This is a genomic window from Bradyrhizobium sp. Ash2021, assembly GCF_031202265.1.
Lineage (GTDB): Bacteria > Pseudomonadota > Alphaproteobacteria > Rhizobiales > Xanthobacteraceae > Bradyrhizobium.
The window spans coordinates 282903-509296 of sequence record NZ_CP100604.1 but is presented as its reverse complement, the minus strand read 5'-3'; the positions used below and the strand labels follow the sequence as shown (position 1 = coordinate 509296).

Sequence of the window (226394 nt, the reverse complement as noted above, 5' to 3'; positions counted from 1 at the left end):
TATTCGGGTGGTCGCGCACCGAAGCGGTGGGAGCGAAACTCGGCGAACTGATCATTCCGGAGATCAACCGCGACGCCCACAAGTCCGGCATGGAGCGCTTCCTGCGCACCGGAGAAGGCCCAATCCTCGGCCGCCGCTTCGAGGTCGAGGCGCTCCGGCGCGACGGAAAGGAGATCAAGGTCGAGCTGAGCGTCACCGAACTGAGGCGCCGCGACGGCTTCGTGTTCAACGGGTTCATCCGCGACCTCACCGACAAGATCGCCGCCGAGGACCGGATCAGGCAATCCGAAAAGATGGAAGCCGTCGGCCAGCTCACCGGCGGCATCGCCCATGATTTCAACAATATCCTGACCGTCATCACCGGGACGATCGAAATCCTGGCCGATGCCGTCAAGCGCGAGCCGCAACTCGCCGCCATCACCCGGATGATCGACGAGGCCGCGACGCGCGGCGCGGATCTCACCCAGCATCTGCTGGCGTTCGCCCGCAAACAGCCGCTCGAGCCGAAGGAAACCGATGTCAACACGCTGATCATCGAGACCGCCAAGCTGCTGCAGCGAACGCTCGGCGAGCATGTCGAGATCGAATCGGTTTTCGAAGACGAAGCCTGCCTGGCGATCGTCGATCCCAATCAGCTCGCCACCGCGATCCTCAATCTCGCCCTCAACGCCCGCGACGCCATGCCCGGTGGCGGCAAGCTGATCATCGAAACCGGCACGGTCGTGCTCGACGAGAACTACACAAGGACGCATGGCGACGTGCGGCCGGGCCCCTACGCCATGATCGCGGTCAGCGATACCGGCAGCGGCATTCCGGCGGCGATCCTCGACAAGGTGTTCAATCCGTTCTTCACCTCGAAGCGTCCCGGCAAGGGTACCGGCCTCGGCTTGAGTATGGTCTACGGCTTCATCAAGCAGTCGGCCGGCCACATCAAGATCTACAGCGAGGAGGGCCACGGAACCACGGTCAAGATGTATCTGCCGCCGGCCGCCGGCGAGTCAGCGCCGGTCGCGACGGCGCCGGCACCGACTATGGTGGGCGGACACGAAACGATCCTTGTCGTTGAGGACGACAAGCTGGTGCGGGACTACGTGCTGACGCAACTGCATTCGCTCGGCTATGTCACGCTCGACGCGGCAAATGCGACGGAGGCGATGGCGATTGTCAACGCCGGTCATGAATTCGATCTGCTCTTCACCGACGTCATCATGCCCGGCCTCAATGGCCGCCAGCTCGCCGACGAGATGTTGAAGGTCAAGCCCGCGTTGAACGTTCTGTTTACCTCCGGCTATACGGAAAACGCGATCATCCATCACGGCCGGCTCGACGAAGGCGTGCTGCTGCTCGCCAAGCCCTATCGCAAATCGGATATGGCCATCATGATCCGCAAAGCGCTCGCCGACTAGATTGCGTCGACCGTTTCGCCGCTTGTCGTCGCCCGGCAAGAGCGCGAAGCGCGTCTCAGCTCGGCAAGCGCGAAGCGCGTCTCACACTGGACGACCGGGCGATCCAGTACTCCGTGGCGCGCGTTTGTGTGAATAACGAGCGACATGGATTACTGGATGCCACGCTTGAAGCGGGGCATGACGGTGGGGATCAAGCCTGGCGCGAGCTGGTCATCACGATCCGGACCAGATCGGCGGCATTCCGCGCCCCCAGCTTTTTCATGATGTTGGCGCGGTGATCCTCGATCGTGCGCGGGCTGATCCCGAGCTGGCGGCCGGCTTCCTTGTTGGAAGCGCCGGCGGTGAACTGTTCCAGCACCTCACGCTCCCGCCGCGTCAGCGGTTCACGTCCGGGAAAATGCAGCGACGCGATCCGGGACGCGGAGTCCTGCGCGTGCCGCCGGGCATAGGCCTCGATCGCCTCGTTCAGCCGGGTGACGATCTCGCTGCCGCGGAACGGCTTTTCAATGAAGTCCAGCGCGCCGTTCTTGATGGCGCTGACCGCCATGGTAATGTCGCCCTGGCCGGAGATCATGAAGATCGGAGCGGGATAGTCCTCGCCGTGAAGCTCTTTCAGAATATCGAGGCCGGATTTTCCGGGGATATGGACATCGAGCAGGATGCAGGACGGCGTCCGTGTCCTTGCCACCGCGAGCAATGCGGCACCGTCCGCAAAGCAGATCACCTCGTAACCGCCGGCCGACAGCACCATCGAAAGCGTGTCGCGAACGGCGGGATCGTCGTCGACTACAAAAATCTCCCCGCGGGAGTCGGGCTTTTCAGCCATATGTCATCGTCCATGAGTGGTGAAACGTGACGCCCACCTGAATCAGGATACTAGACGCGATACCCGGATCAGAACGCACCCGTATTTGTACGGGACGACGGCTTAACGCACAAGTAGCAACGCACACCTAAAAAGTGGAGTGAGGAGTGCACTTATGCAGAACGCAGCACGCGACGGCAGCGAAATTCGGCCCGACGATCGCGCCTACCGTTTGGTCGTGTCGGACCTTGTCTCCCTGCTCGGGCATGTCCAGGCGAGCCTGAAGCTGATCGCATTGGCGGTCGCCAGCGAAACCTCCCCCGGCAATCATGACGCTGCCCCCAACGTCATCGTGCTGGATGACGTGACGCCTTGCTACGCGCAGGCGAGCGCGGCTTTGAAAGCCTGCGACGCAAGCCTTGGCAGGACCCTTCATTTCCTGCTGGATTCCGGGACATCGATGCACGTCGCGGAAGCGTTCGCGGCAAGCCCGCCGGCGCTTTCGGTGGTCCGTGCGTAAGCGGATAACGGCGCCCCGACGGCGCCGTCCGCAGGAACTTACAATGTCGATCCGCCACAAGGTGATTCGAAGCTGCATACGGCGATAACGGCGCGTCGGCCCGACAGCCTGGTCGCGGAACTGGCCGACAGCCGGGTCGGAAGCGCGCCGCGCGATGGCCTCAGGCCGTCAACTCGTCTTTTTTTGACGCGGCGCGCGGCTTTTTGCCGTTCTTGCCCCTGAGGAACCGAATGTCCATGTCCGTGCCATTGACGCGGACCAGTTCGCATCGGCGATAGGCCAGGCCCGTCGACGACAACAGAAGAAAGAACTCCTTGAGATTGAGGCCCTGGATCGAGCCTTCCACGGTCAGCGTTGCGTCGTTGTCCGAGATGGCGTTGAGCTGACAGTCCCGGCGCCAGGTTCCGTCGATGGCCATGATGCAAACGTCATAACCCCGGCTGAAGGTGACCCGTTCCGTTCCCTTGCTTTCCTCCGTCATCCCTCAACGTCCCGCCATAGCTGCGATCTTTGGCATCGCCAAAGCGCCCGCCCCGGATGCCGGCCGGGCGCCGCTTGGCTGGTAAAGACCGCGCTTGTCCGGAAACGGCTTGAACACATCCGTCAGACCGACGACCGTTTCCGCCGCACCCAGCACCAGGAAGCCGTCCGGCTCCATTGTCCTGGCGAGACGGTTGAAGATGTTGATCTTGGTCTCCTGATCGAAATAGATCAGAACGTTGCGGCAGAAGATGACGTCGAAAACCCCGAGCTGGGAAAAGTCGTGCAGCAAATTCAGCTGCCGATGCTGAACCATGGCGCGGATGTCGGCGTTGATCTGCCAGAGCTCTCCGTTTTGCTTGAAATATTTGACAAGCATTTGAATCGGCAGGCCGCGCTGAACCTCGAACTGGCTGTAGATACCTGCCTTGGATTTCTCGAGCACCTCCTGGGAGAGGTCGGTAGCGAGGATCTCGATGCGCCAGCCGGCGGTGGCCGCGCTCATTTCCTTCAGGCACATGGCCAGCGAATACGGCTCCTGTCCGGTCGAACCGGCAGCGCACCAGACCCGGATGCTCTTGCGAGCCGCCCTTGCCTTCAGCATCTCGGGCATGATCGAATCGCGGAAATGCTCGAACGGCACCTTGTCGCGAAAAAAGAAGGTCTCGTTGGTGGTCATGGCTTCGACCACCCGGGCGATGATGGAAGCCGAGCCGCCTTTCATTTTTTGCACGAGTTCGCTGATGCCGGGCAGCCCGCATTTGCGCGACAGCGGAAGCAGGCGGCTTTCGATCAGATATTGCTTGTCTGCGGACAGGTCGAGACCGGAATTATCCTTCAGGAGCTTACGCAGATACTCGTAGTCGGGCGGGTTCACTGGGGGGCCTCTCAAGGGCAAGCGGACAAGATTCTAGACGGATGGCGGTTCTGCCAATTCGATCAGGCCGACTTCCTGGAATTTGGCAACGATGATATCCCTGTCGAATGGCTTCATGATGTATTCGTTGGCACCTCCGTCGATCGCGCGCGTGATATGGTCGATGCCGTTCTCGGTGGTGCAGAATATCACCTTGGGCACATCGCCGCCGGGCATGCGGCGCAGATGACTAAGGAAGTCGTAACCGTCCATTACGGGCATGTTCCAGTCGAGCAGCACCGCTTCCGGCATGGCACGTTTGCAGACGACCAGAGCGTCCACACCGTCTTCGGCTTCGATGACCTGAAAATTGAGCCCTTCCAGGATACGGCGTGCGATTTTTCGCACTATGCTGGAATCATCGACAACGAGGCACGTTTTCATTTCGAGGCTCCTTGTTTGACGAGCGGCGGATGCCAATCGGAGTTATGCCGCGAGCGCGGTCTTGGGCACGATTTCGAGGACGTGATCGACATCGAGGACGACCATGAGCTGTCCGTCCAGTCTGTGGACACCGCCGGCCAGTTTGGCCATGCGGAGATCGAGGTTGACGGGGCTTTCCTCGCGGCTGTCGTCGGGCAACTTGAGAACCTCGCCGATGGGGTGAGCCAGACGGAAGATGTTATCCGGAATCTTGGCGTCGCTCGGGTCCTGCTCGAACTTCACCAACTGATTGTCGACCGCATCCAGGCTCTCGTTGGTTTCCGTCAGGAACTCCCGCAGAAGATCATCCATCTGAGCACGCCTTCCAAATTCGTGTAACGGTCGCCCTCAAGGGATACCTTCAGGGCTTCACGACCTCGTTAATTTCGCTATCCGTGCTAATACGGAGAACGAACACGCCCGCTCGCCTCGCGGCCCGATACAGGATGATGATTGCAGAAGGTCACTTTCAGACAGGCGCGCGCGAGCGCGACCGTTCACGACGCCTTGGCAACGTCGTTCGTGCAGATGCGCGGCACGCAAGCCGCCATCCGGTGTTCAGGGATTTGGAATCGAGCGTGGCGGCGGGGTTTTCCCCGCCGCCTGGATCGTTGCCTTCGAAGCCGGGCTCAGTGCAGCAGCTGCAGCACGCTCTGCTGCGACTGGTTGGACAGCGCCAGCGCGGACACCGCAATCGACTGCCGGGTGGACAGCGCCTGGCTGTTGGCCGCTTCCTCGTTGGAGTCGGCCAGCGTCAGGTTAGACGAGCCGGTCTGCAGCACGTTGATCAGGTTTTTGGCAAAGTCCTGGCGGATCTGCACGATCGACAGGTTAGAACCGAGCGCCGAGGCTTCCGACCGCAACTGGTCTGAAGCAGCGCTCACCTTGGCAATCACCGCGTTGGCCGAGCTGTTGTCCAGGAAATCGGTGCCCGCGGTCAGCGGAGCAAGGCCGAGGCCGGCCGCATCGTAGGTGACGCCGGGGATGGAGAGCGTGGACTTGCCGGTTTCGTTGAAGGTCAGCTTCAGGTCGTCGCCGAACAGCAGGTTGATGCCGTTGAACGAAGCATCCTGCGACGTCGTCGTGATCTGCGCGATGATGTTGTTGTACTGGCTCACCAGGTTGGCACGCGTAACCTGCGAGTTCGCATCGGCGAGTGGCTGGCCCGGGGCGCCACCGGTCGGAGTGACAGGGGTCGCCGTATCGCTGCCGCTGATCGCAATGTTGTTCGCGGCTGCGACTGCGCCCGTTGTCAGCGTCTGGCTTGCATGGTCGTTGGTGGACGTGAGCGTGATGGAGCCGTCGCTGGCGAATGATGCCGTCAATCCAAGGCCGGCGGTGGACAACGCAGCATTGAAAGCATTGATTGAGTTGACGTTGCCGGCGCCGGTGCCGAGCGTGATCGTGGTGGCGGCGCCACTGGCCGGCGTAAATATGAAGGTCTTGGCGTTGAGCGAGTTCGTACCGCCAACGGTCAAGTCTGCGGCAGTACCAACAACGGCCGGCGCCAGGCTCGTCGCCGAAGACTTCACCGAGTAGCCGGTGGTGGTCTGCAGGACCTGGTTGGCGATCGACTTGGCGGTATCGACCAGCTTCTGTAGCGAAGTGAGACCGGTGTTGGCCGCTTGCAGCACCTGCACGCCGTTGCCGATGCTGTCGAGCAGGTTGTTGATGTCGCTGGCGCGGTTGTCGAGACCCTGCGCGGTGAAGAAGTTGGTCGGATTGTCGAGCGCGGTGTTGACCTTCTTGCCGCTAGCCAGACGGTTCTGGGTGGTGGAGAGAAGCTCCGCGGTAGACTGCAACGAGAGCAGGTTCTGGCGAACTGCCGCCGAAAGAACAATACCGGACATATCACTGACCCTTCCGTAATTTTACCTCCCCAGTACTACTCGGTTTCCTTTAAATTAAGGTTAATGCCGGCTTAAGTTGTTTGGTTAACGCGTTCTTACCCGAGGCTTGCGCGCAATGTTTGCCACCAGGGGCTCCGCCTGATCGCGGCCCCACAACGAAAAAGCGGCGGGGTTTCCCCCGCCGCCTTGCTTGATAGTCTCTTTCGAAAGATCAGCGCAGCAGCTGCAGCACGCTCTGCTGCGAGGTGTTGGCCAGCGCGAGCGCGGACGTCGCGATCGACTGGCGGGTCGACAGCGCCTGGCTGTTGGCCGCTTCCTCGTTGGAATCGGCCAGCGTCAGGTTGGACGCGCCGGTCTGCAACACGTTGATCAGGCTCTTGTTGAAGTCCTGACGCAACTGCACGACAGACAGGTTCGAACCCAAGGCCGACGCTTCGGTGCGGAGCGTGGTGCTGGCCGCGCTGAGCTTGGTGAGCGCCGCGTTGGCCGAGTTGTTGTCCAGGAAGTCCGTGCCCGAGGTCAGCGAACCAAGGCCGAGGCCGGGCGCGTCGAAGGTGACCCCGGTGATGTTCAGCGTGGACTTGCCGGTTTCGTCGAAGGTCAGCTTGAGGTTGTCACCACTGAGCAGGTTGATGCCGTTGAACGAGGAGTCGTGCGACGTCGTCGAGATCTGCGTGATGATGTTGTTGTACTGACCCACCAGGCTGGCGCGGATGGCCTGCGAAGCCGCATCGGCGACTGGCTTGCCCGCGGAGCCGCCGGTCGGAGTGACAAGGGCCGCCGTAGAGGTGCCGCTGATCGCAATGTTGTTCGCGACGGCGGTTGTTCCCGTTGTCAGCGTCTGGCTTGCATTGTCGTTGGTGGAGGTGAGCGTGATGGAACCGTTGCTGGCCAATGACGCCGTCAATCCAAGGCCGGCGGACGTCAGCGCAGCATTGAAGGAGTCGATCGAGTTGACGTTACCGGCAGCAACCGTGTCGGTGACCGTGATGGTGGTCGCGGCACCGGTGGCAGGCGTAAAGACGAAGGTCTCGCCCTTCAGCGAGTTGGCGGTGCCGCTGCCGATGTTGACCAGATCGTTGGCCGTTCCGACAGCGGACAGCGGGCCGGCGCCCGTCGGTGCCGCGCTGGTCGCGGAAGCCTTGATCGAATAGCCGGTGGGCGCCTGCAGCACCTGGTTGGCGATCGACTTGGCGGTATCGACCAGCTTCTGCAGCGAGGTGATGCCGGTGTTGGCGGCCTGCAGCACCTGCACGCCGTTACCGATGCTGTCGAGCAGGTTGTTGATGTCGCTCGCGCGGTTGTTGAGGCCCTGCGCGGTGAAGAAGTTGGTGGGATTGTCGAGAGCCGAATTGACCTTGTTACCGGTGGCCAGACGATTCTGGGTGGTGGACAAGAGCGCGGCGGTGTCTTGCAGCGAGAGGAGGTTCTGACGAACCGACGCGGAGAGAACAATACCTGACATTTGGATTACCCTTCTGGATGAACACAACTGACGCAACGCCGCCACATTCGGGCGACGTGCCACCCTGCTTCCTCACTCGCTACCCGTTCGTTAACTTGGTGCCCCGTAAAAATGCTCGAACGCGATAATCTGTCCGCAAACGGCCAATCGATGTGGTTATGGTGAACAGAGTCTTACCGGCGTCTGCGGCCAAACATACGCCGGGCTCATCAACGAATCTTGCCGTATCCGGGGTCGCTATCTCGACGACATGGCGTCTGCGTAACGCAATCGGCCTTCGGCAAGGCATTCGTTGACCACCGTCAGCAATGCGACCGGCGTGAACGGTTTGCGCAGGCATTGCATCGCGCCGAGCTCGGGAGCCATTCGCAGGAAGTCCGGAGCCGGCGCGTCGAGGTTTGCAAAGGCGTATCCCGACATCGCAACCAGCGGAATTCTCGGCGCGCGTTCGTGGAATATCCTGATCGACTCGAAGCCGCGCATGTGCGGCATGAAAATGTCGACAATCATCAGGTCGAAGATGCTGTGCTCGAGCGCGCGAAGTCCGGCTTCGCCGCCGAAAAAATGCCAGCGATATCGCGCCTTCCTAATCGCCTGTTGCAGGTTCTGCCTATGGCGGAATTCCTGTCATTGCATCCGCGTCTCGAAACCGTCGAGCTGACCAACGAAGCCGTTCTGGTCGAAGCCGGCGCACCGGTACAACAGGTCTACCTGCCCCACAGCGGCGCCGTCGCGATGACGGTCAGCCCTTCGCAAGGGCGGGCGGTGGAGGTTGCGATGGTCGGCCGCGACAGCGTCGTCGGCGTCTCCGCAGCCCTCGATAGGGGAGTATCATTGACCAATGCGATTGGCCCTGTCCGCGCACGCCCAGCAATCCGCGGCATGCAATGCCTCACATTCGGTCGAAGCGCGCTTGTCGCGCCTGCGGTTGCGCGCGAGCGATTTGTGCGACAGCGAAGCATTGCCGCTGAGCCCGGAGTTCCTGGCGCAAATGATCGGCGCGCGGCGTAACGCGGTTTCGATCGTGGCGCATGCGTTTCGGCAGGCGGGCATCGTCAACTACAGCGGCGGCCAAATCGAAATTACCGATATCGGTGGTTTGCGGAAAACCTCTTGCGAATGTTACTGGGCAGTCCAGCGGCAATGCGACCGGTTGCTGCCGGCGAGAGCCTGACGCCCCGCGGCTTCGCGCAATCAATGGTCATCGACCATCGAATCCTCGCACTTCGGCAAGCGTCGGACACAAGATGCTGATCGAATGCGTCCATTTGTCAATTTTTCTTGCCAAAAACCCGTGCCACAATCATCCTGCAATTCGGATAGTGCGTTTCAAGTGCCAGGCGCCCAGAGGCCGGCTTTGCCCATAAGAGCAGGAGACTGCTTTGGATATGGCTCCTCGTTCACCGAATGGCTTCCTGTCCTCGCTGACCGCGGACGATTTTGAATTGGTCCGCCCTCATCTGCGCACCGTCGAACTGCCCCAGGAACTGGTGCTCGTCGAAGTCGACGAACTACTCAAGCGCGCGTATCTGCCGCATCGCGGCGTGATCTCGCTCGTCGTCAAGCTGGCGCGAGGCGAAAACGTGCAGATTGCGATGGTCGGCCGCGACAGCATCTTCGGATCGTTCTCCGCGCTCGGCGATGCCGTTGCACTGAACAGCGCGGTGGTGCTGGTACCCGGCATGGCTTCGACGATCGACATCGATCAGCTTCGGGCGGCCGCCGACCAGAGCCCGACGTTCCGCACCACGCTGGCGCGGCATGGACTGGCGGTCTACGCGCAGATCCAGCAAACCGCCGGCTGCAACGCCTCGCATACGGTGGAGTCACGGCTGGCACGGTGTCTGTTGCAGACGCGTGATCTATCCGGCAGCGACAAGCTCGTGCTGACCCAGGAATCGATGGCGCAGATGATCGGCGCGCGCCGCAACAGCGTATCGCTGGTGGCCAACACGCTGCAGCAGGCGAATTTCATTCACTACAGCCGCGGGCATATCGAGATCACCAATCTGGATGGTCTCATCAAGACCTCTTGCGAATGCTACGCGACGGTCAAGGCCCAGTACAACAGGCTGCTTCACCCTCAGATGCATTGCACGGCCGCCTGATCGCTTGCCGGGACCGGGTGACCGCTCTATCGCGGTAGTATTCGTAGGCATCGGGCGGCAACGCGCGCGGTGATTGCGGAAATTCGTCATTCACGCCACGAAAATCTCCCCGTATAGTTACGGCCAATCGCGACACTGCGCAGGGTTTATTCAGCCCGGAGTTAACGCGCTGTTCAATGACCCCTGATAATTGTCGCATTGCTGACGGGTGTGGGTTCGAGAACAGCAGCGGAGACTTTCGTATGCTACGCGCGATCACCCGGGTTCGGCAATTTGCGAATCGCGCGGAGTTGATACATGGCTTTTGATTTGTCGATGCCGATCCTGGTGGTCGATGACTACAGCACCATGATCCGCATCATCCGCAATCTTCTCAAGCAGCTCGGATTCGAGAACGTCGACGATGCCAGCGACGGCTCGGCGGCGCTCGCCAAGCTGCAGGGCAAGCGATACGGCCTGGTGATCTCCGACTGGAACATGGAGCCGATGACCGGCTACGACCTGCTCAAGGAAGTCCGTGCGAGCCCCGAATTCTCGCAAACGCCTTTCATCATGATCACGGCGGAATCGAAGACCGAAAACGTCATCGCCGCGAAGAAAGCCGGCGTAAACAATTATATCGTCAAGCCGTTCAATGCGGCGACGCTGAAGGCCAAGATGGAAGCCGTGTTTCCCGGATCGGCCGAGTAATACTCACCAGGGCAAAGAGCGCGGGAGCTGGCTCCGATTGAAGCAGAACCGGGACGCCGGCCGTACTACTACGGTTGACGATTTTCATCGACCGATAATGTTGAATGGTGATAGTTGCGTGGACGAAGGAGTGGTCCCATGTTCACGTTTGAAACGAGCGATCAGAAAGTGGTGCGGCGATTCCGCATCGCCCAATTCAACGGCAGGACCGCAACCTTCCGGTCAGCCGACGCGGCGATCACCGGACATGTGCGATCGATCGTGGAAAGCAAGTCGAGCATTCCGGCTGCGTGGGTTATCACGATCATCCCGGAAGAGCCGAAGCCCGGCATCGCCCTGCGGCCCGCGCCTCGCGTGCGCGCATTCGCGGAAGATTATTTCTGAGCTGCAGAGTTGTCGGCCATCGCCGGCGCTTCCACCGACAAAGCCTGACGGCGCGGCGTTCGCCTGCGAAGTATCGGCGCCCGGGAAAAATTGCTGAAAGAGATCTCAGGCCGGCTGCAACAGCGCCTTGCGGACAAGATCCGCGGTGTTGCGGGCGCCAAGCTTGCGCATGGCTTCGGCGCGATGGCTTTCGAAAGTCCTCGGGCTGATATTCATCCGCGAGGCGCCTTGCTTGTTGGAACATCCTTCGCTGATCAGGCTGAGCACCTCGCGCTCGCGCTTGGTCAGCGGCTTGCGGCCGGATTCCGACGAAATCACCACGCCCGGCGCCCGACCACCATCCTTGGCGCAGTCAGCTTGACCTTCCGTTCCCTGTTTGCGATCGGAATCAGGGCTTGCTTGAGGATGACTATCCGAAATCTGCTTCAGCATGGCGCAGACGCGTTCGGTTTGTTGAAACGCGTTCTCTACCACCTGCTGCAGGTAAGTGCGATTGCCCGATGCTTGCGAAAGCTGTTCGCTGTGCTGCTTGATCTCGTTCATGTAGAGCAGCAACGCCGTCAACGGGCCGTTGAGCTGACGCGCGATTGCAGCTCCGGCCTCCTCCATCGCCCGGGCGCGAGCAAGGGACAGCTGCACGATTTCAAGGTTGTCTTCGAGAGACGTGCTGTTTTCCATCCACTTCGAAAAGTGCGAATCACCGGCGCGATGTTCTTGCTGAGACATATAAGGTTTTTATCGGTTCCGGGCTGGTTCAGGGATTAATTTTTCAGACGGTAAGAATACGGGGGGACCACGGCCACCCGGTCGCGGGGCAGGAATTTCCGGAAATCAGCAGCAAATTTGCGAAATGCGACGGGCGGCGGGCCAAAACCCCCGTAGTTTTACGGATCGCAGAAATGCGCAGATCGAGGCCGGTCGGCTCACGATTTCACGGGCGACTTCATTTGCTTTCTTAATGGCCGCGACGGGTCAGGAGCGCCGCAGCGTCAGAAATTTTTCGAGGAATCGACCCGAAGTGACAAACCTGAACCACCAATATGCCAGCCGGCGCGTGTTCATCAGTCCCATCCTCGATCCCGAGATGGCCCCGCACGCCGTGATTAGCGCCGAAGCCGGCGCTCGCCTGTGACCTGCTTCACATTCGCTGCAGAAGCGTCGGGCGTTGCCACGGGATTGATCGCGCCCATGGCACAAACGGCGGCAGCGCCTGCGGAAAACGCCGCGCCCGCGGCCGACGACGCGGTGATGCTCACCGTGTTTTGAACCACGACCAGTCGCGCATACCAGCTGACTACTTCGATGCCGGCCGTGATGATGGGGATCGGTCAGATGGTGACGCTGCGGCCGCGGGCGTCGCGGCTTCGCGAGGTCAACCGCCTGTTCGAAAACATGGCCTGCGGCGCCTATCGCACCGAGTTCTATCCGACCTATGATTGCAGCGCGGTTGGCATCGCAGCGCACGACAAGGCGCAACAGGCAGGCGCCGAACCGTCGGAATGGCAATGGCGGCGGATCAGCCGAGCCGGCTGATCTGCTCCTCGGTCACGACGCGCTCGACGTTCTCGGTCTTGCTCTTGATGCGGTAGCGCGGGCGACCATCCGCCTCGATCGGCAGACAGGTGACAATGGTGTAGACGCTCCGCTCCTTGACCGTCGCGCGGCCCTGCGGCCCCTGCAACTGGTGATGAACGTCGTCATTGATCGCGAAGTTGTGGGCCATCGTCTGTCTTCCGGTTGAAAAAAGGCTTTTAGTCTCAATGGCCTCGTAAGGCAACAGCCGCGCTTAAGCAATTAGAAGCGCCTTTCGTTTCCGCACCCGCTCGATCGACGCTTCTGCGGCCGAAACACCCCAGGTTCCATCGTGCAGCGACTGTTGAATGTACGCCGCGACCCCGGCCATTTCCTGCTCCTGGTCGAGCAGATTGTTGCCGATGCACAGCATGTCCATGCCGGCTCTCAGCGATCGCAGGCTGGCCTCCCGGGTTCCAAGCGCCTTCTGCAATCCCTCCATCTGCATGTCGTCGGTGATCAGCAGCGTATCGGGCAGCCGCTGGCGCAAACGACCGAGGCCCGCCGGCGACAGCGTCATCGGATGGTTGGGGTCCCATTGCCGGACGATGGCGTGGCTGACCAGAACCGCGTCGCCGAACATTTTCGGCGCCAGCGAGTAGAACAGCGCTTCCTGTTCGGGGCGCATCGCGTCCGAAATGTCCATGAACTCCTGATGCGAATCCACCACCGCGCCGCCGATGCCGGGAAAATGCTTGAGGCAGAGGCCGATGCCGGCCTCGCGGGCGATTTCGCTCATCAGCAACGCATTGGCTTCGACTTCGCCAATGTCGGCGGAGAAGGCGCGCTTGATCTTGCCGATGTTGGGATTGTCCGGATTGTAATCGACATCGATCACCGGCGCGAAATCATAGTGGATGCCGAGTTGCCGCATCTCGGCAAAGCTGGCGGCCAGCGTTTTGCGCTTTTCGGCCGCGGCGAGACGATTGAATTCCCTGGCACTGGGAAGCGGCTTGAATCCAAGGCCCTCCTTGAGCCGCCGCACCAATCCGCCCTCCTGGTCGATGAACACCATCGGACCGGAAGGCAGCCGCGAGATCTGCTCGCACAGACCGCGCAGCTGTTCGGGCGATTCGATGTTGTTGTCGTATTGCCGGGTCTGGCAGGAGTAATCGAACAGGATGACGCCGCCGAGTCCGTAGCGGGCGGCAAATTGCTTCAGCCATTCCGGGATCACCTTGCCGAAGAAGCCGAGGATGAAGAGTTCGCCGATGGGCATCTGCTGCTCAGCAATGGAATGCCCTGATGTCGCCGGGCGGAGATCTATCAAACCCGATCGCGCTAGTTGGTCAGCGTGCTCCATTGCGACGCCATGTGCTCGGCGCCGCGCTGCGACAACGCAAATATCGTGAACGTCGGATTCGAGGCGCCCGCGGTCGGGAAAATGCTCGGTCCCGCGATCCAGAGATTCGGGATTTCATGGCTTTGGCCAAAACTGTTGACCACGGAGTTGTCGGCCCGCGTCCCCATGATGGTGCCGCCCATCAGATGACTGGTCGGGATCGCGCCCCGCGCCGACCACGCCTCCCTGGCGCCGGACGCCTTGGCCACTTTCAATCCCTCTTCGAGGTTGGCGTTCCAAAGCGCGACCGCGTCCTCGTCGTAGCTGTGGAACAGCTTTCCAAGCGGCATGCCGAATTCGTCTTTTTCGCCTGTCAGCTCGACGCGATTTTCCATCCTCGGCTGTTCCTCGCCGAAGGTCTTGATTCCCGCCAGATGGCGCGCCGCCTGCTTCATGTAATCGGCGAGTTCGGGCCCGAACAGATCGGCGCGGGAAACCGCCAGATCGGTGGTCTTCAACGCGAAACCGGCGGTGATGAAGGAGCTTCCGAACGCGCCGGGATGGCTGGTCTTGGGGTAATGCTCGTAGGACATGTACTGCACGGCAATCGTGCCCATGTGGTTCTGGGTGTCTTCGTCGAACATGCCCCAGGTCGAGGCGACGTGATGCGACATCATGAACTTGCCGACCAGGCCGCTTGAATTGCCGAGTCCTTTGCTGTGCTTGTCGGTTGCGGAATTGAGCAGCAGCCGCGGATTTTGCGCCGACCAGGCCGCCAGCACGACGACGTTCGCTTCCTGAACCTGCTTGCCGTGCTTGTCGTCGTAATATTCGACGCCGGTGACGCGGGTGCCGGCCGGGTTGGTCAATATACGCGTCACCGTGGAAAGCGCGCGAACTTCGGCGCCGGCGCTGCGCGCATTGCCGAGATAGGTGATTTGCGGATTGGCCAGCGCGCCGATCGGACAGCCGACGTGACACCAGCCGTCATAAAGGCACGCGGGCCGCCCATGATACTCCACCGAATTCATTCCGACCGGCGCCGGCACCATGCGGATGCCGGCCGCGTCAAAACCCTTCAGCCAGATGTCGCCGTTCCTGAACGTCTTCATCGGCGGCATCGGATAGGCCTCGCCGGCCGGCCGCCATTTCTCTTCCGCGCTGGCATCGCCGGAGACGCCGGTGTCGCGCGCGACCTTGTCGTAGAACGGCGCGACGTCTTCGTAGGCGATCGGCCAGTCGTGGGCCCGGTTGTGCTCGCTCTTGACCCTGAAATCGGTCGGCAGCAGACGCGGAAAGTTCGCGAAATAGTGCAAGGCCGCGCCACCGACGCCCCAGCCGCCCTGGGCGGCGTAGGTCATCGGGTTCTTGCCTTCGAGAAGGATGGGTGCGCCGGCAGGCTTGATACGCCGCCCCCAAATCTCGGAACTGATGAGATCCGAGAGCTCCCAGTCCGGACCGGATTCCAGCAGCACGACTTTCTTGCCCGCTTTGGCCAGCACCGATGCATAGACCGAGCCGGACGCGCCGGCGCCAACGATGAGGACGTCGACTTTTTCGTTGCTCATCTCACCACCTCTTCTCGGGTGGAATATGCGGCATATAGGGAATGCCGAGCGCTTCGTAGCCTTCCATCGTTCCGTAGACGACGTCGACCGCGTCGGCGCGCAGCACGGCGTAGACCAGCGCGCCCGGCCGCCCGGTCCAGCCTTCGACCTTGTTCTGGCGCATCAGATCGACGAAGGCGCGCTGATCGGCCGTCGAAAGCAGCACGAAGTCACGCCCGAACATCTTGTTGCTGCCGGCATCGACCGCCACGATCGCGGAGCGATAGAAATCCGCAAACGGCGGACGGAAATTGAAGATGCGCGCCTGCAGCAGCGATTCGGTTGGCGGCACCGAGAGTTGCTGATCGATGAAGTGGGCAATGCCGGCCTCGCGGGCGGAAGGCACCAGCGTCTCGCCGAGCGCTTCCAGGGCTTCGCCTTGATGACCGTCGAGCAGCCGGAACGGAACGCCGCGGGCCCTTGCCTCCTGGGCCGTCATGATGATTTCGACGCCACCGACCGCAAATGCTAGCGCGCCCACGGTCGCGCCTTTCACGAAGCCGCGCCGGCCAATGCCTGCCATCGCCATCTCCTCCCGGAGTGATCTTTTTGTTTTTCGCAAAGGTTGCAAAACCTTCGCGTCAATACTGGACGGCTTCAGCCCGGAGTCAAGCGATCGATGGCGAAACCATCATACCCGGCAGCCCCGCAAAAACAGTTTTGCGCAACGACGCAGCCTTGCTTCGGTCTGCGAACGCGGCGGCAGCGGCTGACCGCCGAAGATCGCAGCGCGTTGCGGTGCCGAAGTCGCCATGCCGAGCAGCATGCCGGCGGCCTCGTCGACATCGTCGAGAGCAATCAGCCCGCGGTTCTGCTGCACCCGCAGCCAGTCCGCCAGCGCAGTGAGCGTGCGCTGGGGGCCGTTCCGGTAAAACGTTGGCGCGATGTCGGGAAACTTGCCGGTCTCCTGCAGCACCATGCGCTGAAGCGCGACGACTTCCGGATCGAGCGCCAGATTGGCGCAAGCCATCAGTGCGGCATAGAGCGCCTCCTCGATATCGGCATGATCGACGGCGCGCAGATTGACGTCGGCGAGAAAGTGATCGAGCCGATCGGCGACCATGGCTTCGAATAGTGCCGCCTTGTTCGGGAGCAGCCGATACAGCGTTTTCGTCGATACCCCGGCGCGGCGCGCGACCGTGTCCATGCTGGTCGCGGCATAGCCGTTGCCGGCGAATTCGTGCCGCGCCGCCTCGAAGATGATCTGGCGCGTCTCGTCGTCGGAGCGGACCTGCGGACGGCCCCGGCAGCGGCGTTCCCCGTTGGTGTCGATCTCAGCCATGCTTTTATATGATGCCTGTCATTCTATTGACAGTCCCAAGGTAAGCTCTATTTTGGAAAATATCAAGTTTCCTAAATCGGACTGCAGGAGCAAGCGCCATGAACCAGCACTCCCCCACTTTCGAGATCGAGCGTCCCGTCCCCGCCGAAAGCGTGGCGCGGGGCTTGCCGGGCCTCCTTGAAAAGGAGGGCGCCGAAGCACCGGTTCCCGCCCCGGCTCACGCAAAAAAGTTCAATTTTCGCAAGCTGTTGATGGCCAGCGCGGCGGCCGCTGTGCTGGCTGGCGCCGCCTGGTACGGCTGGGACTATTGGACGGTCGGGCAGTATCTGGTTTCGACCGACGACGCCTATGTCAAAGCGGACAACACCACCATCGCGCCGAAGGTTTCAGGCTACCTCCACCAGGTGCTGGTCGGTGACAACGAGCACGTCACCGCGGGCCAGATATTGGCACGGATCGACGACCGCGACTTCACGGTCGCGCTCGATCAGGCCAAGGCCGACGTAGCGTCGGCCGATGCCACGATCGCCAGCAAACAGGCCCAGCTCGGCGTTCAACAAGCTGTAATCGACGCCGCCAAGGCGACCATTGAGGTCGACAAAGCGACGTCGACTTTCGCTGCCAGGAGAACAAGCGCTACACGGATCTTGCCAGCACCGGTTACGGCAGCGTGCAAAACGCGCAGCAGGCGCAATCGCGCAACGCCGGTGCCCAGGCCGCGATCGCGCGCGACACCGCCAGCCTTGCCTCTGCGCTGAAACAGGTTGATCTGCTCAAGGCCGAGTTGGTTCAAGCAAAGGCAGCGCTTGCGCACGCGGAGGCGGTGCAGAGCCAGGCCGAACTCAATCTCGGTTACACCACGATCGTCGCGCCGATCGATGGCGTGGTCGGCAACCGCTCGCTGCGCACCGGACAATTCGTGCAGGCCGGCACCCAACTGATGTCGTTGGTCCCCGCCACCGGCGCTTACGTCGTCGCCAACTTCAAGGAGACGCAGCTCACCGACGTCCGTCAGGGTCAGGCGGTCGATATCGCCGTCGACATGTTCCCCGGCCAGACCGTGCATGGCCATGTCGACAGCATTGCTCCCGCCAGCGGACAGGAATTCGCGCTGCTGCCGCCGGACAACGCCACCGGCAATTTCACGAAGGTCGTGCAACGCATCCCGGTGAAGATCGCGCTCGACGGCAGCAATTCGCTGGTCGAGCTGCGGCCGGGCATGTCGGTGATCCCGACCATCGAAACCCAATCGCAAACGCAGAGCCGCCGCGCTGCGGTCGCCGCATCGAAAATATCAGCCACGGTTTCCGGAGTGTCATGCCATGTCAAATCCAGTCCCGTCAGCTTCGATATCACCGCTTCCAACCTCGCCGGCCGGATCTAGTTCGACAGCCGTCGATCGCGCCAGCCTCACCACCTGGATCGCGGTGTTCGCCGCCATGATCGGTTCGTTCATGGCGATCCTGAACATCCAGATCACCAACGCCTCGCTGCTCAACATCGAGGGCGGCATCGGCACCGGGGTCGACAATGGTTCGTGGATCTCGACCTCGTATCTGATCGGCGAGATCGTGGTGATCCCGCTGACCGACTATCTCAGCCGCGTGTTCTCGTTCCGCCGCTACATGCTCGCCAGCGCCGCGCTGTTCGCTCTGTTCTCGGTCGCCTGCGCCTTCACCCACGATCTGCCCTCCATGATTGCGATGCGCGGCCTGCAAGGCTTCGCCGGCGGCGTGCTGATCCCGATGGCGTTCACGCTGGTGCTGACCAAGCTGCCAAAACCACAGCAACCGGTCGGGCTTGCGGTATTCGCGCTGTCCGTCACTTTCGCACCGGCGATCGGTCCCACCATCGGCGGCTATCTCACCGAAAATTACGGCTGGCGAACGATTTTTTTCGTCAACGTGATCCCGACCGCGGTCATGGTGAGCGCGCTCTATCTGACGCTGGAGCGGCAGCCGATGCAGCTCAAACTTCTCAAAGAGGGTGACTGGGCCGGTATCTTCACCATGGCGATCGGTTTGTCGGCGCTGCAGACCGTGCTCGAGGAAGGCAACAAGGACGACTGGTTCGCTTCGCCCTTCATCCAGCGCCTGGCGGTAATCGCGCTGGTCAGCCTGTCGCTGTTCATCTGGATCGAACTTACGACGGCAAAACCGCTGATCCGGCTACGGCTGCTGAAGCAGCGCAATTTCGGCTTCGGCACCATCGCCGTGACGCTGTTGGGCTTCGCGCTGTTCGGGTCGGTCTACATCCTGCCGGCCTATCTCGGCCAGGCGCAGGGTTACAATGCCGAACAGATCGGCGAGGTGCTGGCCTGGACCGGTCTGCCGCAGCTGCTCCTGATTCCGCTGGTGCCGAAGCTGATGCAGCGCTTCGATGCGCGCTACATCGCGTTCACCGGGCTGATGATCTTCGCCTATAGCTGCTTCATGAACACGGCAATGTCGCCCGACTATTCCGGCGATCAGCTCTGGATCCCCAACATTGTGCGCGCGATCGGTCAGGCCATGGTGCTGACCCCGCTGACCTCGGTGACGACAGGCGACACCGCACCGCAGGACGCCGCGGCGGCATCCGGCATCAGCAACATGCTGCGCAATCTCGGCGGCGCGATCGGCACTGCGGTGCTCGCGACCGTGATCACCAGACGCGAGCAGTTTCATTCCAACATCATCGGCCAGTCCGTCACGCTCGGCCGCGAAGAGGTCCGCAACCGGATTGCGCAGACGACCGACTTCTTCATGGCCCACGGCGTACCGGACCCGGCGGCGGCGCGTCAGCAGGCGATCATCGCGCTCGGCAAGGCGGTGAAGCATCAGGCCCTGGTGATGGGTTTTAGCGATACGTTCGCCGTGATCGGCGTGGTTCTGGTGCTGGCCGCGATGGCGGTTACGCTGACGCGCAAGGCAAGAGGAAGCGCCGCCGGAGCGCATTGAGAGGCTCCGGAGGTCCGTCAGATCTCGCTCATTCCACCTTGCGCGACATCAGGCGCACATGCGTTGGTTCGTCGAGTTCCTGCCGCAGCGCCGGCGCGATGTCCTCGACCTTCAATTGGCTGAGCGTGCTCAACGACGTCTGACTGCCGATCGAGCCACCCTTGAAATTCAGCCTGCCCCACTCATTGGGTATCGCGCTCAGAACGGTACGCGTGCCGTCGTTGTTGATATCGGCCGACACTGTCGCAGTGTCGATAACGTTGCTCCGGTTCCAATCGATGCTGCCGCCCGCCGGCACTTCGACGAATGAACCGGCGTTGGTGTCGAAGAAGATCGTCGTCGATTGCACCAGCAGCGGGTCGTGACCCAGACCGTTCGGCTCGCTCAATCGGTTCTCGTCCAGCGAGGGAAGCGCGAACGGCTGGTAGCTGAACACCCGGCGGCCGTTCAGCATGATGCCGATGGTCTGAAAGGAATAGTTCATGACGCTGAGGTGATTGGGTTTGTAATTCACGTCATCGACGCTGCCGTGGTGGAGGCCCAGATCGTGCCCGAGCTCATGGATGAAGGTTCCGATTTTCTGATCGTTGGTACCTCCGGCACCATTATTCCACCTGCCGAGGGTGACAACGAAATCCGAATTGGGAATGTTGAGCGCATTGCCGCTCGATGTTCCCTGGTCGTAGCCGTTGGCCCAAATCATGTAGTGGAAGACCGGTGCCTGCTTGACGTCGAAGCTCCGGGCTTTCACCGCGGCAAAGGCCTGCGCCAACGGAATCAGATCGTCCTGATAGTCGATCTTGTTCCCCGTCATCAGATGGATGGCGATTCCCGGCCGGCCGTCGGGATTTTGAACCGGAGCGGCCGCGAACGCAGCGGTGATTCCGGCCGTGACCACACTGTTGGGACCAAGCCCGTTGGTCGCGGTCGACCGCTCCATATAGTCCATGACGACGAACAGATCCTTGTGCAGGGGACTTGCGCCCAACGCGCGCAGGTCGATGCCGTTCACGCCATGGACCTCCCATCCGTCGGGCAAGCCATCGCCATCGGTGTCGGGATTGTGAGGATCGGTGCCGAGTGCGAGCTCTTCCGCATCGGTCAACCCGTCGCCGTCCGAATCCACATTGGCATCGGCTTTGGCCGCGTCCGATTGCAGCGTCTTGAGCTGGAATCCCTCAGGCAGCGCGAACAGACGCGCGCCCGAACCACCGCCGGGCAGCACGATGGTTCTATTCTCCAACTGACGCGCCGCCGGCTCCGAAATTCCCTGGGCCATCGCCGGGCCGCCGGTCAGAGCCATCAGCGCGAAGTCGGTTGCGAGATATTGCGGGCGGAGATTTCGGAAACAGCGAATGTATCGGCCGTTCTCGTTCACGTGGAAAACAAGAGATGCAAGCATGCTCTTCCTCCCTCGATGGCGCCGCGATCGGGCGGCGGCGACCTTTGGAATATCAACTTGCGCGGGTGCCGACAAGATCCCAACAACCAACGCCTATTATTGGAAGCACCGCAAAGGCTTCCGAGAAATCCGGCGCAGAAGCTGCCCGGGGGCGCCGTTGTGCTTCGAACCGCCGGGTTTTCGCCTATGCTCGGCCGTGCGGATTCGTTTTGTGAGATTTGTCATGACAGCGATTGCCTATCTGGCCGGGCCCGATGTGTTTCTTCCCGACGCGGCCGCGCACGCCGCGAGGAAGGTGGAGATATGCCGGCGATTTGGTTTGCGCGGCCTGCCGCCCCTCAATGAGGACATAGCGACGGCCGCGAAGCACCTGGAGGTCTGGCAAACGATTTATGAAAAGGATCTCGCGATGATGGAGCGATGCGACATCATCATCGCCAACCTCACGCCGTTCGCCGGCGCGTCCGCCGACGCCGGCACCTTGATCGAGGTCGGCTGGTTTCTCGGCAAGGGCAAGCCGATCTTCGGCTATTCGAACTCTCCGGAGAGTTTCGAGTCCCGGATGCGGCGGCAACTTGGCGCGGGGCATGCGGAGTTGGGCATCGAAGGCTTCCATCTGCCGGACAATCTCATGATCGTCGGTGCGGTCCAGAGCGGCGGCTACCCGATCTTCGTTCCCAAAGACGGCAAGGCGCGCGGCATCGATGCGCTGGATCTGTTCGAGGCGTCCGTGGAGGCGGCAGGGCGCGCCGCGCCGAAGCGATAGCGAGGGTCACCGTCAGGCGCGATTGCGGCGTTTCTATCATTGAGAGACTGAACCTTGTTGGTCGCAACGCGTCCCAGATCAAAGCAAGCTGACTACCTAATGAGAAATCGCAAAACCTGCCATAAGGGCCCATACAGTCGGGGAAAGCAGTGCGCCCGCGAATGTCAGTGCAGCGGCCACCGCAGATACGCCGAAGCCTGAACCACTCCCGCCCGCCAACGCCAGCAACATACCGACCGCGCTACAAGCTGCCGCAATAGGGACGAATATCACTCCGAGAGTGAAAATGCCGAGAACCGCGAAGATGCAACCGATCACACCAGGGACAACGCCTTCGTTAGAGTTTCTTCGCTGAGCGAACCGCTGGCGAGACTGTCTTTCAGGCGTCGGGGGACTTAGGATAGCGAGAGGATTGCTCGCCATAGGCCAGCCGACCCCGCAACGAGGACAGAATTTGTTGTCCGAATTTACCTGCAAACCGCATTCGCGGCAAAAGCCCCTAGCCAACCCGCCCCCCAGCGCTACGCGAGCGGGGCATGAAATCATAAGTTGCGTGTGCTGACAATCAGCTCAGCCTGCACCTGTTCCGCCCTAGCCTCGGATGGAGCACACGGTTGGCGCACCTCTTGGCAGGCACCGCATGACGCGGCCCGACCACCAGGGCCTTCGAAACAAAGATGCTCAGGCATCGGCCATCGGCCTCACAGACCTTAGGCCCGCTCCAAGAAGCTACCGTGGACGATCTTCTGACCTACTTTTTGAAAATCGACCATCACCTTAGAGCCTTCGACGCCTAGAACTTCGCCATAGCCAAACCTTTGGTGAAACACCCGATCAGCTTTCTCAAGATCAAGTAGTTCGTCACAGTTGTCAGCAGACCAACCCGGCACACCCCGGAAAGTCTCAATCGCGGCGGCAGGCAACGCGCCGACAACGTCGTCGCGATCAAGGAGCGTCAAGTCACGCGCAGTGGGCAGCTCCATTGGTGCAATCCGGTTAGCGTGACTAACCACCGCGGCTTCAAACAGATTCCGCACGCCCCTTCCGTTACCGAACCCATCGTTACCTTCAACCGTGCCGAGATAGGTCCGAAGGGTAATCGCTGCGTCTGACGAAAGTTCAAAATTGTGAGCCGCTGCCAGTCTTTCGAATATTTGCAGCATCTCGCCCGCTGTATAGTCGTGAAATTCAATTTGTCTCGCAAACCGACTCTGGAGACCGGGATTTGATGCAATGAACTCAGATATTTTATCTGTGTAACCAGCGACAATAACGACCAAACGCGCGCGATGATCCTCCATATCCTTGAGGAGCGTGTCGATGGCTTCCTTTCCAAAATCCAATTCGTATCCGTTTGCTAACGTATAAGCCTCGTCGATGAATAGCACTCCGTCCAAAGCCCGCTCAATGACTTCCTTGGTCTTGAGAGCAGTATGTCCTACGTAGCCTCCAACGAGGCCGCCTATCTATTTCGACGAGGTGCCCTTTGGTCAGCACGCCAAGTTCCTTGTAGAGCTCGGCAATCATGCGAGCGACTGTTGTTTTCCCTGTTCCAGGATTACCAGAGAAAACGAGGTGCATGGAAATTGGAGGCTGCTTTAGACCCCCCGCCTCTCGCAGGCGGCGGACTTTGATGAAGTTCGCCAGAGAAACAACCTCTTTCTTGACCGCCTCCAACCCAATCATGCCCGTCAATTTGGCTATAACACTTTCGGCTTTGCCGTTGAAATTTGCGACCTGCGGAGAAGCCGCTCCCTCGGGCTGAAACTCGCGCATGGTAGACTGAAGCTTCTTGTGGTTCGAAATCACGCTGACCGCAGATTGTAGGACGCTCACCGTCTCATCGTCAGGAACGACAATGGCGTAACCTCCTAAGCGGAGCCTAATGGGCATCCCCGCTAGGTCCGCGACGATGGCTTGAAGATCGTCGACTGAAATTTCTATTTCCTTGCTTAGATACGCTACGAAGCTTCGGAGCAATGGGTAGCAATTGGCACGCGCCTGATCATCGAGCATTGCCAACGAAATTGCTATCATCGATAGGAGAGGCCGCAGATAGCCGCTCCTGAGCGAAGAGACCGTAAAGAGAAGCCGCATTTTGTCGGTCATTCCGAGAAACGGCAGCACCTTCTGATCCGACTGAGAAGCCATCTTCTGAAACTCGACCAGAAGATAATTCAGATTTTTCTTCGCATCTGCGCGGGACAGATCGTACCCCGGGACAGAGCAAAAGACCCATGCCAAAATATTCAACAGAGAATCGTTTGAAGTGGTCCCCGCATCTTGCTCCAGTCCTGGATATAGGACGGAAATCAGCAAAAAGGCCGTGTCGCCACAAACGTCGGAGATGAAGTCATCGCGTATTGGAGGACGTTCCCGAAAATTGCGCTCCAGCCACGAGCGCATGTTTTCATCACTTACTCCGGCGAATGACCATTCATTTGCGAAGGCGGAACAACAATCAAAATCTATCGCGGCCTCATGAACTAACGAGTGGAGCTTCTCTCGGAGGATCGTTATTGACTCTTTGTACGGTGTCACCGATTGCTCACGGCCGTTGCGTATGAACGCGTTTCTTCAATTAGTAGCTCGGATGATTTGCGAAGAATCGTTGGCCGTGTCAATGGCATGATGAGCTGAGAAGGCTCATGCGGGGTTCCGAATCCGACGCCTAAGAGGATCGTCGTTACCGGCCGCCCGACATTTCCACCGCACACAGTCATCCGTACAGATATCGCTGAAACCCGACAAACGTATCGCGAATGATCTGGACGCTGCCAAGCGGCGAGGCCGCATCGTCGATGGTGTGATACTTTCCTCTGCCGGAACGCGGCGGACCACGCTGGAGCGCGGCGATGCCGACCTCTCGAGCGGCTTTGCGCCACGCGACTTCGACCAGATCATCAGGGAAGACAAGGTCAAGGTTTCGAGCGTGCCGATCCCGAACGCGCTTTGGTATCTTGCGCTGAACACGGCGATGCCGCCTTTTGACAACGTCAAACTGCGCCAAGCGCTCGCCTTCGCGATGCCTTACGAGCAGATCCAGAGCAGCGCTTTCTTCGGCCGCGCCGTTCCGATGTATGCCGGTCCCGCAGACGTCTCAAAGCCGGTGTGGCCGCAGCCGTTTCACTATGTCACCGACCTCGACAGAGCGAAAGCGCTCATGAAGGAGGCCGGCTTCGAAACCGGGCTGGAGACGACACTGTCGCTCGACACCGGCACGGCGACGGTCGGCGAGCCCAGGGTCGTGTTTGTTCAGGAGGGCCTCGCCAAGATCGGCATCAACGCGGCGATCAACAAGATTCCAGGCGCCAATTGGCGGACCACGCTGAACAAGAAGGAACTACCGCTGGCGCTAAATCGATTCAGCGGTTGGCTCGACTATCCCGAACACTATTTCTACTGGAATTTCCACGGCAATAACTCGATCTTCAACATCTCGTCCTGCCAGAACAAGGCGATGGACGCGCTGATCGACAAAGCGCGCTTCACGACCGATGCCGCGGAATACGAAAACACCGTGAAGGAATTCATCGCGCTGTGCATCCGCGACGTTCCGGTCATTCCGCTCAACCAGCCGATCCATGACGTCGCCATGCAGAAGAACACCAGCGGCTACGAATTCTGGTTCCACCGGGAGCCGGACTACCGGCAGTTTATCAAGGGGTAGCCGGTGAAGGGAGAAAGCGCTTCTTTGCAAAAGCTTTCCCTGAGCCTGATTTGAAATATCGCTCAAGGCTGCGAGCTCTTGCTTCATCAGCAACCGCCACATACGAGCGAAGAACTATCGGCAGGTACCTGCGCGTGGAAACGACATGCCCTTGTTGATGCGATGCGACTCGACGACGAAGATCGTCGGTCGAACCGACATAGATGTCGCCATTGCTGAGTTCGAGGAAATAAACGTACCACATGCGCCAACAGTCTCCCTACGCTCCTGACGGAGCTTCGGGTGGCCTGCCACCCGAAGCCCGACAGGGCGAAGGGTGGCGGAGAGGGAGGGATTCGAACCCCCGATAGGCTTGCACCTATGCCGCATTTCGAGTGCGGTGCATTCGACCACTCTGCCACCTCTCCAGGCGCCATGGCGGCTGATTCCTCGGCCGCGGTCGGGGCGAGTTCTAGGCGAGGATGGCTGGCCAGACAAGGCACGGAATCAAGATTTCCGAGGGCCCCGGGCGAAGCGAAAAGGAGCCATAAAATGGAGCATTTGAGGTTCAGGCCAACGGCGCGACGTTCCATGTCACGCGGGTCGGCACGGGCAAGCCGCTGCTGTTGCTGCATGGCTGGCCCGAATTCTGGCTGACCTGGGAGCCCGTGATGGCGCGGCTTGCCGACCGCTTCACGCTTCTTGCGCCTGATCTGCGTGGCTTCGGCGACAGCGACAAGCCCGACGGGCCGTTTGGACCCGACCAGCATGCCGCCGACATGCTGGCGCTGATGGACGCGCTCGGCCTGAGGCAGGCCGGTATTATCGGGCACGACGTCGGCGGCGCGCTGATGCAGCCGCTGGCCCGCCAGGCGCCCCACCGCGTCGCCGGATTATTCTTCTTCGATTTCGTCTATCCCGGCATCGGGCCACGGATGGCGGAGCCTGATCGGCTGAATAACATCTGGTACCAGTCGTTCCATCAGATGGAGATGGCGCCCGCCTTGATCGGCGCGACGCGCGAAAACTGCCGCATTTATATCGGGCATTTCTTGCTGCAATGGTCATACCGCAAGCATGCGTTCGACGACGTGCTGGAAGCCTTCACCGATAATTTCCTGAAACCCGGAAACCTCGCCGGCGGCTTTGCACATTACCGTGCGGCCCATGCCGGCCGAATCAGGATGATGAAGGGCGAGGCGCCGATATTGCCACCGATCACGGCGCCGACCTGCATCCGCTGGGCCGAGCACGATCCGCTGTTTCCCTACGCCTGGACCGATCGGCTGAGCGAGACGTTTGCAAATCTCGATCTCGAGATGTTTCCCGGCGTCGGGCATTTTCCACATCGCGAGGATCCCGATCGCGCGAGCGAGGAGATCGCGGCGTATTTTGAGCGCATCGATTGGAAATAGGTGGGACCGCCAGACGCGACAAAACACTGGCGGCCCCGTGCCGCTTCTTTGAAATTCTGGCCGGGAAGTGCGGCTTCGCCGGTCAGCCGGAGCGACAAAATGACGTTAGCAACGCGCGCGGAATCGGCAATGCGATCTCGATCTTAACCTAACCAGTCAAGGTTACCGGGGCTCGCGGGAACAATTTCCCCCGTGTTTTCCCGTGGGATTTGGCAATCGCGCACCGGAGAATCCCGGGATATTCAGTACGCGCTCACGCGCGCTGAAACGACCTGCTGAAAGAAGATTCGCGGCAACGTAACTATTTTAATCCTTCGTCTTCTTTTCCTTGGTCTTCTTGTCGTCCTTGTCCTTGCCGTTTTCTTTTCTGCGGTTGGTATAGCGTGCGTTGCCCAATCCGGTGCCGATGGTCAGCACGCCCCAGCGCTCGACGTCCTGCATGAAGGGCACTTCCGAAAGACCCTGGGCTACGCCGTCATTGTGCATCAGCACCGCAGTGTCGTGATCGCCGATCCGCGGAATCGCTTCCACCAGGCTCGCCGGCAAATTGAACTTGCTGCTCTCCCAATTGCCCGGCAGGTTCTGCGCGCCTTTCGCGATCGATCCGTCCTCGTTGATGACGCCGGGACAGGCGATGCCGATGAACGGCGCGAGTTTCAACCCTTCGGCCTCGGCCGCCGCGATCAGATCCTTCAGCATCTTGACCAGCCGTTTCACCGCGCCCTCGCGCGTCGGCTCATCGTCGGCGTGGCGCCAGAGTTCGGATTTCCACACCGCGGCCTTGGAAAGGTCGGGCGCCTTCTTCCAGCGCGTCTCCAACACGCCGCAGCGGATATTGGTGCCGCCGATATCGACCGCCAGAATGCTGTCATGGGCCTCGAAGATCCAGGACGGCGCCAGATGCAGCGTGCCGATCAGGCCGGCCTCGTCGGGATGAAGGCGGATCGGCACCAGATCGACCTTGAGGTTTTCGTCCTTGAGGATGATCTGGGTGCGCGCGATCGCGAGTTCGCCCAACCGGCTGTCGCGAAACCCGCCGCCGACCACAATGCGCTCGGTCTTGTCCCACGCCTTGGTCTTGAGGAATTTTCGCGTCACATAGGCCAGTTCCTGCGCAAACTCCTCGATCGCGCTGTGCAGGACGGCGGACGCCTCGAGATCGTCACCGACCAGGATGGCGTCGAGCTTCTTCTTGCTGATCTCGTCAGACGGCTCGTCACCGAACGGGTCCTTGTCTGACTCGCGCAGCGGCTTCCGCCATTTGTCGAAAATCGCGCGAAATGCGCCCTTGCTGGCGCGGTCGCCGACAAAGCCTTCGTCGTCTTTCAACTCGATATTGAAGCTGTCCACGTCCACCGAAGGCAACCGGGACCCGCCATGGCGGGCGATGCCCGTGGTCGTTGCGATTTCGTCAGCCATTTTGCCCTTGCCCAGCCGGAATTTGGGGTACAACGGACGGGCAACCCATTGGTTTCATGGGGCGGCGAGTGGCGAATGACGCGTGGCGAATGGCCCTCCCCATTCGCCATTCGCCACTCCCAATTCGCCCTTTTGGCCGCAAATCCCTCATATTTGGCGGTTTTTTGGGCTCCTTTGCCTTGACTCCGGACGCTCAGCGGCTATAAGTCCCCGCAATCCGGCGCGGGATTTTTCTCGCGCTGTTTGTTTTTGCGCAATTTCACGGGATCGCTCCCTGATCGCGCGGAAATTGAACCCAAAACGACTGACCAAAAAGCCGGCCCGGACCTGTCCGAGGCCGGGATCGAACACGAAGGAATAAAACGATGTTCGCAGTCATCAAAACCGGCGGCCGGCAATACCGCGTCGTTCCGGATGATGTGCTCGAGATAGGCAAGATCGCCGGCGATGTCGGTACGATCGTGCAGCTTGGCGAAGTTCTCCTGCTCGGCGCCGATACGCCGGTGCTGGGCGCTCCCACCGTGGCCGGCGCCTCGGTTGCGGCCGAAGTGCTGCAGCACAAGCGCGGCCCCAAGGTAATCGCGTTCAAGAAGCGCCGCCGCAAGAATTCGCGCCGCAAGCGTGGCTATCGCGACGAGATCACGGTGCTTCGCATCACCGAGATCCTGGCCGATAACGCAAAGCCTTCGATCGGCCCGCGTCCGAAGAAGGAAAAGATTGTTGCAGCGCCCGCCGAGGGCGACGACGAGGCCCCGGCCGCAAAGAAAAAGGCGCCCGCCAGGAAGACCGTGGCGAGGAAGGCTCCGGCCAAGAAGGCCGCCGCCAGGAAGTGATCGTCACGGATCAAAAATTGAAACGTGACAAAAAGTGAAATGATTCCGTCAAGGAATTGATCTAGAGATCAGAGCGAAGTTGGAGACGGGCTATGGCTCATAAAAAAGCAGGCGGTTCATCGCGAAACGGACGCGATTCAGCGGGCAAGCGCCTGGGCATCAAGGCCTATGGCGGTGAGCGCGTGATTCCCGGCAACATTATCGCGCGTCAGCGCGGCACCACCTGGCATCCCGGCCTTAATGTCGGCATGGGCACCGACCATACTCTGTTCGCCAAGGTTGAAGGTCATGTCGAGTTCCGCGCTAAAGCCAATGGTCGCACTTTCGTATCGGTGGTTCCGATGACGGAGGCGGCCGAATAGACGGTGGACAAATTGAGTCCGCCGGGTCCTGTTGAACCGGCGAGCTCGAGAAGGCTCCAAGGGGAGGCGGGAAACCGGCCTCCCCTTTTCGTTGCGCGAATTCCTGTGAGGGAACCGCGCGCAACGAGTCCCAAGCGTTGCGTATTGTTTTCGCATCCCAGGAGCCCGACATGCTGCAGGACATCCCGACACCGACCTTGCGCGAGGCGAGAGCCTGCGTCCTCGAGACCGAACGGCTGACGTTGCGCCGGCCGACGCTCGCGGACGTAAAAGCGATTGTGCGTCTCGCCAATGATCGCCGCATTGCGGAAAACACCCGCCGCCTGCCACACCCCTATTCCCAGGACCACGCCGTCGAATTCGTGCGCGCGACCGTCGAGGATCGGTGCGAGACGGTATTCCTGATCGAAAACAATCATGTGCCGATCGGCATGGTCGGCATCGACCGCCGCGACCCGGATGCGCCGGAACTCGGCTATTGGCTCGGCGTCGACTATTGGGGCCAGGGCTTTGGCACCGAGGCCGCACGCGCCGTGATCGATTTCTTTTTCGAGGAATTTGATTGCGACCACCTGATCTCGGGCGCCCGTGTCGCCAATCCGTCGTCGCGCAACATTTTGGAGAAATGCGGCTTCCAGTGGAGCGGCGTCGAGCTGCACCGCTTCGAGGCGCTGGGATCGTCGACCCCGGTCGATTGCTTCCGGCTCTCGCGCAGCGTCTGGTCGTCGCTGAAGAACTGGGGCAGTTCGACGCGGCGAGCGCGGTAGGCTCGTGCCACAACAACGAGTGTCGTCCCCGCGAAAGCGGGGACCCATAATCCCGGTCGCCTGTTGTTACCCTGAACTGTTGCTCCAACCTTCTCAAAATTGACATCGGTGGCTATGGGTCCCGGCTCAAGGCCGGGAAGACGGCCGCATTTTGGTTCGCGTCAATTACACCGGCGGACTCGCCATCGCGTCCTCGCGCCCCAACTTCTGCTCGCGCAGAAAGATGTAGAGCCCGGCGCCGATGATGATGGCGGCGCCGACGATCGTCGCCACCGACGGCACATCGCCGAACACGACGAAGCCAAAGATCACCGCCCACACGATCATCGAATATTGGTACGGCACCACCACGCTGGCCGGCGCCAGTTTCAGCGAGCGATTGACGCATAATAACGCGGCGACCGAGATAATCCCCGCCGCGGCAAACAGCCCGAGACTGCCGGCGCTCGGCGTAACCCAGCCGAATGGCGACATGATCGCACCGAGCAGGAACGTGCCTGCGAACTGCGACGAGGCCAGCACGATGTCCGGCGTCGCCCGCAGCGAGCGCGTGATCAGCATCAGCACCGCGAACGAGGTGCTGCCGCCGAGCGCGATCATCGCCGGCCAGCTCACGGTCTGCGCCGACGGCCGCAGCGCGATCAACACGCCGCAGAACCCGATCAGGATCGCAGTCCAGCGCCGCCAGCCGATGCGCTCCCCCAGCACAATGCCCGAAAGCGCCGTGACGAAAATCGGACAGGCCAGATAATAGGTGATGACGTCGGCAAGCGGCAGGTAGACGGTGGCGAGAAAGAACGCCGCGACCTCGAGCGTGGAGAGCGTCACCCGCAGCAATTGCAGCCATGGCCGTTCGAGGCGCGTGAACTCGGCCCGCTGTTTCCAGATCATCGGCAGCAGCACCAGCAGCGCCGCACAGGCGCGCAGCAGAAGCAATTGCCCGACCGAATAGGTCGCGACGATGAACTTGCCCATCGCATCGCCGAACGAGAACATGAAGATCGACAGCAGCATCAATCCGATGCCGGCAAGCCGCGCGGAACGCTCGTCGTAGGTGGAAAGCTTTGCGAAGAGACCCATGAGAATTGCGGCGTTTCCCTGTTATGGCCGGGCGAAAGCGCGAAGCGCGTCTTTGCACTGGCATTCCGGCCATCCACGTCTTGTTGCAGCGACGTTTTAAAGACGTGGATGCCCGGGACAAGCCCGGGCATGGCGAATTGAACCAATTGTCGCAGTGCTTTCTCTGCGATACCGGTACATCAGCTATTCGGAAACATCGCAGGAATGTGGCCATGACCGACTTCGACCCCGCCCAGCATCGTATGGTGCCGGAACAACGCTGGTTCGAAGATTTCGTGCTCGGCGAGCGTTTCGTGATCCCGAGCCGCACCCAGACGTCGGCCGTGTTCGCCGCGTTCCAGACCGCAAGCGGCGATACCCACCCGATTCACTACGACGTCGAATATTGCCGCAGCCGCGGCATGCCCGACCTGCTGGCACATGGTTTCCAGACCCTGGTCCACACCGCGCCGGGCGCAGGCCTGTTCCCCTACATCGTGGAAGAATCGCTGGTCGGCTTTCTCGAACAGTCGAGCCGGTTCTTGAAGCCGGTCTATGCCGGCGACACGATCTATCCCGCGCTCGAAGTGATCGAGCTTGTGCCCGGCCGCAGCACCGGCGTGGTGACCTTGCGCTCCACCGTGTTCAATCAGCGGCGCGAGCTGGTGCTGGAAGGGACGCAGAAATTTTTGATCCGGCGGCGGCCGGCTTAGCCGATCACGTCATCGGCGAGCCCGTGTGCCGGAATCCGATCACCGGCATCGCGGAGGGTTACGCACGCGCCGCGAACAGCCAAGAGAAGGCGACGCCGCCGAGCACGCCAAGAAACTCCCGCCGCCTCATTCGATCACCTCGTCGGCACGCGCAACCAGCGTCGCCGGAATCTCGAGGCCGATCGCCTTGGCGGTCTTCAGATTGATGATCATCTGGAATTTGCTGGGCTGATAGAACGGAATATCGCCCGGCTTGGTGCCGTTGAGGATCTGATGAACGTCGCTCGCCATGCGTTCGGCGAGTTCACCGAGATCGGGTGCCAGGGCGATCAGCCCACCCTGCTCGACATAGTCGCGGTAGGGATAGATCACCGGCAGACGATATTTCTCCGCCAGCTCGGCGATCGCAGTACGCTGCGCCAAAAAGCTGCCTCCCTCATCAACGACCACGGCATCGACTTTCTGTTGGGCCATATCGGCAAAACTGCGCTGCAGCTGAGCGTCGTCGACCACCGCCAGCAAATTGCGCGTGACCGTTACGCCCAGACGTTGGCCTGCTTCGTCAAGCGCTTTCGCACCGTCACCCACCCAAACCCCTGACAGCAGATGGACGACCCTGGCCACCGACGGTATTGCCTCCTTCAGGATCTGCAGCCGCTTGGCTTCGATTTCGATACCTGCATTGATGCTGACACCGGTGACGTTGCCGCCGGGGCGCGCAAGGTTCGTCACCAGCCCACCTGCAATTGGATCCCCCGTGATCACGACAATCGGTATCTTGGTGGTGGCCGTCATGAAGGCTTTGACGAGATCGTTGAGGTTCGAAACGATGACATCAGGGTTGCGGCTCACGACTTCGGCAGCGAGTGCCGCAAAGCGTTCGGATCGGCCTTCGGCAGAAAAACGCTCGACGACGAGGTTGCTTCCCTCGACATCGCCAAAACCGCGCAAGGTTTCGAAGAACCGCCGCACCCAGAACGGCCCGGCCTTCTCTGTCAGGTGATCGGCCGGAATGCCGGAATGAGCGAACGCGATCCGGTGTGGCTTCTGCTGCGCGCGCAACGCCTGAGGCCAGGCGGCGACAGCCCCGACGGCAAGCCCGATAAATTCCCGCCGCTTCATTCTTCCCCTCAAAGCCCACCCTTTGGCGCAAGCCAGCTATATCACACCAAGCAGCGCCGAATATCGTCGGGGAGCCGCAAAAAGGCCCGAAAATTAAGGCTTTTCGTCAATCTTGGGCCGCTTGAGGGTTGCCGCACCGGCCCCCCTGCCTTACCTAGTAGAAATCATGAAATTCCTTGACGAAGCAAAGGTCTATATCCGCTCCGGCGATGGCGGTAATGGCTGCGTGGCGTTCCGCCGCGAGAAGTTCATCGAGTTCGGCGGTCCCTCCGGCGGCAATGGCGGCCGTGGCGGCGACGTCGTCATCGAGGTGGTCGATGGATTGAACACGCTGATCGACTATCGCTATCAGCAGCACTTCAAGGCGCAGAAGGGCACCAACGGCATGGGCAGCGACCGCCATGGCGCCAACGGCAAGCCGATCGTGCTCAAGGTGCCGGTCGGCACGCAGATATTCGACGAGGATCGCGAGACCCTGATCCACGACTTCACCACGCTCGGCGAAAAATTCACCCTGGCCGAAGGCGGCAATGGCGGCTTCGGCAACGCGCATTTCAAATCCTCCACCAACCGCGCGCCGCGCAACGCCAATCCCGGGCAGGAGGGCGAGGAACGCTGGATCTGGCTGCGGCTGAAATTGATCGCCGATGCCGGCCTCGTCGGCCTGCCCAACGCCGGAAAATCGACGTTCCTCTCCGTCGTCAGCGCGGCCAAGCCGAAGATCGCCGATTATCCCTTCACCACCCTGCATCCGCAGCTTGGCGTGGTGAATTCCGATGGCCGCGAGTTCGTGCTGGCGGATATTCCGGGCCTGATCGAGGGCGCGCATGAAGGCGCAGGCCTCGGCGATAGATTCCTGGGCCATGTCGAGCGCTGCCGTGTGCTGCTGCATCTGATCGATGCGACCTGCGAGCATGCGGGCGAGGCCTACAAAACAGTCCGCACCGAGCTCGCCGCCTATGAGGGGCATCTCGCCGAGAAGATCGAGATTGTCGCGCTGAACAAGATCGACGCCGTGACGCCGGACGAACTGAAGAAGCAAAGAGACCGCCTGAAGCGCGCCGCGAAGAAAACCCCGCTGCTGATGTCGGGCGTCACCGGCGACGGCGTCAGGGAAGCGCTGCGGGCGCTGGTCGAGGTGATCGGCGAAGCCCCGGTCTCGGCCAAGGCCAAGGGCAGCCCGGCGGACCCGTGGTCACCGGCGACGCCGCAGGGCTGACGCCGAAGCCTGCCTCAAGGCTGACTTGCGCGTGTTACGTTCGGCTGCAAGACTTTGGCACTTCCGAAAAAATGCCAGGAGGAAATCATGATCGGTTACGTCACGGTTGGTACCAACGATCTCAAGAAATCCGGCGAATTCTACGACAAGATTTGCGGCGAATTGGGTATGGGGCGCTTCATGACCATGGATCGGCTGATCGCCTGGGGCGGTCCGGGCGGTGGCGCGGGTTTCGGCGTCGCCCTTCCCTATGACGGCAAGCCGATGACGGTCGGCAACGGCGTGATGGCGGCGTTCGGCGCCAAGGACAAGGCCCAGGTCGACCGCGTCTACAAGCTCGCTCTGTCGCTCGGCGGCACCTGCGAAGGCCCTCCCGGCCAGCGCAGCGAAAACTTCTACGCCGCCTATTTTCGTGATCCCGAAGGCAACAAGCTCAACGCCTTTGTGATGGGCTGACCCGACGGCACTTTCACGCTGCCGCGTCACTTCCAAATCATGGAGGTGGCGCGTATTGCTTCCCATCCAATCCGCTCCATTCGACCGAAACCATGGCCCGCCCGAGCTTAAAAAACTTCCGCCGCATCGTCGTCAAGGTCGGCTCGTCGCTGCTGATCGACTCGGCTGCAGGCGAGGTCCGGGCATCGTGGCTGTCGGCGCTTGCCGCCGATATCGCAAAGCTGCACGGCGAAGGCCGCGATGTTCTCGTGGTCTCGTCGGGCTCGATTGCGCTCGGGCGCAGCCGCCTGAAATTGCCGCGCGGCCCGCTGAAGCTCGAAGAGAGTCAGGGCGCAGCCGCCGTGGGGCAAATCGCGCTGGCGCGGATCTGGTCCGAGGTGCTCGGCAATCACGGCATCGGTGCCGGGCAGATTCTGGTGACCTTGCAGGACACTGAAGAACGCCGCCGCTATCTCAACGCCCGCTCGACGATTGCAAAACTGCTGGAATGGCGCGCGGTACCGGTCATCAACGAGAACGACACCGTCGCCACCAATGAGATCCGCTACGGCGACAATGATCGCCTGGCCGCGCGCGTTGCCACCATGGCGAGCGCCGATCTGCTGATCCTGCTCTCGGATATCGACGGTCTCTATGACGCGCCGCCCGGCGCCAATCCGAATGCAAAACTGATTCCGATCGTGGAATCCGTCACCTCTGAAATCGAGGCGATGGCGGGCGCGGCTGAGTCCGAGCTGTCGCGCGGCGGTATGTACACCAAGATCGAGGCGGCGAAGATCGCGACCACGTCAGGCACGCACATGCTGATTGCCTCCGGCAAGATCGAGCATCCGCTTGCTGCGATCGCCGATGGCGGGCGCTGCACCTGGTTCCTGACACCCGCAAACCCCGTGACGGCGCGAAAACGCTGGATCGCGGGCTCGCTGGAGCCAAAGGGCACGCTGACCATCGACGCCGGCGCAGTCAACGCGCTGCGCGCCGGAAAAAGCCTGCTCCCGGCCGGCGTGATCCGGATCGACGGCCAATTCGCCCGCGGCGACGCCGTGGTGGTGCGTGGCCCCGACACCCATGAAATCGGCCGCGGCCTCGTCGCCTATGACGCCGAGGACGCCGAAAAGATCAAAGGCCGTTCCTCGCCGGACGTGATGGCCATTCTGGGCATCAGCGGGCGGGCCGAGATGATTCACCGCGATGACCTGGTGGTGGGCCCGGCCGGGGCTATTTCTGCAAAATAGGCCATTGGCCGAGCCGCCATGGCCCTTCCCGCCCGCCTGCCATGCCGGTTCCGCACCTCGCAAAAGGTGGATTTCCGTGCTAGCACATGGCCTTAACCGGGACTAAACGACATGAGCGCGCCGCTGAAGGCGATCGACGGCAACGCCGATTTGCCTCACTTGATGACTGAACTCGCTAGCCGCGCCCGCGCCGCCGCGCGGGTGCTGGCGCTCGCCTCGCCCGAGCAGAAGAATCGCGCACTGGACGCGATCGAGCGCGCGATCCGCGCCAACGCGCCGGCGATTCTCGCAGCCAATGCCGAGGATGTCGCGGAAGTGCGCGCGGGCGGCGCGACGTCGGCCTTCATCGATCGCCTGACGCTGACGCCGGCGCGGGTCGCGGCGATGGCCGATGGCGTCGCCACCGTGCGCGGGATCGCCGATCCGATCGGCGCCATCACCGAGAGTTGGCAGCGCCCGAACGGCATGATCATCGAACGTGTACGCGTGCCGCTCGGCGTGATCGCCGTGATCTTCGAAAGCCGCCCCAATGTCGCGGCCGACGCCGGCGTGCTGTGCCTGAAATCCGGCAATGCCGTGATCCTGCGCGGCGGCTCCGACAGTTTCCGCTCCTGCCGCGCGATCCATGATTGCCTGGCGCAGGGTCTTCGCGAGGCCGGCCTGCCCGAGGCGACGATCACGCTGGTGCCGACCCGCGACCGCGCCGCGGTCGGCCTGCTCTTGACCGGATTGAGCGGCGGCGTCGATCTGATCGTGCCGCGCGGGGGAAAAAGCCTCGTCGCGCGCGTCGAGGCCGAGGCGCGCGTGCCGGTGTTCGCGCATCTCGAAGGCGTCAACCATGTCTATGTCGATCATTCCGCCAATCTCGAAATGGCGAAGTCGATCGTGCTGAACGCCAAGATGCGCCGCCCCGGCGTCTGCGGCGCCGCTGAAACCCTGCTGGTCGATCGCGCCGGCGCGTCCAACAGCCTGAAGCCGCTGGTCGAGATGCTGATCGATGCCGGCTGCGAGGTGCGTGGCGACGATTCGGTGCAGCGCGTCGATAGCAGGGTAAAACCCGCTTCCGACGAGGACTGGGACACCGAATATGAGGACGCGATTATCGCAGCCCGGGTGGTCGATGGCGTCGACGAGGCCATTGCGCATATCCACAATCACGGCTCGCGTCACACCGACGCGATCGTGACCGAAGACGCAGGCACCGCGCAAAAATTCCTCAACGAGGTCGATTCGGCGATCGTGCTGCACAATGCGTCGACGCAGTTCGCCGATGGCGGCGAATTCGGTTTCGGCGCGGAGATCGGCATCGCCACCGGCAAATTCCACGCTCGCGGCCCGGTTGGCGCCGAGCAGCTGACCAGCTTCAAATACCGTATTCACGGCACCGGGCAGACGCGGCCGTGAACGGCCATAGCGTTTTCACGCGAAGCATGCCCTCGGACTTGATCCGAGGCTGGGAACCGGTTCGCGTGAAGAAAACGCGTCAAAAAAACAAAGTCCGGCGCTTGCGGTGAACCATTTGAAGCCAACTCCGGTGGCGTCGCAATCCGTCGCTCAAACCATACCGTTCTACGCCAACGGCATGCGCATTGGCCTGCTCGGCGGCTCGTTCAATCCGCCGCACGCCGCGCACCGCGCCATCAGCCTGTTTGCGATCAAGCGATTGAAACTCGATCGCGTCTGGTGGCTGGTGACGCCGGGCAATCCGCTCAAGGAGAATGGCGCCTTGCGCGATCTCGACGAGCGCGTCGAGGTCGCCCGCAAGATGGCCAACGATCCGCGTATCGATGTCAGCTGTCTCGAATCCGTCATTGGGACGCGGTACACTGTCGACACCATCACCTATCTGCGCCGGCGCGCTTCCGGCCTGCGCTTTGTCTGGATCATGGGCGCCGACAATCTCGCGCAATTTCATCGCTGGCAGAACTGGCGGCGCATCGCGGCCGAGGTTCCAATCGCCGTGATCGACCGCCCGCCGCAAAGTTTTCGCGCGCTCGCCGCACCCGCAGCCCAAGCGCTGGCGCGCTGTCGCCTGCCTGAGAATCAGGCGGCCCGGCTAGCGGATCAGCACGCGCCTGCCTGGGTTTTTCTCACCGGCATGAAGCTGAACCTGTCGTCGACCACCCTTCGGAACCCGGACGGGAGCTGGAGGACGAAGTGAAGATGGGGCTAACTGGAATATTGAAACCATTAACCCCACATGCGTAATATAGCCCGCGGACGTCAGGATTCGGCGTTCGCGATACAGTGAAAGGAATGGTCCCTGGCCACATCTGTATTGTCCAAGTCTGTTTTACCCAAGGTTCCCAAGACTGCGCGTAAAACATCGACCGAAGCTGCGGCCTTGAAGGCGCAACCCGACGCCGACAAGACGCTGAATATGATCCTCTCCCGCCTCGACGATATGAAGGCGGAAGAAACGGTCACCATCGACCTTCGCGGCAAATCTGCCTTTTCCGACTACATGATCGTCACCACGGGCCGGGCCAACCGGCACGTCGGCGCGATCGCGGAAAACGTCACGAAAGCCCTGAAGGAAACCGGCATCAAGAGCATCCACGTCGAGGGCTTGCCCAATTGCGACTGGGTGCTGATCGATTCCGGCGATGTGATCGTGCACGTATTCAGACCCGAGGTGCGTGAGTTCTACAATCTCGAGCGATTGTGGACGCAAAACCCGGCAGTGGCGGCGGTCTGAGTTTACGGAGCCGATGCGAATCGGCGAGAGCGCATGCTAGCGTGCGTTGATGCGCCTCGTTGTCGTTTGCATAGGCCGGCTGAAGCAGGGTCCGGAGCGGGATCTGGCCGAGCGCTATCGCGAGCGGTTCGACGATGTCGGCCGCAAGCTTGGGTTTCGCGGCCTCGAGATTCATGAAATTCCGGAAAGCCGGGCGCGTGATGCGGCCAGCCGCATCGCTGAAGAGGCCGCCGCGATCTCGGCGCTGATACCGGAGAAATACGTGCTGGTGGCGCTCGACGAGCGCGGCCAGAACGTCGATAGCGCCACGTTTGCCCGCCATCTCGGCCGCTGGCGCGACGAGGGAAGCGCCAACACTATCTTCATAATCGGCGGCGCCGACGGACTTTCGCCCGATTTGCAGCGCAAGGCTAAACTGCGCATCGCGTTCGGCACGGCGACCTGGCCGCATCAAATGGTCCGCGTCATGCTTCTGGAACAGATTTACCGGGCCGCGACCATTCTGGCCGGCCACCCCTATCACCGCGCCTGAGCCCGGTGACGTGAACACAGAGAGCGCTGATTGAGTCGAATGCAGCCAACGCGGGACATTTTGTCTTACCCCAGCACCGCCAGCCGCGATCGGCATCTGGTGTCCCCTGTCCCGCTTTCCGTCGTTTTGCTGTCCGCGAGCTTTGCCGGCCTGTCGCTTGCGCCGGCGGCGGCGCAGGTAACCGCGCCATCTCAGCAAACATCCGCACAGCAAGCGGCGGCCGCTTCGCCGGACGCCATCAAGCAGCGCGAGCAGGAACTCGAAGCCGCCCGCCTGCAGCAAAAAAACGCCGCCGAGCTGCAACAGAAATTGAAGGCCGATATCGCGGCGATCGGTCAGGACCGCAGCAAGCTCAATCAGCAGCTGATCGACATCGCGGCCCAGGTGCGCAGCGTTGAGACGAGGATCGGCGACGCCGAAGCGCGGCTGCGCCCGCTCGACAGCCGCGAGCAGCAGATCCGCTCCTCCCTCGATTCACGCCGTGCCGAGATCGTCGAGGTGCTGGCAGCGCTGCAACGCGCCGGACGGCGCACGCCACCGGCGCTGCTGGTGCGGCCGGAAGACGCGCTGCAATCGCTACGCACCGCGATGCTGCTCGGATCGGTGGTTCCCGAGTTGCGCGGACGCGCGGAAAAACTGGCCGGCGACCTCGGCGAACTGGTCGCGCTTCGCAAAACCATCGCGACCGAGCGCGATGCGATGGCGCAGGACCGCGACAGGCTGAAGGACGACCAGGTCAGGCTGGCCGCGCTGGTCGACGAACGGCAACGCAAGCAGAGCGCGATCGAGAAGGACATGGAGGCGGAAGGCGCCCGCGCCATCACCCTGTCCAAACAGGTCGACAGCCTGCAGGGCCTGATCGCCAAGATGGAGCAGGACCTCAAGAGCGCCGCAAAAGCGGCCGCCACCGCCAGCCTGCAGGGTGCTCCTGCCAGCCTCAATGGCAAGCCGAATCTGGGGGCGCTGAAAGACCCCGCCCGGCTCAGCCCGGCCATTGCCTTTGCGTCGGCCAAGGGGCTATTCGCATTCCCGGTTAATGGCACCAAGATTCGCGATTTTGGCGGTTCCGACGGTGCCGGCGGGGTAGAAAAAGGCATTTCTTTGGCCAGCCGGGCCGGCGCCCAGGTCACAACCCCGTGTGACGGATGGGTTGTTTACGCCGGACCCTTCCGCAGCTACGGACAACTCTTGATCCTCAATGCCGGGGGCGGGTATCATGTCCTGATCGCCGGGATGGAGCGCATTTCGGTAAACATCGGCCAGTTTGTACTTACGGGGGAGCCGGTCGCGACCATGGGTTCGACGTCCCAGGTCGCATCGATTCTCGCAACCAATGCGAGCCAGCCCGTGCTCTATGTCGAGTTCCGTAAGGACGGCACTCCAATCGATCCAGGTCCATGGTGGGCCGCAAATGAAGGCGAAAAGGTTCGCGGATGATGCGCAAGACTTCTGTAATTCTCCTGAGCGCCGCCACCGGCGCAGCACTGACGCTGTTCGTGACCCAGCCGCGCGCGGTGTTCATGGGATCGAGCGCGCGTGCCGCGACGTCCGACACCTATCGCCAGCTCAATCTGTTCGGCGACGTGTTCGAGCGGGTGCGTAGCGACTATGTCGAGAAGCCCGACGACTCCAAGCTGGTCGAATCCGCGATCTCCGGCATGCTGGCCGGCCTCGATCCGCATTCCAGCTACATGGACGCCAAGAGTTTCCGCGACATGCAGGTGCAGACCCGCGGTGAATTCGGCGGGCTCGGCATCGAGGTCACGATGGAAGACGGCCTGATCAAGGTGGTCTCGCCGATCGACGATACGCCGGCTTCCAAGGCCGGCATCATGGCCAACGACATTATCACCAATCTCGACGACGAAGCCGTGCAGGGCCTCACCCTCAACCAGGCCGTCGAGAAAATGCGCGGACCGGTCAACACCAAGATCCGCCTCAAGATCATCCGCAAGGGCCAGGACAATCCGATCGACGTCACGCTGGTGCGCGACAATATCCGCGTCCGTTCGGTGCGCGCCCGCGTCGAAGGCGACGATATCGCCTATATCCGCATCACCACTTTCAACGAGCAGACCACCGAAGGCCTGAAGCGCGAAATCGGCAATTTGTCGAACCAGCTCGGCGACAAGCTGAAGGGCTACATCATCGACTTGCGCAACAATCCCGGCGGCCTGCTCGAGGAAGCGGTGACGGTCTCCGACGCCTTCCTCGAGCGCGGCGAGATCGTCTCGACCCGCGGCCGCAACGCCGAGGAAACCCAGCGCCGCGCCGCCCATCCGGGCGACCTGACCAAGGGCAAGCCGGTGATCGTCCTGATCAATGGCGGCTCGGCATCGGCGTCGGAAATCGTCGCCGGCGCATTGCAGGACCACAAGCGCGCGACGCTGGTCGGCACGCGCTCGTTCGGCAAGGGCTCGGTGCAGACCATCATTCCGCTCGGAAGCGGCAACGGCGCGCTGCGTCTCACCACCGCGCGCTATTACACGCCGTCGGGCAAGTCGATTCAGGCCAAGGGCATCGTGCCCGATATCGAGGTACTGCAGGACGTGCCGGATGAGTTGAAGTCGCGCACCGACACCAAGGGCGAAGCCTCGCTGCGCGGCCATCTGAAGAACGACGGCGACGAAAAAACCGGTTCGCAATCCTACGTGCCGCCGGATGCCAAGGACGACAAGGCCCTGAAGACAGCCGACGACCTGCTGCATGGCATCAAGTCCACTGCCGTGACGACGCCGCCGGCACCGGCGACCGGCGACAAGGCCGCGATCGAGAAGCCTGCCAACAAGGCGGCGAACTGATCCACCCGACTTTGGGATTTCGCGAAAAGGGCGGCCTTCGGGCCGCCCTTTTTGTGGCCGGTTCCAACCGCCCGCGGGAAGCTCCCGCGGGCTTTTGCGCGTGCAAAGGGGCTCGAATCCACCCCGTCGTGGTATCGTCGGCACAGTTGATTCGGGGAGGTTCATGGCAGAGACGGCCGACGAACTGAGCGCGCCACTCGGACAGAAAGCGGCGCGCAAGAAGCGCTGGTTTCGGCTGCCGTTCACGGCCATGCAGGCGCTGGCTGTGTTGCTCGGCCTGTTTTTGGTCGCCTTTGCCGGTATCGCCCTTTTCACCGACAATCCGCTCGGCGGCGAGCCGGTCGCCCACATCGCCTTGCGCAAGGCGCCGGCCGACGAAAAGCCGGCCATGGCGGCGGCCGGTCACGACGAACCGGCGGCGAAAGCCGCGCCCAAACAGGCACCGTCCGGCGAGAACAAGACCGTCACCATCATCGACGGCTCCAGCGGCAAGCGCCAGGACGTCGTGATCGGCGGCGAAGCCACCGACAAGGCCGAGGGCGACGCCGCGCCCGGGATGATGGCAGGCATCGACGCGCGCCTGCTGGAGAAGTCGCGCTACGGCATGATCCCCGTGGTCGCCGACGGGCTAAAGCCGTTCACGGTCTATGCGGCCGATGCCGACCGCACCAAGGCGGCCAAAATGCCCGTGGTTGCCATTGTCGTCGGCGGCCTTGGTGTGGGCGCCGCCAAGACCACCGACGCCATCATGAAGCTGCCGTCGGCGGTGACGCTGGCATTTACGCCTTATGGGGCGGATCCGACCAAGCTCGCCGAACGGGCGCGGGCGCAGCGCCACGAGATCCTGCTGCAGATCCCGATGGAGCCGTTCGATTATCCCGATAACGATCCAGGTCCCCAGACCCTGCTCACGACGCTGGCCGCCGAGCAAAATCTCGACCGGCTGTACTGGCACCTCAGCCGGTTCCAGGGGTATGCCGGGATTGCCAATTTCATGGGTGCACGGTTCGTTGCCACCGAAGCGGTGATGCAGCCGATCATCCGCGAGGCGGCCAAACGCGGCCTCGGCTACCTCGATGACGGCGCCACGCCGCGCAGCGTCGCCCCCTCATTGGCAGCCGGCCAGGCCATGCCCTTCGCCAGAGCCGATCTGGCCATCGATGCGGTGCCGACATCGGCGGAAATCGACCGGACGCTGATCAAGCTTGAAACCCTGGCCAGGGAACGCGGGGTCGCCGTCGGCGTGGCTTCGGCGTTGCCGGTTTCGATCGAACGGATCGGCGCCTGGATCAAGACCCTCGATAGCCGCGGCATCATGCTTGTGCCATTGACAACGGCAATGTTGAAATCAAAATCGGGCTAAAGATCAATCTGATGGCGCGACTTCGGACCCGCCGGGTCTTAAGGGTCAGCCCCCCTGAGTATGCGAGGTTTTGACGGCATGGCGCGCTACGAGGACCTGCCCTACCGAACATGCGTCGGCATGATGCTGATCAATGCAGCGGGGCTGGTCTTCATCGGTCGCCGCGCCGGCGGCATCGAACATGTCGATGAAACCCACGTCTGGCAGATGCCGCAGGGCGGCGTCGACCCCGGCGAGGACACTTGGGCGGCGGCCAAGCGCGAGCTCTACGAAGAAACCAGCGTCCGCTCGGTGGAGAAACTCGGCGAAGTCGCCGACTGGCTGATCTACGACATCCCGCGCACCGTCGCCGGCCGCACTTGGAAGGGCCGCTATCGCGGCCAGCGCCAGAAATGGTTCGCGGTTCGCTTCACCGGCGCCGATAGCGAGATCAATGTCGCCAGCCCCGGCGGCGGCCACAAGGCCGAATTCGTGACGTGGCGCTGGGAGCCGATGAAGAACCTTCCGAACCTGATCGTGCCGTTCAAGCGGCCAGTCTATGAGCGCGTGGTGAAGGAATTCTCCAGCCTCGCGGGCGGCTAGTCCTGATGGAAGCCAAGCCCTATCGCCCCAATGTGGGGATCGCCTTGTTCAACGCGTCCGGCCAGGTGCTGATCGGCCGGCGGTATCGGGACGATGGACCGGAAATCATTCTCCCCGGCCTCGAATGGCAGATGCCGCAGGGCGGCATCGACGCCGGTGAGGACCCGCGCGAGGCGGTCATGCGCGAGCTCTGGGAAGAAACCGGTGCGGTCAGCGCCGACCATCTCGGCGAAACCGACTGGATGACCTACGAGTTTCCGCCCTACGACGGGCCATCGTCGCATCGCCTCGCCAAATTCCGCGGCCAGCGCCAAAAGTGGTTCGCGCTGCGCTTCACCGGCCGCGACGACGAAATCGACCCGCTGACGCCGCGCAACGGACAGCCCGCGGAATTCGACTGCTGGCGCTGGGAGCGTCTCGATCGCGTCGCCGACCTCGTGGTTCCATTCCGGCGCGAAGTGTACCGGACTGTGGCGCAGCGCTTTGCGAAATTCGCGCTTTAATTCGGCCCAACCGCGAACGGGCCGATCGCGATGACGTGGCAATCGCTGTCGTGCTTGACGCAGTTGCCGAGCGCCTCATTGACCGCGTTCTGCTCGGTCGCCGCCTTGAGCGCCAGTCCGGGACGCCCCGAGGTGCCGACGGCGACTGCGTTCCAGCCGGATGACGCATCTGCCAGTTTACGGGCCACGTCATCCTTCGCATCCACGGCAATGGAAGGATTTCGTTCCGGCCGAAAGAAGCCGATGGCCTTCAAGGTGGTCGGCACCGGAACGACGAAGACATCGTCAGCAGCCACGATCATGCAGGCAATGCCGACGACAGCGCCGCATGTTTCCAGAATTCGGCGCGCCGATTCCTCGACGCTTTCCGCGTTCGAATTGAAGAAGTAAGCCCCACCAGGTCCAATCGCGATCGTCTTGCTCTTTCGGGCCGACGGATAGACGCTCTCAAGCCTGGCCTTTCCGGGGTCACGCACAATCGGCACATCCTTGGTCACGAACGGCTTCTCGGTAGACGGGTCGTGCCTGATCCAGGGCATCGGTGGTAGCGGCGGGCGGGGATGCGGGTAGACCATCGCGTTGCCGACCGCGTAAAGCTCGCATTTTCGCACCGGCTGACTGTTGTCGGCGCGTTTCTGACATTGCTCGAGCACGGCATTTTTCGCCGCTTCTTCGTTCGGCTGGCCGGCGACGAACACGTTGACGCCGTTGGTGTTCAGAGCGAACGCTTTGTAATCCGCCGCCGGCACATATTCGTTGGTCAAAACAACCCGGGTGCGATCAGAAACGAACGGCACGGTCTCCGCAGCAAACTTCTCGCCGGATGGAATCGGTAGTGGCGAAGGTGGTGGAGGTGGCGGCGCCGGTGCGGCCATGGTTGGTGTCGGGGCAGGCGTCGGAGCAGTCGACGCCGAAGGTGCGGGGCTCGCGTCCTTGCTGCTCGAAGACGCGACCTTGGTCGCAGAGGTTTCCAGCTTGGTGAAATAGAGGAAGCCGCTGACGCCGATCGCGGTCAGGCAGACCAGTGTGACCGCGACCGGCCACATCCAGTTCGGCGCCGTCGTGGCCCCAGCCTTGACGGGCTTCTTGACTTGCGGCGTCGCATAGGTGCCGTCCTCGCGCCGCATCGCCACCATATAGGCATGCACCGGGGTTGGGATGTTCTTCACTTCCTGCTCGCCGATATCAGCGAACTGCACCGACAATTTGTTGGCGACCTGTTCATGCACCGCGCGCGAGACGCAGATGCCACCGACCTCGGCCAGCCCTTCGAGGCGCGCCGCGATGTTGACGCCATCGCCGAGCAAATCGCCGTCACGCTCGACCACGTCGCCGATCGTGATCCCGATGCGGAAGCTCATCTGGCGGCTCGGCGGATAGGCCATATTCCGGGTGCGCAGGCTTTCCTGGATGTCGATCGCGCAACGCACCGCCTCGACCGCGCTTGGAAATTCGGCGAGCACGGCATCGCCCGCGGTGTTGAAAATCCGGCCGCCGCCCTTGGCGATGAAATCGTCGGTCACCAGCCGATAGGAGGCGAGCCGCCGCAGCGTCTCCTCTTCGTCTTCGGCAACCAGTCGGCTGTAACCGGCTATATCGGCCGCAAAAATCGCCGCGATCTTGCGTTTCATCAATGCCCGCCATGGACAACCATCTGCCGGGGCAGAATGCCGCTAGACGTTCCCGAGCGCAACCATAGCGTTTTCAAGCGAAGCGGGTAGCGCTTCGAGAACAGGCCTCCAAACAAAATTAGCGCCCGTCACCGTGTGACGAGCGCTGAATTTATTCAGGTTTTTGTCGAGCCCCGGCGCGGTGCACCGGGGCTTAGTGCATAGCCGTCGTGTTGAGTTCGTGCTGGATGCCCTTGAAGTGATCGAGCCGCTCGATCGCGCGGTCGAGTTCGGAGCCTTCCTTCTCGGCGAGCTTGGCTTCCATCTCGGCGATCGACTCGGCGAATTGAGCGCGGTCGAGCTCCTGTATCGAGGTGGCGACGTCAGCGAGCACGGTGAGGCCCTTCTCCGAGACTTCCGCCAGACCGCCGAGCACGATGATCTTCTGATGCGTGTCGCCTGACGTGATGGTCAGGATACCCGGCCGGACCGCGGCAACGACCGGCGCATGACCGGCGAGCACGCCGAATTCACCCTCCACGCCGGGAACGTCAACCTGATCGACCTCGCCGGAGAAGGCGAGCTTTTCGGGGGAGACGAGATCGAAGTGGAAGGTGGCCATGGTCTTTCCGTTCTTTCCGCTGTCACCCGCGGGCTTGACCCGCGGGTCCATCAGCAAAAATTTTGTAGCGATGGATTGCCGGGTCAAGCCCGGCAATGACACATCAAAAGCTTAGGCCGCTTCAGCCGCGAGCTTCTTGCCCTTCTCGACGGCTTCTTCGATGGTACCGACCATATAGAAGGCGGCTTCCGGCAGGTGATCGTACTTGCCTTCGCAGATGGCGCGGAAGCCCTTGATGGTATCGGCGAGGTCGACGAACTTGCCCGGCGATCCCGTGAAGACTTCGGCCACATGGAACGGCTGCGACAGGAAGCGCTCGATCTTGCGCGCGCGTGCCACCGCGATCTTGTCCTCTTCCGACAACTCGTCCATGCCGAGAATGGCGATGATGTCCTGCAGCGACTTGTACTTCTGCAGCACCTGCTGAACCATGCGCGCCGTGTTGTAGTGATCTTCGCCGACGACCAGCGGCGACAGCATGCGCGAAGTCGAGTCGAGCGGATCCACCGCCGGATAGATGCCTTTTTCCGAGATCGCGCGGTTCAACACCGTGGTGGCGTCCAAATGCGCGAACGACGTCGCCGGCGCCGGGTCGGTCAAGTCGTCGGCCGGCACGTAGATCGCCTGCACCGAAGTAATCGAGCCCTTGTGCGTCGTGGTGATGCGTTCCTGCAGCGCGCCCATGTCGGTGGCGAGCGTCGGCTGATAACCCACGGCCGAAGGAATACGGCCGAGCAGCGCCGACACTTCGGAGCCTGCCTGCGTGAAGCGGAAGATGTTGTCGACGAAGAACAGCACGTCCTGGCCCTGATCGCGGAAATGCTCGGCGACAGTCAAACCGGTGAGGCCGACGCGGGCGCGGGCGCCGGGCGGTTCGTTCATCTGGCCGAACACGAGAGCGCATTTCGACTTAACGTTCGGATCAGGATGATGCGGGTCGGCGTTGACCTTCGATTCAATGAACTCGTGATAGAGGTCGTTGCCTTCGCGGGTACGCTCGCCGACGCCGGCGAACACCGAGTAGCCACCATGGGCCTTGGCGACGTTATTGATCAGTTCCTGAATCAGCACGGTCTTGCCGACGCCGGCGCCGCCGAACAGGCCGATCTTGCCGCCCTTGGCGTAAGGCGCCAGCAGGTCGACGACCTTGATGCCGGTGACGAGAATTTCGGCTTCGGTGGACTGGTCGGTATAGGTCGGCGCTTCCTGATGGATCGCGCGCAGGCCTTCCGAAACCACCGGGCCGGCTTCATCGATGGGCTCGCCGATGACGTTGATGATGCGGCCAAGCGTGCCGGCGCCGACCGGCACCATGATCGGGTTGCCGGTGTCGGTGACTTCCTGGCCGCGGACCAGACCCTCGGTGGTGTCCATCGCGATGGTGCGCACCGTGGATTCGCCGAGATGCTGCGCCACTTCGAGCACCAGACGGTTGCCGCCGTTCCTGGTCTCGATCGCGTTCAGAATGGCGGGCAGATGTCCCTCGAATTGCACGTCGACGACGGCGCCGATGACCTGCGTGATGCGTCCGGTCTGGTTGGCGGGTGTGGCCATAAACTCTCTCCTTCGAATTCGAATCTAGACAACCGTCAGTTTGATCGTGCCTGTCGCCGTTACATCGCCTCGGCGCCGGAGATGATTTCAATCAGCTCCTTGGTGATCATGGCCTGACGGGTTCGGTTGTAAATCAGGGTCTGCTTGCGGATCATGTCGCCGGCGTTGCGGGTGGCGTTGTCCATCGCGCTCATCTGCGCGCCGTAGAACGAGGCGTTGTTTTCCAGCAGCCCACGGAACACCTGCACCGCGAGATTGCGCGGCAACAGGCGCGTCAGAATCTCGTCTTCCTCGGGCTCGTATTCGTACGAAGTCGCGGGACCGGCATTGGCGGCGGGTGCTTCCACGACCAGCGGAATGATCTGCTGGGCGGTCGGCACCTGCGAAATGACAGACTTGAAGCGCGAATAGAACAGCGTGCAGACGTCGAATTCACCGGCCTCGAAACGGGCGATAACCTTCTTGGCGATATCTTCGGCATTGACGAAGCCGAGCTGGCGAACCGAGCGCAGGTCGACGTGTTCGATGATCTGCTTCTCAAAGGTGCGGCGGAGCTGCTCGTAGCCCTTGCGGCCGACGCAGAAGAACTTGACCTCTTTGCCCTGGTTGATCAGCGACAGCGCGCGCTCGCGGGCGAGACGCACGATCGACGAGTTGAAAGCACCCGACAGGCCGCGCTCGCCGGTGCAGACCAGCAGCAGATGCACCTGATCCTTGCCGGTGCCGGCCAGCAGCGCCGGTGCGCCGGGCGATCCCGCGGCAGCGGTCGCGATGTTGGAAATCACCGAATCCATTTTTTCGGCATAGGGCCGCGCGGCTTCGGCGGCGGTCTGCGCGCGACGCAGCTTGGACGCCGCAACCATTTGCATGGCCTTGGTGATCTTTTGCGTCGCCTTGGTGGAGGCGATGCGGACCCGCATGTCTTTCAGTGAAGCCATTCTTAGTTCACCCTAGCGACCTGTTTTTCAACCCGGTCGCGAACCCCTCGTTCGTCATGCCCGGCCTTGTGCCGGGCATCCACGTCTTAATTCTTGCCACGCGCGAAGACGTGGATGGCGCAGGAACTCGTTTCACGAGTTCCGTCCTTGTATCTAATTTGCGCAAGTCGGGTAAACCCGACTTGCGGTGTCAAGCCCGGCCATGACGGCGTTACGCAAACGCCTTGGCGTGACCTTCAACAGCGCTTTTCAGCTTGCCGGCGAGATCGTCGGAGAGATCGCGACTGTCACGAATGCCGTTGAGAATCTCGACGTGCTTGCCGCGCAACAGCGACAGCAGGCCGTCTTCGAAAGCGCGCACCTTGTTGAGCGGGAGCGCATCGAGATAGCCGTTGGTACCGGCCCAGATCACGCAGACCTGCTCTTCCATCTTCAGCGGCGAGAACTGCGGCTGCTTCAGGAGTTCGGTCAAACGAGAGCCGCGATTGAGCAGGCGCTGCGTCGAGGCGTCGAGGTCGCTTCCGAACTGCGCGAACGCCGCCATTTCGCGGTACTGCGCGAGCTCGCCCTTGATCTTGCCGGCGACCTTCTTCATCGCCTTGGTCTGCGCCGAGGAACCGACGCGCGACACCGACAGACCGACGTTCACCGCGGGACGGATGCCCTGGAAGAACAGGTCGGTTTCCAGGAAGATCTGGCCGTCGGTAATCGAGATCACGTTGGTCGGAATGTAGGCCGACACGTCGTTGGCCTGGGTTTCGATCACCGGCAGCGCGGTCAGCGATCCCGATCCCTGGTCCTTGTTGAGCTTCGCGGCGCGCTCGAGCAGGCGTGAATGCAGGTAGAACACGTCGCCCGGATAGGCTTCGCGGCCCGGCGGACGGCGCAGCAGCAGCGACATCTGGCGATAGGCGACGGCCTGCTTGGACAGATCGTCATAGATGATGACGGCGTGCATGCCGTTGTCGCGGAAATACTCACCCATGGTGCAGCCGGTGAACGGCGCGATGTACTGCATCGGCGCCGGATCCGATGCGGTCGCGGCGACGATGACCGAATATTCCAGCGCGCCCTGCTCTTCAAGCACCTTGACGAACTGGGCAACGGTAGAGCGCTTCTGGCCGATCGCGACATAGACGCAATACAGCTTGATGTTCTCGTCGGGCTGCGCGTTGAGCGGCTTCTGGTTCAGAATCGTGTCGAGCGCGATCGCGGTCTTGCCGGTCTGGCGATCGCCGATGATCAGCTCGCGCTGGCCTCGGCCGATCGGGATCAGCGCATCGATGGCCTTGAGGCCGGTCGCCATCGGCTCGTTGACCGATTTGCGCGGAATGATGCCGGGCGCCTTGACGTCGACGCGCATGCGCTTGTCGGCCTGGATCGGACCCTTGCCGTCGATCGGATTGCCGAGCGCGTCAACGACGCGGCCAAGCAGGCCCTTGCCGACCGGCGTATCGACGATGGCGCGGGTGCGCTTGACGGTCTGGCCTTCCTTGATCTCGCGGTCGGCGCCGAAGATCACGATACCGACGTTGTCGGTTTCGAGGTTCAGAGCCATGCCGCGGGTGCCGTTCTCGAACTCGACCATTTCACCGGCCTGGACGTTGTCGAGGCCGTAGACGCGGGCTATGCCGTCGCCGACGGACAACACCTGTCCGACTTCGGTAACTTCAGCCTCCTGGCCGAAATTCTTGATCTGGTCCTTGAGGATCGCGGAAATTTCCGCGGCGCGGATGTCCATCAGCCTGCCTCTTTCATCGCGTGCTTGATCGAATTGAGTTTGGTGCGAAGCGAACTATCCACCATGCGGCTGCCGAGCTTGACCACAAGGCCGCCGATAATGGAGGGATCGATTTTCACGTTGAGCGCGACGTCCTTGCCCGTCACCGTTTTCAGTGCGGTCTTGAGGGCGTCGAGATTCTTGTCGCTGAGCGCTTCGGCGACGGTCACGTCGGCGGTCGCCTCGCCCTTGAACTTCGCCACCAGCGCGCGGAAGGCGCGGATCACGTCGGTGACGGCGAACAGGCGCCGATTGGCGGTGAGAACCTTCAGGAATTTTGCAGAAGTGCCGGTAATTTCGGCCTTCTCGAGCACGGCGGCGATCGCCTTCGACTGCGAATCCGCCGAGAAAACCGGGCTGCGAACCAGCCGCTTCAAATCGGCGCTGTCGGCCAGCATGGCCTCGAATCGATCGAGATCGGCCCTTACTGCGTCGACGGATTTCTCGTCGCGCGCCAACTCGAACAAGGCCGTTGCATAACGACCTGACACTCCCGAAACCGACGGATCTTCAGCAGCCACTGACGCGCTCTTTTTTTGCTGTCAAACTCGCAAGGGAAAAACCGTCGCCACGAAGCGGCGCCTAGCGATCCAAGCCCTTGGAATTCAAGCGGGACTTCGATTTTCGACCGGCACTGGAAGTCCCGGGACCGTTAAAATCGCGGCTTTGCTAACATAGCGAGCGCGCAGGTGCAACATGACGGCGCGCGCCGGCGATGCCTTGTCGCACGTGCTGTTTTCGGTCCGCCGCGCCCTGTCCAACCGCCATTCTGTGTCACGAAAATTGCGGCCTGGATCGCGGCCTTCTCGCTGGAGCGTCATCGCTGATCCCCGGATCGTCATCGATCCCTGGAGCGCCGTCGCTGAAAAGATTCGTTCCACCAGCGATTGCATGGCCGCCATGAGCCCTCGCCCCGGAACCGAAGCGGCCGGTTGATTCCATTTACGCATTACTTGCGCAAACCTCGCCGGCGGCGGCCGATGACTTCATTCGTCAGTATTAACAAGTACAGTATTGGTTAATAATTCGTTAAAGTAAAAGATTACGGAATATCTCCTGACTACTTGCAATAGGTAACAAGATATTGCAGCCGGATACAATCCGGATTTACTGCCCAATTCATGCCTCATTGCGCAACCAAACGGCAATCACGCAAGACGGGACGGGGGTTCCACTTGCCACGTGTATGGCAATACTGTCTGAGGGACAATTTAATGCTGAATACCAATAATGTCGCGCTGGGAAATGTAACCCGGTCGCGCACGGCGCTCGCCTTTGTCGCCGCAACTCTCCTGGTCGGTGGCAGCGTCACCGAAGCTTCCGCCAAATCCAGGCACCATTATCGCCACCATCACCACCAGGCCGCATCCGAGGGTTCTTCCTGGCGCGACGCCAATGCCTCGATCGCCTCGTCTTCCGGCGGGCACAGCTTCTCGGGCATGGCCTCCTTTTACGGCAATGAATCAGGCAGCCACACCGCCTCAGGTCAGCGCTTCAACCAGAACGCCATGACCGCGGCCCACCGCTCGCTGCCCTTCGGCACCAAGCTCCGCGTGACCCATGGCGGCCAGAGCGTCGTCGTCACCATCAACGACCGTGGCCCGTTCGTCCGTGGCCGCGTCCTTGATCTGTCCACGGGCGCCGCCCGTGCCATCGGCCTGACCGCCGCCGGCGTCGGCCGCATCACCGCCGAGATCGTCTCGTAAGGCGTCTGACCCGCCGCTTTCGATCCAACCATTTCGGTAAGCGTTGCGTAGCGTAACGATCGCGGAACTTTTCGCGCATCGATAAAGGCCTGCCGTCGCGAATGACGGCAGGCTTTTTGTTTCGGATGGGCTCTCAACGTCATTGCGAGGAGCGAAGCGACGAAGCAATCCACACTTTCTTTGTCGAACGATGGATTGCTTCGCGGAGCCTGTCATCGGGCGCGCATTCGCGCGACCCCTTGGCTCGCAATGACGGGAGGGGATTTACAAAAAGCTCTGCGGATCGACGTCGACTTCGAGCTTGAGATTGCCTTTGGTCTTCGGCCCGGCCGCGAGCCATTCGCGCAAATAGTCCGAGAGGTCGACATTGCGCAGCGACTTCACCAAGAGCCGAAAGCGATAGCGGCCCTTGATGACCGCGAGCGGCGCTTCCGCGGGGCCCAGCACCTGGATCCGTTCATCGATCGGCGCCACCGCGGCAAGGCGGCGCGCAAAACCCTCGGCGGTCGGCCGATCGCCCGCGGAAATAATCAGGCTGGCGAGCCGGCCGAACGGCGGATAGCCGGTGCGCTCGCGCGACCCGATCTCGCTGGCGTAAAACGCCTCGCGATCACCAGCGACCAGCGCCTTCATCACGGGATGTTCGGGCTGATGGGTCTGCATGTAGCCGACGCCGCGGCCCTGATCGCGCCCGGCGCGCCCGATCACCTGGTTCAGCAGCTGAAACGTGCGCTCGGCGGCGCGCGGATCGCCATTGCCGAGGCCGAGATCGGCATCGACCACGCCGACCAGATTGAGCCGCGGGAAATTATGCCCCTTTGCCACCAGTTGCGTGCCGATGATGATGTCGACGCGGCCTTCCGCGATCTCGTTCAGTTCGCTGCGCATGGTCTCGATCGAGGTGATCAGATCGCTCGACAGCACCATGGTCCGCGCTTGCGGGAACAACGCGGCCGCTTCCTCCTGCAGGCGCTCGACGCCGGGACCGACCGCGACCAGTGATTGTTCCGCCGCACAATGCGGGCAAACATGCGGGCGCGGCATCGAGAAGCCGCAATGGTGACAGACCAGGCGCTGGCGAAATCTGTGGTCCACCAGCCAGGCGTCGCAGATCGTGCAGGCGAAGCGATGCCCGCAGGCCCGGCACAGCGTGAGCGGCGCGTAGCCACGGCGATTGAGGAACAGCAGCGCTTGCTCGCGCCGCTCGATCGCGATTCCGATATATTCGGCGAGCCGCGGCGAAATGAAGCGACCGCGCGGCGGCGGTTCGCGGCGCAGATCGATCGCCTCGATCTGCGGCATGTGCTGGCCGCCAAAGCGCGACGGCAATGCGACGCGCTGGTAGCGCCCCTTGCGCGCATTGACCTCGGTCTCGATCGACGGCGTCGCGGACGCCAGGATGATCGGGATTTTGGCGATATGGGCGCGCACCACTGCCATGTCGCGGGCATGATAATGCGCGCCGTCATCCTGCTTGTAGGCCTGGTCGTGCTCCTCATCGACGATGATCAGACCCAAATCGGCATAGGGCAAGAACAAGGCTGAGCGCGCGCCGACCACGACCGGCGCCTCGCCGGCCGATATCGCGGCCCAGTTGCGCGCGCGGGTGCGCGGGGTCAGTTCGGAATGCCACTCCAGCGGACGCACGCCGAAACGCTGCGCGAAGCGATCGAGGAATTGTCCGGTCAGCGCGATCTCCGGCATCAGGATCAGCGTCTGCTTGCCGCGCCGGATGATTTCGGCGATCGCCTCGAAATAGACTTCGGTCTTGCCCGAACCGGTGACGCCGTCGAGCAACGCGACGTGAAAGCTGCCGTTCGCCGCCAGCGCCCGCAAGGCATCGACGGCCGCGCGCTGCTGGCGCGAGAAATCAGGCTGCGCAAACTGAGGATCGGGCGGTGGCGGCGCCAGCGGCGGCGGCATCGTCTCAATCGTCAGCGTGCCCTCGTCGACCAGGCCGTCGATCACCCCGGCGCTGACGCCGGCTTCCCGCGCCGCCTCCGATTTGCCGTGCAGCAATCCGTCCGACAGGATTACGATCAGGCGACGCCGCGCGGGGGTCATCCGCCGCGGCGGCTCGCCTGTCAGCCGCACGCCGATGCGCATCCGCTCGGGCCCGAGATTCTCGCCCATCCGCAGGCACATCCGCAGCACCATGCCGCGCGCCGATAGCGTGTAATTGGCGACCCAGTCGACGAGACTGCGCAGTTCCTCCTTCAGCGGCGGCACGTCGAGCTTTTCGCCGACATCCTTGAGGCGGTTGTGCAAGCGCGGGTCGGGCTTTGCATTTTCCGCCCACACCACCGCGACCACTTCGCGGGGGCCGAGCGGCACGCAGACCACGTCTCCCGGCTTCAGCTCCATGCCGCGCGGCACGCGATAGGAATAGGCATGGTTGAGCGCAACCGGCACCAGCACATCGACGACCCGGGTCGCGGAAGCGGTGGAAGTGTCGGGGCGCGTGGCGTGGTCCATTGGGAGGCTGATTCGATGCCGGAGGAACGAGCTAACTTAGGGGCGTGCCGGGTTCGGGGCCAGCCTTTGACTGCACCGGTTTGCGCAAGTTAGCGAACGGTAAACGAAACCGGTGCGATATAATCGTCAGAATCAGGGCGCCGATAGCTCCATGACCAAACCGGCCACGTCACTTCAACCGATCGAACTCGATTGCGCCGACGAAACCGTCACGCTGGAGATGACGCGCTGGCTGTCGCATCTGCGCGCCGAGCGGCGGCTGTCACCCAAGACATCTGAGGCGTATGCCCGCGACGTCCGCCAATGTCTCACCTTTCTGGCCGAACACTGGGGCAGGCGGGTGACGCTCAAGGCTTTCGCCGCGCTGGAAGCCAGCGACATCAGGGCGTTCATGGCGATGCGCCGCGCCGATGAGATCGGCGGGCGCTCGCTGATGCGGGCGCTGGCGGGCTTGCGTTCGTTCGGCCGCTTCCTCGAGCGGGAAGGCAAAGGCAAGGTCGGCGCGCTCTCTGCCATCCGCGCGCCCAAAGTTGCAAAAAGCCTGCCGAAGCCGATCCAGATGGCTGCGGCGAAGCGTTTGACGGACGCCGACGAGCGCGCCGGCGAGGATCGCGATCCCTGGATCTGGGCGCGCGACGCCGCCGTGATGGCGCTGCTCTACGGCTCGGGCCTGCGTATCTCCGAGGCGCTGGGCCTGAAGCGCCGCGACGTGCCGTTGCCCGGCGAAGGCGACGTCCTGATCGTGACCGGCAAGGGCAACAAGACCCGCATGGTGCCGGTGCTGCAAAATGTGCTGCAATTGATCCAGGATTATACCGCGACCTGCCCGCATCAGCTCGCCCCGGCGGGGCCGATCTTCGTCGGCGCCCGCGGCGGCCCGCTCAGCCCGCGAATCATTCAGCTCACCATGGAGCGATTGCGCGGCGCGCTCGGCCTGCCCGACAGTGCAACGCCGCATGCGCTGCGGCATTCGTTCGCCACCCACCTGTTGAGCCGCGGCGGCGATCTGCGCGCGATCCAGGAACTGCTCGGCCACGCCTCGCTCTCGACCACGCAGATTTATACCGGCATCGACAGCGAACGGCTGCTGGAAGTCTATAGAACGGCGCATCCGCGCGGCTGATCTCCGGCGTTTTCATCCTGACGCGCTCCCGTCACATCCGCTTGCCACTTGCGTAAGCGATGCCGTTCGGCAATCGTGGACAGGGTCTCATTCGGGGAGAGAATCATGAGCGCACATGAGAGCATGGAGCAAGCGGACCACGCCAAGGAAGCCGCCGGCGAGAACAGGAAGATCGCGCTATTGATCGCCGTGATCGCGTTGTGTCTTGCGCTATCGGAAACGCTGGGCAAGGGCGCGCAAACCGAATCCATCAGCAAGAACGTCGAGGCGTCGAACCTGTGGGCGTTTTTCCAGGCCAAGAGCATTCGCCGCACCACGGTCCAGACCGCGGCAGAACAGGCCAAACTGAGCCTCGGTGCCGGCGACGACGCCACCAAGGCGGCGGTGCAAAAGCAGATCGACGACTGGCAGAAGACCGCGGCGCGTTACCGCTCCGAACCGGAAACCGGCGAAGGCTCGGAGCAATTGTCCGAGCGGGCCAAGCACGCCGAGGAGGAGCGTAACCTCGCGGAGGCCAAGTACCATCACTTCGAACTGGCCTCGGCGGCCTTTCAGATCGGAATCGTGCTGGCCTCGGCAACCATTATCACCGGGATTATTGCGCTGGCCTGGATCTCCGGCCTGCTGACGCTGGCGGGCATCGCCGTTACCGCGCTCGGCATCTTCATGCCGCACCTGCTGCATCTGCCTTGATACTGTTCCTCTGCGTCACACGCGCAGCGGACTCCGCTTTCACCTCTCCCATCGGGAGAGGACCGAGCGCATGGCGAAGACGCTTCTATCAGCGGAACAATCAGCGCGCCTCGTGCACGCTTTTGCGAAAGCGCTGGATCAGCCGCAGCATCCGCGACGACCAACCGCCGCCGTCGGCGCGTAAAATCTCCAGGATTCGCCGCTTGGTTGGTTCGACCAGCGCGGCCGCTTTGGCGCGCAGACCCATGATGAATTCATAGAGCTTTTCGAACCACGGCATTTCCAGAAGCTTCGAGCGTGTCACGTCGAAGATGAACGCGGTGACACCGACGCCGACGAGTTTCGCGAAGATGATGGTGACGATGGCGCTCAGCCAATATTCATGCATCATCAGCCACAGGCCGACCAGCTTGAGCGGAAACAGCGGGATCACCGGCACGATGAATACGATCAGCGTCATCGCCGGCGACAACGTATCGACGCGGTCGGACAGCCATTGCTTGAACGCACGCAGCGGAATCAGCGCCACCACACGCGCCACGATCGGCTCGAGATGATCCCACAGCCATGCTTCGATCAGGAAGATGACCGCGAGCAGAACCCAGATCGGTTGAAGAAGGCGGCGCATCATGGACGTGGTCTCTACCCGGCGCGTGCCGGATGTCGATCACATATGGATCGCCCGCTTGCCAACCGCAAGCGCGGCTTCCTTGATGGCTTCCGATCGTGTCGGATGGGCATGACACGTTCGCGCCAGATCCTCCGCCGAACCGCCAAACTCCATCAGAACGGCGGCCTCATGGATCATTTCGCCGGCTTCGCGGCCGATAATGTGCACGCCCAGCACCCGATCGGTCTTCGCATCTGCGAGAACCTTCACGAATCCGTCAGTGGTCTGGTTGACCTTGGAGCGGCCGTTGGCGGTGAAGGGAAATTTACCTGACGTGTAAGCCACGCCGGCCTGCTTCAATTCTTCCTCGGTCTTGCCGACCGACGAAATTTCCGGCGTGGTATACACGACGCCAGGGATAACGTCGTAGTTCACATGCCCGGCTTGCCCGGCGATGATTTCCGCGCAGGCGACGCCTTCATCTTCCGCTTTGTGCGCCAGCATCGGACCCGCAACCACGTCGCCGATCGCATAGACGCCCTTCACGCTGGTCGAAAAATGCTGGTCGATCTGCACGCGGCCGCGATCGTCGAGGGCTATGCCGGCCTCCTTCAGGCCGAGGCCTTCGGTGTAGGGCACGCGGCCGATACAGACCAGCACCACGTCGGCTTCCAGCGTTTCCGCAGCCCCGCCCGCGGCGGGCTCGACCTTTGCAATGAGCGTCTTGCCCGACGTATCGACGCCGGTGACCTTGGCGCCGAGCTTGAACGCAAAGCCCTGCTTTTCGAGGGTGCGCTGGAATTGCTTTGCAACTTCGCCGTCCATGCCGGGCAAGATGCGATCGAGGAATTCAACCACCATGACCTGCGCGCCGAGCCGCTGCCATACCGAGCCGAGTTCGAGGCCGATCACGCCGGCGCCGATGATCAACAGTTTTTCCGGCACCTTGTCGAGCGACAGCGCGCCGGTCGACGACACGATGCGCTTCTCGTCGATCTCGATGCCTTTCAGCCGCGCGATATCGGAGCCGGTGGCGATGACGATGTTCCGGGTCTCGACAATCTCGGTCTTGCCGTCGCCGGAGACCCCGACCTTGCCGGCGCCGAGGATCTTGCCGATACCCTTCAGGACATCGATCTTGTTCTTCTTCATTAGGAAGTCGACGCCCTTGACGTTGCCGTCGATGCCCTGCTGCTTGAAATTCATCATCGCGGGCAAATCGAGCTTTGGCGTGGAGACGCTGACGCCCATCTTGGCGAAGGAGTGCTCGGCTTCCTCGAACATCTCGGAGGCATGCAGCAATGCTTTCGACGGCATGCATCCGACGTTGAGGCAGGTGCCGCCGAGCGTCGCGCTCTTTTCGACCACGGCGACCTTCATGCCGAGTTGCGCGGCGCGCACCGCGCAGACATATCCGCCGGGACCGGTGCCGATGATGACGAGATCGTAGGTGGCCATGATTGAAGTCCTGTAGCTGAATAGTGTGACAGGTGTTTACCGACCACCCGACACATCGAGGATGGCGCTGGTGACGTAGGACGCATCGTCCGACATCAGCCAGACGATGGCGTTGGCGATTTCCTCCGCGCTGCCGACACGTTGCATCGGCACCATATGCGCAAGCCGATGCGCGCGGTCGGGCTCGCCGCCGCTGGCGTGAATTTCGGTGTCGATCAATCCCGGGCGGATCGCCGCGACTCGAATGCCTTCGCCGGCAACTTCATGGCCCAGTCCGATGGTGAAGGAATCCACCGCGCCCTTGGACGCCGCGTAATCGACATAGGTATTGGGCGCGCCAAGTTTCGCCGCGACCGAGGACAGATTGACGATCACGCCGCCTTTGCCGCCGTTCCGCGTCGACATTCGTTTCACGGCTTCACGCGCGCATAGAATGCTGCCGGTCACGTTGACCGCCATCATGCGCTGGATGCGCTCGGCCGACATGTCCTCGACCCGCGCCGACGGCCCGACAATACCGGCATTGTTGACCAGTGCGCCCAGCGTTCCGAATTCGTCGGCAGCCTTGAACAGCGCGAGAATGTCATGCTCGCTGCCGACATCGCATTTCACCGCGATGGCCTTGCCGTTCTTGGCTTCGATGACGGATACGACTTCCTGCGCCGCTGCGTGATTGCTGGCGTAACCGACCACAATGCGAAAGCCGCGCGCCGCAGCGCCAATGGCGGTGGCGCGGCCAATGCCGCGACTTCCGCCGGTGATGACAGCAACTCGATCAGTCAAAATCGCCCCCAAAGCTCAACGCAGATGATCAACGCCCGCCGGTCGGCTGAGGTCCTCGCAAACGGACTCCGGCAGACGGATTGCATCAGAGATCCAGCACCAGCCGTGCCGGGTCTTCCAGGCTTTCCTTGACGCGGACCAGGAAGGTGACCGCTTCCTTGCCGTCGATGACGCGGTGATCGTAGGACAGCGCCAGATACATCATCGGGCGAATCTCGACCTTGCCGGCGACCACGACCGGGCGATCCTGGATCTTGTGCATGCCCAGAATGCCCGACTGCGGCGCGTTCAGGATCGGCGTCGACATCAGCGAACCATAGATGCCGCCATTGGTGATGGTGAAAGTGCCACCCTGCATCTCGTCGATCTTGAGTTGGCCGTCGCGGGCGCGGCGGCCGAAGTCCGCGATACTCTTTTCGATATCGGAGATCGATTTGTGGTCGCAGTCGCGCACGACAGGCACGACCAAGCCCTTGTCGGTTCCGACCGCAACGCCGATGTGGTAATAATTCTTGTAGATCAGATCGGTGCCGTCGATCTCGGCATTGGCCGCCGGGATATCCTTCAGCGCCTGCACGCAGGCCTTGGTGAAGAAGCCCATGAAGCCCAGCTTGCTGCCGTGCTTTTTCTCGAACACCTCCTTGTACTGCGCCCGCATCGCCATGATGTGGCTCATGTCGACCTCGTTGAAGGTCGTGAGCATCGCGGCTGTGTTCTGCACGTCCTTGAGCCGCCGCGCGATCGTCTGGCGCAGCCGCGTCATCTTCACGCGCTCTTCGCGCGCGGCATCGTCGGCGGGCGACGGCGCGCGCACCTGGACGGCGGCGGCGGGCTGATTGACCGGCGTCGGCGCCGAGGCCGCCTTCTCGATCGCAGCCAGCATGTCGCCCTTGGTGACACGGCCATCCTTGCCGGAGCCGGGAACCGTGGCCGCATCGATGCCGCTTTCGGCGGAGAGCTTGCGCACCGACGGCGCCAGCGGCGCGTCGGCCGGCGCAGCCTTCGGAGGCGCGGCGGCAACGGGCGCAGCGGCCGGCGGCGGCGCAGCCGGGGCTGCGGCCCTGGCGGGCGCGGCCGCCGGTTTGGCGGCGCCCGCCGCACCGTCATTGATCTGTCCGAGCAACGCGCCGACCGCGACGGTCTCGCCGTCCTTGGCGGAGATCTCGCCGAGCACGCCCGCCGACGGCGCCGGGACTTCGATGGTGACCTTGTCGGTCTCGAGCTCGACCAGGGGCTCGTCGACCGCTACAGCATCGCCGGCCTTCTTGAACCAGCGGCCGATGGTGGCCTCGGTCACGGACTCGCCGAGCGTCGGAACGCGAATTTCAGTCATTGTGTGTTTTCCTCAATCGCTTCTGCAGTCATCGTCCGCGAGGGCGAACGATCCAGTACCCCGTAACGTTCGTGATCGGATTGAACGGTGCGGGTCACCGGATGCCCCGCTTTCGCGGGGCATGACGAATGAAAATTTCTAGTTCAGTGCCTCATCCAGCAGCGCCTTGAGCTGTGCCAGATGCTTCGACATCAAACCAGTGGCGGTGGCGGCCGACGCCGCGCGGCCGGCGTAACGCGGACGCTTGTTCGGCGCGTGGATCTGGTTCAGCACCCATTCGAGATAGGGCTCGATGAAGTGCCACGAACCCATGTTGCGCGGCTCTTCCTGGCACCAGACCAGTTCGGCGTTCTTGAAGCGCCCGAGCTCATGCACCAGCGCCTTCAACGGCACCGGATAAAGCTGCTCGACGCGCATGATGTAGATATCGTCGATGCCGCGCTTCTCGCGCTCGTCATAGATATCGTAATAGACCTTGCCGGCGCACAGCACGACGCGACGGATCTTGTCGTCCGGCACCAGTTTGGTCTTGTCGTCCGGCAGCATCTGCGCGTCATCATAGAGAATGCGGTGGAACGTGGTGCCCTCGCCCAGTTCGTCCAGCCGCGATACCGCCCGCTTGTGCCGCAGCAGCGATTTTGGCGTCATCAGGATCAGCGGCTTGCGAATTTCGCGATGGAGCTGACGCCGCAGCACGTGGAAGAAATTCGCCGGCGTCGTGGCGTAGACCACCTGCATGTTGTCTTCGGCGCACATCTGCAGGAAGCGTTCGAGCCTTGCGGAGGAATGCTCCGGTCCCTGACCTTCATAGCCGTGCGGCAGCATGCAGACGAGACCGGACATGCGCAGCCATTTGCGTTCGCCCGACGAGATGAACTGGTCGAACAACACCTGCGCGCCGTTGGCGAAGTCGCCGAACTGGGCTTCCCAGATCGTCAGCGCGTTCGGCTCGGCCAGCGAATAGCCGTATTCGAAGCCGAGCACCGCTTCTTCCGAGAGCAGCGAGTTGATGACTTCGTAATGGCCCTGGTCGCCGCCGAGATGATTGAACGGCGTGTAGCGGCCCTCGTCTTCCTGGTCGATCAGCACCGAATGCCGCTGCGAGAAGGTGCCGCGCTCGGAGTCCTGTCCCGACAGCCGCACGTGATGGCCTTCCTGCAGCAGCGTGCAGAACGCCAGCGCCTCGCCGGTCGCCCAATCGATGCCAACGCCACCGTCGATCGCCTTGGCGCGGCTGTCCAGAAACCGCTGCACCGTGCGATGAACCCGAAAGCCATCGGCCACCTTGGTGATCTTGCGGCCGATATCCCGGAGCACCGTGACATCGACGCCGGTGACGCCGCGACGGGGATCTTCCTCGGCATCGGCCGACTTGAACCCTGCCCATTTGCCGTCGAGCCAGTCGGCCTTGTTCGGCTTGTAACCTGAGCCGGCCTCGAGCTCGGCATCGAGCCGCGCGCGCCAGTCGGCCTTGGCCTTGTCGACCTCGCCCTCGGTCATCACGCCCTCGGCAACCAGCCGCCTGGCGTAAATCTCCAGCGTGGTCGGATGCGAGCCGATCCTCTTGTACATCACCGGCTGGGTGAACGCCGGCTCGTCGCCCTCGTTGTGGCCGTGGCGGCGATAGCAGAACATGTCGATGACGACCGGCTTGTGGAATTTCTGCCGGAACTCGATCGCGACCTTGGCGGCGAAAACCACGGCCTCCGGATCGTCGCCGTTCACATGGAAGATCGGCGCGTCGATCATCTTCGCCACATCGGAGGGATAGGGCGAGGAGCGCGAATAGCGCGGATAGGTGGTGAAGCCGATCTGGTTGTTGACGATGAAATGCAGCGAACCGCCGGTGCGGTAGCCCTTGAGGTCGGACAGGCTGAAACACTCCGCCACCACGCCCTGGCCTGCGAACGCCGCGTCGCCATGCATCAACAGCGGCAGCACCGAAATGCGCATGTCCGGTGGATCGCCGTGCTGGTCCTGCTTGGCGCGCACCTTGCCGAGCACCACGGGATCGACGATTTCCAGATGCGACGGGTTGGCGGTCAGCGACAGATGGATCTTGTTGTTGTCGAACTCGCGGTCCGATGAGGCGCCGAGGTGATATTTGACGTCGCCGGAGCCTTCGACCGCGTCCGGGTTGGCCGAGCCGCCCTTGAATTCATGAAACAGCGCGCGGTGCGGCTTGCCCATCACCTGTGTCAGCACGTTGAGGCGGCCGCGGTGCGGCATGCCGAAGACGATTTCCTTCACGCCGAGATTGCCGCCGCGCTTGATGATCTGCTCCAGCGCCGGGATCAGCGACTCGGCGCCGTCGAGGCCGAAGCGCTTTGTTCCCGTGAATTTCAGGTCGCAGAATTTCTCAAAGCCTTCGGCTTCGACCAGCTTGTTGAGGATCGCGCGCCGTCCCTCGGGGGTAAAACTGATTTCCTTGTCGGGACCTTCGATGCGTTCCTGGATCCAGGCCTTTTGCGCGGCATTGGTGATGTGCATGAACTCGACGCCGAGCGTCTGGCAATAGGTGCGTTCGCAGATCACGACGATTTCGCGAAGCGTGCCGTATTCGAGGCCCAGCACGTGGTCGAGGAAGATCTTGCGGTCGAAATCGCTCTCGGTGAAGCCGTAGGAGCGCGGATCGAGTTCTTCGCGATCGCGCGGCGCCTCGATGCCGAGCGGATCGAGCTTGGCATGGAAATGGCCGCGCATGCGGTAGGCACGGATCAGCATCAAAGCGCGGACGGAATCGCGGGTGGCCTGATTGACGTCGGCGGCCGAGATCTCCGCGCCCCTGGCCTGTGCCTTGGCCGCGATCTTGGTGCCGACCGCCTTCTCGACCGTCGCCCAGTTGCCGTCCAGCGCCGAGGTCAGATCGTCGCGCGGTGTCAGCGGCCAGTTGTCGCGACCCCAGGAGGCGCCTTCGGCGTTCTTCTGGACGTCCGCGGGGGTGTCCTTCAGGCTTTTGAAGAATTCCTGCCATTCGGGATCGACCGAAGCCGGATCCTGCTCGTAGCGAGAGTAGAGGTCGTCGATGTAGGTGGCGTTGGTGCCCTGCAAAAACGAAGAAAGGGCAAAAGCGGCATTCGCGTCCTGGCGAGACATGGTGGCTTCCTGGTGATTTTCGGTTCGCGCGTGGAAGACGGCGCAACGCCGATCCGGAAACCGGATCAGCGGGATAAAGAACCCTTTACCCTATTTGGGACGAATATTCCCGCCGAAAAGAGCCAAGAATTGAATTAGGACCTCAATTTTTCGACGAGGGTGTGTCCGAGCCGGGCAGGGGATGGAGAGACCGTGATTCCGGCCGATTCCATCGCCGCAGTCTTGGAACCGGCGTCGCCCTTGCCGCCGGAAATGATGGCGCCGGCATGGCCCATGCGGCGGCCGGGAGGGGCGGTGACGCCGGCGATGAAGCCGACCATCGGCTTCTTGCGACCACGCTTGGCCTCGTCCTTGATGAACTGGGCGGCGTCCTCTTCGGCCGAGCCGCCGATTTCGCCGATCATGACGATCGAGGTGGTCTTGGGATCGGCCAGAAACATCTCCAGCACGTCGATGAATTCGGTTCCCTTGACCGGGTCGCCGCCGATGCCGACCGCCGTGGTCTGGCCGAGCCCCTCCTGGGAGGTCTGGTACACCGCCTCATAGGTCAGGGTGCCCGAGCGCGAAACGATACCGACATTGCCCGGCGTGAAAATGTTGGCCGGCATGATGCCGATCTTGCATTCGCCCGCCGTCATGACTCCCGGGCAGTTCGGTCCGATCAGCCGCGATTTCGATCCCGACAACGAGCGCTTCACCCTGACCATGTCGAGCACCGGAATGCCTTCGGTGATGCAAACGATCAGCGGAATTTCCGCATCGATCGCTTCGCAGATCGCATCCGCCGCACCCGGCGGCGGCACGTAAATCACGCTGGCGTTGGCGCCGGTCTTGTCGCGCGCTTCGGCGACCGTGTCGAACACCGGCAGATCGAGATGCGTCGACCCGCCTTTGCCGGGCGACGTGCCGCCGACCATTTTTGTGCCATAGGCGATCGCGGCCTCGGAATGGAACGTGCCGTTCTTGCCGGTAAAACCCTGGCAGATGACTTTGGTGTTCTTGTCGATCAGAACGGACATGGTTGATGTTGCTTTCGTAGATGATCGGGAAATGGAGTCAGTGCACGCGCCGATACACGCCGGTGAGCACATCGGCCCATCCTTCCGCGTCGGGCGAGAACTGGATTTTCATGGTGTAGTTGTTGTCGTCAACGACTTCATAGACATGCCGCGCGTTGCCGCGCAGCGAGCCGCGCACCAGGATCAGCGTCTTGCCGGTCCAGCCGCCGGAGGCCGGCGCCGGCGAGTAGTAGCCGAGTGAATCGTGCCAGAACAGTTTGTAGTGCCGGTCCTCGCGATCGTAAGTGAACACGCCGTGGGTGGCGAAGCTCTCCTTGCCGTCGCGCATCTGGCGCGTGTCCTGGATCAGATAGAGGCCGTTGAGATCCATGCGCGCGACGACGCGCGAGGTGGCCGGTCCGCCCGCGGTCCAGCGCGACGGGAAAACCACCTCTTCGCCAGCCCACTCGCCGGCGAACACCGCGAGTTTGCGGTGCTCTTCCAACGCAGTCGGTGCGGCGAGATGGTCCTGGGGCATGGAACTAGCTCCCTTTGACGGCTTTCACGATCTTCTGCGCGGCGTCGTCGAGATTGTCGCCGGCCACGACGTTGAGGCCGGAGTCCTCGATGATCTTCTTGCCGGCTTCAACGTTGGTGCCTTCGAGCCGCACCACCAGCGGCACTTTCAGGCCGACTTCCTTGACCGCGGCGACCACGCCTTCGGCGATGATGTCGCATTTCATGATGCCGCCGAAAATGTTGATCAGGATACCCTTCACGTTGGGATCGGCGGTGATGATCTTGAACGCCGCGGTGACTTTTTCCTTGTTGGCGCCGCCGCCGACATCGAGGAAGTTCGCCGGCGCCAGGCCGTAGAGCTTGATGATGTCCATGGTCGCCATCGCAAGGCCGGCGCCATTGACCATGCAGCCGATGGTGCCGTCGAGCGTGATGTAGTTGAGATCGTATTTCGACGCCTCGATTTCCTTGGCGTCTTCCTCGCTCTCGTCGCGCAAAGCCACCACTTCGGGATGCCGGAACAGCGAGTTGTCGTCGAACGACACCTTGGCGTCGAGCACGCGCAGATCACCATTCTTGGTGACGACCAGCGGGTTGATTTCCAGCATCGCCATGTCCTTGGCGACGAAGGCCGTATAAAGCTGGCTCACCAGCTTTTCCGCCTGCTTGGCGAGAGGACCCGACAGGTTCAGGGCCTTGGCGACCTTGCGGCCATGGTGGGCCATGATGCCGGTGGCGGGATCGACCGAGAAGGTGACGATCTTTTCCGGCGTATTATGCGCGACGTCCTCGATGTTGACGCCGCCTTCGGTCGAAACCACGAACGACACTTCAGAGGTTTCGCGATCGACCAGTATCGAGAGGTAAAACTCCTTGTCGATATCGGAGCCTTCCTCGATGTAGAGGCGGTTGACCTGCTTGCCGGCCGGCCCGGTCTGCACGGTAACCAGGGTTGCGCCGAGCATCTGCTTGACGAATTGATTGACCTCGGCGGCGGACTTGGTGACACGGACGCCGCCCTTGTCGCCGGCGGAGGCTTCCTTGAACTTGCCCTTGCCGCGACCGCCGGCATGGATCTGGCTCTTCACCACCCAGACCGGACCGCCGAGTTCGTCGGTGGCAAGATCGGCGTCGGAAGGCTTGAGAATGGCCACCCCGCGCGGCACGGCCACGCCGTATTCACGTAGCAACGCCTTGGCCTGGTATTCATGGATGTTCATGTGGACGCTCCCCGAAGTCTCGTGCGGTGAATTTGGGTTTCACACCGATTTTGTAACTGGTATACCATATACCACAGAACCTGCAAATCCGAAATCACCCAGGAATTTCATCGCATTAGTGCTGTCTCGATGCCGAGTCCGCACCGGATTGGGTGCGAACCTTGGAAATTGAAGTGCCGAGGAACGATTGGCCCGATCCGTCGGCTGATCGTCGGGGCGCGATCACTTGCCGAGCAGATCGGGCGCGATCTTCTTGCAGGCGTCGACCAGGCCCTGCACCGCGCCGACCGATTTGTCGAAGGCTTCGCGGTCCTTGCCGGCCAGTTCGATCTCGACAATGCGCTCGACGCCTTTCGAGCCAATGACGGTTGGCACGCCGACATACATGTCCTTCACGCCATATTCGCCGTTGAGATAGGCCGCGCAGGGCAGCACGCGCTTCTTGTCGCGCAGATAGCTCTCGGCCATCGCGATCGCGGAGGCGGCCGGCGCGTAGAAGGCCGAACCGGTCTTCAGCAGGTTGACGATCTCGGCGCCGCCGTTGCGGGTGCGGTCGACGATCTCGTCGATGCGCGCCTGCGAGGTCCAGCCCATCTTGACGAGGTCGGGCAGCGGAATGCCGGCGACGGTGGAATATTTCACCAGCGGCACCATGGTGTCGCCGTGGCCGCCGAGCACGAAGGCGGTGACGTCTTCCACCGAGACGTTGAATTCGTCGGCGAGGAAATAGCGGAAGCGCGAGGAATCCAGCACGCCCGCCATGCCCACCACCTTCTTGTGCGGCATGCCCGAGGCCTTCTGCAGCGCCCAGACCATCGCATCCAGCGGGTTGGTGATGCAGATGACGAACGCGTCGGGGGCATATTTCTTGATGCCGGCGCCGACCTGCTCCATGACCTTGAGATTGATGGAGAGGAGATCGTCGCGGCTCATGCCGGGCTTGCGCGGCACGCCAGCGGTCACGATGCAGACCTTGGCGTTGTCGAGCGCTTCATAGGAATTCGCGCCGGTCATATGCGCGTCAAAGCCGTCGACCGGGGAGGACTGCGCGATGTCGAGCGCTTTGCCCTGCGGCACGCCCTCGGCGATATCGAACATCACGACGTCGCCGAGCTCCTTCAGGCCAACGAGGTGAGCCAGCGTTCCGCCGATCTGACCGGAGCCAATCAAAGCAATCTTGTCGCGCGCCATGGGAAATCTGTCCTTATGAGACGAAGAGGAAGAGTGGAAAGTCGCTTGGAGGGCTGGTTATCCCTTTCGAATGATACGTTCAAGTCGCGGCGCGCCCAATTGTCGGTCTCTTGCGGGCCTTGCCTCGATTTCGACTAGGTATGCCAAGAAGTCCCCCTCCCGTCATTGCGAGCCAACGGGTCGCGCGAATGCGCGCCCGATGACAGGCTCCGCGAAGCAATCCACCTCTCCGCCCGGGGATAGATGGATTGCTTCGTCGCTTCGCTCCTCGCAATGACGGAGAAAACTACGTCTCCACCAATCCCGTGCTCGACCCGCTTGCCGCGGAGTCTTTTCGCCCATGCGGGAGCGCCAGATAGGATTCCGAACTCATTTCGATCAGCCGCGACGAGGTGCGCTTGAACTCGTTGGCCTCATTGCCCTCGGTCGCCAGATACAGCGACACCGGATTGGCCGCGGCCGACGCCATCAATTTCACGGCGTTGTCATAGAGCGTGTCGATCAGCGAGATGAAACGCTTGGCGGCGTTGCGCTCGGCATAGTCCATGACGGGAATCCGATCGATCAGGATCGTGTGGTAGTCGTGCGCCAGCCGCAGGTAATCCGACGCGGCCAGCGGTTTTTCGCAGATATCCGCAAAACTGAATCGCGCGACGCCGTGCGACGAACAGGGCACGTGCAGGATCCGGCCCTTGATCGCGATATCGCGCGGCTTGCAGGGCGCGTTGCCGGTCATCCTGATCCAGGCCTTGTCGAGCGCGGTATGGGCGTCGTGATCCGCCGGCACCAGCCACATCTTCACGCCCACGAGTTTTTCCAGCCGAAAATCGGTGCGCGCATCGAGCCGCAGCACGTCCATATGGTCCGATATCTGCGCGATGAACGGCAGGAACAGCGCGCGGTTCAGTCCGCCCTTGTAGAGATCTTCGGGCGCGACGTTGGACGTCGCCACCACGACGGTGCCGAGCTCGAACAGTTTTGTGAACAGACGGCCCAGGATCATGGCGTCGGCAATGTCGGTGACATGGAATTCGTCGAAGCACAGCAGCCACGCCTGCTCGAAGATCGCATGAGCCGTCAGCGTGATCACGTCGCCATCGGCGATCTCGCCGCGCGCGATCTCCTGGCGATAGCCGTAGATCCGCTCATGCACCTCGGCCATGAATTCATGGAAATGGGCGCGGCGCTTGTGCTCGACCGGGCTCTGCTGAAAAAACAGATCCATCAGCATGGTCTTGCCGCGGCCGACTTCGCCGTGAACGTAGAGACCGCGCGGCGGCGGCTCGCCCTTGTCGGCGAATAGCCGGCCGAGCAGGCTTTGTTTGCGGAACGGCTTGTAGCTCGACAGCCGCTCTTCAAGGCCGGCAAAGGCCTCGACGGCGCTGGCCTGGGCGGGATCGGCCTCGATCGAGCCGAAGTCGACCAGAGCCTGGTAATGGGCGCGGAACGAGCTGGGCGAGGTGGACAGCATGGCCCTCTTACGGCCCAGCGGGAGGAAAATTGCAAGCCGCGAATTGGTGGTGGGGGTATGCGCGGCCGGCGCTGACCCAGCCGCAAATCGTCATACCCGCGACAGCGGGTATCCAGTACGCCGCGGCTTCTCGGTTAAATCATGGCGGCTCTGGAATACTGGATCGCCCGGTCATAGGCGAGCGGAAGCGACGCCGTCCTTCGGACGGCTATGGCGAGCGGAAGCGACGCCGTCCTTCGGACGGCTATGCCGGGCGATGACAGCGGTGGATGTGACGAGCGGGCGCTCCCGCCCTCAGGCACTCAACGCGTAAGAATCCTCGACCACATAGGGCCCCCCGCCGGTCGAGGCGCGGGACGAGAACAACACGAAGCGGGAGACGGTGAAGACGCGGCTCGGAAAATAGCCGCGCACCGAGAGATAATCGGCGACGTCCTGGCTCGAGGCGTCGTACAGCCGCGCCAGCGTCACATGGGGGGTGAATTTGCGCCCCTCGGGATCGAGCCCGATCCGCTGCATCAGCCGTTCGAGTTCGGCCTGCAGCTCGATCAGCGGCCGGCACGGCTCGACGGAGGCGACCACCGCGCGCGGCTTGCGGCCGCCAAAACTCGACAAGCCCTGCAGCCTGACCTCGAACGGCTTGCGGTTGACCCGAAACAGCATCAAGGCGATCTCATTCGCCGACATGCCGTCGATGTCGCCGATGAAGCGCAAGGTGACGTGATAATTTTCGGGATCGACCCAGCGGGCGCCGGGGAGGCCGCCACGCAAATTGGAAAGCGTTTGGCCGATCTCGGCCGGAATTTCCAGACCAGTGAACAGACGCGGCATCGCTCGACTCCCGATGCTGAAACCCGGTGACGAATCACCGATCGCTAATTTCTACCTGACTTATGTGACTCTGCGAAGCATGCGAGGCGAAAGTCCGGGAAAACACGGTGCTTAAGGTTATCACTGCTGATTTTTCAACTCCGTTGCCCGGATAATTTGCCGAGAAATGCCTCCACCGTGGGCAAGATATTTTTCACGACGAGGTCCACGCCCTCCGCGGTCGGGTGCATGCCATCCGCCTGATTGAGCCGGACGTCGGCGGCAACGCCGTCCAGAAAGAACGGGTAGAGCGGCACGCCGAATGATTTCGCGAGCTCCGGGTAGATCGCGTTGAAACGGGCCGCATAATCGCTGCCATAATTTGGCGGCGCGACCATCCCGCAGAGCAGAACCGCTACCCCGCGCGCCTTCAGCCGCGTCAGAATGTCAGACAGCGCCGCATGCGTGACCGCGGGATCGGTGCCGCGCAGGGCGTCGTTGGCGCCGAGTTCGACGATCACGGCGTCGGTTCCCTCGGGCACCGACCAGTCGAGCCGGTCGCGGCCGCCGGAGGCGGTATCGCCGGATACCCCGGCGTTGATCATGTCGACCTTTATCCCTTTGGTATCCAAGGCTTTTTGTAGGCGAACCGGGAACGCCGCCCCGGCCGGCAGGCCGTAGCCGGCGCTCAAGGAATCGCCCAAAACCACCATCTTGACCGGCTTTGCCGTCACCGCCACGGACCCTTGCCCCAAAGCCGTTCCCGCCGTCATCAAGGCCATAATCAACACGAGTATGTGCACGAAGATCACGAACCGGCCCTCGACCCGAGCGGCTGAAGTGCCATATGACCGAGCCATGGACAGTCTCATCGAACCCTCTTCACTGGCCGGCCTCGAGCCGGACACTATTTCAATCGCCAATGTCAATCTCTCACTCGGCAGCGGCGCGGCACGCGTTCATATCCTGAAAGATATCAGCCTTCGTGTGGCACCGGGCGAAGCGATCGGACTGATCGGACCGTCAGGCTCGGGGAAGTCGACCTTGCTGATGGTGATGGCGGGGTTGGAACGTCCTGACAGCGGAGAGGTGGTGGTCAACGGCACGCCGTTCAATGCCCTCGACGAGGACGCCCTCGCCCGCTTTCGCGGCCGGCATGTCGGCATCGTATTCCAGTCGTTCCATCTGATACCGACCATGACAGCGCTGGAAAATGTCGCGGTGCCACTGGAACTCGCCGGCAATCCCGATGCATCCGCGCGCGCCGCGCAGGAACTGCAATCGGTCGGCCTCGGCGACCGCCTGCATCATTATCCCACGCAATTATCCGGCGGCGAGCAGCAGCGCGTCGCCCTTGCGCGTGCGCTGGCACCCGATCCCGCGATCCTGGTCGCGGACGAGCCGACCGGAAACCTCGATGAAGCCACCGGCAAGCAGATCGTCGACCTGCTGTTCACCAAGCACGCCGAGCGCGGCATGACGCTGGTGCTGGTGACGCACGACACCTCGCTGGCGCAGCGCTGCGACCGCGTGGTGCGGCTGCGCTCGGGCCGGATCGACGGGCATTCCAGTACATGAGCATCGCATCCGAGGCCGCTGACCGCGGCAGCCGCGCGTCGTCGCTTGCGCTGCGCTATGCGCTTCGCGAGTTGCGCGGCGGCTTGCGCGGCTTTTACGTCTTCATCGCCTGTATCGCGCTTGGCGTGATGGCGATCGCCGGCGTCGGCTCCGTTGCGGCCAGCCTCAGCGAAGGCCTTGCGCGCGAGGGCCGTACGCTGCTCGGCGGCGACGTCGCATTCTCTCTCATCCAGCGCGAAGCCAAGCCCGACGAGATCGCGTTCCTGCGTTCGCGCGGCGACGTTTCGGTCGCGGCGACGTTGCGCGTCATGGCCCGCAGCGCCGACGGCAGGCTGGCGCTGGTCGAGCTCAAGGCGGTGGACGGCAACTATCCCATGCTGGGTGAGCTGACGCTCGATCCGGAATTGCCGATCGCGGATGTGTTGGCCGAGCGCGACGGCGCGTTCGGCGCGGCGGTGGATTCCACCCTTTTGGCGCGGCTTGACCTCAAGCTCGGCGACCGCGTCACCATCGGCAGCGCCAGCTTCCAGATCCGCACCGTTGATAGCGCCGAGCCCGACAAGCTTGCCGGCAATGTCGGCCTCGGCCCGCGTTTCCTGGTCAGCGAAGCCGGCCTGCGCGCGACCGGGTTGTTGCAGCCCGGCAGCCTGGTGCGCTGGATCTACCGCTTGAAACTACCCGACAACGCAGCCACCGACCGCGCCGCGACCGCGCTGATCGACAGCGCGCGAAGCGCGCTGCCGGCAGCCGGCTGGGAGATTCGAAGCCGCGGCAACGCCTCGCCGCAGCTCGAGCGCACCATCAGCCGTTTCACCCAATTTCTGACCCTGGTCGGCCTTGCCGCACTGTTGGTCGGCGGCGTCGGCGTCGCCAATGCGGTCAAGAGCCATATCGATCGCCGCCGCGACGTCATCGCGTCGTTCAAGGCGCTGGGCGCCACCGGCCGCGACGTCTTCACGATCTATTTGACCCAGGTGGTCGTGCTTGCCGGGATCGGCTCGGTGATCGGCCTTGCCGCCGGGGCGGCGCTGCCTTTCGTTATCGTCGGCCTGTTCGGCAAGCTGCTGCCATTGCCGGTGATTCCCGCGTTGCACGCGGACGAACTCGCGCTGTCGTTCATCTACGGCCTGCTCACGGCGCTGGCCTTCGGCCTGTGGCCGCTCGGCCGGGTGCATGATGTGCCGGTCGCGGCGCTGTTCCGCGACGAAGTAGCCCCCGAATGGCACCGCCCGCGCTGGAGCTATCTGGCGCTGATGGCGGTGGTGATTGCGCTGTTGATCGCGGTTGCGATCGGGCTTGCCTATGACAAGCGCGTCGCGGCGGTGTTCGTCGTCTCCTCAGCCGCGGTGTTCGCGCTGCTGCGCGGCGTCGCCGCCGGGCTGATGGCGCTGGCGCGCCGCCTGCCCCGTAGTCGCATCACCATGCTGCGGCTGGCGATCGCCAACATCTACCGGCCCGGCGCACTGACGCCGTCGGTCGTGATGTCGCTCGGCCTGGGGCTCGCGGTGCTGGTCACCATTACCCAGATCGACGGCAATCTGCGGCGGCAGTTCCTGGCGGCGCTGCCGGATCGCGCGCCGTCGTTCTACTTCATCGATATTCCCACCACCGAAGCCGACCGCTTCGCTGCCTTCCTGAAACAGACCGCGCCCGGATCGACCGTGGAGGACGTGCCGATGCTGCGCGGGCGGATCGCCGCCGCCCGCGGCGTCAAGGCCGAAGACCTCAAGGCGTCGCAGGATTCCGAATGGGTGCTGCAGAGCGACCGTGGCCTGACCTATACCGGCGAGATTCCCAAGGGCTCGAAGATCGTCGAGGGCGAGTGGTGGGGGCCGGATTACAGCGGTCCGCCACTGGTCTCGATGGAGAAGAAGATCGCCGACGGGCTCAAGCTCAAAATCGGCGACGAGATCGTCGTCAACGTGCTCGGCCGCGACATTCCGGCCAAAATCGCCAATCTGCGCAATATCGACTGGCAGGGCCTCGGCATCAATTTCGTGCTGGTGTTCTCGCCGAACGCCTTCAAGGGCGCGCCGCACAGCCATGTCGCGACCCTGACCGAGACCCATCCGGACGCCGCCGGCGACGCCCGCATCATCAAACAGGTGGCCGACGCCTTCCCGACGGTAACCAGCGTGCGGGTGCGCGAGGCGCTGGAAACCATCGGCAGCGTGGTCACCAACCTCGTGATGGCGATCCGCGGCGCCAGCGCGGTGACGCTGATCTCGGCCATCCTGGTGCTGGGCGGCGCGCTCGCCGCCGGCCATCGCCACCGGGTCTACGACGCGGTAATCCTGAAGACGCTCGGGGCCACCCGCGCGCGGCTGCTCGGCGCCTATGCGCTGGAATATCTGATGATCGGCTTTGCCACCGCCGTGTTCGGCGTGATCGCGGGCTCGATCGCCGCCTGGCTGATCGTGACCCGGCTGATGACGCTGAGCTTCATCTGGCAGGCCGGAAGCGCCGCCGGCGTGGTCGTGGCCGCGCTGATCGTCACGGTGGGGCTGGGACTGGCCGGGACGCTTTTGGCCCTGAACCAGAAACCGGCCACGGTGTTGCGGAATTTGTGACAATTTGTAGCGGCGGAGCGAGCAGGGTTAACGCCGTTTTTGCCCCTAAATCGCGGTTTAGAGCGACATTCGGCCGCGCGTGGAAGCTTGCAGCGAATGTGCTAGTTTCCCACATATCGGATGGGAAGAGAGCCGGTTTGATGACGCAAAATTAATGTCAGCAAAATCGCGCTATCTGAGATAGATATCTAACCGGCGTCGCAAACCCCTTGCGCTCCGCCGGGCAACCAACGGGAATTCGACCATGTCGGACCTAGACCGTAACTACGCTTCTCCTTTCGGCCGGGCCGCCGGACGCATTGACGCTGCGGCCGTCGACGCCGGTCTGCGCGCCTACATGCTGCGCATCTACAATTACATGAGCATCGGGCTGGCCATCACCGGTCTCGCGGCGCTCGGCGTCTATATGGCGGCGGTGACCGGCGATCCGGCGGCCGGCGCGGCCAAATTCGGCAACGCCTTCCTGACGCCGTTCGGCTATGCGATGTATGTGAGCCCCCTGAAGTGGCTTTTCATCTTCGCGCCCTTGCTGATGGTGTTCGTGATCTCGGCCGGCATCAACCGGCTGCAGCCCGCTGCCGCCCAGATGCTGTTCTGGGTGTTCTCGGCGCTGATGGGCGTTTCACTGTCGTCGATCTTCCTGGTGTATACGCACACCTCGATCGTGCGGGTGTTCTTCATCACCGCGGCGACCTTCGGCGCTCTGAGCCTCTACGGCTACACTACCAAGCGTGACATGAGCGGCATGGGGTCGTTCCTGTTCATGGGCCTGATCGGCATCATCATCGCGAGCCTGGTCAATTTGTTCCTGGCGAGCACGATGCTGCAGTTCATCGTCTCGGTGGTCGGCGTGCTGGTATTCGCGGGCCTCACCGCCTGGGATACCCAGCGGCTGAAGAACGACTACATCTACGGCTATGCCTCGCAGGGCGGCGTGGTGGCGGAGCGTGCGGCCATCCTTGGCGCACTCTCACTCTACCTCAACTTCATCAACCTGTTCACGCTGCTGCTGCAGCTGCTTGGCCAGCGCGACTAGCCCAAACGCCTCAGGCGGACGAATTGAAGCCCCGGCCTTACCGCCGGGGCTTTTCTTTTGGCTGAAGCAAAAATAATCTGGCGTCCATGTCACCCGCCGAAATCAGGCCCGCCACCGAGGCCGACCTCCCCTCTGTCACCGAAATCTACGAGCACGCTGTGCTCTACGGCACCGCGACGTTCGAGCTGATACCGCCGGACCTTGCCGAGATGACCCGGCGGTTCAAGGCGCTGCTGGACGGCGGATTTCCGTATTTCGTGGGCGTCCTGCAAGGCGGCGTGGTCGGATATGCCTATGCCGGCCCGTACCGTCCGCGGCCGGCCTACCGCTTCACGGTGGAGAATTCGGTCTATCTGAGACCTGCAATCCACCGCCGCGGCATCGGCCTGCAATTGATGCTGCGGCTGATCGCCGAATGCGAAGCGCGCGGCTACCGGCAGATGATCGCGGTGATCGGCGATTCCGCCAACGCCGGATCGATCGGCGTCCACACCAAAACCGGCTTCCAGATGATCGGGACCCATCCCAGTGTCGGCCTCAAATTCGGTCGCTGGCTCGACACCGTGATGATGCAGCGCGCGCTCGGCGACGGCGCGACGACTGTGCCGGGGGATGATGCAGAACAGCGCTAGTTGTCCGGTGTTATTCCGGGGCGCGAAGCGAACCCGGAACCTCGCGCCGCAGATTACGCCTAGCTAACCTCTGGATTCCGGATCCAGCGCTGCGCGCTGGTCCGGAATGACAGCATGGCTAAACCACCGCCAGCTTGCGATCGATCACCAGCAGCACGCGCTCGAGCTCCTGGCCGCGGCGCAGGATCAGGCCGGTCGCGGAGATCACGCTGTACATGCCCTGCTTGCGCGCGAGCCGCGGATCTTTTTCGATGCGGTAGATCGGGACTTCGGAAGCGCGGCGGAACACCGAGAACACCGCGCGATCCCTCAAGAAGTCGATGGCATAGTCGCGCCATTCGCCATCGGCGACCATGCGGCCATAGAGATTGAGAATACGATTGAGTTCCAGACGATTGAACGTAACGCGGCTTTGCTGGGGGCCTGCAGCGGCGGTGCGCGCCGCCGCGCGATTCTCGCTTGGATCAGTGTCCTCCGATAGCGAACTCATGGAGCGCCTCCTGTCATCCAGGCATCATCTTGTCCCGAAAACCGGTGCCCACTTTTCGGGATCATGCCGAGACGTAGATGATCGCGCCAACCGCCGGACGCTGCAAGGGGCCCTTGAGAAATACCGCCGCAGGCCCGGCCGATTGCCCGGCCTCCGGAATCCGGAAATATAGGGTCACGGGATCGTTAGCGGAATCATATTGCTGCCCCACTTCCGCCCATCGACCGCCCCGCTGCCTTGCGAAAAGAAAATCCTGCGTTGGCCCGGTCCTTTCGGTTCCGGATTCCTCAGCCCCCAGCCCCCCGGGGCCGTCGGGATCGGGCCTGTTCGCAGGGGAGCTAATCCCCGTACTGGGCCAACGAAAGTTGGTCCTTTTTCTTTTTTGGGGGGTACTTCATCACTGCCGTCATTCCGGGGCGCGCCAACGGGTCCGCGCAAAGCGCGGCCCGATGACAGGCTCCGCGCGAGCTTTGATGTGCAATTGCACATCAGAGAATCCATAACCACGATCTTGAGTATGGATTCCGGGCCTGCGCCAAGAGGCGCATCCCGGAATGACGAAAGGGAATCAGTGCAGGCTTGTGAACGCCGCGCCCAGCATCGGGCCGGGTTTGTCGCGATTGCCGTCCTGGACATAGACAACCGCGGCATCGACGCCATCGCGCGAGATATTTTCCAGCGGCACGGTCCAGCTTCCGGAACTGCCGTTCCAGTCACCCACCTTGAGCAGATTGCGCACCACATTGTGGTAGGTAATTTCCTGGCCGCGGTTTTCGCCGCGCCCGATCGCGATCGGAATGGCCTTCGAGACCGAGCAGATCCAGACTTCGCCATGCGCGGCGTTCGGCGCCTTGCTGGCCGCGACCGAAACATTGATCTGCTTGCCGGACAGCGTCATCGTGACGGGCACCGACATCACACCATCGGCCTTGCTGGTATCCTTGATCGCACCTTCGATGCCGGCGCGATCGCTGCCGATCAGATGCGCCGATCCATTGACGACAACTTGCGGCGTGTAGACGTCGCGATCGCCGCGCACATGCGAATAGGCCTTTTGCCGCGCGCTGAAGCGGGAGTCGGCGAGCGTATCCTTCCAGCCAAGATAGTCCCAATAATCGATCGGCATGCTCAGCGCGATGACATTGGGATCCTTGGCGAGCTCACCGATGATCTTGTCGGCGGGCGGACAGGACGAGCAGCCTTGCGAGGTGAACAATTCGACGACCGCACGCGGATCGGCATGGGCCGGACGGATAATTGCGATAATCGCGCATACGCTGAGCGCACCGGACCACCGCGAGATACAGTTATAGGCCATCATCGCTGTCATACTGCGAACCGGTCGTGACGATTTCCATCCGTATTTGTACGGGCATGATCTGATCCTAAAAGCGCGCCGCAAACGCGCGAAAGCGGCCTTTGTCATAGGCCGCCTTCTTTTTACCTGCCACTCACTAAGCAGTGAGCCACCGATCACAAATCCGCGTTATGCCGCCAGTTTGCGCAGCACATAATGCAGAATGCCGCCATTCCGATAATATTCGAGTTCGTCGAGCGTATCGATGCGGCACAGCAGCGGCACGCGCTGCAGCGAACCGTCACCGGACTCGATCTCCGCCGTCAGCGTTTGACGCGGCTTGAGATCGCCCTGCAAGCCCCGGATCGTCACCTTCTCGTCGCCCTTGAGGCCCAGCGACGTCCATGACGTGCCGTCCTCGAAGGTGAGCGGCAGCACGCCCATGCCGACCAGATTGGAGCGGTGGATGCGCTCGTAGCTCTGGCAGATCACGGCGCGGACGCCGAGCAGCCGCGTTCCCTTCGCGGCCCAGTCGCGCGACGAGCCGTTGCCGTATTCGGCGCCGGCGAAAACCACCAGCGGCACTTGCTCCGCCTGGTACTTCATCGCGGCGTCGTAGATCGACATCTGTTCGCCGTCGGGCCAGTGCTTTGTCAGGCCGCCTTCCGGAATGTTGCCGTCGGCGCCCTTCAGCATGAAGTTCTTGATACGGATGTTGGCAAACGTGCCGCGCATCATGATCTCATGATTGCCGCGCCGGGTGCCGTACTGGTTGAAGTCAGCCGGACGCACCTGATGCTCTGAGAGGAATTTTCCGGCCGGCGAGGTCAGCTTGATGGAGCCTGCCGGCGAGATGTGGTCGGTGGTGATCTTGTCGCCGAACATCGCCAGAATCCGCGCACCGACGACGTCGACGATCGGGTCCGGCTCTTTTTTCATGCCTTCGAAATAAGGCGGGTTCTGCACATAGGTCGAGCTCATGTTCCAGCGATAGGTTTCGCTCTCCACGGTCTTGATCTTGCGCCAGTTGGTGTCGCCCTTGAACACGTCGGCGTAGCGCTTCTTGAAGATCGTGGCGGTGACGAACTTCTTCATCACGGCGTTGATCTCTTTGGTCGTCGGCCAAATGTCCTTCAGGTACACCGGCTTGCCGTCCTTGCCCTCGCCGATCGGCTCGACCGCGAGATCCTTGGTCACCGTTCCCGCCAGTGCGTAGGCCACGACCAGCGGCGGTGACGCCAGATAGTTGGCCTGCACGTCCGGGCTGACGCGACCTTCGAAGTTGCGGTTACCCGACAGCACGGCGGCGGCGACGATGCCGTTGTCATTGATCGACTTCGAAATATCCTCCGGCAGCGGGCCCGAATTGCCGATGCAGGTGGTGCAGCCGAAGCCGACCAGGTTGAAGCCGACCTTGTCGAGATCGGCCTGCAGGCCGGAATTGGCGAGATATTCCGCCACCACCTGGCTGCCCGGGGCCAGCGACGTCTTCACCCACGGCTTTGCCTTCAGGCCTTTGGCGGCGGCGTTGCGCGCCAGCAGGCCCGCGCCGATCAGCACGCTCGGATTGGAAGTGTTGGTGCAGGAGGTGATTGCTGCGATCACGACGTCGCCATGGCCGAGATCGAAATTGTGGTTCTCGACCACATAGCGCTTGGCGGCATCGTCCGCCTTCTTGTATTCGCTGGTCATCGCGGTAGCGAAGCCTGCGGCGACCGCCGGCAGCGCGACGCGGCCCTCGGGACGCTTCGGGCCGGCCATCGACGGCACGACGTCGGCGAGATCGAGCGTCAGCGTCGCCGTGAACACGGGATCGGTCGACTTGGCGGTGCGGAACAGACCCTGCGCCTTGGCGTAGGCGGTGACCAGCTTGACGCGGTCAGCCTTGCGGCCCGAGGTCTTCAGATAGTCGATGGTCGCGGCATCGACCGGGAAGAAGCCGCAGGTCGCGCCATATTCCGGCGCCATGTTGCCGATGGTCGCCTTGTCCGCGACCGAGAGAAAATCGAGGCCAGGGCCGAAGAATTCGACGAATTTTCCGACCACGCCCTGCTTGCGCAGCATCTGCGTCACGGTCAGCACGAGGTCGGTGGCGGTGACGCCTTCCTTGAGTTGGCCCTTGAGCTTGAAGCCGATCACTTCCGGCAGCAGCATCGACAGCGGCTGACCGAGCATGCAGGCTTCCGCCTCGATGCCGCCGACACCCCAGCCGAGCACGGCGAGGCCGTTGACCATGGTGGTGTGCGAGTCGGTACCAACCAGCGAATCCGGATAGGCGACTTCAAAGGTGCCGGTCTTCTTGCCGACCGTCATCTTCTCCTTCCTGGTCCACACCGTCTGCGCGAGATATTCGAGATTGACCTGATGGCAGATGCCGGTGCCGGGCGGCACCACGGAAAAATTCGAAAACGCCTTCTGACCCCATTTCAGGAATTCGTAGCGTTCCTGGTTCTGCTTGTATTCCTCGACCACGTTCTTGCCGAACGCCTTGTTGTCACCGAAGAAGTTCACGATCACCGAGTGATCGATGACCAGATCGACCGGCACCAGCGGATTGATCTTTTCCGCATCGCCGCCGAGCTTCTGCATCGCATTGCGCATCGCGGCGAGATCGACCACCGCCGGCACGCCGGTGAAATCCTGCATCAGCACGCGCGCGGGGCGGAACGCCACTTCATGCTCGAGCGCGCGCTTCTTCAGCCATTTCGACACCGCGACGATGTCGGCCTTCTTGACGGTGCGATCGTCCTCGTTGCGCAGCAGATTTTCCAACAGCACCTTCATCGAATAGGGCAGTTTGGAAATTCCCTTCAGACCGTTCTTCTCGGCGGCGGGCAGGCTGTAATAGACATAGGACTTGCCACCGACCTTGAGGGTCTTGCGGCATTTGAAGCTGTCGAGCGATGTCATGTGAGGAAATCCCAATTGTCAGTTATACCCGGCAAGGGTATTTAAACACCGTCCGCGAGGCCGGCCTTTGGCTTGCAGTCGCCGATTGTGTGCTGCATCAAGTTCGGGGCTTATAGAATCTTTCCAGAAGCGCCGCCACACTGACAATCGTGCTGCAGCAATGCGGTACCCACAAATTCCGATGCGGTACCCTTAGTTTCCAAAGGGCTGTAAAGGGGCAAAATGCAGCTCTTGGGACGCAGTATCTGTTGTGTGCGAGGCGGCCGTGAGGTGTTTTCCGGCCTCGATTTCGAGGCCGCCTCGGGCCGGGCGCTGGCCGTCATCGGCCCCAATGGATCCGGCAAAACCTCGCTGCTGCGGCTGATCGCGGGCCTGCTGGTGCCATCGGCCGGATCGATTGATCTGCAAGGCGGCGGGACCGAGCTGACGCTGCCCGAGCAGTCGCATTATCTCGGCCACCGCGACGCCCTGAAGCCGGCGCTGAGCGTGCGGGAGAACCTGTCGTTCTGGCGGGATTTCCTCGGCGGCGATGCCGGGGATGGGGAACAAACCCTCGCTCAAATCGGCCTCGGCCACGCGGCGCATTTGCCGGCGGCCTACCTGTCCGCCGGCCAGCGGCGGCGGCTCTCGATCGGCCGGCTGCTCGCGGTGCGACGCCCGGTCTGGCTGCTCGACGAGCCGACCTCGGCGCTCGATACGGCCGGGCAGGATTTGTTCGCGGGCCTGATGCGCGACCATCTTGGAAGCGGCGGAATCATCATCGCCGCCACCCACGCCCCGCTCGGGATCGCGACCAGGGAACTTCGGATGGGAGGCGCGACATGACCGCCCTCGCCGCGCTGATTCGGCGGGACATCAGAATCGCGCTGCGCGTCGGCGGCGGGGCGCTGATCGGCGTGCTGTTCTTCCTCACCGTCACCGTGCTGATGCCGTTCGCGGTCGGCCCCGATCTGGCGCTGCTGACACGGCTGGGGCCGGCCATTCTCTGGCTCGGCGCGCTGCTGGCCAGCCTGCTGACGCTCGACCGACTGTTCACGGCCGACCATGAGGACGGCTCGCTCGACCTGATCGTGATGAGCCGGATGCCGCTGGAACTGGCCTGTGCCGCCAAAGCGCTGGCGCACTGGCTCGCGGCGGGGCTGCCATTGATAATCGCCACGCCGGCGCTGGGGCTGCTGCTCAATCTCGACGCCGCGTCGACTTCGGCGGTGGCGCTGACGCTGCTGGCGGGCACGCCGGCGCTGACTTTTACCGGCATGATCGGTGCCGCGCTGGCCGTGACCTTGCATCGCGGCGGCTTGCTGCTCGCGGTGCTGGTGCTGCCGCTGTCGATCCCCGTCCTGATCTTCGGCGTTGCGGCCTCGCAGGCCGCGATCACCGGCCCGCTGTCGTTCGGAACGCCGTTTTCGATCCTGTGCGCGCTTTCCCTCGTAAGTTTCGTGATCGGGCCGTTTGCAGCCGCCGCCAGTTTGCGGCACGGCCTGGACTGACACCGGTTTGACGCCGATCAACTCTCGCGGAGGCCAAATGAAACAAAGCATGCCACATTGCCTGCCCGGCCGCTGACGACTATCAGGGTGCCATGACGCTGATCGACCTCGCCAACCCCACAAAATTCCTGTCGCTGACGGCGCGGGTGCTGCCGTGGCTTGCGGGTGCTACCGCAATCCTGCTGCTGATCGGTTGCTATCAATCGGCCATGGCGCCCGACGACTATCAGCAGGGCGCCACCGTCAAGATCATGTTCATCCACGTGCCGAATGCGTGGCTGTCGATGTTCGTGTGGGGCGTGATGAGCCTGGCCGCCCTGGGCACGCTGGTGTGGCGGCATCCGCTGGCGGATGTCGCGGCCAAAGCGGCAGCCCCGATCGGCGCCGCGTTCACGTTCCTGGCGCTGGTCACGGGTTCGCTGTGGGGCCGGCCGATGTGGGGTACCTATTGGGAGTGGGATGCGCGGCTGACGTCGGTGTTGATCCTGTTCTTGATGTATCTCGGCCTGATCGCGCTGTGGCGCGCGGTGGACGATCCGTCGCGCGCGGCGCGGGCTGCGGCGATCCTGACCCTGGTCGGCGCGATCAATCTGCCGATCATCAAATTCTCGGTGGACTGGTGGAACACGCTGCATCAGCCGGCCTCGGTGATGCGGCTGGGCGGGCCCTCGCTCGACCGCGCCTTCCTGATCCCGCTGCTCGTCATGGCCGTCGCCTTTTCGCTGCTGTTCGTCACGCTGCATCTGGCGGCGATGCGCAACGAGATCTTGCGCCGCCGCGTGCGCGCCTTGCAGATGATGCAAGCCAGCCAGCAGGCGGCGTGACGCGATGGCGCTCGGTCCCTACGCCTCCTTCATCGTGACTTCCTATGCGTTGGTAACAGGAGTGGTTTTGATTCTGATTGTCTGGATCGCCGTCGACTATCGCCGCCAGAAGGAGCGCCTGCGCGATCTCGAGGCCAGCGGCGTGGTCAGGCGCTCCGGCCGTAGCGCAGCGGATATCTGATGAGCGAGCCCGCGACCACCAACGAGACATCACCGCGGGGCCGGCGCTGGCTGGTGAGCCTGCCGCTGCTCGGCTTCATCGCGTTGGCCGGACTGTTCCTGCTGCGGCTGCACGGCGGCGACCCCTCGAGAATTCCCTCCGCCCTGATCGGCCGCCCGGCGCCGCAAACCGTGCTGCCGGCGCTCGAAGGCCTCGTCGTCAACGGCGCGCAAATACCGGGCCTCGATCCGGCCGCGTTCAAGGGCAAGGTCAGCATCGTCAATGTCTGGGCGTCCTGGTGCGTGCCATGCCACGACGAGGCGCCGCTGTTTGTCCAACTGGCCAAGGACAAGAGGCTGCAAATGGTCGGCATCAATTACAAGGACGGGCCCGACAACGCCCGCCGCTTCCTCGGCCGCTACGGCAATCCGTTCGGCATCGTCGGCGTCGACGGCAACGGCCGCGCCTCGATCGAATGGGGCGTCTACGGCGTGCCCGAGACTTTCGTGGTCGGCCGCGAGGGTACCATTCTCTACAAGATGGTAGGACCGGTGACGCCGGAGAACATCGACAGCGTGCTCAAGGTCGAGATCGAGAAGGCGCTGAAAGCGGGATCCTAATCTACTCGTCATTCCGGGATGCGCCTCTTGGCGCAGGCCCGGAATCCATACTCACGATGGTGGTTATGGATTCTCTGATGTGCAAGTGCACATCATAGCTCGTGCTGCGCACGCCCCGGAATGACGTAGACAAATAATTTTCCGCTTTTATCTGCCGTTCATTTCACGGCCATGGCGCTGCCACGAATTCAAAGCTACCTCCATGACGTTACTTAAACCGTCCTTGGAGGGACACACCCAATGCGTCATTTCACGCTCGCTTCACTTCTCGCTACTGCGCTCACTTTAGGTCTGATGACGGCGACGCCGTCGATGGCCCAGACCGCGCAGCCCGCGGCCAAATCCGACAGCAAAATGGCGCCCGCGCCGAAGCCGGCCACCGAGTCGAAGATGGCGCCGGCCCCGAAAGCGGACCTGCTCGACATCAACTCCGCGAGCGCCGACCAACTCGACGCGCTGCCGGGCATCGGCAAGGCCTATTCGGCGGCGATCATCAAGGGCCGTCCCTACAAGGGCAAGGATGACCTGGTGAACAAGAACATCGTCCCGCAAAAGACCTATGACGGCATCAAGGACAAGATCATCGCCAAGCAGAAGAGCTGATCCCTCAGCGTCATTGCGAGCGAAGCGAAGCAATCCATAGCGCCACATGCGGTAAAATGGATTGCTTCGTCGCGGAGCTTGTCATCGGGCGCGCGTTCGCGCGACCCGTTGGCTCCTCGCAATGACGGCGGAGAGACGATCCTCACCCCTTCGACACATCGCCCGCTTCCGCCTCGCTCGCCTCGAGCGTGGCCGGCTCCAGATGGTAGCGCTTCGTCAGCGGCATCTGGGCGATCGCAAAGATCATCGTCAGCGGAATCACGCCGAACGCCTTGAAGCCGACCCAGAAATCGGTCGTCTGGGTGCGCCAGACGATTTCGTTCAGGACCGCCATCGCAAGGAAGAACAGCGCCCAGCGCATCGTGAGGATGCGCCAGCCATGCGGCGTCAGGTTGAACATCTGGTCGAACATGATGGCGATGAAGGAGCGGCCGAACAAAAGCCCGCCGCCCAGCACGGCCGCGAACAGCCCATAGATGATGGTCGGCTTGACCTTGATGAAGGTTTCGTCGTGCAGCACCAGCGTCAGCGTGCCGAACACGATGACGATGATGCCGGTGACGATCGTCATGACAGGCACGTGCCGCGTCACCACATAGGACGCGATCATCGCCGCCACGATCGCCACCATGAACGCGCCGGTGGCGACGAACAGATGGAATTTGGCGTTTGCGACAAAGAATACGAGCAGCGGACCGAGCTCGGTCGCGAGTTTGAACAACGGATGCGGCTGGGTCTTGTCCATCACTTAATCCATCAAACCTTACTTGCCGCCATCCTTCGAGACGGCGCTTCGCGCCTCCTCAGGATGAGGACTTCCCGTATCTCTCCCCTCATCCTGAGGAGCGCGCACTCGCGCGCGTCTCGAAGGATGAAGCCTATTCAATTCCCGCAATCGCCTGCGCGAAATCGCGTGCGGTGAACGGCGCGAGATCGTCGACGCCTTCGCCGACGCCGATGAAGTGCACCGGCAATTTGAATTTCTCCGACAGCGCCACCAGAATGCCGCCCCGCGCGGTGCCGTCGAGCTTTGTCATGACAAGCCCCGTGACCCCGGCGGTACGATGAAACGCTTCGACCTGCGACAGCGCATTTTGTCCCACCGTGGCATCGAGCACCAGCAGCACGGCATGCGGCGCCGAGGCATCGACCTTCTTGATGACGCGAACGACCTTTTCCAGTTCGTTCATCAGTTCGGCCTTGTTCTGCAGCCGGCCGGCGGTGTCGATCAGGAGCACGTCGAGCTTTTGCTCTTTCGCCGCCGTAAGGGCATTGAAGGCCAGGCTCGCCGAATCCGAGCCCTGCGCGCCCGCGATGACCGGCGATTTGGTGCGTTCGCCCCAGATCTTCAGCTGCTCGATGGCGGCCGCGCGAAACGTATCGCCGGCGGCCAGCATGACCTTGCGGCCCTCGGCAGAGAGTTTCGCGGCGAGCTTGCCGATGGTGGTGGTCTTGCCGGAACCATTGACGCCGACCACGAGAATGACGAACGGCTTTTGCGCCGCATTGATCTCCAGCGGTTTTGCCACCGGCGCCAGCACTTTTTCGACTTCGGTCGCGACCACCGTCTTCACGTCGTCCGCCGAGATCGCCTTGTCGTAACGCCCCTTGCCGACCGCGTCCGCTATGCGGACGGCAACCTCGGTCCCGAGATCGGCGCGCAGCAGCACATCCTCGATATCGTCGAGCATGGCACGGTCGAGCTTGCGCTTGGTGACGAGATCGGCGACCGCGGTCCCGAGCGCACCAGAGGTCCGCTTCAGGCCGCCGGACAGCCGCCGCCACCAGCTCAGTTTGGGGGTTCCCGCAGTGGTATCGTTCATGGCGCGGCTGTGTTAGCGGTTTCGCGTCATGAGCGAAAGTCTCGAACGATTGATCGATGTTCCCGAATTGACCGCGGAGGAAATCCAGGCGCGGGTGCTCCACCGCGACGGATTGATGCTGGTCATCGACAAGCCGGCGGGGCTGCCGGTGCATCGCGGCCCCAAGGGCGGCGCCAATCTGGAGGCGTCGTTCGACGGCTTGCGATTCGGCCTGCCGCGGCCGCCGGTGCTGGCCCACCGGCTCGACAAGGACACATCCGGCTGCCTCGTTTTGGGGCGCCACCGCAAGGCGACCGCATCGCTTGGCCTGCTGTTCAAGCACGGCAAAATTTCAAAGACCTATTGGGCCGTCGTTGAAGGCGGGCCTGCCGAAGATCAAGGCACCATCGACATGCCGCTCGGCCGGCTGAATGTCGAACGCGGCTGGTGGCAGAAGCCGGACCCCGACGGTCAAAAGGCCGTCACAAACTGGAAGGTGCTGGGGCGCGGCGATGGTCTTGCCTGGCTCGCGCTCGAACCGGTCACCGGCCGCACCCATCAGCTGCGCGTCCATTCCACTGCGACCGGCTGGCCGATCGTCGGCGACAATATTTACGGCAACGGCCCGCGTTTCGGCGAGCCGCGGCTACATCTGCATTCCCGCGAGATCGGGATCCCGATTTCGAAAAACAAGGAACCCGTACACGTGATCGCGCCGGCGCCGCCGCATATGCACGAGCGGCTCAGGGTGTGCGGGTGGAACGGGGAGTAGGCGCCGAACGAGCGCAACTCTTGCCGCAAACTGCACTCGTCATCATCCGCGAAAGCGGATGATCCAGTATTCCAGAGAAATTCGTAGTCGACCGAGAGGCCGCGGCATACTGGGTCGCCCGGTCATAGGCGAGCGGAAGCGACGCCGTCCTTCGGACGGCTATGCCGGGCGATGACCGTCTGGGATCAGCCGCACACCATCATGTCCGGCGATTGTCAGCGCCCGCACCGCGCCCGGCGTTTGGCCACTGATCGCCACCGGCAAAAAGTGCTCCGTCCGCCCCTGCTTGCCGCTCTCGATCAAGACCTGACGCGTTGCACCAATCTCGGCAGCGAGCCGCTTCCGCAGCGCCGCCTCACCCGTCGCGCGCAATCGTTTCGCACGCGCCTTGATCGCCTCGCCCGCGACCTGCGGCATTCGCGCGGCCGGCGTGCCCGGACGTTTTGAGTAGGGAAACACGTGCAGGAAGGTGAGGCCGCATTCCTCCACCAGATCCTGCGAACGCGCGAACATCTCTTCGGTTTCGGTCGGAAAACCGGCGATGATGTCGGCACCAAGCGCGATGTCCGGCCGCAGCCGCCGCACCTGCGCGCAGAATGCGATGGCATCGTTGCGCAAATGCCGCCGCTTCATCCGCTTCAGGATCAGATCGTCGCCGGACTGCAGCGACAGGTGCAGATGCGGCATCAGGCGGTCATCGTCGGCGACGACGTCGAGCAGATCACGGTCGGCCTCGATCGAGTCGATCGATGAAATCCGCAGACGCTTGAGCTCGGGCACGTGCCGCAGGATCTGCTTTGTCAGCTGGCCGAGTTTGGGCGTGCCCGGCAGATCCGCGCCATAGCTGGTGAGGTCGACGCCGGTCAGCACAATCTCCGCATGGCCACGTTCGACCAGCGCGCGGACCTGGTCGACCACCGCGCCCATCGGCACCGAGCGCGAATTGCCGCGGCCATAGGGAATGATGCAGAAGGTGCAGCGGTGGTCGCAGCCGTTTTGCACCTGCACGAACACCCGCGGCAGGCCGTTCTGAAAGCCTTCCAGCAGATGCGGCGCCATCTCCGTGACCGCCATGATGTCGGCGACCGCGATCTTCTCGCCGGCGGCAATGCCAAATCCGGCGTCGAAGGCGGCGCGCGCGTTGCGCCAAGCCTCGCCCCGCATCTTGTCGTCATTGCCGACGACGCGATCGACCTCCGCCATCCCGGCGAACATTTCGGCCTGCGTCTGCGCCGCGCAGCCGGTGACGACAATCCGCAGCCCAGGCCGCTCGCGCTTCAACCGGCGGATTGATTGCCGCACCTGGGCTACCGCCTCATTGGTGACCGCGCAGCTATTGATGACGATGGTGTCGGAAAGCCCCGCCTTCTCTGCCTCGTGCCGAATCACTTCGGATTCGAAGGCATTGAGGCGGCAGCCGAAAGTGAGGACCTCGACACTCATGATTTAGGCGACGGACGCAAACAGCGCAGGATCGAATCGTCCCTCATATTCGAAATCAGCGGTGCCCGTCATCAGCACATGGTCGTCGCGCTCGCGCCATTCGATCGAGAGCTTTCCGCCCGGCAGCGTAATCTCGACCAGACGATTGGCGCGCTTCAGCCGCGCCGCCGCAACCGCGGTGGCACACGCCGCCGAGCCGCAGGCCCTGGTCAGCCCGACGCCACGCTCCCAGGTGCGGATCGTGATGTGATCGCGATCGACGATATGGGCGAGCGTGATATTGGCGCGCTCCGGAAAAATCGGATGATTTTCCAACAACGGGCCGAAGCGGTCGAGATCATAGGCGTTGACGTCATCGACCCAGAAGATCGCATGCGGATTGCCCATGCTGACCACGGACGGTGAATGCAGCACCGGCGCATCGATCGGTCCGACCTGCAATTCGATGTAGCGGGTATCGCGAAACTCTTCGGCCAGCGGAATATCCTGCCAGCCGAATTTCGGCGCCCCCATGTCGACGGTATACAGATCGGGCGCCGGGCCCTTCCAGCAGTTCAACAGCCCGGCCCGGGTCTCGAAAGTGACCGCGGTCTGGCCGGTCTGCTCGAACAGGCGGCGCACCACGCAGCGCATGCCGTTGCCGCAGGCGCCGGCCTCCGAACCGTCACTGTTGTAGATGCGGATGAAGGCCTCGGTGCCCTGTAGCCGCGGCGGCTGCAGCACCATCAACTGGTCATAGGGCACGCCCGCCGGCGAGGCGACCGCACGCGCCTCCTCCGCCGTCACGACGGCGGGCTTGTCGCGCAAATCGACCACGACGATTTCGTTGCCAATGCCGTTCATCTTGGCAAATGCGTGGTTGGCGAGCGCGCTCATGGAATTTCCCAATTTATGCCTGTCTTATATGGCGAATGATGGCGGATTGGCCAGTCCGCCGGGGCTGCAAGGCCCCATGACGCATCTGTCATGGGACGAAAGCGGAACTTGCGTGTTAGGAATGGCAGCGTCTTTGCGGGCGTGAGCCGGGACCTACCGCGACCGCTTGGAATGGGGATGGAGAATATCGAAATGAACCGTATCGGCACCTTCCGAGCCGCCCTGGTCGCGCTGATCCCGATCGTGGCAATCGCGTTTGGCAGCGCCGCGCTGGCGCAAACGCCCGCGCCGGCGGCCTCGCCCACCGCAACGCCTGCGCCGGCCCCGTCCGCGACGCCGGTTCCGCCGCCCGCCGAGACCAAATCGCCGGCCGATACTCCCGCGGCCGCCCAGACGCCGGCGCCGCCGCCGATCGCACCGGTCCAGACCGCCGACCCCTTTGGCGAGCAATTCACGCTGGAGCCCAAAAAGGTGGTGGTCATGAAGGGCACGGCCAACTGGGATGCAGCCTTCGACACCCTGATCGAGTCGTTCAAGGCACTGACCGCACTGCTCGACAAGCAGGGCATCAAGGCGTCAGGCAATTCGATGATCGTCTACACCTCGACCGACGATACCGGCTTCACCTTCCTGGCCGAAATTCCGGTCGAGCAGGATCCGAAGAACCTGACCAAGGACATGAGCATGGGCAAATCGCCCGACGGCAAGGCGCTCAAATTCGTCCATCGCGGCTCCTACGACAATATGGACAACACCTATGAGGCGATCACCAATCACCTCGACGACAAGAAGCTGGAAGCCAAGGACACCTTCATCGAGGAATACATCACCGATCCCCTGAAGACGGCGGAGGACAAGCTGGTGATCAACGTCTACGTGCCGTTGAAGTGAGACCCATGAAGCATTCCTTCGCTGTCGTCCTCGCCGCGGCGGCACTGCTGGCCGCGCCGGCGCTGGCGCAGACGGCTTTGCCGGCCGCGATTTCGGTGACCGGCGAAGCCACCGTATCGGTGCCGCCGGATCAGGCGCAGATCGACGGCGGCGTCACGTCTGACGCCAAGACCGCCCGCGAGGCGTCGGACGCCAACAATGCGGCGATGGGCAAGGTGCTGCTGGCACTGAAGGGCGCCGGCATCGACGAGAAGGACTACCAGACCTCACGGCTGTCGCTGCAGCCGCAATACGCGCCGAACCGCAGCGGCCCTTCGCCCGTTGTCGGCTACCGAGCCAGCAACCGCGTCACCGTCCGGATCCGCGACGTCACCAAGGTCGCCAACATCATCGACGTGCTGGTCGGCGCCGGCGCCAACGACATCGGCGGTATCAATTTTGTGGTCTCGCAGGCCTCGAAACTGCTCGATGACGCCCGCGAAAAGGCGATCGCCGATGCCCGCCGCAAGGCCGAGATTTATGCCAAGGCCGCCGGCGTGACGCTTGGCGAGCCGCTGAGCATTTCCGAGGAAGGTTCAGGCGCGCCGATGTTCCGCAGCGGCAAGATGGTTGCCGGCGGCATGGCCGCCGCAGCACCGGTCGCCCAAGGCGAAGAGACGCTGTCGGTGACCGTGAGCGTGTCCTGGGCGATCAAGGCCAAGGAATAGTACTCACGTCATTGCGAGGAGCGAAGCGACGAAGCAATCCATTCTTTCTTTTTGTGGCGAGATGGATTGCTTCGCTTCGCTCGCAATGACGTTCAAATCTCCACCACCTGCCCCGGCTTCAGCACCGCAAACCGCTCCCGCGAAACCTTCGCTTCGTCAAGCGCCTCGCCCAACCCGATCACCGGCGCGTCGATCGCCTCATCGGTCAGTTGAAACGTGCCGTGATGATGCGCCAGCGCTTGCTGCGCGCCGCAATCGGCCAGCGCTTTCACCGCGTCTGACGGATTCATGTGCTGGTCGCGCATGAACCAGCGCGGCTCATAGGCGCCGATCGGCAAGATCGCGAGCCGTAGCGGACCGTGCGCCTCGGCGGCACGGCGGAAATGCTTGCCCTCGCCGTAACCGGAATCGCAGACGATGTAGAGTTTGCCTACGGGAGTCTCCAGCACAAAGCTCGCCCACAGCGCCTTGTTGCGGTCGAACAGGCCGCGCGCCGACCAGTGCCGCGTCGGCACCAGCGTCACCGCGACGCCGCCTCCGAGCTCGACACGATCCTGCCAGTCGAACGCCTCGGCCTTGATCGCGGCATCCGCATCGCGCATCGTCACATCATTGCCGAGCGGGGTGATCACGCGCGGCGAAAACTTTTCCGCGAGTTTCGACAGCGTCGCGAGGTCGAGATGATCGTAATGGCCGTGCGAGACCAGCACGATATCGATCGGCGGCAACGCATCGAAGGCAATGCCGGGATCGTTGTGCCGCTTCGGTCCGGCCCATGCGAACGGCGAGGCGCGCATCGACCACACCGGATCGACCAGGATGTTGAGACCGGCGGTCTGGATCAGCCAGCTCGCGTGGCCGACGAACGATAGCCGCACCTTGTCGCCCTCGACGTGTGGCGGCGGCGTATCGGCATGCGGGCTTGGCACCCATTCCGGCCAGTTCGCGCGCTGCCGGCCGCTTCCGAACTGCCAGCGCAGCACCTCGCCCAGTGATTTCGGCGGCGAGCCGTCGGGATCGAAGAAATGCAGGCCGTCGAAATGATCGGAAACGGGGCCGTCATAGGTTTTCATGCGGGAAATCCAGATCGATGGCACGCCGACCGCCGCGGCGGCGCCGGCGAGCAGTCCGAGAACTTTGCGGCGGGTGATTGGCACGAGGTGAGATCGCTAAGCGGCTGACAGGGCGGAAGGCATGAGGCGTTATATGGCGTCGGCGGGACGAACATGGAACCTGCGACAGAATTTGTGCTCTTACCGAACACAGTAAGTTCTTCCATTGGGAAAAGATCAGCATTTCCAGCTGCTTGATCAATTAAATTGGCTGGAGCCGGGCAACTTTCCTTGACTTTCCGCGTCCATAGGGGTTTAACCCCGGCACTTCTCGGAAAGACGTTCTTTTCGACCCGCCGCCCGGCCCTTGAGACCGGAGGCCAACGCCCGACAGCGCGATGCGCCCTCGGGCGTAAATGTGTTTGGACGACCCTCATCCTGAGGAGCCGCGAAGCGGCGTCTCGAAGGATGAGGCCACGGTGGTCGCCGCCACCCTTCGAGACGCAGGCTCCACCTGGTCCTTGAGGAGTGAAGGCAGCAACAGGACAACGGCATTGTTCGACAGTCTGTCGGAAAAGCTTGGTGGGATCCTCGATCGGCTGACGGGGCGCGGTTCGCTGTCGGAAGCCGATGTCGACGCCGCGATGCGCGAAGTGCGCCGCGCGCTGCTCGATGCTGACGTCTCGCTCGACGTGGTCCGCAGCTTTACCGACCGTGTCCGCGAGCAGGCGGTCGGCGCGACCGTCGTCAAGTCGGTCACCCCCGGCCAGATGGTGGTCAAGATCGTCCATGACGAACTGGTCGCCACCCTCGGCTCAGACGGTCAGACCATCGACTTAAATGCGGTGCCGCCGGTTGCGATCATGATGGTCGGCCTGCAGGGTTCCGGTAAGACCACGACAACCGCCAAACTCGCCCGCCGCCTGACCCAGCGCGACAAGCGCAAGGTGCTGATGGCTTCGCTCGACGTCTATCGTCCCGCGGCGATGGAGCAGCTTGCGGTATTGGGGCGCGATCTCGACATCCCGACGCTGCCGATCGTGGCCGGCCAGAAGCCGGCGCAGATCGCGCGACGCGCGCTCGAAGCCGGAAAACTCGGCGGCTACGACGTGGTGCTGCTCGACACCGCCGGCCGCACCACGCTCGACGAAGAGATGATGGCGGAAGCCGCCGAAATCAAAACCACCGCCAATCCGCATGAAGTGCTGCTGGTCGCGGATTCCCTGACCGGCCAGGACGCGGTCAATCTCGCGCGTGCCTTCGACCAGCGCGTCGGCCTCACCGGCATTGTGCTGACCAGGGTGGACGGCGACGGCCGCGGCGGCGCCGCGCTGTCGATGCGCGCCGTGACCGGCAAGCCGATCAAGCTGATCGGCACCGGCGAAAAGACCGACGCACTGGAGGATTTCCACCCGAGCCGGATCGCCGGCCGCATCCTCGGCATGGGCGACGTGGTGTCGCTGGTGGAAAAAGCTGCCGCCAACATCGACGCCGAAAAGGCCGCGCGCACCGCCGAGCGGATGCGCAAGGGCCAGTTCGACCTCAACGATATGCGCGAGCAATTGCTGCAGATGGCGAATATGGGCGGCATCAGCGGGCTGATGGGCATGATGCCCGGCATCGCCAAGATGAAAAACCAGATCGCCGCCGCCGGCATCGACGACAAGATTTTGAAGCGCCAGGTCGCGGTGATCGATTCGATGACGCGGCAGGAGCGCAAGCATCCCGACATCCTCAAAGCCAGCCGCAAAAAGCGCATCGCCGCAGGCGCCGGCCTGGAGGTCCAGGAGGTCAACAAACTCCTGAAGATGCACCGGAACATGGCCGACATGATGAAGGCCATGGGCTCTGGCAAGCGCGGTCCGATGGCCGGCATCGCGCAGGCGATGGGCTTTGGCGGCGGCATGAAGCCGCCCTCGGCGGAGGAAATGAAGGCGATGGCTGAGAAGATGCAGGGCGGCGCTGGTCCGGGCGGCCTGCCCAGTCTGCCGAAGGATCTTCCCGCGGGTCTGCGCCAGGGATTGCCGAATTTGCCGGGGCTCACGGGCTTGAGCGGCAAGCCGACGCTTCCGGGCCTCGGCGGTTTCCCGGGCAAGAAGAAATGACCTTTTTCGTCATTGCGAGGAGCAAAGCGACGAAGCAATCCAGCTTTCTGCCTCGCGGCCACATGGATTGCTTCGCTTCGCTCGCAATGACGCGAATTCAGACCAATCCACTCACTTAAGTTTCGTATTCAACAGGAGAACCAAATGTCAGTCGTTATCCGCCTCGCTCGCGCAGGCACCAAGAAGCGTCCCGTTTATCACGTCGTCGTCACCGATTCGCGCTTTCCGCGCGACGGCCGTTTCATCGAACGTCTCGGCCATTTCAATCCGCTGCTGCCGAAGGACAATGAGGCGCGGCTGAAGCTCGACATGGACAAGGTCAAGGCCTGGCTCGCCAAGGGCGCGCAGCCGTCGGATCGCGTCACCCGCTTCCTCGACGCCGCCGGTGTCGTCAAGCGCGCCGCACGCAACAACCCGGAAAAGGCCGTGCCGCGCAAGGAACGCAAGGCCGCTGCCGAAGCCGCCGCCAAGGCGTGAGCGTTAACGGCGCGTGACGGTGACAACACCGATTTGCGTCGCCCGTATCGGCGCCGCGCATGGCGTGCGCGGCGCGGTAAGATTGTGGGCTTTTACCGAAGACCCGCTGGCCGTGACACGTTACGGCCCGCTGACGACAAAGGACGGCGCGCGCCAGTTCGAGGTGACGCACGCGCGCGAGGCAAAGGATCATCTGGTGGCGACGCTGAAAGGCATCGCCACCCGCGAAGACGCCGAGCGGCTCAATGGAATCGAACTCTACATCGCGCGCGAGAAGCTGCCTGATACCGTTGACGACGAGTATTATCACGCCGACCTGATCGGGCTTGCCGCGGTCAATGCCGCGAACGAGCCGCTCGGCCGCGTGATCGCGATCCATAATTTCGGTGCCGGCGACATCATCGAGATCGCGCCACCGCAGGGGTCGACCATGCTGCTGCCGTTCACCAATGCGGTCGTGCCCACGGTCGACCTTGCGAACGGGCGCGTGGTGATCGAATTGCCCGCCGAAATCGACGGCGACGATCCCTCCCCGAGTCGTCCCCGCGAAGGCGGGGACCCATAACCACCGATGGCGGGTATCGGTTTGGATGGCGCGCCAGCTTCACACTACATTGGCAGTCGTGGTTATGGGTCCCGGCTCCTGATGCGCAATTGCGCATATGGGCCGGGACGACGAAGAATTGGAATGATCGCCGATGCCAAACACCCACAAAGCCTGGCGCCTGCACGCGCAAAATGATCTCAGGTTCGACGAGGTCGAGACGCCAAAACCGGCGCCTGACGGCGTCATCGTCCGCATCGAAGCCGGCATGGTGCTGTCCTACACCGGCAAGGTGCTGTCGGGCTCGGTGCCCTACAGCCTGCCGCCGATGCCGTTCGTGCCCGGCACCAACGCGATCGCACGCGTGGTCGCGGCCGGCGACAATGTCACGCATGTTCGCAGCGGCGACCGGGTTTTCCTGAGTCCGCATTTGCGCGGCGACGTGCCCGACCGCGAGCCGCCGCAGATTCTGATCGGACTGACCGCCACCGTGACGACGCCGGAAGCGCTCGCCCTGCAGTCGCGATGGCGCGACGGCGTGTTCGCCGAAATCGCGCACTGGCCGGCGGCCTGCGCCACGCCGCTGACGGGTCTCGACGACAGGCCGGCGACAGAATTGATCGGGCTCGCCAAACTGATCGTGCCGTTTGGCGGACTGCAGCGTTCGGGGCTGCGCGGCGGCCACACCATCATCATCAACGGCGCGACCGGCTATTTCGGCTCCGGCGCCGTCATGCTGGCGGTCGCGATGGGTGCCGCGCGCGTCGTCGCGGTGGGACGCAAGCAGGCGGCGCTCGAATTGCTGGTTGAGGCTTTTGGCCCGCGCGTGATTCCAGCCGTGGTTACCGGCGACGCCGTGAAGGATCTCGCGGTCATCCGCCACGCCGCCGGCGGCGGCGCCGACGTCGCGCTGGATTTGCTCGGCGCCGCCAAGAGTACCTCGACCACGTTGTCGAGCCTGCGCGCGCTCAAACGCGGCGGCCGCCTGGTGCTGATGGGCAGCGCCGAAGTGCCGCTCGAGCTTTCATTTCGCGAGATGCTGGCCAACGACTGGGAGGTGGTCGGCCAGTTCATGTACGACCGGACGGCGCCGGGTCAGCTTGCGGCGCTGGCCGCCGACGGCCTGCTCGATCTCGGCAAGATCGTGGTGACGACCTTCAAGCTCGCCGACTTCAGACAGGCGGTCGAGGCCGCCGCCCTGATGCAGAGCCTCGATCTCACCGCCATAGTGCCGTAACAACGGTCCATGGCCTCCCAAGCGACGATATGGCGCGCGACCGTGCTGACGCTATTTCCGGACATGTTTCCGGGGCCGCTTGGCGTCAGCCTGGCCGGCAAGGCGCTGGCGTCCGGGCTTTGGACGCTGGAGGCGCGCGATATCCGGGATTCGGCGACCGACCGTCACCGCAGCGTCGATGATACCCCGGCGGGCGGCGGGCCCGGCATGGTGCTGCGCGCCGACGTGCTGGCGGCGGCAATCGATGCGGCCGATGCCGCGCGGGACCAGCCAAAGTTCCGCCCGCGGCTCCTGATGAGCCCGCGGGGTCGGCCATTGACCCAGTCGCGGGTGATGGAACTTGCCGCAGGGCCTGGTGCCCTGATCGTCTGCGGCCGGTTCGAGGGTATCGACGAGCGGGTCATTACCGCCCGCGGCCTCGAGGAGGTCTCGATCGGCGATTATGTGCTTTCGGGCGGCGAAATCGCCGCCATGGCACTGATCGACGCCTGTGTGCGGCTGCTGCCAGGGGTGATGGGAAAGCAGGCCTCCGGGGCGGATGAGAGCTTTTCCGAAGGACTACTCGAATACCCCCAATATACCCGTCCGCAGGAGTTCGAGGGCCGCCCGATCCCGGAAATCCTCACCTCCGGCGACCATGCCAAGGTGGCGGCCTGGCGCCTGGCCGAGGCCGAAGCCTTAACCAAGGCGCGAAGGCCGGATTTGTGGGCGATTAAGGCCAACCAAAAACGCCCAAAAACCACGACAGACGGGTGACAAAGCTCAGCGATTGCCTTATACGAGCGCCAAATCCGCGCAATGGCAGGATCGATGGACGTTCGCGCAGCCCGCGCCGGACAGGCTGGGCGCGCCGCCGATGGAGATTTCAATGAACCTCATTCAACAGCTCGAAAAAGAGCAATTCGACAAATTGGCCGCGACCAAGGTGATTCCGGAGTTCGGCCCCGGCGACACCGTGATCGTCAACGTCAAGGTGGTCGAAGGCGAGCGCACCCGCGTGCAGGCCTATGAAGGCGTCTGCATCGGTCGTTCCGGCGGCGGGCTCAACGAGAGCTTCACCGTTCGCAAGATCTCCTACGGCGAAGGCGTGGAACGCGTATTCCCGGTGATGTCGCCGATGATCGACTCGATCAAGGTGGTGCGCCGCGGCAAGGTGCGTCGCGCCAAGCTCTATTACCTGCGCCAGCTGCGCGGCAAGTCGGCCCGCATCGTCGAGAAGCAGGACCGCGCCACCGCCGTCGGCGAGTAATTTCGTCCTTGAAGGATGTGACGAAAGGCGCGGGGTTTGGCCCCGCGCTTTTTTGTTGCGCCATGCCTATCTAGGCATATGCCCTGCCCATCGATTGATTGTCGCAGGTGCAGGCCCTGTGTTAGAAATTCTAGATGGTTCCAGATCAGACCAGCCCTGCCAGCCGGCGCGTCGCACCCATCGTGATCGACGATCGCTCGCGGCTGCCTGGCCGCTTCTTTGGACGCTTTGCGACCTCGGCGACGTCAGAGCTTACCGGCGCGCTTTGAAGCCGCGCTGAAATCTCCCTTGCTCGCGCGTAGCCGCGCATACCGCTCACACAGAATTCTCATTGGAGCTTACGCTCATGTCCAAACCGACCACGCTGTACGACAAGATCTGGAACGACCATCTGGTGCACGAAGCAGATGACGGCACCTGCCTGCTCTATATCGATCGCCATCTGGTGCACGAGGTAACCTCGCCGCAGGCGTTCGAAGGCCTGCGCGCGACGGGGCGCAAGGTGCACGCGCCGGAGAAGACGCTGGCCGTGGTCGATCACAACATCCCGACCACCGACCGTTCCAAGCCGAATCCCGATCCCGAAAGCATCGAGCAGATGCGGGTGATGGCGGAGAACGCCAAGGAATTCGGCATCGAATATTACAACGAGCACGACAAGCGCCAGGGCATCGTGCACGTCATCGGCCCCGAGCAGGGCTTTACGCTGCCGGGCACCACCATCGTCTGCGGCGACAGCCACACCTCGACGCATGGCGCGTTCGGCGCGCTGGCGCACGGCATCGGCACCTCGGAAGTCGAGCACGTGCTGGCGACGCAAACGCTGATCCAGAAAAAAGCCAAGAACATGCGTGCGGTGGTCGACGGCAAATTGCCCGATGGCGTCACCGGCAAGGACATCATCCTGGCCATCATCGGCGAGATCGGCACCGCGGGCGGCACCGGCTACGTGCTGGAATATGCCGGCGACGCGATCCGCGCGCTGTCGATGGAAGGCCGCATGACGGTCTGCAACATGTCGATCGAAGGCGGCGCCCGCGCCGGCCTGATCGCGCCCGACGAAAAGGCGTTCGAGTTCCTGAAAGGCCGGCCGATGTCGCCGAAGGGCGAGGCCTGGGACGCCGCGATGCGTTACTGGGAAACGCTGCGTTCCGACGAAGGCGCGCATTTCGATCACGAGATCAGGCTCGACGCGGCAAAGCTGCCGCCGATCGTGACCTGGGGCACCTCGCCCGAGGACGTGGTGTCGATCACCGGTTTCGTGCCGGATCCCGACAAGATCGCCGACGAAGCCAAGCGGCTGTCGAAACATCGCGCGCTACAGTACATGGGCCTGAAGGCGGGTACCAAGATCACCGACATCAAGCTCGACCGCGTCTTCATCGGCTCCTGCACCAACGGCCGCATCGAGGATCTGCGCGCGGCGGCGAAAGTCGCCGAGGGCAAGACCGTCAACGGCCACGTCAATGCGATGATCGTGCCGGGCTCCGGCATCGTGAAGGAGCAGGCGGAAGCCGAAGGCCTCGACAAGATATTCATCAAGGCCGGCTTCGAATGGCGCGAGCCGGGCTGCTCGATGTGTCTCGCCATGAACCCCGACAAGCTGGCGCCGGAAGAGCGCTGCGCCTCAACCTCGAACCGCAATTTCGAGGGCCGTCAGGGATTCAAGGGCCGCACCCATCTGGTGTCGCCGGCGATGGCGGCGGCCGCGGCGATTGCCGGGCATTTCGTCGACATCCGGGAATGGAAGTAGCGTTTTCGAGCGGAGCCTGTCCCGCACTTGATGCGGGACGGGTACCGATTCGCGTAGCAGTCAAGTTTACGCAGATTGCGTAGACTTATCTGCGGTAGAAAACGCGTCAAACCCGGAGACTTTAACCCTGCTTGCCTCAACAGCGAGGCGTTCTGGAAACGCCTCGTTAAGGTGGTGGGGGCAGACTGGCCGCTTGCGGAAAGAACTCTTTCGCGAGGGAGCGCGCCATGGCCGACAAGCCGGAATTCGTCGATATGATCAGCGAGGCAACGCGCCAGAGCCGGCGCAAGTTGCCGCGCATCGTCGACCTCGCGCCGGTCAAGGAAGCCTCGCGCCTCAGCCACTGGCCCCCGGATCGCTGGGAACAGTGGCGGATGGAGACGCTGACGCCGTGGAAACTGAAACGCTGGAAATTCAAGAATTGGGATTGAACCCGCGTCTCGGATTCGAGCGCCCGCAAAGCAAATAGTCGTCATGGCCGGGCCTCGTCCCGGCCATCCACGTCTTAGCCTCACCAATAGCGGTAATGATGCCAGTGGCGGCGATATCTCGAGATTTCAAAAGATCGCAAAGCTGGCGCGCAGGGCGTCGTGCTGCTCGCGAAGGGATTTGCAACCTGATCCATCACCACCAGGACGGCCCAAATCCGAAGCCGAAAACGAACGGCGCCGGGGCGTAATACGGATACGGGCGATAATAGTAAGGCCGCGCGTAATAGGAAGGATAAGGCCGGTAATAGCCGTAGTGATGATAGCGCCGGTAATGACGGCGCGCGCTGATATCGGTCGCTCCGGATGCGCCGGCGGTTTGCGCCTTCATCTGCGGCGCCGCCGCCGCCGGATTGATTGCTGCCTGGCCGGCAAACGCCAGGACGCCTGCGACAACCGCCGCTCCGATCAAACTCCTCATGAACGAGTTCCTCGTGCTGATACAGGTTCTAATTTCAAGTCGCCGAATAACGCGCAGCACTCGTGCCTCTTGTCGGCGATGCGCGAGACGAAAACAGGCCCGCGCTGAACGGGCCTGTTGATCTTATGCGCGCAAGGAAGCGATCACCAGCGGCGCCAATGCCGATGATGGTGCCAGTGATGATGATGGTACCGCCCCCATCGCACCTCGGTGGTTGCCGATTTGGCATCCTGCTGGACCGCCGCGGCGGCGCCGGGATTGCTGAGCGACAGCGCTTGGGCGCGCTCGGTCGGAGCGGCCAGGACGAGCAATGCGCCAACGGCGGCAAGCCCCAGAACTTTCGTCACGTGCATATGTAGTCTCCTTGGGTCCACGGATGTCACGTCGGCGCCGAACAGCTCTCATCGTGTAAGCTGCATCGACGCCATGCGGATCACAGACTGAGGTAAGCGACGTGAATGTGGGGTGAACGACAGCGCCGTGAAGATGAATGCGGATCAGGCGAACCCGTTCCGATTTCCGGCCAACATTTTCGCTGTGTGCTAAAACCGGCGTAGACTGTCGTCGTATCTTCTGCAGTTCGTTGGCACAGGAGATTGTCATGACGTCTTTAGGCATCCGCGATTGGATATCGCGGGCTGGCTCCGCCATGATACCGGCCATGTCCGTTTTGCTATCAACCGACACAGCGTTCGCGTCACAAGGCCCCGGCGGCGGTATGGGAACGGCCAGCCCTCTTACCCAGCTGGCGATGGCGATCATCGTCTATGGCGCGTCGGCGATTGTGGTGGGCGCGGGGCTTATCGGCGCCGCGCGCGGTCGCTACTAGCCGGGACGCCAGTAGCAGTTCATGCGCGGCGTGATCACGGTGCCGCTCGGGCGGTATTCCTGAACATAGGTCGCGGTGCAGTCGCGCACGGCGTTCGGGCCGGGGTTGTAGCGCGGATAGACATCCGGTTCCCATTGGTTCGAGCGGTAGATCGGCACGCGCCGCAATGGACGCCGGCGCTGTGAGGAGGCCTCCGTGACCGCCGGCGTCGACGCCTGCGCGGTCCGGACCCCCGCCGGCGCCATCTGGGCCTGCGCGGCCGCCGCCGGCAGCAAGAAACCCGCCAGAGCCGCCGATAGCGCAACCTTCCCAATTCGCTTCATGACGCCCACCATAAACCCGTTATCGGGCCGCAACGTCTCCGATTGCAGCGCCAAGGTCAACTGCGTGCGTGAGTCCTTGTCGAACTCAGGCTAAACAGGCCCCATGTGGACATCAGCAAAAGCGCCCTCGCTAGCCGAGATGGAGGCGATGGCGCACGAGGTATTTGAGCGCCTGCCGAAGGGTTTTCGCGACCTGTGCGAAGGCGTGATCATTCGCGTCGATGATTTTCCGACCGATGAGGTCCTCGATGAGATGGAGGCCGAGAGCGAATTCGACCTGCTCGGCCTGTTCCAGGGCATCGGCCTGCCGTTCCGCAGCAATGACGACATCGCCCGGCTGCCCAACATGGTCTGGCTGTATCGCCGGCCGATCCTGGATTACTGGGCCGAACACGACGAGACGCTGGGCCATATCGTCCGCCACGTGCTGATCCATGAAATCGGCCACCATTTCGGCCTGTCGGACGCCGATATGGAGGCGATCGAGGCAAGGGCAGGCTAGGATTGCGCAAATTAGCCTTTTGCCCGGGCCCCATTCGCGATAAATAGCGGCCCCTATCCCCTCATTTGGCCGGGAAGTGCATCGATGGACAAGTTCACCACACTGGAAGGCGTTGCGGCGCCGTTGAAGATCATCAATGTCGACACCGACATGATCATCCCGAAGCAGTATCTGAAAACCATCAAGCGCACCGGCCTCGGCAAGGGCCTGTTCTCGGAGCAGCGCTACAAGGATGACGGCAGCGAGAATCCGGACTTCATCCTCAACAAGCCGGCCTACCGGAATTCCAAGGTGCTGGTCGCCGGCGACAATTTCGGCTGCGGCTCGAGCCGCGAGCATGCACCCTGGGCGCTGTTGGATTTCGGCATCCGCTGCGTGATCTCGACCTCGTTCGGCGACATCTTCTACAACAACTGCTTCAAGAACGGCATTTTACCGATCCGCGTCACCCAGGACGACCTCGACAAATTGTTCGACGACGCCGAGCGCGGCGCCAACGCGACGCTGTCCATCGACCTCGCCAAACAGGAAATCCGCGGCCCCGACGGCGGCACGGTGAAATTCGAGATCGATCCGTTCCGCAAGCATTGCCTGCTCAACGGCCTCGACGACATCGGGCTGACCATGGAGAAGAAGTCCTCGATCGACGCCTACGAGGAAAAGGCCAAGACCGCGCGCGCCTGGGCTTAATTCCAATACCCCTTCCTGGAAGGTGACGCATGCGTCCTGACGTCGTCACCTTCTGGCATGGGCCGCTCGACAGGCTCCGGCAAACCTGCCTGCGATCGCAGGTCGCCGCCGGCCACAAGGTCACCGTTTACAGCTTCGATACCATCCCGGGCCTGCCCGACGGCGTCGGCAATGCCGAGGCCGAGGCGATCCTGCCGCACGCATTTTCCGAACGGCTGCGCCCACCGCAGCCGGACGGTTCGTGGCGCGACTGGACCACATTGCAATTCAGCGATTTTTTCCGGATGCGGCTGATGGCCGAGAACACCGGCCTGTGGCTCGATGCCGACGTGCTGCTGCTGAAACCGGTCGAGCTTGATGTGACAAAACCCTATTTCGCCTGGGAGCGGCCGCGCCAGCTCGGCAATTCGGTTTTGTATCTGCCGCCCCGCGATCCAATCGTGACGGCGTTCGAAAACCTGCTGGCGCGGGACGAACTGACTCTGGACTGGCTGGCGCTGCGCCACCGCCTCACCTTCGCGCTGCGGCGCTTGGGCGGTGGATCGAACCGCCTCTCCGACATTCGCGTCGCGATCTTTGGTCCGGCCGCGCTTACCGCGCTCGCCCGCCGCGCCGGCGAGTTGCAGCACGCATTGCCGAAGCAATCGTTTTACGCGGTGCATGCCGAACCGAGATTATTTTTCGAACCAACGGATTTTTCGAAGTTGATTGCCGACCCCGCAATCATCGGCCTGCACGTCTCGCCAAAAGGCCGCGGCGGGCAGAAGCCTATTGCGGGCAGCCTGTATGCATGGGCGGCGGAACGATTTGGCACACGCTGAGACGTTCGCGACGCTTCTTCCCCTCTCCCCTTGTGGGAGAGGGTGGCGCCTCACGAAGTGAGGCGACGGGTGAGGGGTCTGTCTCCGCGGATAGAGACCCCTCATCCGGCGCGGACTGCGTCCACGCCACCTTCTCCCACAAGGGGAGAAGGGAAGAGCGATGCGAGCCTAATGTCCCATCGCCGTAATCGCATCTGCGATCGCGATCGTACGCTTGGCCATATCGGCGTGCAGGCGTTCCACCATCCGCCCGTCAAGCTGGATCGCGCCGCGGGTGGCGTTCTCGGGCTGCTCGAACGCCGCGATGATCTTGCGCGCCTCTGCGACTTCTTCGGCGGGCGGCGTGAAGATCGCGTTGCAGGCCTGGATGTGGCTCGGATGAATCAGCGTCTTGCCGTCGAAGCCGAGGTCGCGGCCCTGCGCGCATTCTGTGGCAAAGCCGTCGATGTTGCTAATATCGCTGTAGGGTCCGTCGAGGATTTCGAGGCCATGCGCCCGCGTCGCCAGGATGCAATGGGTGATCATCGGGATCATCGCGGCGCGGCCGGGCTGCATGCGTATCCGCGTCTCCCGCGAAATGTCGTTCGGCCCGAACACGAAGCCCGCCAGCCTTGTCTTCGGATCCTTGGCCGCGGCGGCCAATTGATCCGCGTCCAACACCGCGCGTGCGGTCTCGATCATCGCCCAGACCCGGATCGACGGGTCCGCGTTGATGTCGCTGAGCCGGTCGGCGACGGCGTTGAGGTCCGCCACGCTGGAAATCTTGGGAACCAGGATGCCGTCGGGCCGGGCCTGGCCTGCCATGGTCACGTCATCGACCCACCATGGTGTGTCCAGGCTGTTGACCCGGATCAGCACCTCGCGTTTGCCAAAACCTCTTGCGGCGACCGCCTTGGCGATCTGGTCGCGGGCCAGCGCCTTGCCGTCCGGCGCCACCGAATCCTCGAGGTCGAGGATGATGCCGTCAGCCGGCAGGTTGCGCGCTTTTTCCAGCGCCCGCGCGTTGGATCCCGGCATGAACAACAGGCTGCGGCGCGGACGGATCATGGGCTGGTTCCTCGGGGTTTTTTTGAACAAAGCTTATTGTTTGGGCACGATCTTGTCGGGAAATCGCCGCCCGTTTCCGGACTATGCCCCTAACATTTCGGCTTCCGGTCCGAAAGCCTTGTTCCTGTCATCGGCTTATGGTTAGGCATGGCGATGGCATCATTCCCGCAACACCTTATCGACGGCTACCGGGCCTTCACGACACAGCGGCTGCCGACCGAGCAGACGCGCTACCGCGAACTGTCGGAACGCGGCCAATCGCCGGAAGTGATGGTGATCGGCTGCTGCGATTCCCGGGTGTCGCCGGAAGTGATCTTCGATGCGGGCCCCGGTGAGCTGTTCGTGGTGCGCAACGTCGCCAATCTGGTTCCGGTCTATCAGCCCGACGGCGGCGCGCACGGCGTTTCGGCCGCGCTGGAATACGCGGTCTCGGTGCTGCGTATCAAACATATCGTGGTGCTCGGCCACGCCCAGTGCGGCGGCATCCGTGCCTTCATCGACAATATCGAGCCGTTGTCGCCGGGCGACTTCATCGGCCGCTGGATGTCGATGTTCATCAAGCCCGGCGAGGTCGTCGAGCAGCGCGAGCGCGAAACGATGCAGGAGTTCACGGTCCGGATCGAGAAGGCCGCGATCTTCCGAAGCCTGGAGAATTTGATGACGTTTCCGTTCGTCCGCGCCCTCGTCGAGCGCGGCGAGATGAATTTGCACGGCGCCTATTTCGGCGTGGCCGAAGGCTCGCTGTTCGTGCTCGATCCGGCGGCGAAGGAATTCCGCAGCGCGCGGGAAGAGCTGCAGGCGAGCGAATAGCGAACTCGCTACTCGCCGCCGTGATCGCCGCCGCTCCAGCGGTCGGACATCGCCAGCATGAACGCCGAGACCACAAACACCAGATGCACGCCGACCAGCCAGGCCAGCTTCGAGGGGCATCGATGTTCATGAAGGCCTTCAGCACCTGAATCGCGGAAATCGCGACGATCGAGGCCAGCAGCTTCTGCTTCAAGCCGCCGAAATTGACCTTGGTCATCCAATCCGGCCAGTCCGGATGGCCGCCGGGATCGATTTTCGAGACGAAATTCTCGTAACCGGAAAACACCACGATCAGGATCAGATTGCCGGTTAGGGAGATGTCGATCAGCGACAGCACGCCAAGGATGATGTCGGATTCCCCGGAGCCCGGCGCGTGGACGATGAACTCCCACAGCACCATGCAGAATTGCAGCAGCAACACTGCGAGGCTGACGACGAGGCCGAGATAAAACGGCGCCATCAGCCAGCGGCTGTTGAAGATCAGGCTTTCGAAGCCGTTCTCGATGCGCTTCAGCTTTGGATTGGGCCGATAGGGAGCCGGCTGATCGGTCATTGCGGTTTTGGCTCCCGGGTTTCTCGGTCTTATGTAGTGACAAGAATGATGAAGCGCGTCATTCTTGCTTAGATTGAGGACGTGACGAACAACCACCAAAGGATTGCGCGCGACATTGTTTGGGGTAGGTATGATGATTGAATGCGCTCGGTGCAAGGCACAGAATGCTGACGGCCAGAAATTTTGCGGCGATTGTGGCGGACCTCTCGACCCCGCGATCGGCGCGATCAAGGAGCTAATGAACTCGACCCTTCGCGACCAGGTGCACGAGATTATCGAGCAGCATTACAAAGATCAAAAGGTCGTCGAAATTGAAACCACTCAAGCCATTGTCAGCAGATTATCGGATTGGGCGAAGCTGTTCGCCTTCTTTGTCGGGATTCCAATTGGACTTCTACTCCTGATTTTAGGTGTCCTCGGTATAAAGACGTACACCGATTTTTCTAAGCAGGTGGACAAGGCCAAAACGGATGCCACCGCCCAGCTGGCGAAGGCGCAGGAGGGCGCGGCAAAGCTAAAATCGGAAGGCGATTCTCTTGCTGGCGAGTATCAAAAACTACGCGACCAGTTCGCCGATACGGCAGCGTTAGGCGAGCAGGTAAAAACTCTTTCGAAGAAAGTGGACGTTATCGGCGAAAAGCTGGGATTTACGCCGACGTCGAAGATATCCGCCGAAGCGCGAGGCCGCCTGGAAGCTTCCTTCGCGAAGTTTCAAGACTACGTGAAAGGCCTCGGCTATCGGGGCACGACCGGTTCGCTCAGTTTTGACATTCGAGATCAGATAGAGGTCGGAGCTATCGCATACTACGATCCCGAAAAACGAATGATGGTGATCGACGCCAAATATGTCGGCGATTCGGCCGTCGTTAATCGTGAGTATATGCACCACGTGCTATATTCGTCGGGAATGCCCAACGATCCGAATTCCGTCTTGGCAACCTATTATGCCATCGAATCCGGCTTGGCCTGGTATTTCCCTTGCAGCTACCTTGGAAATCCAAACCCCAGCCCAACTTCATCCTCGTGGGACTTGGTAAAGAAGCGGCAATTTTCCGAACTGCGGCCAACGGTCTCATCCGCGATGAACGACGGCACTCAAGTTTGGGGAGGCGCCTTTTGGGAGCTGCGGATGATTCTGGGGCAAAGCGCCGCCGACAAACTGCTGTTCGACGCGTGGTTCAAGCTCAAACCCGACGAAGTCAAGGCCGACAACGGCGCAAGTTTCGTGCGAAAGCTTTTCGATCTCGACCCCACCCATAAATCACAAATCCGCGCCGTTTTTGTTCAGCGCGGACTTCCATTATGACACCGAACGGGGCCAGCCTTCAGCTTACGCCGCCCTTTTCTTGGCGCTGATCAGCTTGCGGTTGATCAGGCATTCGGCGATCTGCACCGCGTTCAGCGCGGCGCCCTTGCGCAGGTTGTCCGAGACGCACCACAGCGACAGGCCGTTTTCAACGGTATTGTCCTCGCGGATGCGGCTGATATAGGTCGCGTCCTCGCCGGCCGCCTCGTAGGGCGTGACGTAGCCGCCGGGCTCGTGCTTGTCGATCACGAGGCAACCCGGCGCGTTGCGCAGGATGTCGCGCGCTTCATCGGCGGTGATCGGATTTTCGAATTCGATATTGACGGCTTCGGAGTGGCCGACGAACACCGGCACCCGCACGCAGGTCGCGGTCAGCCTGATTTTGGGATCAAGAATCTTCTTGGTCTCCATCATCATCTTCCACTCTTCCTTGGTGTAGCCGTCCTCCATGAACACGTCGATCTCGGGGATGACGTTGAAGGCGATACGCTTGGGGAATTTCTTGTTGATCAGTTCGCTGTTGGTATAGACGGCCTTGGTCTGCGAAAACAGTTCGTCCATCGCGTCCTTGCCGGCGCCCGAGACCGACTGATAGGTCGCGACCACGACGCGCTTGATGGTGGCCTTGTCGTGCAGCGGCTTCAGCGCGACAACGAGCTGCGCGGTCGAGCAATTCGGATTGGCGATGATGTTCTTCCTGGTGAAGCCACCGACCGCATCCGCGTTCACTTCGGGCACGATCAGCGGCACATCCGGGTCCATCCGCCAGGCCGACGAATTGTCGATCACGACCGCGCCGGCGGCGCCGATCTTCGGCGACCATTCCTTCGACACCGCGCCGCCCGCCGACATCAGGCAGATATCGACGTCGGAGAAATCGTAATGCTCGAGCGCTTTGACCTTCAGGGTGCGGTCGCCATACGAAACTTCCACGCCCACGCTGCGGCGTGACGCCAGCGCCACCACCTCGTCGGCGGGGAATTTACGTTCGTCGAGAATGTTGAGCATTTCCCGCCCGACATTGCCGGTCGCTCCGACCAGCGCGACTTTGTAACCCATCGTTCACTCTCCGAAGAAAAATGGCTCGCCTCCGCCAGCCGCGGAAAGGGAGAAGGCAGCGCTTCTATGCGAGAAACGCGCTTAAGACAACGTTTGACCTTAGCGTTTGGGCGTTTGATGCATTCGTTTGAGGCCGATCCGGCCAATTTCCATTATACGACCAGAATTCACCCGGCGCTCACCAGCTTCACCGACGAAGTCTGCGGCACGCTGGCGCGGCTGATTGCCTATGTGGTGATGCTGGCGCTGCTTGCCATCGGCGGCATCTATTTCTGGGAACAGTTGCCGGATGCGGTGGCGATGGAGCCCCCCGCAAGGGGTAGCTGGAGCCTGGCCAGCCGTGCGGCGACGGCGTTCGCCATCAGCGGATTCGATTCGCAAGATAAGACAGAGGCTTACGCGATTTTTCGGCATCCCGAGGGCGGCCGCAAGGACCTGTTCCGCTGGACCGCTCAGGGCCAAAGGCCGATTGCCGAACTCGAAATCTACCGTCCGGGCGGCGGATTGAATCAGGCGGGACCCGCGATCGCCGAAATCGCCGCGCGAATGGATTCGGAAGGCACGCGCCAGCTTGAGGCCGCCGGCATCATCGACAGCAAGTTCGGCACCGTGACCCTGCTTCGCCTCGTCGGCGGCGTGGATACCGCACGCTCCTGCCTCGGATACATCAAACGCGTCGATGATCCCAATTTCCGGATCTCCGGCTGGTCGTGCCAGGGCGATAATTTGGCGGCCCGCCGCGCCGCGATTTCCTGCATGCTGAACCGGCTGGTGCTGCTGACCGCCGGAAATGACCCGAAACTGGCCGAATTATTTGCCCATGCCGAACTCAGGCGCAGCGATTGTTCGCTCTCGGCCGCGCCGGCCCTGTCGGCGGATTGGGTGACCGGCGCTGAAAGCCCGCGGTTGCGCGGCGCCTTCTAGCCTTTATTTTGACGCGTTTCCGTCGGCCAAGATACTGGTTTTCATGCAACTTTTTCGCTTCACCCGACATTATTGTGATCCGGTGTGGCGCAATTGACCTAGTGCCGATAGGCTCGCCGCGGCTACAATGTGCGCCAATCGGCTTTTGGCGATCGGCGAGCCCCCAAAGGGCGAAATGACGAGGATGCGATGACTTGGAAATTCACTGCTGCGAGCAAGCTCGCGGTGTTCGCTGCAGCAGCGGTCGTTGTAGTTGGATTTAGCGTTACCCCGGCCAGCGCGCAGACCAAGCATCAGTATGACAAGGACGGTCGCCCTTATTACGGCGCGAATGGTCCCAACCGGTCCTACCAGCAGGGGCCTCGCACCCGAGTCTACATCACCACGCGCTCGTGGCTTGACGCCGGCACCGAAGTTTTGCCGGGCGACCGCAAGTTCACCGACTACGCCTTCCCGCCGGCGATCGGCTACCCGTCGTTCGCGCGCGAGAACCGCAACCGCCCGATCGACCGCCAGCCGCTCAACCCGCCGTCGGACCTTGGCGGCTATTATCCGACGACGTTCCCGCTGTATTGAGTTAGCGAAGATGTAGTGTGAGCAAAGCCACCGGGTCGCGCAGATGCGCGCCCGATGACAGGCTCCGCGTGCCCCCCGCCGACGATTGATGGTGGGCACGGCGCAAGGGCGCCTTTGCACACCCTGCGATCCGTATGCGCTTACGCGTGCAGCTTCTGCAGTTCTTTCAAGATCGCCTCGCCCATCTGGGTGGTGCTGGCAGCCGTCGTGCCCTCGGACTTGATGTCCGCGGTGCGCAGACCGCTGGCGAGCACGGCGGCGATCGCGGCATCGACCTTGTCGGCCAGCGCGCCCATGTCGAAGGAATAGCGCAGCGCCATGCCGAACGACGAGATCATCGCGATCGGATTGGCGAGGCCTCTGCCTGCGATATCCGGCGCCGAGCCATGCACCGGCTCGAACAGCGAGCGGCGCTTTTTGGTCTTCGCATCGACTTCGCCGAGCGAGGCCGACGGCAGCATGCCGAGCGAACCCGTCAGCATCGCCGCGATATCGGAGAGCATATCGCCGAACAGATTGTCGGTGACGATGACGTCGAACTGCTTTGGCGCCTTCACCAGATTCATGCCGCCGGAATCGGCGAGCTGATGCTCCAGCGTGACATCCTTGTATTCGCGCGCGTGCACCTGCGTCACCACCTCGTTCCAGAGCACGCCTGACTTCATGACGTTGCGCTTTTCCATCGAGGTCACCTTGTTGCGGCGCTTGCGCGCCAAATCGAAGGCGACGCGGGCGATGCGCTCGATCTCGTAGGTGTCGTAGACCTGGGTGTCGATGGCGCGCTTCTGGCCGTTGCCGAGGTCGGTGATGGTCTTCGGCTCGCCGAAATACACGCCGCCGGTCAATTCGCGCACGATCATGATGTCGAGGCCTTCGACCGCCTCGCGCTTCAGGCTCGAGGCATCCGCCAGCGCCGGATAGCACACCGCCGGGCGCAGATTGGCGAACAGGCCGAGATCCTTGCGCAGCCGCAACAGACCGGCTTCGGGCCTGACATCGTAGGGCACGCTGTCCCATTTCGGCCCGCCCACCGCACCGAAGATGATGGCGTCGGCGGCCTTCGCCTTGGCCATGTCGCCTTCGCTGATCGAGACCTTGTGCGCGTCATAGGCTGAACCGCCGACCAGCCCCCGCTCGGTCTCGAAATGCGCAATGCCCTGCGCGTTGAGCCAGTCGATCAGGCGTTGCACCTCGCCCATCACTTCGGGGCCGATGCCGTCGCCGGGGAGAAGCAGCAGTTTATGGGTCGCCATTGATTATTCCTCATATAACTCGTCATGGCCGGGCATAGCCGTCCGAAGGGACGGCGTCGCCTACGCTCGCCTATGCCGGCCATCCACGTCTTGTTTGCAACGAGCGAGAAAGACGTGGATGCCCGGCATAAGGCCGGGCATGACGAAAACGGTGGAAATCCGCGCGGAGTGCTAAAGCGGCGTTGCGCAATTGGCAAGACACCATTGCTGCACGCGCGCCTGTGCAAGCCCGCCCTCGCCTGTCACAATGCGGTTCCTGCCGGAGTACCCCGTGAGAGCCCCCGACCGTCCACCGCCTTATGCGCATCCCGCCCGGCTGATCCTCATTCTGTCGCTGGCGCCGATCATCGGTCTTGGCATCGGCCGCTTCGCCTATGCGCTGGTGCTGCCCGATATGCGCGATTCGCTGCAATGGTCGTATTCGGCGGCCGGCTTCATGAACACGATCAACGCGGTCGGTTATCTCGCCGGCGCGCTGCTGGCTTCGCGCATGATCCGCCGCTTTGGCCTGGCCGGGGCCGTGCGCTGGGGAACCCTGGCTGCCATCGCCTCGCTGGTGCTGTGCGCCAGTTCGGGCAATTTCATCGTGCTGAGTTTTGCGCGATTGCTGGCGGGTGTCGGCGCCGCTGGCGGATTCGTCGGCGGCGCCGCACTGGCGGCAACGATCGCGCAGTCGCGCCCCGAACGGGCGAATTTCCTGCTCAGCCTGTTTTACGCCGGGCCCGGGCTCGGCATCCTGTCGTCGGGACTGCTCGCGCCGTTTGTGCTGCAGCGTTTTGGGCCGGGCTCGTGGTGGATCGTATGGTGGGCGATGACGCTGTTATCCGCGGTCATGATCATCCCGTTGTTGCTGGCGCCGCTCGGTGGCGGTGCCGCGATCGACCGTGCGGCGCCGACCCAATTTTCCGTCCGGCCGGCGCTGATCTATCTCATTGGCTATTTCCTGTTCGGCGCCGGCTACATCGCCTACATGACTTTCATGATCGCCTATGTCCGCGACGCCGGCGGCGGTGCGGCGGCGCAGAGCGCGTTCTGGTGCCTGATCGGCCTGAGCGCCTTCGTGACACCCTGGGTGTGGCGCCGCGTGCTCGCGCTCGACCGCGGCGGGCTGGCCACCACGATCATCCTCGGCGTCAACGCGATCGGCGCGAGCTTGCCGATCTTCGGTCACTCGCCGCTATTGCTCGCGATCTCGGCGCTGGTGTTCGGCGTCGCGTTCTTCGCGGTGGTCGGATCGACCACCGCCTTCGTGCGCTTCAACTATCCGCCGGCGTCCTGGCCGACCGCGATCGCGGCCATGACGATTTCGTTCGGGATCGGCCAGACGCTGGGCCCGATCGCGGTCGGCGCGATCACGGACGCGGTGGGCAGCCTGTCGTTTGCGCTGAACGTCTCGGCGGCGATGCTGGCGGCCGGCGCGATCCTGTCGGCGTTTCAGAAGAAGCTGGAACCACCCTCCAAATTCGCCTGAGGGAGCACCGGCGGTGTGGGCGATTGAGTTCGATCGCCGGGACAGTATCGTTGCACCGATTCCGATATGCTGTTCGTCGAACCCATCCCGGACACCCATGATGGCGAGACAATGAAATCTGCTCCCCATAGTCCGCGCGGCCGCCGACGCGTTCGAGCTATTCACGGGATGTGTGCGGTCCACGGCCGAGTTGTGAATTGCATTCGACGAGGCGATGGCAAAAAGACCCGCCGCTTCGGATGCGGTGTGACAGACGGCCCGGAAGAAGCCGCGGCGCGCCGTAAACCAACCCGGTTCAGCTTCCGCTGAACGAATTGTAACCCTGGTCTTCCCAGTAGCCGCCCTTGTAGTCGTTATTGACTTCCATCGAGATCACGTATTTCGGATTCTTGAAGCCGAGCTTGGTCGGCACCCGGATCTTCATCGGAAAACCATAGGCGCGCGGCAGGATCTCGTCGGCGAATTTGAACGTCATCTGGGTCTGCGGATGCAGCGCGGTGCGCATGTCCAGCGGCGAGTTGTAGCCGTCCTTGTCGGCGCACTGGAACCAGACATAGTTGGCGCGGGTGTCGGCGCCGACCAGTTTAAGGAAATCGCGCAGCGGCGTGCCAGTCCAGCTTCCGATCGCGCTCCAGCCCTCGACGCAGATGTGGCGGGTGACCTGCTTGACCTGCGGCAGCTTGTACAATTCCTCCAGCGTCCACGACTTCTTGTTGTCGACGAGGCCGCGCACTTCCAGCTTCCATTGCTTGCCGTCGATTTCGGGCGCGTCGTCGATCTCGTAATAGGCGTTGAACGGGAACGGTTTTGTGATCGCGCTTTCCGGAAACGTCGGCGCCAGCGCGTCGGGATTGAACATCCAGGCCTGCACGCCGTCATTGAATTTTGAGACTTTCTTCAGCATCTCCTCGGCTGAAAAGCTGTCGGAGACGTCGCAGCCGGTGAGCAAGGTCAGCGCGCCCAGGCTGGCGCCGCTGGCAATGAAGCGCCGGCGCGTCAGGTCCGGCATCGCCTTGACGACGTCCCTGACCAAAAGTTTTTTGTCGACCCCGGGGATCAACAGCGATCGCATGCGGCCCATAATACTTCTCCTCTTAACGACCGATGATCATGGCGCGCAGGCTCTTCGGCACCAGAACCGCGAGCGCGACATGAACCATCAGGAAAGCGACGATCAGGGACATGCAGACGAAGTGGACGTAACGCGCGATGTCGTAGCCGCCGAACAATGCGGTCAGCCATTGCAGCTGCACGGGTTTCCAGATCGACAGGCCCGACAGCACGATGACGACACCGACGATGATGATGCCGGTGTAGAGCAGCTTCTGCACCTGGTTATATTTGCTGAGGTCATCATGCGCGAGCTTGAACGTCAGCGCGGCCTTGGTGTCGGAGATCACGCCCGCCGGCGTGATCGGCAGCAGCTTCTTGCGGAAGCGGCCGGTGGCAAAACCCAGCGCAAGATAGATCAGGCCATTGACCATCAGCAGCCACATCGCGGCAAAGTGCCACAGCAGCGCGCCGCCGAGCCAGCCGCCCAGGGTGATCATATGTGAGAACCGGAAATCGAACAGCGGCGAGGCGTTGTAGATCTGCCAGCCCGACATGATCATCACCACCATCGCCACCGCATTGGTCCAATGCAGGGCCCGCACCCAGGCCGGCTGAATGATTTTGGCGGCCTTGGCGGCGCCGACTTGCTCGTCGCTGACTGTGAGGCTGGACATGGCTTTTCCGTCGCTATCGTCGATACCGGTTTATACGCCGGGATCCGGGTTTCCGTTACTGCCTTGCAGGCTATCAGTTTGATACATGGGGCCTATCGTGGTCACAAAAAAGCGAGCCGGGCTGCCCCGGCTCGCTTCCTGCCGGGATCAGGACGCCGGCATCAGCACGGTGTCGACCACATGGATCACGCCGTTCGACTGATTGACGTTCGAGATCGTCACCATCGAGGAACCGCCCTTGGCGTCGATGATCCAGACCTTGCCGTCCTGGTGCTTCACCGTCAGTTCCTCGCCCTCGGCGGTCTTGAGCTTCTTGCCGTCGGTGAGGTCGGAAGCCGCGAGCTTGCCGGGCACGACATGGTAGGTCAGGATCTTGGTCAGGGTCGCCTTGTTCTCCGGCTTGACCAGGCTGTCGACGGTGCCGGCCGGCAGCTTGCCGAAGGCGGTGTTGGTCGGCGCGAACACCGTGAACGGGCCCTTGCCTTCCAGTGTTTCGACCAGGCCGGCGGCCTTCACCGCGGCAACCAGCGTGGTGTGGTCCTTCGAGTTGACGGCGTTCTGAATGATGTTCCTGGAGGGGAACATCGCGGCGCCGCCGACCATCACGGTCTTTTCCTGCGCGCTGACCGGCGCGGTGATGGTGGCCGTGAGCGCCAGCACGCTGAAGGCGGCGGCGGACAAAAATGCAATACGCTTCGACATGGGTCGTCTCCCGATGATTGAGGTAACCGGCGGGTCATCCGCCGGCATTGAAACAACGAGGCTGGTCGATTGACCTTGCGTCGTCGTTGGCCGAGCTACGGGAGGGTTTCGGGGCGGTTTCGGCGAATAATTTATCGTGATCTCTGAAACTATTTTTGGGGCCGGCCGTGGGGGCTAATTTCTTGCGTCGTCCCTGCGAAGGAGCCGTCATTGCGAGCGAAGCGAAGCAATCCATCTCACCGCGCCAAGAAAGAATGGATTGCTTCGCTTCGCTCGCAATGACGCTCTCATGACACGCCTTCCCGATCCCGCGGCGCGAAGCGCCCAAGTTTTGCACAAACGCTGTCCCTCGAAAAAGAGGGAGCGGGGAATGCCGGGTGCACGCTGCACCCGCTCCCGTCTGTCTCATCCCTGCGATGGAGCCGCAGGGCAAATTGATCGCCGCATCTGCCTTGCGAGGCTGCCAAAGAGTTTTGCGTTTTCGGACATTTCGCGGATGTGGGTTTGAAGGAGGGCAAGGCCCTCCTCGAGCGCCGCAAATTGCTCAAAGAACTGTTCCTCGGTGATCTCCTGTTCCGGGAAACTGCCCTTGCTTTTGACGTGAGCGTCGAAAAAACATTTCATGATGATACTCCTTTGTATCGGATTGAGCCGTGTGCCTACACGTCCCGGCAAACCGAACTCTGCACGCTCGGCCGCGTGTGTGCGCCTGTGTCAGGCCGTCACGGTCACGCAGGAATGTCGCCGGAATGGTGGTGGCATCCTTACCTGGGCTTGTGTTCTGGCTGTTAAACAGCACTTCCAGCTCCTTCTGCAGATCACCGGCCCGACCGTTGTTTTCTGCGGCCTCGAATGCATTCATGGTTGGTCCGTAGTATTTTCTGAATGCATCGACGAGCTCTGATGGTGCGGCAGGAAAGTTGAAGGTATAGGTGTCTCTGACGAACGATATTCTTTCTTTTGGTATCCCGGCGCCTGCAAATCGCTCTGTAACGTTATTCTCGATCCCCCACGTCGCAGGGCTGATGAAACCTTCCGGCGGTGGCGGCGAATATGCCGCACTGATCTTCAGGATTTGCGCCACCAATGTGGGATCATCCGGAATCCAATTCCCCATAACGATTCGCCCTCCGGGGCGGGTGACGCGCACCATCTCCCTGGCGACATCAAACGGCTTTGGCGCAAACATGGCCCCAAACATGCTGACGACGAGATCGAAAGAATTATCCTTCAATTCGTGCAGATTGGATGCGTCGCCTTCCTGAAACCTGCAGTTCGCGAGGCCTGCCTCCCTGGCGCGGATGTTGCCGGCCGCAACGAGGTTCGCTGCAATATCGACGCCCAGGACATCGGCTCCGAGCCGTGCCTCCGGCAAGCCGTCGTTCCATCGCCGCACCCAAGATCAAGCACTTTGAGTCCTTTTGTAATTCCGAGGCTCTTGACGAAAGCTTCTCCGCTCTCGCGCATGCTCGCCGAAATGCGGGTAAAGTCGCCTTTTTCCCACAGCGCTTTATTTGGATTCATTGAAACCCTCCTGCTATGTCGCTGAACGACCGGCTAGCTTGGCGATATCTCGGTTTTGCCGAGACCACGCCGCGACCAAGATGCCGGTCGTGGCCGATTCGATTACTCGACGATCAGGGCCGGCTTGAGCGCCACCGGCCGAGCCATGTTGTAGAAGTTCGGCGAGGTCGCCATTACCGCCTCGTGGATTTCGGCGAACTGGGCCTTGGTGCCGCTGCCTTTGATGCGAACGGTGTAATTCAGCTTCTCGTAGCCCCGCGGCACCGCAGGATCGATGCCCAGGAAGCCACGGAGATCGATCTCGCCATCGGTCTCGATCGCCAGGCTTTCGAGGCTGATTCCGCGCACCGCGCACTGCGCCACGTATCCGACCGTCATGCAGGCGTTCAGTGCCGCAATCAGATGCTCCTGCGGATTGGCGAAACGGTTCGATCCGCCGAGTTCGCGGGGCTCGTCGATGTCGATCGAGAACCGGCGCGGCACCTTTTCGCCGCCGATCTCGTAACTCTCGATTTCTGCGCGGCTCCGTGCCTGGCCCTGCCAGGTCGTGGCGACGCGCCAGTTTGTCTTGCCTTTGGCTGGTTCGCGCCTGACCCCCTCGATAAGGGCAAACAGGTCGTCGACATTGATGCCGTTGACGACGTTGGGTTCGGGAGTCTTCGGTTGAGCACTCATGATGGGTCGCCTTTGCATGGTTTGGGTAAAAATTTCTGCGGATTGAACTATTGCAGGGTTGCGAGCGCCGACTGAATTCGCTGGCCCTGCTGCTCGGTGATCAGGCCGGCAAGCACCTTGCCGAAGTGCGGGTGCTGGGCGCCTGAGTGGATGTATTGCCAGCGATAGGCTTTGAGAAATGCGGCCTCGATTGCGCGCGCTTCCGCCTCGCGGACCACGCGGCCGCACGTTCGCGTGAAGTAGCCTGCGTCAGCTTTGGCCTGGGCCTGCAGGATGCCGTCGACAGCGGCGACCAATTCAATGAATTCGTCGACCGCGGAATCGCGTTGCTCTGCCGTTAGCCCGGCATCGTGGCGCACCCATTCGAGTTCGTCGAGAATCGCGTGCTGGCTTTCCTCTTTCCAATGAAAAAGGAAGATGTCCTTGAACAGCTCGGAGAGCTTGGGATCGGCGTCGATGCTCTGGCGATAGTGGAGCTGGGTGAACAGCTCGATATCCAGCGTCAGTGCCAACACCGCCCAGGTGCTCTTGCCAAGAACAGCATGGGCAACTGCGTTGTGATCCACGTCGAAGCGATAACCGCCGGGCAAGACATCGTCGACCATCGCATCGACAAGGCGGAACAGCGCCTGATGTTTCAACTCCTCGTCGCTGAACCGTACCAGCGCCTCGAGCGCAACCTGGTCGCCGAACCAGTGATCCTCGCTGAGCTCCAAAACCTTGGCGTTGATGAAGCGCTCGACCAGACCAAAAATATTGGCGTAGGTGCGGCCCTGGATCTGGCTGACGAACCGTTTTTCGTCAGCCGACAAGGTCGTGAACGCATCCGCCAGAGAAAGCCCGTCTGGAAGAAACTTGTTGGCGGTATCGAACTTGCGCCCCCGGATCACATCCTTGTCGATGTCCCAGCGAACCCGCTTGGACGTTTGAATGCAGCGTGCGTAGCGTTCGCTGCCGTCGGAAATATTGCTGATCACGTTCATTTCAGTCTCCTTTCGCGGAGCGGTGCGCCGATGGCGCAGACCAACCGATCGGCTGATGCAGCGATTTTTAGGTCGCCGGACCGGCGAGGGTCTATGACCGGCGCACCTTGAGACATGACCAAAGCACCGGCTTCTGATAGGAGGGCCGGTATGGATGCATTGTCCGACGTTCTGAGAGTGGCGCATTTGACCGGCGGCGTTTTCCTGCACGCCGATTTCTTCGCGCCATGGTGTATGGCTGCCCGCGTCGGTCCAGAACATTGCGCGCCCGCTCTCGGGCCAGCATCGCACCTGATTCTCTATCACTACGTCGTCGAGGGTGAACTGCGTATCCGGGTCGATGGCGAGGATGGAGAGGGCCTCGTGCTTGGAGCCGGCGACGTCGTTTTGTTGCCGCGCAATGACCTGCACCTTGTGGGTAGCGACCTGACCCTGCCGCCGGTGGCTGGTAGTGATATTATCCAACCGCCCAGGGACGGCGGGCTGTTCTCGATCCATCACGGCGGCAGCGGAAAACGCACGCGGATGATCTGCGGATTCCTCGGCTCCGATTGCGCCGCAGACAATCCAGTGATCTCGACCTTGCCGTCGCTGCTAAAACTCGATGCCGAGCAAGGCGGGGCAGCCGAATGGATCCGCTCGACCTTCCAATATGCTGCCGAGGAGGTCGCCGCTGGCCGCCCTGGTTCGGAGACCGTGCTGGCGAAGCTGTCGGAGCTATTGTTCGTTGAAGCCGTGCGGCGCTACGCTCAAGCACTGCCGCAGGGGCAGACCGGTTGGCTCGCCGGCTTGCGCGACCCACACGTTGCGCGGGCACTGGCACTGGTGCACCAGGACATCGCGCGGCCCTGGAGCGTGGATGACCTCAGTCGCGAGGTCGGCCTCTCGCGTTCAGCGCTGGCCGACCGCTTCATTGATTTGATCGGCATGCCCCCGATGCACTACGTCGCCAGTTGGCGCATGCAGGTTGCGACCCAGAAGCTTCGCAGTACCAGCGCCTCCCTGGCACAGGTTGCCGACCTGGTCGGTTACGGTTCCGAGGCCGCTTTTTCTCGCGCCTTCAAGAAGACATTCGGGACGGCGCCGGCCACGTGGCGGCGTTCCAACAGATAGCCATGTCCCATCCGTGCGTCAGCAAGCTCCGTCGAGCCGCATAAGCCAACGGGAGCAAGTGGTCAGTGATTGGTGCCGTGGCCAGTTGGTCCAGCAGTACGCGAAGCATCGAACACTGCCGCCATTTGCTTATCCACCGTTCCAGCCTTGCGCATACCTTCGATAAACATCGCGGCATCTTCCGAACGTTGGAATCTCGACGCGACACCAAGAGAAGCGCCAATGCATCCTCCTTCACGACAGTATCCGGCGTCCTGGTCATTTCTGCCGGTATGCCGGTGATAGACCCATGACGGCCCCAGGCCTTACAGATCACCGCATTGGCCGACTGCACGTGCCTTCGGCAATCCCCCAGGAAGGGAAGAGCAAAACCAGCAAACCGGGCAGATCGTTCGAATTGCCGACCTGTCCAAGGATTCTTGCGATGACGATGTTGAATACGGTCCCACCCAATGCAACGGTCGCGTCGGCGATGCAGCGAAGAGCTCGCTTCCTACTGAAACGCATGGGCTGGCTATTTAATCACTGGCTTTCTGCGGCAATTGCGGAGCGAGCGCGCCAGGCAGATATTATTGTTCTCCGTCACCTCAATGATCGAGAACTGAAAGACATCGGCCTCACCCGCAGCGACCTTGGTGAAGGCCGGGCAGAGGCCGCCAGATGTCGGATCCGGATGCAGCGATCAAAGCGACCATAATCGAAGAGGGTCGGCTTTGGCGCGTGGCGCCAGGGTGGGTTTCGCGGAGTTTATCATCGGGCGCGCATGCGCGCGTAACGAACGGGTGCCCGGCGTCATTGCGAGGAGCGTTAGCGACGAAGCAATCCATTCTTCCTTTCGGGGCGAAATGGATTGCTTCGCGGAGCCTGTCATCGGGCGCGCATTCGCGCGACCCGTTGGCTCGCAATGACGATCGATAGCGCAACGCCGTCTAATCCCGGCTGTGCGGCGTCTGAATAAACCCGCGATTATGCGTCGGGCTGATCAGGATCTCGTTCATGCAGACGCGCGGCGGCATGCTGGCGACGAAGGCGATGGTGCGGCCGCAATCCTCGGGCTGCAGCATCCGCGCCTGCTCCTCTTCGCTAGGCACCACCGGCCGCAATTTCAGGATCGGGGTCGCGACCTCGCCGGGCGACAGGCAGCAGGCGCGCAGGCCGTTGACGCATTCGTCCATGTTGAAGGAATGGGTCAGCGCCAGCACCGCGTGCTTTGTCGTGGTGTAGGCCGGGCCCGGCATTTTCGAGACATGGCGGCCGGCCCAGGACGCGACATTGATGATGCAGCCGTCCTTTTGTTTCCTCATGGCCGGCAGCACCGCGCGCATGCAATACAAGACGCCGTTGAGATTGACCTCGACCAGCTTGTCCCAGCCTTCCAGTTCCATGTCGGCCCAGCTCCGCTTCGGCACATTGATGCCGGCACTGTTGACCAAAAGGTCGATCCGGCCGTGCCTGGCCAAAATCTGCTCGGCCACCTTGTTGACGTCGGCCTTGTTGCTGACATCGAGCGGGATCGCCTGGGCCTTGCCGCCCGTTTTGGTGATGTTGGCCACGACCCGGTCCAGCTCCGCCTTGCGGCGGCCGGAAACCACCACGATCCAGCCGTCCGCCGCGAGAAATTCCGCCCCGGATTCACCGATTCCGCTGCCGCCGCCCGTCACCCAGGCCACGCGTTTCCCGTTATTTGTCATGCAAACTGTCTCCGTTGCTTTTTGAAGGGCGTTTTTGCTAATGCAGCGCTCAGCCGCCCCTTTGGGAATGATGCATGAACACGACCGCTAACGCCAACCTGTTTTGCCGCCTGTTCGATAATCTCGACGACCCCTCCCGGCTCGCGATCGAAATGCTCGATGGCGCCAGGATCAGTTATGCCGATTTGATCGCCCGCGCCGGGCAGATGGCGAATGTGCTGGTTTCCCGGGGCGTCAAGCCCGGCGATCGCGTTGCGGCGCAAACCGAGAAATCAGTGCCGGCGCTCGTGCTGTATCTCGGCACGGTGCGGGCGGGCGCCGTGTATCTGCCGCTCAACACCGCCTATACGCTCAACGAACTCGACTATTTCATCGGCGACGCCGAACCGTCGCTGGTGGTGTGCGACCCCGCCAAGGCGGACGGGATCGGCGCGATCGCAGCTAAAGTCGGCGCGAAGGTCGAAACGCTGGATGCCAACGGCAAGGGATCGCTGACGGACGCCGCCGCCAAGGCGAGTGCGGAATTCACCACCGTGCCGCGCGCCGACGATGACCTCGCCGCGATCCTCTACACCTCGGGCACCACCGGCCGCTCCAAGGGCGCGATGCTCAGCCACGATAACCTCGCGTCGAATTCCTACAGCCTGGTCGACTATTGGCGTTTCACCAGGGACGACGTGCTGATCCACGCACTGCCGATCTATCATACCCACGGCCTGTTCGTGGCGAGCAACGTAACCCTGTTCGCGCGCGCCTCGATGATCTTCCTGCCGAAATTCGATCCCGAACTGATCATCAAATTGATGGCGCGCGCAACCGTGCTGATGGGCGTGCCGACCTTCTATACGCGGCTGCTGCAAAGTCCGGCACTGACCAGGGAATCCGCCAGACACATGCGGCTGTTCATTTCGGGCTCCGCGCCGCTGCTCGCCGACACCCACCGCGAATGGGCCGCGCGCACCGGCCACGCCGTGCTCGAGCGTTACGGCATGACCGAAACCAACATGAACACGTCCAATCCCTATGACGGCGAGCGGGTGCCCGGCGCCGTCGGCCATGCGCTGCCCGGCGTCACCGTGCGCGTCACCGATCCCGAAACCGGCAAGAAACTGGCGCCCGACACCATCGGCATGATCGAGGTCAAGGGCCCCAACGTATTCAAGGGCTATTGGCGGATGCCGGAGAAGACAAAAGCCGAATTCCGCGACGACGGTTTCTTCATCACCGGCGATCTCGGCAAGATCGACGACAAGGGCTATGTGCACATTCTCGGCCGCGGCAAGGATCTCGTGATCTCCGGCGGCTTCAACGTCTACCCGAAAGAGATCGAGAGCGAGATCGACGCCATGCCGGGCGTGGTCGAATCCGCCGTCATCGGCGTGCCGCATGGCGATTTTGGCGAGGGCGTCACCGCGGTCGTGGTCTGCAACAAGGGTGCTGATGTCGACGAGACCTCGGTGCTGAAGGCGCTCGACGGCCGGCTGGCGAAATTCAAGATGCCCAAGCGCGTCTTCATCGTCGACGATTTGCCGCGCAACGCCATGGGCAAGGTGCAGAAGAATATTTTGCGGGATAATTACAAGGATATCTATTCGAACAAGTAGGGAGCGCGAGACATCGCGCCGGGGCAATGAACCGCGAACAGGCCGTCCGGATTCAAGAACACATACTTGACGCTCACGTTGCACTGGACGATGCGCGTATGGCTATCGCCGGCCTCGGCAAAGAGGAGCGGCTAAGATTCGATGGCTTGCTTTGGGAAGTCGTCGCTGACTTGCAGCGGAAGCTGCTTGCGCCGATTCATGATCAGTTCCCAGACATCGAGCCGCCTCTCCTTGACGAGCAAGTCGCAACCATCAGCAGCGAACTTAAATGGGATCAGGTCCGCCTCCCGTCCTCTGTGACCGAGTCTGATCTCGACGGCATTATTTTCCCGATTTTGCAGCCGATGTGGCAAAAGACTGCGAAGGTCGTCATTCTGGCCCTGCAGCGCTGCAAGGCGCTCGACCTGCCCGTCGGGGACGAGGCAATCGCGGCACGACTGCAAGTGCTCTCCGATTCCGATCGCATCGAAGGAATCGGCGATCTCCGAATGTGGTTTCATAGCGAGGTGCGATTAAAGGATTAAGGCGGCTTCCGCGGCGCGAATGATGACGATGCCCTGAGGTGCCTCGCCGAAAGCTCCTGCCCGGCTCGTAACGTGCAGGCCTTTTGCCGTTCAGAGCAGGCTTATCACAAACCGGCTGCCGACAATAAAGAGATACGCGCCAAACGCGATCTCCAGCCGCCGCTTCGACAACGCATGTGCCGCCCTGACCCCGAGCGGCGCCGTCAGAAGGCTGGTCGGCATCACGAGAATAGCGCCGATCAGCGAGACGTAGCCGATCGCGAACGGCAATTGCAGCGCGGCCACATCAGGGTAGCGCGCGGCCGCGGGCCAGCCGGCATAGATGTAGCCGAGCGCGCCGGGGATCGAGATCAGCACCGCCAGCGCCGACGAGGTCGCGACCGCCTGATGGATCGGCCGGCCGTAGAATGTCATCAGCAGGTTCGAGAACAATCCGCCGCCGATCCCCATCAAGGTCGACAGCAATCCGACGACGAAGCCGTAGACCCGCATCAGCGGCCCTTTCGGGAGATCGTCGCCGAATTTCCAGTTCTCCTGCGCCAGCAGCAACCTTGCCGCCGCCGACCACGCCACCATCACGAACACGATCTTGAACAGCCGCTCCGGCGCGTAGCGCGCAATGACGCTGCCGGCGACGACGCCGGTCACGATCGGCGCCCACCACAATCTGAGGATTTGCATGTCGACCGCGCCTCTGAGGTAATGGGCGCGAAACGATCGGATCGAGGTCGGGATGATGATGGCGAGCGAGGTGCCGATGCAGAGTGGCATCCGCGCCTCCAGCGGCACGCCGGCGAGCCGGAAGCATTCATAAAATACCGGCACCAGGATCGCGCCGCCGCCGATGCCGAAAATGCCGGCGAAAAATCCCGACAGCGCGCCGACTGCCACCAGCATCAGCGCCAGTTCGACAAGCTCCGCGGGATTGAGCCCGGCCATCATCATTCCCGCATCTGCCTTCAGGGTACGAATTTCCCAAGCTTTACCGATAAATTCGTAGCGCCACCAATGCCGCGACCGGCGCGGCACCCAAGATCAAGGCGACCCGGAGCGCATCCAGCGATGCTTCATCCTGAATCGCCAGCGCGAGGCAGCTGGCGAGCAATCCCACCGCGGAGAAAGCCAGCGGGCAGGTCAGCCGATCGTCAGCGTCGCGACTGGAATCTGTGGGCCCATGGATGGTCCCTGAATGCGAGGTGGGGTTGAACATCGAAGCCATGTCAAACTCCCCGGGTTACGAAGATTTTGCACAGGGTACACCCTTCCCGAATGCGGGAGTATTACGCAAATTACGCCACGGGGTGCCGCAGATACCCGCCGATCTCAGCCGTCACGACTGTCTGGTGTTCTCCGATGCACCCGGCATCGCCGAATGGCGCTTCAAGGAGGGCGCGAAGGCGGAACGCAGAATCCGCATATCCGGCCGGCTCTGGGTGAATAGCCTCGACGCCGTGGTATCGGCGGCGAAAGAGGGCGCCGGAATCATCCGAGTGCCGTCCTGGCAAATTGAGGCGGATATCGCTGATGGCGCCTTGCAGCCCATCCTCGTCGAGTTCGAGCCGACGCCCGCGCCGCTGCAGCTGTTGTTTCAGCCTTCCAGGCTGACATCGCCAAAAAGCAGGGTATTCGTCGATTACCTGGTCGAGCGATGGCGTGCCACCAATCCTTTTGGCGCGCACGCGATCGCCCGTTCGAAGCAATAACAGAACGCGGATTCGATCTTTCAGCAGCGTTGCGTTAGCTGGTATACCAAGCAACGGATCGATTTCGCTTCGTCACCGATCTAGTAATGAATACGAGTTCGATTTCCCGGCATTTGGTCGTTGCACTGGCTGTTTCGACTACGTAAATAGAATTCATCAACCGCGATCCCCAAAGGGCCATTCGCGGCCCCGCAAACCGTCAAAAGCCGCCGATGACCGCCAGGATCGAACGACCGCTTTCTCCGCATCTGCAGACCTATCGCTGGACCCTGACGATGGCGCTGTCCATCGTCCACCGCGCCACCGGCGTCGCGCTGTATTTCGGGACCTTGCTGCTGGCCTGGTGGCTGATCGCCGCCGCCTCCGGCCCCACCGCCTACGCCCATGTGCAGGCCTTTACCGGCAGCATCATCGGGCGGCTGATCGTGTTCGGCTACACCTGGTCGCTGCTGCATCATCTTCTCAGCGGGCTGCGCCATTTCGTCTGGGACCTCGGCTACGGCTTCAAGGCAAACGAACGCGAAGCGCTGACCTGGGGCGCGCTGATCGGCGGCATTTCGCTCACAGTGCTGGTGTGGATCGTCGCCTACACGATCGGAGGCGGACGATGAGCGCGCCAAACTCTCCCTCGATGCGCACGCCGCTGGCGCGCGTCCGCAATCTCGGCGCCTCGCATTCCGGCACCAAGGATTTCTGGCGCCAGCGCCTCACCGCGGTGGCGATGACGCTATTGATCGTACCGGTCATCGTGATCGTACTGATGCTGCTTGGCCGCAACCAGGCCGGAGCGGCGCAAATCCTCGGCTCGATGCCGATCGCCATCATCCTCTTGCTCTTCATCATCGCCAGCTGTTGGCACATGAAGATCGGCATGCAGGTCGTGATCGAAGACTACGTGCATGGCGAGAAGGTGAAGCTCGCCAGCGTGATGGCCAACAACTTCTTCTGCATCGCGGTGGCGCTGGCCTCGATCTACGCGATTCTCAAACTGTCATCGGGAGTTTAGCGCATGGCCGCTGATGGCAATGGCAACGCGACGAATGGCAGCGGCGGTCCCGCCACCAAGGGAAAAGCCTATCCGATCGAAGATCATACCTACGATGTCGTCGTCGTCGGCGCCGGCGGCGCCGGCCTGCGCGCCGTGGTCGGCTGCAGCGAAGCAGGCCTGCGCACCGCCTGCATCACGAAGGTGTTTCCGACCCGCTCGCATACGGTCGCGGCCCAGGGCGGCATCTCCGCGTCGCTCGGCAACATGCATCCAGACGACTGGCGCTGGCATATGTACGACACCGTCAAAGGGTCGGACTGGCTCGGCGACCAGGACGCCATCGAATATATGGTGCGCAACGCGCCCGAAGCGGTCTACGAGCTCGAGCATTGGGGCGTGCCGTTCTCGCGCACCGAGGACGGCAAGATCTATCAGCGCCCGTTCGGCGGCATGACGCTGGACTACGGCAAGGGCCAGGCGCAGCGCACCTGCGCCGCCGCCGACCGCACCGGCCACGCCATGCTGCACACGATGTACGGCCAGGCGCTGCGCCACGCCGCGGAATTCTACATCGAATTCTTCGCCATCGACCTGATCATGGACGACCAAGGCGTCTGCCGCGGCGTGATCGCGCTCAAGCTCGACGACGGCACGCTGCACCGCTTCCGCGCCCAGACCACCATCCTCGCCACCGGCGGCTACGGCCGCGCCTACGCTTCCTGCACCTCGGCGCATACCTGCACCGGCGACGGCGGCGGCATGGTGCTGCGCGCCGGCCTGCCGCTGCAGGACATGGAGTTCGTCCAGTTCCACCCGACCGGCATCTACGGCGCGGGCTGCCTCGTCACCGAAGGCGCGCGCGGCGAGGGCGGCTATCTCGTCAATTCCGAGGGCGAGCGCTTCATGGAGCGCTATGCGCCCTCCGCCAAGGACCTCGCTTCGCGCGACGTGGTCTCGCGCTCGATGACCATCGAGATCCGCGAAGGCCGCGGCGTCGGCAAGAAGAAAGATCACATCTACCTGCACCTCGATCATCTCGATCCGAAGGTGCTGCAGGAACGGCTGCCCGGCATTTCCGAATCGGCAAAAATCTTCGCCAATGTCGACGTCACCCGCGAGCCGATCCCGATCGTGCCGACGGTGCACTACAACATGGGCGGCATCCCGACCAATTATCACGGCGAAGTGCTGACCAAGCGGAACGGCGACGACAACGCCACGGTGCCGGGACTGATGGCGCTCGGCGAAGCGGCCTGCGTCTCCGTGCACGGCGCCAACCGGCTTGGCTCGAATTCGCTGATCGATCTGGTCGTGTTCGGCCGCGCGGCGGCACTGCGTTGCGCGGAAAAGCTGACCCCGAACGGCAAGCAGCCGGAACTGCCGGCGGGCTCCGCCGACAAGGCGCTCGGGCGGCTCGACCATTACCGTTATGCCTCCGGCGGCACGCCGACGGCTAAGCTGCGCGACAGCATGCAGCATGTGATGCAGACCAATTGCGCGGTGTTCCGCACCGGCGAGATTCTGAACGAAGGCCAGAACCTGATCCACAAGGTGCATGGCGGCATCGGCGACGTCTCGACATCGGACCGTTCGCTGGTCTGGAATTCCGATCTGGTCGAAACCCTCGAATTCGACAATCTGATCATGCAGGCGGTGGTGACGATGGACTCGGCGGCGAACCGCACCGAGAGCCGGGGCGCGCATGCGCGGGAAGATTTCTCCACGCGCGACGACAAGAACTGGATGAAGCACACGCTGGCGTGGATGGACGATGCCGGCAAGTCCAGCATCGATTACCGCCCGGTGCACGACTACACGATGACGAACGACGTGCAGTACATCCCGCCGAAGGCGCGGGTGTATTGATCTCTACTTGTCACGCGCGGGCTTGACCCGCGCATCCATCTTTCTTCGAAGATGATGGATTGCCGGGTCATCTAGTGCAAAGACGCGCTTTGCGTTGTTGCCCGGCACTGACGAACTGAACCGCAGAGGCAAGGCAGATGGTTGAATTCGCGCTTCCGAAGAACTCAAAAATCACCGGCGGCAAGACCTGGCCGAAGCCGGCGGGCGCGACCGAGACGCGCGAGTTCAAGGTGTATCGCTGGAATCCGGACGACGGCAAAAACCCGAGCGTCGACACCTACACCATCGACACCGCCGAATGCGGGCCGATGGTGCTGGACGGCCTGATCTGGATCAAGAACCACATCGATCCGACCCTGACCTTCCGCCGCTCCTGCCGCGAAGGCGTCTGCGGCTCCTGCGCCATGAACATCGACGGCCAGAACACGCTGGCCTGCACCAAATCGATGCACGACGTCAAAGACGGCGCGGTCAAGGTCAATCCGCTGCCGCACCAGCCGGTAGTGAAGGACCTGGTGCCTGACCTCACCAATTTCTACGCGCAATATGCCTCGATCGAGCCGTGGCTGAAGACCACGACGCCGACGCCGCAGAAGGAATGGAAGCAGAGCCACGAGGACCGCGAAAAGCTCGACGGGCTCTACGAGTGCATTCTGTGCGCGTGCTGCTCGACCTCGTGCCCGAGCTATTGGTGGAACAGCGAGCGCTTCCTCGGCCCCGCCGCACTGCTGCAGGCGACGCGCTGGGTCAAGGATTCCCGCGACGAGGCCACCGGCGAGCGGCTCGACAATCTCGAAGACCCGTTCCGGCTCTACCGCTGCCACACCATCATGAACTGCGCCAAGGCGTGCCCGAAGGGCTTAAATCCCTCGGAAGCGATCGCCGAGCTCAAGCTGAAGATGGTCGAGCGGCAGATCTAAAGCGTTTTCGAGCGAAGTGGATACCGGTTCGCGTAAAGAAAACGCGTCAAATCTGGAGCTTTAGCCATCGGCGGCGGGCAGGCGCACCGTCGCCCGAAGCCCGGTTTGCTCGGCACCGCTGATATTTTCGAGCAGCACCGATCCATCGAGGCGATCGACCGTTCGCTTTACGATCGACAGGCCGAGGCCCGTCCCCTCCTCGCTCGGCCGGCTGCCGCGGAAGAACGGCTCGAAGATTCGATCGATATCGCCTGGCGGAATCCCCGGTCCGGTATCTTCGATCTGGATGACGGCATCGTTGCCCTCGCGATAGACCCCGATATCGACGCGACCGCCCCGGGGCGTGAAGCGCACCGCATTGTCGATCAGGTTGCGGATCATCGCGGCTATCATCACGGGTTCGCCCCTGGTCGCGACCGGCTCGATCATCTCGAAGCCGAGATCAATGCCCTTGCGCGCGGCGTCGGGCAGCAAGTCGGCCACCAAATCCTTGACGGTGCGGTCGAGCTGCACCATCGCCGCCTCGCTGCAAGGGCCGGCGTCATGCCGCGCCAGCGCGAGCAATTGTTCGAGCAGGTGCTTGGTGCGGCGCATGCCTTCGCTGAGCGCGGCCAGACGTTCGCGCGCTTCCGCGGGCAGATCGACCGGCGCGAGATTCTCGGCCTGCAGGCTGAGGGCGGTGATGGGCGTCCGCAGTTCGTGCGCGGCATCGGCGATGAAACGCCGTTGCTGATCCATCATCAGCTTCATTCGCTCCAATAACCCGTTGATCGATGTGATGAACGGATGAAGTTCGCTGGGAGTCCCGGAGAGCGGAAGCGGGGTCATGTCGTCGGCACGTCGCAAGTCGAGATCGCCGGCCAGCCGGACCATCGGGCGCAGCGACCGCGCGATGACGAAAGCCGTGACCAGCAGCAGGCATGGGATCAGCGCCGCAATCGGCAGCAGCGTCCGAAGCGCCATATTGCCCGCGATATCGTCGCGAACGTCCGTAGGCTGCAATACGGCAAACCGGCTTCCATCGGGCCGCGTCCGCACCAGCACTCGCATCGATCCGGCTTGGCGCGACACCACGTGCAAGCCGTCCCGGAAGTTCCAGAGTTGACGTTCCTCGGCCGAGCCGCGAGGCGCCGTCCCCAATTCCACGACATCAACCTGCGCGTCCGCGTCAACGCCGTGCAGTGACTGCTCGCTCTTGACGCTGCCGTTCTGTAACAGGCTGCCAATCTGGATCAGGATCGAATCCTGCATCTCGATCGCTTCGTCGAAGGCCCAGACGTAGCTGAACAAGCCACCGACGCAGCCCGCCAACAGGATGATGGCGGTCAACCCGACGAAGAGACGCGCGCGCAACGACCTTGTCATGACGGGCGGTCCACCATCCAGCCGACCCCGCGCACGTTGCGGATGGCCGTCGCTCCCAGCTTCTTGCGGATGGTATGGATCAGGAACTCGATCGCGTTGCTCTCGACCTCTTCATTCCAGCCGTAGATTTGCCGCTCGAGCTCGCTGCGTGACAGGATGGTGCCCGGCCGCGTCAGCAGCGCCTGCAGCAAGGCGAACTCGCGGGCCGTCAATAGCGCCGTCTCGCCGGAAAACTGAGCCTCCCGTGTCGCCGGATCGAGACGGAGGTTGCCGTTGCTGAGCAGTGCCGGCGAGCCGCTGCCTTCGCGGCGAAGCACCGCGCGCATGCGCGCCAGCAATTCGCGAATTTCGAACGGCTTTACCAGATAATCGTCCGCGCCAAGGTCGAGGCCGTCGATGCGGTCGTCGACGCCGTCGCGCGCAGTCACGATGATGATGGGTAGCTTGCGGCCGAGCCGGCGAATCCGGCGCAACACCTCGCGGCCGTCGGCTACCGGCAGCCCGAGATCGAGCAGCGCCACCTCATACGCCTCGTTTTCCGCGGCATGGATCGCGGTCTCGCCGTCCGTCACCCAATCGACCGCGTAGGCGGCATCCCTGAGCGCCTGCGCGACGGCCGCCCCGACCATCTTGTCGTCCTCGATCAGCAAAACCCGCATGCCCGATTCCTCGTCCCGCGCGCAAGGCGAGCTTCGCGCCTCACATTTCCGCCCTGCACCGGGGTGTCACCGTTCCGTGCGCGGTGATTTTTGATTTGGCACCGGCACCAAGTCTCCCGCGCCCGACTTAGCGCAGACTTAGAACGCGCGAACAGGCGTTTTTGCATCGCCGGCACGCGTTGGCCGCGGCTTCGGAACATACTCCCCCTAAGGAGCGCCTAAGTCGACGTCGCCAGGGTCCGGCATCGGCTTTCACGCAACCCGAAATTCCCTTCACGGAGATATACCACGTGCCCGTTACCGCAACCCCGCGCTTGCAGCAGATGCTCAACAAGGTCCCGGAAGTCACGGCGGTGTTCTGGGTCATCAAGATCCTCTCGACCACCGTTGGCGAGACCGGAGCCGATTATCTCGCGGTGCATGTCGGCCTTGGCGCCACCGTGACCGCCGCGAACATGGCTATCCTGCTTGCCGCCGCTCTGGCGCTGCAGCTTCGCGCGCGGCGCTACGTACCCTGGATCTATTGGCTGACGGTGGTTCTTGTCAGCGTTGTCGGCACAGAGATCACTGATCTGCTGACCGACAAGCTCGAGATCAGCCTCTATATCAGCACGGCTGCGTTCGCGTGCGCGCTGGCCGCCACTTTCGCGATCTGGTACGACGTCGAGCGAACCCTTTCAATCCACACCATCGTCACCTCGCGGCGCGAGCTGTTCTACTGGCTTGCTATTCTTTTCACCTTTGCGCTCGGAACGGCGGCGGGCGATCTGGCGACGGAAGCCCTCGGCCTCGGCTTCCAGCTCGGCGTCATCGTGTTCGGCGCCCTGATCGCGCTGATCGCGGCCGCCTGGCATTTCGGCGCCAATCCGGTTCTCACCTTCTGGCTGGCCTACATTCTCACGCGCCCGCTTGGCGCTTCGCTCGGCGATTTGCTGTCGCAATCGAGAGGCTATGGCGGCGTCGGTCTCGGCACGATCTACACCAGCATCGCATTTCTGACCGTCATCATCGCGCTCGTCATTTGGGTAACTTTTGAAGGCGACCGCGCGGGCAAGGCCGATCCGGCGCGATGATTTCCAATCTCAATGTCCACCAGAAACCCACGCAATCGCGCGGGTGAACTACGAGGAGAATAGGCATGAACAAGATAATTTTGGCGCTGGCCGTCGGCGTTCTGACGGTGTCGACCAGCGAACCACGCCTGCACACGTATGATCCAATCTCATTCGTCTCGCTCGCCGAAGCGGCGATGTCGTCAAAACTCGGCGACCTGACGCCCTTCCGCACCATCGTCATCGATGTCTCCGCCCTGCTCGACAAGGGCGATCTGGCCGGCGCCAAAACCCGCATCAAGGACCTCGAGACGCGGTGGGACGACGCGGAAGCCGCGTTGAAGCCACGCGCCGCCGCCGACTGGCACACTGTCGACAAGGCGATTGATCGCGCGCTCGAAGCGCTTCGCGCCAGCACGCCGGACGCCGCCAAGTGCAAGCAGACCGTCGCGGAATTGTTATCGATCATGGATTCGGCGGCAAAATCCTGACGCACAAAGCGTTGTATCCAAAGATGTTCAAAGCGCGGCTGACGGCCGACAACAAGCTTGGCCGTCGTCATCAAGTGAAAGTGAAGCAGCATGGATGAATATTACAATGAGCTGGTCGTCAGCGAGGACGCCAGCAAGATTCCCCAGGTCACTCTGGGCTTCTGGATCGTCAAGATACTTGCGACGACGCTCGGCGAGACCGGCGGCGACGCCGTGACGATGTCGATGAATCTCGGCTATCTGGTCGGGACAGCGATCTTTGCGGCGATTTTCGCCGCCGCCGTCGCCGCGCAGATGGGCGCGCGACGGTTTCATCCGTTTCTTTACTGGACGGTGATCGTCGCAACCACCACGGTTGGAACCACGCTCGCCGATTTCGTCGATCGCTCGCTTGGGATCGGCTATCTCGGCGGCTCGTCGCTGCTCGCCGCGCTGCTGGTTGCTTCGCTGGCGATCTGGTATCGCACGCTGGGAACGGTTTCGATCGCCTCGATCAATTCGCGGCAAGCAGAGACCTTCTACTGGGTCACGATCATGTTTTCGCAGACCCTGGGCACCGCGCTCGGCGACTGGATGGCCGACTCCACGGGGCTCGGCTATGGCGGCGGCGCGCTGGTGTTTGCCGCCGGACTTGCGGTCATCACCGCCGCCTATCTCTGGACCAACACTTCGCGCACCGTACTGTTCTGGGCCGCGTTCGTGCTGACCCGGCCGCTCGGCGCCACGGTCGGCGATTTCCTCGACAAGCCGCTCGACCATGGCGGCCTGGCGCTCAGCCGGTACACGGCATCGGCCTCGCTGGCGATGGTCATGGTGCTGTTGATCCTGCTGTTGCCGCAGCGCGCCGGCGAGCATCCGGCCTGACCCCGGCCCCCGCGCCGGGCCGCGGATCGGACGCGGGATTGGTGCTGGCGGGCATTCGATCGATTGAAGACCGGTCGTTCGCGGATTACGCTTTCCGCGAACCCCAGCCTTGAAGGATCGCATGCCCGCCACGTCTCCGATCATCATGCATCATTTCGACGGGTCGCCGTTCTCGGAGAAGGTCCGCATCGTCTTCGGCCTGAAGGACATTGCGTGGACCTCGGTGCAAATTTCGCGGATCATGCCGCGGCCGGACCTGATGCCGATGACCGGTGGCTATCGGCGTACGCCGGTGATGCAGATCGGCGCCGACATCTATTGCGACACGCAGTGCATCCTTCGCGAGTTGCAACGGCGTTTCCCCGAGCCGACGCTGTTTCCGGCCGGAAACGAAGGTATCGCCTGGGCCACGGCGATGTGGACCGACCGCTCGTTCTTCCAGAACAACGTCAACCTCGTGTTCGGCTCGCTCGCCGACAAGGTTCCGCAGGAATTCATCGCCGACCGCGAAAAGCTGCGCGGCGCCAGGTTCGACGTCGTGGCCATGAAAGCGGCGATCCCGCAGATGCGCGATCAGTTTCGCGCGCATTTGCAGTGGATCGAAACCCAATTAAGTGACGGACAGAAGTAGATGAGCGGCGACAGGGCCGGCCTTTGCGACGTCCACGCCTATATGAACGTCTGGTACGTGCGCCAGAACCTGCCTGACGCCGACGGAATGTTGGCGGAATTCGCAAACCTGCGGGCGTGGGAAGCGCGAATGCGCGCGATCGGGCACGACATCCGCGGCACTCGACATCGCCGCGGCCGCCACGCCACAGACCGCCATCATGGCCGATCCCAATGAGCCGAACGGCCGCAAGCCCGGCGACCGGGTCGAGGTGATGCCGGACGATTACGGCAAGGTCAAAGTCGCTGGCGAGATCGTGGCGCTGTCGCCGCAGCACATCGCCATTCGCAGGCACGATCCCCGCGCCGGCGAGGTCGTCGTGCACTTTCCGCGCGCCGGCTTCCTTGTGCTTCCGGCTTAGCATTACAGTTGCTTTTTTGATTTGAAGTGGGCGCGTTGAGCGGCAGCCTGGTGAGCTCTGCGCCAAAAAGACCATGCGATGATGTGTGCGGGTTGAATCCGCTTTCGCGCAAGTCTGATGGCAATGCGGCGGATTTCCTGGATTGACCAACGGATCAGTGGTGGGGTGGTTATGCTTTGGCTTTTGCCGGGGGGCGCCGTTTCGTTTTTTTGGGCGGTGGCGGATTGGCGCGATGTCGGATCGCGGCCATCATGGCGAAGGCGAGCATCACCAAGGACACATGACGGTGCCAGCCATGCCAGGATCTGCTCTCGTTGTGATCGAGCCCGAACTCGTTTTTCGCGGTTTCAAAGCCGTCCTCGATCGCCCATCGATGGCCTTCGACCGCGACCAGCGTTTCAAGGGCTGTTCCCGCTGGGCACCAGGTGGTGAAGAAGGCGAGGTCATCATCGGCGATGCGACGACGGATCAGTAGACCGCGTGTCCACAAACCGTCATTTGCACTGTTGAACTGCTCGGCCTCGAGATCGGCCAATTCGAGATAACACCAATCGTGCAGCCGCGGTCCTTTGGTTCCGGCTCCCGCCGACAGGCGCTTCCAGTCGGATGAGTGCCGCGTCCGGGCGAGGTCTGCAGCCGTACCGGCGACCGGCGGTCGCTTGCCCCAGGATCGAAACACATGAGCGCTGCTGACCCCAAGCACGTAGCCTTTGCCTGCCCGACGTAGCTGCTGTTCGATGTTGCCAACACCGTAGACGGTATCGCCGGCAACCCACCTGAATGGTACAGACGCGGCTATCGCGCGTGCGATCATTCTCGTCGCAAGCCTTGGTTTGGTCGCAAAGCCGACATCGGCAGGCACATATGCGGCTTCCAGACGATCCGGATCGTCGGTCCATTCCTTCGGGAGATACAACGCGCGATCGATGAACGCATGGCCATGACGCGAAACGTAGGCAGCGAAGACGCCGATCTGGCAGTTCGTGATCTTCCCTGCCGAACCAGTGTATTGCCGCGCCACTCCGCATGACGCTTTGCCCTGTTTGAGAAAACCGGTCTCGTCGATCACCAGCACCGCATCGTCATCCGCCAAATGCTCGATGACGTAGTCGCGCACGATATCGCGCAGGGCATCGGCGTCCCAGTCTCCACGACCCAGAATCGCCTGCTGCCGCCATGGGCCGGGATCGCCAGCCGCCTCCGCGCGCATCCAACCGGTCTTGCGCTGCTCATCTCCGAGCAGACCTTCCAGGAATAGACCTGCATTCGTCGCAACACGCTCTTGCGTGAACAACGGACGTATCCGTTGCTTGATCTCTCGAAGCGACGCCGCCCACAACGCAAGCGTCTCCTCAACCGACGCGGCCCGCGCCCACGACATTCGAATCATGGTTGCCCATGGATTCAGAAGCCCGCAAAAAAAGCAACTGTAATGTTAGGCCGCCGCCCGCGCATTTCCGCCGCAAACTGCGTCGTCATCCTGAGGTGCGAGCGCAGCGAGCCTCGAAGGATGAGCCGCAAGCACCGGGTCAGCATCCTTCGAGGCTCGCCGAAGAGGCTCGCACCTCACAGGATGACGCCAACTATCAGGCTGCAGCTTTCCTTCCGCTCGCCTCCGCGTTCTGCCTACGGAACGCGCCAGGCGCCATGCCGACGACGCGGTGAAACGCCTTGCTCAGCGCCGCGTCGCTCTCGTAGCCGACTTCATTGGCGATTTCCGCCAGCGAGCGCTCGGTGTGCCGCAGCAGCACGCCGGCGCGGAACATGCGCCAGCGCGTCAGATACTCCAGCGGCGCTTCGCCGAGCTTTGCCTTGAAGCGCGCGGCAAATGCCGAGCGCGACATGTTGGCACGCGCCGCGAGCTTCTCCACGGTCCACGCGTCGGCCGGACTGCCGTGCAGCGCGCGCATCGCAGCACCGATGCGCTTGTCGGACAAGGCCGCGAGCCAGCCGACGTCGTCCTCATTGGCGTGGTTGAGATGGCTGCGGATCGCCTGCACGAACAGGATATCCGCAAGCCCCGAAATGACGACGCCGGAGCCGATGCCGGGGCGTTCGGTCTCCTTCGCCAGCAATTCGAGCGTCGCTTTCAAAATCTCGGTGCGGTAGCCATCGACGCTTGTATGCAGCACGCGCGGCAGCAGCGCGGTCAACGGGCGGGCGCCGAGTTCGTCATAGACGAACCAACCGGTCACGACGGTGGCCGCCGCCCCACCGCCGCCGATGCCGACCGCGCCATCGACCAGTTTTGGCATCACGTCAAAACAGTTCTGCGGCGCCGAGCGCGGATCGTCGCCGAGCGTGTAGGTCGAGCCATCCAGGATCACGTAGCAATCGCCCGCCGCGAGCGGGATCGATTTCGAAGGCGCCTCCGTCGTGAGCCAGCAGGAGCCTGCGACAACCAGGCCAAATCGCGCGGCTTTGCCTTCCCGGAACCGGATCGCCCAGGGCGCGCCGGCATCGACCCGCGCATAGAGCGATTGGCGCACCCGCATGACCGAAAATGCATCGTCGAGGGGATCCATGTGCTCTTCCTCACCCACCGCTGGTCTGGACGTCTGGACAATAATCTAGGCCAAATAGCCATTCATCGTCCAGTTTTCCATCCCTATCCTCTCTTCATCGCCGGTCAGCCGGCACGAAAAATTCGAGAAGAGATAGGTCCCATGTCCCACGCCGAAGACCTCGCCAAGCGTTACATCCAGGTCTGGAATGAAGCCGATCCGGCCGCCCGCCGCGCCGAGGTCGCAGCCCTCTGGATCAAGAATGGCACCCATTATGTGCGGGAGCGCGAGGTGCACGGCCACGCCGCTCTGGAGACCCGCGTCGCCACCTCGCACCAGACCAACGTCGCCGAACGCAATTACCGGTTCGAGCCCAACGGCGGCGTCGAGCAGCTCCGCGACCTCGTCAGGTTCAACTGGCGCATGGTGCCGAAAGGCGGCGGCGCGGTCGCCGCGACCGGACTGATCGTCTGCCTGCTGGCCGACGATGGCCGGATACGAATTGATTATCAGTTTATCGATTGATCGCAGGCGCCGAGAGCTACAGGCGCCGCCGTCATCCCAAGGCGCCGTCGCAATTGCGACGGCCTCGAACGATGGCCACATCCGATCTGGTCATGCTTCGAGGCTCGCCGAAGAGGCTCGCACCTCCTGCGATAACGGCAAAGCCGTTACGCCGGCGATAACGGATCGGCCGTTACGCCGGGATAACGGAAAGGCTGGTGTTCCGTCTCATCACTTGGCTTTGTGACGCGGGAAAGATTGCAGTAAGCTCTGCATGGAGCAGGAGCGCCCGTGCAGACTGCGCAACCCAATTCGCTAAGACTGCTGCAATGGATGATGGCCGCCTCGCTGGCCCTCCCACTGGCGCTGTTCGTCTTTGCTTCCGCCGTCTCCTGGGTTTCCACCAACGAGACCGCCGACCGGGAAATCGAGCGCGCGCTGGATGTCGCGCACGAGCACGCGCTAAAAGTGTTCGAGACCATCGACCGCAGCCTGTCGGAAATCGCCGAGATCGTCCGCGGCATTCCCGACGCCGGCATCGCCTCCCGCGAGGAGACCCTGCACCCGCGGCTCAAACAGCTCGCCGATTCGCTGCCGCAGGTGAAATCGGTCTGGATTTTCGACGCCAGGGGCCGGGCGCTTGCCAACAGCCTGGTGGTACCGGCGCCCGCCATCGATTTCTCGGACCGGGATTATTTCAGCGCCCATGTCGAGCGCGATGTCGGCACCTATATTGGCGAGGCGTTGAAACCGAGGCCGCCCTACCAGGGCGCGGCGTTCTTCGGCGTCAGCCGGAGGCGGGAGAACGAGGATGGCAGCTTTGCCGGCGTGATTCACGCTTCCGTGCTGCCGGAATATTTCGCGAATTTCTACGCCCGGATCGGTCGCGAACCCGGCAGCTTTTTCGCGCTCGTCCGGACCGATGGCGCGGTGCTGGCCCATTTCCCCGCCCTCGACCGTGATTTCCGATTCGAGCCGAACGGGCCGCTCGGGCAACAGATCGTCGCCCACCCCCAGGCCGGACTAATCACGGTAAAATCGCCGGCCGATGGCATCGAGCGCCGCCTCGGTTATCAGCGGCTTGCGGAATATCCGATCTATGTCAGCGCGGGGCTGGAGACATCGGCAATACGGGCGCGCTGGCTCGCCACCATGAGCCAGCATCTGATTTTCGGCGCGCCGGCCACCGCGCTGTTGTTCTTCCTGCTCTCGCTGGCGCTGCGGCGAACGCGGCACCTTCATGCCGAAGCCGCCAAGCGCGCCGAAGCCGAGGACGCGCTCAAGCACGGCCAGCGGCTGGAGGCGCTGGGGCAATTGACCGGCGGCGTCGCGCATGACTTCAACAATCTTCTGACCGTCATCAGCGCCTCCGTCGATATGTTGCGGCGGCCGGATCTGCCGGAGCCGCGGCGGCTGCGCTACATCGACGCGATCTCGGACACCGTAACCCGCGCTGCAAAACTGACGGGCCAGTTGCTGGCCTTCGCGCGGCGGCAGACCTTGAAGCCGGAACTGTTCGACGTCGGTCAAAACGTGCAGATGCTCGGCGAAATGATCGCCACCCTGATCGGTTCACGGATCCAGATCGTCATCCACGTGCCGGACGAGCCTTGCTTCATCAATGCCGATGCGGGCCAGTTCGAGACCGCTGTCATCAACATGGCGGTCAACGCCCGCGACGCCATCGACGGCCCTGGGCGGCTCACCCTTACGGTGCGGATGGTCGCCGAATTGCCGGGTACTGCCGCGCCATCCAAAAATCCGCACGGCTATGTTGCGGTGTCCGTCGAGGATACCGGCATCGGGATCCCCCAGGACCGGTTCGGGATCATCTTCGAACCGTTTTTCACCACCAAGGAAGTCGGACAGGGTACCGGACTCGGCCTGTCGCAGGTGTTCGGATTCGCCAGACAGTCCGGGGGCGAAGTGATCGTCGCCAGCGAGCTTGGCAAGGGCAGCATCTTCACGCTGTACCTGCCGCGCGCCGCCGGCGGCGGCCGGCCGCGGCAGGTCGCGGCGGAAGACGCGCCGCCGGTCGAAGGTCAGGGCATGTGGGTGCTCGTGGTCGAGGACAATGCCGAGGTCGGCAAGTTCGCGACCGACGCGCTGGCCGGGCTCGGCTATCACACCACACTGGTCGGCAACGCCACCCACGCGCTCGAAGAACTGATGAGCGATGCCAGCCGTTTCGACGTGGTGTTTTCGGACGTGGTGATGCCTGGCATGAGCGGCATCGAACTGGCGCAGGAAATCCGCCGCCGCCATCATGACCTGCCCGTGGTGCTGACCAGCGGCTACAGCCACGTGCTGTCGCAAAACGGCAGCTACGGCTTTGAGCTGCTGCAAAAGCCCTATTCGATCGAACAGCTCGCCGAAGTCCTGCAGAAGGTCGGCCGCTGGCGCAAGGTGAAGCGTGATGCCGCGCCGGTGTCATCCTAGGGCAGGGGACGCAACGCTCGTCGTCGTCCCTGCGAAAGCAGGGACCCATAACCCCCGACCTCAGTTGTTACGGGAAGTATCAACGCCGACTACCCAAGATCGAGAGGCCGCGGCGTATGGGCCCCTGCTTTCGCAGGGGCGACGGAGCCGTTGGAGTCGTCGCTAAAGTCGGCTATGCCTGCGCCGGCTTTGACACAGGATACAAGCGTGACTCCCGATAACGATCCATCACCGCCGCCGTTCGGCGCGTTCGCACCCAATGCCGCCCAGGCCGCGATCATCGCGCTGGCCCAGCGCTCGCGGCTGAAGCGCGGCGCGTTTCGGCCGATGCTGTCGCGGCTGGTCAATCTGCTGCGCGCGGGACCGGTGGACGTGCAATATCAGGGCGCCTCGTTCCGTTTCTATCATCAGGCCAGCGCCACCGAGCGCGGGGCGCTGTTCAATCCCGATTACAATCTCGAAGAGCTGGACTTTTTGCGGGCGCATACCCGCGCGGGCGGCGTGTTCGTCGATGTCGGCGCCAATGTCGGCACTTATGCGCTTGCGCTCGCGCGGCACGTCGGCGCTGGAGGCAAGGTGATCGCGATCGAGCCGCATCCCGTCACCCATGCCCGGCTTGCCTTCAACAATTCGGCGTCCGGCTATCCGCAGGTGAGGCTGGTGGCAGCGGCGGCCGGCCCTGCCGATGGCGACCTGATGATCGAGACCGACGGCGACAACCTCGGCGCCAGCCACATCGTGTCGGGAAATGCTTCGGTCAAGGCCATCAAGGTGGCTTCACTGCGGCTGCAGCGGATTCTCGAAGAGGCCGGCGTGTCGCGGGTCGATGCTTTGAAGATCGACGTCGAGGGTTTTGAGGATCGCGTGCTGACCGGCTTCTTCAGGGAAGCGCCGCGATCGCTGTGGCCGCAGGCGGTGGTGATCGAACATCTGTCGAAGAACGAATGGCTGGAAGACTGCATCGCCGACATGCGCGCGCGCGGTTACGTCGAGACCGGCAGAACCCGGAGCAACACCTTGCTGGCGCGCGAATAGAGCGTCGCCTCCGGCGTCGTGCCGCGTGACGTATGCGTGCGGCTGGACCGACCGGCACGCCGGCGTGCCCTGGTCAGCGCCCCGAAAGCCATTGACCTGATTTACCTTGGGTTGCAGGATTGCCCTCCCACCACGTCAGCCGCTTGAACGGAGGGATGCACCATGGCCCGCAAACCAAGCCTGCAATTCGCAACCACGTCCGAACAAAACTCGCACGAAAATCTACGCCGGGTCGCCGGCAGCGAGAGGTTGCCGCTGCCGAACGCCCGTGTGATCGGTCCGGCAGATCCCGAGCAGCCGATCAGGCTGACCGTCTATGTGCGATCCCGTCCTGCTCACGCCCACATCCCCTCGCTCAAGGAAATCGGGCATAGTCCATATGAGTGGATGCATTCGACGCAAAGCGCCCGGGTGTTGAGCGCCTTCGAGGCCGACGCAAAGGACATCAACGCGGTAAAGAAATTTGCCACGGCAAACAAGTTGAAGGTGATTGAAGCCAGCGAGGTCAAGCGAAGCGTTCTGATTGAAGGAAAGATCGGCGATGCCACGCGCGCCTTCGGCGTCGACCTGCAAATCTGGGAACATCCGGGCGGCCGCTATCGCGGCAGGGTCGGGCCGGTCCACACCCCGGACTCGTTGCGCGGCATCGTTGAAGCGGTTTTCGGCTTCGACAACCGGGTGATGGGACGCCCTTATTTTCGGCGCAGCCGGCACCGCTTTGTGTCCCGCGCTGCGCAGCCCCTGAACTACCTTCCGACCGAGATCGCGGATTTTTATAGCTTTCCGGATGCAGACGGCAGCGGACAGACGATCGCCATCTTCGTATTCAACGGCGCGCTCGGCGATTCCGGCCAGACAGCGGTCGGTGGTTATTCGCAGAAGCTCGTGAAGAGTTACTTCAAGGATACGCTTCACTTGGCGCCGCCAAAACTCACCGACGTCGTCGTCCACGGCCCGGGCAACAAGCCCGGCGACGGCAGCCAGGACACCGACGTGACCGGCGAGGTGCTGCTGGATATCTGCATGGCAGGCGCCGTCGCGCCGAAAGCCAAGTTCATGATGTACTTTACCGAGTTCACCGAGCAGGGCTGGGTCGATGCACTGACCTCGGCGGTGACGGCGATGCAAAACCGGCCGTCCATCATCTCGATCAGCTACGGCAATCCCGAGGACGGACCGACGGGCCAAATCCTCTGGACCCAGCAAGCGATCATGAAGGTGAACGAGGCGTTGCAGCGCGCTGCGCTGGCCGGAATCAACGTCTGCGTCGCCGCCGGAGACCAGGGCTCGACCGAGGAAGTAACTGACCAGCGGCAGCACGTCGACTATCCGGCCTCGAGCCCGTGGGTCTTGGCTTGCGGCGGCACCCGGGTTGTCGCTGCCAACGGCGTGATCAACCGCGAGACGGTGTGGAATGACGGTCCATCCAGCGCAACCGGGGGAGGGGTAAGCAGCCTGTTTGCGTTGCCGACCTATCAGACTTCGGCGAACGTCCCGGTGTCGGTCAACCCCGGACATCGCATTGGCCGCGGCGTACCCGACGTCTCGGGAATCGCCGACCCCGATACGGGAGTCCTGGTCATGGGCCCCGACGGCACCGTCGGGGGCATCGGCGGAACGAGCGCCACGGCGCCGATGTGGGCGGGCCTGATCGCACGTCTCAACCAGTTGCTGGGAACGCCGCTCGGGTTCCTCAATCCGATCCTGTACAAGAATTTGGCCTCCGGCGTTCTCCGCGACGTCAGCGAAGGCGACAACGGCGCGTACCGCGCCGGCGTCGGCTGGGATGCGTGCACAGGGCTCGGCAGTCCGAATGGCACGCGCATATTGGCGGCGTTGAAAGGGCTGGTGAAGTAGATCTACGAAGGATCGCGCCACCGTTGACGCCTTCTACAAAGCGGCCATCGCAGCCGGCGGACGCGACAACGGCGCGCCCGGAATCCGCGCGCATTATCACCCCAATTATTACGGCGCGTTTGTCCTCGATCCCGACTGTCACAACATTGAGGCGGTGTGCCATACGCCGTAGGAACGGTTCCAGTTCCGGTAGCGGCGCGGAACATCGCGGCGATCTCGCCGTTGTCGTCGATGCCAATCGAACCACCGGAAATTCCGGCGGCAACGCCGGGTACGCCGACTGAACCTCCGCCGGGAATTCCTCCGGGCAACCCTCGCCCGGAAGTGCCTACCCCTATGCATGAACCCGGCGAGCCGTCGCGGCCGGAGGAGTTACCGGGCAAGATGCCGGACGAACTGCCGGTCCGCGGACCGAACAGTCCGACCGCACCTCCGCTTGGAACCGATGCCGGCAGTTTCGGCTTTTCAGGCACGCAGCCGAAACTCCATACCAGCGCCTCAGAGATGCCACAGGGGACAATGTAAAAGTTCGATTTGAAAGCATCGTCTGAATGCGTAATGAACAATTGCGTATGCAACCCGTTATGCTGTCGAAATAAATAGCGTTCGCGTTTTGTAGCCCGCCACAATCCGGCCTAACGATTAGCCGTTGATCGACCCGCCGAAACGTTCGGCGAAAGCCACTCTTTTTCCCGCCAACCTTGCCGCCAGATTTTTCCGGGGATCCAGGACATCATGACAAAACTTCGCATCGTGCTGCTTGCCACGTCTGCTCTGACCGTGACGCAGCTCGCAACCTTCGCATCGCATGCGCAGACCGCGCCGCTCGTTGTGGCGCAGGGAACCAAGGAAGAATTGGGCCCCGACGGAAAACCCAAGGCGCCGCCGAAGGGCGCGCCGCCGCCGGCCGCAGCGCCTCAGCGTCCCGCACAGCCGCCGCCACCCCCTGCTGCGGCACCGCCGCCGCGTCCGACGCCGCCACCTCCTCCGGCTTCAGCACCGCCGCCGCGTCCGACACCGCCACCTCCTCCGGCGGCAGCGCCACCCGCACGTCCGACGCCGCCCCCGGCGCCGCCTCCGCATGCGCCGCCGCCACCCGCGGCCGCACCGCCCGTGCATACCGCTCCGCCGGCTCCCCCGACCGCAGCGCCACCCGCACACGCGCTCCCGCCGGCACCTCCGGCGGCGACGACGGCGCCTGCGGCCCCCAAGCAACCGACGGCGCCGACCCCGCCACCCGCGCTCCAGAAGGGCACGCCATCTCAGGTGCCGCCGCCCCCACCGCCGGCGGGCGTCAAGCAATTGCCGTCGGCCACAACGCCGGCTCCTGCGCCGCAAACTCAAACTGCGCCGCCGGCTGCCGGAAGCCCGACGGCGCTGCCGCCGCATCCCGGAGTATCGCCGACACCGCCGGCTGGCGCAGCCACTCCGACCACAACTCCCACCGCGCCGCCGCCGCGCGGCGGACCGCCTCCCGGTGCGCCGGCACCGGGTGCCGCCGCTCCGGCTGCTCCGGGCGCTGTTCCGGCCGCACCGGGCGCCACCCCGCCGCCCGGCCGGGTACAAAACACACCTCCGACGGTCGCGCCTGCGTTCCAGCGCGCGCCGACGGTGACCGCACCGCTTCCCCCGCCGCCACCGGCGCTGGGAACCAAGGCGCTTTCAGCGGGCGCACCGGCTCCGGGACCGCGCAACATGGATCAATTCCGCAGCGAACGGCACGAAGTCCAGGAAGGCGGCCGCACGGTCATCACCGAGCCCGGGCGCGTCATCATTCGCGATCCCGGCGGCCAGGAGTATATTCGCCACAACGAGGAGGATCGCTTCCGCTACGGCGCGCGCGACATCCAGACCCAAACCGTGGGCGGGGAAACCCGCACCATCGTGATCCGTCCGGACGGCACGCAGATCATCACGGTGGTCGGCCGCGACGGCGAGTTGCTGCGCCGGATAAGGCGCGATGAGGGCGGTCGCGAGGTCATCATCATCGACAACAGCTATCGCGATCCCAGAGCGATCGGCGGCTTCTATGTGGACCTGCCGCCGCCGGTGATCCGCATCCCCTATGATCGCTACATCGTCGATTCCGAGGATGCAACACCGGAGGTTATCTACGACACTATGGAGGCGCCGCCAGTGGACCGGATCGCGCGGCGCTATTCGCTCGATGAAATCCGCTACAGCCCGTCGGTGCGGCAGTTGATGCCGAGCATCGACCTCAACACCATCACCTTCGAAAGCGGATCGTGGGAAATTCCCCCCGATCAGGCGGCCAAGCTGCAGGTGATTGCGGACGGACTCAACCGCGCCATCCAGCGCAATCCGCGCGAGGTGTTTTTGATCGAGGGCCACACCGATGCGACCGGCAACGACACCGACAATCTGTCGCTGTCGGACCGGCGCGCCGAATCCGCAGCCGAGCTATTGACGCAGCAGTTCGCCGTGCCCGCGGAAAACCTGACCTCGCAAGGCTATGGTTCGCAATATCCGAAGGAGCAGACCTCGGGACCCAGCCGCATCAACCGCCGCGTCACCGTCCGCCGCATCACGCCGCTGCTCAACGGCGGAACGGCATCGCTGCCGCCGCCCCCGCCCGGCATCGCGCCGCCGCGGTAAGGCAATCGCTCACTGAAAATGGCCGGGAGAAATCCCGGCCATTTTTTTTAGCCCGTCATTGCGAGGAGCGTAAGCGACGAAGCAATCCATTCTTCCTTTTATGTGGCGAGATGGATTGCTTCGCGGAGCCTGTCATCGGGCGCGCATTCGCGCGACCCGTTGGCTCGCAATGACGCGGAAAGACGATTTGAAAACGCTCAGCTCTTGTCGCTCTCGAGTCTGAAGATCTGGGAGCCTTCACCGCTCGATAGCAAGCCTGTCTTACCATAGAGATTCAGTTTGGCGCGGGTATCGGCTATGTCGAGGTTGCGCATTGTCAGCTGGCCGATGCGGTCGGCTGGCGTGAACGCCGCATCTTCCACCTTCTCCATGCTCAGCCGCTCCGGCTGATAGGTCAGATTGGGGCTCTCGGTGTTCAGGATCGAGTAGTCGTTGCCGCGGCGCAGTTCGAGCGTCACCTCACCGGTGATCGCACGAGCCACCCAGCGCTGGGCGGTTTCTCGCAGCATGAGGGCTTGCGAATCGAACCACCGTCCCTGGTAGAGCAGTCGGCCAAGGCGCATGCCGCTGATCCGGTATTGCTCGATGGTGTCTTCGTTGTGGATGCCGGTGACCAGACGTTCGTAGGCGATGTGCAGCAGCGCCATGGCGGGAGCTTCGTAGACGCCGCGGCTCTTCGCCTCGATGATCCGGTTCTCGATCTGGTCGCTCATGCCAAGGCCATGTCGACCGCCGATGGCGTTGGCCTCGAGGAACAGCGCGACCGGATCGGCGAACGTCTGGCCGTTCAGCGCGACGGGCCGGCCCTCCGTAAAACGCACGGTGACCTTTTCGGCCCTGACGACACAGTCGTCGCGCCAAAACGGCACGCCCATGATGGGATTGACGATCTTGATGCCACTATCGAGCTGCTCGAGATCCTTGGCCTCGTGGGTTGCGCCGAGGATATTGCTGTCGGTCGAATAAGCCTTTTCGGCGCTCATCTTGTAGCCGAATCCATGGGCGGTCATGAACGCCGACATTTCCGCACGGCCGCCCAACTCGTCGATGAACTGCTGGTCGAGCCATGGCTTGTAGATTCGCAAGCTCGGGTTGGTCAGCAGGCCGTAACGGTAGAAGCGCTCGATATCGTTGCCCTTGTAGGTGGAGCCGTCGCCCCAGATGTTGACGCCGTCCTCCTTCATCGCCGCTACCAGCATCGTGCCGGTCACGGCGCGACCAAGCGGCGTGGTGTTGAAGTACGCGATGCCGCCGGTCGAGACGTGGAAGGCACCGGATTGGACGGCGGCAATACCTTCGTGCACCAATTGCGTGCGGCAATCCACGAGTCGGGCTTTTTCGGCGCCGTACTCCAGCGCCTTGCGCGGAATCTCGTTGTAGTCGGCCTCGTCAGGTTGGCCGAGGTTGGCGGTATAGGCAAAGGTGCGGGCGCCTTTTTGCTTCATCCACAGCAGCGCCGCGCTGGTGTCGAGACCGCCCGAGAAGGCGATGCCGACTTTTTCGCCTTTGGGCAGGCTTTTCAGGATCGTACTCATAGAGCTTCCAATCGGTCGAAGTGCCAGATGTCGTGTGCGGGTTGAGTGCGCGATTACCAAATTTCACGCTGATGGGCACGCGTTTAAACGACGGATTACCCCAGCGGGCGCCAGCGCCGCGTCAAGCGGGACCAGGCCGAGGCCAGCCGCGCCAGACCGGCGTCAACCTGCGCGTCGGTCATGCGGGTGGCCGGCCAGCGGTAGATGAAGGCATAGGCCAGCCAGATCACCAGAAAGCTCACCAGGCCTGCGGCCGCGACGTCGGTGAAGAAATGCCCGCCGAACGCCATCCGCAGCACAGAGGTCGTGATCCCGAACAGAGTCGCCGCCGCATAGGCCAGCGGCCGCCACGCCGGCGGCGTCAGCGCCGCGGGCGCATAGGTCCAGAACGCGGTGGCGCCCTCGCCGGAGAAGAACGAGCAGTTCTTTCCGCAAGCCCCGCGCGGATCCCACCACGGCACGAATTGCCAGGGGCCGTTGAATTCCGTCACCATGACCGGCCGCGGCCGGCCCCAGTAGGACTTGAAGGTGAAATTGGTCAGAATGCCCGCGGACAGAATGATCGTGACCAGCAGGAAGATCGCCGCGCGACCCGGGATCAGCATCGGCCGGTGCGGCCGCGCCAGTTTTACGACGAAGGCTACGATCGCCGGCAGTGCGAAAGCCCATGCGATCCACATCGCGGCGTCGCGCGCGAATTCGGCCACCGCATCGAGTTTTATCGGAAACGATTTGGTGGCGGGATCATAGAACAGCGCCGCCAGCTTCAGGTCGAGTTCGGGATAAATCCCGAACAGCAATCCGATGACGAGCGCCAGTCCCAGCGCGATGAAAAGTCCGGTCCGGTTCATGGCGCGCGGTTTAGCCGAGGCGATGGGGGATGAAAAGGGTGGGGATTATCGTCATCCTGAGGTGCGAGCTCTTGCGAGCCTCGAAGGATGGACACAGCCCGTGGCCCATCCTTCGAGGCTCGCCCAGCGGTGCAAGTGCACCGCAAGGCTCGCACCTCGCGGGTGAACGCAATTGCGTTCATCCCGGGGATGACGGCGGAGATTGTGGAGGCGCTGAAGATAAGGGCGTTTGCGACGGCAGCGGCGGAGGCGGCCTTGAGGGTCGCGGCGGCTCGCGCCAGGCGCCGGCGGTGCGGCCCGCGATCATCCAGTAGACGAGCCCGGCGACGATGCCCGCACCGGTCATGATTTCGAGATGACGGCGGACGATACCGTCGAAATGCAATGTTTCGGGATCGAACGGGATCAGGCCGAGATAGAAGGCGGCTCCGACGATCGCACCGCCGACCGCATAGGTCAGCACGCCCCGGACATAAAAGGCCTCGGTGATCAACACCACGATCAGCGCCGGCAACAGCGCAAAGCCGGAGATGAAGATGAAGCCGAAGCCGAGCACGACATTGATCGCGCTCTGATCGATCGGGCCGGTGCCGAGATCGGAGAATTCCGGATACAGCACCGCGCCGACCACGATCATGCCCGCGACCAGGCAGGCGAACAGGAAGGCGAAGAAAATGACGAACAGGCGGCCGATCAGCGCCATGACAGCACCGTCATTGCGAGGAGCGAAGCGACGAAGCAATCCATCTCTCAGCAAGCGGAGAGATGGATTGCTTCGCGGAGCCTGTCATCCGGCGGCGCTTCGCGCCGACCGGGTGGCTCGCAATGACGGCCTGAGTGACAGATCGCGTCATCGGATCAATCCGTCATCGCCATCGCGCGCAGCGCCTGGCGCTCGCGCACGGACAATTTTTCGGTCTCCGATTTCAACTGGCCGCAGGCGGCAAGGATGTCGCGGCCGCGCGGCGTGCGCACCGGCGAGGAATAGCCGGCGTTGAAAATATATTCGGAGAATTTTTCGATCTGGTCCCAGTCCGAACATTCGTAACGCGTGCCCGGCCACGGATTGAACGGAATCAGGTTGATTTTCGCGGGAATGCCCTTGAGCAGTTTCACCAGCAGCTTGGCGTCATCGAGCGAATCGTTGACGCCCTTGAGCATCACATATTCGAAGGTGATGCGCCGCGCATTCGACGAGCCCGGGTAGTCGCGGCAGGCCTGCAGCAGTTCGGCGATCGGATATTTGCGGTTGAGCGGCACCAGCTCGTTGCGCAGCTCGTCGCGCACCGCGTGCAGCGAGATCGCCAGCATGACGCCGATCTCGTCGCCGGTGCGGATGATGTTGGGCACCACGCCCGAGGTCGACAGCGTGATGCGGCGGCGGGAAATGCCGATGCCTTCATTGTCGGCGACGATCAAGAGCGCATCGCGCACCGCGTCGAAATTATACAAGGGCTCGCCCATGCCCATCATCACCACATTGGTGACGAGGCGGCTGCCGGTCGGGGTCTCGCGATCGGCCCAGTCGTTGAGACGGTCGCGCGCCACCATGATCTGGCCGACGATCTCACCGGCGGTCAGGTTGCGCACCAGCCGCTGCGTGCCGGTGTGGCAGAACGAACAATTCAGCGTGCAGCCGACCTGCGAGGAAACGCACAGCGTGCCGCGATCGGTTTCGGGAATATAGACACACTCGACTTCATGCGGCCGCTCGACCTTGTCGCCGCTCGGTAACCGCAGCAGCCATTTGCGGGTGCCGTCATTGGAGATTTGTTCGGCGACCACCTCGGGACGATCGACCGTGAAGTGCTGCACGAGCTGGCTGCGCATTTCCTTGGAAATACTGGTCATCTCGTCGAAATTCCGGGCACCGCGCACGTACATCCAGTGCCAGAGCTGCTGCGTGCGCATCTTGCGTTGCGCCGGCGCGACGCCGATTTCGCCGAGCCGGTCGGCGATCTCCGCGCGCGACAGCCCGACCAGCGACGGCTTGGCCGGCGGCACGTAGGTTTCGAGCGCGATCTTTTCCAAGGGCGCGCTGGAAGCGGAACTGGTCTCGGTCGTGCTGGTCATGGTGTCTGTCATGGAACATCAAATAGGCCCTCCAGAAGCTGCTGGAAAGCCGGGAAATGCAGCAACGGGCGCCAAACACCTCTCCCATCGGGAGAGGTGACCCGGAGGGTCCAAACCGGCTACATAGGTAACACAATAGACCGGCGACATGGGTAACAGGTCAAGTGATCGGCAGGGAGGGCCTTGCCGATGGTTTGGATGGAGACCTGTGCGGTGGACGAGCGGATGCGCTTTGTGATTGCGGCGGAGGAGCACGAGGAGTCGTTTGCGGCGGTATGCCGGCGGTTCGGCGTGAGCCGAAGGGTCGGATACAAGTGGCTTGAGCGTTATCAGGAAGCCGGTGTTGAGGGTCTGTGGGACCGCCCACGTGCGCCGCTGCATCATCCCCAGGCGATTGGCGAGGAGATCGCCGAACGCTGCCTTGCGGTGCGGCGGGCGCATCCGAGTTGGGGACCCCGGAAGGTTCTGGCTTTTCTGGAACGTCGGGCGCCGGCGCTCGAATGGCCTGCGGCGAGCACGATCGGAGCCTTGTTCGACCGCCAGGGATTGACGGTAAAGCGGAAGCTGCGCCGCCGCAGCCCGCCCTCGAGCGCACCGTTTGCGGAATGCACGGCAGCCAACGAGGTGTGGTGCATCGACTTCAAGGGCTGGTTCATGACGGGGGACGGCAAATGCTGCGAACCGCTGACGCTGACCGATGCCCATAGCCGGTATCTGCTGCGCTGCCAGGCGATGACGCGTACCGATACCGCGCACGTCTGGCCGGTCGTGGAGGCCGCCTTCCGCGAGTTCGGCCTGCCGCATCGGCTGCGTTCCGACAACGGTCCGCCCTTTGCGTCGCGCGGTGCCGGCGGGCTTTCGCAACTGTCGGTCAAGGTGATCAAGGCGGGCGTGCTGCCGGAGCGGATTGCGCCCGGCAAACCGCAGCAGAATGGCCGCCACGAGCGGATGCATCTGACGCTGTTGCAGGACACCGCCAGTCCACCGGCGCACAGCCTGCGCGAGCAGCTCAAGCGCTTGCGGAACTTCCAGCGCATCTACAACGAACAGCGTCCGCACGAGTCGCTCGACGATGACACGCCGGCCGATCACTATACCTCCTCGCCGCGCCGCTTCGACGGCGTCTTGCGCGAGCCGGAATACGGTGACTGCGAAGTGCGGCGGGTGCGTCATAACGGCGAGATCAAATGGCAGGGCCAAACGATCTACATCAGCGGGGCCTTGATCGGCGAGCCGGTCGGCCTCTGCGAACACGATGCCGCTGGATGGACGGTCTGCTACGGCCCGATCGTGCTCGGCACGATCGCCCACCGCGACGACCGCCTGCGAAAACCCAAACAGGCCTGTGGACTTGTGGACGATGCAAGAGCATCGCCCACAGGGTCCACAGCCACAAAAACAGCAGACCTGAACGAAACGAGAATTGTGTTACCTATGTCGTCGGGCTGAACTGTTACCTATGTCGTCGGTTGCAGAGGAACTTGCCTCAAGGCATGGCTCAAAAACCAAGATTGAGTTTAGCGCTTGCAATCCTGCGCCAGTTTGTCGAGCGCCTGCGACAGGCCCTTCAGCGAGAAGGTGTCGGTGGTCTCGGTGCCCTTGGCCGAGACGCCCTTGACGGTGACGTCGGCGGATTTGCGCATGGCCTCGACCATCCGCTCTTCCTCGGCGGCGTTCTTGATCCAGAGTCCGTCGCCCTGGGTATACATCGTATACGACGCGCCGCCGACCTCGAGCGAGGATTCGGAACCCGGCTTCAGCGTGTAGCCGATCATGATCGAGACTTCGTTGGTGACTTTTTCCGCCGGACGCGTCGAGACGAAGGCATAGGCCGGATCGCGCGGACGATTCGGCGGATTGGTTTTCGAGGACGACGGCTTTGCCAGCGCAAAGCACACCTTCTTGCCGTTCGGCGTCGCCGTATAGGCGCCCCAGGTGCCGAACTGCCCGATCAGGGTCGGCTCCGCCCCACCTGCCGCTGCCGCGGCGGCCGCTTCAGGTTTGGCCGCAGGCTTCGCCGCTGTCGCAGGCTTGGTCGTCGCGGCAGCAGGCTTGGCCGCGTCCTTGGCGGCCTTCGGCGCAGCACTTTGCGCCTGCGCAAGGGACATCGTCCCGCACACCAGCATACCCGCAACCAGCGATGTCAGTATTTGCCGCACGGACAACTGGTTCCCTCATCATTGTGACTGGAAGATGGCCCGACGGCGTCGTCCCACCGCCGATGGATAGCCGGAAAATGCCTTTTTGGGAAGGCAGTTACGGGGTGGGTGCAGTTCGCGTGCGGCGCAAATCCGCCGCTGCCGCGCTTAGCCCTTCGCGCGCCCCTCGCGCTGCTTCGCCCACTGCGCGTCGGTCCATTGCATCAAATCCTCGGCGCCGGAACTGCGCAAATGCGCGCCGCCGTCCTGCACCACCATCTCGCCATTGATATAGCCGGCCTGATCGGAGATCAGGAAACTCGCGAGGTTGGCGAGTTCGCCATGTTCGCCGGCGCGGCCGAGCGGGTTGCGGTGCGCCCAGCCTTCATCGCGGCCCTCGGGGCGGAGTTGGCCCGCAGCGCCCGGGGTCGGAAACGCGCCCGGCGCAATCGCGACGGTGCGGATGCCTTTCGGGCCCCACTCTACCGCGAGGCTTTTGGTCATCGCCAGCACCGCGGTCTTCGCCATCGCCGAGGGCACCGTGAAGGCGCGGCCGGTGATGGTCGAGGTCGAGAGAATGCTCAGCACCACGCCCTTGTGTTGGCCCTCGATCCAGCGGCGGCCGGCGGCCAGCGTGCAGTACATCGTGCCGTGCAGCGTCGGCGCCAGGATCGCGTCGGCCGCACGGAACGACAGATGTTCGCTCTGCGCGATGAAGGTCGCCGCTGCGTTGTTGACGAGCACGTCGATCGGCGCTTCGCGCCAGACCGCATCCATCATGGCATCGACCGCCGCACCATCGCGGATGTCGCATCTGGCCACGGTGACCTTGCCGCCGAGCGCGCTGCGCAATTCCGCCGCAGTTTGTTCCAGCAATTCGAGCCGTCGGCCGCAGATGATCAACTCCGCGCCGAGTTCAGCAAAACGGCGTCCCATCGCGGCGCCAAGCCCGGAACCGCCGCCGGTGACCAATATGCGCTTTCCCGCCAGCAGGCCTTTTTCAAACATCGTTTCACTCCCTATATCCCCGTCATTGCGAGGAGCGAAGCGACGAAGCAATCCATTCTTTCTTTGCGCGGCAAGATGGATTGCTTCGCTGCGCTCGCAATGACGCAGGATAGCCCTGCACGCAGCCCAAAGACACCGAATCGCATTGTAGCCCGGCGTCAAATCCGGCAAGAAGCGTCCAGCCTTCCTTGTGCGTCCGAAAATCAGGTGTGTCCATGAAAGCCATTCTCTGCTCGCAATATTGCCAACCCGACGATCTCGTGCTGGCCGACGTGCCCGATCCGGCGGCCGGGCCCGGCGAGGCCGTGATCGCGATCAAATCCGCAGCGCTGAATTTCTTCGACATCCTGATGATCCAGGGCAAGTACCAGATCAAGCCGCCGTTCCCGTTTTCGCCGGCCGCCGAAGTCGCCGGCGTGATCGAGAGCGTCGGCGCCGGCGTCACCGGTCTGAAAGTCGGCGACCGCGTGGTGGCGTCCTGCGGCCATAACGGCGCCCGCGAAAAGATCGCGCTGCCGGCGAATTCGATCGTAAAAATTCCCGACAATCTGGATTTCGATCGCGCCGCCGGCATCATCATCATCTACGGCACCGCGCTGCACGCGCTGGAAGATCGCGCCAGCCCGAAACCCGGCGAGACGCTCGCGGTGTTGGGCGCGGCCGGCGGCACCGGGCTGGCTGCATGCGAACTCGGCAAGCTGATGGGCCTGAAGGTGATCGCCTGCGCCTCGTCGGATGAAAAGCTGGAATTCGCCAAGGCGCATGGCGCCGAGCTTGGCCTGAACTATGCCAAGGAAGATCTCAAGGAAGGCTTGCGGCGGCTGACCGGCGGCAAGGGCGCCGACATCATTTTCGATCCGGTCGGCGGCACCTATGCCGAGGCGGCGCTGCGTTCGATCGCATGGGAAGGCCGCTTCCTCGTGATCGGCTTCGCCGCCGGCGACATTCCCAAAATGCCGCTCAATCTGGCGCTGCTCAAAGGCTGCGATATTCGCGGCGTGTTCTGGGGCGCCTGGGCCCGGCTCAATCCGGAGAAGAACCGCGCCAATCTGGAAAAGCTCGTGAAGTGGACCGCCGAGGGCAAGATCTCCTCGCATGTCGACCGCACCTTCCCGCTGGCGCAAACCGCCGAGGCGTTAAAGGTGCTCGCCGGCCGCAAGGCGATGGGCAAGGTGATTTTGCATCCGTAACCGCCTGTGCCTTCGTCATCCCCACAAAAGCTGGGATTGATCACGTTCGAAGTGCAACACCTCCAGCCGGAAGTGTTGCACTTCGCTTGTGAACTCAGGTGACATCCTGATGGTCGGTTGAGACGGACGATCGCAGCAAGCCCGGTTTCAACGCGCAAAATGTTCCCGGTCACCTTTAAATTCATTGAATTGGGCAATCCCGCCCCAATCAAACCAAAATAAGTCCCAATTCGTGCCGGCCGGTGCCGTTTTTTGGGCCTATTCGGCATGCGAGTTAGCGCCCGAAGTAACGGGCGTTCTTCGACAACGACAATAAAAACCAGAAGCCGGGATGCCCGATCGTTGCGTAGTAGTAGCGGGGAAGCATCACCATGGTGGGGAATTCGACACATTTACACTCCAGCGATCCGCCCGTCGCGACGATTGGGGAAGACATCAACGATCCCGGATTTGCGCATTATCGCTATCGGCGATCGCATGCGGCGGAAATCAGTTCAGACGGGCCAGCTCCGCTGTTTCTTTCCGGCGATGCGGACGACAACGCGCCGCAAATCCGCAAAGGACGGGCGATATCCCCGTCGCGTATCCTGACAGTAATTTCCGCGGCATCGGCAGCAGCCATGGTGCTCGCCCTGTTTTCGGTCGACGCCACACGCGCGGTCATCGTCAGCACCGCAGCGTCGTTTGCCGGGGCATCACTCGCTCAACTCAGCGCGCCGCAGCCGGAGCCAGTTCAAACCGTTGCGCTTGCGCCGCCGGCCGGCACCGACCTGCCATCGCGCGACGAGATCGCGGCCGCCTATCAGGCCGCGATCAAAAGCCTGGTTGCGGTAGCCGAGACGCCTGCGACGCCTGCGACGCCTGCAGTTCCGGCTCCGCCGCCGGCAAGACATCTCGATCCCGACGAAATCGCCGCATTGCTCAAGCGGGCAAAGGGCCTGCTCGCGAACGGCGACATCGCATCCGCCAGGTTGCTGCTCGAACGCGCCGCGGACGCGCGCGAGGCCGATGCAGCGCTGCTGCTGGCGCGGACCTATGATCCCGCGGTGCTGGGAACAGGTGATGCGCGCAGCGTCACACCGGATCCGGCGCGGGCGCGCAACTGGTACCAGAAGGCAGCCGAATTCGGCTCCTCCGATGCGCAAGCGCGCGTCGCGCAAATGCAAAACTGATTTTCGATCGGGGAACAAATGAGACGTTTATGGGGACTGGCGTTATTCGCCACGATGATGATCTGCGGCTTCGCGGCGCAGGCCGAGCAAGCCGAATACGATCCGGCCAAGGTCAGCGAAAGCCTGAAAGCGATTTTCCAGTTCGGCTCGACCAGTACCAAGCAGAGCCTGAACGCCAACACGGTCACACTGATCTCGGGCACGATCGGCGGCACTTACGTGCAGTTCGGCGCCGACCTCGCCTCCGTGCTCGATGACGGCAACAAGCTGCGCATCCTTCCCATTGTCGGGCGCGGCTCGGTGCAGAGCGTCGCCGACATCCTGTTTCTGCAAGGCGTCGATCTCGGCATCGTCCGATCGGACACGCTGGATTATCTCGAGCGGAAGGGCTTTGCGAAAGACATCAAGAAGCAGTTCACTTACGTGACCAAGCTCTACAACGAAGAGGTGCACGTGATCGCGTCGAAATCGATCCGCAATCTCAGGGATCTCGAGGGCAAGACAGTCAGCGTCGACCTGCCCAATGGCGGCACCTTCGTCACCGCGCTGACTGTGTTCGAGCGACTCGGGATGAAACCAAAGGTCGTGTATATTGAGCAACGCATCGCGCTGGAGAAATTGAAGGCCGGCGAAATCGACGCCGTGATCGTTTGTGGGGGCAAGCCGTATAAGTCGGTGAGCAGTTTCAAGGACGATCGGTTCCATTTGGTGACGGTCAACTACGAGAAGCCGTTGCAGGGCGACTATCTGCCCGCGAGCCTTTCGGCGAAAGACTATCCCAACCTGATCGAAGGCCAGGAGCAGGTCGATACGATCGCCGTTCCCGCTGTGCTCGCGGCCTATAATTGGGCGCCCAACTCCGAGCGCTATCGCAAGCTCGCAGTATTCGTGGACGCCTTCTTCACGAAATTCCCGACGTTCCAGAATCCGCCGTTCCATCCGAAATGGAAGGAGGTTTCGCTGTCGGCGCCGCTTCCCGGCTGGCAGCGCTTGCCCGTCGCGAAGCAATGGCTGGAGCAACATGGCGTCGAGTCCGTCGCGCGCAACCGGTTCGAGGATTTCCTGAAACAGAGCCCTGCGGCCGGAAAGCCGCAGTCCGATGCCGAGAAGGAAGCGCTGTTCCGACAATTCCAGGCCTGGGACGCCGAGAAAAATGCCCGCGCGCAGGTTCGCCCCGCACAGCAGCGCTAGGATTTGGCCGGCACGAAGATTTCCTGATCGACGCCGACGCCCTTGAGCGAAAACGCGCCGAGCGAGGTCGCCGGGATTTTCCCGGCGCCGACGAAATCGGACGACAGCAACAGCGTCGTCCCAATTGCCGGCACATCGATTCGATGCGCGCCGTGAGATTGACGGCCGGGCCAATCACTGGGTCAGATGCGGCCGCTGCCACCACGCGAACGCTCAATCTTCGCGATCGATTCCGCGCTTCAGCGCGGCGCGCGCGGCGTCGCGATGTTCTGGCGTGATGTGGCTCGCGACCATGCGGATCGCGGTGGCCAGCACCGCGGCGTCATCGGTGAAGCCGAGCACCGGCAGCATGTCCGGGATGAAATCGAACGGCAGGATGAAATAGGCGATGGCGCCGAGTAGCGCCGCCTGGACGTGGCGCGGCGTCTGCTTGTCGAAGGCGCAGTAGTAAGCCGCGAGCAACTCCTCGGCGAAGGGAAGTTTTGCGACTACCTGCTTCAGCTTGATCCAGAAGCGCCGGCGCACGCTTTCGCGGTCCTGCGCCAGCCGGTCGGCAGGCTCAAAACCCACGGTGTGTTCGGATGTAGCCATCGCGGCGCTCCTTCAAAGCCGGCGCGGCCGTTTCGCCGTGGCGGGCATGGCAAGAATTGGGGGCGCGAGGTCGCCGTCGCAAGATCGGCTGGCCGCCCGTTAGACCACGCCAAGCTGTCTGGCGATCCCGTTCATGGCCTTGGCAAGCTCGATATCCAGCCTGGTGACGCCGCCGGAGTCATGGGTCGCCAGCACCACCTCCACCGTCTTGTAGACGTTCTTCCACTCCGGGTGATGGTCGTTCTTCTCGGCCACCAAAGCGGCGCGGGACATGAACCCGAACGCTTCGTTGAAATTCTTGAAGGTGAAGGTCCTTGCGATCGCCTCGCGGCCGGGCACCTCGGACCAGCCGGATAGCTCCCCCAGCGCCGCCTGACGCGCCTCCGCCGACAGCCGTTCCACCATGATCGCCTCCCGTTTCATGCGCACTCTACCCTAACACCGGACGTCGCGGCTGGGGTCCATAGCGAAAATATAGGTTTTCGAGCGAAAGCGCGCCCCGCAATTGATGCGGGGTGGATGCCGGTGCGCAGAAGGAAAACGCATCAAATCATGGCTGAAAGCCGCGTCCAATGGCCGCCGGTAACCATGACGGAGATGTAACCCCGGCTAGGCAGGAAATTTGCTAGAATGTTCGTGTAAGCGCGTTGGCAATGTGAAATTGAACCTCGAACGATCGTTTAGAGATCGATGACCGACGGCCCGGATCAGGACAATGCCGAACCGATAGTCCCGCCTTCGCCCCGCTCGGCGCAGCGGCGGGCGGCATTCGTCGTGCTTGCCGGCGTGCTGGCCATCATCGGGGCGCTGGCGGCCGGCTATTACTTTGCGATGCGGCCGGTCACCTTGCGGATCGCGGTCGGCCCGGCCAGCAGCGACGACCTCAAGGTGGTTCAGAGGCTGACGCAGGCCCTCAACAACCAGCCGCACAGCCAGGTCCGGCTGCGGCCGGTGCAGACCGATGGCGCCGCCGCAAGCGCCACCCTGCTCGGCGAAGGCAAGGCCGATCTCGCCATCATCCGCGGCGATCTCGATGTGCCGAAGAACGCCCAGGCCGTGGCAACGCTGCGCAAGAACGTCGCGGTGCTGTGGGTGCCTCCGGCCGCCAAGGCCAAAGGCAGGAAGGCCGGGCCGAAAATCACCAAGATCGCACAGCTTGCCGGACATCGCATCGGTGTCGTCGGCAGCACCCAGGCCGATGTCAATCTGCTCAAGGTGATCCTGCAGCAATATGGCGTCGATCCGGCCAAGGTCGAGATCATCCAGTTTCCAGCCAACGAAGTGGTTGAAGCGATCCGCAACCAGAAGGCGGACGCGTATCTCGCCGCCGGGCCCGTCAACAGCAAGATCACGACGGACGCGATCGCGGCGTCGACGCGCGACGGCGGCACGCCGACCTTCCTGGAGATCGATTCGGCGGAAGCGATTGCGCAGAACCATCCCGCCTATGAGGCGTCGGAAATTCCCGCCGGCTCGTTCGGCGGCTCGCCCGCCCGGCCGGACGACGAGGTCAAGACGATCAGCTTCGCGCATCATATCGTGGCGCGAAAAGGCGTCTCGGAATCGACCATCGCGGCCTTCACCCGGCAGTTGTTTGCGGTCCGGCAATCGCTGAAGGCCGAATTTCCGCTGGCCGCCAAGATCGAGACGCCGGATACCGACAAGGACGCCACGATCCCGGTGCATCCGGGTGCTGCCGCCTTTGTCGACGGCGAGGAAAAGACCTTCCTCGATCGCTACAGCGATTACATCTGGTGGAGTCTGATGGCCTTGTCGGCGATGGGCTCGGCCGGCGCGTGGTTCGCGGGCTATTTGAAGAAAGACGAGCGCAGCAACAACTCTTCGCAGCGCGAGCGGCTGCTGGACATGCTCACCACCGCCCGCCACAGCGACTCGACGGAAGAACTCGACCAGATGCAGTCGGAAGCCGACGACATCCTGCGCGACACCCTGCGCTGCTTCGAGCATGGCACGATCGAACAGGGAACCTTGACCGCTTTCAATATCGCGCTCGAGCAGTTCCACAACGCGGTGGCCGACCGCAAGTCGCTGCTAATGAGCATACCGCAAAGCCTGCAACGTGCAGGCGCGCAGTTCCGGGCAGCCGGCACGGCGTAAACGGCCGTCGCTGTAATCGGGTCGTCACAGAGTTTTCCTATAGCGTGTCCGCACCAAGCCGTCATTCCGGGATGGTACGCCAGCACCAGACCTCAGATGCGCAATTGCGCATCGGGGATCTCGAGATTCCGGCTCGATGCTTCGGATCGCTCCGGAATGACAGAGCCAAAACGAGGCACGCATGACGACCGGTTTTTCCTCCAAGATTTCCCGCCGACGATTCCTCTCCACCGCCGCAGCGACCGGCGCGGGCGTGATCGCGATGCCTTATCTCAGCCGCGCCGCCGACCGTCCGCAGATCACCCATGGCGTGCAGTCCGGTGACGTCGGCGCCGATGGCGGCGTGGTGTGGGCCCGCGCCGACCGTCCGTCGCAGATGATGGTCGAGGTCGCCACCACCGAATCGTTCGGCAACGCGCGGGCCCTGCCGCCGATCGCGGCACTCCCGGAGAGCGACTTCACCGCAAAAATGCTGCTGGAAAACCTGCCTTCCGGCCAGGACATCTTTTATCGCGTCCGGTTTCGCGACCTGGCGCACACTGACATCCAGAGCGAGCCGGTGGTCGGCCGCTTCCGCACCGCGCCCGGCGACCGCCGCGACGTCAGTTTCGTCTGGGGCGGCGACGTCGCGGGACAAGGCTGGGGCATCAATCCCGATGATGGCGGCATGGTCACCTTCGCCACCATGCGCAAGCACAAACCGGATTTCCTGCTGCATTCCGGCGACACCATCTATGCCGACGGCGTCATTCCCTCCGAAGTGAAATTGCCTGACGGCAAGGTCTGGAAGAACGTCACGATCCCGGAAAAAGCAAAAGTCGCCGAGACGCTCGACGAATTCCGCGCCGCGCACAAGTATAATTTCATGGACGACAATGTGCGCGCCTTCAACGCCGAGGTGCCTGTCTTCGTGCAGTGGGACGACCACGAAGTGATGAACAACTGGTCGGCCTCGAAAGAAATTCCGGCCGCCTACAAGGTGCGCGACATATCGCTGCTCGCCGCGCGCGCTGGCCGCGCGTTTCACGAGATGTATCCGATGCGGGAAAGCATCGTCGAGCCGGGCCGGGTCTATCGCACGCTCAATTACGGCCCGCATCTCGACGTCTTCATGCTCGACGAGCGCAGCTATCGCGGCCCCAACGGCCCGAACCTGCAGACCGCTTACGGCCCCGACAGCTATTTCATCGGCCCCGACCAGCTCGCCTGGCTGAAGCGCGCGCTGCTGAATTCGCGCGCGACCTGGAAGGTGATCGCGTCCGACATGCCGCTCAGCATCATCGTCTATGACGATGCAGCCAACAAAAAGGGCTCGGAAGCGTTTGCGCAAGGCGACGGCCCGCCGCGCGGCCGCGAGCTTGAAATCGCCGAGATCCTGCGTTTCATCAAGACATCCGGCGTCGTCAACACGGTGTGGCTGACGGCGGACGTGCATTACGCCGCCGCGCATTACTACAACCCGGACAAGGCGCAATTCCAGGAATTCGATCCGTTCTGGGAATTCGTCTCGGGCCCGCTGCACGCCGGCACGTTCGGTCCGAACGAACTCGACAACACCTTTGGGCCCGAAGTGAAGTTCATCAAGGCGCCCGGCCTGGACAAGCAGAACCTGCCGCCGTCGGCCGGCATGCAGTTCTTCGGCCACGTCAAGATCGACGGCGCCAGCGGGCAGATGACGGTGACCTTGCGCGACCGCGCCGATGTCGCGCTGTGGTCGACGACGCTCGACCCGAAGCGGGTGTAAGAACTAGCACGCGGCGGCGCCTGGACGCCGCCGCAACGCTGCTTCCAGCGCTGCGCTGGAGCATGGTTTCGGCAACCGCGGCTTGCCGGCGAGCGCGGCCGGGAGCCTGACGTCGGCGCCATAGCCGGTGACGAACACGTACGGAATCTTCAGCGCATCCAGCCGCTCGGCGAGCGTAAAGGTCTTTTCGTGGACCAGCCCGACATCCAGCAGCGCGAAATCCGGCGGGTGATCGGCGATCATGTCGAGCGCCTTCGCCACGCTCCCCGCGCTGCGCACCGTCTTCACCCCGAAGCCGAGAATCGTGTCCTCGAAATCGAGCGCGATGATCGGATCGTCCTCGACGATCAAGACGTCACTGGGCAGGCCGTCAAAAAAGGCGGGGTCCATGATCTGCTGGCACATTGGTTCAGAGGTGATTGCGTTCCCCGGCAGAAGCCCGGCGGACGGCCGCTGCCGGCGCCCCGGATAAGCGCGCCGACGGTTCCGGAACTGAAACGACCACATCGGCGTTCTAACGTCTGTTCACTTGTGCACATATAAGCCGGGCGGGATCGATTATTGTCGCGGCCGGGGAATTGAGGACTTTCGATGCTCACCCGGCGTGAAAATACCGCCAAGGCCAGCGAGCGGCCGTTCAACAATCTGTTGCGGCGCTTGAACGACGCCGATTTCGCGTTGATTGCACCATATCTCGCGCAGGAAGAGGCCAATCCTAACGATCTGCTCTACAGCCCCGGCGACAATGTCGAGACCGTGCACTTCCCCTGCGGTCCGAGCCTTGCGTCCTTCATGGTTGCCAATGAGGACGGCCGTGACGTCGAGACCATCCTGATCGGCCGGGAAGGCGCCGTCGGCGGAATCGTCAGCCAAGGCTATCTGCCGGCCTATACCCGCATCATGGTCAAATTCGCAGGACCATTCGTGCGACTGAACGTTGGAAAACTGGAGGCGGCGAAGACGAAGTCGGCCACGCTGCGCAACATCTTCGCGCGTTATGCCGATTGCATGCTGGCCCAGATGTTTCAGTCCACCGCCTGCAACGCGATCCATTCGATCGAGCAGCGTACGGCGAAATGGATCATTTCGGCGATGGAACGCACCGATGACAACGATGTCGTGCCGCTGACCCATGAGCAGCTGGCGACCCTGCTCGGGGTCGGCCGCAGCTATACCAGCCGGGTGATTCAGACCTTCAAGGCGGAAGGCATTTTGCAGACCCGCCGCGGCTCGATCCTGGTGCTCAATCCGGATGCGCTCCGCAACCGGTCCTGCCGGTGCAATGAGGCGGTCAAGGGCCACTTTGAGGAGGTGCTGCGGGGCGTCTATCCCGACCCCGAAAAGGGCAATTGAGGCGGGTGCCAACCGAAAAACGGCTAACCAAATGCCAAACAAACCATTGTTTTTTGGCGTTTTCTGACTATATTGCGGCGCAACGCGTAGGATGTGCCCGGTCCTTTTGGCCGGGCTTCCTTTTTGGGCCGCGGGCCCAGAGCGTGATCCGGAAAAGTGAGAAGCGGTTTTCCGAAAAGATCACGCTTAAACGAGAGAGAATTCCAGGTTTTTGAGCGCGATCCGGAAAAGTGGGTCCCGGTTTTCCGGCGAGATCGCGCTCCAGCCATTGCACGACCAGAAGAAGAGCCATGAACCTTCGTAACGTCGCTATCATCGCCCACGTCGACCACGGCAAAACCACGCTGGTCGATCGCCTGCTGCAGCAATCCGGCACCTACCGGGACAACCAGCGCGTGGTCGAACGCGCGATGGATTCCAACGATCTGGAGCGCGAGCGCGGCATCACCATTCTGGCCAAAGCGGCGTCGGTGCAGTGGAAGGATACCCGCATCAACATCGTCGACACCCCCGGCCACGCCGATTTCGGCGGCGAGGTCGAGCGCATCCTCAACATGGTCGACGGCGCGCTGGTGCTGGTGGACGCCGCCGAAGGCCCGCTGCCGCAGACCAAATTCGTGGTCTCCAAGGCGCTCAAGGTCGGCTTGAAGCCGATCGTCGTCATCAACAAGGTCGACCGCCCCGACGCGCGCCCGACCGAAGTCATCAACGAAGTGTTCGACCTGTTCGCGGCGCTCGACGCCACCGAGGAGCAGCTCGACTTCCCGATCCTTTACGGGTCGGCCAAGCAGGGCTGGATGGCCGACAGTCCGGATGGTCCGCAGGACGCCGGCATGCAGCCGCTGTTCGACCTGATCGTGCGCCACGTCGCGCCGCCGACCGTTGAGGAAGGGCCGTTCCGGATGATCGGCACCATTCTCGAGGCCAACCCCTATCTCGGCCGCATCATCACCGGCCGCATCACCTCCGGCTCGATCAAGCCGAACCAGAGCGTCAAGGTGCTGAGCGGTGACGGCAAGCTGATCGAAAGCGGCCGTATCACCAAGATTCTCGCCTTCCGCGGCATCGAGCGCACGACGCTGGAGGAAGCCGAAGCCGGCGACATCGTCGCCATCGCAGGCCTCACCAAGGGTACCGTCGCCGACACCTTCTGCGATCCGACCGTGGAGACGCCGCTGGTGGCGCAACCGATCGATCCGCCGACGGTGTCGATGTCGTTCATCGTCAACAACTCACCGCTGGCCGGCACCGAAGGCGACAAGGTGACGAGCCGCATGATCCGCGACCGCCTGCTGCGCGAGGCCGAAGGCAATGTGGCGCTGCGGGTGGTCGAGGCCTCCGACAAGGATGCGATGGAAGTGTCCGGCCGCGGCGAATTGCAGCTCGCGATCCTGATCGAGACCATGCGCCGCGAAGGTTTTGAGCTCTCGGTGTCGCGCCCGCGCGTGGTGCTGAAGAAGGACGAAGCCACCGGCCAGTGGCAGGAGCCGATTGAAGAGGTCGTGATCGACGTCGACGAGGAGCATTCCGGCGTCGTCGTGCAGAAGATGAGCGAACGCAAGGCCGAGATGATCGAGATGCGCCCGTCCGGCGGCAACCGCCTGCGCCTGGTGTTCTACGCGCCGACCCGCGGCCTGATCGGCTATCAGGGCGAATTGCTCACCGACACCCGCGGCACCGCGATCATGAACCGGCTGTTCCACGGCTACGCGAACTACAAGGGCGACATCCAGGGCCGCCGCAACGGCGTCCTGATCTCCAACGATCAGGGCGAAGCGGTAGCTTACGCGATGTTCAAGCTCGAAGACCGCGGCCCGATGATGATCGAGCCGGGCTGCAAGGTCTACAAGGGCATGATCGTCGGTGAGCACACCCGCGACAACGACCTCGAGATCAATGTCCTGAAGGGCAAGCAGCTTACCAACATCCGCACCACCTCCAAGGACGAAGCGGTGCGCCTGACCCCGCCGATCCGGATGACGCTGGAAAAGGCGCTGGCCTATATCGAGGAAGACGAACTGGTCGAAATCACCCCGAAGTCGATCCGCCTGCGCAAGAAATTCCTCGACGCCAACGACCGCAAGCGCGCGGAAAAGGCCAAGGAAGCGGTAGCGTAAGCCGACTCTGGTTGTCATGCCCCGCGAGAGCGGGGCATCCAGTACGCCGCAGCCTCTCGATTCGATCGCTGCCGCCTCTGGAATACTGGATCACCCGCTCCAGTGCGCAATTGCACACAAGGCGGGTGATGACAGTTATGCTTTGGGCGACTTCAGCCTCTAACTCGAACATGCTAGAGGCAAAAGCATGTCCTCCCTCCCCTCCTCAGTCGACGTCGCCATCATCGGCGCGGGCGCCGCAGGCCTCGGCGCCGCGCATGCGCTGAAGAACTCAGGCCTCTCGACCATCGTGCTGGAAGCGCGCGACCGCGTCGGCGGCCGGGCGCATACCATCCAGGCCGCGCCCGACATCACCTTCGACCTCGGCTGCGGCTGGCTGCATTCGGCGGACGAAAACACCTTCGTTGAGATCGCCGAGCGACTGAATTTCGAGATCGACAAAACCCTGCCGCCGTGGCGCGAGCGCGCTTACGGCAAGGCGTTTCCGCAAAGCGAGCGCGACGCCTTCATCCGCGCGCTCGACGAATTCTACGACCGTGCCGATGCGGCCGCGCGGCAGGCCAGAACAACCGGCCGCGACAGCGCCGCCGATTTGTGCTTTGAGCCCGGCAACCGCTGGAATCCGATGATCGATGCGATCTCGACCTACATAAACGGCTGCGAGCTGGACCAGGTCTCGATCCTGGACATGGACGCCTACGAAGACACCAACATCAATTGGCGGGTGCGGCGCGGCTATGGCGCGCTGATCGCAGCCTATGGCGCCTCCTGCCCGCTGGCGCTCAACTGCAAGGTCGCGCTGATCGATCATTCCGGCAAGCGCGTGCGGATTGAAACCTCGCAGGGGACGCTTAACGCCGACAAAGTAATCGTCACCGTGCCGACCAATCTGATCGCTGATGAAGCGATCCGCTTTCACCCCGCGCTGCCGGCGAAAGTGGACGCCGCGCGCGGCCTGCCGCTCGGCCTCGCTGACAAGGTGATGCTGGCGCTGGACGAGCCGGAGCAGCTGCCGAAGGACGGCAACCTCCGCGGCGCCACCATGCGCACCGAAATGGGCACCTTTCATCTGCGGCCGTTCGGTCAGCCCTGCATCGAGGGCTTTTTCGGCGGAAAGTTCGCCCAGGCGCTGGAAGACGCCGGCGATGGCGCCATCGCCGCGCAAAGCATCGACGAAATCGCAGCCTTCCTCGGCAACGACTATCGCCGCAAACTAAAACCGCTGTCGGAATCCCGCTGGGCCCACGACCCCTTCGCCCGCGGCTCCTATTCGCACGCGCTCCCCGGCCACGCCGGGATGCGCGCCGTGCTGGCAGCGCCGGTCGATGGGCGACTGTTCTTTGCGGGAGAAGCGACCTCGCCGGGATTTTTCACGACGGCGCATGGGGCGCGGGATTCGGGAGAAAGGGCGGCGGGCGAAGTGATCGCCGCGAGTTCTAACCCTTGAACACTTTGTCTCGGTGAAACTTTAAATAATGCGCGTTTGGATAAAGGGTTGGATCCGTGGGCAGGTTGATCGATCCGCTTTGATTCAGCAGACGCGCGGCATCCTCCGGAACATGATCTTTGGCAATTAAAATCCTGTAGTCGTCGCCAATTGAAATAAGTCCCCTATCAAACATCCAGTGGACTGTTCCGGACAAGGCCAACCCGTTTCGAACAGAGTCGGGGCCTTTTGACGCGACAGGCTGAATGTGGGCCGCCTGAACCTCAGGGCGGCCTCCCCCGTTGATCAACCGTAGACCGGTGATAGAGCACCTATTCGAATAGGCAGCGCGCACATTGTGCATGAAGGATTTTTCTCGAAATGGACGAGAGACCATCATTTCGACCATTGGTCGCTCGAACGGCACGGGCGGCTCAGAGAATCCCGGCGGCGTCGCTTCTGACGAGAGATTTTCGCCCAGTACCGGGGCAAAGCCAGACTTCAAAATTCGATCGAACTCACCGTCCGGAATGAGACGGACCGCTCGGCCGAACGCGCCCTTATTGGTGCTTCCATCAACCTTTTCGAGTGCACTTTCGTAGTACTCACCGCCCTCATGGAACGGGACGGGCGTGTCGAAGTCCAAATAGGTAGTTTGATCAATTATTGCGAAATAATGATCCGGTAAGGCAGCATCCTCAATCACCGACTCCACTCGCGCGACCCCGAAATAGGATTGGCGACCTCCTCGGCTTGAAAGTTCAGCGCTAGACCTCCGCGGCTCATAATAGACGATATAGTCCCCGACGGCCTGCTGGACATAGTTCAGATATGTGTGCGGAAAATGATATCGCTTCTCGGGTAGGTCCTTATAGCTTGGAGTGACCTTAGTTGTGAAAACTGCTTTGGTCATAAACGAATGCCTGCAACGTTCGGTGTCTCGGGCAGATTCAGCTTAAGGCAGCTTTGCTCGGTTAGATACTGGACTCAATCCTACTCCATCACCCTCGCCCTCATCTCCGCATCCGGCACAAAGCACTCGTCATACTTCCCGAAAATCCGATAACGATTCCGCGCGACGAGGTTGTAGACGGCGTCGCGAATGGGCTTTGGGATCAGCAGCAACGCCCGCGCCCAGCGCCATCCGGGCAGCAGGCTCAAGGTCGTCAGTGCACCGTCGGATTTGAACCAGGCGATGCCGCCGTGGATGACGGCGTTGGTGTCGGGATCATTGGGATCGATGTTGAAGGCCTGCGCCAGTCGCGTACCGTAATCCGACTGGATCGCGGTGAAGCGGAAGCGGCGGCTGACGTCGTGCGTGGCGATGTAGCGGATCCAGCGCGAGCAGAACACGCAGACGCCGTCGTAGAGGATCACGTCATCGTCGGGCCATCGGTTCATCTTGCGATCATACGCCTATCGGTTATCGAGCGTCAGCAGCGCCACCAGCATCAGCACGATCGCAGGCCCGGTCTTGACCAGCGCGCCGAGCGGCTCGATCCAGAGATCGGGCGTCAGGATCGCCGCACCCGCCATATAGCCCAGCGACGCCACGATGCCCGCGATCAATCCAAGCGCTGAAGTGCGGCGGAACGCGATCAGGATGCCGATACTCATGTCCATCAGGCTGGTGATAACAGTCACGGGCGCAACCAGGTCGGGCGGAAAGCCGTGCGCGCTCAGGATTTCAGTAGCGGCCGAATAGGAAACGAACAGCGCGATAAAGCCCGACACGGTCCAGAACAGCGCCAGACTCGCAATCATCAGCGCCTTGGCGAGGTAGAGCCGCGCGAACCATTTGTCCTGAATGGTGGCGGGGCGCTGGCCGACCGCCGCGGCCAGGGTTTTCGGCACGATGCCTGATACCGCCATCCAGCAAGAGGGATCGCCGCTGACGCCGCGGCGCAATTCGGCGATCGCGGTCGATCGCATCGGCGGCATCCAGCCGAGCCGGCTGGCGAGATCGCCCAGTTTGGCACCGAGATCGAGCAGCAAGCCGGGCAGCGTGACCCGCGGCATGTCCGACGTGCCGAATGAAGCGCGGAATTGCCCGATGACGCGGCCCAACGTGACCGGCTGCGGCTGCATCAGGTCCCATGTCACCGCGCTTGCCACAGCGTCGGCGATGTCGCGGCCGGCGAGCCAGGCAATGGTCGCGGCGATGTCCTCGATGGCGACCGGCTGAAACGGCGTCGCGGATTCCCTCTTCGGCAATTCAAACGGCAATGCCGCCAGCGCCCGCAGCAGCGCGCTGCCGCCATAGGCCGACGGCGCGATCACAAAGCCCGGCCGCAGGATCGCAGAGGCAATCCCGGATGCCGCGATCAGCCGTTCGGCCTCCCGTTTCGTCATGCTGAAGGCGGTGCGGTCCTGGTTGGCGGCGCCGGTAATCGAGATGTGAATCAGCCGGATTGCGCGGCCACTGCCGCGGATCGCCTCCAGCAACCGCTCGACGAAATCGCGATGCACGGCGCGGGTGTCGCTGCCGGGGCTGTCCTGCAGCACACCGAGGCAATTGACCACGACATCGATCTCGTGATCCCGGAGCAGGCGTGCCAGCGCCGGCGCATCCATCGACATCACGGGCCATTCGAGATCGAACGACGTCACCCTTTGCGCAGGCGAAAAATGCCGGGCGATGCCGACCGCATGAAACCCTCGCGCGCGCAGATCGTCGGTGACGAAACGTCCGATCAGGCCGGAGGCGCCGAGCACGAGAATGTTGCGCGCTGGTATGGGCTCGCTCATCAGTCCCCTAGAACGGCTTTGCAATCATCAGCCACAGGATGATCATGACCGAACCAAAACCGGGAATCCCGAACAGGCACCAGCGGCGGAACAGCGAAAAATATCGCGGCGGCAGCGGCCCGCTCTGCTTTGCCGCCATCCGCGCGAGATCGCGCATTTCGATCTGCATGAAGATCACGGGCACCCAGAACAGTCCGGCGACGACGTAAAGCCCGAGCGAAGCCATCAGCCAACGCTCGGTAAAGCCGGTCGTCGACAGCACCATCAGCCAGCCGCCGGTGAGCGGCTGCAGCAGCACCGCCGTCAGCGTGAACAGCATGTCGGCGATCACGACGGTCGTCGCGGTGCGCGCGATGAAGGCGGCGTCACCGCTGCGATGCGCCGTCAGCATGAAGAACGCGATTCCCGAGCCGGTGCCGAGAATGACGATGGCGCCGAGCACATGCAGATATTTGACCAGGAAATACAGCGTCATCGCTTTTTGGCCGCGGCCGGGGATCGCAGTTTTAACGCGCGATCGAGTTCAGGTGCGGCCAGTCTTACACCGCTTTCGGTTTCCGGCAGCCAGTGGCCCTCGCCGCCGTAAGCCGCCAGCACGCGAAAATCGACCTTGCCGCCGGGGCTACGAAACGCATCGGCCAGTTGCCGCGACAGCGCCGGCGAGAAATAGCTGTCATTGGCGGCTACCAGCCAGGTCACCGGCACGCGCGCGGCCTTGCCGAATTCGCCCGCCGCGGCAATCAGCGTATGCGGCGCGCAGACCTGATTGGGGAAATCGTCGGCATGGCCGCCACGGCCCGGCGCGAAGGCGACGATGGCGGCGACGTCCGCCGGGTTTTCGCCGGCCAGCGCCAGCGCGCCCCAGGCGCCCGCGGAATGGCCGACGATCACGGCGCCGTCCGGCTTGATGAAGGGTTGCTTGCGGACAAAGCCGAGCGCTGCTGCGATCTCGTCGGCGGTGGCGCGGCCGGCGTGCAAATAATCGGCTTCGTCGCAGCCGCCCTGGTCCTCGAGATATTTCCCGCCGGTGGCGCCATGCCCTACGCGTTCCGGCACCAGCACGGCAAAGCCGCGCGCCACCAGCCACGCCGCCAGCGCGCGGTATTCGGGCTGCGGCATTTGCGCGCGCCGCAACACGTTCTGCGTCGAGGCATGCGCGATCAGCGCCAGCCGAAACGGACCATCGCCGGGCGGGCGAAACAGAATTGCATGTGCCGGGGTATCCGGATCGGGCGACGGCACCAGCCATTGCTGCAGGCGGTACGGCTCGCCCTCGGCGCCCTGCGCTCCAAAGCCGGGTTGCGCCGACACGCTCCGCGAAGCAAGCGCTGCAACAACAACCAGCGCGAAAAACACTTTAACCGGGGGCATGAATTGGCCTGGTGCAGCCGAAGGAGGGAAACCGGAGTAGCCAACAGAATACCGGCGGCGAATCAAATCCAGTGCATTTTTCCGTGAACCGGATTTCGCCGCGGCCCGGTCCGGATCGATTTGCCGCCCCAGGACGCAGCGAAATGCCGGTCAAGGCAGCTGTCTGTCCTCTTTCGATACAATTGGGTAGAAAACTGATGCAGAAAATCCACACGTTAACCGATAATTAACGATGGACCTTGAAGACGGCGCGCTGACTTGCTTTGATTGGGTCATGAGCACAACCCTGATCGAGGTTCGACCGGCCAAAGCTGCGGATGCAGCCGCGGTGGCGTCTACCCATGACGAAGCCTGGCGTTCCGCCTATCAGGGCATCATTCCCGGCGCCGAACTTGAAAAGCTGATCAACCGCCGTGGCCCGCAATGGTGGGACAGCGCGATCCGCAAGGGCAGCCGTGTCAGCGTGCTGGTGTTCGGCGACAAGGTCGCAGGCTATGCCAACTACGGCCGCAACCGCGCCCGCAGCCTGCACTTCGAAGGCGAGATTTACGAACTCTATCTGCGGCCGGAGTTCCAGGGCCTCGGCTTTGGCCGCCGCCTCTTCACCGCTGCACGGCGCGATCTGGTCCAGAGCGGCCTGAAGAGCATGGTGATCTGGGCGCTTTCCGACAACGATCCGGCGACCGCGTTCTATCGCGCGCTCGGCGGCCGCATGGTCGCGCGCTCTTCGGAGAAGTTCGGGCCGAAATCGCTCGACAAGGTCGCCTTCGCCTGGACCAACTAGAATCTGGCTTTTCCCGCGCCAGCGACCGGTCTAAACCGGCCTCGCCTCGTGCTGTATCCCGTTGCACGATTTCATTCTAACGCCCCGCGGAGCAGTTCATGCGTATTGACGCCATCTCGATCGGAAAAAGTCCTCCGCACGACGTCAACGTCATCATCGAAGTGCCGGTCGGCGGCGAGCCGATCAAATACGAGATGGACAAGGAGGCCGGCACGCTGGTGGTCGACCGCTTCCTCTATACGGCGATGCGCTATCCCGGCAATTACGGCTTCATTCCGCACACCCTGTCGGGCGACGGCGACCCTTGCGACGTGCTGGTTGCCAATACCCGCGCCATCGTGCCGGGCGCTGTGATGAGCGTGCGGCCGGTCGGCGTGCTGCTGATGGAAGACGAGGCCGGCGGCGACGAGAAGATCATCGCGGTGCCATCGTCAAAACTCACCCAGCGCTATGACAAGGTGAAGAACTACAACGACCTGCCCGACATCACGCTGCAGCAGATCCAGCACTTCTTCGAGCACTACAAGGATCTCGAGCCCGGCAAATGGGTCAAGGTGCTGCGCTGGGGCGACGCCGACGACGCGCGCAAATTGATCATGGAAGGCATCGCGAGGGCGCAGGCGAAGTAAGTTTCTTCGCCTCCCGGACGCCGATCAGATGTCCCTCATGCGCCGGCTGATCAAGATCATCCGCAACATCCTGCTAATCGCAATCGCTGCGATCATCATCCTCGCGGCCGTGCTGGCCTTCAACGTCGTCAGCCACGGCTCGCGGCAGATGCAGGTCGCGGCGGTGCCGCGCGCTGCGGTCGACGCACAGGCCGCCGCAACTCGGCTCGCGGAAGCGATCCGCTTCAAAACCATTTCGAGTTACGAAAAGCCCGATCAGCACGCCGAGGCGCTGCGCGGCATGCAGGCGCATATCGAAAAGAGCTTTCCGGCGTTCCATGCCGCCGCGAAACGCGAAATCGTGGCCGATTACAGCCTGCTCTACAGCTGGGAGGGTTCGGACCCCAATACTTGACGAGGAAACCGCCGGCACCGCCGGCGCGAAAAACATCGCCGCCCTGCTGGCCTCGCGCGGCGTGAAACTCGATTTCGTGATCGATGAGGGGCTCCTGATCACCGAAGGCATCATGAAGGGCTTTGAAAAGCCGGCCGCGCTGATCGGCGTCGCCGAGAAGGGCTATGCCACGCTGGAGCTGACGGCGCATGCCACCCCCGGGCATTCGTCGATGCCGCCGCGCCAGACCGCGATCGGCATGATGAGCGCGGCGCTGGCGCGGCTGGAAGACCATCGCCTGCCGATGCAGATCCGCGGCACGGTCGCGGAAATGTTCGATGGGCTGGCGCCCGAGATGAGCGGCTTCAACCGCGTGGTGCTGTCGAATCTCTGGCTGTTCAAGCCGCTGTTGCTGCGCGAATTCGAAAAGAGCGGGCCGACCGAAGCGATGGTCCGAACCACCACGGCGCTGACGATCTTCAACGCCGGCGACAAGGACAATGTGCTGCCGGGCAATGCCGCGGCGTCGGTCAATTTCCGTTTGACCCCGGGCGGATACCCAAGCAAGCGTGATCGATCACGTCCGCGACACGATCGACAACGATCGCATTTCGATCACGCCATTCGCCGGCAATACCGATCCGCCGCCGGTGACGGCGACCGAGAGCCCGTCCTATCAGATGCTCACCAAGACCATTCGCGAGATCTATCCCGACGTCATCGTCGCCCCCGGCCTGGTGATCGCCGCGACCGACTCGCGCCACTATGTCGGTATCACCGCCAGGATTTTCCGCTTCTCGCCGGTGCGCGCGAACTCCGACGACCTGAAGCGGTTTCACGGCACCAACGAGCGCCTCAGCATCGAGGGCTATGCCGACATGATCCGGTTCTACCGCGGCTGATCGAGAATAGTGCGGGGTAGTCTCCTCTTCCGTCATTGCGAGCCAACGGGTGGCGCGAATGCGCGCCCGATGACAGGCTCCGCGAAGCAATCCATGCTCGCAACACGAGGAAAGAATGGATTGCTTCGTCGCTTTGCTCCTCGCAATGACGCTGTGAGAATTGGGTTGAGCCTCACACCCCCGGCTTCGGCAGCCCGCGAATCGCGCACGCCGCGCGCAGCGTGTTGACCAGCAGGCACGCCACCGTCATTTGCCCGACGCCGCCGGGCACCGGCGTGATCGCGCCGGCGACGTGGAGCGCTTCCTGGAAGGCGACATCGCCGACCAGCCTTGTCTTGCCGTCGGCGGCCGGCATCCGGTTGATGCCGACGTCGATCACGGTGGCACCGGGCTTGATCCAGTCGCCGCGCACCATCTCCGGCTTGCCGACGGCGGCATAGACCAGGTCGGCGCGGGCGCAGAGTTTTGCGAGGTCCCGCGAGCGCGAATGCGCGATCTTCACCGTGGCGTGTTCGTTCAGCAGCAATTGCACCAGCGGACGGCCGACTAGATTGGAGCGGCCGATGACGATGGCGTCGAGCCCTTCCAGCGAGGCATGCACGCTCTTGGTCAGGATGATGCAGCCGAGCGGCGTGCACGGCGACAGTGCGGCAAAACCGCCGGCAAGCCGGCCGGCGTTGTGTGGATGCAGCCCATCGACGTCCTTGGCGGGATCGATGGCATTCATGATGGTTTCGGTATGCAGCGATTTCGGCAGCGGCAATTGCACGAGAATGCCGTGCACCGCGGGATCGCGGTTGAGCTTTGCGATCAGCGCCAGCAGATCGGCCTGCGCGACATGGGCGGGCAGTTTGTGCTCGAACGAGGCCATGCCGGCTTCCTGCGTCTGCTTGTGCTTGCTGCGGACATAGACCTCGCTGGCAGGGTCGTTTCCGACCAGCACCACGGCGAGACCCGGGGTTAGCTGATGCTCGCACTTGACGCGGGCGACCTCGTCCGCCACGCGGGCGCGAAGTTCCGATGCAATGACCTTTCCATCGATGATGCGGGCCGTCATTTCAATCCTTCGTTTGCTCTCAAGCGCGCTAATCCGTGGCCGCGGTCAGTTTTCGTAAAGTCTCGCCAAGCAGTTTTGGATCGCCGTCGACCGCGACCTGCTTCAGCCGCGACGTCACGCCGGACAAGATCTTCACCCTGGCCTTGGGCACGCCGAGCGCCTTGGCCAACAGCTCCGTGACCGCACGGTTGGCCTCGCCGCCATCGGCAATGGCACGGACGCGCACCTTGAGCACGATCCGGCCATTGGCGAGCGTCTCGATCCCATCGATGTCGTCCCGGCCGCCGCGCGGCGTCACGCGCAATGCGACACTGATGCCCTCGGTGGAATATCGCCAAGGATCTGTCAGGTGCCGCTACTCCGATCAGAACACGCTGGGATAGATGTAGTAGGTGATCACCCGCTGGATGAACATGATGATCAGGATCACGATGATCGGCGAGATATCGAGCCCGCCCAGATTGGGCATGATCCGGCGGATCGGCGCCAGCACCGGTTCCGTGATCCGGTACAGGAATTCGGCGACCGCCGAGACGAACTGGTTGCGCGTATTCACGACATTGAACGCGATCAGCCAGGACAGGATGGCGGAGGCGATCAATAACCAGACATAGAGGTCGAGGACGATGAGGACGATGTCGAGGACAGCGCGCATGTGAGGGGGGCTCGCAGGAGGGGTACAGCTGCTAGATATCGGTTCATCCCCCCGCAAACAAGGGAAGTTCCCGGCCAAAGACGCCTAAAACGGCTCTTTCACCGTTCTTGACTTGACCTTGGGGCGGACTGTAAATGGCGCCGATTGTCGGCCGGATTCACGTTACGAACCGACCGCGACGGGGCCATAGCTCAGCTGGGAGAGCGCGTCGTTCGCAATGACGAGGTCGGCGGTTCGATCCCGCCTGGCTCCACCAGCCTTCGCTTGCTTCGCAAGCTACGGCTCGGCAAGCTATTGCCGTGCCCTCTCTTAGCGAAGCAATCGAAGGCTGCCGCGCCGTAGCCCGCAGGGCGAAGGCGGGCTCTATCCGCAAACCCCTCCCCCCTCACTTCCCCGTAAATCGCGGCGGCCGCTTCTCCATGAAGCTTGCGACCCCCTCCCTGAAATCGCTGCCCTTCAGCGCCACCTGCATCTCCCGGTTGGCGTCGATGGTCGCTTCCGCCAGCGTCTGGAACGGCACGTCGTAGAGCTGGCGCTTGATCACCGAGACCGCGCTTGGCGAAACGAAATCGGCCAGATCGCGCGCATAGGCATAGGTCTGCTCGCGCAACTGGTCCGGCGGATAGATCCGGTTGACCAGACCGATGCGCAGCGCCTCGTCACTATAAACCCGCCGCGCCGACATCAGCAGATCGAGCGCGTTGGCGTGGCCGATGATGTGCGGCAGCATCCAGCTGATGCCGTGTTCGGCGATCAGGCCGCGGCGCGAGAACGCGGTAGTGAATACAGTGTTGTCGGCGGCAAAACGCAGGTCGCAATAGAGCGCATGAACCAGCCCGATGCCGGCGGTGGCGCCGTTCAGCATGCCGATCACCGGCTTCGGGATCGCCGGATAATAGGCGTAACGCGTCTGCCAGTCCGGGCGGCGGTTCATGTCGAACGGCGGCGTGCTTTCGCCGCGCCTGATCTCGTTGGGGTCGATCGCCTTCAACCCTTCCATATCGGCGCCGGCGCAGAAGGCGCGGCCCGCACCGGTCAGCACGATGACGCGCACATCGTCGTTGCCGGCGGCGGCCTCCATCGCGTGGCGCACATCGCGCTCCATGATCGCGGTCCAGGCGTTCATGCGGTCGGGCCGGTTGAGTGTAATGGTCGCGATCCTGTCGCTGACCTCGTAGAGAATATGCTGATAGTCCACCGCGAATCTCCCGTTACGTTTTCGGTTATTGATTTTTCGCGCGCGAACCTTTCGGCCGCGCCAGATAGTCTATCGTTTCCGGCCTCTCCTTGAGCCATCCGGTCCAGCGCCTGAACACTTTGGTCATTCGCTCCGGCTCGACGCCGAGCTGCGCCATCGCAACCCCGCCGTTGACGGATTCCCGGTATTCGGCAATCAGGCCGTCCCGCACGATGAAGCGGCTGATGCCGTCGATCACCACATGCCGGCCTTTGAACTGCGGAATGGTCGAGGTGAAACTCGACAGCGACCAGGCATATCCCCGGCAGCCGTCGAACACGGGGTCGAACATTTCCCAGCGATAATCGGTGGCATCGCGATGAAACAGATCCTGCATCATATGCGCGATGTCGGCGCGGCCTTTGTGCGGGCCGTAGATGTAGTCGTGATAAACCGCATTCTCGGTGAAATGATTGGCAAAGCGCGCGCCGTCGCCGGATTCCGCCGAGCGCGTGAAATCATTCAATAGCCGCGCGAATTCATCGCCGGTCATGTCGCCTCCCGTTCACCCGCTTGTACCGATGCGGGCTTGCGCGTGCAGACTATCACATCTCTGAATTTGGAGAGGCGATTGAAGCGGCCGCGATATTCCGTGCGGCGGCTATTCGGCGGCTTCCGACATGATCACGCGCGGCATGCGCGTGAGCCAGCCGTCGATGAAATTCTTCAGCCATGCGCGTTCGGCGACGTCGCGCACGGCACGATCTTCGAAGTGAAGATGATGCGGCCGGGCGCCCGGCGAATCCATCCGCACGCAGCCGCGCGTGGTCCAGCGATGCATCATCGCGTAGGTGACATCAGGATGAAACTGGAGGCCGAACGCATTGCCGGACTGGAATGCCTGCACCGGAAAATCGTCGCCCTCGGCGAGCAATTCGCAGCCGGCAGGCAGCTCGAAGCCCTCGCCATGCCAGTGATAGACACGGTCCGGCCAGTTCGGGCAGAGCACATGTCCGGCTCGCGTCGGGCGGATCGGGTAGTATCCGACTTCGACGCGGCCTTCGGGATGCGGTGCGACCGGCGCGCCCAATTGTTTGGCAAGCATCTGCGCGCCGAGGCAGATGCCGAGAAACGGCCGCTGCTCACGCAAGGGGACTTCGATCCAGTCGATTTCCCGGCGGACGTAATCATCGCCATCATTGGCGCTCATCGGGCCGCCGAAGATGACCGCGCCGGCATGCCGGTCCAGCGTTTCCGGCAGCGGGTCGCCAAAACGCGGGCGCCTGATGTCGAGGCAATAGCCGAGCGCGCGCAAGGCATTGCCGACCCGGCCCGGCGTGGAGGTTTCCTGGTGCAGGACGACCAAAACCGGCAGCAAGGGCGGCGTAACCGCTATTGGCCTTCCCCCGGGGAAGGGCAGCACGACATTGGTTTGGTTCGACCGGAACGACATCGATTTGCCAGGAACCCCGCGAGGTAGGCGGCACGCAAGCTGCCAGCATACCTAAGTGATCCTTAATTTCAGGTGAGTTCACGCGAACCCATCTAAAATTTGGAAGCAAATCACGGGCCAGATATGCCCTTGACGGGATTTGTCAGCGCCGGCCCAGCTGAAGGCGGCCGACCACCGCCAAAATGAACCAGCGCGGGAACAGGCGGAGCAGGAGCGGCACAATCTTGATGCCAAGGCCCGGCAGCACCGCCCGCTTGTTGGCCATCAGCCCGCGGTAGCCTTGCTGCGCGACATCCCGCGCCGAGACGTTCAGGATCGCCGAATCGAGTCCGGGCACGAACCCGGCACGGGCCTGAAATTCCGACGGCACCGGACCCGGACACAACACGGTCACGCGCACGCCCAGCGGGGCCAGTTCGCGGCGCAGCGCCTCGGTGAAGGACAGCACATAGGCCTTGGAGGCGTAATACACCGCCATTCCCGGCCCCGGCAGAAAGCCGGCGACCGAACCGACATTGAGGATGCCGCCGCGATTGCGGATCAGGGAATCGGAAAATCGCAGCGACAGATCGGTCAGCGCGCGGATGTTGACCGTGATGATGTTGAGCTGCTCGGCGCGGTCGCGTTTGACCGCGAGACCGAACACGCCGAAGCCTGCATTGTTGACGACATACTCGACGTCTGCGCCGGCCGCGCTCAAGGCTTCCGCGATCTTGTCACAGGCGTCGGGCTGCGTGAGATCGCAGGGAATCACAATCGGCGCAGCACCACCGGCGGCGGTGATTTCTCCCGCCAACGTCGCCAGCCGATCCGCGCGCCGCGCCACCAGCGCCAGGCGGTGACCATGGGAGGCGAAAACGCGCGCCAGCTCGGTGCCTATGCCCGCCGATGCACCGGTAATCAGCGTCACACGCTCGGTCACGATTGAATGCTCTTAAATCAATTGCAGAGATGCCGCGAACGCGGGACGAGAGCATAGGCCCATAGTGGGACGCAAGCCACCCGCGGGCATGTCGGCATGCAAACGAACGGCATTGGCGAATTGAAATGCAACATTTTCAGGCTAATCGCGCGCGAAGGCGCTGTATTGCGCCGCACATTAAAATTTCGTCATCTGTGACAAAGTACGCTCGGCGACAGAGCCCCCAATCAGAGGCGTGTCAGATTGCCGCGTCTGCGACGCCCCAGGGACCTCTCGGCAGGGCGGATTGCTTCTCCGCCACCCGATGCTTGAGATCGATGCGGTCGCGCGAGGAAACGCCGAGCAGGTCGGCGGCGCGCCAGACCACATTGTTCTCGAATTCGCTGACCTGGCCGTCGGCATAGACCAGCTCCCACATCATCTCGACGATGCGCAAGCGGCCCTCCTCATTCACCGAGCGCATGATGACGCTGGTGAAATGATAGAGGTCGACCGCCTCGCCCTCGATCCGGGTCGCCGACGCGATCAGCTTGTCCGCGGCGCCGGGATCGAGCTTGAAGCGGCTTTCGATCAGGCCGTGCAGCTTGCGCTTCTCGATCTCGGTCGGCTCGCCGTCGAGCGAGACGACGTGGACCAGGAGTGCGGTCGCGGCCAGACGAAAATCGGTGTCGTCGAAGCTGCGATCACCATTCGCATCGGGTGAGACAATATCGGCAATGAATTGGCGAAGTCCGTCGAGCATCGAGGTCTCTGTCGATTGAGGTTTGATCACGGATATATGGCGCGGAAGATCGACCGGCGCAATCGGCGCGGGGTATGCCGATTGATTACCTTTCGGCAATCTGTCGTAGCTGTCATTCCGGGGCGCGCTTAGCGCGAGCCCGGAATCTCGAGATTCCCCGATGCGCAATTGCGCATCTGAGGTCTGGTGCTAACGCACCATCCCGGAATGACGGAACATCTCTCAAGGTATCTCGTACACCACGATCTTGTCGGCGATGCCGCGCAACGCCGCCTGCTTCTGGATCGGCTTGATCGCCTCCCGCTCCAGGATCGTGGCCACCGCAGGCGAGTCGATGATCGGGCCGGTGATGTGGATCTCCTGCGAGGTCGACAGGCTTTGCACCCGCGCTGCGATATTGACGGTCTGGCCGAAATAATCCTGCCGCTCGTTCAGCATCACCGCGAGACACGGGCCCTCATGGATTCCGATCTTGACGATCAGATCCTCCTTGCCGCGCTCGGCATTGAGCGCCGCCATCGCGGCCCGCATCCGAAGCCCCGCGGCCAGCGCGTGCTCGGGCCTGATGAAGGTCGCCATCACGGCATCGCCGATGGTTTTGACCACCGCGCCTTTTTCCGATGAGATGATCTCCAGCAGCGCGTGGAAATGCGCGCGCACCAGATCGAAGGCGGCGAGATCGCCGACCCGCTCGTACAGCGCCGTCGATCCCTTCAGGTCGGTGAACAGGAACGTCAGCGAGGTGATCTTCAGCCGCTGGTCGATGTTGAGGTTGTCGGCCTTGTAGACGTCCCGGAACGTCTGGTTGGTCAACATCCGCTTGGCGGTGAGGAACGGCTTGCGCTTGCCGATCAGATGATGAAGCGCTTGCGCCGCTACAAACACCGACGGCAGCACCCGCACGCCGGCCTGGTTGTCGAGCGACAGCCGCAACGGGCCGGGCCGCATCGTCATGGTCCCGGTCGGCGCCTCAATCCTGTTGTACATCAGCGACAATTGCTGACGCTCCTTGGTCGGCTCACCCTGGACATCGATGAATTGGGCCGAGTGGGTCACCGGCTCGAACACGATGATGAATTCCTTCGGCAGCTGCAGCGACAACACCGCCTTCTCGCCGGCCGGCAGTTCGAGCGCGTCAAGCACGACGTCGTTGGAGAGCGATGCGAACGACTCCTCGTCAAAATCGACGCCGGAACTCCAGAATATCTGCTTGAAATATTCCCAGATCGGCAGCGTGTTCGGATCGTGCGCCGCGATGCGCCGGACCCGCGGACTGACGGTGAAGGCGACCTCGACCTGTTCGTCGACGGAAGCCTCATAGCCGCAGGCGCACAGCCCGCAATGATAGTCGTCGTGGCGCAGCGACTTCAGCGTCGAGTGGGCATCGAGCACGCCGCCGCAGCCCGGACACAGCACGTTCCAGGTCAGTTCGAACAGGCCGAGCCGCGAGGCATGGAGGAAGCCGGAAATCACCCGTTCCTCGTCGAGCCCGGTTCGCCGGGAGAAATCCAGCACGTTGACCCGATTGAGCTCGTGGTCCTTGCCCTGCTCGATGAGCTGCAGGATGGCATCCGCCACCGCGGGATCCGCGGTCTGCTTCAGTACCGAAAATTGTGCCTGGATATCGCTCATGCCGGAACCTTAGATGAGATTGCCGGAGCCACAAAACAAGGCCTTTCGCCCGAACCCTCAATACCTATCGGGCTGTGATCGCAAACATCGGCGAGCGATCGGGCTGCGTCGTCACCACGCCAACCGGCATGACAGGTTCCCTGTCGATCAGGCTGACGCGGAACGCGCCGATCATCTTGGCCAGCGCCAATGTCGCTTCGACGAGCGCGAAATGCGCGCCGATGCAGACCCGCGCACCGACGCCGAACGGCAGATAGGCAAAGCGGTCGGGCGGCGTACCCGTCATGAAGCGCGACGGCACGAACGCACCGGGATCGCGCCACAGCTTTTCGTGCCGGTGCAGCAGCCACGGCGCCACCAGCACGATATCGCCTTTCTTGACCGGCATGCCGGCGATGGTGTCGGGTCCAGCCGCCGAGCGCGCGATCAAGAACGCCGGCGGATAAAGCCGCATGGTCTCGTCGACCACCGCGCGGGTGAATTTCAGCCGCTCGATATCGAGCGCGCCATTCACGCTTGCACCCTGCACCTCGGCCGCCAGTTCTTCCTGGGTGGCGGGACCGAGCGCCAGAAGATACAGCGACCAGAACAGGGCGGTCGCGGTGGTCTCGTGACCCGCGAGAATCATGGTCGCGATCTGATCGCCAAGCTGTTCGTCGCTGAAGGCATCACCGGTCTCCGGATCGCGGGCGGCGCCCATCAGGTCGAACAGATCGCGCGGCGGCGCGCCCTCGTTCTTGCCGGCAGCGCGGCGCTCGGCCATCAGCATGGCGACGAATGCCGTCCAGCGCTTGCGGAAGCGGGCGCGGGCGAAATCCTGCGGACTCGGCCAGCCAAGCGGCAACAGCAGATCGAGAACATGCGGCTTCGCCAGCCCTGCGCCATACTCCATGACGAAATCACGCAACGCTGCGCCGTGGCGATCCATTCCGAACGAGAACATCGTGCGTCCGGCGATCTCCAGCGTCATCCGTTGCATCGCCTCGCGCAAATCCACCGGCCCGTTGCTGGCGGCCTTGAGCTTTGCGATCGTCGCGTCCGTCGCTGTCAGCATGTGCGGCACCAGCGTCATGACCGCGCGTGGCGTGAAGGCCGGCGCCAGCGTTCGGCGCTGGTGCTTCCAGGCGCGCCCTTCCGATATCAGCAGGCCTTCGCCGAGCACGGGACGTAACACCCGGATGCTGGCCGGGGTGCGGGCATAATTCTCGTAATTGTCGACCAGCACATGCCGGATCGCATCCGGCGCGTTGAGGATGAAACTGCTGCGCCCGAAAAAGCGGCCGCGGACGATGTCCTCCTCATAGGCCCGCTGGCCCCAGCTGCCGATCGCGCTCTCGCGGATCGCCATCATCCGCCCGAAGGCGGTCATGTTGTCGGGCGCACGCGGCGGGCTCGGCGGCACCAGCGGCGCGCGCGATACCGGCATGTCGAAGACTTCGGCTATGCTCATACGTCCCTCGCTCGGACTTTATCACAGCCATCGATCCGGGCGCCATGAAGGCGTGGGGTTCAGGGAGAGCTAGTAGGTCAGTTCGGCCACCGCAATCCGGTTCTCCGATGCCGGCCATGCCCGCACCACGATCCGTTCCTCATTGAACAGCGCCACCACGGGGCGGCCGGCCTCCGCGGCCGAAAGCCGCAGCGTCGTGACCGAATCGGTCGGCACGCCCGGCTTCACGTCCGAAGGCTCCTTGCCGTCGATCAGCACCACATCGCGCGGCAGCCCGAAATATCCGCGCGGCCGGGACATCAGGACCACCGCACCGGCGCCGGCGTCAGCCGGTCCGAGCGGGCGCGCGGCGCGCAGATGCACAATGTCGGAGGAGCGCGGAAACGGCGAGCGATAGAAATGCGTGGTGACCGAACCCGGCGATGTCAGCACGATTTCAAGATACCAGGTAGGATCGGCCTGAGCCGGACCCCAGTGGCCGTCGGCGCCGGTCTTCGAGCTGTGGATCGGACCGCCGACCCGATCGCCGGTCTCGGCGGAAACGCGAAACACATCGACCGAAGCACCCGACACCGGGCGATTGGTCTGGACGCCGCCCGGCGTGCCGGTGACGAGGCCGCTGAGTTTGACTTGCGTTTCCAGCACAATCTCGATGCGCGACGGCTCGCGGCCGGCGATGAATTTGTAGACCTCGCGGAACGCGCGCGGGGAATAAGCGGTCTCGCGATGATCGACCGCGCCCAGCACGAGATTGGTCGCGCCCTTCAGGGCCGGGCCTTCCGACGTGATCCCGGTCGGCGTGCCCGGCTTGCCGACGAAGCGGCCGTCTGCTTGCGCATATTTGTCGATGCCATCGCTGCGCAAGGTGAGGAACGCCGTGCCCGGGGTAACTTCGCTGTCGCCCTCGTTCAATCCGCGCAGGAACGGGCCGCGGCCATTGAACTCGCCGCCGAGACCCTCGTCCCAATCATAGACGCCGTGGTTGGGAACGCCGCACAGCACGGCGTGGCTGACATCGGCGCCCCCGCCGTTCTTGATATAATTGCGGATCGGATAGCCGCCGCGCGAATTGCCGACCAGCGCGATGCGCGAGGCACCGGTGCGCGAATTCAATTCCTTGATGGCATCAGCGAGTTCGCGGCGCTGGTCTTCGGTCGACGAACGGTATTGCTGCTCCACCTTGTCGTCGGTGCGCGCCAGCGGATCGGTGAAATTGATCGCGAACATCCGGTCGCGCGCCACACCGTTGGATTCCATCCGCCACAGCGTGGTGATCCACAGCGCTGCCTGCTCGCCATTGCCATGCACGAACAGGATCGGTGGAACTTCCGCGGCGGTCGGCACGACCGGCGCCGTCTGCGCCAGCACCGGAAAGCTGAAGTTCCCGGCCAAAAGAGGCAGGATACCGGCGCCCCCAAGGACCGTTCGCCGCGATAGGCTCATTTTGTAACCCCCCGTTATTTTTCAGTACTTTAGCTGGGCCTTGGCCCACCTGATAGCGGCACAATGGCTGGACAGAACAGGACTTTCGCGGGCATCACTGGAGGACCGCGGGAATCATCGACCAGCCATTAGCAGGTCATACGGAACCGGATATGACTGAACCGTCAAATCGCCCGCCTTTTGCCGCCGACAGCATCATGGCGCCGTTGCGCCATTCGGTGTTCCGGCGCATCTGGCTGGCCAGCCTGGTCTCCAACCTCGGGATCCTGATCCAGGGCGTCGGCGCGGCCTGGGCGATGACGCAAATGGCATCCTCGGCGGACAAGGTCGCGCTGGTGCAGACCGCGCTGATGCTGCCGGTGATGCTGATCTCGATGCCGGCCGGCGCCATTGCCGACATGCATGACCGGCGCATCGTGGCGCTGGTCTCGCTGGCGGTCGCGCTGAGCGGGGCGACCGCGCTGACGGTGCTGGCGTGGCTCAACCTCATCAGTCCGAATATCCTGCTGGCACTGTGTTTCGTGGTCGGCAGCGGCATGGCGCTGTTCGGGCCGGCCTGGCAAGCCTCGGTCAGCGAGCAGGTGCCGGCGGAGACGCTGCCGTCCGCGGTCGCCCTCAACGGCATCAGCTACAACATCGCGCGGAGCTTCGGGCCCGCGATCGGCGGCATCGTGGTCGCAACAGCCGGTGCGGTGGCGGCGTTTGCGGTGAATGCGCTGCTCTATCTGCCGCTGGTGGTCGTGCTGTTCATGTGGAACCGGACCAGCGAACCGTCGCGCCTGCCGCGCGAACGGCTCAACCGCGCCATCGTCTCGGGCGTGCGCTACATCGCCAACTCGCCGTCGATCCGCACCGTGCTGGCGCGAACACTGGTCACCGGCCTGCTCGGCGGCTCGGTCTCGGCGCTGATGCCGCTGGTTGCGCGCGACCTGCTGCATGGCGGCGCGCAAACCTACGGCATCATGCTGGGGGCCTTCGGCATGGGCGCGGTGCTCGGCGCGCTGAACATCGCCGAAGTGCGCAAACGCCTCAGCGGCGAGGCCGCGGTCCGCGCCTGCGCGCTGTCGATGGCGGGTGCGATCGCGGCGGTGGCGATGAGCCGGCAACCGGTCTTGACCGCGGCAGCTTTGGTGCTGGCCGGCGCGGTGTGGATGCTGGCGGTGGCCTTGTTCAACATCGGCGTGCAGCTCTCGGCGCCGCGCTGGGTCGCGGGCCGCTCGCTGGCGGCATTCCAGGCGTCGATCGCCGGCGGCATCGCGCTGGGCAGCTGGGGCTGGGGACATCTCACCGACCTCGCTGGCGTCGAAACCGCGCTATTGGTTTCCGCCGGGCTGATGGGCCTCTCGCCGCTGCTCGGGCTGTGGCTGCGCATGCCGCCGGTCGGCGCGCGCAACGAGGCGGCCTCAGAGGTGCTCGCCGATCCCGAGGTACGGCTGTCGCTTACCGGGCGCAGCGGGCCCCTGGTGGTCGAAATCGAATACCGCGTCGCGCCGGACAACGCCCGCCTGTTCCACAATGTGATGCAGGAAGTGCAGCTGAGCCGCCAGCGTAACGGCGCCTATGGCTGGTCGATCGCGCGCGACATCGCCGATCCCGAATTATGGACCGAGCGCTATCACTGTCCGACCTGGCTGGATTATCTGCGCCAGCGCAATCGCGCGACGCAATCCGAACGCGCGCTGCATCAGCGCGCGATCGATTTTCACCTCGGGCCGGATCCGATCCGCGTGCGACGCATGCTGGAGCGGCCGTTCGGCTCGGTGCGCTGGAAGGAAGACACGCCCGATCGCGCGGCGAACGAAGTATTGCCGGTCGCAACGGCGGCGGGCAGCAGCACGTAATTTTCACGCCGTCATTCCGGGATGCGCCTCTTGGCGCAGGCCCGGAATCCATAACCAAGATCGTGAGTATGGATTCTCTGATGTGCAATTGCACATCATAGCTCGCGCTACGCGCGCCCCGGAATGACGAAAATCAATTACTGCCCGTGCTCGGCCAGGGTCTTCTGGCAGGCCTTGCTGAGCCGGGGGCGGTTCTCCTTCAGGCACGCCAGCACGACCTGATCGCCCTCCTGCATGTGGGCCCGGCAAAACCGTGAGACGTCGCGCGCGCAGGCATCATGTCCCTGCTGCTGGGCCGAGGCCGCCGATGCCATCAGAACCAGCGGAATGACGAAAAGAAATCGGGTCATCTTGCTATGCCTTACACTCATCAATGAACGCTACACAGGCGTTCTAGAGCGTTTTCGAGCGAAGTGGAAACCGGTTCGCGTCAATAAAACGCGTCAAAGCAAAAAGCTGGAGTGCCCAAATTGGCGTCGCAATGCCTTTGTGGCGAGGCGACGCCGAACGCGGATGCCAGTTCCTAAGTCCGCTGGCGCGCGGGAGCACCCGCGTCGCATCGCCGCAAGCGCTGCAACGAGACTTACTGCGCGGCGACCTTGCGGCCCTGCGCGGCCAGATCGCGGTCCAGCACGACGCGACACCCGCTGGAGAGGCTCGCGCGCTGCCTGATCATGCAGGCGGTGATCTTCGGGATGTTGGGAATTTCCGAACTGCACAGGCGGAACGCATCGCCCGTGCACATCTGCTGCGCCTCCGCGCTGAAGGCAAAGCTCGACGTCGACGAAACCGCCGACAGGGAGGCGACGAAAACCAGGGCTAAACTGACCTTGCGAACAGTGCTGCTGAAGAAGGCGGTCATCGTCGGCTCCCATTGCCCGGGGCGGGCCCGTTGTTCGATCTTCCGACCTTGCGGCGCATTCGCTTTGCCGACTGTGACGTCCATCACTCAGTCGCCGCAGGCCAAATCTGAAGCCAAATTTTGTTTGTCCCCCCAGCCGGCGTTGGTGCGGCGTTAAGATCTTGTTCGCATTAATGACCCGTCGCCGAAGTACCCTTAGTTTTCTGGAAAGTGTAGCGATGCGTAATCCGTTGGGCCTGATGCTGGCCAGTGTTGTTGCGGCGGTTATGATCGCCGGAGTGTGGTTCTGGACCTCTTCGCCGCGCGCCGGCGCGGCCCCGCCCCAGACCGTTGCCGCCAAACCGGCCGAACCCGCCCCGGCTGCGGCCAAACTGGCCGCCAAGGATGACGTCGAGGTCACCGCCGCGCTGTCGAAGCCGGCGGCTCCGCCCGCTCCTCCGCCGGCGCCCGCGAAATCGACCTGCGCCAATCCCGATGCGCTCGGCGTCAGCCGCACCGTGGTGATCGACACCGCGGGCGGACCGGGTTTCGGCTTCCTGCAATACAAGCAGTTCGACTTTCTGGCCGACAAGGAGGTCGTGCTGACCTTCGACGACGGCCCGTGGCCGACAACGCCTTCGGTGCTCAAGGCGCTGGCGGATGAATGCACCAAGGCGGTGTTCTTCCCGATCGGCTTGCACACCACCTATCATCCGGAAATCCTGCGCCAGGTCGCCGCCGCCGGTCACACCATCGGCGCACACACCTGGTCGCACGCGCATCTCGACAGCAAGAAGCTGACGGAACAACAGGCCATGGACGAAATCGAGAAGGGTTTTAGCGCCGTGAAGCTGGCGCTGGGCTCGGCACCCGCGCCGTTCTTTCGCTTCCCGGCGCTGGTCCATACCCAGGCGACGACGGAACATCTCGGCAACCGGAATATCGCGATGTTTTCCTGTGACGTCGATTCCAACGACTTCAAATCCAGCAGTCCCGACCAGGTTATCCAGACCGTCATGACCAAGCTGGACAAGCAGGGCAAGGGCATCATCCTGATGCACGATTTGCAGAAACACACCGCGGCTGCCTTGCCGACGCTGCTGCGCCGCCTCAAGGCCGGCGGCTACAAGGTCGTGCAGGTGAGGGCCAAGACCCAGCTCGAAACCTTGCCGGAATATGATGCGATGCTGGTCAAGGACATGAAGGTGCCGACGGCCAGCAGCCGCCCGGTCGGCAGCGTGGTGCAGACGGTGACGGACTAGGTCGTCGGCTAAATGCCGCCTTTGCCGAAAACGTCATTGCGAGCCAACGGGTCGCGCGAATGCGCGGCCGATGACAGGCTCCGCGAAGCAATCCATGAGCGACATGCGCGGCTTTGGATTGCTTCGTCGCTTCGCTCCTCGCAATGACGGGAGAGTAATTCTCTAGCCAGCCCTACCAATAAATGCCGTGCCGATGCAGTTCGCCGATGATGCGCGATTCGGTCCAATAGCGCTTGCGCCGGGGTTTTTCCGGCTTCGGCGCTGACGCCGTCTTTTCGGCGACCGGCTTCGCCGGTTCGACGTTCGGCTGCTCGGTTTTGGACGGCAGGCTGCTGGTTTCGACCGGCGCGGGCCGCTCGACATATTTCGGCGCCTCGGCGGCCTGCGGTGTTTCCGCCGTCATCGGCGTTTCCGCCACGGGTGCGGCGGCGACGGCGGGTGCGGGCGCTGCGACCAACGGTGCCTCGCTTGCAAGCGTCAGGCTCCGCGCCTCGCCAGCCTGTGCGGTGGCGGATGCCAAGACGAACCCTGCGATCAGAATGAGTTTGCGCATGTTGTGTCTCCCGTTGCTTACCAGGGAGATTAGGCCGCGCGGGGCAGATTCCTATGTGAGATAGGTCACATAAGCTGCCCCGGGCTGGACGGGCTTGGTCGCGGCCTGTAATTCCGGAAATGGAAAAAAGCACCAGGCATGGAACTGAGTACCAAACCTCCTAATCGTCGCGACATCGACGGATTGCGCGCGATTTCCGTGCTCTGCGTCTTGCTCTACCATCTCGAAATACCGCCGTTTGGCGGTGGCTTTGTCGGCGTTGACCTGTTCTTCGTGATCTCGGGATACCTGATCTCACGAAACGTCCTGTCGGACACGGAACGCGGCCGGTTCTCCATCCAGCGCTTCTACGAGCGGCGGATCCGGCGGCTGTTTCCCGCCGCCATCGTCACCATCCTTGGTACGCTGTTGATCGGCGCCCTGTGGTTTTCGCCGGAGCATTTCAAGAGCCTGACCCAGGACGTCGTCGCCGCGCTCGGCTCCGTGTCCAATTTCTATTTCTGGCGCGGCAGCCACGCCTATTTCGCCAAAGCGGCCGATCCGAGCGCAGTCCTGCATTTCTGGTCGCTGGCGGTGGAAGAGCAATTCTATCTGGTGTGGCCTGCGGTGCTGCTGATCGGCCGGAGATTTTTGGGCAAGGCGCTGCCCGCGCTGATCCTCCTGCTCGGTGCCGGTTCGCTCTTCGCCGCGCAAGCGAGCCTCGCGACCGATTCCGCCGGCGCGTTCTATTTGCCCGCATACCGCGCCTTCGAATTCGCGATCGGCGCGCTCGTCATCTTTGCCGAGCGGCGGTTTGTCCTCCCGGCATCGGCGCAATCGATATTGGCGGCGCTCGGGTTCGGCTTGATCGCTTACGCCGTGATCTCCTTTGACGGCACGACAGCGTTCCCCGGCGCGAACGCGTTGATCCCCTGCATCGGCGCCGCCTGCCTGATCTGGGCGGGCCAATCCCACCCTCTCGCCGCTGCGCTGACGAATCCGGTCGCGGTCCGGATCGGCCTGATTTCCTATTCGCTCTATCTCGCGCACTGGCCGTTGATTATCTTCGCGGGCTACATCCTCGGCGACGGCGCGCAGACGATCGCCGCAAAATCATCGGTGTTCGTGCTCGCGGTCGCTTCGTCAGAACTGATGTATCGCTACGTCGAGACCCCGTTTCGCGCGCGCAACACCTCGCTGTTTCCGGTCATGGGCGTCGCTGCGGCATTGATCGTCATGGTCGGCTCGCTCGCCTTCCTGGCGAACCGGCAGGACGGCTGGCCGTGGCGGCTTTCAGTAGAGGCGCGCGCAACGGTCGACCTGCAACGGTTCGGATTCTGGCCCTGCACACGTAGCGCGCAGTCGAAATGCGCGTTCGGCGCAGTGAACGAAAAGATCGGGATTCAGATGATCGGCGACTCCTTCGCCGAACAATATGTCGCCGCGTTCGATCCCGCCGCAAAGCGCGCCGCCGTGCGCGGCGAAGCCTACACAGAAGAGGGATGCCCGATGCTGGTGGGCCTTTATCGCACCAATTTCGATGGCACCGTTCAATGCAGGTCGGAGCGGGACAAATATCTCGCGGCCATCAAGACTAACGCTTCACCCGTCGTTCTCAGCCAGTCCTGGCTGACCTATGGCGGCGAGATTCACAGCGAGCTCGGCCATTCCGGATCCGACGCTTCATGGATCGATGTGTGGCGCACCGGCATCGAGGACACCATTAGCGATCTTGGCGCCAACGGACGGCGCTTCCTGATCATCGGCGGCGGCGTCGAGCCGGGATGCCGGAGCCAGATGTCCCGTTTCGCCCCGGGTCCCCTCTGGCACGCGCCGAGCACGCCGTGCCCGCCGGTCCCAGTGGAAACCGTGCGATCCAGGAACAAGGAATTCAACGCGATGCTCGCGGATGTGCAAGAGCGTCATCCCGACCAGGTGCGGATATTGTTGCCGGACCAATATCTGTGCGACGCCGACTGCCCGGCAACCGTGAATGGCCTATGGCTGTACTGGGATATCGATCATTTGACGGTGGCCGGCGCGCAGCGGGTCGGCAAACTGGCCGAGAGCGTCATTCGCCAGTTCATCGAGGACGGCAAATAAGTTGTAGTCGGGCCGCCGCCTTCATCCGGCCAGTAGCGGCCAGTTCGGCGCCTCGATCGGGAAATTAGGGCATCGGTAAAATTGCCTATGTGAGAAAGATCACACAAACAGGGATTCCGGGGACAAAATGACGGACGGGCGTTCAGGTGCGGGTCAGCGGGACGCCGAGCTATTCGGCCATCCGCGGCGGCTGACTTCCCTGTTCGCGACCGAGATGTGGGAGCGGTTTTCCTACTACGGAATGCGGGCGCTGCTCATTCTCTACATGGTCGACTATCTCCTGAAGCCGGAGCATGCCGACAAGGTGCTGGGACTGGCCGGGCTGAAGCGTGCGCTCACAGCCCTGTCCGGCCCGCTCGAGATCCAGCCCTTGGCGTCGCAGATCTACGGCCTTTACACCGGCTTTGTGTATCTGACGCCGATTTTCGGCGGGATGCTCGCCGACCGCCTGATCGGACGGACGCCGACGATCGTGATCGGCGCAGCCTTGATGGTCGCCGGCCATTTCATGATGGCGTCGGAACATCTCTTTCTATTCGCGCTGTGCCTGCTGGTGTTGGGCAATGGCGCGTTCAAGCCCAATATCGCAACCCAGGTCGGCGAACTCTACGCGCCGGATGATCGTCGCCGGGATCGCGCCTACTCGATCTTTTACGTCGGCATCAATATCGGCGCCTTCTTCTCGCCGCTGGTATGCGGCGCGCTCGGCGAAAAGATCGGCTGGCACTACGGATTTGCCAGCGCCGGGATCGGCATGGCGATCGGCCTCGTGACCTATCTCGCCGGCCTTCCGCGCGCACCGGCAAGCCGCACCAGGCCCGAGCCGGCAAAACCCGAGCCGCTCGACGTCGCGCGGCTGCGGGCCGCCCTTCTCGGCTTGATGATCCTGTTCATACCGACCGCATTGTTCTGGGCCGCCTACGAACAACAGGGCAACACGATCGCGCTGTGGGCGGAAAACGCGACCGACCGCTCCGTGAATTTGCTGTTCTGGCGCGGCGAAATTCCCGTCACCTGGTTTCAGGCCTTCAATCCGCTGATGATCTTTCTGTTCACGCCGCCGTTGATCGCCTTCTGGTCGCGGCCGGGGCGCGAGCCTTCGACGGTCGGCAAGCTGTTGCTGGGATGCCTGCTGTTGTCGGCGTCCTATCTGATCATGGCGGGTGCGGCACTGCTCAGCGGCGCGACCGACGCGAGCTGGCTTTGGCTGTTGTTGTATTTTGTGGTGCTGACGATCGCGGAACTGAATTTTTCGCCGATCGGATTATCGCTGATCTCGAACATCGCGCCCGGAAGCTCGCGCTCCACCGTGATGGGGATATGGTTCTCGACCAGCTTTGTGGGAAATCTGGCCGCGGGCTGGCTCGGCGCCTTGTGGTCGCATTTTTCGCACGCCGAATTCTTCCTGCTGCTGGCCGCGGTCGCAGCCGTCGCCGCGGCCATGATCCAGCTCGCGCGGCCGTATCTGGGCGGTCTGTTGCCGGCAACGAATTCGGGAGAGAGGGCGGTTCCGGTTTAGGCATTGGGTTGCAATGGCATCGGATAAAAAATGGTGCCGCAAACAGGACTCGAACCTGTGACCCCGTCATTACGAATGACGTGCTCTACCAACTGAGCTATTGCGGCGGACCAAACGCAGCGTCCGGTAAGTGGCCGAAAACGCGTGCCACCTGATATCGGGCACGGCCCCGATTGGCAAGAAAAACGGGGGGCCTGGGCTCTGATTGATGCTGATCCAATCAGAACCCAGGCCCTAAACTTTTGTTTTGACGCGTTTTCTTCACGCGAACCGGCACCACTTCGCTTGAAAACGCTATGGCTCCCCGCCCCAGCGGGACAAAAACCCGCGCCAGCCGCCGGCCTGGGCCTTGGGCGGGCCGATTTGTTCCGAAAACTCGTCGGGCGCGCCGTCCTCGTCGATCCCGGGGTCGTCGGGGGCGCGGATGATGGGAATGACCGCCGGAATGCTGGAAGGGTTCACCTTGGGGAGATCCTGGCGGGCGCGGAACAAGGGGGCGGCGGTCACCGGGGCCGATTCGGCGGGCGGGGGTGCAGGTGCCGGCGTGGCCTCCGCGGCCGGGGCCGGATCGGCGGCGGCGAGCGGCGGGGCATTGTCCTGCTCCGTAACGGGGGCGGGCTCGATGACGGTCGCGGCCGGCTCATTTTCGGCTTCGCGCGGCGGCTCGACGCGCCGCGGCGCTGGCGCCGCCAGCATCGCTTCCTCGAACGGCGAGGATTCGATCGTGCTGCCCTTGTCGGACGGCAATGCCGCCACCGGCGTCTGCCATTGGAAGGCGTCAAGGCGCCCGGTGACCGGCGACACCGGCCGCCAGCGATCACTGACATAACCATCCGCGGTCCAGGCCGGATCGTGCAGCGCGCGCACGGCGCGCAAGGTCCACGCCCGGGCGCGGCCGCTGTCGCCATGTTCGGTGCGCTCGATCTCCGCCATCAACAGCGCCACCCGCTGCGTCGGCGCCGCGATGAACGGCGCCAGCGCCGCGCGCGCCTTGGCGAATTCCGAGGCATCGATCGCGGCGCGCGCGATCGCCAGCGCGCCCTCGATGTGGCCCGGCGCTTTCGCCGCCAGCGTCTCGACCCGCACCAGCCGCTGCCGCGCGGAATCGCCGAGTTTTACATGCGCATAGGCATCGGCGAGATCCGGATGCGGCTGCGCCAGCCACGCCGCTTCGACGATGCGCATCGAGCGCCGCACCTGATGCGCCTCGCTCTCGAACTTGCTCGCCAGCACCGCGGCCGGCACCAGCGTCGGCGCGAGCTGGATTGCCTCCATCGCGCTCTCGCGCGACAGGTCGCGGTCGACCTTCTGCAATTCCAGCGCGCGCGCCGTCAGCAGCACGCCGCGCTGCCGCCGGTAGGTCGGCTTGTCGATCAGCCCGGACGATTGATTGTTGTCGAGGATGGTCAGCGCGCCGGTCCAGTCGCCCTTGGCGCAGCAGAAGCCGAGCACGGCATGCGACGCCCAGGACGACGAGGGCGCGAGCTTCAGGGCTTCCTCGGCGATCATCACGGCGGCGACGGGATCGTCGGCCCGCTGCGCCTCGATGAACAGGCCGCGCAAGCCCAACAGCCTGGTATCCTCGCGTTCGGCCATGGCGCGGAAAGCGCGCTGCGCGCCGTCGCGATCGCCGTCGAGCTGCGCCGATTGCGCGTGCAGCAGCAGAGCCAGCGGATCGTGCGCGGCGTGTTTTCGCGCGACCTCGGCATGCGCGCGAGCAGCGCTGGAATCGCCGTGTCCGATCGCCAGCAAGCCTTGCGTGATCGCATTCCGGCCGCGGGCGTGACGCCGCTCGCGCCGGCCGCGCCTGATACGTTCAGGCGTGCGCCAGAGCGCAAGCAATATCGTCCAGGCAAGAAGCGCCGCGACAATGACAATGCCGAGCAACATCACGAATACGGGCAACGAGGGTCGAGCGCCCCAACTGCCCCACGACATCACGACCTCGCCGGGCTGATCGGCCACCCACGCCGCACCCGCGGCTGCGAGCGCGATCAGCACCAGAAACAGAATGATCCGGACCATCGAAATCCTTATTGCGCCGGTTTGGCGAACGCAGCCATGGCGTCAGCCGCGAATTGACGGGATGCGGCCAGCGCCGCGTCACGGGCGTCGGCCTTGTCCAGCCATGATTGGGCATCGGCGCGATCGGCAGGTGCAAGCGTCATCAACTCGCGCCTGGCTTCGTTGGAATCGTTTCGCAGCGCGGCCTTGGTCGCCCGCGCCAGCACGGCGCCGCGATCGCTGCCGACGGTGTCGGTTCGCTCGATGCGGATCAGTTTGGCGGCGCCGGCCTGCAGACGCTCGACGATTCCCGAGCCGGTCGTGGCGTTGTCCGGCGGCAGCGTCGACGACAGTTTCGGCACCAGCGCCAGCAATTCGCCGCTGAGCCTGGCGGCGCTCGGCACGCCTTTGGCTGCAAAGTCGTCGAGCGGATTCAGCGCCTTGGTATCGGGCGCCAGCGATTTTGCCGCCGCCAGCGCCACCGGATAGGGATCGCCGCTCCGAACCAGAACGTCGAGCAAGGCAGCCGCCACGACGCGGCGGAGCGTCACATCATCGGCCGGCCTGGCGTCGGCGGCCTTGGTGTCCGCAATCTCGGCGGTTTGCGCCCGCACGGCGCCTTCGATTTTGGCGATGCGGTCGTTAATCCCGGAAAGATCCGGCGACGGGCCACCGGCGCGCGGCGCGGCCTTGACGTCGTTGACGGCAGCAGCAAGCTTTTCGCCTTGCGCGCGCGTCGCTGCCAGTTCGCCGCGCAGCGCGGCAAGCGACTTTTCCAAAGATTCAACGCGCGCGGCGGCCGCGGGATCGGCGGCGGGCTTGCCGGTTTTGGACTCAAGGCCGGCGACACGGGCGGTGAGATCGTCGACGGCCGCGGCATTGGGTTGCGGCGCGGCCGGTGAGGCCGGCTGGACCGCGGGCCATCCCAGCATCCAGCCGACGCCGATCACCAGCGCGGCCGCGACGGCGCCCGAGACCGGTGCGACGATCCAGGGAGAAATTGGTGCAGAAATTGGTGCGGAACCTGGTGGCGAATCCGGCGACGCCGACGCGGCCTCGGCCGCTGGCTCGGCCGTCGCATCGGCGGCGGCAGGCTGGGTTTCGCTCGACACGTCGGTGGCCTCGAGATCGATCGTGGGCGGCTCGCGCCGGGGCCGGCCCGAATCGGGCGGCGATCCAGTGTCTTCGGGCCTGTTATCGACCATCGCAGCGGTTTCCTCAGCAGTTGGACGCCGGAACTCTAGCAGAATCGGCAAATCTTTTTCGGCAGGTCGTTTTAGAGCATGAACTTTCGAAAGTGGGCACCGGATTTGGGGCAAGATCATGCGCAAATAGACCAATTGCGCCCGATCAGGGCCGCAAAGCACGGCCCAGGGCTTCGAACAGGGCATTTTCGTCCGTGGACGCCGCTACCGTGACCTGGGTGGCGCCGGCGTCGCGAAGGATGGAGGCAACGGCAGAGGAAATGCAGTATTGCGGCAGCGCCAAGGCCGATATTTCGAGGCCGCCGGTCCGCGCCGCGTCCAAAAATGCGCGGGCGCTTCGACGCGAGTAATGCAGCACCGCCTCGACCTCGTTCGCCACGAAAGCGTCACATACCTCGCGCGGCAGGCTGGGCACCGGAATCATCCGATAGGTGGTGTGGGTAACGACGCTAAAGCCTTTTTCGCCCAATTCGCCGGCGAGATCGCGGGCGAGATCGGCGCCGACGAGATACAAAAGCGTGCTGCCGCCCTTCAATTGTTTTGACTTCACGGCGGCCAGCACGAGTTCGCGCAACGCCGCAGCATCGCCCTTGGCGGCGATCACTTGGCCGAATCCGGCGCTGCGCGCCGCGGACGCCGTATGTTCTCCGACGGCAAACAGCGGCAGTTCGAGCAACCGGCTGCCCTTGAGCTGAGGCTCGATCGCGCGCAATGCGTTGGCGCTGGTGACGATGACGGCGCCGTAGCGCGCGTCCGCATCATCCTGGAACGGGACGGCTGCGAATCGCAGCATCGGCGCCTGCAACACCCCAAAGCCCCTGGCGCGAAGGGCATTGGCGGTAGCCTCATCGTCCGGATGCGGGCGCGTGACGAGAACCGCCATGTCTCAGATCTCCGCCGACAAAACTTCAGCCCTACCGGACGATTGCACTTTGAGACCTCGTAATGCTAGTTCCTGATCGGGTCAGAACCGATCAGGAACCAGCCTTTATCTTTTTTGACGTGTTTTCTACCGCAGATAAGTCTACGCAATCTGCGTAAACTTGATTGCTCTGCGAACCGGGATCCACTTCGCTCGAAAACGCTCCGCTGGTTACGGAAGCGTTGCTTTAACCGATAGCACAAGGGCCGAAATTGGGTAACGACACGCCGATGCTGGTGCTGGGTATCGAGACCACCTGCGACGAAACCGCCGCCGCCGTGGTCGAGCGCCAAAGCGACGGCAGCGGCAAAATCCTGTCCAATGTCGTGCGTTCGCAGACTTCCGAGCACGCCCGCTTCGGTGGCGTGGTGCCGGAGATCGCGGCGCGCGCCCATGTCGATCTGCTCGACGGCATTGTCGACAGCGCCATGAAGGAGGCCGGCACAGGCTTTGCGCAATTGTCGGCGGTGGCGGCCGCAGCCGGTCCCGGCCTGATCGGCGGCGTGATCGTCGGCCTCACCACGGCGAAAGCGATCGCGATGGTGCATGATACGCCGCTGATCGCGGTGAACCATCTCGAGGCCCACGCGTTGACGCCGCGGCTGACCTGCGCGCTGGCGTTTCCCTATTGCCTGTTTCTGGCGTCCGGCGGCCACACCCAGATCGTGGCGGTGGTCGGCGTCGGCAACTATGTGCGGCTCGGCACCACCGTCGACGACGCCATGGGGGAAGCCTTCGACAAGGTCGCGAAAATGCTGTTGCTGCCCTATCCCGGCGGACCCGAGGTCGAGCGCGCCGCCAGCGGCGGCGACCCAAAACGATTCGCCTTTCCGCGGCCGATGCTCGGGCGCCCGGACGCGAATTTCTCGCTGTCGGGATTGAAGACCGCGGTGCGCAACGAGGCCTCCAGGTTGCAGCCGCTGGAACCGCAAGACGTCAGCGATCTCTGCGCCAGCTTTCAGGCGGCGGTGCTGGAATCGACGGCCGACCGGTTGAGCGTTGGCTTAAGACTGTTTCACGAACAGTTCGGGCCACCGCGCGCGCTGGTCGCCGCCGGTGGCGTTGCCGCCAATCACGCCATCCGCGACGCGCTGCAGGACGTTGCCGCCAAGGCCGAGACCACGCTGATCATTCCGCCGCCGGCCCTGTGCACCGACAATGGCGCGATGATCGCCTGGGCCGGGGCGGAGCGGATGGCGCTCGGACTGACCGATACCATGGACGCGCCACCGCGCGCCCGCTGGCTGCTCGACGCCAACGCCACGGCGCCGGCGGGTTATGGCAACACAAGGGCCGGATTTTAACGGGAGATCTGGTCGATGGCGTACGAATCGGTAGGCGTCATCGGTGCCGGCGCCTGGGGGACGGCGCTGGCCGGGGTCGCCGCGCGCGCGGGACGCAAGGTCGTGCTCTACGCACGCAACGCCGAAATCGCCGCGCGGATGAAGACCGGGCATGCAAATCCGCGCCTGCCGGACATGCGGCTCGACGAGCGCATCGAAGTCACCAACCGGATTGCGGCTGCCGCCAGCGCCGACATTATCCTGATCGCCACGCCCGCACAGAATCTGCGCGAAGCGGCGACCGCACTGGCGCCGCTGCTGAAGCAGGCAACGCCGGTGATCGCCTGCGCCAAGGGCATCGAACGCGGCACCCATAAATTCATGACCGAGGTGATCGCGGAAACCGCGCCGAATGCAACGCCTGCGATCCTTTCGGGGCCGAGCTTTGCAGAGGACGTGGCGCGCGGGCTTCCCACGGCGGTGACGTTGGCGGCACCGGATGAAGCGCTCGCGCGCGCGCTGGTGCAGGCGCTGGGCTCGTCGACATTCCGGCCCTATCACACGTCAGATGTCCGCGGCGTCGAGATCGGCGGCGCTGCGAAGAATGTGCTGGCGATCGCCGCCGGGATCGTTTCGGGGCGCAAACTCGGCGCGTCGGCGCTGGCGGCGCTGACCACGCGCGGTTTCAGCGAACTCGCCCGGCTTGGGCGCGCCTGCGGCGCCCGCGGCGAGACGCTGATGGGACTATCGGGGTTGGGCGACCTGATCCTGACCTGCTCCAGTCCGCAATCGCGCAACTTTGCGCTCGGCATCGCGCTCGGGCGCGGCGAACGGCCGGCGCCCGGGAGACTCGCGGAGGGTGAATTCACCGCACCCGTACTGGTCGAACTGGCGGCTTCGCAAGATGTCGATATGCCGGTATCAAATGCGGTGGCGGCGATCTTGAGCGGGAAGATAACGATCGACGCCGCGATCGAAGGCCTGCTGACGCGGCCGTTCAAGGCGGAGGAGTGACGATGGCGTACTGGCTGGTGAAATCCGAACCGTCGACCTGGTCGTGGGACCAGCAGGTTGCAAAGGGCGCCAAGGGCGAGGCCTGGACCGGGGTGCGCAATTTCACCGCCCGGCAGAATCTCGTGAACATGAAGAAGGGCGACCGCGCCTTCTTCTATCACTCCAACGAAGGCAAGGAGATCGTCGGGATCGCCGAGATCATCAAGGAGGCCTATCCCGATCCGACCGACAAGACCGGCAAATTCGTCTGCGTCGACATCAAGGCCGACAAGCCGCTGAAGACGCCAGTGACGATGGCCGCAATCAAGGCCGACAAGAAGCTCGCCGCCATGGCGCTGGTGAAATATTCGCGGCTGTCGGTGCAGCCGGTGACGGCGGACGAATGGAAGATGGTCTGCAAGATGGGTGGATTGTAACTGTCATTGCAAGCCACCGGGTCGCGCGAACGCGCACCCGATGACAGGCTCCGCGAAGCAATCCAACTTGGCACGAAGCGAGGACTGGATTGCTTCGTCGCAAGCGCTCCTCGCAATGACGGAGGAAGTCTGTTACGCCGCCGCCGCCGTCACGACCTGCGCCAACAGCGCCTCGCGCTTCGACTGCGAACGGTAGCCCTTCATCGTCGCCGCAAAACGCTCGAGGATGCCGTCCTCGAAGGCGGTGACGATGGTGTCGTGGACGTAGCTCTTGCGGCAGATCGCGGGCGTATTCGACAGCTCATCCGCTGCGGCGCGAACGGCGTCCAGCACCTGCTTCTTGCGGCCGCGGGCGCTGGCCGCGGGCGAAATCCGCGACAACGACTCCAGCACCACCGCGGACGCCATCAGGGTGCGGAAGTCCTTCAGCGAAATCTTGATGCCGGCGATCTCGCGCAGGAACCCGTTCACCGTCGTGGTGCTTACCGCGCGAACGGTTCCGGAATTATCGCGATACTGGAACATCCGCTTGCCCGGCACGCTGCGCAGGATACCGATGGCGCGCACGAGCTTGGCCGCGTCGCATTCCTTGCGCACGGCCTTGCCGCCCTTGGCCTTGAAGGTCAGCACGAGGCTGTCGTCTTCCAGCGTGACGTTGGACTTCAAAAGCGTGGTGGCGCCGCGGGTGCCGTTGAGACGGGCGTAGGATTCATTGCCCGGCCGGATCGCGGTGCGGGCGATCAGTTCGATTACGGCCGACAGCGCGAATTCCCGCGTCGGCTGGTCGCCCGACAGATGCATCGAGACGTTACGGCGGATTTTCGGCAGCGCCGCGACCAGCTTGGCCAGGCGATGTGCCTTGCGGTGCTCGCGGACCTTTTCCCAATCGGCGTGATAGCGGTATTGCAGCCGGCCCGCGGCATCGAGGCCGACCGCCTGCAGATGCGAATTGGGATCCGGCGAATAGCGCACGTTCTTATAGGCCGGCGGAACCGCCATCGAGTTCAGGCGGCGGATGGTGCCGACGTGACGGATCGGGGTGCCGTTGGCCCGAATGAATGAATAGCTCTTTCCGCGCTTGATGCGGCGGATGGTGAGTTCGTTCTGGTCACCGAGCGTGAGGCCGTGTTCGCTGGCCAGCGCCTCGACCGACGTCTTGGCGGCGATCTGGGACTTGGTTGCGGAGGCCTTGGGCAGTTGGCCAAGCGCGTCCGCCAGAGCCACGGCAGGATCGGCGGAATCGGGCCGCGTAGCCTCGAAATTCAGCTGATCCATCATGCTCGTTGACGCCTTGCTCCGCCTGTTCGTCCGGTAATGCCTGTTGTTGTGGCTTGGTTCCGGAGGGCCGCCGGGCCCCGGGATCGCCATTTAGGGGGTAACCGGCGTCATTGCGAGTCACGATTCGACTAGTAACGGTTATTAGATACCGGTCATGGGAGCCATCCGCTCGATAACGTTGATTTTTGAGGTGGGTCAAAACGCGATCGTGATTGCCGGGGTCAGGTGAAACCGGGACTGGAAGGGTCGCCCGGACCAAGGTCGGAGACGTTTCCGCCTTGTCCGGGGATCGCCCGGCGACGCATAATCGCCGTAACGATCAAAACGGCTTGCGGTCGTCGCTGGTTCGGCGCCGCAACGAGTGGAGGGGACCGATGACTGAGAAAATCTATGATGTGTCCGCGGACTGGGCTAAGCGCGCCTTCGTCGACGACGCCAAGTACCGCGGAATGTATGCCCGCTCGGTGTCAGATCCCAATGGCTTCTGGGCCGAGCAGGCCAAGCGTATCGGCTGGATGAAGCCCTTCCACAAGGTCGAAAACGCCTCCTTCGCCCCCGGCAACATCTCGATCAAATGGTTCGAGGACGGCGTCCTGAACGTCGCCTGGAACTGCATCGACCGGCATCTCGAGAAGCGCGGCGACCAGACCGCGATCATCTGGGAAGGCGACGATCCCTCGCAGTCCAAGCACATCACCTACCGCCAGCTGCACGACGAAGTCTGCAAGATGGCCAACATCCTGCGCACCCGCAACGTCAAGCGGGGCGACCGCGTCACGATCTATTTACCGATGATCCCGGAGGCCGCCTACGCGATGCTGGCCTGCGCGCGGATCGGCGCGATCCATTCCGTGGTGTTCGCCGGCTTCTCGCCCGACAGCCTCGCCCAGCGCATCACCGACTGCCAGTCCAAGGTGGTGATCACCGCCGACGAGGGATTGCGCGGCGGCAGGAAGGTGCCGCTGAAGGCCAATGTCGATGCGGCGCTGGAAAAGGCCGGCGACGTCGACTGGGTCATCGTGGTCAAGCGCACCGGCGCTGCCGTCGACATGAAACTGTCGCGCGATCTCTGGTATCACGACGCCGCCAAGGTGGTGACGACGGAATGCCCGTGCGAGCACATGCACGCGGAAGATCCGCTGTTCATTCTCTATACGTCGGGCTCTACCGGCCAGCCCAAGGGCGTGCTGCACACCTCAGCCGGCTATCTGGTGTTCGCGGCGATGACGCATCAATACGTGTTCGATTATCACGACGGCGACGTCTACTGGTGCACCGCCGACGTCGGCTGGGTCACCGGCCACAGCTACATTCTCTATGGGCCGCTGGCCAACGGTGCCACCACGCTGATGTTCGAGGGCGTGCCGAATTATCCCGATAATTCGAGGTTCTGGAACGTTGTCGACAAGCACAAGGTCAACATCTTCTACACCGCGCCGACCGCGATCCGCGCGCTGATGCAGGGCGGCGACGAGCCCGTGAAGAAGACCTCGCGCAAATCGCTGCGATTGCTGGGCTCGGTCGGCGAGCCGATCAATCCGGAAGCCTGGGAATGGTATCACCGCGTGGTCGGCGACGAGCGTTGCCCGATCGTCGATACCTGGTGGCAGACCGAAACCGGCGGCATTCTGATCACGCCGCTGCCGGGTGCAACAAAACTCAAGCCGGGCTCGGCGACGCGGCCGTTCTTCGGCGTGGTACCCGAGATCGTCGACGCCGACGGCAAGGTGCTGGACGGCGAAACCTCGGGCAATCTCTGCATCGCCAAATCCTGGCCGGGGATGATGCGCACGGTCTATGGCGACCACGCCCGCTTCGAGCAGACCTATTTCTCGACCTACAAGGGCAAATATTTCACCGGTGACGGCTGCCGCCGCGATGCCGACGGCTATTACTGGATCACCGGCCGCGTCGACGACGTCATCAACGTTTCCGGCCACCGCATGGGCACCGCCGAAGTCGAAAGCTCGCTGGTGGCGCATGAGGCGGTGTCGGAAGCGGCCGTGGTCGGTTACCCCCACGACATCAAGGGCCAGGGCATCTATGCCTATGTCACGCTGATGACCGGCCAGCAGCCGACCGAAGCGCTGCGCAAGGAATTGGTGGCGTGGGTGCGCAAGGATATCGGCCCGATCGCCTCGCCGGACCTCATTCAATTTGCGCCGGGCCTGCCCAAGACGCGCTCGGGCAAGATCATGCGCCGCATCCTGCGCAAGATCGCGGAGGATGAACCGTCCAGCCTCGGCGACACCTCGACCTTGGCCGATCCTGCCGTGGTCGATGATCTCGTGCAGAACCGGCAGAACAAGAAGGGGGCTGCGGTTTAGAGCCCGATCGGTTCCAATCGCATCAAAACCGAGATCCCGTTTTCTGTTGGACGCGCTTCCGGCCGCACGGCTTTCTGCCGTGAGGGTGCATGTGAGCGCCTGACCGTCTCAGCGCCGCGGCATTATCGTGCCGCGGCGTTCGCCCCCGCTCGACGTGACCTGTGGCGGGCCCTGACAAAAAATAGTGTGCGGTATGCTGCTCGGCTGTCGGCGACACCGGTTCCAGTCGCATCGATGATGCTCGCCCGCGTCGATTAGTTGCAGCGTCGGACGAGGCACAACCCGCGTTAGCGATTGTTTCGCGCAATCTCGCGTTGTATTATTCGGCTGTCTCCTGCCCCAACCCAGAGGAGAATTATCATGGCCGACGGCCGAAAAGTTTTTTCAGACAGCGTTACTCCGCTCCCAGCTGCAGAAGGCCCCACCCATCTTGGTCTCATGGTGGCCGCCGCCAGGCCCGAGAATAAAACAGAGCAGATGAAGGTCGTTTTTTCGCTCGCGATCCCCGCCGATGCACAAGCCAAGCTGCAGCAGATGGTTGCGGAGGGGAAAGTGGCGTCGCCGCAAGACATCGCCAGGAATTTCTCGGCCGACCCTGCCGACGCAAAGGCCCTTGCCTCCTGGTTGAAATCCGAGGGCTTCAAGGTCGACAAGATTTCTGCGGACCGAACCAGCCTTTACGCGCATGGCACGGTCGACCAGATCCAGAAGAGCCTCAACGTCAACATGGTGCGCGTCACCAAGGACGGCATCACCTACACGGCGGCGCAAAACGCCCCCAGCCTGCCAGCGGATGTCGGAAAGAACGTCAGCGCGATCGTCGGGCTGCAGCCGTTCCGGCGCGCGCACAAACAATTCCGCATCTGCACCCCGCAAAGCGGCGTGACCGCGCCGCTTCGCCACACCAAACGCGGCGCGACCAAGAAGACTGCCAAGACCGGAGGCAAAGCCAAGGCCGCGGCCCCTGCCGCAACCGCCTCCGTTCAGGACGGATATCTCGTATCGGAAATATTGAGGGCCTATAACGCCGACGGGCTTTCGGTCACCGGCAAGGGCCAGACCATCGCGATCCTGATCGATACGTTTCCGACGGCTGCGGACCTGAAGGCGTTCTGGAAGCTGAACGGACTGAAGACGACCATCAAGCAAATCGAGATGATCAACGTCAACGGCGTCAGCATGCCGCCGCAGGAAGGCGAGGAAACCCTCGATGCGCAGTGGACCTCGGGCATCGCGCCAGGGGCCAAGATCAAGATCTATGCCAGCGGCACACTGTCATTCGCCGATCTCGACAGCGCGCTTGACCGCATCATTACCGACCTCGCCACCGAACCCGGGATGCGCCAGCTCTCGATCAGCCTGGGCTTGGGCGAAACATTCATGGCCCCCGACGAGATCAAGGCTCAATCGCAAAAATTCCTGCGATTGGCGGCGTCCGGGGTCAATGTCTTCGTCGCCAGCGGCGATGCCGGTTCGAATCCCGACGTCACCGGGCACAGTTCGGGCGGCCCCACCCAGGTCGAATATGAATCTTCCGACATCAACGTGATCGCCGTCGGAGGCACCACCCTCAACCTGGCGCCCGACGGCAGCGTCGACAGCGAAACGGCCTGGGTCGGCAGCGGTGGCGGACGCAGCGGTGTCTTCACCCGTCAGCCCTGGCAACAGGGAGCGGGCGTGCCTAATGGCAACGAACGCCTGGTGCCGGACGTCAGCCTTGCCGCCGATCCGAATACCGGAGCCGGCGTGATCCTGCACGGCGTTCGCAGGCAGATCGGCGGAACGAGCTGGAGTACGCCGGTGTGGGCCGGATTCTGCGCCTTGATCAACGAAGCGCGGGCCAGCACCGGCAAGCCGGCGCTCACCTTCCTGCCTCCGCAGATCTACAAATTATCGGGCAGCGCCAATTTCCGCGACGTCACCGATGGCAGCAACGGCGCTTTCAATGCCGGCCGCGGGTACGACATGGTGACCGGCCTCGGCGTGCCCAACGTGAAGCAGCTGGTGGCAACGCTTGGATAGAGCGTTTTCGAGCGAAAGCCTGCCCCGGACTTGATCCGGGGCAGACACCGGTTCGCGTAAAGAAAACGCGTCAAAATAAAAGGCTGGGCAGCGCCCGTCCGGGTTGAATCGATCGCCGCGCGGCGGGAGTCCTGCTCCTGCCGCCGGCCTCTTCCAGCTTTGAGACCTCACACAATCGTCAGGACATCGGCCATCGGCATGCACGTTTCCCGACGAGTGTTGTTTTCAAGTCATTTACTTTAATTCGAACATTTCCTCTCCTGCTCCCATCGAAACGAGTCTCGGACCGGGTGTCGAAACAACCCGGTTAATACACGCGGTTAATATTGCGCGGGTGAGACGGCAAACCGGCATTTCCTTTGGGTTTGCGTGAAATTTGAGAGCCCCCGAGACGGGCGGTTGGGAAACTGGAGAGACTGATGTCGATGAGGATTGCGGTGGCGTTGGCTGCCACCATCGGGGCTGCTGCGTTGATGTCGCAGGCGGCCGAAGCGCGGCCGGAAATGGTCGGCGTTCACGGCGATTACACGCCAGGCACGATCGTGGTGAAGACCAACGAGCGCAGGCTTTATCTCATTCTCGATTCCGGCCACGCCATGCGGTACCCGGTCGGCGTCGGCAAGTCCGGCAAGCAGTGGGCCGGCACCACCCAGATCGACGGCAAATACCGCAACCCGGCCTGGTCGCCGCCGCGCGAAGTCAAGCACGACAAGCCGAACATGCCGGACGTGATCCCCGGCGGATCGCCGCGCAACCCGATGGGAGTCGCCGCCATGACACTCGCCGGTGGCGAATACGCCATCCACGGCACCAACATGCCGGGCTCGGTCGGCGGCTTCGTGTCGTACGGCTGCATCCGCATGCTGAACGACGACATCACCGACCTCTATCAGCGCGTCTCGGTCGGCACGACCGTGACGGTCACGCGCTGATCCGAAAAGATCGGGAAAATAAAAAGCCGCACTTCCGTGCGGCTTTTTATTTTTACCGGCCAGCGTTCGCGCACCAGCCGCTGCGGCGGCCGCCGGTGTAGCTGCGGGCATGACCGGCAGCCAGCAGCGCGGCTGAAACATTCCCGGTCCTTCTGGTGGCGACATCGGCAACGACACGGCCCTGATATTTGTCCGGACCGATATTGAAAATCGTGACCTCGCCGTCGCCGAGCAGGCCGCGCAGGGCATCGCTCGCGGCCTCGGCCATTTGCAATTCCTGCGGACAGGCCGCTTTCAGCTCCGGCGCGTCGATGCCGCGTAAGCGGACCCGCGTGGTCAGGTCGAGACCGGGCCCCACATGCACCCGCGCCTCGAACGTATCGCCATCGATGGTCCGGATCACATCGACGGGGTGGCGGACATCCGGATTGCCGGCACGCCGCCAGATTATTTCGGAATCCTGCCCGGGTAGGCCATTGGCCGAATGCGGGACCGGTAAATGGATCCAGCGCCGCACCGGCAGCATGGTCCCCGCCGCGACGCCGAGCATGAACAGCCAGCGCAGGGCTGCCGAAAACCGGCGCCGCCAGGGTCCCCGGGTCAGGGGCGGTCGATGAGTATTTATTCTCTCATATGGGGACATATTCCCAGACTAGAACTGAGTCGCGCCGGCGGCAAGGACCGATTCGCACTCAAAAATCCGAGGTGATGCCTTTTCGCTCCCAATCGCCATAGCGGGTCGGCTCCGGGCCGTTTGGACCCTGAAACTCCTTCGGCTGAGGTTTTGCATTTGCCTCGGCGGCCTTGCGCCGCGCTTCGGCCTCGGCGAGTGCGCGCTGCGCTGCCGGCGTCAGCGGCTTGCGTTCCACGGCGGGAGATGAGGAGGGATCGTCGGTCATCTCAAACTTTCCGGCAGCATAATGTCTATCTCAACCAGGAGCGCCGAGATCACATCACAATCGTGAAATAGTCGGGGCGATTCTTACATTTGGCATATTCGCATGCCAAAGCTGTTTTTCATTTCAATGGCATGCGCCGAAACCCTGCTCAGCACCTTCCGAGATATTCCCGCGTCATGCCTCCTTCAAGATTTGCAGTTCCTGCCGAAGTGCCCGGCCTCGCGGCGCGACGGATCGCCGCCGACATTCTCGACGGCGTGCTGCACAAACACCGCACCCTCGACGATCAGCTCGATGGCACCGGCGCCCATCCCGGCCTGAAGTCGCTGGCCGATCGCGACCGCGCGCTGATGCGGCGTCTGGTGGCGACGATCCTGCGGCGGCTCGGCACGCTGGGTCACGTCCTGTCACGGCTGCTCGACCGCGGCATCCCGACCGACGCGCCGCGCGCGCAGAGCGCGCTTCTGATCGGGGCTGCGCAGATTCTCTGGATGGATGTGCCCGATCATGCCGCCGTCGATCTCTCGGTGCGGCTGGTGCAATCGGACCGCAGGGCCGCCAAATATGCCGGGCTCGTCAACGCGGTGCTGCGCCGTTGCGCGCGCGAGGGGCAACCGCTGATCGACGAGATCAAGGCGCAGACGCTGGATATTCCGCCCTGGCTATTGGCGCGCTGGATCGCGCATTATGGCGAGGCCACCGCGCGCGAGATGGCGCTCGCGATCGGCCATGAGCCGTCGCTCGACATCACCGTGAAATCCGACCCGCCGCAATGGGCAACCCGCCTGCACGGCGAAACGCTGTCGACTGGAACCGTGCGCACCTTGCTGCAGGGATCGGTGACGATGCTGCCGGGCTTCACCGAGGGGCACTGGTGGGTGCAGGACGCCGCCGCCGCGTTGCCGGCGCGGTTGTTCGGCGACGTCAGCGGCAGGACCATCGTCGACCTCTGCGCCGCGCCCGGCGGCAAAACCGCGCAGTTGGCGCTCGGCGGCGCCCGCGTCGTTGCGGTCGACCGTTCGCCGGCGCGGATGGCGCGCCTGCGCGACAATTTTACGCGGCTTTCGCTGCAAGCCGAGACGGTCGTGACCGATGCGGCCGAGTGGCCGAGCCAGGGCGGTTTCGACGGCATCCTGATCGACGCGCCCTGCACCTCGACCGGCACCATCCGCCGCCATCCCGACGTGGCCTGGCTGCGGCAGGAGACCGACATCGCGGTGCTGACGGCCTTGCAAAAACGACTGCTGCAGAAGGCCGTGACGCTGCTCAAGCCGGGCGGAACGCTGGTCTATTGCACCTGTTCGCTGGAGCCGGAAGAAGGCGAGCAGGCGGTCGCGGCGCTGCTGGCCACCGAGCCTTCGGTGCGCCGCGCGCCGATCGAGGCCGGCGAGATCGCGGGCCTGACCGAAATCATCACGCCGGACGGCGACCTGCGCACCCTGCCCTGCCATTTGCCCCACGCCGACCCACGGCTCGGCGGGCTGGATGGATTTTACGCGGCGCGATTGGTTAAATCCTGATTTTACACCGGAATTTTGCGACACCCAGGTGATTCGCGGGGTTTCAAGGTGGTGTCTTGTCGGCGTTTCCGGATTAAAAGGATTCGCCACAAGATCCTCCTCCCCCAAGGTTAGGCGTGTCGGTCGCTCAACGCAGACGCATCTCGACGCTGATCGCAGGCCGCTTTGCGCGGAGCGTACTCGCGCGCGCCAGCGGCGGCACGGTGGCGCTGTCGCGGCTGTGGCCGGGCCGTACCGATCGGCTGATCATCGCGCCGCACGATCTGCGGACCGCGGACGCCACCCGCGCGGCCGAAATCTATGCCGGCCGCTTCGTGTTCGCCGGCAAGATCGTGACCTGCCATGGACGCTCGATCTTCGATCTCGAGCCGCCCTCCGAAGATTGGGAAGTGGCGTTGCTCGGCTTCGGCTGGCTGCGGCATCTGCGCGCCGCCGATACCGCGCTGACCCGCGCCAACGCGCGCTCGCTGGTCGACGACTGGCTTTCTAATCCGGCACGCAGCCGGCCGCTCGAACGCCGCGCCGACGTGCTGGCGCGGCGCGTGATCTCGCTGTTGTCGCAGGCCCCATTGGTGCTCGGCGATACCGACGGAAAATTCTACCGGAAATATCTGCGCGGGCTGGCGCGCGAAATCCGCTATCTGCGCTTTGCGATGTTCGATATCGCCGACGGCGTGCCGCGGCTGCAGGTCCTGATCGCGCTGTGCTACGCCTCGCTGTGCCTCGCCAACCAGGCGCGGCATATCCGCACCGCGACACGGAAACTTTCCGACGAGCTGCAGCGGCAGATCCTTCCCGATGGCGGACACATCTCGCGCAATCCCGGCGCGCTGGTCGAGCTGCTCAGCGACCTGCTGCCGCTGCGTCAGACCTTCGCCGCGCGCAATATCGCGCCGCCGCCGGCGCTGCTCAACGCGATCGACCGCATGATGCCGATGCTGCGCTTCTTCCGTCACGGCGACGGCAGCTTTGCGCTGTTCAACGGCATGAGCAGCGCGCCGTCCGACCTGGTGGCGACCCTGCTCGCCTATGACGACACCCATGGCGTGCCGATGGCGCACATGCCGCATACCGGCTTTCAGCGCCTCGATGCCGGCGCGATGACTGTCATCATGGACACCGGCCCGCCGCCGCCGCCGAATGTCAGCCAGGACGCCCATGCCGGCTGCCTGGCGTTCGAACTGTCCTCCGGGCCGAGCCGGATCGTGATCAATTGCGGGATGCCGTCGACCGGCCGCGACAATTGGCGCACCTTTGCGCGCAGCACGGCGGCGCATTCGACCCTGACCTATCACGAGACGTCGTCCTGCCGGTTCGTCGAACAGTCGGCGATGAAGCGGCTGCTGCAGGGCTCGCCGATCATCAGCGGTCCCGCCACCGTGGAAAGCTATCGCGAGGTGGTGGCGAACGGTGATCTCCTGACCACGTCGCATGACGGCTACCTGCCGCGATTTGGCGTCGTGCATCGCCGGGTGCTGATGGCCGCCCATGACGGCACGCGGCTCGACGGCGAGGACACCTTGTCGCCGGCGCCGGGGGCGCGAATCAAGGGCAACGAGACCGACTTCGCGGTGCGGTTTCACCTGCACCCTTCGGTGAAAGCGAGCCGCCTCAGCGATGCGCGTGGCGTGATGCTGGTGCTGCCCAACCGCGACGTCTGGACCTTCGAGGCGCTCGACGACAAGGTCGATCTGGAAGACAGCGTTTTCCTGGCCGGCAATGACGGCCCCCGTCGCACCGCCCAGATCGTGATCCGGCAGGATTCGCGTTCTGCCTCCTCCGTCCGCTGGAGCTTTGTGCGCTCGAGCACCTCGGCGGCGGCAACGACAGCAAGGCGCAACGCCCGCCGCGAGCCGGAATTGCCGCTGTAAGCCCTTCTCCAGCCCCGCATTTTTCAGGGGGCAGGAAGATTTCCACACATCGCCTTTTCCTGGCCTTTTCCTGGCCTTTTCCGGTTTCTTGCCGGTTTCTTGGCCGCCAAAACCGTGCTACCCGGCTGGCTTACCAGCCAGGAACATCCTTTCATGACAGACCATCCGCGCCGCGTGACCCGGGCTCTATTGTCCGTTTCCGACAAGACCGGGCTGATTGAATTTGCAAAGGCGCTGGCGGGCCATGGCGTCGAGCTGGTCTCCACCGGCGGCACCTCGAAGGCGATCGCCGCGGCCGGGCTGAAGGTCAGGGATGTCTCCGAGCTGACAGGTTTTCCCGAAATGATGGATGGCCGGGTCAAGACCCTGCATCCCAAGGTGCATGGCGGCCTGCTCGCGATCCGCGACAACAAGGACCATACGGATGCGATGAAGGCGCACGGGATTGCGCCGATCGATTTGCTGGTGGTCAACCTCTACCCGTTCGAGGCGACCGTCGACAAGGGCGCCGGCTACGAGGACTGCATCGAGAATATCGATATCGGCGGGCCGGCGATGATCCGCGCCGCCGCCAAGAATCATGACGACGTCGCGGTCGTGGTCGAGGCCAGCGACTATCAGGCGGTGCTCGACGAACTCGCCGCCAACAAGGGCGCCACCTCGCTGGGGCTGCGCCGCCGCCTGGCCGCCAAGGCCTATGCCCGCACTGCCGCCTATGACGCCGCGATCTCGAACTGGTTTGCGCGCGAGCTCAAGAACGATGCGCCGGATTTCCGCGCCTTCGGCGGCCGGCTGATCCAGTCGCTGCGCTACGGCGAGAACCCGCACCAGACCGCGGCATTCTATGCGACGCCGGACAAACGGCCGGGCGTTGCCACCGCGCGGCAGTTGCAGGGCCGCGAACTCTCCTACAACAACATCAACGACACCGATGCGGCCTATGAATGCGTCGGCGAGTTTGACGCCAGGCGCACCGCCGCCTGCGTCATCGTCAAGCACGCCAATCCCTGCGGCGTCGCCGAGGGCAGCGACCTGCTGTCGGCCTATCGCAAGGCGCTGGCCTGCGATTCGACCTCGGCCTATGGCGGCATCGTGGCGCTGAACCGCACGCTCGATGCCGATGCCGCGCGCGCCATCACCGAAATCTTCACCGAAGTGATCATCGCACCCGATGCGACCGAAGAAGCCATCGCCATCGTCGCCGGCCGCCGGAACTTGCGGCTGCTGCTGGCCGGCGGATTGCCCGACCCGCGCACGGTGGGCCTGACCGCAAAGACCGTCGCCGGCGGCATGCTGGTGCAAAGCCGCGACAACGCCGTAGTCGACGACATGACGCTGAAGGTCGCGACCAAACGCGCGCCGTCGGACGCCGAGCTGCGCGATCTCAAATTCGCGTTCCGCGTCGCCAAGCACGTCAAGTCGAACACGATCATCTACGCCAAGGATCTTGCCACCGTCGGCATCGGCGCCGGCCAGATGAGCCGGGTCGATTCCGCCCGCATCGCCGCGCGCAAGGCATTGGATGCAGCGGCCGAGCTAAAACTCGCCGAACCCCTGACCAGGGGTTCCGTAGTCGCCTCCGACGCATTCTTCCCCTTCGCTGACGGCATGCTGGCCTGCATCGAAGCCGGCGCCACCGCGGTGATCCAGCCCGGCGGCTCGGTACGCGACGATGAAGTGATCAAGGCCGCCGACGACCACGGCATCGCCATGGTGTTTACGGGCGTGCGGCATTTCAGGCATTGAGCCCCCACGGCGTCATCCTGAGGTGCTCGGCGCGCTTGCGCCGGTCCTCGAAGGATGGGCAGCGCGCTGCCCGTCCGTCGCCCTTCGAGGCTCGCAAGTGCTCGCACCTCAGAGCGTGTGAATGTTTTGATTCCAGGCATTTGCAACGGCTGACGCTGTATGATTCCATCGATGTGGTAGCTGAATCGGTGAGCTTGCGATGGCCGACGAAGGTTTGTTCGAGGAATTGCCCGAACAGAAGAGACCGCAACCGGAGGGCCGCGGTACGCCGCGGCTGCGGGTTCCGGAGCGCAGCCAGATCGATACGCATTGGGCGTCGCTGGACGATCTGATACCGGATGACCATCCGGTACGGGCGGTCTGGTCCTTTGTTCAAGGACTTGATCTGTCGGCGCTCCACGAAGCGATCAAAGCCCGCGAAGGGCAGCCGGGCCATCCGCCGGCTGCGCCGGAGTTGCTGATGGCGCTCTGGCTATGGGCCACGGTCGATGGCGTCGGCAGCGCCCGCCGGCTGGATCAATTGTGTCGGGATCATCTGGTTTACCGCTGGCTGTGCGGCGGCGTCTCCATGAACTATCACAGCCTGTCCGACTTCCGGATCGCGCATCGGGCGGTCCTGGATCAGCTGCTGGCGCGCGGTGTCGCCTCGCTGGTGGAAGCCGGATTGGTGTCGCTGGATATCCTGGCGCAGGACGGATTGCGGGTGCGCGCATCTACCGGAACGGGCTCGTTCCGCCGGCGCAAACGGCTGGAGGAACTGCGGACGGCGGCGCAGGCACGGGTGGCTCGGCTGCGCGCCGAACTCGAAGCTGACCCCGGCTCAGGCGACAAGGTGCGGCGCGCGGCGCAAGAACGGGCGGCGCGCGAACGCGAGGCCCGCATCGTGGCGGCTCAGGAGCGCATGCAGGAGCTGGAGGCCGAACGGGCCCGCCGGAAGAATACCAACAAGCAGGAAGTGGCCAAGCAGAAGGAGCCGCGGGCTTCGACGACGGACGCCGAGGCCCGGGTGATGAAGATGGCCGATGGCGGCTTCCGTCCCGCCTACAACATGCAAATTGTGGCTGAGCCGACCAGCCAGCTGATTGTCGCTGTCGATATCGACACCAGCGGCTCGGATCGCGGCTTGGCGCGCCCGGCAATCGAGGGCTTGCGCGCCCGCGACTGCAGGCCTTCCGACTATCTGGTCGACGGCGGGTTCACCAAAAACGACGATATCGAGTGGACGCATGCAACCGGTACGACGTTGTGGTGTCCGCCTGGGCATACCAAGCACGGCACCGATCCGTATGCGCCGAAGCCGGGCGACAGTGTAGCGGTGGCCGATTGGCGCAAGCGCATGGGGAGCGATCTCGGCAAAAACATCTATCGACGCAGAGCTGAGCACGAGTGCATCAATGCCTATGCCCGGCGCATGGGGCTCCAGCAGATCACGGTCCGCGGCAAAGACAAGGCACGCACGGTCCTGCTCTGGTTCGCGCTGGCCCACAACATGATGTGCAGCTTCAGATTACGTGCCGCAGCCCAGGTTCCGGCATAACAACGGGAGACAAAGGGCAGAAAAGCCGCACTCCCAATCAACTCACAATCGAGCCGCCGGCTCGAACCAGCCGAGCCGGCGGACCCGAAGATGCTTACCAACGGCTCCCCGCAGGATACATTCTCAGCCTCTCAGGGTGACGGACTACGAGGCACTGTTACCCTCGCCAGCAACGCCAGCCCCGCCACGAAAAACACCACCAGCACCGCCATGCCCGCTTTCTGGCTCGCGGTGACCTCCGTGATCAGGCCGATCAGCAGCGGGCCGATGAACGAGGTGACCTTTCCGGTCAGCGCGAACAGCCCGAAATATTGCGCGATGCGATCTTTTGGCGCGAGGCGAATGAGCAACGTGCGCGACGCGGCCTGCAGCGGGCCGCCGGCGGCGCCGATCAGGCATCCGAGCACGAGATAGGCGCGCTCGGCGGCGCCGGAAAACAGCGCGCTACCCGGCTGCGGCGCGGCGACCTTCACGAACAGAATCGAATCCTTGTCGACCAGCAGAATGGCAGCGATCGACAGCAACAGGATCAGCATGCTGCCGGCGATGACCCGTTTCGGCCCGAGCCTGTCGTCGAGCTTGCCGCCGAGCCACGCGCCCAAAGTGCCGGCGATCGCGAGAATAATTCCGAACGTGCCGATCTGGATCGTGTACCAGCCGAAGGTGCCCGCGGCGTAGATGCCGCCGAACGCGAACAGCGACACCAGCCCGTCGGTATAGATCATGTTGGCGAGCAGGAACATCGCCATCGATTTTCGCTGCGGCAGTTCGCCGAGCGTTTGCTTCAGCTCGATCAGTCCTTCGCGCAGCGCCTCGCGTGTCGGATGTTTTGCGGGATAGTCCGGCGTCAGCAAAAACATCGGCAGCACGAAGATGATGAACCAGATCCCGGTCAAGGGACCCGTGATGCGATCGCCCTGATGCGTGACGGGGTCGAGGCCGAACAGCGGCGCAAATCCAAACAATGTTCGCCCGGTTTCCGGGCTGGCGGCGAGGAAACCGAGCACCAGGATCAGGCTGATAATGCCGCCGACATAGCCGGTGGCCCAGCCGGTGCCGGACAGCCGGCCGATCTGGTTCGGCGGCACCAGCGTCGGCATCATCGCGTTGTTGAACACGGTGGCGAATTCGGCGCCGACGCTTGCGATCGAATAGGCCAGCAGCAGCGCTGGAATGATGCCGGGATCGCCGGGCTTGCCGATCCACATCAGGCAGGAGCCGATCACCAGCAGCGCGCCGAATCCCGCGATCCACGGTTTGCGGCGGCCGCTGGCATCGGCAATCGCACCCAGCACCGGCGACAGCAGCGCAATCGCGAGGCCCGCGGCCGCGGTGGCAAATCCCCACAATGCCTGTCCGCTCGCCGGGTCCGGCGCTACGAAGCTGGTGAAATAAGGCGCAAATATAAAGGTCGTGATCAGCGTGAAATAGGGCTGCGCGGCCCAATCGAAGAAGATCCAGCTGATGACGGCGGCGCGGCGCGGATATTGTTGCGGAATATCCGCATGAATTGCCTCCGAAGCCATCACCGCCATACCAGAAATATCCTTTTGAGGTCACGAGAAGGCGTTTTGCCTGTCGCGATGGAACCCATATAGCATCCGTCGACGGCATTTGCCGTCGTTGCGTAGCGCCACTCCGGCTTCAACTGCGGCGGATTTTTGATGAACTTTCTTGCAGCCCGATGGCGTAAAATAATCCTGGTCGCCGCATTGCTGTTCGCGAGTTGGCCGATTGCCGACGCGCAGGAACGCCGCCGCGATTTCTACGCGCCCGCGCCGCTGGAATCCATTCATGCCGTTCCCGCCGAGTTCGGCATGGTGGTGGCGCAGGAGAAACTCGGTGCGCAAATCGGCGCCGACATTCTGCGGCAGGGCGGCAATGCCGTCGATGCCGCGGTCGCCACCGGCTTTGCGATGGCGGTGAGTTATCCGCGCGCCGGAAATATCGGCGGCGGCGGCTTCATGGTGATCCACTCGGCCGAACGCAACGAGGACGTCGCGATCGATTATCGCGAGACCGCACCGGCGGCGACCACGTCGGATATTTTCTTAGGGACAGACGGCAAACCCGACACCGACAAGTCGCGCAATTCCGCGCTCGGCATCGGCGTGCCCGGCACGGTTGCCGGACTGGCGCTGGCGCTGGAAAAATACGGCTCCGGCCATTTCACGCTGGCCCAGATCGTCAAGCCCGCGATCGATCTCGCGCGCGACGGCTTTGTGGTCGCCGATGACACCGCCGACACCTTGCCGGACCTGTATCGCCGCATGGCGCGCTGGCCGAACTCGGCCAAGACCTTTTCCCATGTCGACGGCAGTCCGCTGCACGATGGCGACAGGCTGATCCAGAACGATCTGGCGGCGACGCTTACCGCGATTGCCGAGCAGGGCCCGCGCGGGTTTTACGAGGGGCCGGTCGCCGAGAAACTCGTGAAGTCGGTCAAGGACGCCGGCGGCATCATGACGCTGGACGATCTCAAATCGTACCAGGCCGTGATCCGCGCGCCGGTGCGCGGCAGCTATCGCGGCTATGGCATCGTGTCGATGCCGCTGCCGTCGTCCGGCGGCACCGTACTGCTGGAATCGCTGAATATCCTCGAAGGGTTTCCAATTGCCGACATCAAGCAGGGCTCCGCGCCTTCGCTGCATCTGATGATCGAGGCGATGAAACGCGCCTATGCCGACCGCGCGCGCTATCTCGGCGATCCCGCCTTCGTCAACGCGCCGACCGACATCCTGCTTGCCAAGGATTACGCAGCCAAACAGCGCGCCAGCATCGATCCCGCACGCGCGACGCCATGGACCGACAAGATTGCCGCCGCGCCGCCGCACGAGGGCAGCAACACCACGCATTATTCCGTCGTCGACTCCAGAGGCAACGCGGTCAGCAACACCTATACGCTGAACTTCCCCTATGGCGTCGGCCTCGTCGCCGACGGCACCGGCGTGCTGCTCAACAATGAGCTCGACGATTTCACCGCGGCGCCCGGCGCCTCCAACGCTTTCGGCCTGGTCGGGTTCGAGGCCAATCTGCCTGGTCCGGGAAAGCGGCCGCTGTCCTCGATGTCGCCGACCATCGTGCTGAAGGACGGCAAGCCGGTGCTGGTGACGGGCACGCCGGGCGGCAGCCGCATCATCTCGGCGGTGCTGCAGATCGTCGTCGATGTGCTGGATTACAAGATGGACGTCGCCGCGGCGGTAGCGGCGCCTCGCGTGCACCATCAATGGATGCCGGATGTCGTCCGGGTCGAGCATGGGTTCCCCGCGGACGTGCTCGATGAGTTGAAGGCAGAAGGCCATCAGGTGATCGAACCGCTGGGCCAGACCTCGGCCAATTCGATCGCCGTGATGCCGAACGGGTTGCTCGGCGCGCCCGATCCCCGGACCCGCGGGTCGGAGGCCGCGGGACAATAGACCGGTCGGGGGGATCGGCGTAGATTTGCGCTGCCCCGCTCAAACCGGCGGCGGGGGTGAGAGCAAAGCCGGCTAAAAGTTCTCCGGGGGAAACATCATGACCACAGCCGAACCTTCGGGCGCGATCGAAGTCGCCCCGATCGAAGACACCAGCCTTCTCGCCTTCTACCGCGACATGAACCTGCCGGAGCGGCGGACGTTCTGGGCCTGCGCCTCGGGCTGGGCGCTCGACGGCATGGATTTCATGATCTATCCGCTGGTGATCGGCACCATCATCGCGCTGTGGAAAGTCGATCCCGGCACCGCGGGTCTCGCCGGCACGGTGACGCTGCTGGCTTCCGCCGTCGGCGGCTGGCTCGGCGGCTATCTCGCCGACCGCATCGGCCGGGTGAAGACGCTGCAGCTTACGATCCTGTGGTTCTCGTTCTTCTCGCTGGTCTGCGCCGTGGTGCAGAATTTCGATCAGCTTCTGATCGCGCGGGCGCTGCTGGGCTTGGGCTTTGGCGGTGAGTGGGCCGCGGGTGCGGTGCTGATGGGCGAAGCGATCCGTCCGCAATACCGCGGACGCGCGGTGGGCTCGGTGCAATCCGGCTGGGCGGTCGGCTGGGGCCTTGCGGTGCTGGCGCAGGCGGTTCTGTTCTCCTATCTGCCGGCCGAGAGTGCGTGGCGCTGGATGTTCGTGATCGGCGCGCTGCCGGCGCTGCTGGTGTTTTATCTCCGGCGTTATGTCACCGAGCCCGAGATCGCCGCAGCGACCCGCGTCAAGCAGGCCGCAGAGGGCGACCGTCCCGCGATATGGGAGATTTTCAACGGCCCGATCCTGAAGACCACGATTCTGGCGTCGCTGATGGCGACGGGCTGCCAGGGCGGCTATTACGCCGTGACCTTCTGGGTGCCGCGGTTTCTCACCACCGAGCGCAAACTTTCGATCGTGAGCTCCACCGGCTATCTCTCGGCGCTAATCATCGGTTCGTTCATCGGCTATCTCGTCGGCGCCTGGCTTGCCGACCGCATCGGCCGGCGCAATCTGTTCCTGACGTTCTCGCTCGGCGCCATCGCGGTCGTGCTGCTCTATACCCAACTGCCGCTGAGCAACGAGTTGCTGTGGGTGCTGGGCTTCCCGCTCGGCTTCTTCGCGTCCGGCTATTTCTCCGGCGTCGGCGCGTTCCTCACCGAACTCTATCCGACCCGGCTGCGCGGCTCGGGCCAGGGCTTTTGCTACAATTTCGGCCGTGGCATCGGCGCGCTGTTTCCGTTCCTGGTCGGCTGGCTCTCGACCTCGACGACGCTGGCCAACGCGATCGCGATCTTTGCCGTCGCGGCCTACAGCGTGTTCTTCCTCGCCGCCTTCGCGCTGCCGGAAACCCGTGGCCGGGTGCTGCACGCGGACGCGTGAGGCGATCTCCATCGCTCCCTCTCCCCTTTTGGGAGAGGGAGCCGACGGTCCCTGCGTTACTGACTGGAGGCTCCCATGACATCCCTCAAAGGCAAGACGCTGTTCATCTCCGGCGCCAGCCGTGGCATCGGGCTTGCGATCGCGCTGCGGGCGGCACGCGACGGCGCCAATGTCGCGATCGCCGCCAAGACCGCGGAGCCGCACCCGAAACTCAAGGGCACCATCTACACCGCCGCCGACGAGGTCCGCGCCGCCGGCGGCAAGGCGCTGCCGGTGCTGTGCGATATCCGGGACGAAGCGCAGGTCATGGCGGCGATCGACCAGACCGTCGCCGAATTCGGCGGCATCGATGTCTGCGTCAACAATGCCAGCGCCATCAGCCTGACCAACTCGCAAGCGACCGACATCAAGCGGTTCGACCTGATGATGGGAATCAACACCCGTGGCACCTTCATGGTGTCGAAATATTGCATCCCGCATTTGAAGAAGGCCGAAAACCCGCACATCCTGATGCTGTCGCCGCCGCTCGACATGAAGGCGAAATGGTTCGAGCATTCCACCGCCTACACCATGGCGAAGTTCGGCATGAGCATGTGCGTGCTGGGCTTATCGGGCGAACTGAGATCCGCCGGTATCGCAGTCAACGCGCTGTGGCCGCGCACCACGATCGCGACCGCCGCGGTCGGCAATCTCTTGGGCGGCGACGCCATGATGCGCGCCAGCCGCACGCCCGAGATCATGGGCGACGCGGCCTACGCGATCTTCACAAAGCCGTCGCGCGAATTCACCGGACATTTCTGCATCGACGACAAGCTGCTCTACGCCAGTGGCGTGCGCGACTTCGAGCCTTACCGGGTCGATCGTTCGGTACCGCTGATGTCGGATTTCTTCGTGCCCGACGACGATGTGCCGCCGCCCGGCGTCGCCGTGCAAGCGCTGCCTTCGGTTGGCGGAGCGCAGAAGGCGGGCTAGAACCGCTTCGCCGTTATCGGCGGCGGGAGAGGCGCGTGGGCTGGCGAAAATGGACCGCGATCGGGCTGGTGCTGGCGGTGCCGCTGGCGGCCGGCATCGCCTTCCGTCCCGTGACAGGCGAAGGATGATCGTTCACCGCCCGATCGTGTACGGCCCGCCTTTTTCCAGCGCGCGTATATAGGCCGGGCGGGCCTGGATGCGGTCAACGAACGCCATCGCCTTGGGATGGCCGACCTCCAGCCCGCCACGCGCGGCGGCTGCTTCAAGCGGAAAGCTCATCTGGATGTCGGCGCCGGAGAATTCGGCGCCGGCGAACCATTCGCTCTTGCCGAGTTCGCTTTCCCAGAACGCCATGTGCTGCTTCAGCTGCGGATTGACCAGCGTGGTCAGCGCCTGGTTGGAGACTTTTCGCACCAGCGGCCGCAGCAGCGCCGGCGCGCGCTTCGGCATCAGCGTGAACAGCAGTTTCAACAGCAGCGGCGGCATCGCTGAGCCTTCCGCATAATGCAGCCAATAGGTGTAGCGCAGCCGCTCCGGCGTGTTCGGCGGCGGGATCAGGCGGCCATTGCCATAGGTGCCGATGATGTATTCGGCGATCGCGCCGGATTCGGCGATGGTGTTGCCGTTGTCGGTGATGACGGGCGATTTCCCGAGCGGATGAATGTCGCGCAGCTCTTTCGGCGCGCGCATATCGGGCTGACGCTGATAGCGCACGATGTCGTAGGGAACGCCGAGCTCTTCGAGCAGCCACAGCACGCGCTGCGAGCGCGAATTGTTGAGATGATGAACGGTCAGCATCGATGTCCCCCGAGTATTAGCGCGTCGCGCCCGGGCTTGGTGCCAGCCGGGGGCGGGAAAGTCGAGACACCAGGCGAGGACTGATATATTTACCCGGGTGATATTGACATATCAATTTATCCGGGTAAATATAGATTTGAGGAAATTCAGGTTCACCCGATGATGCAGACAACCCGCCCCCAGTTCACCGCCTTCACGGGCCAGCAACGCCTGGTCACAGGTCCACTCGCCGAAGTAGCACTTGCGGTCATGAAGGCGTCCAGAAAGGCGGCTTCAGCGCCGATCGTGATCTTTGACGATGCAACCGGCCGGCCGATCGATCTGGACCTCCGCGGCACCGAACGCGATATCGTCGCGCGCCTGCCGCAATCCGATTCGAATCCGCAACCCGCCGACGATCAGGCGGCGCTGGAACCGCGCGGGCGCGGACGGCCCAAACTCGGCGTCGTCGCCCGCGAAGTGACGCTGTTGCCGCGGCATTGGGAATGGCTCGCCGCACAGCCCGGCGGGGCATCGGTGGCATTGCGGAAACTCGTCGACGAAGCAAGGCGCGCGAGCGGAGACATCGATCGCGCCCGCGCCGCACGAGATGCGGCCTATCATTTCATGTCTGACATGGCCGGCAATCTCGCTGGCTTCGAGGAAGCCTCGCGGGCGTTGTTTGCGGATGATCGGCGTCGGTTCACCGGGCTGATTGCCGGCTGGCCGGGCGATATCCGCGATCACATCGTCAAGCTCGCCTTCAGCGATCGCGCCGAACCGCCATAGCCGCGACCGGCCTCTAACCCCTTCGCCAAAAACCTCTCGCCCCCGCGCACCGCATCGGTGCGCGGCATCGATGTGTTACTCCGATCGACAGGAACAATCATTCTCGATTCTGGCAGCGCCTCCGCGCGAATCATGATGCTGACGCTGCCGCCGGGTTTTGTCTGCAGGGGCTGATTCGGTTCTCGACTCCCTGCGTCCACAGTATTATGCGCATCATGATACTGTGGACGCGCCACGCCCGTTGCGCCACAATATGGCAAAGACATCAGGGAGACCGCCGTGAGCACCAATCCGCAATTCCTGTTCGATTTCGGCAGCCCCAACGCCTTTCTCAGCCATGAGGCGATCCCGGCGATCGAAAAGCGCACCGGCGCGAAATTCGAATATGTCCCGATCCTGCTCGGCGGCATTTTCAAGGCCACCAACAACAAATCGCCGGCCGAGACACTGGCCGGCGTCAAGAACAAACCCGAATTTCAAATGCTGGAGACCGAGCGCTTCGTCAAGCGCTTCAACGTCAAACCCTACGTCTGGAATCCGTTCTTCCCGATCAACACGCTGAACCTGATGCGCGCCGCGGTCGCGGCGCAATTCGAGGGCGTATTGGCTGAATATGTCGACGCAGCGTTTCATCATATGTGGGTCGAGCCGAAGAAGATGGACGATCCGGAAGTGGCGGCCAAGGCGCTGGCGTCGTCCGGGCTCGATGCGGCAAAGCTGCTGGCCCGCTCGCAAGATGCCGACGTCAAGGCAAAGCTGATCGAGAACACGCAAGGCGCGGTCGAACGCGGCGCCTTCGGTTCGCCGACGTTCTTTGTCGGCAAGGAAATGTTCTTCGGCAAGGAGCAATTGCGCGAAGTCGAGGAATTGGTTTCGGGGAAGTAATCGCTTCCGTCATTGCGAGCGAAGCGAAGCAATCCATCAGGCCGCAAAGCAAGTGTGGATTGCTTCGTCGCGAACGCTCCTCGCAATGACGGGATAAGGAGCACACCAAATGCAAAAGCGAAACGCCACCTGCGCCGTGATCGGCGCCGGCGATTATATCGGCGGCGAGATTGCCAAGAAATTCGCCGCCGAAGGGTTTACGGTGTTCGCCGGCCGGCGCGACGGCGCCAAGCTCGAGCCGCTGGTCGGGGAGATCGAGGCCGCCGGCGGATCGATCGTGGCGCGCACGCTCGATGCCCGGAAGGAAGACGAGGTTGCCACCTTCCTCAACGACGCCGACAAGCACGCGCCGCTGGAAATCTGCATCTTCAATGTCGGCGCCAACGTCAATTTCCCGATTCTGGAGACCACCGACCGGGTGTTCCGAAAAGTCTGGGAAATGGCCTGCTGGGCCGGCTTCCTGGCCGGCCGCGAAGCGGCGCGGCTGATGCTGCCGCGCGGCCAGGGCAATATCTTCTTCACTGGCGCCACCGCTTCGTTGCGCGGCGGCAGCGGCTATGCGGCGTTTGCCAGCGCGAAATTCGGGCTTCGCGCCGTGGCGCAATCGATGGCGCGCGAGCTCGGGCCGAAGAACATCCATGTCGCGCATCTGATCATCGATTCCGGCGTCGACACCGCCTGGGTGCGCGAGCGCCGCGAACAGCTCTGGGGCAAGGAAGCGCTCGACAATCCCTATCTGCTGATGCCGCCGGCTTCCGTCGCGGCCTCCTACTGGCAATTGTACCAGCAGCCGCGCAGCGCCTGGACCTTTGAGCTCGAGATCCGGCCGTTTGGGGAAAAGTGGTGAATGTAACACTTCTCCGTTATTCGTCATGGCCGGGCAAAAGCGCGAAGCGCGTCGTTATGATAGACAACCCGGCCATCCACGTCTTGCTTGTTGCAACGCTGCTAAGACGTGGATGCCCGGGACAAGCCCGGGCATGACGAGAGTTTAACAAGGTCCGGTAAAAACAGGGCCGTCTAATATTGGAGAGTTGATCAATGCGCGTTCTCGTGGTCGGTGCCGGCGCTATCGGCGGATATTTTGGCGGCAGGTTGCTTGAGGCCGGGCGCGAGGTGACGTTTCTGGTCCGCCCGAAGCGCGCCGCCGAGCTCGCCGGTGCGGGCCTCGTGATCAAGAGCCCTAACGGCGACGTGACGCTGAAGAACCCGCCGACGGTGCAGGCCGACAAGCTCGCCGAAAAGTTCGATGTCGTGCTGCTGAGCTGCAAGGCGTTCGATCTCGACGATGCGATCAAATCCTTTGCGCCCGCCGTCGGACAGCAAACCGCGATCATTCCGCTGCTCAACGGCATGCTGCACCTCAACGTGCTCGACGGAAAATTCGGCAACGAGCGCGTGCTCGGCGGTCTCTGCGCGATTGCCGCAACGCTCAACGAGGCGCGCGAGGTGGTTCAACTGGCGCCGCTGCAGTCGCTCAATTTCGGCGAACGCGACGGCGGCATGTCGGAGCGGGTTCGCGCCATCGCGGAGGTTTTTTCCAGCGTTGCCGGTGCGGCGGCGAGCGAACACGTCATGCAGGACATGTGGGAGAAATGGGTGTTCCTCGCCTCGCTCGCAGCTTCAACCTGCCTGATGCGCACCTCGGTCGGCAATATTTTGGCGGCGACCGGCGGCAAGGATTTTCTGCTCGGCATGCTCGACGAGTGCAGCGCGATCTCCGCCGCCGAAGGCTTTGCGCCGGGCGGGACGTTCTTCCAGCGCACCCGCGGCCTGCTGACAGCGGAAGGCTCGCCGATGACCGCGTCGATGTTCCGTGACGTCAAGGCGGGGCTGCCGGTCGAGGCCGATCACGTGATCGGCGATCTCGTGGCCCGCGCCGACGCCGCCAAGATCCCGGTGCCGAAACTGCGCATCGCCTACACCCATCTCAAGGCGTATGAGAAGCAGCGGGGCTGACTCGCAGCTTGCGGCCGCGCTCCAAACTCTAGCGTCGTCCCTGCCTAGCATTACAGTTGCTTTTTTTGCGGGCTTCTGAATCCATGGGCAACCATGATTCGAATGTCGTGGGCGCGGGCCGCGTCGGTTGAGGAGACGCTTGCGTTGTGGGCGGCGTCGCTTCGAGAGATCAAGCAACGGATACGTCCGTTGTTCACGCAAGAGCGTGTTGCGACGAATGCAGGTCTATTCCTGGAAGGTCTGCTCGGAGATGAGCAGCGCAAGACCGGTTGGATGCGCGCGGAGGCGGCTGGCGATCCCGGCCCATGGCGGCAGCAGGCGATTCTGGGTCGTGGAGACTGGGACGCCGATGCCCTGCGCGATATCGTGCGCGACTACGTCATCGAGCATTTGGCGGATGACGATGCGGTGCTGGTGATCGACGAGACCGGTTTTCTCAAACAGGGCAAAGCGTCATGCGGAGTGGCGCGGCAATACACTGGTTCGGCAGGGAAGATCACGAACTGCCAGATCGGCGTCTTCGCTGCCTACGTTTCGCGTCATGGCCATGCGTTCATCGATCGCGCGTTGTATCTCCCGAAGGAATGGACCGACGATCCGGATCGTCTGGAAGCCGCATATGTGCCTGCCGATGTCGGCTTTGCGACCAAACCAAGGCTTGCGACGAGAATGATCGCACGCGCGATAGCCGCGTCTGTACCATTCAGGTGGGTTGCCGGCGATACCGTCTACGGTGTTGGCAACATCGAACAGCAGCTACGTCGGGCAGGCAAAGGCTACGTGCTTGGGGTCAGCAGCGCTCATGTGTTTCGATCCTGGGGCAAGCGACCGCCGGTCGCCGGTACGGCTGCAGACCTCGCCCGGACGCGGCACTCATCCGACTGGAAGCGCCTGTCGGCGGGAGCCGGAACCAAAGGACCGCGGCTGCACGATTGGTGTTATCTCGAATTGGCCGATCTCGAGGCCGAGCAGTTCAACAGTGCAAATGACGGTTTGTGGACACGCGGTCTACTGATCCGTCGTCGCATCGCCGATGATGACCTCGCCTTCTTCACCACCTGGTGCCCAGCGGGAACAGCCCTTGAAACGCTGGTCGCGGTCGAAGGCCATCGATGGGCGATCGAGGACGGCTTTGAAACCGCGAAAAACGAGTTCGGGCTCGATCACAACGAGAGCAGATCCTGGCATGGCTGGCACCGTCATGTGTCCTTGGTGATGCTCGCCTTCGCCATGATGGCCGCGATCCGACATCGCGCCAATCCGCCACCGCCCAAAAAAACGAAACGGCGCCCCCCGGCAAAAGCCAAAGCATAACCACCCCACCACTGATCCGTTGGTCAATCCAGGAAATCCGCCGCATTGCCATCAGACTTGCGCGAAAGCGGATTCAACCCGCACACATCATCGCATGGTCTTTTTGGCGCAGAGCTCACCAGGCTGCCGCTCAACGCGCCCACTTCAAATCAAAAAAGCAACTGTAATGCTAGTGCGCAATTGCGCACGGGAGCAGGGACCCATACGCCGAGACCTATCGAGTTAAGGCAGGGCGGTTTGACAACTTCCGCAACATTTTGAAGACGGTGGTTATGGGTCCCTGCTTTCGCAGGGACGACAGGCATTTGCGGCAACTACAAATGCGCCAGATAATGCGCGAGCGCTTCGATCTCTTCTTCGCTCAGGGGATAGGCGACATCGGCCATCGCGGCCTGGCCGCCGCCGGATCGCACGCCTGATTTGTAGTCGTGCAGCGCCTTGAGGAGATAGTCCTCGCGCTGGCCGGCGATGCGCGCGACCGCCTTGGTCCCGGCATAGCTATCGGTGTGGCATGAGGCGCAGCGCCGTCCGGCGGCGGCCTGCTTGCCCTTCTCGGACAGATCCGGATTGTCGTCCTTCGGGCCTTGCGGCGGCGTCAGCGATGAAAAATAGGCCCCGAGATTCCTGATGTCCTCGTTGTTGATTTGCTCGACGACGGGCTGCATCTGCTCGTTCTTGCGGCTGCCGGCGCGGAAATACACCAATTGCCACTGGACGAACTGATCCTGCTGGCCGGCCAGCGAGGGAATGTTTTCGGTTTGCGAAATGCCGTTGTCGCCGTGACAGCCGGCGCACAGCTCGGCCTTTTCCTTGCCGGCGGCGACATCGGCGGCGTGCGCGAACGATCCGCTGGTGATTGCTCCCAGCAAGGCCCCAACTAAAGCTATCCGCATTTCGGTTCCACCGCGTTCGTCATTCCGGGATGCGCCACTTTGGCGCAGGCCCGGAATCCATACTCACGATCGTGGTTATGGATTCCGGGCTCGCTCGTTTTACTCGCGCCCGGAATGACGACATTTGTTTGTCAGGCGCGACGCAAACTGCACCGTTAAAAACGCGAAACTGCGGTCACTCGTTCCCGAGCAACCGCAGCCTCTGATTTTTCAGCCCTTATTTCTTGTAGCTGATGCGGTAGATCGCGCCGGCCCAGTCGTCGGCAACGAGAATCGAACCATCCTTGTCGAGGATGATGTCGGCGGGGCGGCCGAGATAGCCCTGGTCGCCTTCGAGCCAGCCGGAAGCAAACACTTCCTGCTTGGCATTCTTGCCGTCCGGACCGACGTTGACGCGCACGATCCGCGCGCCCTGGTACTTATGCCGGTTCCAGGAGCCGTGTTCGGCGATCAGGATCGCGTTCTTGTACTCCGGCGGGAACTGATTGCCGGTATAGAACTTCATGCCGAGCGGAGCGACATGGGCGCCGAGATTGAGCACGGGCGGGGTGAACTCCGAGCACTTGTGACCCATCGCGAACTTGGTGTCTTCCAGATTGCCCTGATGGCAATAGGGATAGCCGAAATGCTCGCCGATCTTCGAGATCATGTTCAGCTTGTCTGAGGGCAAATCGTCGCTGATCCAGTCGCGGGCGTTTTCGGTGAACCAGTATTTGCCGGAGCGCGGATCGACGTCGCCGCCGACGCTGTTGCGGACGCCGAGCGCGTAGATTTCGGCGTTGCCGGTCTTGGGATCGACGCGGCGGATCTGCGACACGCTGGTCGGGGGAATGCCGATGTTGAAGGGAGGTCCGAACGGGATATAGAACCGGCCTTCACTGTCCGCGGCCAGATACTTCCAGCCATGCGCGGCGTAGGACGGCATGTCGTCATAGACCACCTTGCCGTCGCCGAGCTTGTCGAGATTGGCCTCGGCGTTGTCGTACCGGATCAGCTTGTCGACCGCGATGACGTAGAGCGCGCCGTCCTTGAAGGCGAGGCCGGTCGGCATGTTGAGGCCCTTGAGGATGGTCTTGACCTCTTTCTTGCCGCCATTGTCCTTGATCGCATAGACGTTGCCGAGGCCGAAGGAGCCGACAAACAGCGTGCCCTTGTCGCCCCAGGCCATCTGCCGCGCCGCCAGCACGTTGGAGGCATAGACCTCGATCTTGAAGCCCGGCGGCAGCTTGATCTTCTTCATCAGCGTCGCGAGTTCGGCGTCGGAAGAGCCGGTCGGCGGACCGGACGGCGGCGCCAGGCCCTTCTGGGCCTCGGTCTCATCGCCGAGGAACCAGTCGTCCGGCGGATGGGTCCAGAATTCCTTGGTGCCGGACTCGTATTTCTTCAGCGGTTTTTGCTGTGCGTTGGCCTGGCCGGCCCCCGCGACAAGCGCGATCGCCGCGAGCGCAAGAATAGATCGATTGAAAGCCGATTTCATCGCGTCACTCTCCCTGTGCAGCCTGATAGCTGCTGTTATTGATTGAACGCCCCGAAAGACGATTGGTGGTCTGGGTGAAGTGGTTCAGACCGGAAAATCGTAGCACATCCCAAGCGCGAGAGAAGCGCGCCTTGCGCGGCCCTGTCAGGTCAAAACAAATTGAGGAAAAATTTCTTTGCGCAGGGTCTGCTTTGAGGCGATTTTGCGACGGCCGATTTGCGACGGACCGCGCTGCACCGCAATATTCGCCGGGAGCGAACGCCTGTTATGATCGCACGCTGCTGCTTGCGCATTCGGCGGGCTGCCACACAGGAGCTGACCGTTGCGCGTTTTCGTTCTCGGTGGGACGGGCTC

Annotated in this window: 219 protein-coding genes, 3 tRNA genes and 10 pseudogenes (2 of these 232 cut by a window edge); 123 read left to right on the top strand and 109 right to left on the bottom strand. The window is 63.0% G+C overall.

The genetic code is table 11. From position 1 onward, the window contains the following. Nucleotides 1–1406 carry the 3' portion of a PAS domain S-box protein gene (locus NL528_RS02555; protein ID WP_309181164.1) on the top strand. 2851 nt of this gene lie to the left of the window's left edge, so only the last 1406 of its 4257 coding nucleotides appear in the window; its start codon lies off the left edge, out of view; it ends in the stop codon at nt 1404–1406. Nucleotides 1407–1596: 190 nt separating this feature from the next. Here the strand turns inward: NL528_RS02555 and NL528_RS02550 are convergent, their stop codons facing one another. Beyond that, nucleotides 1597–2232 carry a response regulator gene (locus tag NL528_RS02550; RefSeq protein WP_309181163.1) on the bottom strand — a complete coding sequence of 212 codons (636 nt, stop codon included), beginning with the start codon at nt 2230–2232 and terminating at the stop codon, nt 1597–1599. Nucleotides 2233–2386: 154 nt separating this feature from the next. Here NL528_RS02550 and NL528_RS02545 point away from each other — a divergent pair, with 154 nt between their 5' ends. After that, nucleotides 2387–2731: a hypothetical protein gene (locus tag NL528_RS02545; protein ID WP_309181162.1), complete on the top strand. Its 345-nt coding sequence runs from the start codon at nt 2387–2389 to the stop codon at nt 2729–2731. 160 nt (nt 2732–2891) lie between these two features. On the opposite strand, the gene NL528_RS02540 is transcribed toward NL528_RS02545, so the two are convergent. The 7 genes and pseudogenes from NL528_RS02540 to NL528_RS02510 all read right to left on the bottom strand — a co-directional run. Beyond that, nucleotides 2892–3212, bottom strand: coding sequence for a PilZ domain-containing protein (locus tag NL528_RS02540; RefSeq protein WP_309181161.1), 321 nt, complete (start codon nt 3210–3212; stop codon nt 2892–2894). A 3-nt stretch (nt 3213–3215) separates the two neighbouring features. Further along, nucleotides 3216–4088, bottom strand: coding sequence for a protein-glutamate O-methyltransferase CheR (locus NL528_RS02535; protein ID WP_309181160.1), 873 nt, complete (start codon nt 4086–4088; stop codon nt 3216–3218). A gap of 33 nt (nt 4089–4121) precedes the next feature. After that, on the bottom strand, nt 4122–4511 hold the full coding sequence (locus NL528_RS02530; RefSeq protein ID WP_309181159.1) for a response regulator: 390 nt from the start codon (nt 4509–4511) through the stop codon (nt 4122–4124). A 42-nt stretch (nt 4512–4553) separates the two neighbouring features. Further along, nucleotides 4554–4739 (bottom strand): annotated as a pseudogene (locus NL528_RS02525) (chemotaxis protein CheW); the annotation flags it as partial. A gap of 440 nt (nt 4740–5179) precedes the next feature. Further along, the gene (locus NL528_RS02520) at nt 5180–6400 is read right to left on the bottom strand and encodes a flagellin (protein ID WP_309181158.1); all 1221 of its coding nucleotides are present in this window, start codon (nt 6398–6400) and stop codon (nt 5180–5182) included. A 211-nt stretch (nt 6401–6611) separates the two neighbouring features. Further along, entirely contained in the window at nt 6612–7865 is a 1254-nt protein-coding gene (locus NL528_RS02515; protein ID WP_309185326.1) for a flagellin, read from the bottom strand. A gap of 237 nt (nt 7866–8102) precedes the next feature. Then, a pseudogene (locus tag NL528_RS02510) lies at nt 8103–8423 on the bottom strand (response regulator); the annotation flags it as partial. Between the two features lie 433 nt (nt 8424–8856). Here NL528_RS02510 and NL528_RS46900 point away from each other — a divergent pair. The 4 genes from NL528_RS46900 to NL528_RS02490 all read left to right on the top strand — a co-directional run bounded on the left by NL528_RS46900 (nt 8857) and on the right by NL528_RS02490 (nt 11047). Then, on the top strand, nt 8857–9039 hold the full coding sequence (locus tag NL528_RS46900) for a hypothetical protein (RefSeq protein WP_375143977.1): 183 nt from the start codon (nt 8857–8859) through the stop codon (nt 9037–9039). Between the two features lie 214 nt (nt 9040–9253). Continuing rightward, nucleotides 9254–9973: a Crp/Fnr family transcriptional regulator gene (locus tag NL528_RS02500; RefSeq protein ID WP_309181156.1), complete on the top strand. Its 720-nt coding sequence runs from the start codon at nt 9254–9256 to the stop codon at nt 9971–9973. Nucleotides 9974–10270: 297 nt separating this feature from the next. Continuing rightward, nucleotides 10271–10663: a response regulator gene (locus NL528_RS02495; RefSeq protein ID WP_309181155.1), complete on the top strand. Its 393-nt coding sequence runs from the start codon at nt 10271–10273 to the stop codon at nt 10661–10663. 138 nt (nt 10664–10801) lie between these two features. Further along, nucleotides 10802–11047, top strand: a complete 246-nt coding sequence (locus NL528_RS02490; protein WP_309181154.1) for a hypothetical protein — start codon at nt 10802–10804, stop codon at nt 11045–11047. Between the two features lie 105 nt (nt 11048–11152). Here NL528_RS02490 and NL528_RS02485 read toward each other — a convergent pair whose 3' ends face one another. Then, nucleotides 11153–11773, bottom strand: a complete 621-nt coding sequence (locus NL528_RS02485; RefSeq protein WP_309181153.1) for a LuxR C-terminal-related transcriptional regulator — start codon at nt 11771–11773, stop codon at nt 11153–11155. A 450-nt stretch (nt 11774–12223) separates the two neighbouring features. Here NL528_RS02485 and NL528_RS46895 point away from each other — a divergent pair. Further along, nucleotides 12224–12580: pseudogene (locus NL528_RS46895) on the top strand (hypothetical protein). Here NL528_RS46895 and NL528_RS02475 read toward each other — a convergent pair. The 5 genes from NL528_RS02475 to NL528_RS02455 all read right to left on the bottom strand — a co-directional run bounded on the left by NL528_RS02475 (nt 12564) and on the right by NL528_RS02455 (nt 16790). Then, nucleotides 12564–12770, bottom strand: coding sequence for a hypothetical protein (locus NL528_RS02475; protein WP_074271834.1), 207 nt, complete (start codon nt 12768–12770; stop codon nt 12564–12566). The pseudogene NL528_RS46895 and the gene NL528_RS02475 overlap by 17 nt on opposite strands. Before the next feature lie 63 nt (nt 12771–12833). Next, nucleotides 12834–13838: a glycoside hydrolase family 3 N-terminal domain-containing protein gene (locus NL528_RS02470; protein ID WP_309181151.1), complete on the bottom strand. Its 1005-nt coding sequence runs from the start codon at nt 13836–13838 to the stop codon at nt 12834–12836. Between the two features lie 62 nt (nt 13839–13900). Next, nucleotides 13901–15469, bottom strand: a complete 1569-nt coding sequence (locus tag NL528_RS02465; protein WP_309181150.1) for a GMC family oxidoreductase — start codon at nt 15467–15469, stop codon at nt 13901–13903. A gap of 1 nt (nt 15470) precedes the next feature. Continuing rightward, nucleotides 15471–16031, bottom strand: a complete 561-nt coding sequence (locus NL528_RS02460; protein WP_309181149.1) for a gluconate 2-dehydrogenase subunit 3 family protein — start codon at nt 16029–16031, stop codon at nt 15471–15473. A gap of 108 nt (nt 16032–16139) precedes the next feature. Continuing rightward, entirely contained in the window at nt 16140–16790 is a 651-nt protein-coding gene (locus NL528_RS02455; RefSeq protein WP_309181148.1) for a TetR/AcrR family transcriptional regulator, read from the bottom strand. A 98-nt stretch (nt 16791–16888) separates the two neighbouring features. Here NL528_RS02455 and NL528_RS02450 point away from each other — a divergent pair. Together NL528_RS02450 and NL528_RS02445 are read left to right on the top strand one after the other, a co-directional pair. Then, nucleotides 16889–18174 (top strand): annotated as a pseudogene (locus NL528_RS02450) (HlyD family secretion protein). A gap of 55 nt (nt 18175–18229) precedes the next feature. Continuing rightward, a complete protein-coding gene (locus NL528_RS02445) occupies nt 18230–19729 on the top strand; it encodes an MDR family MFS transporter (protein ID WP_309185324.1) in 1500 nt (499 codons plus the stop codon). 28 nt (nt 19730–19757) lie between these two features. On the opposite strand, the gene NL528_RS02440 is transcribed toward NL528_RS02445, so the two are convergent. Continuing rightward, nucleotides 19758–21131, bottom strand: coding sequence for a hypothetical protein (locus tag NL528_RS02440; RefSeq protein WP_309181147.1), 1374 nt, complete (start codon nt 21129–21131; stop codon nt 19758–19760). A gap of 223 nt (nt 21132–21354) precedes the next feature. On the opposite strand from NL528_RS02440, the gene NL528_RS02435 reads away from it, so the two are divergent. After that, nucleotides 21355–21897, top strand: a complete 543-nt coding sequence (locus NL528_RS02435) for a nucleoside 2-deoxyribosyltransferase (protein ID WP_309181146.1) — start codon at nt 21355–21357, stop codon at nt 21895–21897. Between the two features lie 710 nt (nt 21898–22607). Here the strand turns inward: NL528_RS02435 and NL528_RS02430 are convergent. Further along, nucleotides 22608–23294 carry an AAA family ATPase gene (locus NL528_RS02430; RefSeq protein WP_309181145.1) on the bottom strand — a complete coding sequence of 229 codons (687 nt, stop codon included), beginning with the start codon at nt 23292–23294 and terminating at the stop codon, nt 22608–22610. Nucleotides 23295–23301: 7 nt separating this feature from the next. Further along, on the bottom strand, nt 23302–24438 hold the full coding sequence (locus NL528_RS02425; RefSeq protein WP_309181144.1) for a hypothetical protein: 1137 nt from the start codon (nt 24436–24438) through the stop codon (nt 23302–23304). Nucleotides 24439–24715: 277 nt separating this feature from the next. On the opposite strand from NL528_RS02425, the pseudogene NL528_RS02420 reads away from it, so the two are divergent. Then, nucleotides 24716–25567: pseudogene (locus tag NL528_RS02420) on the top strand (ABC transporter substrate-binding protein); the annotation flags it as partial. Here NL528_RS02420 and NL528_RS02415 read toward each other — a convergent pair. Both NL528_RS02415 and NL528_RS02410 read right to left on the bottom strand, forming a co-directional pair. Continuing rightward, complete coding sequence (locus NL528_RS02415) at nt 25557–25811, bottom strand: GIY-YIG nuclease family protein (protein WP_309181143.1); 255 nt, start codon at nt 25809–25811, stop codon at nt 25557–25559. The pseudogene NL528_RS02420 and the gene NL528_RS02415 overlap by 11 nt on opposite strands. 73 nt (nt 25812–25884) lie before the next feature. Continuing rightward, nucleotides 25885–25974: transfer RNA gene (locus tag NL528_RS02410), tRNA-Ser, on the bottom strand. 124 nt (nt 25975–26098) lie between these two features. Here NL528_RS02410 and NL528_RS02405 point away from each other — a divergent pair. Then, nucleotides 26099–26961: pseudogene (locus NL528_RS02405) on the top strand (alpha/beta fold hydrolase). Between the two features lie 306 nt (nt 26962–27267). Here NL528_RS02405 and NL528_RS02400 read toward each other — a convergent pair. Further along, a complete protein-coding gene (locus NL528_RS02400) occupies nt 27268–28380 on the bottom strand; it encodes an ROK family protein (protein ID WP_309181141.1) in 1113 nt (370 codons plus the stop codon). A gap of 365 nt (nt 28381–28745) precedes the next feature. Between NL528_RS02400 and rplU the strand changes: the two genes are divergently transcribed. The 3 genes from rplU to NL528_RS02385 all read left to right on the top strand — a co-directional run bounded on the left by rplU (nt 28746) and on the right by NL528_RS02385 (nt 30342). Next, entirely contained in the window at nt 28746–29213 is a 468-nt protein-coding gene (gene rplU, locus NL528_RS02395) for a 50S ribosomal protein L21 (protein WP_309181140.1), read from the top strand. 92 nt (nt 29214–29305) lie between these two features. Then, nucleotides 29306–29575, top strand: coding sequence for a 50S ribosomal protein L27 (gene rpmA / locus NL528_RS02390; protein ID WP_074271888.1), 270 nt, complete (start codon nt 29306–29308; stop codon nt 29573–29575). Nucleotides 29576–29745: 170 nt separating this feature from the next. Next, nucleotides 29746–30342 (top strand): GNAT family N-acetyltransferase, encoded by a 597-nt coding sequence (locus NL528_RS02385; RefSeq protein WP_309181139.1) that lies wholly within the window; start codon nt 29746–29748, stop codon nt 30340–30342. Nucleotides 30343–30507: 165 nt separating this feature from the next. On the opposite strand, the gene NL528_RS02380 is transcribed toward NL528_RS02385, so the two are convergent. Beyond that, nucleotides 30508–31422: a DMT family transporter gene (locus NL528_RS02380; RefSeq protein ID WP_309181138.1), complete on the bottom strand. Its 915-nt coding sequence runs from the start codon at nt 31420–31422 to the stop codon at nt 30508–30510. 212 nt (nt 31423–31634) lie between these two features. Here NL528_RS02380 and NL528_RS02375 point away from each other — a divergent pair, with 212 nt between their 5' ends. Beyond that, the gene (locus tag NL528_RS02375) at nt 31635–32114 is read left to right on the top strand and encodes a MaoC family dehydratase (RefSeq protein WP_309181137.1); all 480 of its coding nucleotides are present in this window, start codon (nt 31635–31637) and stop codon (nt 32112–32114) included. Between the two features lie 126 nt (nt 32115–32240). On the opposite strand, the gene NL528_RS02370 is transcribed toward NL528_RS02375, so the two are convergent. Next, nucleotides 32241–33236 (bottom strand): ABC transporter substrate-binding protein, encoded by a 996-nt coding sequence (locus tag NL528_RS02370; RefSeq protein WP_309181136.1) that lies wholly within the window; start codon nt 33234–33236, stop codon nt 32241–32243. Between the two features lie 166 nt (nt 33237–33402). On the opposite strand from NL528_RS02370, the gene obgE reads away from it, so the two are divergent. The 12 genes from obgE (at nt 33403) to NL528_RS02310 (ending at nt 44625) form a co-directional block, all read left to right on the top strand. After that, complete coding sequence (obgE, locus tag NL528_RS02365; RefSeq protein ID WP_309181135.1) at nt 33403–34455, top strand: GTPase ObgE; 1053 nt, start codon at nt 33403–33405, stop codon at nt 34453–34455. An 87-nt stretch (nt 34456–34542) separates the two neighbouring features. Further along, nucleotides 34543–34911 carry a VOC family protein gene (locus tag NL528_RS02360; protein ID WP_074271894.1) on the top strand — a complete coding sequence of 123 codons (369 nt, stop codon included), beginning with the start codon at nt 34543–34545 and terminating at the stop codon, nt 34909–34911. A 92-nt stretch (nt 34912–35003) separates the two neighbouring features. After that, nucleotides 35004–36146, top strand: a complete 1143-nt coding sequence (gene proB / locus NL528_RS02355) for a glutamate 5-kinase (protein WP_309181134.1) — start codon at nt 35004–35006, stop codon at nt 36144–36146. A 111-nt stretch (nt 36147–36257) separates the two neighbouring features. Further along, nucleotides 36258–37550, top strand: coding sequence for a glutamate-5-semialdehyde dehydrogenase (locus tag NL528_RS02350; RefSeq protein WP_309181133.1), 1293 nt, complete (start codon nt 36258–36260; stop codon nt 37548–37550). Nucleotides 37551–37728: 178 nt separating this feature from the next. Beyond that, complete coding sequence (locus NL528_RS02345) at nt 37729–38307, top strand: nicotinate-nucleotide adenylyltransferase (protein WP_309185322.1); 579 nt, start codon at nt 37729–37731, stop codon at nt 38305–38307. A 183-nt stretch (nt 38308–38490) separates the two neighbouring features. Beyond that, nucleotides 38491–38844 carry a ribosome silencing factor gene (rsfS, locus tag NL528_RS02340; protein ID WP_309181132.1) on the top strand — a complete coding sequence of 118 codons (354 nt, stop codon included), beginning with the start codon at nt 38491–38493 and terminating at the stop codon, nt 38842–38844. 49 nt (nt 38845–38893) lie between these two features. Beyond that, nucleotides 38894–39376 carry a 23S rRNA (pseudouridine(1915)-N(3))-methyltransferase RlmH gene (gene rlmH, locus NL528_RS02335; RefSeq protein ID WP_309181131.1) on the top strand — a complete coding sequence of 161 codons (483 nt, stop codon included), beginning with the start codon at nt 38894–38896 and terminating at the stop codon, nt 39374–39376. Nucleotides 39377–39415: 39 nt separating this feature from the next. Then, nucleotides 39416–40813: a peptidoglycan DD-metalloendopeptidase family protein gene (locus tag NL528_RS02330; RefSeq protein ID WP_309181130.1), complete on the top strand. Its 1398-nt coding sequence runs from the start codon at nt 39416–39418 to the stop codon at nt 40811–40813. Continuing rightward, nucleotides 40810–42177, top strand: a complete 1368-nt coding sequence (locus NL528_RS02325; RefSeq protein ID WP_309181129.1) for a S41 family peptidase — start codon at nt 40810–40812, stop codon at nt 42175–42177. The genes NL528_RS02330 and NL528_RS02325 overlap by 4 nt, the downstream gene beginning before the upstream one ends. A 163-nt stretch (nt 42178–42340) precedes the next feature. Then, nucleotides 42341–43540: a divergent polysaccharide deacetylase family protein gene (locus NL528_RS02320; RefSeq protein ID WP_309181128.1), complete on the top strand. Its 1200-nt coding sequence runs from the start codon at nt 42341–42343 to the stop codon at nt 43538–43540. Between the two features lie 78 nt (nt 43541–43618). Further along, nucleotides 43619–44122, top strand: coding sequence for an RNA pyrophosphohydrolase (locus NL528_RS02315; RefSeq protein WP_309181127.1), 504 nt, complete (start codon nt 43619–43621; stop codon nt 44120–44122). A gap of 5 nt (nt 44123–44127) precedes the next feature. Then, a complete protein-coding gene (locus NL528_RS02310; protein ID WP_375143976.1) occupies nt 44128–44625 on the top strand; it encodes an RNA pyrophosphohydrolase in 498 nt (165 codons plus the stop codon). On the opposite strand, the gene NL528_RS02305 is transcribed toward NL528_RS02310, so the two are convergent. From NL528_RS02305 to NL528_RS02280, 6 genes are all read right to left on the bottom strand, one after another. Further along, a complete protein-coding gene (locus NL528_RS02305; protein ID WP_309181126.1) occupies nt 44622–46256 on the bottom strand; it encodes an adenylate/guanylate cyclase domain-containing protein in 1635 nt (544 codons plus the stop codon). The genes NL528_RS02310 and NL528_RS02305 overlap by 4 nt on opposite strands. A gap of 193 nt (nt 46257–46449) precedes the next feature. After that, nucleotides 46450–46857 carry a F0F1 ATP synthase subunit epsilon gene (locus tag NL528_RS02300; RefSeq protein ID WP_309181125.1) on the bottom strand — a complete coding sequence of 136 codons (408 nt, stop codon included), beginning with the start codon at nt 46855–46857 and terminating at the stop codon, nt 46450–46452. A 111-nt stretch (nt 46858–46968) separates the two neighbouring features. Continuing rightward, nucleotides 46969–48411 (bottom strand): F0F1 ATP synthase subunit beta, encoded by a 1443-nt coding sequence (gene atpD / locus NL528_RS02295; RefSeq protein ID WP_309181124.1) that lies wholly within the window; start codon nt 48409–48411, stop codon nt 46969–46971. A gap of 59 nt (nt 48412–48470) precedes the next feature. Next, on the bottom strand, nt 48471–49349 hold the full coding sequence (locus tag NL528_RS02290) for a F0F1 ATP synthase subunit gamma (protein ID WP_309181123.1): 879 nt from the start codon (nt 49347–49349) through the stop codon (nt 48471–48473). Nucleotides 49350–49560: 211 nt separating this feature from the next. Then, entirely contained in the window at nt 49561–51090 is a 1530-nt protein-coding gene (atpA, locus tag NL528_RS02285) for a F0F1 ATP synthase subunit alpha (RefSeq protein ID WP_309181122.1), read from the bottom strand. After that, complete coding sequence (locus NL528_RS02280) at nt 51090–51650, bottom strand: F0F1 ATP synthase subunit delta (RefSeq protein ID WP_309181121.1); 561 nt, start codon at nt 51648–51650, stop codon at nt 51090–51092. Before NL528_RS02280 ends, atpA begins: the two co-directional genes overlap by 1 nt. A 175-nt stretch (nt 51651–51825) precedes the next feature. Here NL528_RS02280 and NL528_RS02275 point away from each other — a divergent pair, with 175 nt between their 5' ends. Together NL528_RS02275 and NL528_RS02270 are read left to right on the top strand one after the other, a co-directional pair. Next, a complete protein-coding gene (locus NL528_RS02275; protein WP_309181120.1) occupies nt 51826–52065 on the top strand; it encodes a hypothetical protein in 240 nt (79 codons plus the stop codon). 278 nt (nt 52066–52343) lie between these two features. After that, nucleotides 52344–52835, top strand: a complete 492-nt coding sequence (locus tag NL528_RS02270) for a septal ring lytic transglycosylase RlpA family protein (protein ID WP_309181119.1) — start codon at nt 52344–52346, stop codon at nt 52833–52835. 264 nt (nt 52836–53099) lie between these two features. Here NL528_RS02270 and NL528_RS02265 read toward each other — a convergent pair whose 3' ends face one another. Then, the gene (locus NL528_RS02265) at nt 53100–55310 is read right to left on the bottom strand and encodes a primosomal protein N' (RefSeq protein WP_309181118.1); all 2211 of its coding nucleotides are present in this window, start codon (nt 55308–55310) and stop codon (nt 53100–53102) included. A gap of 151 nt (nt 55311–55461) precedes the next feature. Between NL528_RS02265 and NL528_RS02260 the strand changes: the two genes are divergently transcribed. Then, nucleotides 55462–56433, top strand: coding sequence for a tyrosine recombinase XerC (locus NL528_RS02260; RefSeq protein ID WP_309181117.1), 972 nt, complete (start codon nt 55462–55464; stop codon nt 56431–56433). 105 nt (nt 56434–56538) lie between these two features. Further along, complete coding sequence (locus NL528_RS02255) at nt 56539–57126, top strand: DUF4337 domain-containing protein (RefSeq protein WP_309181116.1); 588 nt, start codon at nt 56539–56541, stop codon at nt 57124–57126. A 100-nt stretch (nt 57127–57226) separates the two neighbouring features. Here NL528_RS02255 and NL528_RS02250 read toward each other — a convergent pair whose 3' ends face one another. The 12 genes from NL528_RS02250 to NL528_RS02195 all read right to left on the bottom strand — a co-directional run bounded on the left by NL528_RS02250 (nt 57227) and on the right by NL528_RS02195 (nt 71418). Continuing rightward, complete coding sequence (locus NL528_RS02250; protein ID WP_309181115.1) at nt 57227–57757, bottom strand: hypothetical protein; 531 nt, start codon at nt 57755–57757, stop codon at nt 57227–57229. Between the two features lie 36 nt (nt 57758–57793). Further along, on the bottom strand, nt 57794–59194 hold the full coding sequence (lpdA, locus tag NL528_RS02245) for a dihydrolipoyl dehydrogenase (protein ID WP_309181114.1): 1401 nt from the start codon (nt 59192–59194) through the stop codon (nt 57794–57796). Between the two features lie 36 nt (nt 59195–59230). Continuing rightward, a complete protein-coding gene (locus tag NL528_RS02240; protein ID WP_309181113.1) occupies nt 59231–59977 on the bottom strand; it encodes an SDR family oxidoreductase in 747 nt (248 codons plus the stop codon). A gap of 85 nt (nt 59978–60062) precedes the next feature. Beyond that, a complete protein-coding gene (odhB, locus tag NL528_RS02235) occupies nt 60063–61310 on the bottom strand; it encodes a 2-oxoglutarate dehydrogenase complex dihydrolipoyllysine-residue succinyltransferase (protein ID WP_309181112.1) in 1248 nt (415 codons plus the stop codon). Nucleotides 61311–61448: 138 nt separating this feature from the next. Then, nucleotides 61449–64406: a 2-oxoglutarate dehydrogenase E1 component gene (locus NL528_RS02230; RefSeq protein WP_309181111.1), complete on the bottom strand. Its 2958-nt coding sequence runs from the start codon at nt 64404–64406 to the stop codon at nt 61449–61451. Between the two features lie 134 nt (nt 64407–64540). Continuing rightward, nucleotides 64541–65425 carry a succinate--CoA ligase subunit alpha gene (gene sucD / locus NL528_RS02225; RefSeq protein WP_309181110.1) on the bottom strand — a complete coding sequence of 295 codons (885 nt, stop codon included), beginning with the start codon at nt 65423–65425 and terminating at the stop codon, nt 64541–64543. A 37-nt stretch (nt 65426–65462) separates the two neighbouring features. Further along, nucleotides 65463–65942 carry a DUF1579 family protein gene (locus NL528_RS02220; protein ID WP_309181109.1) on the bottom strand — a complete coding sequence of 160 codons (480 nt, stop codon included), beginning with the start codon at nt 65940–65942 and terminating at the stop codon, nt 65463–65465. A 4-nt stretch (nt 65943–65946) separates the two neighbouring features. Then, on the bottom strand, nt 65947–67143 hold the full coding sequence (gene sucC / locus NL528_RS02215; RefSeq protein WP_309181108.1) for an ADP-forming succinate--CoA ligase subunit beta: 1197 nt from the start codon (nt 67141–67143) through the stop codon (nt 65947–65949). 222 nt (nt 67144–67365) lie between these two features. Further along, nucleotides 67366–68334: a malate dehydrogenase gene (gene mdh, locus NL528_RS02210; RefSeq protein ID WP_309181107.1), complete on the bottom strand. Its 969-nt coding sequence runs from the start codon at nt 68332–68334 to the stop codon at nt 67366–67368. Between the two features lie 286 nt (nt 68335–68620). Continuing rightward, nucleotides 68621–69805 (bottom strand): cell division protein ZapE, encoded by a 1185-nt coding sequence (zapE, locus tag NL528_RS02205; RefSeq protein WP_309181106.1) that lies wholly within the window; start codon nt 69803–69805, stop codon nt 68621–68623. A 294-nt stretch (nt 69806–70099) separates the two neighbouring features. Next, nucleotides 70100–70636: an RNA 2',3'-cyclic phosphodiesterase gene (thpR, locus tag NL528_RS02200; protein ID WP_309181105.1), complete on the bottom strand. Its 537-nt coding sequence runs from the start codon at nt 70634–70636 to the stop codon at nt 70100–70102. 134 nt (nt 70637–70770) lie between these two features. After that, nucleotides 70771–71418, bottom strand: a complete 648-nt coding sequence (locus NL528_RS02195) for an arylesterase (protein ID WP_309185320.1) — start codon at nt 71416–71418, stop codon at nt 70771–70773. Nucleotides 71419–71473: 55 nt separating this feature from the next. On the opposite strand from NL528_RS02195, the gene NL528_RS02190 reads away from it, so the two are divergent. The 4 genes from NL528_RS02190 (at nt 71474) to NL528_RS02175 (ending at nt 76431) form a co-directional block, all read left to right on the top strand. Further along, nucleotides 71474–72193, top strand: a complete 720-nt coding sequence (locus NL528_RS02190; protein WP_309181104.1) for an ABC transporter ATP-binding protein — start codon at nt 71474–71476, stop codon at nt 72191–72193. Then, the gene (locus NL528_RS02185) at nt 72190–74763 is read left to right on the top strand and encodes an FtsX-like permease family protein (protein WP_309181103.1); all 2574 of its coding nucleotides are present in this window, start codon (nt 72190–72192) and stop codon (nt 74761–74763) included. Before NL528_RS02190 ends, NL528_RS02185 begins: the two co-directional genes overlap by 4 nt. Before the next feature lie 244 nt (nt 74764–75007). Next, the gene (locus NL528_RS02180; protein WP_309181102.1) at nt 75008–75799 is read left to right on the top strand and encodes a Bax inhibitor-1/YccA family protein; all 792 of its coding nucleotides are present in this window, start codon (nt 75008–75010) and stop codon (nt 75797–75799) included. An 86-nt stretch (nt 75800–75885) separates the two neighbouring features. Next, nucleotides 75886–76431 (top strand): N-acetyltransferase family protein, encoded by a 546-nt coding sequence (locus NL528_RS02175; protein WP_309181101.1) that lies wholly within the window; start codon nt 75886–75888, stop codon nt 76429–76431. A 118-nt stretch (nt 76432–76549) separates the two neighbouring features. Here the strand turns inward: NL528_RS02175 and NL528_RS02170 are convergent, their stop codons facing one another. The 3 genes from NL528_RS02170 to acnA form a co-directional block, all read right to left on the bottom strand. Then, nucleotides 76550–76921: a DUF2794 domain-containing protein gene (locus NL528_RS02170; RefSeq protein ID WP_074271927.1), complete on the bottom strand. Its 372-nt coding sequence runs from the start codon at nt 76919–76921 to the stop codon at nt 76550–76552. A gap of 568 nt (nt 76922–77489) precedes the next feature. Beyond that, a complete protein-coding gene (locus NL528_RS02165) occupies nt 77490–78251 on the bottom strand; it encodes a DUF1223 domain-containing protein (RefSeq protein ID WP_309181100.1) in 762 nt (253 codons plus the stop codon). Nucleotides 78252–78407: 156 nt separating this feature from the next. Then, nucleotides 78408–81128, bottom strand: coding sequence for an aconitate hydratase AcnA (acnA, locus tag NL528_RS02160; protein WP_309181099.1), 2721 nt, complete (start codon nt 81126–81128; stop codon nt 78408–78410). A 222-nt stretch (nt 81129–81350) separates the two neighbouring features. Here acnA and ccmA point away from each other — a divergent pair, with 222 nt between their 5' ends. The 6 genes from ccmA (at nt 81351) to NL528_RS02130 (ending at nt 84825) form a co-directional block, all read left to right on the top strand. After that, nucleotides 81351–81953, top strand: coding sequence for a heme ABC exporter ATP-binding protein CcmA (gene ccmA, locus NL528_RS02155; protein ID WP_309181098.1), 603 nt, complete (start codon nt 81351–81353; stop codon nt 81951–81953). After that, nucleotides 81950–82618 carry a heme exporter protein CcmB gene (gene ccmB / locus NL528_RS02150; protein ID WP_309181097.1) on the top strand — a complete coding sequence of 223 codons (669 nt, stop codon included), beginning with the start codon at nt 81950–81952 and terminating at the stop codon, nt 82616–82618. The genes ccmA and ccmB overlap by 4 nt, the downstream gene beginning before the upstream one ends. A 92-nt stretch (nt 82619–82710) precedes the next feature. Then, on the top strand, nt 82711–83442 hold the full coding sequence (locus NL528_RS02145) for a heme ABC transporter permease (protein WP_074271932.1): 732 nt from the start codon (nt 82711–82713) through the stop codon (nt 83440–83442). Nucleotides 83443–83446: 4 nt separating this feature from the next. Further along, on the top strand, nt 83447–83623 hold the full coding sequence (ccmD, locus tag NL528_RS02140) for a heme exporter protein CcmD (protein ID WP_309181096.1): 177 nt from the start codon (nt 83447–83449) through the stop codon (nt 83621–83623). After that, nucleotides 83623–84222 carry a DsbE family thiol:disulfide interchange protein gene (locus NL528_RS02135; protein WP_309181095.1) on the top strand — a complete coding sequence of 200 codons (600 nt, stop codon included), beginning with the start codon at nt 83623–83625 and terminating at the stop codon, nt 84220–84222. Before ccmD ends, NL528_RS02135 begins: the two co-directional genes overlap by 1 nt. A gap of 240 nt (nt 84223–84462) precedes the next feature. After that, nucleotides 84463–84825 carry a helix-hairpin-helix domain-containing protein gene (locus NL528_RS02130; RefSeq protein WP_074271935.1) on the top strand — a complete coding sequence of 121 codons (363 nt, stop codon included), beginning with the start codon at nt 84463–84465 and terminating at the stop codon, nt 84823–84825. A 142-nt stretch (nt 84826–84967) separates the two neighbouring features. Here NL528_RS02130 and NL528_RS02125 read toward each other — a convergent pair whose 3' ends face one another. Together NL528_RS02125 and ftsY are read right to left on the bottom strand one after the other, a co-directional pair. Continuing rightward, nucleotides 84968–85570: a septation protein A gene (locus tag NL528_RS02125; RefSeq protein ID WP_074271936.1), complete on the bottom strand. Its 603-nt coding sequence runs from the start codon at nt 85568–85570 to the stop codon at nt 84968–84970. A 133-nt stretch (nt 85571–85703) separates the two neighbouring features. After that, nucleotides 85704–86648 carry a signal recognition particle-docking protein FtsY gene (gene ftsY / locus NL528_RS02120; RefSeq protein WP_309181094.1) on the bottom strand — a complete coding sequence of 315 codons (945 nt, stop codon included), beginning with the start codon at nt 86646–86648 and terminating at the stop codon, nt 85704–85706. Nucleotides 86649–86676: 28 nt separating this feature from the next. Between ftsY and NL528_RS02115 the strand changes: the two genes are divergently transcribed. Then, a complete protein-coding gene (locus tag NL528_RS02115; protein WP_309181093.1) occupies nt 86677–87399 on the top strand; it encodes an RNA pseudouridine synthase in 723 nt (240 codons plus the stop codon). A 159-nt stretch (nt 87400–87558) separates the two neighbouring features. Here the strand turns inward: NL528_RS02115 and mtaB are convergent, their stop codons facing one another. Continuing rightward, nucleotides 87559–88842 carry a tRNA (N(6)-L-threonylcarbamoyladenosine(37)-C(2))-methylthiotransferase MtaB gene (mtaB, locus tag NL528_RS02110; protein ID WP_309181092.1) on the bottom strand — a complete coding sequence of 428 codons (1284 nt, stop codon included), beginning with the start codon at nt 88840–88842 and terminating at the stop codon, nt 87559–87561. 3 nt (nt 88843–88845) lie between these two features. Beyond that, the gene (gene dapF / locus NL528_RS02105) at nt 88846–89718 is read right to left on the bottom strand and encodes a diaminopimelate epimerase (RefSeq protein ID WP_309181091.1); all 873 of its coding nucleotides are present in this window, start codon (nt 89716–89718) and stop codon (nt 88846–88848) included. 192 nt (nt 89719–89910) lie between these two features. Here dapF and NL528_RS02100 point away from each other — a divergent pair, with 192 nt between their 5' ends. Continuing rightward, nucleotides 89911–90609, top strand: coding sequence for a GyrI-like domain-containing protein (locus tag NL528_RS02100; RefSeq protein WP_309181090.1), 699 nt, complete (start codon nt 89911–89913; stop codon nt 90607–90609). 5 nt (nt 90610–90614) lie between these two features. Continuing rightward, entirely contained in the window at nt 90615–91316 is a 702-nt protein-coding gene (locus NL528_RS02095) for an SIMPL domain-containing protein (protein WP_309181089.1), read from the top strand. A 92-nt stretch (nt 91317–91408) separates the two neighbouring features. On the opposite strand, the gene NL528_RS02090 is transcribed toward NL528_RS02095, so the two are convergent. Next, nucleotides 91409–92473 carry an MBL fold metallo-hydrolase gene (locus NL528_RS02090; RefSeq protein ID WP_309181088.1) on the bottom strand — a complete coding sequence of 355 codons (1065 nt, stop codon included), beginning with the start codon at nt 92471–92473 and terminating at the stop codon, nt 91409–91411. A 449-nt stretch (nt 92474–92922) separates the two neighbouring features. Between NL528_RS02090 and ffh the strand changes: the two genes are divergently transcribed. From ffh to NL528_RS02045, 9 genes are all read left to right on the top strand, one after another. Continuing rightward, on the top strand, nt 92923–94473 hold the full coding sequence (ffh, locus tag NL528_RS02085; RefSeq protein ID WP_309181087.1) for a signal recognition particle protein: 1551 nt from the start codon (nt 92923–92925) through the stop codon (nt 94471–94473). A 144-nt stretch (nt 94474–94617) separates the two neighbouring features. Then, the gene (gene rpsP, locus NL528_RS02080) at nt 94618–94950 is read left to right on the top strand and encodes a 30S ribosomal protein S16 (RefSeq protein ID WP_309181086.1); all 333 of its coding nucleotides are present in this window, start codon (nt 94618–94620) and stop codon (nt 94948–94950) included. 19 nt (nt 94951–94969) lie between these two features. Further along, the gene (gene rimM / locus NL528_RS02075) at nt 94970–95515 is read left to right on the top strand and encodes a ribosome maturation factor RimM (RefSeq protein WP_309181085.1); all 546 of its coding nucleotides are present in this window, start codon (nt 94970–94972) and stop codon (nt 95513–95515) included. 133 nt (nt 95516–95648) lie between these two features. Next, nucleotides 95649–96731 carry a zinc-binding dehydrogenase gene (locus NL528_RS02070; RefSeq protein ID WP_309181084.1) on the top strand — a complete coding sequence of 361 codons (1083 nt, stop codon included), beginning with the start codon at nt 95649–95651 and terminating at the stop codon, nt 96729–96731. Between the two features lie 9 nt (nt 96732–96740). Beyond that, entirely contained in the window at nt 96741–97487 is a 747-nt protein-coding gene (gene trmD / locus NL528_RS02065) for a tRNA (guanosine(37)-N1)-methyltransferase TrmD (protein ID WP_309181083.1), read from the top strand. A gap of 112 nt (nt 97488–97599) precedes the next feature. Continuing rightward, complete coding sequence (gene rplS, locus NL528_RS02060; RefSeq protein ID WP_074277826.1) at nt 97600–97980, top strand: 50S ribosomal protein L19; 381 nt, start codon at nt 97600–97602, stop codon at nt 97978–97980. Nucleotides 97981–98114: 134 nt separating this feature from the next. Beyond that, the gene (locus tag NL528_RS02055; RefSeq protein WP_309181082.1) at nt 98115–98249 is read left to right on the top strand and encodes a hypothetical protein; all 135 of its coding nucleotides are present in this window, start codon (nt 98115–98117) and stop codon (nt 98247–98249) included. Nucleotides 98250–98326: 77 nt separating this feature from the next. Beyond that, nucleotides 98327–99733: a 3-isopropylmalate dehydratase large subunit gene (leuC, locus tag NL528_RS02050; RefSeq protein ID WP_309181081.1), complete on the top strand. Its 1407-nt coding sequence runs from the start codon at nt 98327–98329 to the stop codon at nt 99731–99733. A 227-nt stretch (nt 99734–99960) separates the two neighbouring features. Then, nucleotides 99961–100164, top strand: a complete 204-nt coding sequence (locus tag NL528_RS02045; protein WP_074271948.1) for a hypothetical protein — start codon at nt 99961–99963, stop codon at nt 100162–100164. 193 nt (nt 100165–100357) lie between these two features. On the opposite strand, the gene NL528_RS02040 is transcribed toward NL528_RS02045, so the two are convergent. Continuing rightward, entirely contained in the window at nt 100358–100642 is a 285-nt protein-coding gene (locus NL528_RS02040; RefSeq protein ID WP_309181080.1) for a hypothetical protein, read from the bottom strand. Nucleotides 100643–100785: 143 nt separating this feature from the next. After that, entirely contained in the window at nt 100786–100995 is a 210-nt protein-coding gene (locus tag NL528_RS02035) for a hypothetical protein (protein WP_309181079.1), read from the bottom strand. A gap of 248 nt (nt 100996–101243) precedes the next feature. On the opposite strand from NL528_RS02035, the gene NL528_RS02030 reads away from it, so the two are divergent. Next, nucleotides 101244–101471 carry a hypothetical protein gene (locus NL528_RS02030; RefSeq protein ID WP_309181078.1) on the top strand — a complete coding sequence of 76 codons (228 nt, stop codon included), beginning with the start codon at nt 101244–101246 and terminating at the stop codon, nt 101469–101471. Here NL528_RS02030 and NL528_RS02025 read toward each other — a convergent pair. Further along, nucleotides 101468–101794: a hypothetical protein gene (locus tag NL528_RS02025; protein ID WP_309181077.1), complete on the bottom strand. Its 327-nt coding sequence runs from the start codon at nt 101792–101794 to the stop codon at nt 101468–101470. The two genes, NL528_RS02030 and NL528_RS02025, sit on opposite strands and share 4 nt — an antisense overlap. A 103-nt stretch (nt 101795–101897) precedes the next feature. On the opposite strand from NL528_RS02025, the gene NL528_RS02020 reads away from it, so the two are divergent. From NL528_RS02020 to NL528_RS02010, 3 genes are all read left to right on the top strand, one after another. Next, complete coding sequence (locus NL528_RS02020) at nt 101898–102296, top strand: metallopeptidase family protein (RefSeq protein ID WP_309181076.1); 399 nt, start codon at nt 101898–101900, stop codon at nt 102294–102296. Between the two features lie 84 nt (nt 102297–102380). Further along, on the top strand, nt 102381–102986 hold the full coding sequence (gene leuD, locus NL528_RS02015; protein WP_309181075.1) for a 3-isopropylmalate dehydratase small subunit: 606 nt from the start codon (nt 102381–102383) through the stop codon (nt 102984–102986). A gap of 29 nt (nt 102987–103015) precedes the next feature. Next, entirely contained in the window at nt 103016–103807 is a 792-nt protein-coding gene (locus tag NL528_RS02010) for a hypothetical protein (protein ID WP_309181074.1), read from the top strand. 168 nt (nt 103808–103975) lie between these two features. Here the strand turns inward: NL528_RS02010 and NL528_RS02005 are convergent, their stop codons facing one another. Then, on the bottom strand, nt 103976–104854 hold the full coding sequence (locus NL528_RS02005) for a CoA ester lyase (RefSeq protein WP_309181073.1): 879 nt from the start codon (nt 104852–104854) through the stop codon (nt 103976–103978). A gap of 153 nt (nt 104855–105007) precedes the next feature. On the opposite strand from NL528_RS02005, the gene NL528_RS02000 reads away from it, so the two are divergent. Further along, nucleotides 105008–105664 carry a carbonic anhydrase gene (locus tag NL528_RS02000; protein WP_309185319.1) on the top strand — a complete coding sequence of 219 codons (657 nt, stop codon included), beginning with the start codon at nt 105008–105010 and terminating at the stop codon, nt 105662–105664. A gap of 8 nt (nt 105665–105672) precedes the next feature. Here NL528_RS02000 and NL528_RS01995 read toward each other — a convergent pair. Further along, nucleotides 105673–106217, bottom strand: a pseudogene (locus NL528_RS01995) (TIGR00645 family protein). A gap of 130 nt (nt 106218–106347) precedes the next feature. On the opposite strand from NL528_RS01995, the gene NL528_RS01990 reads away from it, so the two are divergent. Next, nucleotides 106348–107523: a zinc ribbon domain-containing protein gene (locus tag NL528_RS01990; RefSeq protein ID WP_309181072.1), complete on the top strand. Its 1176-nt coding sequence runs from the start codon at nt 106348–106350 to the stop codon at nt 107521–107523. 24 nt (nt 107524–107547) lie between these two features. Here NL528_RS01990 and NL528_RS01985 read toward each other — a convergent pair whose 3' ends face one another. Then, nucleotides 107548–108582, bottom strand: a complete 1035-nt coding sequence (locus NL528_RS01985; protein WP_309181071.1) for an aspartate-semialdehyde dehydrogenase — start codon at nt 108580–108582, stop codon at nt 107548–107550. 117 nt (nt 108583–108699) lie between these two features. Here NL528_RS01985 and NL528_RS01980 point away from each other — a divergent pair, with 117 nt between their 5' ends. Further along, a complete protein-coding gene (locus tag NL528_RS01980) occupies nt 108700–109506 on the top strand; it encodes a hypothetical protein (RefSeq protein WP_309181070.1) in 807 nt (268 codons plus the stop codon). Between the two features lie 189 nt (nt 109507–109695). Further along, nucleotides 109696–110082 (top strand): hypothetical protein, encoded by a 387-nt coding sequence (locus NL528_RS01975; protein WP_074271961.1) that lies wholly within the window; start codon nt 109696–109698, stop codon nt 110080–110082. A gap of 140 nt (nt 110083–110222) precedes the next feature. On the opposite strand, the gene leuB is transcribed toward NL528_RS01975, so the two are convergent. After that, the gene (gene leuB / locus NL528_RS01970; protein WP_309181069.1) at nt 110223–111335 is read right to left on the bottom strand and encodes a 3-isopropylmalate dehydrogenase; all 1113 of its coding nucleotides are present in this window, start codon (nt 111333–111335) and stop codon (nt 110223–110225) included. A 271-nt stretch (nt 111336–111606) separates the two neighbouring features. Here leuB and NL528_RS01965 point away from each other — a divergent pair, with 271 nt between their 5' ends. After that, the gene (locus NL528_RS01965) at nt 111607–112806 is read left to right on the top strand and encodes a YbfB/YjiJ family MFS transporter (RefSeq protein ID WP_309181068.1); all 1200 of its coding nucleotides are present in this window, start codon (nt 111607–111609) and stop codon (nt 112804–112806) included. Nucleotides 112807–113101: 295 nt separating this feature from the next. On the opposite strand, the gene NL528_RS01960 is transcribed toward NL528_RS01965, so the two are convergent. The 6 genes from NL528_RS01960 to NL528_RS01935 all read right to left on the bottom strand — a co-directional run bounded on the left by NL528_RS01960 (nt 113102) and on the right by NL528_RS01935 (nt 118417). Continuing rightward, a complete protein-coding gene (locus NL528_RS01960) occupies nt 113102–113887 on the bottom strand; it encodes a molybdopterin-dependent oxidoreductase (protein ID WP_309181067.1) in 786 nt (261 codons plus the stop codon). 13 nt (nt 113888–113900) lie between these two features. After that, a complete protein-coding gene (locus NL528_RS01955; protein ID WP_309181066.1) occupies nt 113901–114533 on the bottom strand; it encodes a cytochrome b/b6 domain-containing protein in 633 nt (210 codons plus the stop codon). A gap of 147 nt (nt 114534–114680) precedes the next feature. Next, nucleotides 114681–115235 carry a fasciclin domain-containing protein gene (locus tag NL528_RS01950; RefSeq protein ID WP_309181065.1) on the bottom strand — a complete coding sequence of 185 codons (555 nt, stop codon included), beginning with the start codon at nt 115233–115235 and terminating at the stop codon, nt 114681–114683. 544 nt (nt 115236–115779) lie between these two features. Beyond that, nucleotides 115780–116610: a class I SAM-dependent methyltransferase gene (locus NL528_RS01945; protein ID WP_309181064.1), complete on the bottom strand. Its 831-nt coding sequence runs from the start codon at nt 116608–116610 to the stop codon at nt 115780–115782. Nucleotides 116611–116861: 251 nt separating this feature from the next. Continuing rightward, on the bottom strand, nt 116862–117434 hold the full coding sequence (locus NL528_RS01940) for an OsmC family protein (protein WP_309181063.1): 573 nt from the start codon (nt 117432–117434) through the stop codon (nt 116862–116864). A gap of 47 nt (nt 117435–117481) precedes the next feature. Next, nucleotides 117482–118417 (bottom strand): hypothetical protein, encoded by a 936-nt coding sequence (locus NL528_RS01935; protein ID WP_309181062.1) that lies wholly within the window; start codon nt 118415–118417, stop codon nt 117482–117484. A 114-nt stretch (nt 118418–118531) separates the two neighbouring features. On the opposite strand from NL528_RS01935, the gene NL528_RS01930 reads away from it, so the two are divergent. Both NL528_RS01930 and NL528_RS01925 read left to right on the top strand, forming a co-directional pair. Continuing rightward, on the top strand, nt 118532–119530 hold the full coding sequence (locus NL528_RS01930; RefSeq protein ID WP_309181061.1) for an AraC family transcriptional regulator: 999 nt from the start codon (nt 118532–118534) through the stop codon (nt 119528–119530). Nucleotides 119531–119954: 424 nt separating this feature from the next. After that, the gene (locus NL528_RS01925) at nt 119955–120227 is read left to right on the top strand and encodes a DUF1127 domain-containing protein (protein WP_309181060.1); all 273 of its coding nucleotides are present in this window, start codon (nt 119955–119957) and stop codon (nt 120225–120227) included. Between the two features lie 232 nt (nt 120228–120459). Here NL528_RS01925 and NL528_RS01920 read toward each other — a convergent pair whose 3' ends face one another. Further along, nucleotides 120460–121221, bottom strand: a complete 762-nt coding sequence (locus NL528_RS01920) for an SDR family oxidoreductase (protein WP_309181059.1) — start codon at nt 121219–121221, stop codon at nt 120460–120462. Nucleotides 121222–121295: 74 nt separating this feature from the next. On the opposite strand from NL528_RS01920, the gene NL528_RS01915 reads away from it, so the two are divergent. Together NL528_RS01915 and NL528_RS01910 are read left to right on the top strand one after the other, a co-directional pair. After that, nucleotides 121296–122825, top strand: coding sequence for a malonyl-CoA synthase (locus NL528_RS01915; RefSeq protein ID WP_309181058.1), 1530 nt, complete (start codon nt 121296–121298; stop codon nt 122823–122825). A 26-nt stretch (nt 122826–122851) separates the two neighbouring features. Continuing rightward, entirely contained in the window at nt 122852–123349 is a 498-nt protein-coding gene (locus NL528_RS01910; RefSeq protein WP_309181057.1) for a DUF3658 domain-containing protein, read from the top strand. A gap of 90 nt (nt 123350–123439) precedes the next feature. On the opposite strand, the gene NL528_RS01905 is transcribed toward NL528_RS01910, so the two are convergent. Next, nucleotides 123440–124291: a sulfite exporter TauE/SafE family protein gene (locus tag NL528_RS01905; RefSeq protein WP_309185318.1), complete on the bottom strand. Its 852-nt coding sequence runs from the start codon at nt 124289–124291 to the stop codon at nt 123440–123442. Between the two features lie 40 nt (nt 124292–124331). Beyond that, a complete protein-coding gene (locus NL528_RS01900; protein WP_309181056.1) occupies nt 124332–124568 on the bottom strand; it encodes a hypothetical protein in 237 nt (78 codons plus the stop codon). Here NL528_RS01900 and NL528_RS01895 point away from each other — a divergent pair. The 5 genes from NL528_RS01895 to NL528_RS01875 all read left to right on the top strand — a co-directional run bounded on the left by NL528_RS01895 (nt 124552) and on the right by NL528_RS01875 (nt 128826). After that, the gene (locus NL528_RS01895) at nt 124552–125052 is read left to right on the top strand and encodes a LysR substrate-binding domain-containing protein (RefSeq protein WP_309181055.1); all 501 of its coding nucleotides are present in this window, start codon (nt 124552–124554) and stop codon (nt 125050–125052) included. The genes NL528_RS01900 and NL528_RS01895 overlap by 17 nt on opposite strands. 212 nt (nt 125053–125264) lie before the next feature. After that, nucleotides 125265–125663 carry a succinate dehydrogenase, cytochrome b556 subunit gene (gene sdhC, locus NL528_RS01890; RefSeq protein WP_309181054.1) on the top strand — a complete coding sequence of 133 codons (399 nt, stop codon included), beginning with the start codon at nt 125265–125267 and terminating at the stop codon, nt 125661–125663. Next, the gene (gene sdhD / locus NL528_RS01885) at nt 125660–126058 is read left to right on the top strand and encodes a succinate dehydrogenase, hydrophobic membrane anchor protein (RefSeq protein WP_309181053.1); all 399 of its coding nucleotides are present in this window, start codon (nt 125660–125662) and stop codon (nt 126056–126058) included. The genes sdhC and sdhD overlap by 4 nt, the downstream gene beginning before the upstream one ends. A 3-nt stretch (nt 126059–126061) precedes the next feature. Then, entirely contained in the window at nt 126062–127906 is a 1845-nt protein-coding gene (gene sdhA / locus NL528_RS01880; RefSeq protein ID WP_309181052.1) for a succinate dehydrogenase flavoprotein subunit, read from the top strand. 137 nt (nt 127907–128043) lie between these two features. Next, nucleotides 128044–128826 (top strand): succinate dehydrogenase iron-sulfur subunit, encoded by a 783-nt coding sequence (locus tag NL528_RS01875; protein WP_309181051.1) that lies wholly within the window; start codon nt 128044–128046, stop codon nt 128824–128826. Between the two features lie 60 nt (nt 128827–128886). On the opposite strand, the gene NL528_RS01870 is transcribed toward NL528_RS01875, so the two are convergent. After that, nucleotides 128887–130191 (bottom strand): ATP-binding protein, encoded by a 1305-nt coding sequence (locus tag NL528_RS01870; RefSeq protein WP_309181050.1) that lies wholly within the window; start codon nt 130189–130191, stop codon nt 128887–128889. Beyond that, nucleotides 130188–130850 (bottom strand): response regulator transcription factor, encoded by a 663-nt coding sequence (locus NL528_RS01865; protein ID WP_309181049.1) that lies wholly within the window; start codon nt 130848–130850, stop codon nt 130188–130190. The genes NL528_RS01870 and NL528_RS01865 overlap by 4 nt, the downstream gene beginning before the upstream one ends. A gap of 323 nt (nt 130851–131173) precedes the next feature. Between NL528_RS01865 and NL528_RS01860 the strand changes: the two genes are divergently transcribed. The 6 genes from NL528_RS01860 to NL528_RS01835 all read left to right on the top strand — a co-directional run bounded on the left by NL528_RS01860 (nt 131174) and on the right by NL528_RS01835 (nt 134288). Further along, on the top strand, nt 131174–131923 hold the full coding sequence (locus NL528_RS01860; RefSeq protein WP_309185316.1) for a hypothetical protein: 750 nt from the start codon (nt 131174–131176) through the stop codon (nt 131921–131923). Between the two features lie 65 nt (nt 131924–131988). Beyond that, nucleotides 131989–132393 (top strand): hypothetical protein, encoded by a 405-nt coding sequence (locus NL528_RS01855; protein WP_309181048.1) that lies wholly within the window; start codon nt 131989–131991, stop codon nt 132391–132393. 90 nt (nt 132394–132483) lie between these two features. Next, complete coding sequence (locus NL528_RS01850) at nt 132484–133257, top strand: hypothetical protein (protein ID WP_309181047.1); 774 nt, start codon at nt 132484–132486, stop codon at nt 133255–133257. Nucleotides 133258–133378: 121 nt separating this feature from the next. Continuing rightward, a complete protein-coding gene (locus NL528_RS01845) occupies nt 133379–133888 on the top strand; it encodes a glutathione S-transferase family protein (protein WP_309181046.1) in 510 nt (169 codons plus the stop codon). After that, entirely contained in the window at nt 133889–134104 is a 216-nt protein-coding gene (locus NL528_RS01840) for a hypothetical protein (RefSeq protein ID WP_309181045.1), read from the top strand. Continuing rightward, complete coding sequence (locus NL528_RS01835; RefSeq protein ID WP_309181044.1) at nt 134088–134288, top strand: hypothetical protein; 201 nt, start codon at nt 134088–134090, stop codon at nt 134286–134288. Before NL528_RS01840 ends, NL528_RS01835 begins: the two co-directional genes overlap by 17 nt. A gap of 169 nt (nt 134289–134457) precedes the next feature. Here the strand turns inward: NL528_RS01835 and NL528_RS01830 are convergent, their stop codons facing one another. Beyond that, a complete protein-coding gene (locus NL528_RS01830; RefSeq protein WP_309176641.1) occupies nt 134458–135678 on the bottom strand; it encodes an IS701 family transposase in 1221 nt (406 codons plus the stop codon). Between the two features lie 196 nt (nt 135679–135874). Continuing rightward, the gene (locus tag NL528_RS01825) at nt 135875–136813 is read right to left on the bottom strand and encodes an AraC family transcriptional regulator (RefSeq protein WP_309181043.1); all 939 of its coding nucleotides are present in this window, start codon (nt 136811–136813) and stop codon (nt 135875–135877) included. A gap of 141 nt (nt 136814–136954) precedes the next feature. Between NL528_RS01825 and NL528_RS01820 the strand changes: the two genes are divergently transcribed. From NL528_RS01820 to NL528_RS01790, 7 genes and pseudogenes are all read left to right on the top strand, one after another. Continuing rightward, the gene (locus tag NL528_RS01820; protein ID WP_309181042.1) at nt 136955–137317 is read left to right on the top strand and encodes a hypothetical protein; all 363 of its coding nucleotides are present in this window, start codon (nt 136955–136957) and stop codon (nt 137315–137317) included. A 270-nt stretch (nt 137318–137587) separates the two neighbouring features. Next, entirely contained in the window at nt 137588–139735 is a 2148-nt protein-coding gene (locus NL528_RS01815; protein WP_309181041.1) for an ATP-binding protein, read from the top strand. Between the two features lie 207 nt (nt 139736–139942). Continuing rightward, nucleotides 139943–140770, top strand: coding sequence for an FkbM family methyltransferase (locus NL528_RS01810; RefSeq protein ID WP_309181039.1), 828 nt, complete (start codon nt 139943–139945; stop codon nt 140768–140770). A gap of 162 nt (nt 140771–140932) precedes the next feature. Then, nucleotides 140933–142627: a S53 family peptidase gene (locus NL528_RS01805; RefSeq protein ID WP_309181038.1), complete on the top strand. Its 1695-nt coding sequence runs from the start codon at nt 140933–140935 to the stop codon at nt 142625–142627. Nucleotides 142628–142634: 7 nt separating this feature from the next. Further along, nucleotides 142635–142799: pseudogene (locus tag NL528_RS01800) on the top strand (VOC family protein); the annotation flags it as partial. A gap of 59 nt (nt 142800–142858) precedes the next feature. After that, a complete protein-coding gene (locus NL528_RS01795; protein ID WP_309185313.1) occupies nt 142859–143152 on the top strand; it encodes a hypothetical protein in 294 nt (97 codons plus the stop codon). A 210-nt stretch (nt 143153–143362) separates the two neighbouring features. Beyond that, complete coding sequence (locus tag NL528_RS01790; RefSeq protein ID WP_309181037.1) at nt 143363–145243, top strand: OmpA family protein; 1881 nt, start codon at nt 143363–143365, stop codon at nt 145241–145243. Between the two features lie 197 nt (nt 145244–145440). Here the strand turns inward: NL528_RS01790 and argG are convergent, their stop codons facing one another. The 4 genes from argG to rlmN all read right to left on the bottom strand — a co-directional run bounded on the left by argG (nt 145441) and on the right by rlmN (nt 149702). Next, nucleotides 145441–146778 carry an argininosuccinate synthase gene (gene argG / locus NL528_RS01785; RefSeq protein ID WP_309181036.1) on the bottom strand — a complete coding sequence of 446 codons (1338 nt, stop codon included), beginning with the start codon at nt 146776–146778 and terminating at the stop codon, nt 145441–145443. Nucleotides 146779–146873: 95 nt separating this feature from the next. Next, the gene (locus NL528_RS01780) at nt 146874–147629 is read right to left on the bottom strand and encodes a phosphatase PAP2 family protein (RefSeq protein ID WP_309181035.1); all 756 of its coding nucleotides are present in this window, start codon (nt 147627–147629) and stop codon (nt 146874–146876) included. A 178-nt stretch (nt 147630–147807) separates the two neighbouring features. Further along, nucleotides 147808–148332 (bottom strand): hypothetical protein, encoded by a 525-nt coding sequence (locus tag NL528_RS01775; RefSeq protein WP_309185310.1) that lies wholly within the window; start codon nt 148330–148332, stop codon nt 147808–147810. Nucleotides 148333–148487: 155 nt separating this feature from the next. Next, the gene (rlmN, locus tag NL528_RS01770) at nt 148488–149702 is read right to left on the bottom strand and encodes a 23S rRNA (adenine(2503)-C(2))-methyltransferase RlmN (RefSeq protein WP_309181034.1); all 1215 of its coding nucleotides are present in this window, start codon (nt 149700–149702) and stop codon (nt 148488–148490) included. Between the two features lie 189 nt (nt 149703–149891). On the opposite strand from rlmN, the pseudogene NL528_RS01765 reads away from it, so the two are divergent. After that, nucleotides 149892–151007, top strand: a pseudogene (locus NL528_RS01765) (integrase core domain-containing protein); the annotation flags it as partial. 212 nt (nt 151008–151219) lie between these two features. On the opposite strand, the gene NL528_RS01760 reads toward NL528_RS01765, so the two are convergent. Then, nucleotides 151220–151828, bottom strand: coding sequence for an invasion associated locus B family protein (locus NL528_RS01760; protein WP_309185309.1), 609 nt, complete (start codon nt 151826–151828; stop codon nt 151220–151222). 180 nt (nt 151829–152008) lie between these two features. After that, nucleotides 152009–152848, bottom strand: a complete 840-nt coding sequence (locus tag NL528_RS01755) for an SDR family oxidoreductase (RefSeq protein WP_309181033.1) — start codon at nt 152846–152848, stop codon at nt 152009–152011. 215 nt (nt 152849–153063) lie between these two features. On the opposite strand from NL528_RS01755, the gene NL528_RS01750 reads away from it, so the two are divergent. The 3 genes from NL528_RS01750 to NL528_RS01740 all read left to right on the top strand — a co-directional run bounded on the left by NL528_RS01750 (nt 153064) and on the right by NL528_RS01740 (nt 156401). After that, entirely contained in the window at nt 153064–154038 is a 975-nt protein-coding gene (locus tag NL528_RS01750) for an NADPH:quinone oxidoreductase family protein (protein WP_309181032.1), read from the top strand. A gap of 371 nt (nt 154039–154409) precedes the next feature. Next, the gene (locus tag NL528_RS01745; RefSeq protein ID WP_309181031.1) at nt 154410–155210 is read left to right on the top strand and encodes a hypothetical protein; all 801 of its coding nucleotides are present in this window, start codon (nt 154410–154412) and stop codon (nt 155208–155210) included. An 18-nt stretch (nt 155211–155228) separates the two neighbouring features. Next, nucleotides 155229–156401: a TAXI family TRAP transporter solute-binding subunit gene (locus NL528_RS01740; RefSeq protein ID WP_309181030.1), complete on the top strand. Its 1173-nt coding sequence runs from the start codon at nt 155229–155231 to the stop codon at nt 156399–156401. Here NL528_RS01740 and NL528_RS01735 read toward each other — a convergent pair. The 3 genes from NL528_RS01735 to NL528_RS01725 all read right to left on the bottom strand — a co-directional run bounded on the left by NL528_RS01735 (nt 156398) and on the right by NL528_RS01725 (nt 157397). Continuing rightward, the gene (locus NL528_RS01735) at nt 156398–156535 is read right to left on the bottom strand and encodes a hypothetical protein (RefSeq protein ID WP_309181029.1); all 138 of its coding nucleotides are present in this window, start codon (nt 156533–156535) and stop codon (nt 156398–156400) included. The genes NL528_RS01740 and NL528_RS01735 overlap by 4 nt on opposite strands. Before the next feature lie 79 nt (nt 156536–156614). Further along, the gene (locus tag NL528_RS01730; RefSeq protein ID WP_309181028.1) at nt 156615–156992 is read right to left on the bottom strand and encodes a YkvA family protein; all 378 of its coding nucleotides are present in this window, start codon (nt 156990–156992) and stop codon (nt 156615–156617) included. 99 nt (nt 156993–157091) lie between these two features. Then, complete coding sequence (locus tag NL528_RS01725; protein WP_074271999.1) at nt 157092–157397, bottom strand: 4a-hydroxytetrahydrobiopterin dehydratase; 306 nt, start codon at nt 157395–157397, stop codon at nt 157092–157094. Nucleotides 157398–157682: 285 nt separating this feature from the next. On the opposite strand from NL528_RS01725, the gene NL528_RS01720 reads away from it, so the two are divergent. Both NL528_RS01720 and NL528_RS01715 read left to right on the top strand, forming a co-directional pair. Continuing rightward, the gene (locus tag NL528_RS01720; protein WP_309181027.1) at nt 157683–159110 is read left to right on the top strand and encodes a TAXI family TRAP transporter solute-binding subunit; all 1428 of its coding nucleotides are present in this window, start codon (nt 157683–157685) and stop codon (nt 159108–159110) included. A gap of 181 nt (nt 159111–159291) precedes the next feature. Further along, nucleotides 159292–160854, top strand: a complete 1563-nt coding sequence (locus NL528_RS01715; RefSeq protein ID WP_309181026.1) for an alkaline phosphatase D family protein — start codon at nt 159292–159294, stop codon at nt 160852–160854. Nucleotides 160855–160857: 3 nt separating this feature from the next. Here NL528_RS01715 and NL528_RS01710 read toward each other — a convergent pair whose 3' ends face one another. Beyond that, nucleotides 160858–161244: a response regulator gene (locus tag NL528_RS01710; RefSeq protein ID WP_309181025.1), complete on the bottom strand. Its 387-nt coding sequence runs from the start codon at nt 161242–161244 to the stop codon at nt 160858–160860. A gap of 201 nt (nt 161245–161445) precedes the next feature. Here NL528_RS01710 and NL528_RS01705 point away from each other — a divergent pair, with 201 nt between their 5' ends. The 3 genes from NL528_RS01705 (at nt 161446) to NL528_RS01695 (ending at nt 165771) form a co-directional block, all read left to right on the top strand. Continuing rightward, entirely contained in the window at nt 161446–162207 is a 762-nt protein-coding gene (locus tag NL528_RS01705) for a Crp/Fnr family transcriptional regulator (protein WP_309181024.1), read from the top strand. A gap of 290 nt (nt 162208–162497) precedes the next feature. Next, nucleotides 162498–164324 (top strand): translational GTPase TypA, encoded by a 1827-nt coding sequence (gene typA, locus NL528_RS01700; RefSeq protein ID WP_309181023.1) that lies wholly within the window; start codon nt 162498–162500, stop codon nt 164322–164324. 187 nt (nt 164325–164511) lie between these two features. Beyond that, nucleotides 164512–165771, top strand: a complete 1260-nt coding sequence (locus NL528_RS01695; protein WP_309181022.1) for an NAD(P)/FAD-dependent oxidoreductase — start codon at nt 164512–164514, stop codon at nt 165769–165771. On the opposite strand, the gene NL528_RS01690 is transcribed toward NL528_RS01695, so the two are convergent. The 5 genes from NL528_RS01690 to NL528_RS01670 all read right to left on the bottom strand — a co-directional run bounded on the left by NL528_RS01690 (nt 165761) and on the right by NL528_RS01670 (nt 169869). Continuing rightward, entirely contained in the window at nt 165761–166456 is a 696-nt protein-coding gene (locus NL528_RS01690; RefSeq protein WP_309181021.1) for an HNH endonuclease, read from the bottom strand. The genes NL528_RS01695 and NL528_RS01690 overlap by 11 nt on opposite strands. Nucleotides 166457–166743: 287 nt before the next feature. Continuing rightward, nucleotides 166744–167151 carry a DCC1-like thiol-disulfide oxidoreductase family protein gene (locus tag NL528_RS01685; protein ID WP_309181020.1) on the bottom strand — a complete coding sequence of 136 codons (408 nt, stop codon included), beginning with the start codon at nt 167149–167151 and terminating at the stop codon, nt 166744–166746. 15 nt (nt 167152–167166) lie between these two features. After that, on the bottom strand, nt 167167–168498 hold the full coding sequence (locus tag NL528_RS01680) for an SDR family oxidoreductase (protein ID WP_309181019.1): 1332 nt from the start codon (nt 168496–168498) through the stop codon (nt 167167–167169). 7 nt (nt 168499–168505) lie between these two features. Further along, nucleotides 168506–168973, bottom strand: coding sequence for a DUF2269 domain-containing protein (locus tag NL528_RS01675; protein ID WP_309181018.1), 468 nt, complete (start codon nt 168971–168973; stop codon nt 168506–168508). Further along, entirely contained in the window at nt 168970–169869 is a 900-nt protein-coding gene (locus tag NL528_RS01670; RefSeq protein WP_309181017.1) for a serine aminopeptidase domain-containing protein, read from the bottom strand. Before NL528_RS01670 ends, NL528_RS01675 begins: the two co-directional genes overlap by 4 nt. 274 nt (nt 169870–170143) lie before the next feature. Between NL528_RS01670 and NL528_RS01665 the strand changes: the two genes are divergently transcribed. The 5 genes and pseudogenes from NL528_RS01665 (at nt 170144) to NL528_RS46880 (ending at nt 172557) form a co-directional block, all read left to right on the top strand. After that, complete coding sequence (locus tag NL528_RS01665; RefSeq protein WP_309181016.1) at nt 170144–170653, top strand: GNAT family N-acetyltransferase; 510 nt, start codon at nt 170144–170146, stop codon at nt 170651–170653. 98 nt (nt 170654–170751) lie between these two features. Further along, complete coding sequence (gene ppa / locus NL528_RS01660) at nt 170752–171282, top strand: inorganic diphosphatase (protein ID WP_309181015.1); 531 nt, start codon at nt 170752–170754, stop codon at nt 171280–171282. A gap of 28 nt (nt 171283–171310) precedes the next feature. Next, nucleotides 171311–171676, top strand: a complete 366-nt coding sequence (locus tag NL528_RS46890) for a hypothetical protein (RefSeq protein ID WP_375143975.1) — start codon at nt 171311–171313, stop codon at nt 171674–171676. Next, a pseudogene (locus tag NL528_RS46885) lies at nt 171600–172148 on the top strand (peptidase dimerization domain-containing protein); the annotation flags it as partial. The gene NL528_RS46890 and the pseudogene NL528_RS46885, both read left to right, overlap by 77 nt. Nucleotides 172149–172224: 76 nt before the next feature. Then, nucleotides 172225–172557, top strand: coding sequence for a hypothetical protein (locus NL528_RS46880; protein WP_375144124.1), 333 nt, complete (start codon nt 172225–172227; stop codon nt 172555–172557). A 172-nt stretch (nt 172558–172729) separates the two neighbouring features. Here the strand turns inward: NL528_RS46880 and folD are convergent, their stop codons facing one another. From folD to NL528_RS01640, 3 genes are read right to left on the bottom strand one after another with little or no spacing between them, the layout of a single operon-like run. Next, on the bottom strand, nt 172730–173614 hold the full coding sequence (gene folD / locus NL528_RS01650; RefSeq protein ID WP_309181014.1) for a bifunctional methylenetetrahydrofolate dehydrogenase/methenyltetrahydrofolate cyclohydrolase FolD: 885 nt from the start codon (nt 173612–173614) through the stop codon (nt 172730–172732). 28 nt (nt 173615–173642) lie between these two features. After that, complete coding sequence (locus tag NL528_RS01645) at nt 173643–173963, bottom strand: DUF167 domain-containing protein (protein ID WP_309185308.1); 321 nt, start codon at nt 173961–173963, stop codon at nt 173643–173645. A 15-nt stretch (nt 173964–173978) separates the two neighbouring features. Continuing rightward, the gene (locus NL528_RS01640) at nt 173979–174269 is read right to left on the bottom strand and encodes a YggT family protein (protein ID WP_309181013.1); all 291 of its coding nucleotides are present in this window, start codon (nt 174267–174269) and stop codon (nt 173979–173981) included. Between the two features lie 180 nt (nt 174270–174449). On the opposite strand from NL528_RS01640, the gene NL528_RS01635 reads away from it, so the two are divergent. Further along, a tRNA-Ala gene (locus NL528_RS01635) sits at nt 174450–174525 on the top strand. Nucleotides 174526–174654: 129 nt separating this feature from the next. On the opposite strand, the gene NL528_RS01630 is transcribed toward NL528_RS01635, so the two are convergent. The 8 genes from NL528_RS01630 to NL528_RS01595 all read right to left on the bottom strand — a co-directional run bounded on the left by NL528_RS01630 (nt 174655) and on the right by NL528_RS01595 (nt 183088). Continuing rightward, the gene (locus NL528_RS01630) at nt 174655–175467 is read right to left on the bottom strand and encodes an enoyl-CoA hydratase (protein ID WP_309181012.1); all 813 of its coding nucleotides are present in this window, start codon (nt 175465–175467) and stop codon (nt 174655–174657) included. 25 nt (nt 175468–175492) lie between these two features. Continuing rightward, nucleotides 175493–175999, bottom strand: a complete 507-nt coding sequence (locus tag NL528_RS01625; protein ID WP_309181011.1) for a nuclear transport factor 2 family protein — start codon at nt 175997–175999, stop codon at nt 175493–175495. A gap of 108 nt (nt 176000–176107) precedes the next feature. Continuing rightward, nucleotides 176108–176899 (bottom strand): glutamine amidotransferase, encoded by a 792-nt coding sequence (locus NL528_RS01620; protein WP_309181010.1) that lies wholly within the window; start codon nt 176897–176899, stop codon nt 176108–176110. A 142-nt stretch (nt 176900–177041) separates the two neighbouring features. Then, nucleotides 177042–177821, bottom strand: coding sequence for an SDR family oxidoreductase (locus NL528_RS01615; RefSeq protein ID WP_309181009.1), 780 nt, complete (start codon nt 177819–177821; stop codon nt 177042–177044). 238 nt (nt 177822–178059) lie between these two features. Next, nucleotides 178060–178563, bottom strand: coding sequence for a TerB family tellurite resistance protein (locus tag NL528_RS01610; RefSeq protein ID WP_309181008.1), 504 nt, complete (start codon nt 178561–178563; stop codon nt 178060–178062). A 222-nt stretch (nt 178564–178785) separates the two neighbouring features. Continuing rightward, on the bottom strand, nt 178786–180195 hold the full coding sequence (locus NL528_RS01605) for an adenylate/guanylate cyclase domain-containing protein (RefSeq protein ID WP_309181007.1): 1410 nt from the start codon (nt 180193–180195) through the stop codon (nt 178786–178788). Between the two features lie 64 nt (nt 180196–180259). Continuing rightward, a complete protein-coding gene (locus NL528_RS01600) occupies nt 180260–181645 on the bottom strand; it encodes a cytochrome P450 (protein ID WP_309181006.1) in 1386 nt (461 codons plus the stop codon). A gap of 69 nt (nt 181646–181714) precedes the next feature. Further along, the gene (locus tag NL528_RS01595; protein ID WP_309181005.1) at nt 181715–183088 is read right to left on the bottom strand and encodes a hydrolase; all 1374 of its coding nucleotides are present in this window, start codon (nt 183086–183088) and stop codon (nt 181715–181717) included. Between the two features lie 152 nt (nt 183089–183240). On the opposite strand from NL528_RS01595, the gene NL528_RS01590 reads away from it, so the two are divergent. Next, nucleotides 183241–184929, top strand: a complete 1689-nt coding sequence (locus NL528_RS01590) for an MFS transporter (protein WP_309181004.1) — start codon at nt 183241–183243, stop codon at nt 184927–184929. A 137-nt stretch (nt 184930–185066) separates the two neighbouring features. Here NL528_RS01590 and NL528_RS01585 read toward each other — a convergent pair whose 3' ends face one another. Both NL528_RS01585 and NL528_RS01580 read right to left on the bottom strand, forming a co-directional pair. Then, on the bottom strand, nt 185067–185279 hold the full coding sequence (locus NL528_RS01585; RefSeq protein ID WP_309181003.1) for a hypothetical protein: 213 nt from the start codon (nt 185277–185279) through the stop codon (nt 185067–185069). A 233-nt stretch (nt 185280–185512) separates the two neighbouring features. Beyond that, nucleotides 185513–185791, bottom strand: a complete 279-nt coding sequence (locus NL528_RS01580; RefSeq protein WP_309185306.1) for a hypothetical protein — start codon at nt 185789–185791, stop codon at nt 185513–185515. 218 nt (nt 185792–186009) lie between these two features. Between NL528_RS01580 and NL528_RS01575 the strand changes: the two genes are divergently transcribed. Then, the gene (locus tag NL528_RS01575) at nt 186010–187032 is read left to right on the top strand and encodes a polysaccharide deacetylase family protein (protein WP_309181002.1); all 1023 of its coding nucleotides are present in this window, start codon (nt 186010–186012) and stop codon (nt 187030–187032) included. A 172-nt stretch (nt 187033–187204) separates the two neighbouring features. On the opposite strand, the gene NL528_RS01570 is transcribed toward NL528_RS01575, so the two are convergent. Further along, nucleotides 187205–187585 carry a hypothetical protein gene (locus NL528_RS01570; protein ID WP_309181001.1) on the bottom strand — a complete coding sequence of 127 codons (381 nt, stop codon included), beginning with the start codon at nt 187583–187585 and terminating at the stop codon, nt 187205–187207. A gap of 138 nt (nt 187586–187723) precedes the next feature. Between NL528_RS01570 and NL528_RS01565 the strand changes: the two genes are divergently transcribed. Both NL528_RS01565 and NL528_RS01560 read left to right on the top strand, forming a co-directional pair. Further along, on the top strand, nt 187724–189667 hold the full coding sequence (locus tag NL528_RS01565) for an acyltransferase family protein (RefSeq protein WP_309181000.1): 1944 nt from the start codon (nt 187724–187726) through the stop codon (nt 189665–189667). 127 nt (nt 189668–189794) lie between these two features. Further along, complete coding sequence (locus NL528_RS01560; RefSeq protein WP_309180999.1) at nt 189795–191186, top strand: peptide MFS transporter; 1392 nt, start codon at nt 189795–189797, stop codon at nt 191184–191186. A 31-nt stretch (nt 191187–191217) separates the two neighbouring features. Here the strand turns inward: NL528_RS01560 and NL528_RS01555 are convergent. The 4 genes from NL528_RS01555 to NL528_RS01540 all read right to left on the bottom strand — a co-directional run bounded on the left by NL528_RS01555 (nt 191218) and on the right by NL528_RS01540 (nt 195278). Then, nucleotides 191218–191293, bottom strand: a tRNA-Thr gene (locus tag NL528_RS01555). 187 nt (nt 191294–191480) lie between these two features. After that, nucleotides 191481–193211, bottom strand: a complete 1731-nt coding sequence (locus NL528_RS01550) for a heme biosynthesis HemY N-terminal domain-containing protein (RefSeq protein ID WP_309180998.1) — start codon at nt 193209–193211, stop codon at nt 191481–191483. Nucleotides 193212–193219: 8 nt separating this feature from the next. After that, nucleotides 193220–194395: a hypothetical protein gene (locus NL528_RS01545; protein WP_309180997.1), complete on the bottom strand. Its 1176-nt coding sequence runs from the start codon at nt 194393–194395 to the stop codon at nt 193220–193222. 145 nt (nt 194396–194540) lie between these two features. After that, a complete protein-coding gene (locus NL528_RS01540) occupies nt 194541–195278 on the bottom strand; it encodes a uroporphyrinogen-III synthase (RefSeq protein ID WP_309180996.1) in 738 nt (245 codons plus the stop codon). 269 nt (nt 195279–195547) lie between these two features. On the opposite strand from NL528_RS01540, the gene tsaD reads away from it, so the two are divergent. The 3 genes from tsaD to NL528_RS01525 are packed head-to-tail and all read left to right on the top strand — an operon-like array spanning nt 195548 to nt 198030. Further along, nucleotides 195548–196621 (top strand): tRNA (adenosine(37)-N6)-threonylcarbamoyltransferase complex transferase subunit TsaD, encoded by a 1074-nt coding sequence (gene tsaD, locus NL528_RS01535; RefSeq protein ID WP_309185305.1) that lies wholly within the window; start codon nt 195548–195550, stop codon nt 196619–196621. Nucleotides 196622–196636: 15 nt separating this feature from the next. Beyond that, nucleotides 196637–197614, top strand: a complete 978-nt coding sequence (locus tag NL528_RS01530) for an NAD(P)H-dependent glycerol-3-phosphate dehydrogenase (RefSeq protein WP_309180995.1) — start codon at nt 196637–196639, stop codon at nt 197612–197614. A gap of 2 nt (nt 197615–197616) precedes the next feature. After that, nucleotides 197617–198030, top strand: a complete 414-nt coding sequence (locus tag NL528_RS01525) for an EVE domain-containing protein (RefSeq protein WP_309180994.1) — start codon at nt 197617–197619, stop codon at nt 198028–198030. A 132-nt stretch (nt 198031–198162) separates the two neighbouring features. Here NL528_RS01525 and NL528_RS01520 read toward each other — a convergent pair whose 3' ends face one another. Further along, a complete protein-coding gene (locus NL528_RS01520; RefSeq protein ID WP_309180993.1) occupies nt 198163–199308 on the bottom strand; it encodes a DNA topoisomerase IB in 1146 nt (381 codons plus the stop codon). 374 nt (nt 199309–199682) lie between these two features. Between NL528_RS01520 and acs the strand changes: the two genes are divergently transcribed. The 3 genes from acs (at nt 199683) to NL528_RS01505 (ending at nt 204589) form a co-directional block, all read left to right on the top strand. Further along, complete coding sequence (gene acs / locus NL528_RS01515; RefSeq protein ID WP_309180992.1) at nt 199683–201635, top strand: acetate--CoA ligase; 1953 nt, start codon at nt 199683–199685, stop codon at nt 201633–201635. Nucleotides 201636–202112: 477 nt separating this feature from the next. Further along, nucleotides 202113–203657: a S53 family peptidase gene (locus NL528_RS01510; protein WP_309180991.1), complete on the top strand. Its 1545-nt coding sequence runs from the start codon at nt 202113–202115 to the stop codon at nt 203655–203657. 419 nt (nt 203658–204076) lie between these two features. Next, nucleotides 204077–204589, top strand: a complete 513-nt coding sequence (locus tag NL528_RS01505; RefSeq protein WP_309180990.1) for a L,D-transpeptidase — start codon at nt 204077–204079, stop codon at nt 204587–204589. A gap of 52 nt (nt 204590–204641) precedes the next feature. Here NL528_RS01505 and NL528_RS01500 read toward each other — a convergent pair whose 3' ends face one another. Together NL528_RS01500 and NL528_RS01495 are read right to left on the bottom strand one after the other, a co-directional pair. Beyond that, nucleotides 204642–205232 carry a thermonuclease family protein gene (locus NL528_RS01500; RefSeq protein WP_309180989.1) on the bottom strand — a complete coding sequence of 197 codons (591 nt, stop codon included), beginning with the start codon at nt 205230–205232 and terminating at the stop codon, nt 204642–204644. A gap of 49 nt (nt 205233–205281) precedes the next feature. Beyond that, entirely contained in the window at nt 205282–205488 is a 207-nt protein-coding gene (locus NL528_RS01495) for a DUF1674 domain-containing protein (RefSeq protein WP_309180988.1), read from the bottom strand. Nucleotides 205489–205664: 176 nt separating this feature from the next. Here NL528_RS01495 and NL528_RS01490 point away from each other — a divergent pair, with 176 nt between their 5' ends. From NL528_RS01490 to NL528_RS01475, 4 genes are all read left to right on the top strand, one after another. Next, complete coding sequence (locus NL528_RS01490) at nt 205665–207008, top strand: RsmB/NOP family class I SAM-dependent RNA methyltransferase (RefSeq protein ID WP_309180987.1); 1344 nt, start codon at nt 205665–205667, stop codon at nt 207006–207008. Between the two features lie 116 nt (nt 207009–207124). Beyond that, entirely contained in the window at nt 207125–208879 is a 1755-nt protein-coding gene (locus NL528_RS01485) for a heparinase II/III family protein (RefSeq protein WP_309180986.1), read from the top strand. A gap of 153 nt (nt 208880–209032) precedes the next feature. Continuing rightward, complete coding sequence (gene purH, locus NL528_RS01480; protein ID WP_309180985.1) at nt 209033–210625, top strand: bifunctional phosphoribosylaminoimidazolecarboxamide formyltransferase/IMP cyclohydrolase; 1593 nt, start codon at nt 209033–209035, stop codon at nt 210623–210625. A 199-nt stretch (nt 210626–210824) separates the two neighbouring features. Continuing rightward, a complete protein-coding gene (locus NL528_RS01475) occupies nt 210825–212162 on the top strand; it encodes an IS1182 family transposase (protein WP_309176618.1) in 1338 nt (445 codons plus the stop codon). A 131-nt stretch (nt 212163–212293) separates the two neighbouring features. Here NL528_RS01475 and NL528_RS01470 read toward each other — a convergent pair whose 3' ends face one another. Next, nucleotides 212294–213697, bottom strand: coding sequence for an MFS transporter (locus NL528_RS01470; protein WP_309180984.1), 1404 nt, complete (start codon nt 213695–213697; stop codon nt 212294–212296). Between the two features lie 129 nt (nt 213698–213826). Between NL528_RS01470 and ggt the strand changes: the two genes are divergently transcribed. The 3 genes from ggt to NL528_RS01455 all read left to right on the top strand — a co-directional run bounded on the left by ggt (nt 213827) and on the right by NL528_RS01455 (nt 217946). Continuing rightward, on the top strand, nt 213827–215578 hold the full coding sequence (gene ggt, locus NL528_RS01465) for a gamma-glutamyltransferase (RefSeq protein ID WP_309180983.1): 1752 nt from the start codon (nt 213827–213829) through the stop codon (nt 215576–215578). A 97-nt stretch (nt 215579–215675) separates the two neighbouring features. Beyond that, nucleotides 215676–216974: an MFS transporter gene (locus tag NL528_RS01460; RefSeq protein ID WP_309180982.1), complete on the top strand. Its 1299-nt coding sequence runs from the start codon at nt 215676–215678 to the stop codon at nt 216972–216974. Between the two features lie 75 nt (nt 216975–217049). Then, nucleotides 217050–217946 carry an NAD(P)-dependent oxidoreductase gene (locus tag NL528_RS01455; protein WP_309180981.1) on the top strand — a complete coding sequence of 299 codons (897 nt, stop codon included), beginning with the start codon at nt 217050–217052 and terminating at the stop codon, nt 217944–217946. 132 nt (nt 217947–218078) lie between these two features. On the opposite strand, the gene NL528_RS01450 is transcribed toward NL528_RS01455, so the two are convergent. After that, complete coding sequence (locus NL528_RS01450) at nt 218079–218744, bottom strand: glutathione S-transferase (protein WP_309180980.1); 666 nt, start codon at nt 218742–218744, stop codon at nt 218079–218081. A 159-nt stretch (nt 218745–218903) separates the two neighbouring features. Between NL528_RS01450 and NL528_RS01445 the strand changes: the two genes are divergently transcribed. The 5 genes from NL528_RS01445 (at nt 218904) to NL528_RS01425 (ending at nt 223670) form a co-directional block, all read left to right on the top strand. After that, entirely contained in the window at nt 218904–219512 is a 609-nt protein-coding gene (locus NL528_RS01445; RefSeq protein WP_309180979.1) for a DUF2239 family protein, read from the top strand. A 279-nt stretch (nt 219513–219791) separates the two neighbouring features. After that, the gene (locus NL528_RS01440; RefSeq protein ID WP_309180978.1) at nt 219792–220397 is read left to right on the top strand and encodes a 2-hydroxychromene-2-carboxylate isomerase; all 606 of its coding nucleotides are present in this window, start codon (nt 219792–219794) and stop codon (nt 220395–220397) included. Between the two features lie 109 nt (nt 220398–220506). Then, a complete protein-coding gene (locus NL528_RS01435) occupies nt 220507–221244 on the top strand; it encodes an SDR family oxidoreductase (protein ID WP_309180977.1) in 738 nt (245 codons plus the stop codon). 194 nt (nt 221245–221438) lie between these two features. After that, on the top strand, nt 221439–222356 hold the full coding sequence (gene panE, locus NL528_RS01430) for a 2-dehydropantoate 2-reductase (RefSeq protein ID WP_309180976.1): 918 nt from the start codon (nt 221439–221441) through the stop codon (nt 222354–222356). Between the two features lie 93 nt (nt 222357–222449). Next, nucleotides 222450–223670 (top strand): IS701 family transposase, encoded by a 1221-nt coding sequence (locus tag NL528_RS01425; protein ID WP_309176641.1) that lies wholly within the window; start codon nt 222450–222452, stop codon nt 223668–223670. A gap of 314 nt (nt 223671–223984) precedes the next feature. On the opposite strand, the gene NL528_RS01420 is transcribed toward NL528_RS01425, so the two are convergent. Next, a complete protein-coding gene (locus NL528_RS01420; protein ID WP_309180975.1) occupies nt 223985–224563 on the bottom strand; it encodes a c-type cytochrome in 579 nt (192 codons plus the stop codon). 217 nt (nt 224564–224780) lie between these two features. Next, the gene (locus NL528_RS01415) at nt 224781–226040 is read right to left on the bottom strand and encodes a PQQ-dependent sugar dehydrogenase (protein WP_309180974.1); all 1260 of its coding nucleotides are present in this window, start codon (nt 226038–226040) and stop codon (nt 224781–224783) included. 322 nt (nt 226041–226362) lie between these two features. On the opposite strand from NL528_RS01415, the gene NL528_RS01410 reads away from it, so the two are divergent. Continuing rightward, nucleotides 226363–226394: the beginning of an NAD-dependent epimerase/dehydratase family protein gene (locus tag NL528_RS01410; protein ID WP_309180973.1), read on the top strand. Its footprint extends 619 nt past the window's final position; only the first 32 of its 651 coding nucleotides appear in the window; its start codon is at nt 226363–226365; its stop codon lies beyond the right edge, outside the window.

Bases quoted from the DNA above. Each gene is read 5' to 3' on its own strand.
- NL528_RS02550 (WP_309181163.1), bottom strand. From the start codon at position 2,232: ATGGCTGAAAAGCCCGACTCCCGCGGGGAGATTTTTGTAGTCGACGAC.
- NL528_RS02545 (WP_309181162.1), top strand. From the start codon at position 2,387: ATGCAGAACGCAGCACGCGACGGCAGCGAAATTCGGCCCGACGATCGC.
- NL528_RS02540 (WP_309181161.1), bottom strand. From the start codon at position 3,212: ATGACGGAGGAAAGCAAGGGAACGGAACGGGTCACCTTCAGCCGGGGT.
- NL528_RS02530 (WP_309181159.1), bottom strand. From the start codon at position 4,511: ATGAAAACGTGCCTCGTTGTCGATGATTCCAGCATAGTGCGAAAAATC.
- NL528_RS02520 (WP_309181158.1), bottom strand. From the start codon at position 6,400: ATGTCCGGTATTGTTCTTTCGGCGGCAGTTCGCCAGAACCTGCTCTCG.
- NL528_RS02515 (WP_309185326.1), bottom strand. From the start codon at position 7,865: ATGTCAGGTATTGTTCTCTCCGCGTCGGTTCGTCAGAACCTCCTCTCG.
- NL528_RS46900 (WP_375143977.1), top strand. From the start codon at position 8,857: ATGATCGGCGCGCGGCGTAACGCGGTTTCGATCGTGGCGCATGCGTTT.
- NL528_RS02500 (WP_309181156.1), top strand. From the start codon at position 9,254: ATGGCTCCTCGTTCACCGAATGGCTTCCTGTCCTCGCTGACCGCGGAC.
- NL528_RS02495 (WP_309181155.1), top strand. From the start codon at position 10,271: ATGGCTTTTGATTTGTCGATGCCGATCCTGGTGGTCGATGACTACAGC.
- NL528_RS02490 (WP_309181154.1), top strand. From the start codon at position 10,802: ATGTTCACGTTTGAAACGAGCGATCAGAAAGTGGTGCGGCGATTCCGC.
- NL528_RS02485 (WP_309181153.1), bottom strand. From the start codon at position 11,773: ATGTCTCAGCAAGAACATCGCGCCGGTGATTCGCACTTTTCGAAGTGG.
- NL528_RS02475 (WP_074271834.1), bottom strand. From the start codon at position 12,770: ATGGCCCACAACTTCGCGATCAATGACGACGTTCATCACCAGTTGCAG.
- NL528_RS02470 (WP_309181151.1), bottom strand. From the start codon at position 13,838: ATGCCCATCGGCGAACTCTTCATCCTCGGCTTCTTCGGCAAGGTGATC.
- NL528_RS02465 (WP_309181150.1), bottom strand. From the start codon at position 15,469: ATGAGCAACGAAAAAGTCGACGTCCTCATCGTTGGCGCCGGCGCGTCC.
- NL528_RS02460 (WP_309181149.1), bottom strand. From the start codon at position 16,031: ATGGCAGGCATTGGCCGGCGCGGCTTCGTGAAAGGCGCGACCGTGGGC.
- NL528_RS02455 (WP_309181148.1), bottom strand. From the start codon at position 16,790: ATGGCTGAGATCGACACCAACGGGGAACGCCGCTGCCGGGGCCGTCCG.
- NL528_RS02445 (WP_309185324.1), top strand. From the start codon at position 18,230: ATGATCGGTTCGTTCATGGCGATCCTGAACATCCAGATCACCAACGCC.
- NL528_RS02440 (WP_309181147.1), bottom strand. From the start codon at position 21,131: ATGCTTGCATCTCTTGTTTTCCACGTGAACGAGAACGGCCGATACATT.
- NL528_RS02435 (WP_309181146.1), top strand. From the start codon at position 21,355: ATGACAGCGATTGCCTATCTGGCCGGGCCCGATGTGTTTCTTCCCGAC.
- NL528_RS02415 (WP_309181143.1), bottom strand. From the start codon at position 25,811: ATGTGGTACGTTTATTTCCTCGAACTCAGCAATGGCGACATCTATGTC.
- NL528_RS02400 (WP_309181141.1), bottom strand. From the start codon at position 28,380: ATGGCTGACGAAATCGCAACGACCACGGGCATCGCCCGCCATGGCGGG.
- rplU (WP_309181140.1), top strand. From the start codon at position 28,746: ATGTTCGCAGTCATCAAAACCGGCGGCCGGCAATACCGCGTCGTTCCG.
- rpmA (WP_074271888.1), top strand. From the start codon at position 29,306: ATGGCTCATAAAAAAGCAGGCGGTTCATCGCGAAACGGACGCGATTCA.
- NL528_RS02385 (WP_309181139.1), top strand. From the start codon at position 29,746: ATGCTGCAGGACATCCCGACACCGACCTTGCGCGAGGCGAGAGCCTGC.
- NL528_RS02380 (WP_309181138.1), bottom strand. From the start codon at position 31,422: ATGGGTCTCTTCGCAAAGCTTTCCACCTACGACGAGCGTTCCGCGCGG.
- NL528_RS02375 (WP_309181137.1), top strand. From the start codon at position 31,635: ATGACCGACTTCGACCCCGCCCAGCATCGTATGGTGCCGGAACAACGC.
- NL528_RS02370 (WP_309181136.1), bottom strand. From the start codon at position 33,236: ATGAAGCGGCGGGAATTTATCGGGCTTGCCGTCGGGGCTGTCGCCGCC.
- obgE (WP_309181135.1), top strand. From the start codon at position 33,403: ATGAAATTCCTTGACGAAGCAAAGGTCTATATCCGCTCCGGCGATGGC.
- NL528_RS02360 (WP_074271894.1), top strand. From the start codon at position 34,543: ATGATCGGTTACGTCACGGTTGGTACCAACGATCTCAAGAAATCCGGC.
- proB (WP_309181134.1), top strand. From the start codon at position 35,004: ATGGCCCGCCCGAGCTTAAAAAACTTCCGCCGCATCGTCGTCAAGGTC.
- NL528_RS02350 (WP_309181133.1), top strand. From the start codon at position 36,258: ATGAGCGCGCCGCTGAAGGCGATCGACGGCAACGCCGATTTGCCTCAC.
- NL528_RS02345 (WP_309185322.1), top strand. From the start codon at position 37,729: ATGCGCATTGGCCTGCTCGGCGGCTCGTTCAATCCGCCGCACGCCGCG.
- rlmH (WP_309181131.1), top strand. From the start codon at position 38,894: ATGCGCCTCGTTGTCGTTTGCATAGGCCGGCTGAAGCAGGGTCCGGAG.
- NL528_RS02330 (WP_309181130.1), top strand. From the start codon at position 39,416: ATGCAGCCAACGCGGGACATTTTGTCTTACCCCAGCACCGCCAGCCGC.
- NL528_RS02325 (WP_309181129.1), top strand. From the start codon at position 40,810: ATGATGCGCAAGACTTCTGTAATTCTCCTGAGCGCCGCCACCGGCGCA.
- NL528_RS02320 (WP_309181128.1), top strand. From the start codon at position 42,341: ATGGCAGAGACGGCCGACGAACTGAGCGCGCCACTCGGACAGAAAGCG.
- NL528_RS02315 (WP_309181127.1), top strand. From the start codon at position 43,619: ATGGCGCGCTACGAGGACCTGCCCTACCGAACATGCGTCGGCATGATG.
- NL528_RS02310 (WP_375143976.1), top strand. From the start codon at position 44,128: ATGGAAGCCAAGCCCTATCGCCCCAATGTGGGGATCGCCTTGTTCAAC.
- NL528_RS02305 (WP_309181126.1), bottom strand. From the start codon at position 46,256: ATGAAACGCAAGATCGCGGCGATTTTTGCGGCCGATATAGCCGGTTAC.
- NL528_RS02300 (WP_309181125.1), bottom strand. From the start codon at position 46,857: ATGGCCACCTTCCACTTCGATCTCGTCTCCCCCGAAAAGCTCGCCTTC.
- atpD (WP_309181124.1), bottom strand. From the start codon at position 48,411: ATGGCCACACCCGCCAACCAGACCGGACGCATCACGCAGGTCATCGGC.
- NL528_RS02290 (WP_309181123.1), bottom strand. From the start codon at position 49,349: ATGGCTTCACTGAAAGACATGCGGGTCCGCATCGCCTCCACCAAGGCG.
- atpA (WP_309181122.1), bottom strand. From the start codon at position 51,090: ATGGACATCCGCGCCGCGGAAATTTCCGCGATCCTCAAGGACCAGATC.
- NL528_RS02275 (WP_309181120.1), top strand. From the start codon at position 51,826: ATGACGGCGCGCGCCGGCGATGCCTTGTCGCACGTGCTGTTTTCGGTC.
- NL528_RS02270 (WP_309181119.1), top strand. From the start codon at position 52,344: ATGCTGAATACCAATAATGTCGCGCTGGGAAATGTAACCCGGTCGCGC.
- NL528_RS02265 (WP_309181118.1), bottom strand. From the start codon at position 55,310: ATGGACCACGCCACGCGCCCCGACACTTCCACCGCTTCCGCGACCCGG.
- NL528_RS02260 (WP_309181117.1), top strand. From the start codon at position 55,462: ATGACCAAACCGGCCACGTCACTTCAACCGATCGAACTCGATTGCGCC.
- NL528_RS02255 (WP_309181116.1), top strand. From the start codon at position 56,539: ATGAGCGCACATGAGAGCATGGAGCAAGCGGACCACGCCAAGGAAGCC.
- NL528_RS02250 (WP_309181115.1), bottom strand. From the start codon at position 57,757: ATGATGCGCCGCCTTCTTCAACCGATCTGGGTTCTGCTCGCGGTCATC.
- lpdA (WP_309181114.1), bottom strand. From the start codon at position 59,194: ATGGCCACCTACGATCTCGTCATCATCGGCACCGGTCCCGGCGGATAT.
- odhB (WP_309181112.1), bottom strand. From the start codon at position 61,310: ATGACTGAAATTCGCGTTCCGACGCTCGGCGAGTCCGTGACCGAGGCC.
- NL528_RS02230 (WP_309181111.1), bottom strand. From the start codon at position 64,406: ATGTCTCGCCAGGACGCGAATGCCGCTTTTGCCCTTTCTTCGTTTTTG.
- sucD (WP_309181110.1), bottom strand. From the start codon at position 65,425: ATGTCCGTTCTGATCGACAAGAACACCAAAGTCATCTGCCAGGGTTTT.
- NL528_RS02220 (WP_309181109.1), bottom strand. From the start codon at position 65,942: ATGCCCCAGGACCATCTCGCCGCACCGACTGCGTTGGAAGAGCACCGC.
- sucC (WP_309181108.1), bottom strand. From the start codon at position 67,143: ATGAACATCCATGAATACCAGGCCAAGGCGTTGCTACGTGAATACGGC.
- mdh (WP_309181107.1), bottom strand. From the start codon at position 68,334: ATGGCGCGCGACAAGATTGCTTTGATTGGCTCCGGTCAGATCGGCGGA.
- zapE (WP_309181106.1), bottom strand. From the start codon at position 69,805: ATGCTGTCCACCTCGCCCAGCTCGTTCCGCGCCCATTACCAGGCTCTG.
- thpR (WP_309181105.1), bottom strand. From the start codon at position 70,636: ATGCCGCGTCTGTTCACTGGTCTGGAAATTCCGGCCGAGATCGGCCAA.
- NL528_RS02190 (WP_309181104.1), top strand. From the start codon at position 71,474: ATGGACAGTCTCATCGAACCCTCTTCACTGGCCGGCCTCGAGCCGGAC.
- NL528_RS02185 (WP_309181103.1), top strand. From the start codon at position 72,190: ATGAGCATCGCATCCGAGGCCGCTGACCGCGGCAGCCGCGCGTCGTCG.
- NL528_RS02180 (WP_309181102.1), top strand. From the start codon at position 75,008: ATGTCGGACCTAGACCGTAACTACGCTTCTCCTTTCGGCCGGGCCGCC.
- NL528_RS02175 (WP_309181101.1), top strand. From the start codon at position 75,886: ATGTCACCCGCCGAAATCAGGCCCGCCACCGAGGCCGACCTCCCCTCT.
- NL528_RS02170 (WP_074271927.1), bottom strand. From the start codon at position 76,921: ATGAGTTCGCTATCGGAGGACACTGATCCAAGCGAGAATCGCGCGGCG.
- NL528_RS02165 (WP_309181100.1), bottom strand. From the start codon at position 78,251: ATGACAGCGATGATGGCCTATAACTGTATCTCGCGGTGGTCCGGTGCG.
- acnA (WP_309181099.1), bottom strand. From the start codon at position 81,128: ATGACATCGCTCGACAGCTTCAAATGCCGCAAGACCCTCAAGGTCGGT.
- ccmA (WP_309181098.1), top strand. From the start codon at position 81,351: ATGCAGCTCTTGGGACGCAGTATCTGTTGTGTGCGAGGCGGCCGTGAG.
- ccmB (WP_309181097.1), top strand. From the start codon at position 81,950: ATGACCGCCCTCGCCGCGCTGATTCGGCGGGACATCAGAATCGCGCTG.
- NL528_RS02145 (WP_074271932.1), top strand. From the start codon at position 82,711: ATGACGCTGATCGACCTCGCCAACCCCACAAAATTCCTGTCGCTGACG.
- ccmD (WP_309181096.1), top strand. From the start codon at position 83,447: ATGGCGCTCGGTCCCTACGCCTCCTTCATCGTGACTTCCTATGCGTTG.
- NL528_RS02135 (WP_309181095.1), top strand. From the start codon at position 83,623: ATGAGCGAGCCCGCGACCACCAACGAGACATCACCGCGGGGCCGGCGC.
- NL528_RS02130 (WP_074271935.1), top strand. From the start codon at position 84,463: ATGCGTCATTTCACGCTCGCTTCACTTCTCGCTACTGCGCTCACTTTA.
- NL528_RS02125 (WP_074271936.1), bottom strand. From the start codon at position 85,570: ATGGACAAGACCCAGCCGCATCCGTTGTTCAAACTCGCGACCGAGCTC.
- ftsY (WP_309181094.1), bottom strand. From the start codon at position 86,648: ATGAACGATACCACTGCGGGAACCCCCAAACTGAGCTGGTGGCGGCGG.
- NL528_RS02115 (WP_309181093.1), top strand. From the start codon at position 86,677: ATGAGCGAAAGTCTCGAACGATTGATCGATGTTCCCGAATTGACCGCG.
- mtaB (WP_309181092.1), bottom strand. From the start codon at position 88,842: ATGAGTGTCGAGGTCCTCACTTTCGGCTGCCGCCTCAATGCCTTCGAA.
- dapF (WP_309181091.1), bottom strand. From the start codon at position 89,718: ATGAGCGCGCTCGCCAACCACGCATTTGCCAAGATGAACGGCATTGGC.
- NL528_RS02100 (WP_309181090.1), top strand. From the start codon at position 89,911: ATGAACCGTATCGGCACCTTCCGAGCCGCCCTGGTCGCGCTGATCCCG.
- NL528_RS02095 (WP_309181089.1), top strand. From the start codon at position 90,615: ATGAAGCATTCCTTCGCTGTCGTCCTCGCCGCGGCGGCACTGCTGGCC.
- rpsP (WP_309181086.1), top strand. From the start codon at position 94,618: ATGTCAGTCGTTATCCGCCTCGCTCGCGCAGGCACCAAGAAGCGTCCC.
- NL528_RS02070 (WP_309181084.1), top strand. From the start codon at position 95,649: ATGCCAAACACCCACAAAGCCTGGCGCCTGCACGCGCAAAATGATCTC.
- trmD (WP_309181083.1), top strand. From the start codon at position 96,741: ATGGCCTCCCAAGCGACGATATGGCGCGCGACCGTGCTGACGCTATTT.
- rplS (WP_074277826.1), top strand. From the start codon at position 97,600: ATGAACCTCATTCAACAGCTCGAAAAAGAGCAATTCGACAAATTGGCC.
- NL528_RS02055 (WP_309181082.1), top strand. From the start codon at position 98,115: ATGGTTCCAGATCAGACCAGCCCTGCCAGCCGGCGCGTCGCACCCATC.
- leuC (WP_309181081.1), top strand. From the start codon at position 98,327: ATGTCCAAACCGACCACGCTGTACGACAAGATCTGGAACGACCATCTG.
- NL528_RS02045 (WP_074271948.1), top strand. From the start codon at position 99,961: ATGGCCGACAAGCCGGAATTCGTCGATATGATCAGCGAGGCAACGCGC.
- NL528_RS02040 (WP_309181080.1), bottom strand. From the start codon at position 100,642: ATGAGGAGTTTGATCGGAGCGGCGGTTGTCGCAGGCGTCCTGGCGTTT.
- NL528_RS02035 (WP_309181079.1), bottom strand. From the start codon at position 100,995: ATGCACGTGACGAAAGTTCTGGGGCTTGCCGCCGTTGGCGCATTGCTC.
- NL528_RS02030 (WP_309181078.1), top strand. From the start codon at position 101,244: ATGACGTCTTTAGGCATCCGCGATTGGATATCGCGGGCTGGCTCCGCC.
- NL528_RS02025 (WP_309181077.1), bottom strand. From the start codon at position 101,794: ATGAAGCGAATTGGGAAGGTTGCGCTATCGGCGGCTCTGGCGGGTTTC.
- NL528_RS02020 (WP_309181076.1), top strand. From the start codon at position 101,898: ATGTGGACATCAGCAAAAGCGCCCTCGCTAGCCGAGATGGAGGCGATG.
- leuD (WP_309181075.1), top strand. From the start codon at position 102,381: ATGGACAAGTTCACCACACTGGAAGGCGTTGCGGCGCCGTTGAAGATC.
- NL528_RS02010 (WP_309181074.1), top strand. From the start codon at position 103,016: ATGCGTCCTGACGTCGTCACCTTCTGGCATGGGCCGCTCGACAGGCTC.
- NL528_RS02005 (WP_309181073.1), bottom strand. From the start codon at position 104,854: ATGATCCGTCCGCGCCGCAGCCTGTTGTTCATGCCGGGATCCAACGCG.
- NL528_RS02000 (WP_309185319.1), top strand. From the start codon at position 105,008: ATGGCATCATTCCCGCAACACCTTATCGACGGCTACCGGGCCTTCACG.
- NL528_RS01990 (WP_309181072.1), top strand. From the start codon at position 106,348: ATGATGATTGAATGCGCTCGGTGCAAGGCACAGAATGCTGACGGCCAG.
- NL528_RS01985 (WP_309181071.1), bottom strand. From the start codon at position 108,582: ATGGGTTACAAAGTCGCGCTGGTCGGAGCGACCGGCAATGTCGGGCGG.
- NL528_RS01980 (WP_309181070.1), top strand. From the start codon at position 108,700: ATGCATTCGTTTGAGGCCGATCCGGCCAATTTCCATTATACGACCAGA.
- NL528_RS01975 (WP_074271961.1), top strand. From the start codon at position 109,696: ATGACTTGGAAATTCACTGCTGCGAGCAAGCTCGCGGTGTTCGCTGCA.
- leuB (WP_309181069.1), bottom strand. From the start codon at position 111,335: ATGGCGACCCATAAACTGCTGCTTCTCCCCGGCGACGGCATCGGCCCC.
- NL528_RS01960 (WP_309181067.1), bottom strand. From the start codon at position 113,887: ATGGGCCGCATGCGATCGCTGTTGATCCCCGGGGTCGACAAAAAACTT.
- NL528_RS01955 (WP_309181066.1), bottom strand. From the start codon at position 114,533: ATGTCCAGCCTCACAGTCAGCGACGAGCAAGTCGGCGCCGCCAAGGCC.
- NL528_RS01950 (WP_309181065.1), bottom strand. From the start codon at position 115,235: ATGTCGAAGCGTATTGCATTTTTGTCCGCCGCCGCCTTCAGCGTGCTG.
- NL528_RS01940 (WP_309181063.1), bottom strand. From the start codon at position 117,434: ATGAGTGCTCAACCGAAGACTCCCGAACCCAACGTCGTCAACGGCATC.
- NL528_RS01935 (WP_309181062.1), bottom strand. From the start codon at position 118,417: ATGAACGTGATCAGCAATATTTCCGACGGCAGCGAACGCTACGCACGC.
- NL528_RS01930 (WP_309181061.1), top strand. From the start codon at position 118,532: ATGACCAAAGCACCGGCTTCTGATAGGAGGGCCGGTATGGATGCATTG.
- NL528_RS01925 (WP_309181060.1), top strand. From the start codon at position 119,955: ATGACGATGTTGAATACGGTCCCACCCAATGCAACGGTCGCGTCGGCG.
- NL528_RS01920 (WP_309181059.1), bottom strand. From the start codon at position 121,221: ATGACAAATAACGGGAAACGCGTGGCCTGGGTGACGGGCGGCGGCAGC.
- NL528_RS01915 (WP_309181058.1), top strand. From the start codon at position 121,296: ATGAACACGACCGCTAACGCCAACCTGTTTTGCCGCCTGTTCGATAAT.
- NL528_RS01910 (WP_309181057.1), top strand. From the start codon at position 122,852: ATGAACCGCGAACAGGCCGTCCGGATTCAAGAACACATACTTGACGCT.
- NL528_RS01905 (WP_309185318.1), bottom strand. From the start codon at position 124,291: ATGATGGCCGGGCTCAATCCCGCGGAGCTTGTCGAACTGGCGCTGATG.
- NL528_RS01900 (WP_309181056.1), bottom strand. From the start codon at position 124,568: ATGGCTTCGATGTTCAACCCCACCTCGCATTCAGGGACCATCCATGGG.
- sdhC (WP_309181054.1), top strand. From the start codon at position 125,265: ATGACCGCCAGGATCGAACGACCGCTTTCTCCGCATCTGCAGACCTAT.
- sdhD (WP_309181053.1), top strand. From the start codon at position 125,660: ATGAGCGCGCCAAACTCTCCCTCGATGCGCACGCCGCTGGCGCGCGTC.
- sdhA (WP_309181052.1), top strand. From the start codon at position 126,062: ATGGCCGCTGATGGCAATGGCAACGCGACGAATGGCAGCGGCGGTCCC.
- NL528_RS01875 (WP_309181051.1), top strand. From the start codon at position 128,044: ATGGTTGAATTCGCGCTTCCGAAGAACTCAAAAATCACCGGCGGCAAG.
- NL528_RS01870 (WP_309181050.1), bottom strand. From the start codon at position 130,191: ATGACAAGGTCGTTGCGCGCGCGTCTCTTCGTCGGGTTGACCGCCATC.
- NL528_RS01865 (WP_309181049.1), bottom strand. From the start codon at position 130,850: ATGCGGGTTTTGCTGATCGAGGACGACAAGATGGTCGGGGCGGCCGTC.
- NL528_RS01860 (WP_309185316.1), top strand. From the start codon at position 131,174: ATGCTCAACAAGGTCCCGGAAGTCACGGCGGTGTTCTGGGTCATCAAG.
- NL528_RS01855 (WP_309181048.1), top strand. From the start codon at position 131,989: ATGAACAAGATAATTTTGGCGCTGGCCGTCGGCGTTCTGACGGTGTCG.
- NL528_RS01850 (WP_309181047.1), top strand. From the start codon at position 132,484: ATGGATGAATATTACAATGAGCTGGTCGTCAGCGAGGACGCCAGCAAG.
- NL528_RS01845 (WP_309181046.1), top strand. From the start codon at position 133,379: ATGCCCGCCACGTCTCCGATCATCATGCATCATTTCGACGGGTCGCCG.
- NL528_RS01840 (WP_309181045.1), top strand. From the start codon at position 133,889: ATGAGCGGCGACAGGGCCGGCCTTTGCGACGTCCACGCCTATATGAAC.
- NL528_RS01835 (WP_309181044.1), top strand. From the start codon at position 134,088: ATGGCCGATCCCAATGAGCCGAACGGCCGCAAGCCCGGCGACCGGGTC.
- NL528_RS01830 (WP_309176641.1), bottom strand. From the start codon at position 135,678: ATGATTCGAATGTCGTGGGCGCGGGCCGCGTCGGTTGAGGAGACGCTT.
- NL528_RS01825 (WP_309181043.1), bottom strand. From the start codon at position 136,813: ATGGATCCCCTCGACGATGCATTTTCGGTCATGCGGGTGCGCCAATCG.
- NL528_RS01820 (WP_309181042.1), top strand. From the start codon at position 136,955: ATGTCCCACGCCGAAGACCTCGCCAAGCGTTACATCCAGGTCTGGAAT.
- NL528_RS01805 (WP_309181038.1), top strand. From the start codon at position 140,933: ATGGCCCGCAAACCAAGCCTGCAATTCGCAACCACGTCCGAACAAAAC.
- NL528_RS01795 (WP_309185313.1), top strand. From the start codon at position 142,859: ATGCCAATCGAACCACCGGAAATTCCGGCGGCAACGCCGGGTACGCCG.
- NL528_RS01790 (WP_309181037.1), top strand. From the start codon at position 143,363: ATGACAAAACTTCGCATCGTGCTGCTTGCCACGTCTGCTCTGACCGTG.
- argG (WP_309181036.1), bottom strand. From the start codon at position 146,778: ATGAGTACGATCCTGAAAAGCCTGCCCAAAGGCGAAAAAGTCGGCATC.
- NL528_RS01780 (WP_309181035.1), bottom strand. From the start codon at position 147,629: ATGAACCGGACCGGACTTTTCATCGCGCTGGGACTGGCGCTCGTCATC.
- NL528_RS01775 (WP_309185310.1), bottom strand. From the start codon at position 148,332: ATGGCGCTGATCGGCCGCCTGTTCGTCATTTTCTTCGCCTTCCTGTTC.
- rlmN (WP_309181034.1), bottom strand. From the start codon at position 149,702: ATGACCAGCACGACCGAGACCAGTTCCGCTTCCAGCGCGCCCTTGGAA.
- NL528_RS01760 (WP_309185309.1), bottom strand. From the start codon at position 151,828: ATGCTGGTGTGCGGGACGATGTCCCTTGCGCAGGCGCAAAGTGCTGCG.
- NL528_RS01755 (WP_309181033.1), bottom strand. From the start codon at position 152,848: ATGTTTGAAAAAGGCCTGCTGGCGGGAAAGCGCATATTGGTCACCGGC.
- NL528_RS01750 (WP_309181032.1), top strand. From the start codon at position 153,064: ATGAAAGCCATTCTCTGCTCGCAATATTGCCAACCCGACGATCTCGTG.
- NL528_RS01745 (WP_309181031.1), top strand. From the start codon at position 154,410: ATGGTGGGGAATTCGACACATTTACACTCCAGCGATCCGCCCGTCGCG.
- NL528_RS01740 (WP_309181030.1), top strand. From the start codon at position 155,229: ATGAGACGTTTATGGGGACTGGCGTTATTCGCCACGATGATGATCTGC.
- NL528_RS01730 (WP_309181028.1), bottom strand. From the start codon at position 156,992: ATGGCTACATCCGAACACACCGTGGGTTTTGAGCCTGCCGACCGGCTG.
- NL528_RS01725 (WP_074271999.1), bottom strand. From the start codon at position 157,397: ATGGTGGAACGGCTGTCGGCGGAGGCGCGTCAGGCGGCGCTGGGGGAG.
- NL528_RS01720 (WP_309181027.1), top strand. From the start codon at position 157,683: ATGACCGACGGCCCGGATCAGGACAATGCCGAACCGATAGTCCCGCCT.
- NL528_RS01715 (WP_309181026.1), top strand. From the start codon at position 159,292: ATGACGACCGGTTTTTCCTCCAAGATTTCCCGCCGACGATTCCTCTCC.
- NL528_RS01710 (WP_309181025.1), bottom strand. From the start codon at position 161,244: ATGGACCCCGCCTTTTTTGACGGCCTGCCCAGTGACGTCTTGATCGTC.
- NL528_RS01705 (WP_309181024.1), top strand. From the start codon at position 161,446: ATGCTCACCCGGCGTGAAAATACCGCCAAGGCCAGCGAGCGGCCGTTC.
- typA (WP_309181023.1), top strand. From the start codon at position 162,498: ATGAACCTTCGTAACGTCGCTATCATCGCCCACGTCGACCACGGCAAA.
- NL528_RS01695 (WP_309181022.1), top strand. From the start codon at position 164,512: ATGTCCTCCCTCCCCTCCTCAGTCGACGTCGCCATCATCGGCGCGGGC.
- NL528_RS01685 (WP_309181020.1), bottom strand. From the start codon at position 167,151: ATGAACCGATGGCCCGACGATGACGTGATCCTCTACGACGGCGTCTGC.
- NL528_RS01680 (WP_309181019.1), bottom strand. From the start codon at position 168,498: ATGAGCGAGCCCATACCAGCGCGCAACATTCTCGTGCTCGGCGCCTCC.
- NL528_RS01675 (WP_309181018.1), bottom strand. From the start codon at position 168,973: ATGACGCTGTATTTCCTGGTCAAATATCTGCATGTGCTCGGCGCCATC.
- NL528_RS01670 (WP_309181017.1), bottom strand. From the start codon at position 169,869: ATGCCCCCGGTTAAAGTGTTTTTCGCGCTGGTTGTTGTTGCAGCGCTT.
- NL528_RS01665 (WP_309181016.1), top strand. From the start codon at position 170,144: ATGAGCACAACCCTGATCGAGGTTCGACCGGCCAAAGCTGCGGATGCA.
- ppa (WP_309181015.1), top strand. From the start codon at position 170,752: ATGCGTATTGACGCCATCTCGATCGGAAAAAGTCCTCCGCACGACGTC.
- NL528_RS46890 (WP_375143975.1), top strand. From the start codon at position 171,311: ATGTCCCTCATGCGCCGGCTGATCAAGATCATCCGCAACATCCTGCTA.
- folD (WP_309181014.1), bottom strand. From the start codon at position 173,614: ATGACGGCCCGCATCATCGATGGAAAGGTCATTGCATCGGAACTTCGC.
- NL528_RS01640 (WP_309181013.1), bottom strand. From the start codon at position 174,269: ATGCGCGCTGTCCTCGACATCGTCCTCATCGTCCTCGACCTCTATGTC.
- NL528_RS01625 (WP_309181011.1), bottom strand. From the start codon at position 175,999: ATGACCGGCGATGAATTCGCGCGGCTATTGAATGATTTCACGCGCTCG.
- NL528_RS01620 (WP_309181010.1), bottom strand. From the start codon at position 176,899: ATGTCGTTCCGGTCGAACCAAACCAATGTCGTGCTGCCCTTCCCCGGG.
- NL528_RS01610 (WP_309181008.1), bottom strand. From the start codon at position 178,563: ATGCTCGACGGACTTCGCCAATTCATTGCCGATATTGTCTCACCCGAT.
- NL528_RS01605 (WP_309181007.1), bottom strand. From the start codon at position 180,195: ATGAGCGATATCCAGGCACAATTTTCGGTACTGAAGCAGACCGCGGAT.
- NL528_RS01600 (WP_309181006.1), bottom strand. From the start codon at position 181,645: ATGAGCATAGCCGAAGTCTTCGACATGCCGGTATCGCGCGCGCCGCTG.
- NL528_RS01595 (WP_309181005.1), bottom strand. From the start codon at position 183,088: ATGAGCCTATCGCGGCGAACGGTCCTTGGGGGCGCCGGTATCCTGCCT.
- NL528_RS01590 (WP_309181004.1), top strand. From the start codon at position 183,241: ATGACTGAACCGTCAAATCGCCCGCCTTTTGCCGCCGACAGCATCATG.
- NL528_RS01585 (WP_309181003.1), bottom strand. From the start codon at position 185,279: ATGACCCGATTTCTTTTCGTCATTCCGCTGGTTCTGATGGCATCGGCG.
- NL528_RS01580 (WP_309185306.1), bottom strand. From the start codon at position 185,791: ATGACCGCCTTCTTCAGCAGCACTGTTCGCAAGGTCAGTTTAGCCCTG.
- NL528_RS01575 (WP_309181002.1), top strand. From the start codon at position 186,010: ATGCGTAATCCGTTGGGCCTGATGCTGGCCAGTGTTGTTGCGGCGGTT.
- NL528_RS01570 (WP_309181001.1), bottom strand. From the start codon at position 187,585: ATGCGCAAACTCATTCTGATCGCAGGGTTCGTCTTGGCATCCGCCACC.
- NL528_RS01565 (WP_309181000.1), top strand. From the start codon at position 187,724: ATGGAACTGAGTACCAAACCTCCTAATCGTCGCGACATCGACGGATTG.
- NL528_RS01560 (WP_309180999.1), top strand. From the start codon at position 189,795: ATGACGGACGGGCGTTCAGGTGCGGGTCAGCGGGACGCCGAGCTATTC.
- NL528_RS01550 (WP_309180998.1), bottom strand. From the start codon at position 193,211: ATGGTCCGGATCATTCTGTTTCTGGTGCTGATCGCGCTCGCAGCCGCG.
- NL528_RS01545 (WP_309180997.1), bottom strand. From the start codon at position 194,395: ATGGTCGATAACAGGCCCGAAGACACTGGATCGCCGCCCGATTCGGGC.
- NL528_RS01540 (WP_309180996.1), bottom strand. From the start codon at position 195,278: ATGGCGGTTCTCGTCACGCGCCCGCATCCGGACGATGAGGCTACCGCC.
- tsaD (WP_309185305.1), top strand. From the start codon at position 195,548: ATGCTGGTGCTGGGTATCGAGACCACCTGCGACGAAACCGCCGCCGCC.
- NL528_RS01530 (WP_309180995.1), top strand. From the start codon at position 196,637: ATGGCGTACGAATCGGTAGGCGTCATCGGTGCCGGCGCCTGGGGGACG.
- NL528_RS01525 (WP_309180994.1), top strand. From the start codon at position 197,617: ATGGCGTACTGGCTGGTGAAATCCGAACCGTCGACCTGGTCGTGGGAC.
- NL528_RS01520 (WP_309180993.1), bottom strand. From the start codon at position 199,308: ATGATGGATCAGCTGAATTTCGAGGCTACGCGGCCCGATTCCGCCGAT.
- acs (WP_309180992.1), top strand. From the start codon at position 199,683: ATGACTGAGAAAATCTATGATGTGTCCGCGGACTGGGCTAAGCGCGCC.
- NL528_RS01510 (WP_309180991.1), top strand. From the start codon at position 202,113: ATGAAGGTCGTTTTTTCGCTCGCGATCCCCGCCGATGCACAAGCCAAG.
- NL528_RS01505 (WP_309180990.1), top strand. From the start codon at position 204,077: ATGTCGATGAGGATTGCGGTGGCGTTGGCTGCCACCATCGGGGCTGCT.
- NL528_RS01500 (WP_309180989.1), bottom strand. From the start codon at position 205,232: ATGTCCCCATATGAGAGAATAAATACTCATCGACCGCCCCTGACCCGG.
- NL528_RS01495 (WP_309180988.1), bottom strand. From the start codon at position 205,488: ATGACCGACGATCCCTCCTCATCTCCCGCCGTGGAACGCAAGCCGCTG.
- NL528_RS01490 (WP_309180987.1), top strand. From the start codon at position 205,665: ATGCCTCCTTCAAGATTTGCAGTTCCTGCCGAAGTGCCCGGCCTCGCG.
- purH (WP_309180985.1), top strand. From the start codon at position 209,033: ATGACAGACCATCCGCGCCGCGTGACCCGGGCTCTATTGTCCGTTTCC.
- NL528_RS01475 (WP_309176618.1), top strand. From the start codon at position 210,825: ATGGCCGACGAAGGTTTGTTCGAGGAATTGCCCGAACAGAAGAGACCG.
- NL528_RS01470 (WP_309180984.1), bottom strand. From the start codon at position 213,697: ATGGCGGTGATGGCTTCGGAGGCAATTCATGCGGATATTCCGCAACAA.
- ggt (WP_309180983.1), top strand. From the start codon at position 213,827: ATGAACTTTCTTGCAGCCCGATGGCGTAAAATAATCCTGGTCGCCGCA.
- NL528_RS01460 (WP_309180982.1), top strand. From the start codon at position 215,676: ATGACCACAGCCGAACCTTCGGGCGCGATCGAAGTCGCCCCGATCGAA.
- NL528_RS01455 (WP_309180981.1), top strand. From the start codon at position 217,050: ATGACATCCCTCAAAGGCAAGACGCTGTTCATCTCCGGCGCCAGCCGT.
- NL528_RS01450 (WP_309180980.1), bottom strand. From the start codon at position 218,744: ATGCTGACCGTTCATCATCTCAACAATTCGCGCTCGCAGCGCGTGCTG.
- NL528_RS01445 (WP_309180979.1), top strand. From the start codon at position 218,904: ATGATGCAGACAACCCGCCCCCAGTTCACCGCCTTCACGGGCCAGCAA.
- NL528_RS01435 (WP_309180977.1), top strand. From the start codon at position 220,507: ATGCAAAAGCGAAACGCCACCTGCGCCGTGATCGGCGCCGGCGATTAT.
- panE (WP_309180976.1), top strand. From the start codon at position 221,439: ATGCGCGTTCTCGTGGTCGGTGCCGGCGCTATCGGCGGATATTTTGGC.
- NL528_RS01425 (WP_309176641.1), top strand. From the start codon at position 222,450: ATGATTCGAATGTCGTGGGCGCGGGCCGCGTCGGTTGAGGAGACGCTT.
- NL528_RS01420 (WP_309180975.1), bottom strand. From the start codon at position 224,563: ATGCGGATAGCTTTAGTTGGGGCCTTGCTGGGAGCAATCACCAGCGGA.
- NL528_RS01415 (WP_309180974.1), bottom strand. From the start codon at position 226,040: ATGAAATCGGCTTTCAATCGATCTATTCTTGCGCTCGCGGCGATCGCG.